Source organism: Pseudomonas sp. MWU349 (genome assembly GCF_017947325.1).
Lineage (GTDB): Bacteria > Pseudomonadota > Gammaproteobacteria > Pseudomonadales > Pseudomonadaceae > Aquipseudomonas > Aquipseudomonas protegens.
The window spans coordinates 228,587-452,236 of record NZ_JAFEVP010000002.1; the positions used below are offsets into that span (position 1 = coordinate 228,587).

A 223,650-nucleotide genomic window follows, 5' to 3' on the forward strand; every position below is an offset into this window, starting at 1 on the left:
CACCCGATCCGCCGTCAGCAGCGCTACGGTCTGGTCACTGCCCGAAGGCTTGATCACGCCGAAGCCCTTGTCGCCTTCCGGCAGGTTGAGCAGGTCGCGCCCCCAGCACTGGTGCAGTACGTCGCCACCCAGGCGGCCCATGATGGTGGGCACGATGTCGATCTGAGTGCCCACGGTATGGTCACGCTGGCCGAACTTTTCCTGGATGCCCGGCGCGATCATCAGCATGGGCACGTTGAAGCGCCCCAGGTCCATTTCGGTGATCTGCTGCTCGTTGCCGAAGCCATGGTCGCCCACTACCACGAACAGGGTTTCCTTGAAGTAAGGCTCCTTGCGCGCTTTCTCGAAGAACTGGCCCAGGGCCCAGTCGGAGTAGCGCATGGCCGTCAGGTGTTCGTTGAGGCTGCCGCGGTCGGTCACCTTGTCCACCGGCAAAGGCGTGGGCAGGGCATACGGCGTGTGGTTGGACAGGGTCTGCAGCAGGGCATAGAACGGCCCCTTGCCTTCCCGGGCCTTCAACTCTTCCAGGCCGCGGTTGAACATGTCCTGGTCGGACACGCCCCAGGTCGGGTCGGAGAACACCGGATTGACGAAGTCGTTACGGCCGATGAAGTTGGTCATGCCCTGGTTGCTGAAGAACCCCGACTGGTTGTCCCAGGCGAAATCGCCGTTGTAGACATACACGTCATCGTAGTTGCGAGCACTGAGCAGTTGCGGCAGGCCGGACAGCTTGTGGCTGCCTTCCGGGGTCTGCATCAGGTATTCGAAGCCAGGCAGGTTGGGGAAGCACGCCATGGTGGCGAACATGCCCTGGTGGGTGTGGGTGCCGTTGGAGAAGAAGCGGTCGAACAGCAGGCCTTCCTTGGACAGTTTGTCGAAGTACGGAGTGATCTCCCCCGGACGTCCCAGGGCGCCCACCGAATGCCCGGCGAAGCTTTCCATCAAGATCACCACGACGTTCTTGATCGGCAGGGTCTTTTCCCCATCCGGCGTGTAGGTGCGGCGTACGGCGGCGATATCGGCATCCACCAGCTTGTCACTCGGCACCAGCAGCATGTCGCGCACGGTCTGCTGCGCCAGAGGCTGAGGCAAGGTGGCCTTCCAGATATTGGTGCGGTCCTCGGACAGGCGATCCTTGGCCGCCGCCATCAGTTGCAGCGTGCCGTTGAGGCCCAACTGGTTGGCGAAGTTGGAGTCGGTGGTATAGACGTCGCCCCAACGCATCGGCGGGCCCTGGCGTAGGGTGCCACGGGCCGCAACCACGCAGATCAGCAGACACACCACGAACACCGCAATGCGTGCATACCAGGGGGCAATCTGCCGGGTACCGACATTGCCGCCGCTGAACGGGCCACGGGGCCGGGTGGCACGGTCGGCCCCCTTGAATGCCAGGCTCAGGATCCAGGTGCCCACGGCCCAGGCCAGCAGGTAGCGGACCACCGGGAAGCCGTACCAGAGCATGCTCATCACGGTTTTCGGGTCTTCCTTCACATACTGGAAGACCAGGCCGTTGAGGCGCTGGTGGAACTCGCGGTAGAAGTCCATCTCCATCAGGCCGAGGAACAGCGCGATGCTGGAGGTGACTGTCAGCCAGAAGCGCAACACCCCGCGAGCCGCCATGGCCCGGGCGCTGAACAGCGCCAGCAGCAGCGGTACGCTGAGGTAGACCACCAGCCGCAGGTCAAAACGCAGCCCGTTGGCAAACGCTTCGAGGAAGGTCGAGGCCGGGGTGTCGAGAATCATCTCGCGGTTGTAGATCAGCAGCGCGACGCGCAACAGGGAAAGCATCACCATCATGACCAGGGCGCACAACAGCGTGTAGGCCAGATGGGATTTAACGGTCGGTTGCAGCAGGCGATTCGAGGATCGCTGCTGACTCAGGGCATCCGAGTTTGCCATGTGGTTTTAGGACCCATTGGAAGTTTAAGTTGCAAAGATAAAGCTGCGTTCTGCCCTCTTGTTGCCGCCAGGGCGACGGGGGAATTCGCGGTGCGCAAATGTTGCACGATCACTCAAGGCATTGCCATTGATTAGTGGGCAGCACCGAAAAACCCACGGCCAACGGCTCTGGGACAAGAGATTGCAGTGAGTTATACCGGGGAAAAAGCGCTGGCGAATTGTCTTAGAGCGTTTGTGAAAATTTCGTTCAACGCATGTTTAGTCACACAAAAAAGGGCCTGGCGGCCCTTTCCCCTGTGCAATCGGCGTCTCCCGCTTCAGAGCCGCACATTGCCTCGCGGCCCGGCGATCGCCCAAATGATCAGCCCCAGCACCGGCAGGAGAATGATCAAGAGCACCCAGAGGACCTTCATCCCGGTTTCAGCGCCGCTTTTGAGTACGTTGATGATGGCCCAGATATCCAGGGCCAGAATGATCAGGCCAACCAGGCCATTGAAGGTGGAACCCATGGTGTCGCTCCCTAAATGATGGCGTGCCTCTTTAGGATAGCCGTGCTGGATCAGGGTTCCGTTTTATTCCACAGCCGCTCGGGCTTCAGACATGAACGGCGATCTTCAAGGCCTCCAGGGCTGGCGCCGCGGCGATCCCGACCTCGGCGCACAACTCCAGCACCCGCGGCACGTCGTTGCCATAGACCAGTACCATCTGCAACTCGTCATCCAGCAACTGGCTGAAGTTCATCAACACATAGCCGCCGTTTTCCGGGTTCATGCTGCCCATCTGGATCTGGATGCGATTCAAGGCCGTCAGGGCTTCGATCTTGGCCAACTGCTTGGGCTTGATGTTGAACGCAACGTCCTTGCCGAACGAGGCGACGATCTGGGCGAACAGGTCGACATAGGTATCGGCCTGAAACAACACGGTTTCCGGCAGGCTGCCGACCACCACCCATTCCCCCAGGGGAATGGGGAAGCTGTCGTCGTAGTTGATATCCGGGTTGGCTGCCAGGAATCCCTGAGGGTCGGCGTAGGCCTGGCTCGCCTCCTCGGCAATCTGCTGGATCTCGGCATCGCCCATGCACCCGGAGCTGATCTTGCTAATGAGTTCGATAAGGGCGGTTTTCATGGGCACATCCTGGAAGCGAGGAAATCAAGGGGCGCGAAGGATAGCCTAAAGTGCCCGAGCTATCACGCCAGGCAGCACCTGACGCCCGCGCGCCCCGATCATCGCCGGCTCAGGCCAGGAGTTTTTCCAGCTGCGCCGTGGTATCCATGGCGCCCATGGTCTTGGCCGCTTCCAGGGCACTCACGCCATTGCTGTCGCGGGCCTTGGGGTCGGCGCCCTGGCTGATCAGGTAGGTGACGATTTCCGTGCGGTTGAACATCGCCGCCATCATCAGCGCGGTACGTCCGTCGAAGGACGAGCCTTCCACCTGAGCGCCCCCCTCCACCAGCGCCTTGACCACCGCCAGGTCGCCCTTGAAGGCAGCCCCGGCAATCGGGCTCTGGCCGTTGTCGTTGCGGATCTCGGGGTCGGCCTGGTGCTTGAGCAGCACCTGCACCGCGTCCACATGGCCGTGATAGGCGGCGAGCATCAGCAGCGTGTCGCCCTTGTGATTGCGCAGGTTGACCGGCAGGCCACTGGCAGCCAGTTTGTCGAGCATCTGTGCGTCGCCCTGGCGGGCCACGTTGAACACCTGTTCGACAAACTGGGCGGCCTCTTCTTCAGTCATCTGGCGGCTTTTGTCGGTCATCGGAAACTCCAGGTTCGGCAATTCGGAAAGGCGCTAGTTTCCCCAAGCCGGCGCCAGCCTGTCATCCCTTTTTTCCCGAGAGCCACCATAGGCAGAATCAATAACGCAGGCGCCCGCCCTGAATGTCCGCGAGAATCTGCGGGGTCAGCCGCACGTAGGTATCCGAGCCCGGCAACCAGGCATACACCGGCTCGTCACCGATTTGCTGCAGATCGAATGCCTGCTCCTTGAGGCGACTCTTCTGGTACTTGAAGGTGCCGGTGGTGTCCATCTTCACTTTGATCCGCAGGAACAACGGCACTGCGTAGGCCGGCAACTGCTGCCGGGCGAACTGCAGCAACTCGCTGAAATCCAGGGTCGCCAGGGATTCTGCCGGAGTGATCGCCACCATCCCGGCCCGACCGTTGGTGTTGTGGATCTCGACCCCATAGGCCACCACCTCGGCAACCTGCGGGTGGCCCAGGAGAACGTTCTCCACCTCGGTGGTGGAAACGTTCTCGCCCTTCCAGCGATAGGTATCTCCCAGCCGATCGACGAACTGCACATGGCCAAAGCCGATATCGCGCAACAGATCGCCGGTGTTGAAGTAGCAGTCGCCCTTCTCGAACACGTCCTTGAGAATCACCTTGAGGTTCTTTTCCGGGTCGGTGTAGCCATCCAGGGGCGCCTTGTCGTCGATCTTCGCCAGCAGCAGCCCCTGGCCGCCCTTGGCCACCTTCTGCATGAAGCCCTGGCTGTTGCGCAGTGGCGCACCGGTATCGTGGGCGTATTCCACCAGCGCCCAGGGGATCAGGGAAAAGCCCACCGTGTTGTCAAAGTTGAGGATGTTGCTGAAACCGATATTGCCGTCGCTGGCGGCATACAGCTCACAGATATGACCGACGCCGAAACGTTGCTTGAACTCGCTCCAGACGCCCGGGCGCAGCCCGTTGCCAATCATCTTCGAGACCCCGTGCTCGGTATCCCGTGCGCAAGCCGGCTGGTCGATCAGGTAGCGGCACAACTCCCCGACATAACCCACGGTCGTGGCCTTGTAGCGGCGCACGTCATCCCAGAACTGGCTGGCGCTGAATTTGCGGCGGATGGCAAAGCCCGAGGCGCCGGTAATCGCCGAGCCCCAGCACACGCACAGACCGGTAGCGTGGTACAGCGGCAAGGTGCAATACACCACGTCCCCGGGCTGCATATCCAGGGCGATGGTGCCGAAGCCGGCAGAGGTGCGCATCCAGCGCCCGTGCTTGAAGATCCCGGCCTTGGGTAGCCCCGTGGTGCCGGAGGTATAGATGTAGAAGCAAGGGTCGTTGAGGAAGATGCGCTGGGTCTGCGCCAGGTTGTCCGATGGGTAACCGGCGCTCTCGGCCATCAGGTTGCGCAATCCCGCGGGGGTCGGCCCGGGGTCGGCAAAGGTGTCCTGATCGGCCACGAACCAGGTGCGCTGCGGATCGATGCCCACCTGCTCGCGTACCGCCGAGTAAGCGGCCAGCAGCTCGCCGCCGAGGATGATCGCCGCCGGTTTCACCAGCGCCAGGCTGTGCGCCAGCACGCCCTGGGTCTGCGCGGTGTTGAGCATCGCGCAAATGCCTCCGAGCTTGGCCACCGCCAGCACCGTGACCAGCAACTCCGGGCGGTTCTCTATGAAGATCGCCAGTACATCACCCTTGCCGATGCCCTGCTCCTGCAGGTAGGCAGCAATGCGGTTGGCCCACTGATTGACCTGGGCATAACTGAGCACCCGGTCACCGTACAGCAAGGCCGGCCCCTCGGGGTTGCGCAGGGTCGCCTGCTCAAAGCTCCAGCCCAGGCCGCAGGGCTGGTCCGGGTTGTCGATATTGCCCGCCTTCATGCCCCGCACCACCCGCGGCAGTGCCCTGGCAATGGAGGGCACCTTACGCAGCATCATGCCCCAGGTGATCATGTCGCTCTTGTGCTTGTTCATGGTTGCTCCGGTTGCACAGCAAGGATCTGGGCCCGGGCCTGGCCGGCCGGGCGGCGGCAACAGCGGCGCAAGACTCAACCGGGGGTAGCGATCCAGGGGGCGGCGAGCGGCACGCGGGAGCTGTGGATATCTCTCGCAAAGGGATGAAGGCAGGACAATCGCAGGGCTGCAAGGAGCACCGGCGATGAGGCGCAGGAAAGGTTCATGGAGAGCGTCCTATGTTCTTATTATTGGTCGGGCGGGATCGCAAGATCGCGCCACAACACATTCCATGTCGCAGAAACGCCGTTCAAGCCGCTTTCGCGGGGCCGCCGAGGCCAGGTTGAACCAACGTGACTGGCTGGAAAATACGTCAGCTCTCGCGACGCTGTACACGGGGTTTTTGCAAACTTTTGTATCTACCCTCGACCTCCCCACGCAGGGTGCTTGTCCCCCGCTTAAACGATTGAATTTTTCAACCTGGCCCGCGGTCACAACACTGCCACGGCACCGGCCAACAACCCCCGCGGACCTGCAAAATGCAGGATGCACGATGGCCATTCATGCAATTTGCACGAACAGGCGCTTTTTTGTTTTTTATAAGTTATTGTTTTTAAAGGATATTTTAAAAAAGCGATACTGGCACAATCGCTGCACCTATCACTCCACGCTTGCCCTTCAAGAGCTAACGGAGCTGATAGACATGAGCCTGATCCAAGAAAAATTTTCCTCCCTGTTCTCCAACTTCGAAGTGACCACCCAGCCACGCCCTGACGGTGGCATCCTGTTGACCCTGCGCAACAGCGAAGGCAAACAGTTCAAGCGTTCGATCTCCTACGCACAGTTGCACGCCGCCGACCAACTGTCGTGGGTCATCAGCGCAATTCGTCGGGACTTGGCCGAACAGGCCAGTGAGTTGCCACAGATCTCCATGCTGCAAAGCCAGAACCGCTTTGCCCTGCCGACTTACCACTGCGCGTAAGCCGCTCGCGCGGCACCTATCCGGGCCGGCCCCACCTTGCGTGGGGCCGGCCCGTTGACCTTGTGCTCCCCGCTCAATCGTCCAGGCGTGGGAACTGGCTGGCGATCGCGTCGCCGGTCAGGCTGGCGTTCCAGCCCCGGGGGTTGTTGAACATGCGGATGGCCACCAGATTGGGCCGCTCGCCCATGTCGAACCACTGGGCAGTGCCCGCCGGCACCGAGATCAGGTCATTCCTCTGGCACAGTACGGCGTACACATAGTCATCGATGTGCAGGTTGAACAGGCCCCGGCCCGCAACGAAGAAACGTACTTCATCCTCGCTGTGGCGGTGCTCATCGAGAAAGCTGGCACGCAGCTCGGCCTTCTGCGGATGGTCTTCATCGAGGCTGATGACATCCACGCTGGCGTAGCCACCCTCGGTCATCAGGCGATCGACCTGCTCCTGATAGGCGCTTATCACTTCTTGCTGGCAGGTGCCCGGTGCAACGCGCGTGGTGGCGGGCCAGCGGTCGAAACGAATCCCCTGCTCGGCCAGGGTTGCAGCGATATCGTCGAAGTGGGTCAGGACCTTGTTCGGCAGGTCCGGACTGGATACGTGGTAGACGGACAGGCTGCTCATTACGGCAACTCCTCTTGCATGCGGGTGGCAATGATAACGGCTGCGGCCAAGGCTGCGACGCTGGCAATACTAAAGGTCAATGTGGGGCCCAGGGCATTCCAGCTATAACCCGAATACAGGGCCCCCAGGGCGCCCCCGGTTCCCGCCAGGGCCGCGTACAACGCCTGGCCCTGGCCTTGCTGGCGGGCACCGAAACTGCGCTGCACAAAATGAATGGCGGCGGCGTGGAAACTGCCGAAGGTCGCCGCGTGCAGCACCTGGGCCAACAACAGCACCCCGAGGTGTTCCGCCAGGCTGCCCAGCAGCAACCAGCGCAGAGCTGCCAGCAGGAAGCTCGCCAGCAGCACCCGCCGCACGGAAAAGCGCGCCAGGAGCCAGCTCATCGCCAGAAACATCAACACTTCGGCCACCACACCCAGGGCCCAGAGCATGCCGATCACCCCGCGGGTATAGCCCAGGCGCTCCAGGTGCAGTGTCAGGAAGGTGTAATAGGGGCCGTGGCTCATCTGCATCAGGGCCACGCACAGGTAGAAGGCCAGCACACCGGGGCTGCGCAGTTGCCTGACAAAGCCCTCCCCGGCTTGCCGCGGCCCCTGCATCCGAGGCTGGGCGTTAGGCACCCACAGGCTGCTCAGGACGATGCCCGCCATGATCACCACCAGCGCTACCGGGTAGATGTCCAGGCTCAACCACTCGAACAAACGCCCCAGGGCCACCACGGTAAGAATGAAGCCAATGGAGCCCCAGAGGCGGATCTGGCTGTAGCGCGAGGCCTGGCCTTGCAGGTGCGCCAGGGTGATCACTTCGAACTGCGGCAGCACCGCGTGCCAGAAAAAAGCATGCAGGGCCATGACCATGGCCAGCCAGGCATAGCTCTTGTCGACGAAGATCAGGGAGAAACAGACCAGGGTGCAGAACGCACCAAAACGCACGATCGCCAGGCGCCGCCCGGTGTAGTCCCCCAGCCAGCCCCAAAGGTTGGGGGCCACGCAGCGCATGAGCATGGGAATGGCCACCAGTTCGCCGATGCGCGCACTGGAGAACCCCAGGTGATCGAAATACAGCGCCAGGAATGGCGCGGTCGAGCCCAGCAGCGCGAAATAGAACAGGTAGAAACTGGAAAGCCGCCAGTAGGGAAGTGCCGCCACGGCCTTCAGACCGTGGCGACTGGCAGGACCGGCATTACAGCTGGCCCAGCACCGGCGTGCTGACGCGCACGTCGGCATTCTGGCCGCGGTGGCGCAGCAGGTGGTCCATCAGCACGATGGCCATCATCGCCTCGGCGATCGGCGTGGCACGAATGCCCACGCACGGGTCGTGGCGCCCCTTGGTGATCACGTCCACAGGGTTGCCGTCGATATCGATGGAGCGCCCAGGGGTGGTAATGCTGGAGGTCGGCTTGAGCGCCAGATGAGCGACGATCGGCTGCCCCGAGGAGATGCCGCCCAGAATGCCGCCGGCGTTATTGCTGAGGAAACCTTGCGGGGTCAGTTCGTCACGGTGCTCGGTGCCACGCTGGGCAACGCAGGCGAAACCGGCGCCGATCTCCACGCCCTTGACCGCGTTGATGCTCATCAGCGCATGGGCCAGCTCGGCGTCCAGGCGATCGAAAATCGGCTCGCCCAGGCCCGGCGTCACCCCTTCGGCCACCACGGTGATCTTCGCTCCGACCGAATCCTGGTCTCGACGCAACTGGTCCATATAGGCTTCCAGTTCCGCGACCTTGTCCGGATCGGGGCTGAAGAAGGCGTTGTTCTCTACCGAATCCCAGGTCTTGAAGGGAATCTCGATCGGGCCCAGCTGGCTCATGTAGCCGCGAATCACGATGCCCTGGCTGGCCAGGTACTTCTTGGCAATGGCCCCGGCCGCCACGCGCATGGCGGTTTCCCGGGCCGAGCTGCGGCCGCCACCACGGTAGTCGCGGATGCCGTACTTGTGGTGGTAGCTGTAGTCGGCGTGAGCCGGGCGGAACAGGTCCTTGATCGCCGAATAGTCCTTGGACTTCTGATCGGTGTTGCGGATCAACAAGCCGATGGAACAGCCGGTGGTCTTGCCTTCGAACACCCCGGAGAGGATCTCGACCTCGTCGGGTTCCTGGCGCTGGGTGGTGTGGCGGCTGGTGCCAGGCTTGCGCCGGTCCAGGTCACGCTGCAGGTCCTCCAGCGTCAGTTCCAGGCCCGGCGGGCAGCCGTCGACAATGGCGACCAACGCCGGACCATGGCTTTCGCCCGCGGTGGTGACAGTGAACAGCTTGCCGTAGGTATTGCCGGACATGCAGGGAGCTCCGTGAAATCAGCCGAAATAACTCAATCTGGATTAGCGCGTGCGCCAGTATACGCAGGCTACCCAACTAGTTCATCCTCGAACCTTCTGCCTGTTACCGAGTCAAACCGGCACCTTATCCATGATGGCGCGATGATGCTGCGAGTTCTTCTCTTGAGCCTTTCCCTGTTCACCGGCCTGGTTCATGCGGCCGTCCTGCAACGCCCCGTGAGCCTGGACACCGGGCACGGTGAGCTGTACGGCTCGCTGCTGCTCCCCCAGTCCGAGCAGCCGGTGCCGGTGGTGCTGATCATTTCCGGCTCCGGCCCCACGGACCGCGACGGCAACAACCCCGATGGCGGGCGCAACGACAGCCTCAAGCGCCTGGCCTGGGTACTGGCCAAGCACAACATCGCCAGCGTGCGTTATGACAAGCGCGGCGTGGCCGCCAGCCTCGCCGCGACCCCGGACGAACGCAACCTGACCCTGGACGCCTATGTGGCAGATGCGGTGGCCTGGGGCAACAAGCTCAAGGCCGATCCACGCCTGGGCCAACTGATCGTCCTGGGGCATAGCGAAGGCGCACTGATCGCCACGTTGGCGGCACCGCAACTCAATGCCGCAGGCGTGATCTCGATCTCCGGCACCGCCCGCCCGGTGGACCAGATCCTGCGCCAGCAGCTGAGCTACCGCCTGCCTCCGGCGCTGATGCTGCGCAGCAATGAGCTGCTGGACAGCCTCAAGGCCGGCAAGGTCGACCCGGATGTGCCCCCTGCCCTGCAAGTCATCTTTCGCCCCAGCGTGCAGCCTTACCTGATCACCCTGTTTCGCGAAGACCCGGCGGCGGCCTTCGCCCGCCTGAAGATGCCGGCGCTGATCATCCAGGGCAGCAACGACATCCAGGTCAGCGTCGATGACGCCAGGGTCCTCAAGGCCGCCAAACCGGATGCGCAACTGGCACTGATCGAAGGCATGAACCATGTGATGCGCATCGTGCCCAATGACCTCAAGCGCCAGTTGGCCTCCTACAAGGACCCGCAATTGCCCCTGGCAGCGGAACTGGGCAGCGCGATCATCGGTTTTATTGACGGACTTCACACCCGTTAGGCTGTTTTTGCCCTCCAGTCCTGAAAAAAACGGCCGATAAGCCTTTGCCGGCCGTTCAATTGCTGTCGGCGCGCAGCGATTGGACAGGATCTCGCCGTTATGACTGATACCCCGAATTCACCCGCCACCGAGCAGGAAGCCGCAGCCCCGGAAGCGCCGCCGCTGCCGTGGGCCGATGTGCAGGCCGAGCATCACAAGATGCTGCGCCTGGCCCCCTTGCAGACCGATCGCGCCACGGGCGGGCGGCCTCTGCGCTTTGTCGAGTTCGGTTATGCCGAACGCAGCAACAAAGAGCACAGCCTGCTGCGCATGACCATCAGCCTCCCCGGCCAACGGGTGCGCAAGGAACAGAATCACCTGGATGTGTGGGTCGAGCACGACACTCGCCGGGTGCACTTCGAGCCCGAAGGCGGCCTGCAGGTCGAACCGCTGAACCGCGGAATCGGCCGTTTCCTGCTGGCCCAGGCAGCGCTGTGGGCCCAGAAGAAGTGGCCGCACTACCGGGTCGACGGCTTCGACCTAGCGAACAAGGATGCCCTCAACGAAGACACGCGCCTGCGTCGTGACCACGTGCTGCGCACCCAGGGTTTCGATGTGGTGTATGCCGATGCCCAGCACCTCAAGGGCAGCGTCAAGGATGTCCAGGTGGGTGAACTGCTGAGCCAGTGGAATAGCGAAAAGCTGCAGTTCGTGGAGATTCTGGAAGCGGCGCAGATGCTCCAGCAGGCCGAACAGAATCTTGAAGAACTGGAAGTGAAGCTGCGCAAGCAGGAAGAGAAAGTCACCAAGTACAAGCGCGAGGACACCGGTCTGCGCTTCACCATCACCTGCCTGGTGGCCTTTGCGGTGTTCCAGGCCGGGCTGCTGATCTGGATTGCGACTCATCGCTGAGCCGCAACGCCTGACCGCCAGAGGCCCGCGTTGCGCGGGCCGGCAATCGGCTCAGACCCGGGACGCGAACAACGCCTGATGTTCGCGGCACTGCTCCGCGGTCAGCATGAACACACCGTGGCCACCGCGCTCGAAGTCCAGCCAGGCGAAGTCGACCTCCGGGTACAGCGCCTCGACATGCACCTGGCTGTTGCCCACCTCGACAATCAGCAAGCCCTTCTCGGTCAGGTGGTCCGCCGCCTCGGCCAGCATCCGCCGCACCAGGTTCAGGCCATCTTCGCCACAGGCCAGGCCCAGCTCGGGCTCGTGCTGGTATTCATCCGGCATGTCGGCGAAGTCTTCGGCATCGACATAGGGCGGGTTGGACACGATCAGGTCGAAGCGCTGCCCGGGCAGGCCATCGAAACCGTCGCCCTGGACCGTGAACACTCGCTCATCGACGCCATGGCGCTCGATGTTCTGGTTGGCCACTTCGAGGGCTTCGAAAGACAGGTCCGCCAACACCACCTCGGCATCACGGAACTCATAGGCACAAGCGATACCGATGCAGCCGGAACCGGTACACAGGTCGAGAATCCGTGCCGGCTCGCTGCCCAGCCAGGGTTCGAAACGTTTTTCGATCAGCTCGCCAATCGGCGAACGGGGAATCAGCACGCGCTCATCGACAATGAACGACATGCCGCAGAACCAGGCCTCGCCCAGCAGGTAGGCGGTAGGCACGCGCTCCTGGATACGGCGCTTGAGCAGGTGCTGCACATGGACCAGCTCGTCGTCTTCCAACGCGCAATCGAGGTAGCTGTCGGCAATTTCCCAAGGCAGGTGCAAGGCGCCGAGCACCAGTTGACGGGCCTCGTCCCAGGCATTGTCGGTACCATGGCCGAAGAACAGATCCTCCCCATGAAAGCGGCTGACAGCCCAGCGGATATGGTCGCGCAAGGTGCGCAGGCGGGAAGTGATCACGGGACAGACTCCTGACAAAACGACCGGCGATTCTAACAGCCAAAACGCTTGCCGACGACGAATGAAAAACCTGCGACGGGCAATGGTGTTCAAGCGTTTTTTTGCTCGGGTAGGCTGCATACCTTGCCCCACTTGACAAGGCTGCAGGCCAGCAACGGCGCACCTTACGTTAGTAGCGATTCACAGAAGCGCTCCGCCAGAGGACAATGGCGCAAAAGCCCCACTCACAGGAGCCCCAGAATGTCCGTTCCAAAGACGATGTTTCAACTCAGCGGTCGTGGTTATGCAGCGGCCAATTTGAGCCACGCGACCCTTGTGATCATCGACGCCCAGAAAGAATACCTCAGCGGCCCGCTGGCCCTGTCCGGCATGGACGCGGCAGTGGCCAACATCCGCCAACTGCTGGCCGCGGCCCGGGCTGCCGGTCGCCCAGTGGTGCACGTACGCCACCTCGGTACCGTCGGCGGCCTGTTCGACCCACAAGGCGAGCGCGGCGAATTCATTCCCGGCCTTGAACCCCAAGGCGACGAAACCATCATCGGCAAACTGCTGCCCAGCGCGTTCCACGGCACCGAACTGGAAAAGCGCCTGCAGGACCTCGGCTCCCTGGACCTGATCGTCGCCGGTTTCATGAGCCACTCCAGCGTCAGCACCACCGTGCGCGCGGCCAAGAACCTGGGCTTTCGCTGCACCCTGGTAGAAGACGCCTGCGCCACCCGCGACCTGCCCTACAAGGGTGGCATCCTCAGTGCCGAGCACGTTCAGCAAACCGAAATGGCAATCATGGCCGACAACTTCGCCACCCTCGCCCAGACCGCAAGCCTGATCTGATCAGCCCTGGTGAGCGGCTGGCGGGCCGCTCATCCATAAACCCCTCGCCTTTGCAGCAATTGCCTTAGCCTCAGGAACCACCCGGTCAACTTCCGGTCGAAGGGCCGATACCCATTGAGGAAGGTCGGAATGAAGATATCCGATGGTTTTGACGCACGCCGATTGCGGCCCAAAAGCCCGCGAAACTGGCGGTTGCGCCTGGGTGCGGGATTCTCCGCGCTGCTGGCGACATTCGGCGTGCTGCTGGCGATGGCCGGTACTGCGAGCCTGCTGGGCCGTGCCCCGGCGCTGGGGGAAATGAATGCCAGCCCGGCGGGCTCGGCGGTGATCCTGGTGATCGGCCTGTTGCTGCTGTATGTCGGCGTACGCTTGTGGCGGCGCTGCCGACGGCGCATGCGCCAGCCCCTGGCGCTGAACATGGCGCCGCACCTGATGAAAAAACACGACTGACATTCCTCTGGCGCGATTTGCGCGCCTTAAGGTGTTCCGAGTTGGGTAAACTAGCCGCCCTTCGCGGAGGCTGACATGCAAGACGACGATTTTTCCCTGTTCAAAAACGAGATCCGCGGCGTCAAGCCGATCAAGCACGATCGTGCCGATACAGGCAAACCCAAAAGCGACCGGGCACAGATCGCCAAGTTGCGCCAGGCGGCCACCGTACGCAGCGAGACCACCACGGTGGACGGGCTGTCCGACCAGTTCGTCATCGACGTGGGGCCGGAAGACGAGCTGATGTGGGCCCGCGACGGGGTCCAGGAAAGCCAGATGCGCAAGCTGAAGATCGGCCAGATCCCCTTTGAAGGCAGCCTCGACCTGCATGGCATGACCGTGGAAAAGGCCCGGGAAACCCTGTGGGCCTTTCTCGCCGAAGCCACCCAGTTCGAAATCCGCTGCGTGCGCGTCACCCACGGCAAGGCTGTGCGCCTGGACGGCAAGCGACCGATGATCAAGAGCCACGTCAACACCTGGCTGCGCCAGCATCCGCAGGTGCTGGGCTTCACTTCCTGCCAGGCCAGGCATGGCGGTACCGGGGCGCTGTACGTCATGCTCAAGCGCACCATGATGGAAGGCCGCGACGAATAAAGCCGCTGCATCACGCTTGCAGCGTCGTGTCCGCCACCGTACCCTTGCCCTTTGCGTAAAATCCCACAGGTAGTTTCATGTCCCTGGAACAGAATTACACCGCGATCCTCGGCCAACTGGGCGAGGACGTCTCCCGCGAGGGCCTGCTCGACACGCCCAAGCGTGCCGCCAAAGCCATGCAGTACCTCTGCCGCGGTTATGCCCAAACCCTGGAAGAGGTCACCAACGGTGCCTTGTTCAGCTCCGACAACAGCGAAATGGTCCTGGTCAAGGACATCGAGCTCTACTCGTTGTGCGAACACCACCTGCTGCCGTTCATCGGCAAGGCCCACGTCGCCTACATTCCCAGCGGCAAGGTCCTGGGGCTGTCGAAAGTCGCGCGCATCGTCGATATGTATGCCCGCCGCCTGCAGATCCAGGAAAACCTCAGCCGGCAGATCGCCGACGCCGTCCAACAAGTGACCGGCGCCCTCGGGGTGGCCGTGGTGATCGAGGCCAAGCACATGTGCATGATGATGCGCGGTGTGGAGAAACAGAATTCGTCGATGATCACCTCGGTGATGCTGGGCGAGTTCCGCGAGAATGCCGCGACCCGCAGCGAATTCCTCAGCCTGATCAAGTAACAGGCTGCTGGCGAAAAAACCGGCGTTGATCGCCGGTTTTTTTTCGCCCGGGAAAAATCAGGTAAGCTGCCGCCCCTTCATTCATGGGCAAGAGGCAATAACCGTGATCGTCAAAGCGCTGCGAGTCGGCCTGGGCCAACTCATCATTTTCATCGACTTCATCACCCGCCCACGCAAGCAGCAGCGGGACGCCGCCGCTCAGGCGCAAGTCGCGGAAGCCGCCAAGGGCCTGACCCTTTACCAGTTTCACGCCTGCCCGTTCTGCGTGAAGACCCGCCGTACCCTGCATCGCCTGAATGTGCCGGCGGCCCTGCGCGACGCCAAAAACAACGAACAGGACCGCCAGACCCTGTTAGAGCAGGGCGGCAAGATCAAGGTGCCGTGCCTGCGCATCGAAGAGAACGGCCAGACCACCTGGATGTATGAATCCAAGTTGATCATCGATTACCTGAACCAGCGCTTCGCGACCGTCTGAGCCCCTCCAGTCCCGACTCAATCGTCCCGCAGCAAGCCGGGGAAAAGAGCACCTCCACCTCATTGCCACGCCGCACCGCTTCGGCCTTGGCGGTGCAGCGGCCAGCCAATGAGCCCGGCGCCGCAGTGCAGCGATGAGCTACTGCGCCAAAGCCAGACCGGCGGATGCCATGGAGTTGCTGCACAAAGCACTGAACCGGCACAAGGCCGGTTCAGTGGTCTACGCAACGCCCGCTCAGTCGAGCATCGGCACATGCCGCGGATGGCTTTGCACCCGCTGCATCCAGGCCTGGATGCTCGGGTAGCGGCTCAAGTCGAAACCACCTTCATCGGCCACGTGGGTGTAGGCATAGAGCGCGATATCGGCGATCGAATAATGCTCGCCCACCAGGTACGGGGTGCGGCTCAATTGTTTCTCCATCACGTCCAGCGCCTTGTAGCCACGCTTGTGCAACTTCAGGTATTCCTCGCGGCGCTCCTCGGGCAGCCCCTCGTAAAGCTGGATGAAACGCGCCACCGCGATGTAGGGCTCATGGCTGTACTGCTCGAAGAACTGCCATTGCAGAACCTGGGTGCGCAAGCGAGGTTCGCTGGGCAGGAACTGACTGCCGTCGGCAAGGAAGTTGAGAATCGCGTTGGACTCCCACAGGCAGGTGCCGTCTTCCAGTTCCAGAACCGGAATCTTGCCGTTGGGGTTCTTCGCCAGGAAGGCCTCGGTCTGGGTATCGCCCCCGAGAATATCCATCGCCTGCCATTCATAAGGCAGCCCCAGCAGATTGAACATCAGCTTGATCTTGTAGCAGTTGCCCGAACGGTAATCGCCATAAACCTTGTACATGGCCCTCCCCTTAGGCTGCCTGTGCAGCCTGTGCTTGACGTATCACGGTGGCCAGCCGCTTGAGGCCTTCGTCCAGCCGCGCCGGATCGATATGGCTGAAATTCAACCGCAGATGCCCAGGGTTGCGCTCCGGATCGGCGAAGAACGGCTCACCAGGCATGAATGTGACGTCGTGCTCCAACGCCGAATTGAGCAAAGTGCGGGTATCCAGGGGCTGTTTCAAGCTCAGCCAGAAAAACAATCCGCCCTGGGGCACCTGCCAATCCGCCAAGTCGGCAAAATGGTTGAGCAAGGCGCCCTGGAATTCATCCCGGCGCTGGCGATAGAAACTGCGCAACTGATCCAGGTGCGTCTGATACTGCTCGCTGCCGATCCACTGCATGGCCTGCCACTGGCCGACCCGATTGGTGTGCAGGTCCGCCGACTGCTTCAGCCGCAGCAGGTGCGCAAACAGGTCCGGGCTGGCTATCAGATACCCCACCCGCAGGCCCGGCAACAGGGTTTTAGACACGGTGCCGGTGTAGATCCAACTGGCTTTTTCCAGGCGGCCGACAATAGGCCTGGCACTGCCACCATCGAACGTCAGCTCGCGGTAGGGCTCGTCCTCGATCAGGGTCACGCCGAACTCGTCCAGCAAAGCCGCCACGGCATCACGCTTGGCTTCGCTGTAGCGCACCGCCGATGGGTTCTGGAACGTCGGGATCAGGTAGATGAACGCCGGTCGGTGCCGTTCCAGGCTCGTGCGCATTTGCGCCAGGTCCGGCCCATCGGCCTGCAGCGGTACGGTCAGGCAGTCGGCGCCGAAGAGCTGGAAAATCTGCAGGGCCGCCAGGTAGGTCGGCGCTTCCAGCATGATCTGAGTGCCCTTGTCGATGTACAGCTTGGCCGCCAGGTCGAGGGTTTGCTGGGAACCACTGACCACCAGCACCTGGCTCGCCTCGCAAGGCACCCCGAGCTGGCGCGCCTGGGCCGCCAGGGCTTCACGCAATTGCGGCTCGCCTTCGCTCATGCCGTATTGGCCCATGGCCAACGGCATGTCCTGCCATTGCACCTTGGGCAGCATCACTTCGGCCGGCAGGCCCCCGGCGAACGACATCACTTCCGGGCGCTGGGCCGCGGCAAGGATTTCACGGATCAGAGAGCTTTTGAGACGCGATACACGTTCGGAGAAGGCCATGGAGATCACCGCTAGCGAAGGCTGAGGAAAATACGTCAAACTGCTTGACCGAAATTACGCCGACCTTTGTAGATACGTCAATATGCTTGACCTTAAAAACCAGGCTTCGCAACAAGCGGCCATGGAAGCCTTCTTCTTCGGCTATCAGGCGTTTACCGCCAAGGCCGACGAAATGCTCGAACGCCGGGGCCTGAGCCGGGTACACCAGCGCATCGTGTTTTTCATCGCCCTCTATCCCGGGCTCAGCGTCAAGGAACTGCTCAATCTGCTGGGGGTGAGCAAGCAGGCATTGAACACACCGTTGCGCCAATTGATGGAAATGCATCTGGTGGACAGCGTCGCCCCGGACAGCGACAAGCGTAAGCGCCTGTTGCAATTGACCGCCGATGGCACAGGCTTCGAGCAATCCCTGCGCCGCGAGCAAGTCAAACTCCTGCAACGGGCCTTCAGCGAAGCTGGCGAGAGTGCGGTCAATGGCTGGCTGGCGGTGAACCAGGCGCTGGCCGGCAAACCCGTCGAAGACTGAACCCCTGCGGGCGCCATTCATTGGTGCACCGGCCCCGAACTTGCCCCAAACCCTTGCACACCCCGACGCAACGTCGGGGCCGCGATATAGCCATGTTCACGGATTTTTCGCACACAACCTAAAAAACATTATTTGCTTTCTTTGTATACAAACGCATAATTCGCCCGACGAGTTCTTGACCCGAAGGTCAACAAAACCCGCACGCCTTACCTGCCTCAAAGAGCCGCTGCCCACCCTTGCGTGTCCGGCTCTGGAAAAAACAATAAAACTCTTGAGGAGTACTCGCTGTGGAAAGCCGCAAATCCGAAGCCTCTACGCTCGATCTCTCGCCGTCGCTGAACAGCGGCTGGCTGGAGCGCATCTTCAAACTCAGATTGCATGGCACCACGGTGAAGACCGAGTTGATTGCCGGTCTGACAACCTTCATCACCATGGCTTACATCATCTTCGTCAACCCCAACATCATGGCCGACGCCGGCATCGATCACGGCGCAGCCTTCGTCGCCACCTGCATCGCCGCCGCCCTGGGTTGCCTGTTGATGGGCCTGTACGCCAACTGGCCGGTGGGCCTGGCCCCGGGCATGGGGCTCAACGCCTTCTTCACCTACACCGTGGTCGGCACCATGGGCTACCACTGGGAAACCGCCCTTGGCGCGGTGTTCATTTCCGGTGTGCTGTTCATGTTCCTGACCCTGTCGCGGGTACGTGAATGGCTGCTCAACAGCATTCCGGTGAGCCTGCGGTTCGCCATGGGTGCCGGGGTCGGGCTGTTTCTCGGCCTGATCGGCCTGAAGACGGCCAACATCATCGTCGACAGCCCGGCCACCCTGATCAAGCTCGGTAACCTGCGGGACCCCGGCCCCCTGCTGGCGGCCGTCTGCTTCTTGATGATCGCAGTGCTCAGCTATCACCGGGTCTTCGGCGCGATTCTCATCAGCATCATCGCCGTGACCCTGGCCGGCTGGGGCCTGGACCTGGTGCACTACAACGGGATCATGTCCACTCCGCCGAGCCTGGCGCCGACCTGGATGGCCATGGACATCGCCGGAGTGTTCAACGTCAGCATGATCAGCGTGGTCCTGGCGTTCCTCTTCGTGCACATGTTCGACACCGCCGGCACCCTGATGGGCGTGGCCCAGCGCGCCGGCCTGGTGAACGCCGATGGCAAGATCGAGAACCTCTCCCGCGCACTCAAGGCGGACAGTGCCTCCAGCGTGTTCGGCGCCGTGGTCGGCGTACCACCAGTCACCAGCTATGTGGAAAGTGCCGCCGGGGTCGCCGCTGGTGGCCGCACCGGGCTGACGGCGGTCACCGTGGGCGTGCTGTTCATTGCCGCGATGTTCTTCGCCCCCCTGGCAGGCATGATCCCCGCCTATGCCACCGCCGGCGCCCTGATCTATGTGGCGATGCTGATGATGGGCGGCATGGCCCACATCAACTGGGAGGAGGCCACCGACAGCATTCCGGCCATCGTCACCGCGATCATGATGCCCCTGACCTTTTCCGTCGCCGATGGCATTGCCCTGGGCTTCATCACCTATGTGGTGCTGAAGGCCGGCACCGGCAAGTACAAGGAAATCTCCATCAGCCTGTATGTGCTGTGCGCGATTTTCATCGCCAAGTTCATTTTCCTCTAGAGTGCCCTGCACCACACAGGCCCCATCCCGCTGGATGGGGCTTTTTCGTTGCCGCTGACCGGCTGTGGCCAGCAGGTCCGGCGCGGCCACAGGGCCCTTTGGGCGGCGAGCCGGCTCCTGCGGGAACGGGTGGAGCCGACGGCCGGTGAAGGCTTTATGCCAGACGAAAAAAAGCCCGCAGTGTGGGCGGGCAAGGACCAAAGAAGCTATTTGCGCAGGATTCTTGGGGGGAAAGTCCTAGCTTCCTCTGTAGGTCGAATAGCTGTAAGGCGAGATCAGTAGCGGTACGTGATAGTGGTCCTGCTCGGCGCTGATGCCGAACCGCAGTACCACCACATCCAGGAACGCCGGCTGCGGCAGTTGCACACCACGGGCACGGTAGTAGTCACCGGCATGAAAGTGCAGCTGGTACACCCCGGAACGGTAGTCATCACCCTGCAGCAGCGGGGCATCGCAACGGCCATCGCTGTTGGTCAGGGTGCTGGCGACCAATTCCAGCTGGGCCCCTTCCACTCGATACAGCTCGACCTTGATAGCGCTGCCAGGGCAGCCATGTGCGGCATCCAAAACGTGTGTAGTCAAACGTCCCATTGATTCTGCGTGCCTGGCGCCTTCAAGCGTTCAGGCCTCGCGCCTCCCGGAGTCAGTAAGTGAAGGAGACCGCAGCGTTTCGACCGGTGAAAAGCTGCGGCGAGAGCAAGATTAAGACATTTTTAAAAAAAATTGTACACAATAATAATCGCAAATATTCCCGGCCCCGCGCCCCTTCGAATGCATCAGCAGATTTGCCTGAACGCCATAGCGACAGACGACTTGCCATCCATTAGCTGACCATCCAGGCAAGTTTCTTGCAGGTGACAGCCCTAGCGATAAAAGCGGAAAAATGCAAAAAATCAGGCTTACAAAGTGAAGACAAACTTGTATACAATAATTCCATCGCAGTGACGCCCACCTGGCTTTCCGGCTTCAGGTTCCGCCACGCCACCGTTATCACGAATAAGAAGGAAGACTGCAGTGAGCGCTGACTACCCTCGCGACCTGATCGGTTACGGCTCCAACCCTCCTCACCCTCACTGGCCGGGCAATGCCCGCGTCGCCCTGTCCTTCGTGCTCAATTACGAAGAGGGCGGCGAGCGCAACATTCTTCATGGCGACAAGGAGTCGGAAGCCTTCCTCTCGGAAATGGTCTCGGCGCAACCGCTGCAGGGCGAGCGCAACATGAGCATGGAATCGCTGTACGAGTATGGCAGCCGTGCCGGCGTCTGGCGGATCCTCAAGCTGTTCAAGGAATTCGACATTCCGCTGACGATCTTCGCCGTGGCCATGGCCGCCCAGCGTCACCCGGACGTAATCCGCGCCATGGTCGAAGCTGGCCACGAGATCTGCAGCCACGGCTACCGCTGGATCGACTACCAGTACATGGACGAGGCCCAGGAACGCGAGCACATGCTCGAAGCGATCCGCATCCTCACCGAAATCACCGGCGAACGCCCATTGGGCTGGTACACCGGTCGCACCGGCCCGAACACCCGGCGCCTGGTGATGGAGGAAGGCGGCTTCCTCTATGACTGCGACACCTACGACGACGACCTGCCCTACTGGGAACCCAACAACCCCACCGGCAAGCCGCACCTGGTGATCCCCTATACCCTGGACACCAACGACATGCGCTTTACCCAGGTGCAGGGCTTCAACAAGGGCGACGACTTCTTCCACTACCTGAAGGACGCCTTCGACGTGCTCTACGCCGAAGGTGCCGAAGCGCCGAAGATGCTTTCCATCGGCCTGCACTGCCGCCTGATCGGCCGCCCGGCGCGCCTGGCCTCGCTCAAGCGCTTCCTCGAATACGTCAAGGGCCACGAGCAAGTGTGGTTCAGCCGCCGGGTGGACATCGCCCGTCACTGGCAACAGACCCACCCTTACCAGGGAGCGGCGAAATGACTGCCTTCCAGAGCCTCAAGCCCTCGACCCTGAACCGCGAAGAGTTCGTCAAGGCCTTCGCCGACATCTACGAACACTCGCCGTGGGTTGCCGAAAAGGCCTACGAACTGGGGCTCGACGCCTCCGTCGACCAGATCGAGACCCTGCACCAGCGCATGAGCGACATCCTGTTGAGCGCCGATCACGCCAGCCAGCTGGCCCTGATCAACGCTCACCCGGACCTGGCCGGCAAAGCCGCCGTCCAGGGCCAGTTGACCGAAGCCAGTACCCATGAGCAGGCCGGCGCTGGTATTCACCAATGCACCGCCGAAGAGTTCCAGCGCTTCACCGAGCTCAACGACGCCTACAAGGCCAAGTTCAAGTTTCCCTTCATCATGGCGGTGAAGGGCAGCAATCGGCACCAGATCCTCGCCGCATTCGAAACCCGCATCCACAACTCGGTGGACACCGAGTTCAAATGCGCACTGGCAGAAATCAACAAGATCGCCCTGTTCCGCTTGCTGACCCTGTAGCGATTGCCCGCCTGGCCCGAGAAAGCATCTGCACCGATGCATTTCCCAGGGCCTTGCGAGCACCCCGGCCACTGAATTCAAGGCAGACAAGAAGAATGAAAACCAACGCCGTAGCTTTCGAGAAGTTCGTCAACCTGGCCGACGCCCGGCTGGGGACCAAGATCATCTCGGTCACCGATGACTGGTTCGCCGACGCCAACCGTCTGTTCCAACCGACTCCAGCGGTGTGGAAGGAAGGCGTATTCGATGACAACGGCAAGTGGATGGATGGCTGGGAATCACGCCGCAAGCGTTTCGAAGGCTACGACAGTGCGGTCATCCGCCTCGGCGTGGCCGGCTCGATCAAGGGCGTGGACATCGACACTTCATTCTTCACCGGCAACTTCCCGCCCTCGGCCTCCCTGGAAGCCTGCTTCCTGGCCGCAGGCGAACCGGATGAAAACACCCAGTGGACCGAAGTGCTGTCGGCGGTGGAGTTGCAGGGCAACAGCCACCACTACCACGAGATCCACAACCACCAGCCGTTCAGCCACCTGCGCTTCAACATCTACCCCGATGGCGGCGTAGCACGGTTGCGGGTCTACGGCATTCCCTACCGCGACTGGTCGGCCATCGGCGACGACGAACAGATCGACCTGGCTGCAGCCCTCAATGGCGGCCGCGCCCTGGCCTGCTCCGACGAGCACTTCGGGCGCATGGGCAACCTCCCCAACCCCGGCCGCGGCATCAACATGGGTGACGGCTGGGAAACCGCTCGGCGCCGTACTCCCGGCAACGACTGGGTGATCATCGCCCTGGGCCATGCCGGTGAAATCGAAAAGATCATCGTCGACACCCTGCACTTCAAGGGCAACTACCCGGACAGCTGCTCGATCCAGGGCGCCTTCGTCAAGGGTGGCACCGACAGCCAGATCGAAACCCAGAGCCTGTTCTGGCGTGAGCTGCTACCCAGCCAGAAACTGGAAATGCACGCCGAACACAGCTTCGTCGAACAGATCAGGGCTCTGGGGGCTATTACCCACGTGCGCCTGAATGTATTCCCGGACGGTGGCGTCAGCCGCCTGCGGCTGCTGGGCAAGGTCAAAAAATAAAGGGTCGCGCAGCGCGCGGGCGACCGGTTTGCCCGCAGTAGCCACGGACCAGACAACAACGAACTCGAGATAAGAAGAACAGCATGCGCACATTAGTGATTGAGCCCCTGAGCAAAGAAGCCTTCGCCCCTTTCGGTGACGTAATCGAGACCGACGGCAGCGATCACTTCATGATCAACAACGGTTCGACCATGCGCTTCCACCGCCTGGCAACGGTCGAGACCGCTCAGCCGGAAGACCAGGCCATCATCAGCATCTTCCGCGCCGACGCGCTGGACATGCCGCTGACCATCCGCATGCTGGAACGCCATCCGCTGGGCAGCCAGGCTTTCATCCCGCTGCTCGGCAATCCCTTTCTGATCGTGGTCGCGCCACTTGGCGATGAACCTGTATCGGGCTTGGTCCGTGCCTTTGTCAGTAATGGCAGGCAGGGCATTAATTACCATCGCGGCGTCTGGCACCACCCGGTGCTGACGATCGAAAAGCGGGATGACTTCCTGGTGGTTGATCGCAGTGGCACTGGCAATAACTGCGATGAGCATTTCTTCAAAGAGGATGAGCGTTTGATCCTCGCCCCCCACCAATAAGAGAAGGTCTGATCACCCGACAACAAGGGTGGCAGGCAAGAGGTAAAGACTGTGGAAGCACATCTGTTGGAATGGCTCAACCTGAGCGTGCGTTGGGTACATATGATCACTGGTGTGGCCTGGATCGGCGCATCGTTCTATTTCGTCTGGCTGGAGAACAACCTCAATCGCGTCAACCCCAAGGACGGCCTGTCCGGTGACCTCTGGGCGATTCACGGCGGTGGTATCTATCACCTGGAAAAATACAAGCTGGCACCGCCCTCGATGCCGGAGAACCTGCACTGGTTCAAATGGGAAGCCTACTTCACCTGGATGTCCGGGATTGCCCTGCTGTGCCTGGTGTTCTACTACAACCCGATGCTCTACCTGGTTGCCCCCGGCAGCGGCCTGACCGGCCCTGAAGGCGTGGCCATCGGTATCGGTGCGTTGATCGCCGGCTGGTTCGTCTATGACTTCCTCTGCGATTCGCCACTGGGCAAGAAACCTGCCCTGCTCGGCTTCATCCTGTTCCTCCTGCTGATCGGCGCTGCCTATGGCTTCAGCAAGGTGTTCAGTGGCCGTGGCGCGTACCTGCACGTGGGCGCCATCATCGGCACCATCATGGTGGGCAACGTGTTCCGCATCATCATGCCGGCCCAGCGCGCGCTGGTGGCAGCGATCGCGGAAAACCGCACCCCCGACCCGACCCTGCCGGCCAAGGGCCTGCTGCGCTCGCGTCACAACAACTACTTCACCCTGCCCGTGCTGTTCATCATGATCAGCAACCACTTCCCGAGCACCTACGGCAGCCAGTACAACTGGTTGATCCTGGCCGGGATCGCGGTCCTGGCGGTATTGGTGCGTCATTACTTCAACACCCGTCATGACAGCCACAAGTTCGCCTGGACCCTGCCCGTCGCGGCACTGGGCATGATCTGCCTGGCCTACGTGACCGGCCCGACCCCAGCGCCAAGCGCTCCGGAAGTCGCCAAGGCCCAGACCCAGTACCAGCCATTGCCGGAAACCGCCCTGGGCGGCAAGCCGGCAGCCGCGGCTGCGACAGAGGCACCGGCACCGGCCGCTCCAGCCGCTGCGGCAACGGCTCCGGCCAGCGCCCCGGCACAGGCGGCCAATGCCGGCCCGTCCTTCGACAAGGTCCATAGCGTGATTCAGGAGCGTTGCGCGGTCTGCCATTCGGCCAAGCCCACCAGCCCCCTGTTCAGCGCAGCACCGGCCGGGGTGATGTTCGACACTCCTGAGCAGATCCGCCTGCAAGCCGCGCGGATCCAGGCCCAGGCCGTCGCCAGCCAGATCATGCCGCTGGGCAACATCACCCAGATGACCCAGCAGGAACGTGAACTGGTCGGTGCCTGGATTGCCCAGGGAGCCCAGACCAACTGATCAGCCCGGTACCCGGCTGATTCGCGAGCAAGCTCGCTTCTACAGGACCGCAATTGTCTGTAGGAGCGGGCTTTCTTGCCATCAGTCAGAAGATTCGCCTGTTGCAAACACGTTGCGCGTAAAGACGCAGCGGTTAAATCACAAGAATAAAAAGATCCGAGGTGTTGCATGTCCGATTCATCCGAACAGTGCGTCCCCGATGCGCCCGCCATTCAGCGCTTGCCTTTCCTGCAACTGATCCTGGTCGGTCTGCAGCACGTCCTGCTGATGTATGGCGGTGCAATCGCGGTACCGCTGATCATCGGACAGGCCGCTGGCCTGAGTCGTGAAGAAATCGCCTTCCTGATCAATGCCGACCTGCTGGTTGCCGGGATCGCCACCATCGTCCAGTCAATGGGCATCGGCCCCATGGGCATTCGCATGCCGGTGATGATGGGGGCCAGCTTCGCCGCGGTGGGCAGCATGGTGGCCATGGCCGGCATGCCCGGCATCGGCATGCCGGGAATTTTCGGCGCAACCATCGCCGCCGGTTTCTTCGGCATGCTGATCGCGCCGTTCATGTCCAAGGTGGTGCGCTTCTTCCCGCCGCTGGTCACTGGCACGGTCATCACCTCGATCGGTCTGTCGCTGTTTCCCGTGGCAGTGAACTGGGCAGGTGGCGGCAGCAGCGCAGCCCAGTTCGGCTCGCCCATCTACCTGACCATCGCCGCCCTGGTGCTGGGCACCATCCTGCTGATCCACCGCTTCATGCGCGGCTTCTGGGTGAACATCTCGGTACTGATCGGCATGGGCCTGGGCTACATCCTCTGCGGCCTGATCGGTATGGTCGACCTCAGCGGCATGGCCCAGGCGCCCTGGCTGCAGGTGGTCACACCGCTGCACTTCGGCATGCCGCAGTTCCACCTGGCGCCGATCCTCTCCATGTGCCTGGTGGTGGTGATCATCTTCGTCGAGTCCACCGGGATGTTCCTGGCCCTGGGCAAGATCACCGGCCAGGAGGTCACCCCACGCATGCTGCGTCGCGGCTTGCTGTGTGATGCCGGGGCATCGTTCTTCGCTGGCTTCCTCAACACCTTCACCCACTCCTCCTTCGCCCAGAACATCGGCCTGGTGCAGATGACCGGAGTGCGCTGCCGTTCCGTGACCATGGTCGCCGGCGGCCTGCTGATCGTCCTCAGCCTGCTGCCCAAGGCGGCGTTCCTGGTGGCGTCGATTCCACCAGCGGTACTGGGGGGCGCGGCCATCGCCATGTTCGGCATGGTGGCTGCGACCGGAATCAAGATCCTCCAGGAAGCCGACATCGCCGACCGGCGCAATCAGTTGCTGGTGGCCGTGAGCATCGGCATGGGCCTGATTCCCGTGGTGCGCCCGGAGTTCTTCGCCCACCTGCCGCTGTGGATGAGCCCCATCACCCACAGCGGCATCGCCATGGCGACCTTGAGTGCGCTGGTGCTGAACCTGCTGTTCAACATTCTCGGGGGCAGCGAGCGCGCGGCCAACAATGCGCATCACGCCCATCAGCATTGAGCCACCAGCAGGGTGCCGGTTCGGCGCCCTGACCTTGCTTCACCGTTCACGCTTGACCGCAGCGCTCCTCCACACAGGATCGAGCGCTGCCCATTAGACGCTGCGCCTTGAAAATAAGAACAAACAGGGAGCAACACCTATGCAGCCTGCCCAGGCCTTCCTGGCGGTGGCCGCTGGACGGCCATTAGCGCCATGCAATCCCCCTGACGGCCGCCAGTCATTGGCGCTCTATTGCCCTTCACTGCGGATGCTTGCCTGAGATGGCCGGCATACCCGCCCCAAAGTGGTTGCAAGTGCGCCGTTGCGGAGCACTTGAGCCCTGCCGTGAGAGCCAGTATTCTCCGCGGCCGCGCAAGTCTGGTCTAAAAAAAAGCCCGGATGAAAAACCTGACCCAAGAGCCAACTTATCCCGGCCTGGACAGGTAACAAGGCGCACGAAAACATCGCGAAAAACACTCTCGCCCGGCGGTATCGCTACAGCTGGACGGGAGTTTTTTGCTTTTTTTCGGCCTTGGCTCAGCTCTTGCTAACAGCAACAAAGCTGACCGATCGGATGGTTTTTGCAGCGACGAAAAAAGGCGCCAATCCAGAGCGCCAAGCCAAAAAAAACGTGGAACTACCTACTTGGGAGCAACCGAATGAAACCGATGTGCAAGAGCCTGATGCTGGCCGCCAGCTTGCTGGCCGGGGGGCAGGCCGTGGCTGGCGACCTGTTGCAATGGCAGAACAACAGCCTGACTTACTTGTATGGCAAGAACTTCGAAGTTAACCCGCAGATTCAACAGACGGTCACTTTCGAACATGCCGATGCCTGGAAGTACGGAGATAACTTTTTCTTCCTCGACCGCATCTTCTATAACGGCAAGGAAGACGGCAACGTCGGCCCGGACACTTACTACGGCGAGTTCACGCCACGCCTGTCGTTCGGCAAGATCTTCGACCAGAAACTTGAATTCGGCCCGATCAAGGACGTGCTCCTGGCGTTCACCTACGAGTTTGGCGAAGGTGACAACGAGTCCTACCTGATCGGCCCGGGCTTCGACCTGGCAGTCCCTGGCTTCGACTATTTCCAGCTGAACTTCTACCAACGCCACACCGAGGGCAGCCGTCCGGGCGACAACGTCTGGCAGATCACGCCAGTGTGGTCCTACACCATTCCCATGGGCCGTTCGGACATCCTGATCGACGGCTACATGGACTGGGTGGTGGACAACGACCAGAACGCCAAGGGTACCTACCACGCCAACCTGCACTTCAACCCGCAGATCAAGTACGACCTGGGCAAGGCGCTGAATTGGGGCGCCAAGCAGCTGTACGTCGGCTTCGAGTACGACTACTGGAAGAACAAGTACGGTATCGAGGATTCGCGCAACTTCGAGACCAACCAGGACACCGCCAGCCTGCTGGTCAAGTACCACTTCTGATGCTTGGCTGATGCCGCCTGCGCCCCTCCATAAAGGGGCGCAGGCGGTATTTGCCATCAGGCAATGCGTGAACCGGAATCCCGCCAGAATGCCGGATCGGCACTCTTGAGCCGCTCCACCGCGTTGTGGATGTGGCTCAGCGCCGCTTGCCTCGCCCCTTCGACATCCCGCGCCGCAATCGCCCGATAGACCGCCAGATGCTCGGCACGCACCGTGCGCGCCAGATCCTTGCGCCGTTCCTCATTGGAGCGGGTGATACGAATCGCTTCCTTGATGAATTGCGCAATGAATTCATGCAGGGAGGGGTACAGCGGGTTACCGGTGGCCTGGGAAATCGACAGGTGGAACGCCAGGTCCTGCTCCACCCCATCCTGACCCGCCTGCTCGGCGCTATCGATGGCCAGCAGCGCCTGATGAATCGCCTCCAACTGCGCAGGGGTATGGCGCTGGGCCGCCAGGGCCGCCGCCTCGCCTTCGATACCGCGACGCAGCTCGGTGACCCTGAGCACCGCCTCGATCGAGCCGCGCACGTCCAGGTCGATAGTGAACGCCTTGATATGGGCGCCCTCGCACACCACGGTGCCACTGCCTTGGCGCACCTCCACCAGGCCCGCCGACTTCAAGCGCGATATGGCCTCGCGGATGACGGTGCGGCTGACGCCGAAACGCTCGCACAGAACCGGTTCGGTGGGCAGGCGCGCTCCCGGCAGGACTTCGCCATTGGCGATGTGTGCCTTGAGCGCCGCAGTCACCTGGTCCGCCAGCGTGCCCTTGGCCGAATCCTTGAGCGTCGCCAGGGAATCGGCGGCGGGGAAAGCGTTATCAGGCTTGGACATGGGCATCTCGGTAGTCAAATTGGCTAACGGTACTGCATTTCAGGCACGCCGTCCTGCCCGAAGCCTGCCATTGAATTCGTATGATGTATTATGTTATCTAAGCCATGTCAGCAAGTCCGATAAAAACAAAATCACCCAAATACAAGAAACAAGGATGGGTAAAGACATGCCTGAATCACTGTCGCAAACCGCCTCGGTCCCGGTCACCGCCTCCTTCGAGGACCTGGCCTACCGTAAAGTCGCCTGGCGCATCCTGCCGCTACTGTTGCTGTGCTATCTGGTGGCCTACCTTGACCGGGTCAACGTCGGCTTCGCCAAGCTGCAGATGTCCGAAGACCTGCAGTTTTCCGAAGCGGTCTACGGCCTGGGCGCCGGGATATTCTTCATTGCCTACTTTCTGGTGGAGATCCCCAGCAACCTGATCCTGCATCGAGTCGGCGCGCGGCTGTGGATCGCGCGCATCATGATCAGCTGGGGCCTCATTTCCTCGTGCATGGCCTTCGTCAGCACCCCCACCTCCTTCTATGTCATGCGCTTTCTGTTGGGCATCGCCGAGGCCGGGTTCTACCCGGGGGTCATCCTCTACCTGTCGTACTGGTTCCCCTCCAACCGCCGCGGCAAGATGTACGCACTGTTCGCCACCGCCGTGCCGCTTTCGGGGCTGATCGGCGCACCGCTGTCTGGCTGGATCATGAGCGCCCTCAATGGTCATCACGGATTCGCCGGCTGGCAGTGGATGTTCTTTCTCGAAGGCCTGCCCTCGATTCTGGTGGGCGGCCTGGTGATCTACTGCCTCAGCGACCGGATCGCCGACGCCGGCTGGCTGACCCGGGAACAGAAGGCTCTGCTGCAGAGCAGGATCGAGACCGAAACCGACGGCCACCAGGTACACAGCGTGCGCCAAGTGTTCGGGCAGCCGCGGATCTGGCTGCTGACCGCCATCTACTTCTGCATGATCGCCGGCTTCTACACCGTCGGTTTCTGGCTGCCCTCCTTGATTCGCCAGGCCGGCGTCAGCGACGTCTTCCAGGTCGGCATGCTCACCGCGATTCCCTACGCCGCAGCGGCGCTGACCATGGTGCTGATATCCCGCAGTGCCGACCGCCTGCGCGAACGTCGTTGGCACCTGGCGCTGACCGCGGTGCTGGGTGGGGTGGGGTTGATGATCTCCGCCACCTGGAGCGACCACTTCACAGTGTCGATGATCGGCCTGACCCTGGGGGCCATGGGCGCCTTCAGCACCCTGCCGCTGTTCTGGAGCCTGCCCACTGCCTTTCTCGGCGGCACAGCAGCGGCAGCCGGGATTGCCCTGATCAACTCCTGGGGCAACCTCGCCGGTTTCGTTTCGCCCTACCTGATGGGCTTTCTCAAGGATCTGACCCAGAGCACCACCATCGGCATGTACGTGATGGCCAGTGCGCTGTTCGTCGGAGCCCTGCTGGTCTTCAAGATCCCCGGAAAACTGGTCAATCGCTGATAGTTGGAGTCACTCATGAATATTCTTGTCACCGGCGCCGCCGGGTTTCTCGGACGCCGCCTGATCCAGGCCCTGCTCGAGCGCGGCTCACTCACCGACCGTCACGGCCAGTTGCGCCCCATTCAGCGGATTACCGCGTTCGACCGCGAACCCGTGCAAGGCCTCGACGACCCTCGGGTCCAGGTCAAGGGTGGGGATATCACCGATCCCCAGGTCCTGGCGCACCTGATCGACGCCGACACCCAGAGCATCTTTCACCTGGCCGCAGTGGTTTCCAGCCAGGCAGAAAGCGATTTCGATCTGGGTATGCGCGTCAACTTCAGCGCCACCCAGGGTCTGCTGGAACGAGCGCGGCAGTTGGGTACGTGCCCGAAGTGGGTGATGACCAGCTCGGTGGCCGTCTTCGGTGGGCAACTGCCGCACACCGTCGGCGACGATCAAGTCTGGTCACCCCAGAGTTCCTACGGCACCCAGAAAGCCATGAACGACCTGCTGCTGGCCGACTATAGCCGCCGCGGCTTCATCGATGGCCGCAGCCTGCGCATGCCCACCATCGTCGTGCGCCCGGGCAAGCCGAATCTGGCGGCATCAAGCTTTGCCAGCGGCATCATCCGTGAGCCCCTCAACGGTCAGGCCAGTGTCTGCCCGGTGCCTTTGAACACCCGGCTATGGCTGATGTCACCGGCACAGGCCATTGCCAACCTGATTCACGGTCATGAGCTGGCCGCCGAGCGCTTGAGCCAGGGCCGGGTGATCAACATGCCCGGGTTGTCACAGACAGTGGAGCAGATGATCGATGCGCTGCGCGAGGTGGCGGGTGACGCAGTGGCCCGGCAGGTTCAATTGCGACCAGATGCAGCCATCGAGCGCATCGTCGGCTCTTGGCCGGGAGCGTTCAGCACACCTTATGCAAACCAACTGGGCTTCACCGCGGACCCGGACTTTGCCAGCGTGATCCGACAGTTCATCAAGGATTATCTGCATCGTTGAACAACGGTCCGTCCCCAGGATGGCCTCCTTGAGCTGGAGGCCGCCCTCGCTGGGTTTGCCACAAGACCTGCAAGCACTACCAGCTGTAGCTCAGGTTCAACTGCCCGCCGTAACCGTACTCGCTGGCGCTTCCCGAATGGCCGAATAGATGACTGGATAGCTCCACATCCGGAGCGACCCGCACCTGGGCTCCCACCTTCAACTCCAGAGCATCCCGCGAGGGCCTGGCATCGAAGCTGTTACTCCCCATCCGTACCGACGGCACCGCCTCGCTGTGCAGCCAGTTGGTTTCGACAAAGGGTCGCAGCACCGATGCATCGGTTGCCTGACCAGGCTGCTGGTAGAGCCGCACGCCAACGCTGGAGCGCCAGGCATCGGCAGTGCCATTGCGCAACCGCGTATCCTGCAAGTCCGCGTCCCTGGCGGTATACCGGCTATAGATCAACTGCCCGCGAGGCTCCACCACCCAGGCCCGGAAGGGAGAGTCCGTAGCAAATGGCGCCAATGCATAGCCGGACTCCAGGGAGGCCGACCATAGGTTCGAATCATAATCGGCGGACCCCAGCTCACTGCTCAACCGGTTGGTATAGCGACCGTACTGCAACCAGGTGTCGACATAGGCGCCCAGCCGGTTCACGTCATCGGCATAGAAAGTGCCATACACGCCCGCCGAAAAACCCGAGACCTTGCCATGGGCCTTCGCGCGAACAGCGGTGTCGGTGTCGCGGCGCATCAATGTGGAAGTCGAGTCGATACGCGCGTCGCCGTAGCCCGCCATGAGCCCGGCATAGAGCGCACCTTGCGCGCCCACCGGCTGGCGCAGCAACGCCCCGCCCATCTGCACCACATCGCTGCTGGAGTCGATATCGACCTTGCCTTCAGCCATGCGCATGTCCTTGTCATGCCGCCCCTGGACCCGCATCCAGAGCCCCGAATCCTGGCGGTCGGCACCCAGGCTGCGCTTGCTTGCACGGTCCTGCAGGCCATGGTCGAACATTGTCCTGGTGGCTTGCTGTGTGCCGATGTACGCCCCGCTTTCCGGTGCCACCTGGCGGGCAGCGGAATTCGCTCCTGCGGGCGGATCCGGAGGTATCACCGGGCCGTTGTACTGGGAGGTCAGGTACCAGTCATGCGTGTTGCCCGAGTTGCCACCTTGCACCAGGCTGTACTCATAGCCATTGATCGAGAGGCTGCCGACACTGCGACGGTAACCGCTGGACCCCGTGTCCAGGTAGAAGGCATCGGCTGCGATGGTTCCGCCATTGATCGCCTGCACCAGGGGGATCCCTTCCTGCGTCAGCCCCCCCTCACCGCCAGCGTTGAGCACTCGCACCGCGGTTCGGCCACTGGCCGCTCCACCATCGATGACCAGCCGGTCGCTGGGGGACGTGTCGTCACCCAGTTGAGTGCTGAATACCATCGTGCCGTTACCGATGTAGTCGTTAACGGTCAGGGTCTGGAAACCAGCTGCGCCGAACGCCAGCGTACCGTTGTTGGTCAAGGTGCCCAGTGTCGAGTCACTGCGTATGTTCCAGCGGCTGCTGTCATCGAGCAGCAGACTGTTGATCCGCCCTCCGCTCTCGGCCCGCAGAGCCCCCGTCAATTCCGAGCCGGCGCTGAGGCTCAGGTCCACACTGCCGTTCTGGGCAAGGACATCGCCCACCAGCGTCGAGCCGCTGGCCTCGACACTGACCTGGCCGGTATCGACAGGAACATCATTCAACATTGCCTGCCGGGTCTGCAGAAAGATGCCCTGGGCCTCCTGCCCCTCGGCGCGCGCAACGATGCTCGAGTTCATCAGAGTGAACTGGTGATCGCCACCACTGGCCAGCAAGCCTGCGCCATCCTGGGTACTGATCTGACTGCCAGTCAGCGAAAGGCTATTGCTCGCCGTCCCGCTGTTGACATAACTCCAGACGCCAGACGCCAGGTCCCCGTGAGTGACCAGCCGGGAGTTCTCCAAAGTTGCCACCGCACCATTGCCCAGTGCCAGGGCGGACGCACCGTTGCCGTTGGTGATGACCTCGGTGCTACTGGCGGCCAGACGTGCATCGCCCGCCCGCACGAACAGACCATGGGCCGCTTGCCCATGGGTGACGACCTCAGACTGTGCCAGGCGCAGGTCGGCTCCCGTAATTTGTGCCAGGGCGCCAAAGGATCCGGCGCCGAAGGTTTCAATCCTGATATTGCTCGCCTCAATGCTGGCATCGCTGTCGAACTGGTTGTACAGGTACAAACCCAGCGAATTCGCGCCGTGAGTGGTGATGCTGCCGTTGCTCAGCGTCGCCTGGCCGGCCCGGTTATCCAGCCCGTGGGCAAACTGGGCGCCGTAGGTGTCGATGCTGAAGCGATCGGCCACCAGCTTCGTCTCGGGCATGAACATCCATATACCGCCTGCTTGAGCTCCAGAGGAGCTGATGCGGACGTTGTTCAACGTGGCGCTGGCGGCATCGCCATTGAGGTTGAGCCCATAGCCGGTGCTGGAGCTCAGCGTTGCATCGCGAATATCGGCTGACGAGCCAACGCCGTCGAAGTCGTACCCCAGATATACTGCGTCCTCGTGGGCGGTGAGGCTGCCGCCAAGCATCGAGAATCTGCCACCATAGAGCCGGGCGCCGGAGTAACTGGCAGAAGTGCCATGGCTGTCGATGAAGGCCAGGCTTGAACCCGCCCCCCTGACATACAGAACCGAAGCGTTCTCGCCCGCCGTATCGATGGTGACCGCCTCCAGCGTCATTGAGGCGCGCTGGGACACCTCGGCGCCATATCCGTTGGCATTACTGGTAGAGATGCTCAGGTTACGAGCGTCCAGGGCCGTTCCCGCATCCGAGGCGACCACGCCATGGCCATAGGTGCCCAGGGTGGTAATGCTGCCACCGTCAAGCGTGATACGGCCCCCACCGTGCGCGTAGGCACCAAATGATTGCCGGGAAGTGAGCGAGGTGCCACTGGCGACGATCTCACTGCCAGAGCCACGGGCTTCGAGCGCGTAAGTGCGGTGGCTCAGTACCTGGCTATCCACCAGAGTCACCTGGCCACCACCGCTGGCTCTGACCCCGACCGTGAAGTTGCCGACCGGGGAGCCGGCCTGGATATCAACCCCTTCGGCATTCAGGTCATTGCCCTTGGCCGAAATGTTGATCGCCGCCCCCGGGCCGTCATAGATCACCGAGTCGCCCGGATGCAGGCTCATCGAATCACCGCCAGCCGGATTGGAGAGATCGATCTGACCGTACTCAGCAGCTCGCACCTGGACCGACACAGCCACGAGGGACATCGTAAAAAGGCCCGACAGCGTCGAGCGAACCAATCGTTGCATGAGACCACCTACCACATTTGCGTCGCAGGCTCCTCAAGACAATGTCCACAATTGACAGCAAATGGCCGCAGGAAGCAGGAGGAACCGCGATGATGATCGACATTGATCAACGCCATCATCCAAGCGATCCCAAGCCGTTGTAATCAGATTGCTCTCAAAAGGCAGCACCGGCCCTCGGCAGCGCCGGCAATAGATAGAAGGAAGGGCTGCGCACAAGAGCGGCGCTGCGCGCATTGTTGCGCACGCAGGCATGTGCATGCTCCCAAGTGGATTCAGGCCCGTGGCGCGCTCGCCAGCCCTAGGAAGCACGCCAGCTCCTCGCGTTTGGCCAGGGCATCACTGCGGCCCAGCTCGATCAGCTCGCTGCAGTAGGGCGCTTCGAACAGCAGATAGCTCAAGACCCCTGCGCCGCTGGTGCGGGTCGCCCCGGGGCCGCGCAGAAACACTCGCAGGGCCGCTGGCAACTCGTGCCGGTGGCGTGCTGCTATTTCGTCGATAGGCTGGCTCGGGGCAATCACCAGTACTTCCACTGGAGCAATGCCCAGGGCACGGTCGGCCGCACTGCCGGGCAGCAACCGGCTGAAATGATTGAGCCGCTCCAGCAATTCGATATCGCTTTCCAGGCTGTCGATGAAGGTGCTGTTGAGCATGTGCCCGCCAATCTGCGCCAGGGTCGGCTCCTGACCGGTGTAGGTCCGCTGCCCGGCGCTCTCCGGATCGTTGCCCCGCGGGTTGCCGCTGACGCCCACCACCAGCACACGGCTGGCCCCCAGGTGCAGGGCCGGGCTGATGGGCGCCGACTGGCGCACCGCCCCATCGCCGAAATACTCCTGGTCGAGCTTCACCGGCGCGAACAGCAAGGGGATCGCCGAACTGGCCAGCAAGTGGTCCACCGTCAGATGGGTGGGAATGCCGATCCGTCGATGCCGCAGCCAGGGATCGATCACCCCGCCCCCTTGATAGAAGGTCACCGCCTGGCCCGATTCGTAGCCGAACGCGGTTACCGCCACCGCGTGCAATTGGCCCTGGGCAATCGCGTCGTTGATACCCGACAGATGCATGTGTTCGTTGAGCAACTCGCGCAGCGGCGAGTTGTTGATCAGCGCCACCGGCACCTGGGCACCCAGACCCAGCAGGCTGTGGCCGACAAAGCGGCTGGCCTGGCGAATGACCCCGGGCCAGTCACTGCGCATGACCTGGTCACTGCGAAAGTTGCGCCAGAACGCCGTGAGGCGCTGGATCGCCGCAGAAAAGTCCGCGGCGCCACTGGCCAGGCTGACGGCATTGATGGCCCCCGCTGAAGTGCCGACGATCACCGGGAACGGGTTGCGCGCGCCCGGGCCCAGCAACTCGGCAATCGCCGCCAGCACGCCGACTTGATAAGCGGCCCGGGCACCACCGCCGGAAAGAATCAAACCTGTTACCGGTCCAGCACTCATTGCTTCACTCCATCCATGGCGTACCAGGGCCGCTCATCGAGGCCAGAGGGTCAACCACGCTTCTTATAGAGCTTGGGCTCGCCTGGCGGCCGGCTCTTGAAGCGACGGTGAGCCCAGAGGTACTGCTCGGGGCAGGCGCGCAAGGCGGTTTCCACCCACTGATTGATCCGCAGGCAATCCTCCTCTTCGGTGGCGCCGGGAAAATCCGCCAGGGGGGCATGGATCACCAGACGGTACCCACTGCCATCGGCCAGGCGTTCCTGGGTGAAAGGCACCACCAGCGCCTTGCCCAGGCGAGCGAACTTGCTGGTAGCGGTGACCGTCGCGGCCTGGATACCGAACAGCGGCACGAAAACGCTCTGCTTGGCGCCATAGTCCTGGTCCGGCGCATACCAGATCGCGCGCCCGGACCGCAGCAGCTTGAGCATGCCGCGCACGTCGTCGCGCTCCACCGCCAGGGAATCGAGGTTGTGGCGCTCGCGCCCGCGGCGCTGGATGAAGTCGAACAGTGGGTTCTTGTGTTCGCGGTACATGCCATCGATGGTGTGTTGCTGGCCCAGCAGCGCCGCGCCGATCTCCAGGGTGGTGAAGTGCAGGGCCATGAGAATCACCCCATGACCGTCGCGCTGGGCCTGCTTGAGGTAGTCCAGCCCTTCGACATGGGCCAGCCGCGCCAGCCGCGGTTTGGACCACCACCAGCTCATGGCCATCTCGAAGAAGGCGATCCCGGTGGAGGCGAAGTTCTCCTTGAGCAGGCGTTTACGTTCCTCGGCGGATTTTTCCGGGAAACACAGTTCCAGGTTGCGCTTGGCGATCCGCCGGCGTTCACCGGCCACCCGGTACATCAGCGCCCCGAGGGCGCGACCGATGTGCAGCAGTGCGGTATAGGGCAACTGGACGATCAGCCATAACAGACCAAGCCCCAGCCACAGCGGCCAGAAACGTGGAGACAAGAATGCAGCTCGAAAACGCGGGCGATCCATTACAGATTCCGGGACAGACAACAAGGTCGCGCATTCTACATCGGTTCGACCTGGCTTGCGGGGCGCGGGCGATCTCGTTATAAGTCTCGGCACTTTTAGTGACAAGCCGCCTTCTGCAGACCATGAGCCAAACCGAATCGCTAGACCAAGATCCTGTGTTCCAGTTAAAGGGCAGCATGCTCGCCATCACGGTGCTGGAGCTGGCCCGCAACGACCTTGAGGGCCTTGATCGCCAGCTGGCCGCGAAAGTCGCCCAGGCGCCGAACTTCTTCAGCAACGCCCCGCTGGTACTGGCCCTGGACAAGCTGCCTGCTGGCGAAGGCTCGGTGGATCTGCCCGGGCTGATGCGCGTCTGCCGCCAGCACGGCCTGCGGACCCTGGCGATCCGCGCCAGCCGCATCGAAGACATTGCCGCGGCGATTGCCGTCGACCTGCCGGTGCTGCCGCCTTCCGGCGCCCGGGAGCGGCCGCTGGAGCCAGCGGAAAGTGAAATCAAGAAGCCGGAAAAACCGCCGGAACCGACCATCAAACCGACTCGCATCATCACCTCGCCCGTACGCGGCGGGCAGCAGATCTATGCCCAGGGTGGCGATCTGGTAGTGGTGTCCTCGGTCAGCCCCGGTGCGGAACTTCTCGCCGATGGCAATATCCATGTATACGGCCCGATGCGCGGCCGAGCCCTGGCGGGAGTCAAGGGTGACACCAAGGCGCGGATTTTCTGTCAGCAATTGAGCGCTGAACTGATCTCCATCGCAGGCCAGTACAAGGTTTCCGAGGACCTGCGACGCGACCCGCTGTGGGGCTCCGGAGTCCAGGTCAGCCTGTCGGGTGACGTGTTGAACATCACACGTCTTTAACGGATACTGCCGCATTTTCCAAGCATCTCTAAAACGTAGCGAAAACGGCTCAAACGAAGTAGGAAATTGGCAATCAGCAGTGTTTATCGACGATAAACCCTGCCGCTGACCGAACTCCAGCCAAGGCTGTCCGACTGCAGTAGTTTTCAAGAGATGTTTTTCAGGGGCTAAAAGTCCTTTTTCCTTAGGGGTGAAACACCTTGGCCAAGATTCTCGTGGTTACATCCGGCAAGGGTGGTGTGGGTAAAACCACCACCAGCGCCGCTATCGGTACCGGCCTCGCTCTGCGCGGCCACAAAACAGTGATCGTCGACTTCGACGTCGGCCTGCGTAACCTCGACCTAATCATGGGCTGCGAGCGTCGCGTGGTGTATGACTTCGTCAACGTGGTCAACGGCGAAGCCAACCTGCAGCAAGCCCTGATCAAAGACAAGCGCCTGGAAAACCTCTACGTACTGGCCGCCAGCCAGACCCGCGACAAAGACGCGCTGACCCTGGAAGGCGTGGAAAAGGTCCTGATGGAACTCAAGGAAACCTTCGAGTTCGTGGTCTGCGACTCCCCGGCCGGTATCGAGAAAGGCGCGCACCTGGCCATGTACTTCGCCGACGAAGCGATTGTCGTGACCAACCCTGAAGTGTCTTCGGTGCGTGACTCCGACCGCATGCTCGGCCTGCTGGCCAGCAAATCCCGTCGTGCCGAAAAGGGCGAGGACGCGATCAAGGAACATCTGCTGTTGACCCGCTACAACCCGGAGCGCGTCAGCAATGGCGAAATGCTCGGCGTTGAAGACGTCAAAGAAATTCTGGCAGTGACCCTGCTGGGCGTCATTCCGGAATCCCAGGCAGTGCTCAAGGCCTCCAACCAGGGCGTGCCGGTGATTCTCGACGACCAGAGCGATGCGGGCCAGGCCTACAGCGACGCGGTTGACCGCCTGCTGGGCAAAACCGTGGAACACCGGTTCCTTGATGTCGAGAAGAAGGGATTCTTCGAGCGCCTGTTTGGAGGTAGATAATGAATCTTTTTGACTTCTTTCGTGCCAGCAAAAAGGTCAGCACCGCGTCGGTAGCGAAAGAGCGTCTACAGATCATCGTGGCGCATGAACGCGGCCAGCGCAGCACCCCTGATTACTTGCCCGCCTTGCAGAAGGAACTGGTGGAAGTGATCCGCAAGTACGTCAATATCGGGTCCGACGACGTGCACGTCGCTCTGGAAAACCAGGGCAGTTGCTCGATCCTGGAACTCAATATCACCCTGCCTGATCGCTGATTGATCCGACGGGAGCCACGGCGGCTCGCGGGCCTCATGCATTGCATCGAGGTCGGCGAGCCGCCGTTGGCGTTTGTTACGAGGCTGTTTCAATGCCGTTGTCCAATATCCACATCCTGCATCAGGACGCCGCCGTCCTGGTGGTGAACAAACCCACCCTGCTGCTTTCCGTCCCCGGTCGCGCCGACGACAACAAGGATTGCCTGATTACCCGCCTGCAGGAAAACGGCTACCCGGAAGCCCGCATCGTCCACCGCCTGGACTGGGAAACCTCGGGGATCATTCTGCTGGCTCGGGACGCAGACACTCATCGCGAACTGTCCCGACAGTTTCATGACCGCGAAACGGAAAAAGCCTACACCGCACTCTGCTGGGGCCAGCCGGAGCTGGACAGCGGCAGCATTGACCTGCCCCTGCGCTACGACCCGCCCACCAAGCCCCGGCACGTGGTGGACCACGAATTCGGCAAGCATGCCCTGACCTTCTGGCGCGTCCTGGAACGCTGCGGCGATTGGTGCCGGGTCGAATTGACTCCCATCACCGGCCGCTCCCATCAGTTGCGGGTACACATGCTGTCCATCGGCCACCCGCTGCTGGGCGATGGCCTGTACGCCCATCCCCAGGCGCTGGCGGCCTGGCCACGCCTGTGCCTGCACGCCAGCATGCTCAGCTTTACCCACCCCCAGACCGGCGAGCGCCTGCGCTTCGACTGCCCCGCGCCGTTTTGAGCGTACGCCGCCCAAGCCGGCTTGCGGGCAAAGGCCGCCCCAGCGGCCCTTGTTCGCCGGCAAGCCGGCTCCTACAAGGCACTCCTATACGTTAAACTCGCGCCACTGCTGTCTGGAGCTACTTATGCGCGAAGAGTTGAACCAAGGCCTGATCGACTTCCTCAAGGCCTCCCCTACCCCTTTCCATGCCACTGCCAGCCTCGTTCAACGCCTGGAAGCGGCGGGTTACCAGCGCCTCGACGAGCGCGAGCCATGGACCACCGAAGCCAACGGCCGCTACTACGTCACCCGTAACGACTCCTCCATCGTCGCCTTCAAACTGGGCCGGCATTCACCCCTGCAAGGCGGCATCCGCCTGGTAGGCGCCCATACCGACAGCCCCTGCCTGCGGGTCAAGCCCCAGCCGGAACTGCAACGCCAGGGCTTCTGGCAACTGGGCGTCGAAGTCTACGGCGGCGCATTGCTGGCTCCGTGGTTCGACCGCGACCTGTCCCTGGCCGGCCGCGTGACCTTCCGCCGCGACGGCAAGGTGGAAAGCCAGCTGATCGACTTCAAGGCACCGATCGCGATCATTCCCAACCTGGCCATTCACCTCAACCGTGAAGCCAACCAGGGCTGGGCGATCAACGCACAGAACGAACTGCCGCCGATCCTGGCCCAGTTCGCCGGCGACGAGCGGGTGGATTTCCGCGCAGTGCTGACCGACCAACTGGCGCGCGAGCACGGTCTGAACGCCGATGTGGTGCTGGACTACGAACTGAGCTTCTACGACACCCAGAGCGCCGCGGTGATAGGCCTGCACGGTGACTTCATCGCCGGTGCACGCCTGGACAACCTGCTGTCCTGCTACGCCGGCCTGCAGGCCCTGCTCACCGCCGACACCGAAGAAACCTGCGTGCTGGTGTGCAACGACCACGAAGAAGTCGGCTCCTGCTCGGCCTGCGGCGCCGACGGCCCGATGCTCGAACAGACCCTGCGCCGCCTGTTGCCCGAAGGAGACGAATTCGTCCGTACCATTCAGAAGTCGCTGCTGATCTCCGCAGACAACGCCCACGGCGTGCACCCCAACTATGCCGACAAGCACGACGCCAACCACGGTCCGAAACTCAATGCCGGCCCGGTGATCAAGGTCAACAGCAACCAGCGCTACGCCACCAACAGCGAAACCGCCGGCTTCTTCCGCCACCTGTGCATGGCCGAAGAAGTGCCGGTACAGAGCTTCGTGGTGCGCAGCGACATGGGTTGCGGCTCGACCATCGGCCCGATCACCGCCAGCCATCTGGGGGTACGCACTGTGGACATCGGCCTGCCGACCTTCGCCATGCACTCGATCCGCGAGCTCTGTGGCAGCCATGACCTGGCTCATCTGGTGAAAGTGCTGAGCGCCTTCTACGCTAGCCACGAACTGCCATGAGGCAGAGGGCGGGCGCGTGAACACACGCCCGCCTGTTTCTGATGCACATCAACCCAGGCCGCGACAAAGCGACCTAGACTTACAGTTACTCCTCCTGACAAGGCTGTCGCCATGATCTCGATGTCTTCGTTCCACTCCATGCTCATCCCCATTCTCACGGGCATGATCCTGCTGGCCATCGGCTTCAACTTCCGGGACAAGAACCTCGGCGTGTTCAGCATGTGGATCGGCATGCTGCTGATTCTCGGCACCGTGGTCTACAAGATACTGGCCAAGCTCGCGGAATAAATGCAGCACTCACCCTCGCATTGAATTTAGCGGCCTCGTACACTCGGGCGATCCATTTTCCCCGAGGTTGACCGCCCAGTGTTCGCTCGTCTTTTTGCCCTGCCCTGCTATGCGCTCGTCTGCCTGCTGACCCTGCTGCCCCTGGGGAGCGCCCAGGCGGTGGGCTTGCCTGGCTTACTGGGCAACCAGACCAAGGCGCAGCCACAGGCAGAGGAACCCCTGGGGCAATCCCTGGACGAGGTGATCAAGTCCCTGGAGAACGACCAGCAACGGGCCAAGCTGCTGGCGGACCTGAAGAAACTGCGGGACGCCACGAAAAAAGCCCAGCCCACTCCAGAAGAGGGCGTGCTGGGCCTGATCGGCGGCACCCTGTCGAACCTGGAAAAGCAATTCTCCGGGGCCGACAGCCCGGTTACCCGCTGGTCCGACGAGTTCGACCTGGCCAAGGAAGAACTCGCAGCACTGATGCTGCCAGCCAGCCAATGGCTGCCGATCATCTTTGCCTTTGCCCTGATCCTCATGGTCTGGAGCCTGCTGGCAGCAGCGCTGATCTGGCTCAGCCACCGGGTGCGCCTGCGCTTCGGCCTGACCGAAGACCTGCCACAGCACCCCAAGACCTGGGACCTGCTGCGCTTTGCCCTGCGCAAGCTCGGCCCCTGGATGATCGCCCTGTTGATCACGGTCTACATGACCTACTCCCTGCCCTCTTCCCTGGGCAAGGACCTGGCCATGGTCCTGGCCTACGCCCTGGTGGTCGGTACCTGTTTCTCGGCGATCTGCGTGGTGGCGTTCTCCGTACTCGACGGTCCGCACCGCCATCGCGCCCTGTACATCCTGCGGCGCCAGGCCTTCCGCCCGCTGTGGTGGATCGGCAGCTTCGCCGCTTTTGGCGAGGCCCTGAGCGACCCGCGCATGGTGGCCAGCCTGGGCCAGCACCTGGCCCATACCGCGGCGACCTTCGCCAATGTCATGGCGGCGCTGTCCACCGGAGTATTCATCCTGCGTTTCCGCCGCCCCATCGCCCACCTGATCCGCAACCAGCCGCTGTCGCGGCGCCTGACTCGCCGGGCCCTGAGCGACACCATCGAGATCATCGGCACCTTCTGGTACCTGCCGGCGCTGGTGCTGGTGGGTATCTCGCTGTTCGCCACCTTCGTTTCCGCCGGTGACACCAGCACCGCCCTGCGCCAGTCGTTGCTGTGCACGGTACTGCTGGTGCTGTGCATGGTGATCAACGGTCTGGTACGCCGCCATGCCCTCAAGCCCCAGCGCGGGCACAAACGCCATGCGCTGTACTCCGAGCGGCTGAAAAGCTTCTTCTATACCCTGGCTCACCTGGCGGTCTGGCTGGCGTTCATCGAGCTCGGCCTGCGAGTCTGGGGCATGTCGCTGATCCGCTTCACCGAAGGCGATGGCCATGAAGTCAGCGTCAAGCTGTTCAGCCTCGGCGGCACCCTGATCTTTGCCTGGCTGATCTGGATTCTCAGCGACACCGCTGTGCATCACGCCCTGACCCGCTCGCGCAAGGGCCTGGCCAACGCGCGCGCGCAAACCATGATGCCGCTGATCCGCAACGTGTTGTTCGTGGCGATCTTCATCATTGCCACCATCGTTGCCCTGGCGAACATGGGCATGAACGTCACGCCGTTGCTGGCCGGTGCCGGTGTCATCGGCCTGGCCATCGGTTTCGGCGCCCAGTCCTTGGTGGCGGACTTGATCACCGGCCTGTTCATCATCATCGAAGACTCCCTGGCCATCGACGACTACGTCGATGTCGGCGGCCACCTGGGCACCGTCGAGGGCCTGACTATCCGTACCGTGCGCCTGCGGGACATCGACGGCATCGTGCACACCATCCCGTTCAGCGAAATCAAGAGCATCAAGAACTACTCCCGGGAGTTCGGCTACGCGATCTTCCGCGTGGCGATCCCGTACAACATGGAAATCGACGACGCAATCAAGCTGATGCGCGATGTCGGCCAGAAGATGCGCACCGACCCCCTGCAGCGCCGCAATATCTGGTCGCCGCTGGAAATCCAGGGGGTGGAGAGTTTCGAGTCCGGCAGCGCCATCCTCCGGGCCCGTTTCAAGACCGCACCGATCAAGCAGTGGGAAGTGTCCCGGGCGTTCAACCTGTCCCTCAAGCGTCACCTCGACGAAGCCGGGCTGGACCTGGCTACGCCGCGCATGAGCATCCAGGTGATCACCGCAGGGGGCGGCGCGGAAAAGGAGTGATCCTGTAGGAGCCGGCTGGCCGGCTAACGACACTGGCGCCTAAAGAACGTCAACACCGACATGAATCGCGTCATGGCGCCAGAACTCCAGGTCGCAATCGATCAGCCGCTCGTGCTGGTCATAGTTGACCCGGGCAATCCGCAGCCCCGGGCTGCCCACCGAGACCTTCAAGGCCGCCGCCGCTTCCGGCTGCAGTGAGGTGGGCACGATTTCAAAGCGCACCCGTCCGTAGTGCAGGTCGTAATGCCGGGCATAGAGTTCGGTGATCGACTGGTTCAGGTCCAGATCGAGAATCTTCGGAAAATACTTGGGGTTCAGGTAGTGCTCGACATACAGCACCAGCCGCTCATCGATGCGTCGTGCGCGGCAGATCTGGATCACGCTGGACAGTGCCGGCAATTGCAGCCAGGCGCAGACCGCCGCCGATGCCGGTTGCAGGCGCGCGGAAATCACCTCGGTGGAGGGTACCCGCCCCTGGGCGCTGACCATGGCGTGGAAGTGGCTGCGCTGCATCAGGTTGTAGGCCAGACGCGGCGGCGAGACAAACCAGCCACGACGCTCTTCACGGTAGATCTGGCCCTGGGCCTCCAGTTGCAGCAGGGCCTCGCGCACAGTGATGCGGGTGGTGGCGAACAGCTCGCTGAGCTTGCGTTCGGCCGGCAGCTTGCTACCGGGCGTCAACAGCCCGTGGGCGATCTGCTCCTGCAGGACCTGGCCGATGGCTGTCACCGCTTTGGTTGCATCAATACGCATCAACGTTACCTATCTGGACTAGACCAGCACTGTTTCAGGGCAGCGCAGTGGCCGGGGCAGTGCTCTGCATCCGTGCCCAAAGCCTAGGCAATGCATATGACTGACAGATGACAAAGGCGCGCAGCGGGCCTGTCACCAACTTGCAAATTACCCGCCAGATCCTTGTTCTGCGGGCGCTTGGCCATGGTCTACGCTTATTTCGCAGCCTAGGACCTGCGCCTTAATCCGTGCGTCGATCGTTGGCACCGACATCAAAGTGTCATCCAACCCGCCTAAATTGGCTCAGGTATTGCTGACCTAGACCAACCCACCGCAAGACTGTCGATAAAACGCAGCGTTGAACACGCCCAAAGGAGCTTCGGATGAAACAGCTTTTCCTGGCATCACTGTTAGGCTCGACCATTGCCCTGTGCACCGCCGCCATGGCTGCTGATAACGATTTGAAAACCCTGGAAGCCGCTGCGAAAGCAGAAGGCGCGGTCAACAGCGTCGGCATGCCCGATGACTGGGCCAACTGGAAAGGCACCTGGGAAGACCTGGCCAAGATCTACGGCCTCAAGCACATCGACACCGACATGAGCTCGGCCCAGGAGATCGCCAAGTTCGCCGCCGAGAAAGACAATGCCAGCGCCGATATCGGCGACGTTGGCGCAGCCTTCGGCCCGATCGCGGTCAAGCAGGGCGTGGCCCAGCCTTACAAGCCGAGCACCTGGGCCCAGGTCCCGGACTGGGCCAAGGACAAGGACGGCAACTGGGCGCTGGCCTACACCGGCACCATCGCCTTCATCATCAACAAGAAGCTGCTGCACGGCTCCGAAGCGCCGAAGAGCTGGGCCGACCTGGAAAAGGGCAAGTACAAGGTTTCCATCGGTGACGTGAGCACCGCCGCCCAGGCCGCCAACGGCGTACTGGCCGCCGCCATTGCCAAGGGTGGTGACGAGAAGAACATCCAGCCGGCGCTGCTGATGTTCGCCGAAATCGCCAAGCAGGGCCGCTTGTCCCTGGCCAACCCGACCATCGCGACCATGGAAAAGGGTGAAGTGGAAGTGGGCGTGGTCTGGGACTTCAACGGCCTGAGCTACCGCAACAAGATGGTCAACAAGGACGACTACATCGTGCTGATCCCATCGGACGGCTCGGTGATCTCCGGCTACACCACCATCATCAACAAGTACGCCAAGCATCCCAACGCCGCCAAGCTGACCCGCGAGTACATCTTCAGCGACGCCGGCCAGACCAACCTGGCCCGCGGCAATGCGCGGCCGATCCGTGCCGAGCACCTGACCCTGCCGGCGGACGTACAGGCCAACCTGCTGCCCAACGAGCAGTACAAGCACGTAACACCGATCAAGGACGCCGATGCCTGGGAGAAAACCTCCAAGGGCCTGCCGCAGAAGTGGCAGGAAGAAGTGATCATCAACATGCAGTAATACTGCATCCCTGTAGGAGCCGGCTTGCCGGCGAATGGCTCAAAGGCGCTGCACAGACAAGCGCACACAGGCCACTCGCCGGCAAGCCGGCTCCTACACACCTGATCCCGGAGTCCTCCACCTCATGAAGCACAATGTCATCCTTGTGGTGCTCGACGGCCTCAACCACGAAGTTGCCCGACACGCCATGGGGCACTTGCAGGCCTACGTCGGCGCCGGTCGCGCCGCCTTGTACAAACTGCAATGCGAACTACCTGCCCTCTCTCGCCCGCTATACGAATGCATTCTCACCGGTGTGCGGCCGATCGACAGCGGCATCGTGCACAACCAGGTCTCGCGCCTGTCCACCCAGCGCAGCCTGTTCCACTACGCCCGCGAGGCCGGCCTGAGCACTGCCGCCGCGGCCTATCACTGGGTCAGCGAGCTGTATAACCGTTCGCCCTTCAACGCCCCGCAAGACCGGCACACCGCCAACCCTGAACTGCCGATCCAGTACGGCCACTTCTACTGGAGCGATCATTACCCCGATTCCCATCTGTTCGCCGACGCCGAGGACCTGCGCCTGCGCCACCAGCCCAACCTGCTGCTGGTGCATCCGATGAACATCGACGACGCCGGACACAAGCACGGCCTGGACAGTTCGCAGTACCGCAACAGCGCGCGCTCGGCGGACATCATTCTCGCCGACTACCTGCAAGGCTGGCTCGACGCCGGTTACCAGGTGCTGGTGACGGCCGACCACGGCATGAACAACGACCGCTCGCACAACGGCTTGCTGGCCGAGGAGCGGGAGGTCCCGCTGTTCGTTCTCGGCGACGCTTTCAGCCTCGACCCCGCTGCCGCGCCGAAACAGACCGAACTGTGCGGCACTATCTGCCAATTGCTGGGCGCGCCCCATGACAAACCTTTCTGCCGGGAGCTGTTGAAGTGAATTCAGTCACCCGTGGCAAATGGCTGGCGGCCCTGTGCCTGGTGCCCTTCGCCCTGTTCTTCATCGTGTTCCAGATCGCCCCCCTGGTGTGGGTGCTGATCAACAGCCTGCAATCGGAAGAGTTGGGCTGGGGCCTGGCCAACTTCACCAGGATCTTCAGCTCGAAGTTCTACCTGCAGGCCATTCAGTACAGCCTGGAGATCAGTTTCTGGTCCAGCGTGTTCGGCATCATCATCGCCGTGCTGGGCAGCTACTCCTTGCGCCGGGTGGACTCCAAACTGCGCAACTTCGTCAATGCCTTCGCCAACATGACCAGCAACTTCGCCGGGGTGCCCCTGGCTTTTGCCTTCATCATCCTGCTGGGCTTCAACGGCACCATCACCATCATGCTCAAGCAGACGGGGGTCATTCAGGACTTCAACCTGTACTCCAAGACCGGGTTGATCATTCTCTACACCTACTTCCAGATCCCCCTTGGCGTGCTGCTGCTCTACCCGGCCTTCGACGCCCTGCGCGAGGACTGGCGTGAATCCGCCGCTCTGCTGGGGGCCAGCGGCTGGCAGTTCTGGCGGCATATCGGCCTGCCGGTGCTGACCCCCGCGCTGCTGGGCACCTTCGTCATCCTGCTGGCCAACGCCCTGGGCGCCTACGCCACGGTCTACGCCCTGACCACCGGCAACTTCAACGTCCTGCCGATCCGCATCGCGGCCATGGTCTCCGGGGACATCTCCCTGGATCCGAACATGGCCAGCGCCCTGGCTGTGGTGCTGGTGGCGCTGATGACCCTGGTGACCATCGTCCATCAACTGCTGTTGAAGAGGAGCTACCATGTCTCGCGCTGAACCCGGCTCCGCCGTGCTCTACCACCGAGTGGTGGTCTACCTGCTGTTTGCCATCCTTCTGCTGCCGCTGCTGGGGACCTTCGTCTACTCGATTGCCAGCAGCTGGTCGGCGACCATCCTGCCCAGCGGCTTCACCTTCAAGTGGTACCTGCAGCTGTGGAGCGACCCACGTTTTCTTAATGCCTTCGGCCAGTCATTGCTGGTCTGCGTGGGTGCGCTGGTGCTTTCAGTGGTGCTGATCCTGCCGCTGCTGTTCGTGGTGCACTACCACTTCCCCAGGCTCGATGCGCTGATGAACATCCTGATCCTGCTGCCCTTCGCGGTGCCGCCGGTGGTGTCCTCGGTGGGCCTGCTGCAACTCTATGGTTCGGGGCCCTTCGCCATGGTCGGCACGCCCTGGATCCTTATCGGCTGCTACTTCACCGTGGCATTGCCGTTCATGTACCGGGCCATCACCAACAACTTGCAGGCGATCAACCTGCGGGACCTGATGGACGCAGCCCAACTGCTGGGCGCCAGCACCTGGCAGGCGGCCTTCCTGGTGGTCCTGCCGAACCTGCGCAAGGGCCTGATGGTGGCGCTGTTGTTGTCCTTCTCGTTCCTGTTCGGCGAGTTCGTGTTCGCCAACATCCTGGTGGGCACCCGCTATGAAACCCTGCAGGTCTACCTGAACAACATGCGCAACAGCAGCGGCCACTTCACCAGCGCCCTGGTGATTTCCTACTTCTTCTTCGTGCTGGTTCTGACCTGGGCCGCCAACATCTTGAACAAGGACAAAAGCCAATGAGCTTCGTCAGCGTCCAACACCTGCAAAAGAACTATGCGGGCACCACGGTGTTCAGCGACATCAATTGCGAAATCCGCAAGGGCGAGTTCGTCACCCTGCTCGGCCCTTCCGGCTGCGGCAAGTCGACCCTGCTGCGCTGCATCGCCGGCCTGACCCCGGTGGACGGCGGCAAGATTCTCCTCGACGGCCAGGACATCGTGCCCCTGAGCCCGCAGAAACGCGGGATCGGCATGGTATTCCAGAGCTACGCGCTGTTTCCCAACATGACCGTGGAACAGAACGTCGCCTTTGGCCTGCGCATGCAGAAGGTCAACGCCGACGACAGCCACAAGCGCGTGCAGGAGGCCCTGCAATTGGTGGAGCTCAACGACTACGCCAGCCGCTACCCGCACCAGCTGTCCGGCGGCCAGTGCCAGCGCGTGGCCCTGGCCCGCTCCCTGGTGACCCGCCCACGCTTGCTGTTGCTGGACGAACCGCTGTCGGCCCTGGATGCGCGGATCCGCAAGCACTTGCGCGAACAGATCCGCAATATCCAGCGGGAACTGGGCCTGACGACCATCTTCGTCACCCACGACCAGGAAGAAGCCCTGACCATGTCCGACCGGATCTTCCTGATGAACCAGGGCAAGATCGTCCAGAGCGGCGATGCCGAAACCCTCTACACCGCCCCGGTGGACGCCTTCGCCGCGGGCTTTATCGGCAACTACAACCTGCTGGATGCCGACAGCGCCAGCAAGCTGCTGCAGCGGCCGGTCAGCGGCCGCATCGCCATCCGCCCGGAAGCCATCGAACTGCGCAAGGAAGGGCAACTGGATGCGCTGGTACGCAGCCACAGCCTGCTGGGCAACGTGATCCGCTATCGGGTCGAAGCCCGTGGCGTGGAGCTGGTGGTGGATGTACTCAATCGTTCGGCCGATGACCTTCATGCAGACGGCCAGCGTCTGGCATTGACCATCGATCCGACAGCCCTGTGTGAGGTAGCCTGATGGCATTCACGCAATTGATCCTCAAGAGAGAGCGGCACTGATGGCCTTGGCAATTTTTGATCTGGACGAAACCCTGATTCACGGCGACTGCGCCACCCTCTGGAGCGAGCAGATGGGCCGCCTGGGCTGGGTCGATGGCGAGTCGTTCATGCGCCGCAACCATGAACTGATGGACGCCTACAGCCACGGCAAGCTGGCCATGGAGGAGTTCATGGACTTCAGCCTGGAGCCCATGACCGGACGCACCCCGGAAGAGGTCGCGCACCTGGTCGAGCCCTGGGTCGAAGAGGTGATCGAGCCGATCATCTTCAGTGATGCCTGCAAGGCCATTGCCGCCCATCGCCAGGCCGGCGACCGGATCCTGGTGATCTCAGCCTCGGGCACCCACCTGGTGAAACCGATTGCCGCGCGCCTGGGTATCGACGAAGTCCTGGGAATCGAGCTGGAGGTGCAGCATGGGGTCTACAGCGGCCGCACCGTTGGCACCCTGACCTACCGCGAGGGCAAGATCACCCGCCTGCTGCAATGGCTGGATGCCGAGGAAGAAAACCTGGAAGGCGCGACCTTCTACTCCGACTCGCGCAATGATCTGCCGTTGCTGCTGCGGGTGGACCACCCGCAGGTGGTGAACCCGGATCCGGTGCTGCGTGAACATGCGCAGAAAGCCGGCTGGCCGATCCACCACTGGAAGTGACCCGTCCCTGAGATCCGCGGAGCCAGCTTGTGTAGGAGCTGGCTTGCCAGCGAACAGACCGCCAGGCCTGGCGCCCCCTTCGCCGGCAAGCCGGCTCCTGCAGGGTTCAGGTCAGGCTGGGGTCGATCACCAGCACCAGCTTGCCCGAGACCTGATTGGTCGCCAGTTCCGCAAAGGCGGCTTCTGCATCCTGGATCGCAAAGGTCCTGGCCAATTGCGGGCTCAGGCGCCCTTCGCTGAACAACGGCCAGACATTCTGCCCAAGGTCGCTCAACAGGTCGGCCTTGAACTGATCATTCCGGCTGCGCAGGGTCGACCCCAGAAACTGGATGCGCTTGGCCAGCACCTGGGCCAGGTCCAACTGCGCTTCGCGCCCGCCCATCAAGCCGATCAGCACCCAACGCCCATCCAGGGCCAGCAGCTTGAGGTTGTTGGCCACATAATTGGCGCCCACCGGGTCGAGAATCACATCAAACGGCCCAAAATCCCGCAGCGCATCAATACCATCGGTACGCACCACACCGCCCTGGGCACCGAGGCTCTCGCAGTAGGCCAGGCGATCGGCCGAACCAACGCTGACCCAGCACGGGTTGCCGAACGCCTTGCACAGCTGGATAGCTGCCGAACCGACGCCACTGGCGCCAGCGTGCAGCAGGACCTTCTCGCCCGGCTTGAGCGCTGCCAGCTGGAACAGATTCAGCCAGGCTGTGCTGTAGACCTCGGGCAGAGCAGCCGCCTCGGCCAGGGACAACCCTTCGGGTACTGGCAGTACATGGCGGGCATCTACCACCACTTCTTCAGCCATGCCTCCGCCCGCCAGCAGGGCACAGACCCGATCACCCACTTGCCAGGACGAACCCGGGCCCACTTCACTGACCACCCCGGAGCATTCCAGGCCAAGGGCCTTGCTGGCTCCGGGAGGTGGGGGATAGAGCCCCGCACGCTGCAACAGGTCGGCCCGATTGAGGCCAGCAGCCGCCACCCGAATGCGAACTTGCCCTACATCACAGGACGGACTTGGCTCTTCCACCCACTCCACATGACCTTCAACGCCTTGCAATGCTTTCACAGTGCCTCCATAGTGAGTCTGGACTGAGCCCGGAGCGGTAGCACCGGGCTTTTTGCATTATGCGACCGGTCCTTATGGAACCGGCGACTTCAAAGACGGCCTAATATGCGTTATCAATTGCCCCCGCGTCGAATCAGCATGAAGCATTTGTTCCCCAGCACCGCCCTCGCTCTTTTCATTGGTTTCGGCCTGCTGCCGATGTCGACCAATACGTTCGCAGCCAATAGCTGGGACAATCTTCAGCCCGATCGCGATGAGGTAATTGCCAGCCTCAATGTCGTTGAACTGCTCAAACGTCATCATTACAGCAAACCGCCGCTGGATGATGCGCGCTCGGTAATCATCTACGACAGCTACCTGAAGCTGCTGGATCCGTCGCGCAGCTACTTCATGGCCAGCGACATTGCGGAGTTCGACAAATGGAAAACCCAGTTTGACGACTTCCTCAAGAGCGGCGACCTGAACGCCGGGTTCACCATCTACAAGCGCTATCTGGACCGGGTCAAATCCCGCCTGGACTTCGCCCTGGCCGAGCTCAACAAGGGCGTCGACAAGATCGACTTCACCACCAAGGAAACCTTGCTGATCGATCGCAAGGATGCACCTTGGCTCAAGACCACCGCCGAACTCGACGACCTGTGGCGCAAGCGCGTCAAGGACGAGGTGCTGCGGATGAAGATCGCCGGCAAGGATCCCAAGCAGATCCAGGAAACCCTGACCAAGCGCTACAAGAACCAGCTGGCGCGCCTGGACCAGACCCGTGCCGAAGATATCTTCCAGGCCTACATCAACACCTTCGCCATGTCCTACGACCCGCACACCAACTATCTGTCGCCGGATAACGCGGAAAACTTCGACATCAACATGAGCCTGTCGCTGGAAGGCATCGGCGCCGTGTTGCAGAGCGACAACGACCAAGTCAAGGTCGTGCGCCTGGTGCCGGCAGGCCCTGCCGACAAGACCAAGCAAGTAGCCCCCGCGGACAAGATCATCGGTGTGGCCCAGGGCGACAAGGAAATGGTCGACGTGGTGGGCTGGCGCCTGGACGAAGTGGTCAAGCTGATCCGTGGTCCGAAAGGCACCCTGGTGCGCCTGGAAGTGATTCCGGCCAGCAATGCGCCAAACGACCAGACCAGCAAGATCGTGCCGATCACCCGCGAAGCGGTGAAGCTCGAAGACCAGGCGGTGAAGAAGTCGATCCTCAACCTCAAGCAGGACGGCAAGGACTACAAGCTCGGGGTGATCGAGATCCCGGCTTTCTACCTGGACTTCAAGGCCTTCCGCGCTGGCGACCCGGATTACAAGAGCACTACCCGCGACGTGAAGAAACTGCTGACCGAGTTGCAGAAAGACAAGGTCGACGGTGTGGTCATCGACCTGCGCAACAACGGCGGCGGCTCCCTCCAGGAAGCCACCGAGCTGACCAGCCTGTTCATCGACAAAGGCCCTACCGTGCTGGTGCGCAACGCCGACGGCCGGGTGGATGTACTGGAAGATGAAAACCCCGGCGCCTTCTACAAAGGCCCGATGGCACTGCTGGTCAACCGTCTCTCGGCCTCGGCTTCGGAGATCTTCGCCGGCGCCATGCAGGACTACCACCGCGCCTTGATCATCGGCGGCCAGACCTTCGGCAAAGGCACCGTGCAGACCATCCAGCCGCTGAACCACGGCGAGCTGAAGCTGACCCTGGCCAAGTTCTACCGGGTTTCCGGGCAGAGCACCCAGCATCAGGGCGTGCTGCCGGATATCGGCTATCCGTCGATCATCGACACCAAGGAAATCGGCGAAAGCGCCCTGCCTGAAGCCATGCCATGGGACACCATCCGCCCAGCCATCAAGCCTGCGGTAGACCCGTTCAAACCGTTCCTGGCTCAGCTCAAGGCCGAACACGAAAGCCGTTCGGCGAAAGATCCGGAGTTCGTGTTCATCCGCGACAAGCTGGCCCTGGCACAGAAACTGATGGCGGAAAAAACCGTCAGCCTCAATGAAGCCGATCGTCGGGCGCAACATGCCGATATCGAAGCCAAGCAACTGGCCCTGGAAAACGCCCGTCGCAAGGCCAAGGGCGAGGAGCCACTCAAAGAGCTGAAGAAAGAAGACGAAGATGCACTGGCTGCTGCCGAGCCGGACAAGACCAAGCCGGAAGACGACGCCTACCTGAGTGAAACCGGGCGCATCCTGCTGGACTATCTGAAGCTCAATACCTCGGTGGCCAAGCACTGAGGATGATGGCAATTTAATTCGATCGCTCCTCGGATCGTCATTAAACAGTCATCATTCTGTCGTGAAATAAAGGACTGGGTGCTGTTCTCTAATCAGAGCAGCACCCGGTCCTTTTTTTATCGACAGAGATCGCCATGACCACGACCGAACAGCTCAGTGCATTGAGTTCAATCCTGGCTCAAAGCGGTTTGCACAGCCTGTTCCAACCGATCATTTCCCTGTCCGAGCGGCGCATCCTGGGGTATGAGGCCTTAAGTCGCGGCCCCTCAAACAGCCCTCTGCACTCCCCTGTCGCACTGTTCGCCGTAGCGCGTCAGGCGGGGCGCCTGAGCGAGCTGGAAATTGCCTGCCGGCAAAGCGCCTGCAAGCGCTTCAGCGAACAGCAACTGCCCGGCAAGCTGTTCCTCAACGTCTCACCGGAATCGCTGCTGGAGGCCGCCCACCAACCAGGGCGCACTTTGCAACTGCTTGCGGACTTCGGCATCCCCCCCAGCCAGGTGGTGATCGAGCTTACCGAGCAGACCCCGATCGACGATTTCCAGTTGCTGCAGAATGCCCTGCACCATTACCGCGACATGGGTTTCTCCATCGCCCTGGACGACCTGGGGGCCGGTTATTCGAGCCTGCGCCTGTGGTCGGAGCTGCGCCCGGACTACGTGAAAATCGACCGGCACTTTATCGACGGTATTCACCAGGATGCCCTCAAGCGCGAGTTCGTTGGCTCGATTCTGCAAATCGCAAAAGCCTCCCGTGCCCAGGTGATCGCCGAAGGGATCGAGCTGACCGAAGAACTGGCAGTGCTGACCGAGATGGGCGTCGATCTGGTCCAGGGCTACCTGTTGTGTCGCCCCCAGGAACAGCCGCCGAGGGACGCTCGAGCAATGATGCCCAAGCATGATCACACCAGCGTGGCCCTCAATGATGAGGGCAGCGACCTCAGTGCACTGCTCAACGAGCAACCGGCCGTTGCGCGCGATACGCCCACCGCCAACGTCCTGGAAGCCTTTCGCCGACAAGCCAACCTCAACTCCCTGGCGGTACTGGACGAACAGGGGCAACCTTGCGGCATCGTCCATCGACACTCGCTCTCCGACGCCCTGCTCAAGCCCTTTGCCACTGACCTGTTCGCCCGCAAGCCCATCAGCCGCCTGATGAACGATGATTTTCTCGCGGTCGAACTCAGCCAGTCCCTGCAGCAGGTCAGCCGCTTGATCACCAGCCGCGCCCGCCAACGCATCGAGGAAGATTTCATCATCACCTTGAATGGCCATTATCTGGGGCTGGGGCGGGTGATCGATGTGCTAAAGCTCATCACCGAACTGAAGATCCAACAGGCCCGCTACGCCAACCCGCTGACGCTGCTGCCTGGCAATGTGCCGATCCAGCAGTGCCTGAGCCGCCTACTGCAGCAAGCACGAGAATCAGTGATCTGCTACGTCGACATCGACAGCTTCAAACCCTTCAACGATATCTATGGCTATGGCCGCGGCGACGAGGTGCTGCTGTGCCTGGCCCAATGCCTGAACGACCGGGTAGACCCGAGCCGCGACTTCGTCGGGCATATCGGTGGGGATGACTTTCTGCTGGTGCTGGGGCCGGAAGACTGGCGCCGACGGCTCAACCAGTTGCTGGATGACTTCCACAGCCAGTGCCGGCGCTTCTATCGCAGCGAACACCTGGAAGCCGGCTGTTTTGTCGCCCCCAATCGGCAAGGCATCCGTCAGGAATTTCCCTTGCTGTCACTGTCCATCGGCGTAGTGCACCTGTATCCACAGGCCTGTGGCCAACTGGACTCCAGCCAACTGGCGGAGCTGGCCTCCCAGGCCAAGCATCACGCCAAGAATATCCAGGGCTACAGCATCCATGTGATCGACAGCCTGGAAGCGGCAGCCAGCCTGGGAGCGCAAAACCTCAGTGAGCCGCTGCGGGATCAGTCGGCTGATCGAGCTGCGTCAGTTTGAGTGCAGCAAGAGGATGCCCGGCCTGGGCCGAAAGCGTCCACCAGCGCGCCGCTTCGACAGGGTCAGGGGCCTTGCTGGGCGAGCCGGCCAGGCTGATCACGCCCAACTGATAGGCGGCCTTGCCATCTCCCGCCAGTGCAGCCAGACGCAGCAGGCGTTGACCTTCTTGGCGGGCGCCAAGCCCCTGCCCACGAAAAGTCAGGATGTGCCCATAAAAGCTCAGCGCACGGACATGGCCCAGATTGGCCATGCGCGCGAACTGACCTTCCATCCAACGCCAGACACGGGGTTGGCGGACAAACCACGGCCAATGAAACAAACGGCGCGCCAGCCAATAGCCCAGACGCGCCTTGAGTGCCAGGAACATTCAAGCCTCCGCTGATTCGGGATACTCGTACTCGAAGACCCGCACCACTTCCGAGGCATGCCAGGAAGCCGCGGCAACACCGTCGGAAGGGCCGGAAAAACGCCCCAGGCGCTCCACGCATTCGAAGAAGCCGGTGCGCGGCAAGCGGCTGGCCCCCTGGCTGATCACCAGGGAACTGCGCAAAGGCTGTTCGGCCCGTGCATCCAGCGCCGCCAGATGCTCCAGCGCGGCTGTCAGGGTCTGCATGGCCGGGCTGGGCAGTTGCAAGCGCTCCAACAAGGCTCGATAGGTTAAAAGATGCCGCTGACGGCGGGCCTGATCCAGCTCACCCAACAGCCCATCCCAGTGCTGACGACTGATCCTTACACTCACGATTGCTCCCTCCACCCCGGCACCGTCAACTCCCAGGCCAGGCTGCGGCGAATCGCAGCGTCGGGTTGACGCTCGCCACTTTCAATCAGGGCCAGGTAAGACGGACTGATACCAACTTTGCGGGCCAGCGCCTCGATGGCGATGCCCTTCCCTTCGCGCAGACTGCGTAATTGATCCAGGCCCGGAAGATTCTGGGCTGGTGGCGCTGCCTGAGAAGTTGCGGCAGCGTGCGGTGGTTGTTCGGTAAGACCTGCGGCTGACAATAAAGCTTGATACTGAGCCCACGGCAGAACCGCATATTCGGGCTCGCCATCGCGTTCAATAATCTGAATATCCATTACTACCCCGTAGGACAACGACACTTAGCGAGTCGGACTTTTCCCTTGAAGTGTAATCCTAACAGCGGCAATGGTCGCGGGGAGCATGATTGTTGTGGGAGGCGGTGAATACCCTTAGTTTTTCTGCGGTCCTTCCAGCAGCAATTGCTCCGCAGTGTCCGGCAAGCGCTCGACAACCGCGAGTTTTTCCGGCGCTTGCCGATTGCGCCAGGTTCGGAAGGCGTTGAGTTCGTCATCCAGGGTTTTCATCAGCCAAGCCAGAACGGCGATATCGTCAAGCATGCCGAACACTGGAATAAAGTCGGGAATGGCATCCACCGGGCTGAGGAAGTACATCAAGCCCGCCACCACCGACAGCAGCGCCTTGGGGCTGATGGCCCGGTACTCGCCACGCCAGTAGGCCAGGCACAGTGCCTGCAACAAGCGCAGGTCCTGTTTGACCTTGCCCAGGCGTCCGCCCTGGCTGGCGCCTTTGCTCGCCACGGCGAACAGCAGCGTGGGCAGACGACCGCGGCTCAGCAAGCGCCCTGCCAGCGGCAGGAAACGAGCAAAATTCCAGGGTGCTTTCATCATCCCTCCCACTGAAATGTTATCCACACAAATTGTGGATAACCTTGTGAACAGAGCTATTTTTCACGGCTGAAAGCCCCGTTTCATAAGGGCTGAGCTCAGATCGGGCGTTTTTTACTCACATAAAAAAACCCATAATTTCATTGACTTGGCAGCCTTCAGCGACTACCTACCGCTCATACCCTGTTCAGACCACCCACGCCGCCGTCGGTTCGGATAATTTGCCAACAGCGACCTGCAGAAACGACAACGCCCCGTAAGAACGGGGCGTTGCTTCAGGCGCTGACGCAGGTTACTTGGCGGCGTCCTGCTTGGCTGGATCCTTGATACCCAGCAGCTCCAGTTCGAAGACCAGCACCGAGTTGGCTGGAATCGCCGGGCTCGGGCTCTGGGCGCCGTAGGCCAGGTCGCTCGGGATGTACAGTTTGTACTTCTCGCCAACGTGCATCAGTTGCAGGCCTTCGACCCAACCCGGGATCACGCCGCTGACCGGCAGATCGATGGGGCTACCACGCTCTACCGAGCTGTCGAACACAGTGCCGTTGGTCAGGGTGCCGGTGTAGTGAACAGTCACGACATCAGTCGGCTTTGGCTGAGGACCGTCAGCCTTTTTCAGTACTTCGTACTGCAGACCGGAAGCGGTGGTGGTCACACCGGTTTTCTTGCCGTTCTCTTCGAGGAATTTCTTGCCGGCAGCCGCCGACTCTTCGCTCATCTTAGCCATGCGCTCTTCGGCACGCTTTTGCAGCGCGGCGAAGGCTTCGACCAACTCTTCATCCTTCAGCTTCTGTTCTTTCTTGCCGACGGCATCTTCGATGCCCTGGGCGACCGCTTTGGAATCCAGGTCATCCATGCCTTCCTGAGCCAGACTCTTGCCCATGTTCAGGCCGATACCGTAGGAAGCTTTTTGCGCCGGGGTTTTCAGCTCTACGCTGGTCTGCGAATCACAACCCGCAAGTACCAGGCTAACCAGGGCTACCGCCGCCGCCAACCGATGCTGTTTCATGCTATTTCCTTGTTCATGCGCCTAAAGGGCAATCGAATAAAGCCGCGAGCTTATCAGGCGACCACGACCAATGGCTACCGGCGTAAGAGTAGTAAATGGCCGATAAGTTCACGTCTTTAAACGCGTTTTCATGCTCTGGGGTACACCCTGCCCAGGCCGCTTACCGAGGCGCTTGAACGGGCGCGAATAACCATAGCTCAAGTAATGGCTACTTGCCGCGCCAGATGAGCTCAGGCATAAGGAAACGAAATTCGACAAGGAAGTACATCTTGCGCCTCATCTATCGTGTGTTGCTGTTGATTGCCGTGCTGATCGGCATTGTCCTGGCTGTGGTCCTGTACTACGTGGCCAATCCGAAACTCCCCGACTATGTACCCGTTGAACAGGTGCACTACCTGGACCAATGGGATGCCAAGGATCGCCAGACCTACTATTTCACTCCCCAGGGCACCCAGGTCAAAGGCCTGCGCTATGAATGGTTCAGCGCTCTGGAACTGCCGTTCTCCGAGCAGCCCTTTGCCGCTCCCGAGTACCTGGCCCGCTTCGGCTTCCTGGTGGAGCCGGGGCAGAAAGCCACAGCGCAGAATCCTGGCAACCTGCCCGTAGGCTTCGCCCGCCATCAGAATCCGGGCAGCACGGAACAATACCTGGACATCACCTGTGCTGCCTGCCACACCGGCGAGCTGCGCTTCAACCAACAAGCCCTGCGCATTGATGGCGGCTCGGCGCAGCACGTACTGCCCTCCAGCGTGCCGACCCTGCGTGGTGGCAGCTTCGGCCAGGCCCTCGTGGCCAGCCTGGCCAGCACCTACTACAACCCCTGGAAATTCGAGCGCTTCGCCCGCAAAGTGCTGGGTGCCGACTACGAAGCCAAGCACGAACAACTGCGCAAGGACTTCAAGGTCTCGCTGGATAACTTCCTGCGGGTGGCCTGGAACGATACCCATCGCGGCCTCTATCCAACCGAAGAGGGCCCGGGCCGCACCGACGCCTTTGGCCGCATCGCCAATGCCAGCTTCGGCGACGCCATCTCCCCTGAGAACTATCGAATCGCCAATGCCCCGGTGGACTACCCGCAACTCTGGGATATCTGGACCTTCGACTGGGTGCAGTGGAACGGCTCGGCGCAGCAACCCATGGCGCGCAATATCGGCGAAGCCCTGGGGGTCGGCGCCACCCTGAACCTGTTCGACGCCAATGGCCAACCTCTCACCGGCGAGGCCCGCTACCCTTCCAGCGTCCGTGTCCGCGATCTCAACCTGATCGAGGAAACCTTGCAGCGCCTCAAGCCACCGGTCTGGCCGGAAGCCTTGCTGGGCACGATCGACAAGCCGCTGGCCGCCAAGGGCCGCGAGTTGTTCGCCAGCAACTGTGCCGGCTGTCATGTACCCTCGGTCAGCGACAACAACGGCCGCCCCGTGCAGCAGTTGAAAATGCTTCCGGTATCAGTGATTGGCACCGACCCGAATTCGGCGAGCAATATCGCCGACCTGCGCTATGACCTGAGCGCCTTGCAGTGGGATACCGCCGAACTGGCCAGGTCCAATGTCGAGCTGCACCCGGCACCCAGCGAACCCTTGGACCTGCGTCAACTCTCGGCTGCCAAGGGCCTGGCCTACATCACGGCCTTTGTCGAAGAGCGCGCCTATCGCGACGCCAAGGTCACCCCCGAGGAGCGCCCGCGGCTGGACGGCTACGGGCTGCCGATCGGCGTACGCGAGTTGCGCGCCTACAAGGCCCGCCCGCTGGCCGGGGTCTGGGCCACACCGCCGTACCTGCACAACGGCTCGGTCCCCAACCTCTATCAACTGCTGTCTCCGCAATCAGAGCGCTCGACAACCTTCTACCGCGGCACCTTCGAGTACGATCCCAAGCACCTGGGCTATCGCCCGGAAGCCTTCAAGAACGGCTTTGAATTCGACACCCGCATCAGCGGCAACCACAACAGCGGCCACGAATTCCGCGCCGGCCAGCGTGGCAATGGCGTTATCGGCCCACTGCTGCAGCCAGAAGAACGCTGGGCCTTGCTGGAATACCTGAAAGTGCTGGGCGGACCATTGGAGTCGCAATTGCCATGAAACTCGATCTCGCCAGAAAACGACCGTCCCTGCTGGCCCGACTGTGGCTGCGCCTCGGCGCCTTGCTGGGCAGGACCCTGTTACTGCTACTGGTCATCGGCCTCCTGGGCTGGGCACTGTCCAGTGCCTGGTTCGCCTGGCACCACCGAGGCCCGGTAGCAGTGCAAGAGCAGATTCCCGCCGATGAGGCAGCCCGCACCCAGGACATCATCCAGACCGCAGTGCGCATCGTTGACCAGCACCGCGAAGGCACCCGCTATCTGCGCGATGCCCATGCCAAGGCCCACGGTTGCGTGAAGGCGCAGGTCCAGGTCCTCAACGATTTGAGCCCGCCACTGCGCCAGGGGGTGTTTGCCACCCCCGGCCAGACCTGGCAGGCCGTCGTGCGTCTGTCCAACGGCAACGCCTACCCGCAGTTCGACAGTATTCGCGATGCCCGCGGCATGGCGATCAAGCTACTGGATGTTCCCGGGCAACAACTGATGGCGTCGGAATCACAACGCCGTGAACAGGACTTCGTGATGTTCAATCATCCGAACTTCTTCGTCAGCGACGTAGCCGAATATCAGCAGAACATCGCCGCCCAGGCGGACGGCAAGAAAGTCGGCGCATTCTTCCCCGGGTGGGATCCGCGCACCTGGCAGGTACGGCATCTGTTCATCGCCCTGGCGACCCTGTCACCGGCCCCGGCCAGCCCGACTCAGACCACCTACTACTCGGTCTCGCCCTACAAGTTCGGCAATGCCAACGCCAAGTTCCGGGTCATGCCGGACCCCGACAGTTGCCCGGCCTACAGCCTGCCGGCACAGAACCAGGATCTGCCCAACTTCCTGCGCAGCGCCCTGACCCAGCAGCTCTCCACCGATCGGGTTGACGCCTGCTTCGTACTGCAGGTCCAGCGCCAGGACCCGAACCGGTTCATGCCGATCGAAGACACCAGCATTGAATGGAAAGAAAGCGACGCCCCCTTTGAAACCGTGGCGCGGGTGACCCTTCCCGCCCAGGACTTCGATACCCCAGCGCAGAACCTGGCTTGCGACAACCAGTCCTTCAACCCCTGGTTCGGCCTGGAAGCCCATCGCCCCATCGGCGGCATCAACCGTCTGCGCAAGGCAGTGTATGAAGCCGTCAGCGACTACCGGCACAGCCGTAACGCCGAGCAGTAGGCAAAAACGCAAAAAGCGGCCCGAGGGCCGCTTTTTTCATGCGCAGGATTCGAACCGATACAAATCCCAGACAGCAAAAATCCCGCGTTAGCGGGCTTTGTGTGGCGACCTGGCGTTCAGTGTTCCAGGTTGCCGAATATGGCGCAGCGGACGGGACTCGAACCCGCGACCCCCGGCGTGACAGGCCGGTATTCTAACCGACTGAACTACCGCTGCGCGTAGCGTTGAAAGTAAGTGGTGGGTGATGACGGGATCGAACCGCCGACATTCTGCTTGTAAGGCAGACGCTCTCCCAGCTGAGCTAATCACCCTTTACCTTCGTTGCGGGGCGCATTATGCCACAGAAATTCTTAAAGTGTTGATTTAATTAATAATTTTATTAAAAAAACCAAATTTCCATGAACAGCAACACAACCCACGTAACTCTTTACAGCAAAAAGCCCGCGTTAGCGGGCTTTCTGTGGTTACCTGGCGTTCAGTGTTCCAGGTTACCGAATATGGCGCAGCGGACGGGACTCGAACCCGCGACCCCCGGCGTGACAGGCCGGTATTCTAACCGACTGAACTACCGCTGCGCGTAACACTGAATGCGAATGGTGGGTGATGACGGGATCGAACCGCCGACATTCTGCTTGTAAGGCAGACGCTCTCCCAGCTGAGCTAATCACCCTTCACGTTCGGTGTGGCGCGCATTCTACGGAGCACTCCCCACTCTGGCAAGCACTTTTTATAATAATTTTTTCAGGCCTTCCAAAGGCTTAGCGAAGGGTTGGCCTGAGCAGCAGCGAAGAGAATAATGCCCTCCTTTGTATAAAGGAGAGATTCACCCCATGTGGTTCAAAAACCTGCTGATCTATCGCCTGACCCAAGATCTGCCTTTTGATGCTGAGGCGCTGGAAACTGCACTGGCGACCAAACTGGCGCGCCCCTGTGCAAGCCAGGAGTTGACCACTTACGGTTTCGTCGCCCCTTTCGGTAAAGGTGAAGACGCCCCGCTGGTTCACGTCAGCCAGGACTTCATGCTGGTAGCCGCGCGCAAGGAGGAACGCATCTTGCCTGGCAGCGTGGTGCGCGACGCGGTGAAGGAAAAGGTCGAAGAGATCGAAGCCGAACAGATGCGCAAGGTCTATAAGAAGGAGCGCGACCAGATCAAGGATGAAATCATCCAGGCCTTCCTGCCCCGCGCCTTTATCCGTCGTTCCTCGACCTTCGCCGCCATTGCCCCGAAACAGGGCCTGATCCTGGTCAACTCGGCCAGCCCGAAGCGCGCCGAAGACCTGCTCTCCACCCTGCGCGAAGTCCTCGGCACCCTGCCGGTTCGCCCGTTGACCGTGAAGGTCGCCCCCACCGCGATCATGACCGACTGGGTCAAGACCCAGAAAGCCGCCGACGACTTCTTCGTACTCGACGAGTGTGAACTACGCGACACCCACGAGGACGGCGGCATTGTGCGTTGCAAGCGCCAGGACCTGACCGGCGAGGAAATCCAACTGCACCTGAGCACCGGCAAGGTGGTCACCCAACTGTCCCTGGCCTGGCAGGACAAGCTGTCCTTCGTGCTCGACGACAAGATGGTGGTCAAGCGCCTGAAGTTCGAAGACCTGCTGCAGGACCAGGCGGAACAGGATGGCGGTGATGAAGCCCTCGGCCAGCAGGACGCCAGCTTCACCCTGATGATGCTGACCTTCGGCGACTTCCTGCCGGCGCTGTTCGAAGCCCTGGGCGGCGAGGAAATTCCGCAGGGCATCTGACGCCTTGCCCGGATAACCGCTGCGCACTAGACGCCACCGCTTTCGGTGGCGTTTTCACATAATAAGGAACAAGTCATGCGCGCACTGGCTGCACTGAGCCGCTTTGTCGGCAACACCTTCGCTTACTGGGTACTGATCTTCGCCGTCCTGGCATTCTTCCAGCCCGGCTGGTTCATCGGCCTCAAGGGCGCCATCGTGCCGCTGCTGGGCCTGGTGATGTTCGGTATGGGCCTGACCCTGAAACTCGAAGATTTCGCCGAAGTGGCCCGCCACCCATGGCGCGTGGCACTGGGAGTGGTGGCCCATTTCGTGATCATGCCCGGGGTGGCCTGGGTGCTCTGCCAGGCATTTCACCTGCCGCCGGAAATCGCCGTCGGGGTGATTCTGGTCGGCTGCTGCCCAAGCGGCACCTCTTCCAACGTGATGACCTGGCTGGCCCGCGGCGACCTGGCGCTGTCGGTGGCCATTGCTGCAGTTACCACTCTACTGGCCCCACTGCTGACCCCGGCACTGATCTGGTTGCTGGCCTCGGCCTGGCTACCGGTCTCGTTCATGGAACTGTTCTGGTCGATCCTGCAAGTGGTGCTGCTACCGATCGTACTGGGAGTGCTGGCCCAGCGCCTGCTGGGCCAGCGGGTGCAGCACGCGGTGGAAGTACTGCCGCTGGTTTCCGTGGTGAGCATCGTCATCATCGTCACCGCGGTGGTGGCGGCCAGCCAGGCGAAAATCGCCGAGTCGGGCCTGCTGATCATGGCCGTGGTGATGCTGCACAACAGCTTCGGCTACCTACTGGGCTACTTCACCGGGCGTCTGTTCAAGCTGCCACTGGCGCAGCGCAAGTCCCTGGCCCTGGAAGTCGGCATGCAGAACTCCGGCCTGGGCGCGGCCCTGGCCAGCGCTCATTTCTCGCCACTGGCGGCGGTACCCAGCGCCTTGTTCAGCGTCTGGCACAACATTTCCGGGGCCCTGCTCTCGACCTATTTCCGGCGAATGGAAGATCCAGCCGAACAAAAGCTGGAAATACAGCGAGGCCATGACTGAGGAAAAAAATACTCGCCCACGTAAGAGTGGGCAGTATACTGCGCATCGCGAGGACGACCTCGCGACTCATTCGAGCGATCAATTCTGGGGACGACCCCATCAACCGATGAGGTAGGCATGTCCTGGATCATTCTGTTTTTTGCCGGTTTGTTTGAAGTGGGCTGGGCCGTCGGCCTGAAATACACCGATGGCTTCAGCCGTCCGCTACCCACCGCCCTGACCATCCTTGCCATGGCCATCAGCCTCGGCCTGCTGGGTCTGGCGATGAAGGAGCTGCCCCTGGGCACGGCCTATGCCATCTGGACCGGCGTCGGCGCCGTCGGCACGGTGATCGCCGGTATCATCCTGTTTGGCGAAGCCATGGCTCTGGTGCGCCTGGTCAGTGTGGCACTGATCATCGCCGGCCTGGTGGGCCTGAAAGTCAGCGCCAGCTGAACAACCCAGGCAGAAATGAAAACGCCCGCAAATATGCGGGCGTTTTCGTATCCGGCAGCTAGCGCCGTGGGCCCCGTAACTGCGCCACCATGGCCTGCAACTGCGCCGGTTCGGCCGCGTCCACCGCCACCGATGGCCCGGCCACCAGGGTCACTCGCGACCAGAAGCGGTGGAAGAAACCCTTGCTCGGATCGCGACTGAAGAAGCTGCCCCACAAGCCTTGCAGAGCCATGGGAATTACCGGCACCGGGGTTTCCTCGAGAATCCGTGTCAGCCCGCCCTTGAACTCGTTGATCTGGCCATCGGCAGTCAGCTTGCCCTCGGGAAAAATGCACACCAATTCGCCATCGCGCAGGTACTGGGCAATGCGCTGGAAGGCTTTTTCATAGATCTGCAGGTCTTCATGCCGACCGGCGATGGGAATGGTTCCGGCGGTACGGAAGATGAAGTTCAACACCGGCAGGTTGTAGATCTTGTAGTACATGACGAAACGAATCGGCCGACGCACCGCACCGCCAATCAGCAAGGCATCGACGAAAGACACGTGGTTGCACACCAGCAGCGCGGCCCCTTCATCAGGGATCAGCTCCAGATTGCGATGCTCGACGCGGTACATGGAATGGCTGAGCAGCCAGATCATGAAACGCATGCTGAACTCGGGCACCACCTTGAAGATGTAGACGTTGACCGCGATGTTGAGCAGCGACACCACCAGGAACAGGTGGGGAATGGTCAGTTGGACCATGCTCAGCATCACGATAGAGACAATCGCCGACACCACCATGAACAGCGCATTGAGAATGTTGTTGGCGGCTATCACCCGGGCCCGCTCGTTTTCCGGGGTACGGGACTGGATCAGGGCATACAGCGGCACTATATAGAAGCCGCCGAAGATCCCCAGGCCAAGGACATCGAACAGCACCCACCAGGCATGGGCAAAACCCAGCACTTCAATCCAGCCATGACCCGTGGCGCTTTCCGGGATACCACCGGAATGCCACCACAGCAGCAAGCCAAACACCGTCAAGCCAAAGGAGCCGAACGGTACCAGGCCGATCTCCACTTTGCGCCCCGACAGCTTCTCGCACAGCATCGAGCCCACGGCAATCCCCACCGAGAACACCGTCAGGATCAGGGTTACCACGGTCTCGTCGCCGTGCATCCATTCCTTGGCATAGGCCGGGATCTGGGTCAGGTAGATGGCGCCGACGAACCAGAACCAGGAGTTGCCGACAATCGAGCGCGACACCGCCGGGGTCTGCCCCAGCCCCAGGCGCAAGGTGGCCCAGGACTGGCTGAAGATATTCCAGTTCAGGCGCATCTCCGGGGTCGCCGCGCCAGCCCGGGGAATGGCGCGGCTGGCCAGGTAGCCCAATACCGCCACACCGATCATGGCGCTGGAAACGATCGGCGCGTAATGCTCCGAGGACATCATGACCCCTGCACCGATAGTGCCCGCCAGGATCGCCAGGAACGTGCCCATTTCCACCAGGCCGTTGCCTCCCACCAATTCCTCTTCACGCAAGGCCTGGGGCAGGATGGAATACTTCACCGGACCGAACAGCGCCGAGTGGGTGCCCATGGCGAACAGTGCCACCAGCATCAGTGACAGGTGATCGAAGGCGAAGCCCACCGCCCCCACCACCATGATCGCGATCTCACCCAGTTTGATCAGGCGGATCAGCGAGTCCTTGGCGAACTTCTCGCCAAACTGCCCGGCCAGGGCGGAAAACAGGAAGAACGGCAAGATGAACAGCAGGGCACAGAGGTTGACCCAGATCGACCGGTCACCCTCGATGCTCAGCTTGTAGAGAATGGCCAGGATCAGCGACTGCTTGAAGATGTTGTCGTTGAAGGCACCGAGGGATTGCGTGATGAAAAACGGCAGGAACCGCCGCTTGCGAAGCAAGGTGAACTGCGAAGGGTGACTCATCTTCCATGTCCCTGAGTGGCGTGGATACTGTTATTGGAATGTCGAATATCGATCCAGGCCACAACCTTACCTATCTTTGCCGATTATTTCCGTAACCCCGCAATGCACGGCGAGACAAACAGCTCTCCTTTATAAGCCCCCTGCACTGTGCGCTTGGCCACGATCAGCCACATCACCGCCAGCGCCGCCACCAGTACCGCGCCAAACACACTGAAAAAACCCAGGTGCAAGGTGCTGCCCAATTTAAGGGTAGCCAGCGAATACACGCCCAGAGGAAAGGTAAAGCCCCACCAGCCAAGGTTGAAGGGAATGCCTTCGCGCAGGTAACGGCGGGTGATGAGCACGGCCATCAACATCCACCACAGGCCGAACCCCCACAGCGTAAGCCCCGCCACCAGGCCCAGGCCGGCGGCAATTTCACCGACGCCGGGCAGGCCATTGGCGGCAAAGATCGCCGGCGCATCGGCGCCCAGCACCAGCATGCCCAGGGCACCAGTGCCGATCGGCCCCAGGGCCAGCCAGCTCGACGCCGCCATGCTTTCATGGGGCAGTTTGTGCAGCGCCATGCGCAACAGCAGGATGGTCAGGATGCTGAACGCCACCGGCAGCGAAAAGGCCCACAGCACGTAGCTGGTGCTAAGCATTACCAACTGCCCGTGGGCATCCTGCAGATGAGGCGCCAGCAGGCCGCCACTGGCCGCCGCCACTTCGGCCGCCACCACCGGCAGCAGCCAGACCGCGGTCATCTGGTCGATGCTGTGTTCCTGGCGGGTGAACATCATGTAGGGAATCAGGATCCCGCAGGCCAGGGACATGGCCACATCCAGCCACCACAGCAGTTGCGCCACCTCCACCACAGCATCGCCCCAGCGAGGCATGCCGAACACCAGCAAGCCATTGATGATGGTTGCCAGGCCCATGGGGATGGTGCCGAAGAACATCGAGACCGTGGAGTGCCCGAAAATCCGCCGCGCCTCGTCGAAAAACAGCACCCAGCGCGCGGTATACATCGCGGTAAACAACAGGAACAGGGCGATGGTCAGCCACCAGAAACCCTCTGCCACCTGGTGCAAGCCGGCAACCTCGGCCGGCCACTGGGCCAGCGCCAGGGCCAGGACCCCGGTGCCCATGGTGGCGGCGAACCAGTTGGGGGTGAATTGGCGAATGGCTTCAAGGGGATGCGGCAGATGGCTCAATGGCCGGTGGCCGGTTTTAACGCTATTGGGGCATGTCATGGTCGTGTCTCCTGTCCTCCGATGAGGTAGGAAACATGGTAGAACCTAGTCGAATATCTATATAACGGGTAATTTCTCTATCTGTTATCTATTTTACAGATAAGCCTCTATACCACCACCCCAGAGGCGATCAGCGCAATCGGACCGTGCCCGGCGACACCCCCATATCTGATGGGCGTACAGCACCTCTCCCCTAAGGCTTCCCGGGCACAATCGCGCAGCCCTTGAAGCCTCGGGCTCAAAGCCCCGCCGCCCCGCACGCCGCCACCGGGCGCTGGCGCATCAGGGCCAGGAGTGCCCCGAGGGACAAGAGGACCAGTACCGCACCATAGCCGTCAGTAGTAGCGATCAGGCCGAAGCTACGGGTCAGGTTGCCAGCCAACAACGCCGGCAGGCAGAAGGCCAGGTAGCTCAACACATAAAACGCCGACATCAGACCCGCACGCTCATGAGGCAGGGCCAGTGGCACCACACTGCGCAGCGCACCGAGGAAGCCGGCACCAAAACCGCTGCCCAGCACCAAGGTGCCAAAGAAGAACAACGGCAGACTGGCGCTATGCACCGCCGCGAGGATCAGCATCACCCCCGTCGCCAGCATCCCGGCGCCCAGACGCAGCACCTTGTCTGCAGGACGATGACGCAGGGAAAAGATCATCAGCGCGCCGCTGAGTGTCAGCACCGCCACCAGGCCACCGCCGATCAGGTTCGAGGTGGAACCGGTCGCCGCACGGACCAGCGAAGGCGCCAGCGACAGATAGAAGCCGCCCACCGCCCACACCGCCACGTCCACCGGCAAGGCCAGCCATAACGCGCGCCGCGCTTGCACCGGCACATGCAGCGTGGGTTTCAGCGACGCCCAGGCCCCAGGTTGCGGGCTGACAGTTTCCGGCAAGCGCCAGACATACCCGGCCTGAAGCACGAACACCCCGAGCAGCAGCCAGTAGCTCAATTGCAGCGGCAAAGGCGCAAACTCCACCAGCAGGCTGGCCCCCATTGCCCCACAGGCCATACCCAATAGCGGCGCAACGCTGTTGACCAACGGCCCCTGCTGGCGATCGGTATCCAGCAGGGCCGCCCCCAGCACACTGGTGGCCATGCCGGTGGCAAAACCTTGCATCACCCGCGCGGCAATCAGCCACTGCACTCCGCTTTCATTGATGAACAGCAGCATCGCCAGGATATTGAGCAGCAAGGCGACAAAAATCACCGGTCGCCGCCCCAGGTGATCCGACAGCGACCCTACGGTCAGCAGAGCCGCCAGCAGGCTTATCGCGTAGACCCCGAATATCAGGGTCAGCACTGCCGGGGAAAAGTGCAGGGTTTCCTGATACAGGTGGTACAGCGGGGTCGGTACGCTGGAGGCAGCCAGAAAACTCAACAGGGTAATGGCCAGAAACACCAGACTGCGACGGTTGGACACGCAAGTGTCGATAGCACCGGACATAAGCACGCTCCACTAAAGCTAATATTTTGCTTTTGCGCAGTGTGCTACCCACCAATGCTTAAAGCAAATTCTTTGTGTTAAGGTGCCGCCCCATGGCTATCAAAGAAGGTCTGCGCCCCGGCGGCCGTAGCGCCCGGGTCCAGGAATCCATTCACACCGCGGTCCGCGAGCTCCTTGAAGAGCAGGATCGCTCGTCCCTGACCGTGCCGCAGATCGCCGCCCGAGCAGGCGTCACTCCATCGACCATCTACCGGCGCTGGGGCGACCTGTCGGCCCTGCTGGCCGATGTCGCCCTGGAACGAATGCGCCCGGACAGCGAACCGGCCAATACCGGCAGCCTGCGCGGCGACCTGCGGGCCTGGGCCGAACAGTATCTGGACGAAATGAGCTCGGAGCCCGGGCGCAACATGATGCGCGATGTGCAATGCAGCGCGACCCCGGGCTATTGCGTGACCATCCTCAGCGGGCAGCTGCAGTGCATCCTCGCGCGCTATCAGGGCCACACGGAAAACCTGCCGGACATCGACCGCCTGCTGAACCTGCTGGTAGCACCGACGGTGTTTCGCATCCTGTTCTCCGCCACGCCACTGCCGGTTCAGGAACTCCATGAATTGATCGAGATCGCTCTGCAGCCATAGCCCTTCCTCGCCTCGGCTCAGCCCTGCGACATCAGGCCGCGCTGATACCTTGGTCGACACTGACGCCAATCCAACATCGTGCCAGACTGTCTGGCCGGGCTGAGGTGCCCGGTGTCTTTGTTCCGGAGTTTCCATGTCGTTGTCCAGCGGGCTGATCGCCGCCGTTGCCCTGGCCTATATGGCCATCATGTTCGCCATCGCCTTCTACGGTGACCGCCGCAGCGCGCCACTTCCGCCGCGGGTGCGGGCCTGGGTATACAGCCTGTCGCTGGCGGTCTACTGCACCAGCTGGACCTTCTTTGGCGCGGTGGGCCAGGCGGCCGAGCAGCTCTGGGCCTTCCTGCCGATCTACCTCGGCCCCATCCTGCTGCTGGTGTTCGCCCCCTGGGTGCTGCAGAAGATGGTGATGATCAGCAAGCAGGAGAACATCACCTCGATCGCCGACTTCATTGCTGCGCGCTATGGCAAATCCCAGTCGCTGGCGGTGGTGGTGGCACTGATCTGCCTGGTGGGGGTACTGCCCTACATCGCCCTGCAGCTCAAGGGCATCGTGCTTGGGGTCAACCTGCTGATCGGTGCCGGTGCCGACGCCATGGGCACCCGCGCCCAGGACACGGCGCTGATCGTGTCGCTGATCCTGGCCCTGTTCACCATCGTCTTCGGTACCCGCAACCTCGACGCCACCGAACACCACCGGGGCATGGTGCTGGCGATTGCCTTCGAATCCCTGGTCAAGCTGTTTGCCTTTCTCGCCGTCGGCGCCTTCGTCACCTTCGGCCTCTATGACGGCTTCGACGACCTGTTCAACCAGGCCATGCTGGCTCCGCGCCTGGAGCAGTACTGGAAGGAAACCATCAACTGGCCGTCGATGGTGGTGCAGACCGGAGTGGCGATGATGGCCATCATCTGCCTGCCGCGGCAGTTCCACGTCACCGTGGTGGAAAACATCGAACCCCAGGACCTGCGCCTGGCCAAATGGGTATTCCCGGCGTACCTGGCCCTCGCCGCGCTGTTCGTGGTGCCCATCGCCCTCGCCGGGCAGATGCTCCTGCCCAGCAGCGTATTGCCGGACTCCTTCGTCATCAGCCTGCCCCTGGCCCAGGCCCACCCTGCCCTGGCTCTGCTGGCATTCATCGGCGGCGCCTCGGCGGCCACCGGCATGGTGATCGTCGCCAGCGTGGCGCTGTCCACCATGGTCTCCAACGACATGCTGCTGCCCTGGCTGTTGCGGCACAAGAATGCCGAGCGGCCGTTCGAAGTCTTCCGCCACTGGATGCTCTCGGTGCGCCGGGTGAGCATCGTGGTCATCCTGTTGCTGGCCTATGTCAGCTATCGCCTGCTGGGCTCCACCGCCAGCCTGGCCACCATCGGCCAGATCGCCTTCGCCGCCGTGACCCAACTGGCACCGGCCATGCTCGGCGCGCTGTACTGGAAACAGGCCAACCGCCGCGGTGTATTCGCCGGCCTGGCTGCCGGCACCTTCATCTGGTTCTACACCCTGATCCTGCCCATCGCCGCCCACAGCCTGGGCTGGTCCCTGAGCAGTTTCCCCGGCCTGGCCTGGCTGCACGGCAATCCGCTAAACCTGCCGATCACCCCGCTGACCCAAGGCGTCGTGCTGTCCCTGGCGGGCAACTTCACCCTGTTCGCCTGGGTCTCGGTGCTCTCGCGCACCCGAGTCTCGGAACACTGGCAGGCCGGACGCTTCATCGGCCAGGAAATCAGCGGCCGCCTCAGCTCCCGCTCGATGCTGGCGGTACAGATCGACGACCTGCTGAAACTGGCCGCGCGCTTTGTCGGAGAGGAACGTGCGCGCCAGAGCTTCATCCGCTTCGCCTATCGTCAGGGCAAAGGCTTCAACCCGAACCAGAATGCCGACGGCGAGTGGATCGCCCATACCGAGCGCCTGCTGGCCGGTGTGCTTGGAGCCTCTTCCACCCGCGCGGTGGTCAAGGCCGCCATTGAAGGCCGGGAGATGCAGCTCGAAGACGTGGTGCGCATCGCCGACGAAGCCTCCGAGGTGCTGCAGTTCAACCGGGCCCTGCTGCAAGGGGCGATTGAAAACATTACCCAGGGCATCAGCGTGGTCGATCAGTCGCTGAAGCTGGTGGCCTGGAACCGTCGCTACCTGGAGCTGTTCAACTACCCCGACGGGCTGATCAGCGTGGGCCGGCCAATTGCCGACATCATTCGTCACAATGCCGAGCGCGGCCTGTGCGGACCTGGCGAGGCGGAAGTCCATGTGGCCCGGCGCCTGCACTGGATGCGCCAGGGTCGGGCTCATACTTCCGAGCGGCTGTTCCCCAATGGCCGGGTCATCGAACTGATCGGCAACCCCATGCCCGGCGGCGGCTTTGTCATGAGTTTTACCGACATCACCCCGTTCCGCGAAGCCGAGCAGGCCCTCACCGAGGCCAATGAAGGACTGGAACAACGAGTGGCGGAGCGTACCCACGAACTGTCGCAACTCAACGCAGCACTGACTGAGGCCAAGGGCACAGCGGAAGCGGCCAACCAGTCGAAGACGCGCTTTCTGGCCGCGGTCAGCCACGATCTGATGCAACCGCTGAACGCCGCACGCCTATTCTCCGCGGCCCTGTCCCATCAGGACGACGGCCTGTCCGCCGAAGCCCAGCAACTGGTGCAGCATCTGGACAGTTCGTTGCGCTCCGCCGAGGACCTGATCAGCGACCTGCTGGACATTTCGCGCCTGGAAAACGGCAAGATCACCCCTGATCGCAAGCCTTTTGCCCTCAACGAACTGTTCGACACCCTGGGAGCCGAATTCAAGGTCCTGGCCCAGGAACAGGGCTTGCAATTCCGGGTGCGCGGCAGCCATCTGCGCATCGACAGCGACAGCAAGCTGCTACGCCGGGTGCTGCAGAACTTTCTGACCAATGCCTTCCGTTACGCCAAGGGCCCCGTTTTGCTGGGGGTGCGCCGCCGCGGTGAAGCATTGAGCCTGGAAGTCTGGGACCGGGGGCCGGGTATTCCCCAGGACAAGCAGCAGGTGATCTTCGAGGAATTCAAGCGCCTGGACAGCCACCAGACCCGTGCCGAGAAAGGCCTGGGCCTGGGCCTGGCGATTGCCGATGGCCTGTGCCGGGTGCTCGGCCATCCGTTACAGGTACGTTCCTGGCCCGGCAAGGGCAGCGTATTCAGCGTCAGCGTGCCCCTGGCCCGCAGCAGCGTGGTGGCTCCAGGCAAGGCAGCCGAGCTCAACGGCCAGTCCCTCAATGGCGGGCAAGTGCTCTGCGTCGATAACGAAGACAGCATTCTGATCGGCATGAACAGCCTGCTCACCCGCTGGGGTTGCCAGGTCTGGACCGCCCGCAACCGCGAGGAATGCGCGGCGTTGCTCAAAGAAGGCATCCGCCCGCAACTGGCCCTGGTGGACTACCACCTGGATAACGGCGAGACCGGAACCGAGGTCATGGCCTGGCTGCGCACACAACTGGGCGAGCCGGTACCGGGGGTCGTGATCAGTGCCGATGGGCGCCCTGAAATGGTCGCCCAGGTCCATGCAGCGGGCCTGGACTATCTGGCCAAGCCGGTGAAGCCGGCGGCCTTGCGCGCCCTGCTGAGCCGGCACCTGCCCCTGGGCTGACGGGCCTTTAGCGGATTACTCCGGCAATTCCAGCTCGCGTCCTTCGGCGTCGGTCATGGCCCGCTCCAGCAAGTCCGCCGGCAAGCTCTTGCTGGCCCGGGCGCCGAGCAGCTTGAGCTGCTCGCTACGGCTGACCAGGTTGCCACGCCCTTCAGTCAGCTTGTTACGCGCAGCGGCGTAGGCCTTGTCCAGTTGTTGCAGGCGATTGCCCACTTCATCCAGGTCCTGGATAAACAGCACGAACTTGTCATACAGCCAGCCGGCACGCTCAGCGATCTCCCGGGCATTCTGGCTCTGACGTTCCTGTTTCCACAGGCTGTCGATCACCCGCAAGGTGGCCAGCAATGTGGTCGGGCTGACGATCACAATATGCCGGTCAAAGGCTTCCTGGAACAGGTTCGGCTCGGCCTGCAGAGCCGCGGAAAACGCTGCCTCGATGGGCACGAACAACAGCACGAAATCAAGGCTGTGCAAGCCTTCAAGGCGCTTGTAATCCTTGCCGGCCAGACCTTTGACGTGATTGCGCAAGGACAGCACGTGCTGTTTCAGAGCCGCCTGGGCGACCTGCGGATCGTCGCTACCGACGTATTGCTGGTAAGCCGTGAGGCTGACCTTGGAATCCACTACCACCTGCTTGTCACCCGGCAACATGATCAGCACGTCTGGCTGGAAGCGCTCGCCATCCGGGCCCTTGAGGCTGACCTGCGTCTGATACTCGCGGCCCTTTTCCAGGCCGGCGTGCTCCAGCACTCGCTCCAGAATCAGCTCGCCCCAGTTGCCCTGGGTCTTCTGGCCCTTGAGGGCACGGGTCAGGTTGGTGGCCTCATCGCTCAGGCGCAGGTTCAGCTGTTGCAGGCGCTCCAGCTCCTTGGCCAGGGAGAAGCGCTCCCGGGCTTCGGCCTGATAGCTTTCCTCGACCCGCTTCTCGAAGGACTGGATGCGCTCCTTGAGCGGATCCAGCAACTGCCCAAGGCGCTGCTGGCTGGTCTCGGCGAAACGCTGTTCGCGCTCATCGAAGATCTTCCCCGCCAGCTCGGCGAACTGGGCGCGCAACTCATCCCGCGAGCCTTGCAGATCGGTCAGGCGCTGCTGGTGGCTGTCCTGCTGCTCACGAAGCTCGGCATTCAAGGACGCCGCCAGGGCATCCAGCCGGCGCAATTCGTTTTCTTTGGCGGCCCGTTCCAGGTTCCAGGCGTGGGCGGCATCACGGGCGTTATCGCGCTCGATCTGCAGCAATTCGACCTCGCGGCGCAGGGCTGCCAGGTCCGCCTGCTTCAGAGCATTGGCCTGGCTCAGGTCGCTGACTTCATCGCGGCTGGCGTCCAACTGTGCTGCCAACCCCTCCTGAGCCAACTGGGCCGTGGCCAGGCGCTCTTCCAGCAGGCTCAGCTCAGTCTGGCTGGAACTGGCCCGGCGTTGCAGTTGCCAGGCCAGAACCAGTAGCGGCAGCGCCGCTCCCGCCAGGCCAAGCAGCAAGCTGGTCAAGTCCATAGCCATAGCGATTCCTGCCGTAGAAAGAAGAAATGAAGGTTAACCAAGCGCCCGAGCGTTGGACAGCTCAGTCTTCGATCCGGCCCAGCTCCAGTTGCGCACGGCGGTCGCCGGCACGGGCAGCCTGACGCAACAGGTCATGGCCGATGCGACGATCACGGGCGTTGCCGCATTCGCGGCACATCAACTGGCCCAGGCGACTCTGCGCCGCGACCACGCCTTCCCGGGCCGGCTGCTTGAGCAGGCGCCCAGCAAAATGCTTGACGTTGGGGTTGTGACCAAGGCGCGGGCTGTCCAACAGCCAGAGCGCAACGCGCAGGGAAAACCGCTTGGGTTCGGTAACACTGGTAGGGGTCGCGGTAACAGAAGGTGATACGGAGCGAAACTTCATAAAGCACTGTGGGGCAGATCGGAAGGCGCGCCACTCTACTCCTTTTTTCGCCCGGGTAAAGCCTAAAAGAGCCAGCACGCCCGTCCTAGAGCAAGCGCTTGGGACAATCCACAGAAGCTGTGGATAACTCAGTGGACAACCCCTCCACAACCCTCCCAAAGCCCCATGAGACGGGCCTTGCAGTCAAACTGACGATTTTTTCACCAGTAAAAAAAAGCGATGTTTATCATTGACTTAAATTCTCGAGACAGGCTAAGGGGCGGGCGTTGGGGAAGGTGACAACGGGGTGACACGCTGCGCAACAAGTGTGCACAACCTTGCGCAGATTAACGCCGGTAACGCACTGTTTTCGTACACGCCACAACGGCAACGGTTACACAGCTGATGCTTGAGCCTCTGGCCTCCTCTGAAAGTTTTTTCCTAGCACACTTGCATTATGTCGTTCAACTCAATAGAATCCTCGCCGTTAGTACCAAGCTGAAAGTCAATTCTGGTCGAACAAGTCCCATCGACAGCGTCCCCAACCGAGCACAACGTCGAACACCAAGGACCGACCACCTCGATGGTTTCCAGGTAAAGCTCACCCTATCGCCCTTGATACGAATTCAACGGCAGTGCTAGAGCCACTTACTCTGACCGAACCAACCTGCAAATTGATCAGGATCTGCACCCCGGGCCCCGAACCTTTGCCCTTGCTGTGTTGCCTGCCCTCCTAAGTACCTACCTGCCAGCCCTAGCGCGACCAATCAACGCGCTGCAACTGGCTGCTTTGTTCCAGTCAGGTTCTTCGTTTGACCAATGCTGGTCGACGTTTACTGGAACGTTTTAACGTTGCACGGTTCTTAACCGTGTCATTTGTAGGAACACCTAATAATTATGTCTACTCAAATCCAGACTCAGGATGCCATTCGCACCCTAACCCACGCCTTTGCACCATTGAACTGCCTGATCATGGCCGCTCGCAAAGGTTGCTTCAGCTTCACCCTGGTCAACGAACATGGGATCGCCCGTCACAGCGAACGCCTGTATCCCGACCAGTATTCCAGCGCCGAACCGCTGCAGGCAGTGATCGAACGTGCGCGCCAGGCCCTGGTTGCCTGATACGCCGAACTGCTGAAAACCCTGAAAAGCCTCGCCTGATCGCGGGGCTTTTTATTGCCTGCAATTCGCCCATTTACCCCACAGAGCAAAGTACCAATCGATATAAGGCTTATAACAAGAGAAAGGAAATATTTTAAAAACAGTCCTTTACAGCACAGATATGACACTACACTTCAACTCAAGCGGCCTGAACCGCTTCCGGCAAACCTGATCCTTTTTTTGCTGCCAAGCGCCCTTCAGGTTTCGCCGGCCATTTCACGCTTCGAGGGCTTTATGGGTATCGCCGCCAGCGAGTTGTGCCGCTATGTGATCCGCCCGACGCTGATGTACCTGGGCAGCCATAGCAAAACCGCTGAAGCCTTGCTGCTGGGCATTGCCGCCAGCCAATCGGCGCTGGGCTCAGCGCTGCACGATCGTCGTGGCCACGGCCTCTACCGCATTACCGAATTGCGCCATCAAGCTCTCTGGGACCAGTACCTGGCACTGGATCCGGAACGGGCCAGCCTGGTTCGCGGACTGGCCAGCCAGCATGCGTTCCTCAGCGGGCCGCACCTGGAACTGACCGTCAACCTGCGTTACGCCACCGCCATTGCCTGGTTGCTGGTGGAAGAACAACACACGCCGCTCCCCGCTGCCGACGATCTGCTCGGCATGGCCCGCATCTGGAGGAAGACCTTTCAACCACAAGGACGTTTAAGAGATTTCGCCTGCGCCTGGCAGACCTGCATTGCACCGTTAAACCAGGTCGCCTGCTGACAACGACTTTTACAAAATCGGAGAAATAAGCCGATTTTGGTCGGATTGTCCTACAAAAATGCTCTAAATCAACTGTTGCAGCCTATAGCGCCGAGATCGAAATGTTGGTAATTTTCGCCTCGGTGATCACCAGGAGTTCTAATAATGAAAAAAGTAATGCTCAAATCCACCATAAGTCTCGCGGCTGCTCTTGCCTCTACTCAACTCTTCGCCAGCGGCTTTGCTCTTAACGAACAAAGCATCAGCGGCATGGGTACCGGCTTCGCGGGTCGTTCCTCTTCTGCCGAAGATGCCAGCACCGTTTACGGGAACCCTGCCGGCATGTCCCTGCTGCAACGCGATCAGGTAACTGTCGGCGTAGCGGCAATCGATGCCAAGACCAACCTGAAAAATGTCAAGGGCGGCCCACCCGGCGGCACCAGCGACGGCGACATGGTTCCGTTCACCAGCGTTCCTATGGGGTTCTTCGTCAAGCAACTGGGCAACGGCTGGGCATTGGGTCTGGGCGCCTATGCACCCTTCGGCCTGGTTACCAACTATGAGTCCACTTCTGCCAGCCGTTATTACGGCGACAAGAGCGTAGTCAAGGTCATAACCCTGCAACCGACCGTCAGCTATGCCTTCAATGACATGGTGTCGATCGGTTTCGGCCCGACCATCAACCGCCTGAGCGGTGAACTGACTTCCGCGACCCCGTTTCCAAACCCTGCGCTCTTCGGCCGCAATGACGGCAGCGTGAAGATCAAGGGTGACGATACCGCCATCGGCTACAACGTCGGCATCATCGTCCAGCCTACCGACACCACTCGCCTGGGCCTGACCTACCACTCGAAGGTCAAGTACAAGCTGGAAGGCCACACCAACATCGCCGGCCCGGGCTTCGGTCCGTTCAATGGCGGCCGTTACGACGCCTCGCTGGACATCACCACTCCGGAAGTCGTCGACTTCTCGGTTACTCAGAAACTGGATGACCAGTGGACCGTCTACGCAGGTAGCACCTGGACTCGCTGGAGCCGCCTGAAAGACATCACCGTGAACAACGAAGGTGTTCCTGCTCTGCTTGGCGGCTCTGCGGGCCCGATCGGCACCATCACCGAGCCACAGAACTGGCACGACACCTGGGCCTCGGCTGTTGGTGTTTCCTACAAGGTCAACAAAGAGTGGGTTCTGCGCAGCGGCCTCTCGGTTGACCAGGCGCCAACCAACAACACCGACCGTTCCGTACGTATCCCTACCGGTGACCGTAAGGCCATCAGCTTCGGTGCCGGCTACAGCCCGACTGAAGACCTGACTCTGGACCTGGCGGTTTCCTACCTGAAGGAAGAAGACGTCAACGTCAACAGGACCGGCAAAGGCAATGCCTACAGCGCTACTTACCAGAACAGCGCATGGGGCTACGGCCTGGGCGCCACCTACAAGTTCTAACGAACTCTAGGCCGCGCAGTTTCAAACCAATAAAAAACCCGCAGATGCGGGTTTTTTATTGGCTAATGAATAGACTTTCTCAGGGTTTGGACGCCAATGCCTTCTCCACCGCTTCGATGAACTCCGGATTGTCCGGCTTGGTCAGGCTGGAAAAGTTGGCAATCACATTGCCCTGGCGATCCACCACGTATTTGTAGAAATTCCACTTCGGCGCGCTGCTCTGCTGCGCCAACACCTTGAACAGATGCACCGCATCCGCCCCCCGGACCTTCTGCGGCTCGGTCATGGTGAAGGTCACGCCATAATTGACGTAGCAGACCTTGGCAGTCTCCGCGCCATCCTTGGACTCTTGCTTGAAGTCATTGGAGGGCACACCCACCACTTCCAGCCCTTGATCCTTGTAACGCTGGTACAGCGCCTCAAGGCCTTTGAATTGCGGAGCGAACCCACAGAAGCTCGCCGTATTGACCACCACCAGCGGCTTGCCGGCAAAGCGCTGGCACAGGTCGATGGACTCCTTGGCGTGCAATTTGGGCAAGGAACCCTGCAACAGGGGCGGGCAGTCCGCTGCCCATGCCGAGCCGGCCAAGGTCGCGAGTAAAGCTGGAACCGCAAACCAGCGCATAGCCATGTCCAGAATCCTTGTCAAAGTGTCGGGCTACGACGTTACTCGCCCCCTCGCTCCCCTAGCAAGCACCCATGCCCAACTGCATCAGCGCCAGCCCGCCCCGGTGCCAACCCCACCAGGCCAGCAGCAACAATAGAATGCCGAGGCCCAGACCGGCACCGCGCAGCAGCCAGCGGTTCATGCCGCGCTGGCCTGCAAGCGCGCCACCGGCCGCTCGCGCACCGGCCAGTTCAGAGCCGCAGCCAACAGACTAAGGAGAATCGCCACCTGCCAGATCAAGTCGTAGCTCCCGGTACGGTCATACACCACGCCCCCCAGCCAACCGCCAAGGAAAGACCCCAATTGGTGGAACAGGAACACAATGCCGCCGAGCATGGACAGGTTGCGCACGCCAAACAAGGTGGCCACGGTGCCGTTGGTCAAAGGCACGGTGGACAGCCAGAGAAAGCCCATGGCCATGCCGAACAGATAGGCGCTGGTCTGAGTCACCGGCAGCCAGAGGAACAGCCCGATCACCACCGCCCGCAGCAGATACAGGCCCGTCAGCAGGCGCGGCTTGGACATCCGCCCACCCAGCCAGCCGGCGGTATAGGTACCAAAGATATTGAACAGGCCAATCAGGGCCAGCACCGTGGTGCCCACGGTCGCCGGCAAGTGCTGGTCCACCAGGTACGCCGGCAGGTGCACACCGATGAAAACCACCTGGAAGCCACAGACGAAAAAGCCGAATGCCAACAGCCAGAACCCTGAATGGGAACAGGCTTCACGCAAGGCCTCCATGAGGCTCTGCTCATGCCCCAGCGCCGGCAGCGGTTTGTCCTTGAGCATGCTCACCAATGGCACGATCAAGGCCACCAGCAAGCCCAGCACCAGCAGCGCCGTAGACCAGCCCAGCCAGCCGATCAGCCCCAGGGTTCCGGGGAGCATGGCAAATTGGCCGAAGGAGCCTGCCGCACTGGCAATCCCCATGCCCATGCTGCGTTTTTCAGGCGGCAGGGCGCGGCCGACAACACCGAGAATTACCGAGAAGGATGTACCCGACAGGCCTATGCCGATCAGCAGCCCGGCACTCAGGGACAGGGTCAGGGCCGAATCCGACAGCCCCATGAGCACCAGCCCGACCGCGTACAGCACGCCACCCACCAGCACCACTTTCGCCGCACCAAAACGATCGGCCAAGGCTCCGGTAAAAGGCTGGGCCAGCCCCCAGATCAGGTTCTGCAGGGCAATGGCGAAGGCGAAGACTTCGCGCCCCCAGCCAAACTGCGCGCTCATGGGCGGCAGAAACAGCCCGAAGCCATGCCTGATCCCCAGCGACAAGGCCAGGATCAGTGCGCTGCCGAGAAGCACCCAGCCGCTGGTACGCCACATCGATGACATTTTTATTCTCCAGTTGCGGGTATATACCCGCTTATAGTCGAACGAAAGGCGCTCAAGACAGTTCGTTCAGCAAGGCCAACAAGGTTTCACGCTTTTCCACACCCAGGCGATCGATCAACCGCTGCTGAGCCGCTTCCCAGGCAGGCAAGGCCGCCACCAACCGCTCATGCCCAGCCTCGGTCAACAACACCAGGCGGTTTCGCTGATCGTCCCCTTCCTGCAGGCGCACCAGCCCTGCAGCTTCCAGGACCCGCACGTTGCGCCCGAGCGTGCTGCGATCCAGCCCCATGGCTTCCGCCAGGCTGGAAATGCTCGGCAGATCAAGGCGCAACAGATTGTTCAGCAGAGAATACTGGGCAACGTTGATCCCGAAGCCATCAAGGGCGCCGTCGTAGTACCTGCTGACGCCACGGGCGGCACGACGCAGGTTGGTGCACAAACACTGAGAGGGAAGCATGATGCGTGTATATACCCGTGATTATTCCAAGGCAAGATTTTTCATGAAAATCGTCAATCCCGTGCTCCACTCAAAACAGCGCCACCCCGAGCAATACGGCAGTTTCCAACAGCTCAAGCACCGCCCCGGCAGTGTCTCCGGTGGTACCACCCAGGCGCCGCATCATCACTTGCCGCAGCCAGAAGAACAGCACAGTGGCCAGCAGCACAGCCCATAACCCGCTGTAGCCCCCCAGCAGCAAACAGGCCAGCACGCTCAAGCCCAGCACTTGCCGCCCGGCCACACGTGGCAGGTGGTCAGCCAGCGCCTGCCCCAGCCCACCGGCACGCACATAAGGCGTGCAGAGAAACAGGCCCAGCAATGCCCCACGGCCGATCAACGGCGCCAGCAACAAGGCAAAGCCCTGCTGCTGTTCGATCAGCGCCACCAGGGCGGTGAACTTGAGCAGCAGCACCAGCACCAGGGTCACCACGGCGATCGGACCACTACGGGGGTCCTTCATGATGCTCAGGGTCCGCTCTCGATCGCCAAAGCCCCCCAGCCAGGCATCGGCACTGTCCGCCAGGCCATCCAGGTGCAGACCACCGCTGAGCAGGACCCACGCGGTCAGCAGCAAGGCCGCATGCAGCAACAGGGGAACACCGCCCAGCATGGCATTCAGCACCCACAACAGCACGCCGAACAGCAGCCCCACCAACGGATAGAACAACAGCGAGCGGCCCAGCTCTTCAGGCCGGGGCATGCCCGGCAGGCGGACCGGCAGGCTGCTGAGAAACTGCAAGGCAATCCAGAACGGCAACATCTCAGCCCTCCTCGCTCATCCGGCCTTCACTTTCGACTTGCAGACGAAACAGCGCGCCATGACCCACTTCAACATTCAACAACTGCTGGCGCGGCAGCCCTCGAGCCCGGGCCAGCAGCAGGCGCATGACCCCGCCATGGCTGACCAGCAGCACACGCTGCCCGGCACAGGCCTGGTACAAGCGCTCTATCGCCCCCAGCACCCGCTGGGAGAACAGCTCTACCGGCTCGCCCCCAGGCGGGGTAAATGCATAGGGATCGGCCCAGAAACGCCCCAGATCATCGGCGTCGGTTTCCATCAGCGCCGCCGCGCTCTGCCCTTCCCAGGCGCCAAAGTGCAGTTCCTGAAGGTCAGGCTCAAGGCTCAGCGGCAACTGCAATTGCCCCGCCAACTCTTGGGCAAAACGCGCGCAGCGCTGCAATGGCGAACTCAGTACCCTATCCCAGGGGCCCCGCCCCTGGACGGCTTCGCGCATCTGCTGCCAGCCCGTTGCAGTCAACGCATCGTCCAGACTGCCGCGCAGGCCGCCACCCAGTTCGGTTTCACCGTGGCGCAACAGGTCCAGGTGCAAGGTCATGCCGGACGATCCGCCACTGCCGCTTCGGCGAAAGTCGCCATCTGCCCGTGCAGGTCACAGGCCAGCCGCAGCAACGGCACTGCCAGGGCGGCGCCGCTGCCTTCCCCCAGGCGCAGGCCCAGGTCCAGCAGCGGCTCGGCTTGCAGGGTCTGCAACACATGCCGGTGCCCGGGCTCGGCGCCCTGGTGGGCGAACAGCAACCAGGGCGCGCAGGCCGGATTCAGACGCACCGCCACCAACGCAGCGACGCTGCAGATGAAACCGTCCACCAGCACCGCAATGCCCTGCTGGGCACACGCCAGGTAAGCCCCCACCAGCGCCGCCACTTCAAAGCCGCCCAGGTTGAACAGGGTCTGCAAGGCATCGCCGCGAGAGGCATCGTGCAGCGCCAGGGCACGCTCGATAACCTGCGCCTTGTGATTGACCCCCTCGGCATTGAGACCGGTGCCCGGCCCGGCCAGTTGTGCCACTGGAATCCCCAGCAGGGCACAGGCAATGGCACTGGCTGCGGTGGTATTGCCGATGCCCATTTCACCGCCGATAAACAGCTGGGCGCCGTCGGCATGAGCCCGCAGCGCGCTGTCGCGGCCGGCTTGCAGGGCCTGCTCGCCCTGTGCACGGGTCATCGCCGGCCCCTGGACAAAATTCTGCGTGCCGGCCCCCAGGTTCAGGTGGCGCACCCCCGGCAGGTTCAAGCCTGGCGTCACTGTTCCCAGATCCACCACCTCCAGTTGCGCCTGCAGTTGCCGGGCCAGCACGCTGATGGCTGCTCCGCCGCTGACGAAGTTCAACAACATCTGCCCGGTGACTTCCTGCGGGTAGGCGGAAACGCCCTCGGCCACCACCCCATGGTCACCGGCGAAGATGGCGATCCATAGCCGCTCGATGCCGGGCTTGAGCCGCCCTTGCAGGCCCGCCAGGCGTACCGCCAGTGGTTCCAGGCGCCCGAGAGAGCCGGCCGGCTTGGTCAGTTGCTGCTGACGCGCCAGGGCTTGCTCGACCATCTGGGTGTCGATTGCCTTGCAGGGTTCCAGCCACCAGGAGTTACTCATAACGCAGTTCCTTTCAAAGTCAGGGGCAGGCCGGCGACCGTCAGTACCACTCGCTGACAACGCTCGGCCAGGGCTTGATGCAGCCAACCGGCTTCATCCACATAGCGGCGAGTCAATTCGCCCAGCGGCACGACACCCATTCCGGTTTCGTTGCTGACAAAAATGATCTCCCCCGGCAAGCTCGCCACGCACTGCAACAAGGCCTCGCGTTCGGCGGCCAGCCGCTCGGGGTCCTCGAGCATCAGCAGGTTGGTCACCCACAGGGTCAGGCAGTCCACCAGCAGGCAGCGCCCTTCGCCGGCAGATTCCTGCAGCACCCGGGCCAGCTCCAGCGGCTCCTCGATCAAGCCCCAATGGGCCGGACGCCGCTCGCGATGATGGGCAATGCGTTGATTCATCTCGCCATCCAGGGGCTGGCTGGTGGCGATGTAAGTCACCGCCAGGGCGCTGTCGCCGGCGAGCTTTTCAGCGAGGCGGCTCTTGCCGGACCGGGCACCGCCGAGGATCAGTTGCAACATGCTTGGGCACCTCTGATAGGGAAGACGGCCTGGGTTGAGCGCTCAAAGGCCACAGAGCCGACGCAGTGCAGCGGTGTCCAGGTGATGCTCCACCAGGTCCGCCAGACGCTCGATATCGCGTTCACGCAAGGCGTGGTAATCCACCTCCTGCACCGCTTCGAGCCCGGCCCAGCGCAACAGCGCACTGCAGGCCGCAGGGGTTTCGAACAGACCGTGCAGGTAGGTGCCGAGGATCTGCCCGTCGGCGCTGCAGGCGCCATCGCTGCGGCCGTCGTCCAGTTGCACGGCGGCCTGCTCCAGGGCCGGCCCGCGAGTGACCCCGGCATGAATTTCATAACCACTGACCGCGGCATTCTCCAGGCTCAGGCGACCGCTGACGTTACGCAGCTGCTTCTCTTCTTCGAGCACGGTTTCAAACGCCAGCAGGCCCAGGCCGGGGCTGGAGCCCGCGGCGCCTTCGAGCCCCAGCGGGTCATGCACCTGCTCGCCAAGCATCTGCAGGCCACCGCAGATGCCCAGCACTTTGCCGCCGTAGCGCAGGTGGCGGGCAATCGCCCGATCCCAGCCGTTGCTGCGCAGGTAGGCCAGATCGCCCCGCACGCTTTTCGAGCCGGGGAGGATGATCAGATCGGCAGCAGGAATCGCCTGGCCGGGGCCGATGAATTGCAAGTCGACCTGAGGATGCAGGCGCAACGGATCGAAATCCGTGTGATTGCTGATGCGCGGCAGCACCGGCACCACCACCTTGAGCAACTGTTCGACCTTGCCCACCTGGCGTTGGTCGATACCGTCCTCGGCTTCCAGGTGCAGGTCCAGGACATAGGGCAGCACGCCGATCACCGGCTTGCCGGTACGGGCCTCCAGCCAGTCCAGGCCCGGTTGCAGCAACGCCAGGTCGCCACGAAAGCGGTTGATGATGAAGCCCTTTACCCGGGCCTGCTCACTGGGAGACAGCAGCTCCAGGGTGCCCACCAGATGGGCAAAGACCCCACCACGGTTGATGTCGGCGATCAGCAGCACCGGGCAGTCCACCGCCTCGGCAAAGCCCATGTTGGCAATATCGCCGGCTCGCAGGTTGATCTCCGCCGGCGAGCCGGCGCCTTCCACCATCACCACCTGATAAGCGCTTTTCAGGCGCTCATGGGACGCCAGTACAGCCTGCATGGCGATGGCCTTGTAGTCGTGATAGGCCACGGCGTTCATGCTGGTCACGGCGCGGCCGTGAATGATTACCTGGGAACCGGTGTCGCTATTGGGCTTGAGCAGCACAGGGTTCATGTCGGTGTGGGGCGCCAGGTTGGCCGCCTGGGCCTGGACGGCCTGGGCCCTGCCGATCTCGCCGCCATCGGCAGTCACCGCACTGTTGAGGGCCATGTTCTGGGGTTTGAACGGCACCACGCTGACACCCTGACGCCGCAGCCAACGACACAGGGCCGTCACCAGGGTGCTCTTGCCGGCATCCGAGGTGGTGCCTTGAACCATCAGAGTGCTCATGGATATTCCTTGCGATAGGCCTGCAGCGCCTGTTCCAGGCGATCCCAATCGGCCTCCTCGGCGGGCAGGCCGAAGCGCAGGCTGCTGTTATGGGTGAACAGCCGCAGGAGAATGCCGCGGCGCGCCATGAAGAGATATAGCGATTCGGCCTCGGCACTGATCAGCCACTGAAACAGCGCGCAACCGCCCTGGGGCTTGAGACCGTGGCGCTCCAGGACTTCAACCAGACGCTCGCTCGCCGCTTCGCTGCGCAACCTTTGCCGGGCGTGCCCCTGGGTATCGCGCAGGCAGGCCTGCCCCACCACCCGGGTCGGCCCGCTGACTGCCCAGGGGCCGACCTGCTCCGCCAGCAGTTTGAGCAACCGGCGCTCGGCCAGGACAAACCCCAGACGTACTCCGGCCAGGCCAAAGAACTTGCCGAACGAACGCAACACAATCAGCCCCACCTGATGGGCGTGGCGGGCCAGGCTCAGGTGCGGGGTGTTGTCCATGAAGGCTTCGTCCACCACCAGCCAGCCGCCGCGCTGAGCCAGGCGCGCGTGCCAATCCAGCAGGCGCTCCGGGGTCAGGCTCAGGCCGGTAGGGTTGTTCGGGTTGACCACCACCAGCACATCGAGGCTGTCGATGAAGAAATCCACTTCCTGCTCCAGCACTTCGCGTACGCGGTAGCCGCTGCGACGCCAGGCTTCGGCATGCTCGGCATAACAGGGCGACAGCACACCGACCTTGCCCGCCCGACGCAAGCGCGGCAGCAACTGGATTGCTGCCTGGGAGCCGGCCACCGGCAGCACTTCACTGGCGCCATAGTATTCACGAGCCGCCTGTTCCAGTCCGTCTTCGGTTTCCGGCAGGCGCGCCCAGGCACGCTGCGCAATGGGCGGCAGGGGGAACGGCCAGGGCGCCAACCCGCTGGACAAGTCCAGCCACGCATCTTCGGCAATCCCGTATTGCTCGGCCGCCTTGCGCAGTCGTCCGCCGTGCTCAAGCATAGAATTCAGCCCCCAGGCAAAGAATCAGCAGCCACAGCCAGACACCCCGCTGCACCAGCTGCCAGCCACGATCAATGGAGCCGGCACTGGCCGGCTCGCCTTCGCCCAGTTGGGGGCGCTGATGCAGCTCACCGTGATAAATCGCTGCGCCGCCCAGCTCCACTCCCAGGGCGCCCGCCCCGGCCGCCATCACCGGGCCGGCATTCGGGCTGTCCCAGGTCGGGCCCTGGCGGTGCCAGCACTTGAGTGCCAGCCGGGTCTTGCCCAGCAAGGCGTAAGTCAGGGCCACCAGGCGCGCGGGAATGTAATTGAGCAGGTCGTCAATCTTCGCCGCGGCCCAGCCAAAGCGTTCGAAGCGCTCGTTGCGGTAGCCCCACATCGCATCCAGGGTATTGCTCAGACGGTAGAGCACCACCCCGGGCGCGCCGGCCACGGCAAACCAGAACAGCGCGGCGAACACCGCGTCGCTGCCGTTTTCCAGCACCGATTCGGTGGCCGCGCGGGCCACTTCGGTGGCGTCCAGCTCGCTGGTCTGGCGGCTCACCAGAAACCCCACCCGGCGCCGCGCTTCTTCCAGATCGTCACTGCGCAACGCCTGGGCCACCGGCTCCACATGCTCGCCGAGGCTGCGCAGGCCCAAGGCGCAGTACAACGCCAGGATTTCCACCAGCCAGCCGATGTAGGGCAACCAGGACAGCGCGGTGGCCACCAACGTCAGGGGCACCACCGCCAGCACCCAGGCGGTGACACCATGGCTGCGCCAGCCGCGGCCGGCGGAGTTGAAACGTTGCTCAATACGATCGGCTACACGGCCGAACGCCACCAGCGGATGCCAGCGCCTGGGTTCACCCAGCAGCGCATCCAGCGCGACCCCGGCGACACTCAGCAAGGCCACACTCATTGACTCACTCCCCAGTAATTCTCATACAACAACTCACTCAGCGGCCGCGGTTGCGCCCAGCCTTCCAGTGCCAGCATCGGCGCCGGGTAGAATTCGGTGACCGGGCCCAGACACAGCACGGCCACGGGCTTGGCACCTGCCGGCAGCCCCAGCAGATCGGCCAGGGCCTGGGGATCGAACAAAGACACCCACCCCATTCCCAGGCCTTCGCTGCGGGCCGCCAGCCACAGGTTCTGGATGGCGCAGGACAGGGACGCCAGGTCCATCTCCGGCAGGGTCCGACGGCCGAAGATGTGCCGTTCGCGCCCATCCATCAAGGCGGCCACCAGCACCTCGGCACAATCGTTGATGCCTTCGACCTTGAGCTTCATGAACTCGTCGGAACGCTCACCCAGGGCTTGGGCGGTGCGCACCCGCTCCGCCTCCACCAACTGCTGGATGTGCTTGCGCAACAGGCGGTCGCTGATGCGAATAAAACGCCAGGGCTGCATCAGCCCGACACTGGGCGCCTGATGCGCTGCTTCCAGCAAGCGCCGCAGCACTGCCGGCTCGACACTGCCACCTGTGAAATGACGCATGTCGCGGCGCTCGGCGATGGCCCGGTAGACCCCCTCGCGCTGCGCCTCAGAGAACCCCTGCTCACTCACCCGCCACGCCCTCGGCTAAAACCGGCTCAACAGACGCGCCCGGCGCAAACAACGCTGCCACCGCCGCCGGATTGGACGGGAAATAGAAGTGCACATAAGAGGCCGTCATCCGCCCCTGGCGATACACCGCTTCCGCGCCGCGCCCGCCGTTGGGGCTGAGCCCACGGGCGATGGGCAGCAGCTCGGTGCTGGTCAGGGAATGGTGGTAGGTGTGGCCGCGCAGACTGCCTTCGGGCAACTCCACCGCTTGCAAGGCCAGTGCCGCCAGGCGCTTCTGCATTACCGCATCTCCGGGCAGCAGGCCCAGGAGCTCGGCACGCTGGCCTTCGACATCGGTCAGGGAGTCCAGCAGGTAGAGCATGCCGCCGCACTCGGCGAGCAGCGGCTTGCCGGCCGCGTGATGGGCACGAATGGCCTGCAGCATGCTGCTGTTGCGGGCCAGGGCCTGATGGTGCAGTTCGGGATAGCCGCCGGGCAGGTACAGGCTGTCCGCGTCGGGCAGCTGGGTATCGTGGATCGGCGAGAAGAAGCTCAACTGCGCCCCCATGGCTCGCAACAGATCGAGGCTGGCGCCATAGGTGAAGGCAAACGCCTCATCCCGCGCCACGGCAATCCGCACGCCCTTGAGCAGCGGCGCGCAAGCCACCGGCGTGGGTGCGGCAAAACTCACCGCTGGCGGCAGTTCCACCTGGCAACTGCTGGCCAGGGCCTCGGCGGCGGCATCCAGGCGCAGGTCCAGATCATTCAACTCGCTGGCCTGCACCAGCCCCAGATGGCGGCTGGGCAGCTCGATATCGGTTTCCCGGGACAAGGCGCCATACCAGCGCAAGCCCTCAGTCAGGCTGCCTTCCAGCAACTGCGCATGGCGCAGGGTACCAACCCGGTTGGCCAGCACCCCGGCAAAGGGCAGGTCCGGCTGGTAGCGCGCCAGGCCCAGAGCCAGGGCGCCGAAAGTCTGGGCCATGGCGGTGCCATCGATCACCCCCAGCACCGGCACGCCGAAATGCTGCGCCAGATCGGCGCTGGAAGGGGTGCCATCGAACAGGCCCATGACCCCTTCGATCAGAATCAGGTCGGCCTCGCCCGCCGCCTCCCAGAGCAGCCGGCGGCTTTCCTGCTCACCCACCATCCACATGTCCAACTGGTACACCGCGGCGCCACTGGCGCGCTCAAGAATCATCGGGTCGAGAAAATCCGGGCCGCACTTGAAGACCCGGACCTTGCGCCCCTGGTTGCGGTGCAAGCGGGCCAGGGCCGCGGTCACCGTGGTCTTGCCCTGGCCGGAAGCCGGCGCGGCGATCAGCACCGCCGGGCAATGACGAACATCAGTCATGAATTCACGCTCACAGCTCAACACCTTTCTGCGCCTTGATCCCGGCTTGGAAGGCGTGCTTGACCATGCCCATCTCGGTCACGGTATCGGCCAGCTCGATCATCTCCGGCTTGGCGCCGCGACCGGTCACTACCACATGCTGCATGGGCGGACGGGCCTGCAGGTCGCTGAGCACCTGGTCCAGGTCCAGGTAGCCGTGCTTGAGGGCAATGTTCAGCTCGTCGAGCACCACCAGGCCAATATCCGGGTTGCTCAGCAACTCCCTGGAAACCGCCCAGGCAGCTTCGGCCGCAGCGATATCGCGCTGGCGATCCTGGGTTTCCCAGGTAAAGCCTTCGCCCATCACGTGAAAGCGCACCTGCTCGGGGAAACGCCGGAAGAACAGTTCTTCGCCGGTGCTGTTACGACCCTTGATGAACTGCACCACGCCACACTGCATGCCGTGGCCCATGGACCGCGCCAGCATGCCGAACGCCGAGCTGCTCTTGCCCTTGCCGTTGCCGGTCAATACCAGCAGCAAGCCGCATTCGTTGGGCGAGTTGGCAATGCGTTCATCGATCACGGCTTTTTTGCGCAACATGCGCGCCAGATGGCGCTCGTCACGATCGGGGGATTCACTCATGGGGCAGCTCTCCGTTGGGGCTGGGGAACGGGGGGCAGGGAAAAGGAACAGACGGCGCTAGCCTGGCATCGCCCACCGTGATGCCGTTGGATGGATCAGGCCGGTCTCCGGGCTCATGAGCGGCATGGCTGCCGGACTGCGCGCCTTCCCGTGTCATTGACACAGTGGCATCAGGCGCAGTCTTGACTCATCTACCGTTGCGGGGGCAGCGCCGGAATCGTCGTCGGCTCCCTCACTGGAACAGACCCTGACCGGCTTCCCTGTTTCACTCTGTCGGCCACGGGCCACAGAGCACCTGAAACAAGTCGCGAAGGTTAGAGGGTTGGGGGTGGAGCGTCAATTAAAGCCGGCCGGCGCCCCCGGCACAAAACTGCACTGCATCAATAAACTGACGCCAATCTTGTGCCACACTCAGGGCAATGATATCAAATAGCCACTTTCCGGCGCCCCTAGCGCCAACCACACAACAATAAGGGGTCAGTTCGATGCAAGGCATGATCATCAGCAATCCGAAGCTGGAATTCCTGCGCCCGATGCTGGAACGCTGGTTCGATTGCATCGATCGCTACAACGCGGTTCGCGGCGATAACGAAACGCCCTACTGGTTCGACGAGCAGGCCAATCTCGGGCTGCTCAGCGCGGCGGCCTGGATGGCCGAGATGGTCAGCCTGGAACACAGCCCCAGCAGGAAGCAGCAGGAGGAAGGTGCGCGCAACGCCCGCACCGACCTGTACCTGGCCACCAAGGAAGAGCGCGCCTACATCCACGCCACCCAGCGCTGGCCAAGGGTCAACAGCCTGAACCTGACCCAGGCCCTGCTGGACGTTGCCCAGGATGCAAGAAAGATCAGCTACGCCAGCGACCTGAGACTGGGCTGCCTGTTCGTTGCCCCACAGAAATCCCAGCACAGCGCCACGCCGGAAGAGCTCCAGGACATGCTAGACGAACTGCAGAAGGAGCACTGCTGCGCCGTGGCCTGGTACTTCCCCTATGCCTATCGCAAGCTGCACAACGAGGCCGGACACTACCACCCAGGTGTCGCCGTGCTCTTCAAGGAGGCCCGCTGACCGGGCGGAACCATCGGCTGGCTATGCTTCTCTATGACTACGACGTCCGTGCACTCATAGGGAAATTCGCATGCTCAAGCTCCAGCACAGCCTACTGATCGCCATCGCCGCCGGCCTCGCCGCCTGCGGCGAAACCTCCAGCCTGCAGGTGTCCGACGGCACCGGCCCCAACCCCAAGCTGCCGGAACCCAACCCGACGCTGATCCCCACGGTCAACATCGCCCCCGCCATCGGCTGGCCGCAAGGTGCAAAACCCCAGGCCGCGGCCGGCACCCAGGTCAACGCCTTCGCCGAGAACCTCGACCATCCGCGCTGGCTCTACGTCCTGCCCAATGGCGACGTGCTGGTGGCGGAAACCAACGCCCCGCCCAAACCGGACGACAGCCAGGGCATTCGCGGCTGGATCGCCGGCAAGGTCATGGGCCGTGCCGGGGCGGCCGTGCCCAGCGCCAACCGCATCACCCTGCTAAGGGACCAGGATCACGATGGCGTGGCGGAGACCCGCACAGTGTTTCTGGAGAACCTCAATTCGCCCTTTGGCATGACCCTGGTGGGCAATGACCTGTATGTGGCCGATACCGACAAACTGCTGCGCTTTCCCTACCAGAGCGGCGACACCCAGATCAGCGCAGCCGCCACCAAGGTGGTCGACCTGCCTGGCGGCACTCTCAACCATCACTGGACCAAGAACGTCATCGCCAGCAAGGACGGCAGCAAGCTCTACGTCACCGTGGGCTCCAACAGCAACGTCGGCGAAAACGGCCTGGACAAGGAGCAAGGGCGGGCGGCGATCTGGGAGGTGGACCGTCAAAGCGGCCAGCACCGGCTGTTCGCCACCGGTCTGCGCAACCCCAATGGCCTAGCCTGGGAGCCGGCCAGCGGCGCGCTCTGGACCGCAGTCAACGAGCGAGACGAAATCGGCAGCGACCTGGTGCCGGACTACATCACCTCGGTCAAGGATGGTGCGTTCTATGGCTGGCCTTTCAGCTACTACGGGCAACATGTGGATGTACGGGTCAAGCCGCAGAACCTCGACCTGGTGGCCAAGGCCATCGCCCCGGACTACGCGGTAGGCCCGCACACCGCGTCGCTGGGGCTGACCTTCGCCGACGGCAGCAAGCTCCCCGCCCCCTTCACCGAAGGCGCGTTTATCGGCCAGCACGGCTCCTGGAACCGCAAGCCCCATAGCGGCTACAAGGTGATTTTCGTGCCATTCAGCGCCGGCAAGCCCAATGGAGCGCCGATCGATGTGCTTAGCGGCTTTCTCAATGCCGACGAGAAAGCCATGGGACGCCCTGTCGGAGTGGTGATCGACCAGCAAGGCGGGTTATTGGTGGCCGACGATGTCGGCAACAAGATCTGGCGAGTGTCCGCCGCCAAAGCCCCCTAGGCTCAACGCTTGCGGCACAGCGTCAGACCATCTCCCAGCGGCAGCAGCGACAGATCGATACGCGAGTCATCCTTCAAGGCGCGATTGAGCGCCTGGATGGCTCGGGTATCCTCGCTCAGGGGATCGGTCTCCAGCACGCGCCCGCTCCACAGGGTGTTATCGAACACCAGCAGCCCGCCAACGCGCAGCAGGTCCAGCGCGGCCTCCAGGTAGGCCGGGTAGTTGGCCTTGTCGGCATCGATGAAGATCAGGTCGAAACAGCCAAGCTGCCCCGCTCGCTCCAGGCCGGCCAGGGTATCCAGGGCCGGGGCCAGGCGCAGCTCGATGCGCTGCCCCACCCCCGCCTCCTGCCAGTAGCGCAGGGCCGTAGCGTTGTAGTCGCCGGGAATGTCGCAGCAGATCAGAGAACCGTCTTCAGGCAACGCCTGGGCCATGCACAGGGCGCTGTAGCCGGTGAAGGTGCCGACCTCCAGCACGCGGCGGGCGCCGGTCAGCTTCACCAGCAACGCGAGGAACTGGCCCTGCTCGGGCGCCACCTGCCAACGAGCGGTAGGCAATGCCTGGGTTTCATCCCGCAGACGACGCAGCAGGGGCGTTTCACGCAGGGAAACGTCCAGCAGGTAATGGTAGAGGGCATCATCAAGGTTCAGCGTCCGAGCGGTCACAGGCACCTCGACCAAAGAGGATTAAGGATTGCGCGCCAGGTGTTCTGGCTGCAGGACGCGCTTGGCGCTCAGGTAGGCCTTCTGCCAATAAGCCTTGGACAGGCTGTCGAGCTTCACCGTGCCGCCAGTGGCCGGCGCATGCACGAAACGCCCTTCACCCACGTAGATGCCCGCATGGCTGACCTGGGAGCCGCCATTGGTGGCGAAGAAGATCAGGTCGCCGGTCTGCAGCGCGTTCTTGCCCACGTCCGGCGCTTGCATGCCGATCATTTCCCGGGTTGAACGCGGCAGGGAAATACCCGCCGCATCGCGGTAGACGTAACCGATCAGGCCACTGCAGTCGAAACCGGAATCCGGGGTGTTGCCGCCCCAGCGATAAGGCGTGCCCACCAACCCAAGGGCGCGGAACAGTACGTCTTCGGCAACCGGAGAGAAGGTTTGGGAGGAGTTGAACACCGGAGCACGCACCACAGGCGCAGGCGGCGGGGTACGGCTGGCACAGGCGCTGAGCAGCGCTGCGAGGGCAATGAGAGCGAAACGGGCTGAGGTCGACATAAGCTGAACAATCCTGATCGGGATGCGGCTTTCTCTGCCGTGGCACTGAAAACAAAACCGCGTAAGCAGGGCTTACGCGGTTAGTTTCAACAATAGATCAGGATTCTAGCGCCTACACGCCAAACTTCAAGTAAGACTTTAACTTCGCCCTACAAATAGTCCGCTTATTTACGTGCAGTGACCACAGTTGGAGCCATGGCGAGTGCGCGCTTGGCTTCGATGAAGGTCTTGCTCCAGTAGCTGTCACCCAGGCTGTCGACCCGCACGCCGCCACTGCGACGGCTGCTGGAGTGGATGAATTGGTCATCGCCCAGGTAGATACCTGCGTGGCTGACGCGCCCACGGCCGTTGGTGCTGAAGAACAGCAGATCACCCGGCTTGAGATTGTTGCGCGCTACCAGAGGCGCTTTTACGTTGATCATTTCGCGAGTGGAACGCGGCAGGTTCATGCCCGCCTCTTCACGAAACAGATAACCGATGAAACCGCTGCAATCGAAGCCGGCTTCCGAGGTACCGCCGAAACGGTAACGGGTACCGATCAGGGACATGCCGCGCTCGAGGATGCTGTCAGCCAGAACTGGCAACTGGTAAGGCTTGCTGTCAGAGAACTCTGCCAGTTCCTTTTCAGTTGCCAGCTCTTCCTGATAAACAGCGGAAGACTGATTTTTGACGGAGACTTGAGCCTGCTGGACAGGTTGCTGCTGGGACACCGGAGTGTGGGAGGCGCAACCAAACAACAGGGTGACGAGTGCGAGAGGCACGAGGGGTGCGAAGCGATTTAGCATGGGCACGACCGTGGCTTGAAATAATAGAAGACGCGACTATGCCTTCTATCGCCCTCATTTGCAAATTCAATCGATCAGAATGTGACTTATGAGTTTCTTCCGTACATCTAAGGCTTTAAGCCCATTTTAAGTCCACCCGCCTCTGGAAACCCTTCCAAAGGTGCGTTTTCTGGCGCCTGGAATATGCCGAAGGTCGCTCCAGAAAGCCCTGGAAGCCTTGTCTTTACCAGCCCAGGGTCTCTTTCAGAAAAGGGATGGTCAGCTTGCGCTGGGCCTGCAACGAAGCCTGGTCGAGGCGCTCGAGAAGCTCGAATAGGGCACTCATGCTGCGGGTACCGCGGGTCAGGATGAAATGCCCGACCTCGTCGGTCAGATGCAGCCCCCGGCGGGATGCCCTTAGCTGCAAGGCACGCAATTTGTCTTCGTCGGAGAGCGGGCGCATCTGAAAGATCAGCGCCAGGGTCAGACGGGACTTCAAATCCGCCAGCTTCACCGGCAACTCGCGAGGCGAGGTCGAGGCCGCGATCAACAGGCGCCGACCACTATCGCGCAAGCGGTTGAACAGATGAAACAGCGCTTCTTCCCAATCCGCCTTGCCAGCCACTGCCTGCAGGTCATCCAGGCAAACCAGCTCGTACTGTTCCAGATTGTCGAGAATCTCGATACCGCGATCCAGAAGCTCCGCCAGCGGCAGATACACCGCCGGCTCCCCCAACTGCTCGAAACGCAGGCACGCGGCCTGCAGCAAGTGCGTGCGGCCCACGCCATCCTTGCCCCAGAGGTAGATCAGGCTTTCAGTCCAACCGGCGTCGGCTTCGCAGAGGCGCTCGACGTAGCCGAGTGCTGCGGCATTGGCGCCTGGGTAGTAGTTGATGAAGGTGGCGTCATCACGCAGACGCACACCTAGGGGCAGCTGAATCGGTTTCATGCTGACTGAACAGTTCCAAACGAACCGTTAGTGGCCTCTGTGTAAAGTTTGCAAAGTTTATACCCGTGACGCCGAGCGCACAATGCAGCAGACCACAAGCAAAATCAAAGGTTTGCGACAGCCAAACGCAATCGAAGGGCGTTCCTTGACAGCTACCGTGACAGCCGGCAAAGCGCCGCCAACCGTCACGAAGGCCCGCGCGCCCCTTTACAACTCGGGGTCTTCAGCACCGCTGTAGAGATCCGAATCCTTGTACAGATCATGCACATGGCGCACCAGCACCATGATCACCGCTGCCACCGGCAGCGCCAGCAGCACTCCGGTAAAACCGAACAGTTCGCCGCCGGCAAGAATGGCAAAGATCACCGCCACCGGGTGCAGGCCGATGCGATCGCCCACCAGCAAAGGCGTCAACACCATGCCCTCAAGGGCTTGCCCCACCATGAATACCGCGACAATGCCGATCATCGGGTACAGGTCGCCACCGAACTGGAACAGCCCGGCAATCAGCGCCGCACCAATGCCGATGACAAATCCCATGTACGGCACGATTGCCGCCAGACCGGCAATCAGACCGATCAACAGCCCCAGCTCCAGCCCCACCAGCATCAGGCCCGCGGCGTAGATCACCCCGAGAGCCAGCATCACCAGCAATTGCCCACGAACAAAGGCCCCCAGCACTTCATGGCACTCCCCGGCCAGGGACACCACCTGCTCTTCGCGGCTGCGTGGCAACAGGCTGCGGATCTTGGCCATCATCAAGTCCCAGTCCCGCAGCAGATAGAAGCTGACCACCGGGATCAGCACCAGATTGGCCAGCCAGCCAATCAGCGCCAGGCCCGAAGCCGTTGCCTGGCTCAGCACCACGCCGACGATATCGGTGGTCTGGCCCATGTGCTCGCTGATGGCCGCCTTGACCTTGTCGAACTTCCAGAAGCCGTCCGCCAGGCCGAGCTTGGACTGCACCCAGGGCATGGCGCTGTGCTGGACCCAATCGAGCATCTGCGGCGCCAGCTCATAGAGCCGCACCAACTGCTTGGCCAGCATGGGCACCAGCACCAGCAGCAGGGTCATGACGATCAGGGTGAACAGGGCGAATACCGCCACCACGCCCCAGGTCCGCGACAACCCCCATTGCTCCAGCCGGTCCACCAGCGGATCGAACAGGTACGCCAGCAACAGCGCCACCAGGAACGGACTGAGGATCGGGTGCAGCAGGTAGACGAAGCCACAGGCCAGGAGCACGACACCCAACCAGACCCAACGACGCGTATCAGCCATATACCTCTCCAGCTTCTATATAGAAGGAAACAACCTGCTACCAACGAAAACGCAGTTGGGCCTGCGGCGCCAGCGGGGCGGCCCCTTCAGCGCCTTGTACAGGCGCTTGCGGCGCAGGCGCTTCACCCGCCGGAATCTCTTGCAGCTTGGCCAGCGACAGTTGTGCCCGCAGCTGCTCCGCACTGCCGTTGACGCGGTAGACGATCCGATCACCGTCAACGCTCTGCAACTGCGCACCAAAAGGCTCCAGCAAGTGCCCAAGGGCCGCGTAATGCTCCAGGTTCATGCCCTGCACTTCCAGCAACTGCTCGCTGGAAGCACCAGGACGAGTGACAAAACGGGGCGCCAGACGCTGGCTCACCGCCAGCAACACTCCATCGGCCAAGGCCGCGGTATCGGCGCCCTGGACAGTGCCCTGCTCCTTCTGATCGCCCAGCCACAGCCGCCACTTGGCCTGCCATTGGCCGCCCTCTTCCCGGGCATGTACCGCCAGCAACGCATCAGCACCGTAACGCTCGGAGGCTTCACGCAGCGGCGCCGGATCGGAACCTTCAAGATTCGGCGCCGTGGCGACGATCTGCTCGTTCAGATCCCCCAGCGGCAGGCGCAGGGGCAAGCCACGATGTTGAGCCGCACGCCGCAAGGGCGCCGCGCTGGCCTGGCCATCACCCACCAGGCTCGAGCCTTCGGTGGAATCACTCAGCCACCAGCCGATGATCGACGGCCGATTGCTGCCCCAGAGCGATAGCCCGGCCTGACGCAGGGCGCGATCGGTAGTGACCGGATCGAAATCCACCTGCAGGCTTTCCGGCGGGCCGGCGTCGTAGCCGTACTGACTGATGATCTGTTGCGGGTCCTTGCGGATCGCCGCCAGCCCTGGCCCCTGGGCGGCCTTGGCGTCGCCAGTGAGGCGCAGCACCAGGGTTTCCAGAGCACGTTGCGTGGCCTGGTCGCGCTCTTCGGGCGACTGGCTACTCACAGGCTCACGCACTTGATACAGGCCATTGAGGGTTTCGGCATGACTCGCCAGGCTGACCAATGACAAACAGCCCACAAACAGAAATTTACCCAGACGCATGGAAGATTCCCGACGACAGAAAACGATTGAAACAGCGCACTTGAACCGCGGCGAGCAAGGCTGTGACCACAAGCCTGGGCAAAACATTCACCCGGCGCCCGATAGTTTTCGCGCTGCCATAACGATAGCCACTTGAGCGCTATACCTTATACAGGCATGGGCAGGAGCACCAACACGACCAATCGCGGTTTTTTTAACAGGATATGCCTCTCCCCGTCGGCCCGAGGATGGCCGCTGCCCCTCAAGCCTGATAAAATCGCGCGCCTTCGCAGACCGGCATCAGCTGGGCACCCTGAAACACTTTTCCTGTGTTTCCGGCAGTCTCACTGGTTCGGTCGATACCCCTGAATCCCCCCTAAAGGCCTGGATCATGAGCAAGCAACCCTCCCTGAGCTACAAAGACGCCGGTGTAGACATCGACGCCGGTGAAGCATTGGTCGAACGCATCAAGAGCGTCGCCAAGCGCACTGCGCGCCCGGAAGTCATGGGCGGCCTGGGCGGTTTCGGCGCCCTCTGCGAAATCCCGGCCGGCTACAAGCAACCGGTGCTGGTCTCCGGCACTGACGGCGTCGGCACCAAGCTGCGCCTGGCCCTGAACCTGAACAAGCACGACAGCATCGGCATCGACCTGGTGGCCATGTGCGTCAACGACCTGGTGGTCTGCGGCGCCGAACCGCTGTTCTTCCTCGACTACTACGCCACCGGCAAGCTCAACGTCGATACCGCAGCCCAAGTGGTAACCGGCATCGGCGCTGGCTGCGAGCTGTCCGGCTGCTCCCTGGTGGGCGGCGAAACCGCTGAAATGCCCGGCATGTACGAAGGCGAAGACTATGACCTGGCCGGCTTCTGCGTAGGCGTGGTGGAAAAGGCCGAGATCATCGACGGCTCGAAAGTTGCCGCCGGCGATGCCCTGCTGGCCCTGCCCTCCTCCGGCCCGCACTCCAACGGCTACTCGCTGATCCGCAAGATCATCGAAGTCTCCGGTGCCGACATCGAAAGCATCCAGCTGGACGGCAAACCACTGAGCGACCTGCTGATGGCGCCGACCCGCATCTACGTCAAGCCACTGCTGAAGCTGATCAAGGACACCGGCGCGGTCAAGGCCATGGCCCACATCACCGGTGGCGGCCTGCTGGACAACATCCCGCGTGTGCTGCCAAAAGGCGCCCAGGCCGTGGTCGACGTGGCGAGCTGGCAGCGCCCGGCGGTCTTCGACTGGCTGCAGGAAAAAGGCAACGTCGACGAGCACGAAATGCACCGCGTGCTGAACTGCGGCGTGGGCATGGTCATCTGCGTGGCCCAGGATCAGGTCGAGAACGCCCTGAAGGTCCTGCGCGAAGCGGGCGAGCAGCCATGGGTCATCGGCCAGATCGCCACCGCAGCCGAAGGCGCGGCCCAGGTCGAGCTGAAGAACCTCAAGGCTCACTGATGCAAGAGCGGATGTCGCCGACCTGTGATGTTGTGGTGCTGTTATCCGGCACCGGCAGTAACCTGCAAGCCTTGATCGACAGCGTGCACACCGGCGACAGCCCGGTGCGCATCGCCGCCGTGATCTCCAACCGCGCTGACGCCTATGGCCTGCAGCGCGCCAAGGAAGCGGGTATCGCTACCCGCTTCCTCGATCACACCACCTTCGAAGGCCGGGAGGCTTTCGATCAGGGGCTGATCGAACTGATCGATGCCTTCCAACCCAAACTGGTGGTCCTGGCCGGATTCATGCGCATTCTCAGCGCCGGATTCGTCCGCCACTACCAGGGCCGGCTGCTGAATATCCACCCCTCGCTGCTCCCGAAATACAAAGGGTTACACACTCATCAGCGGGCGCTGGAGGCCGGAGATACTGAGCATGGCTGCAGCGTGCACTTCGTCACCGAGGAACTCGATGGCGGCCCTCTGGTCGTACAGGCTGTGATCCCGGTAGAGTTGCACGACTCGCCGCAGAGCCTGGCGCAGCGAGTACACGTCCAGGAACACCGGATTTACCCCATGGCCGTACGCTGGTTTGCCGAAGGTCGGCTGACGCTCGGCGATCAGGGTGCTTTACTGGATGGTCAATTACTGGCCGCCAGCGGCTATTTGATTCGAACCTAGGAGATTTTATGCGTCGCGCCCTGCTCTTCGCTTGCGCTCTGTTCGCCCTGCCGGCTGTACAGGCGGCAGACCTTCACCCGTTCTCCGCCAGCTACACCGCCGACTGGAAGCAACTGCCCATGAGCGGCACGGCTGAACGCAGCCTGGAAAAAACCGCCAATGGTGCGTGGAAACTCAGCTTCAAGGCATCGATGATGATCGCCAGCCTGAGCGAGGAAAGCACCCTGACCCTGGACAAGGACACCCTGGTGCCCCAGTCCTATCGCTTCGAGCGTGGTGGCCTGGGCAAAGCCAAGAAAGCCGACCTGGATTTCGACTGGAAAGCCAAGATGGTCACCGGCACCGACCGTGGTGATGCGGTCAAGCTGCCGCTGAACACCGGCATGGTGGACAAGTCCACCTACCAGCTGGCCCTGCAGCACGATGTGGCAGCCGGCAAGAAGACCATGAGCTATCAAGTGGTCGATGGTGGTGAAGTCGACACCTATGACTTCCGTGTCCTGGGCTCGGAGAAGGTTGACACCAAGGCTGGCCAGATCGATGCGATCAAGGTCGAGCGCGTTCGCGACCCGACACAGAGCAAACGCATCACCGTGATGTGGTTCGCCAAGGACTGGGATTACCTGCTGGTGCGCCTGCAACAGGTGGAAACCGACGGCAAGGAGTACAACATCATGCTCCTCAACGGCACCGTTGACGGCAAGACGGTCAAGGGCAGCTGAGCCGCAGCAGTCTCGAAGCCTCGCGAAAGCGGGGCTTTTTTTTGCCCGGGATATGGCTCCTCGCCCGCGCAATACGCCCCCGGCACAAGCCCTCGAAGATGAAACTTTTGTCATGAAGCGGTGCGCCCTGCGGCGAAATGTCACGGTTTACACGGGCCGCAGGATTGTCTTCGATTCTGCAAAGGTTTGTTGCAGCACCAGGCAATTTACTTAGCAAACTAACAAAATATATAACGGAGTCCTGCACACGCCTTGCTGCAGATCAACAGAGATTGGAGCTAGCAGATGACTGTAAAAGTAACTGAACGCGACGATTCACATATGTCCCATGAAGGCGTAGCCGCGGGTGTACGGATCTGGGATGTACATCAACAAGACATGCTGGTGGGCATGTTCCACTCCGAGAGCGACGCCCACAGCTACAAGGCTGAATTGGAAAAACTCGAGCAGAACCGCGCGCCCCAGAGCTCCTGACTCGACCTCAGTGCCGGAGTGCCGGGATCTCCACGCGGATCAACGGCCTCCCCCACAAACGACAAACCCCGCCATGAGCGGGGTTTGTCGTTATCCAAGGCTTACCACATCAGATCGTCGGGGATCTGGTAGGCCGCGTACGGATCATCTTCATCCGGCGCCTCGGTAGGCGTATTGAGCTGCACGATACGGCGCGGGTCGCGCTCCTGGATCTTCAGCGCGGCTTCCCGCGGAATCACCTCGTAGCCGCCGCCATGGTGGACGATGGCCAGGGAGCCGCTGCTCAGCTTGTTACGCATCAGGGTATTGACCGACAGGCGCTTGACCTTCTTGTCGTCGACGAAGTTGTAGTAGTCCTCGGTGTTCAGCTTGGGCAGCCGCGACACTTCGATCAGTTGCTTGACCTGCGCCGCGCGGGCTTTCTGCTCGGCCTTTTCTTGCTGCTGACGGTTGAGCTCCTGATCGCGCTTGACCTTCTCGGCCATGGCTTCCTGGGCCGCACGCTGCTGGGAGTCATCGAGTTCGATCTGGCCTTTGTGGGCCAGGCGCTGCTGCTTCTGCTTGTCTTTGCTGACCTGCTTGGCCTGCTTTTGGTTGACCAGCCCTGCTTTGAGCAACTGGTCGCGAAGGGAAAGGCTCATGGTGCTTACTCACTTAGGCAACGGCCTCAGCCGCAGCTGGGCAAATTCTTTTCCTGACGTTTGGCTTCGCCCCACAGGGCATCCAACTCTTCGAGGGTGCAATCTTCCATGGGACGGGCAGTATCGCGCAATGCCTGCTCGATAAATCGGAAGCGCCGGTCGAACTTGGCATTGGCACCGCGCAGGGCGGTTTCCGGGTCGACCTTGAGGTGCCGGGCCAGGTTGACCACGACAAACAGCAAGTCGCCGATTTCATCGGTGATCGCCGCCGCATCATTGTCGGCCATGGCTTGCAGCACTTCATCCAGTTCTTCACGAACCTTGTCCACCACCGGCAGGGCTTCGGGCCAGTCGAAACCGACCTGGGCCGCACGCTTTTGCAACTTGGCGGCGCGGGACAAGGCCGGCAAGGCCACCGGCACATCATCGAGCAGGGACAACTGCTGGGGAGCCTCGGACTTCTCCGCGCGCTCCTCGGCCTTGATCTGCTCCCAGCGCTCCTTGACCTGGTCTTCATCGAGCCGCGGGATGTCCAGCGGCGCATACAGGTCCCCGGTGGGAAATACATGGGGATGCCGGCGGATCAGCTTGCGCGTGATGCCGTCCACCACCGCGTCGAACTCGAAACGCCCCTCCTCCCGGGCCAGCTGGCTGTAGTACACCACCTGGAACAGCAGGTCCCCCAGCTCGCCCTGCAAGTGGTCGAAGTCGCCGCGCTCGATGGCGTCGGCCACTTCATAGGCCTCTTCCAGGGTATGGGGGACGATGCTGGCGTAGTTCTGCTTGATGTCCCACGGGCAGCCGTACTGCGGGTCGCGCAGACGCGCCATGAGGTGAAGCAGGTCTTCAAGGCTGTACATCAGTTCATCCATTTCTTACAGGCATCAGGGGGTCCGGTTGCGCCGGGTCTCGATGATGTTAGGCAACTGGGAAATGCGCCCCAACAGGCGACCCAACGCGTCCAGCCCCGGGATCTCGATAGTCAGGGACATCAACGCGGTGTTGTCCTCCTTGTTCGAGCGGGTGTTGACCGCCAGCACGTTGATCCGCTCGTTGAGCAGCACCTGGGACACATCACGCAGCAGGCCGGAACGGTCGTAGGCGCGGATGATGATATCCACCGGATAGGTCAGCACCGGCACCGGCCCCCAGCTGACCTGGATGATCCGCTCCGGCTCGCGCCCGGCCAGTTGCAGCACCGAGGCGCAGTCCTGGCGGTGAATGCTCACGCCGCGGCCCTGGGTGATGTAGCCGACGATCGCATCCCCTGGCAATGGCTGGCAGCAGCCGGCCATCTGGGTCATCAGGTTGCCCACGCCCTGGATCTGGATGTCGCCACGCTTGCCCGGCTTGTAGCCGGCAGCCTTGCGTGGAATCAACTCCAGTTGCTCGTTGCCGCGCTCCGGCTCCACCAGTTGCTGGGCCAGGTTGACCAGTTGCGCCAGGCGCAGGTCGCCCGCGCCCAGGGCGGCGAACATGTCCTCGGCGATCTTCATGTTGGCTTTCTCGGCCAACTTGTCGAAATCCACCTGTGGCAGGCCGAGTCGGCTCAGTTCGCGCTCCAGCAGGGTCTTGCCAGCGGCGACGTTCTGATCGCGGGCCTGGAGCTTGAACCAGTGGACGATCTTCGCCCGTGCCCGGGAGGTGGTGACGTAGCCCAGGTTCGGGTTCAGCCAGTCGCGGCTCGGCGTACCGTGCTTGCTGGTGATGATCTCCACCTGCTCGCCGGTCTGCAGGCTGTAGTTGAGCGGCACGATACGCCCGTTGATCTTCGCGCCCCGGCAGTTGTGGCCGATCTCGGTGTGCACCCGGTAGGCGAAATCCAGCGGCGTGGCGCCTTTGGGCAGGTCGATGGCATGACCGTCGGGGGTGAAGATGTACACCCGGTCCGGTTCGATATCCACCCGCAGCTGTTCGGCCAGACCGCCGATATCCCCCAGTTCCTCGTGCCATTCGAGCACCTGGCGCAACCAGGAGATTTTCTCTTCGTAATGGTTGGAGCCGGACTTGACGTCGGTGCCCTTGTACTTCCAGTGCGCGCAAACCCCCAGCTCCGCCTCTTCGTGCATGGCGTGGGTACGGATCTGCACTTCCAGCACCTTGCCCTCAGGGCCGATCACCGCCGTGTGCAACGAGCGGTAGCCGTTCTCCTTGGGGTTGGCGATGTAGTCGTCGAACTCTTTGGGGATGTGCCGCCACAGGGTATGCACGATGCCCAGCGCGGTGTAGCAATCGCGCATTTCCGGCACCAGCACCCGCACCGCGCGCACGTCGTAGATCTGGCTGAATTCCAGGCCCTTGCGCTGCATTTTGCGCCAGATGGAATAGATGTGCTTGGCCCGCCCACTGATGTCGGCGTTGACCCCGGTGGCCTTCAGTTCGTTCTGCAGCTGGTTCATCACGTCGCTGATGAAACGCTCGCGATCCAGGCGCCGCTCATGCAGCAGCTTGGCGATCTGCTTGTACTGCTCGGGCTCCAGGTAACGGAAGGACAGGTCTTCCAGCTCCCACTTGATATGCCCGATACCCAGGCGGTGAGCCAGGGGTGCGTAGATGTCGAAGACTTCCCGGGCAACCCGGTTGCGCTTTTCTTCGTCGGCGCTTTTTACCGCTCGAATCGCACAGGTACGCTCGGCCAGCTTGATCAGTGCGACCCGCACGTCATCTACCATGGCCACCAGCATCTTGCGCAGGTTTTCCACCTGGGCCTGGGTGCCCAGCACCAGGGACTGGCGGGGGCTGAGGCTGGCGGTAATGGCCGCCATGCGCAGCACGCCATCGATCAGCTTGGTGACCACCGGACCAAACCGCTGGCTGACCGCCGGCAACTGGATCTGGCCCTCGCGAACACCCCGGTAGAGCACCGCGGCAACCAGGGAGTCCTGATCCAGCTTGAGATCGGCGAGGATCTCGGCGATCTCCAGGCCCGTGCTGAAACTCGACACGTCCTCGGGGCTGAGATTCTTCGTTGCTATGTGCTGCAGTTCCGCCTCGCGGGCGAACTCGCAGGCTTCTTTCAAGGCTTCACGGTCCAGTGCCATGTCGACGCTGACCGTATGATCGAGCCATGCCTCGAGATTGATACTGCCGTCGGTGTTGATCGGCTGGTGCGCTCTCACCTGTACCATCTTGCTTTACCTTCCCTACGACGCACATTCAATGCGTCAAATCGCTGACCTTCAACGCTCGGGGGCGGCTCGCAGGGCCAGCGCGCCACTCCCGAAAGACCAGTCGGATTAGACAAGCCATCCTAGCTCGCTTCGAATAACGCCATGGCCTCGACATGCGCCGTCTGAGGAAACATATCGAGAATCCCGGCACGTTTTAATCTATAGCCCTGCTTGATCAGTTCGACCGTGTCACGAGCCAAAGTTGCCGGATTGCATGACACGTACACCAACCGCTTGGCACCCAGGGTCGCCAACTGGCGGACCACCTCGAAAGCACCGTCGCGGGGTGGGTCCAAGAGTACCGCAGAAAAGCCTGCATCGGCCCACTCGGCAGCGCTCAGAGGTTGGGATAAATCGGCTTGAAAAAAGCGCGTGTTATGCAAATTGTTGCTGGCGGCATTCTCCGCAGCGCGCGCCACCATGGTCGCCACGCCCTCCACTGCCACCACTTCCCGCACCTGTCGGGCCAACGGCAAGGCAAAGTTGCCCAGGCCGCAAAACAGGTCCAGCACCCGCTCATCAGCTTGCGGCGCCAGCCACTCCAGGGCCTGGGCCACCATCGCTTCGTTGACCCCGGCATTGACCTGGACAAAATCCCCCGGCCGATAGGCCAGGTGCAGGTCCCAGGACTCCAGGCGATAGCCCAGGGCCAGGGAAGGATCGAACGGCTGCGGCTCACCTTCACCCTGCAACCACAGCTGCGCCTGATGGAAATCGCAGAAATCCTTGAGGATTCCCAGATCAGCCTCGGATAACGGTGCCATGTGCCGCAACAGCACCGCCAGGGACGAACCACTGAACAACTCGACATGGCCCAGCGCCTGGGGCTTGCTCAAGCGCCGCAGCATCGCCGGCAGGCGGCTCATGATCGGTTGCAAGGGCTGTACCAGCACCGGACAGTCATCGATGGCGACGATGTCCTGGCTGCCGGCGGCACGGAAGCCCACTTCAAACTGCCGGGCCTTGGCATCCCAGCGCACCGCTACCCGGGCCCGGCGCCGATAAGCGAATTCCGGACCGCTCAGGGGGGCTGCCCAGGCTTCGGGCTCGACGCCCGCGACCTTGGACAACTGCTCGGCGAGCATGCGCTGTTTCAGGGCAAGCTGTTCGCCATGGGGCAAGTGCTGGACGCTACAGCCGCCGCAACGCCCGGCATGGGCACAGGCTGCCGGACGGCGCAGGTCGCTGGCGCTGAAGATCCGCTCGGTACGGGCTTCCACCACTTTGCCGTGGCTGCCCAGTACCCGCGCCTCGATCTCTTCACCGGCCAGGGCGCCATTGACGAACCAGGTGCGCCCATCAAGGAAGGCAATGCCGCGCCCGTCATTGGCCAGGCGCTGGATGCTCAAGCGCTGTTTCTTGCCCACCGGAATCTGCGGCGCCCGGCTGCCGCCCGCTGGCTGGAAGCGCAGGCCTCTGTCGTGCTTAGCCATTAATTGGGCGCATCGAAAATGCCGGTCGACAGGTAACGATCGCCACGGTCGCAGATGATCGCGACCATGACCGCGTTTTCCACTTCCCGGGACAGGCGCAGCATCGCTGCCACCGCACCGCCGGAAGAGACGCCACAGAAGATCCCTTCTTCACGGGCCAGGCGCCGAGTCACGTCTTCGGCCTCGCTCTGGGCCATGTCGACGATCCGGTCGACCCGACTGGCCTGGTAGATCTTCGGCAGGTATTGCTCGGGCCAGCGGCGAATGCCGGGAATGGCCGAGCCTTCCATCGGCTGCAGACCGACGATCTGCACCGCCGGGTTCTGCTCCTTCAGGTAACGCGAGGTACCCATGATGGTGCCGGTGGTGCCCATCGAGCTGATGAAGTGGGTAATGCTGCCCTGGGTCTGGCGCCAGATTTCCGGGCCGGTGCCGCTGTAGTGGGCCTCAGGGTTGTCGCCGTTGGCGAACTGGTCGAGCACCTTGCCACGGCCTTCGGCCTGCATCCGCTCGGCCAGATCGCGGGCGCCTTCCATGCCCTGCTCCTGGCTGACCAGAATCAGCTCGGCGCCGTAGGCGGTCATGGCCGCCTTGCGCTCGGCGCTGGAGTTGTCGGGCATGATCAGGATCATCTTGTAGCCCTTGATCGCTGCAGCCATGGCCAGGGCGATGCCAGTATTGCCCGAGGTCGCTTCGATCAGGGTATCGCCGGCCTGGATCTGCCCGCGCAACTCGGCGCGGGTGATCATCGACAGTGCCGGACGGTCCTTGACCGAACCCGCCGGGTTGTTGCCCTCGAGCTTTAGCAGCAGGGTATTGCTCGTGGCGCCGGGCAGGCGCTGCAGGCGTACCAGGGGGGTGTTGCCGACGCAATCGGCGATGGTTGGGTACTGCAAGGTCATGGCGTATTCGCAATCCAGACTGCGGGGGCGCCTATCATACCGGCAAACGACCGAGCGCCATATCACGCAAAGTGCGAGCCTTATGGCTTATTGGAATAAGGCAACCCAAGGCAAGGCTCAGGCCGCCAGCAGGCGCACATGGATGCGCAGGCCATGGGCCAGGTTCTGCGCCCACAGCTGCCCCCCCTGGCGCTCTACGGCATTACGGGCGATGCTCAGGCCCAGGCCGAAACCGCCATCCCCCGGCCGTGAACCATCCAGACGAGTGAAGGGCGCGAAGATCCTTTCCAGATCCTCTTCAGCCACCCCCGGCCCTTCGTCATCCAGCCACAGGTGCCAGTACTTGCCGTCGCGCTCGCCTCCGAGGCTCACCCGTGCTCCGGCCGGTGAATGCCGAATAGCGTTGCGCAGGATGTTTTCCAGGGCCTGGGCCAGGGTGTTGAGGTGCCCGCGAACCCAGCAATCGGCCTCCAGCTCGCAACGCAGCCGCTGTGCGGACCAGCCACTCTCGAAGCAGGCATTCTCGCTGAGCATCTCCCACAACGCCTGGACCTGGATCTGCTCTTGCGGCAGTGGCGCCCGTTCGGTGTCCAGCCAGGCCAGTTGCAGGCTGTCCTCCACCAAGCGCTGCATGCCGTCGACCTCCCGCCCCAAGCGTTCGCGCAACGCGGCAAGATCACGCTCGCCATCGCAGGCCACGCGCAGGCGGCTCAGGGGGGTGCGCAACTCGTGGGACAGGTCCCGCAACAACTGCTGCTGCACCGCCACGGTACTCTGCAGACGTTCGGACATCTGATCGAACGCCCGTCCCAGTTCGCCCAGCTCGTCCCGCCGCTGGGTGGTTTCGCTGGACAGCCGCACGTTCAACTGCTCCGCCCGCCAGGCGTTGGCCTGCTCGCGCAACTGGTTCAGCGGCACCACCAGCAAGCGATACAGGCCGACACACAGCAACAAGGTGAACAGCCCCGGAATCACCCCATTGGTGATCACCTGCCAGAACACCCGGTAGCGCCCTGGCATGAAGCGTTGTGGCAACTCGATCACCAGGCTGCCCAGGGACGGGTCCTCGGGAAAGGGTACTTTCAACCACGGCAGGCCCCGGGCATGTCGGCTCACCGGCCAGTCGGCGCCGCGCAGGAACGTCAGGCGCTGGGCCTCCGCCGGCGTCAACGGGTAGCTGCTCAGGGATTGCAGGTCACTGCCAATCACGCCGATCCAGGTTTTCTCGCGGCTGGCGATCTGCTGGATCCAGGCATCGACACCGGCACTCTGGCCACCCTTCCAGGCCTGCTCGGCCTCGCGGGCGTAGCTGCCCAAGGTGGCTCTGGCCTCATCGGAGAGGTAGAGGTTCTTCTGCTCCACATAACGCCCCCAGGACCAGCTCAGCCAGATCATCAACAGGCAGAAAGCTACCAAGAGGCACGCCAGCTTCCAGAACAGCGAATGCCGCCCCGGCAGATCAGGCCAGTTCATCTAAGGCGCTCAGCACATAACCCTTGCCCCACACGGTTCGCAGCTCACGCTCGCTGTAGCCCAGCGCCTTGAGCTTGCGGCGGATCTGGCTGACATGCATGTCCAGGCTGCGGTCGTGGGCCGCATAACCGCGTTGCAGTACATGCTGATAAAGGAAGGCCTTGCTCAACACCTCGTCGCCATTGCGGTACAGGGTATCCAGCAGGCGATATTCACTGCGGGTCAGGCCGGCCCATTGCTCGGCAAAGAACACGTCGCTGCGCTCATCGTCGAAGCGCAGGCTCTGGGCCAGGTTGACGGGGACCGGCGGCGTCGGTCGCCGGTCCAGGGCGACCCGGCGCAGGATGGCCTCGATGCGCACACGCAGCTCGGCCATGCTGAATGGCTTGGGCAGGTAATCGTCGGCCCCCAGGCGGAAACCGCTGATTCGGTCGGCTTCCGCCCCCAGGGCGGACATCAGCAGCACCGGCGTGGAATGGCTCTGGCGAAAGTGCGTGAGCACTTCCAGGCCATCCATTCCGGGCAACAGGATATCCAGCAGCACCACATCGAAAGGTCGGCGCCGAGCAATGCCCAGCCCCTCCTGGCCGTTCTGGCACCAGGTCACGACAAAGCCACAGCGCTCCAGTTGCTCGCGCACATAGGCACCCAGCACCGGGTCATCTTCAATGGTCAGAATACGTGGCGGCTCAACAGATACGGGAGTCATTGACTTCTGCAAGTGATTCTCAGTTGAGCGATTATTCAAGATTGCCCGGATCGCGGCAACCAGTGCCTTGGTCGCAGCCCGGTTTCAGGCATTTCAGGCGACGGCCGCCCTGGCGCAATTTGCCAAGATCAGCCCCCGGCAAATCGTTACACTGCGCAGGTGGCGCATCACGGACGTGCCCGTAGACCTTTCAAAACAGCGTGGAAGCAGGAGAGTTGCGTGCTCAAGAAACTGGGAATCAAAGGCCGCGTACTGTTGCTGACCTTGTTGCCAACCAGCCTGATGGCGTTGGTGCTGGGCGGCTACTTCACCTGGATGCAGCTCTCGGACCTGCAGACCCAGCTCCTGCAGCGCGGCGAGATGATCGCGGAACAACTGGCCTCCCTGGTGGCCCCGGCCATGGGCAACCACAACACCCAGATGCTCGAGCGCATTGCCACCCAGGCCTTGGAACAGCAAGACGTGCGCGCCGTATCGCTCCTTGCCCCGGATCGCAGCCTGCTGGCCCACGCCGGCCCCAGCATGCTCAACCCGCCTCCCGCGGGTAACAGCAGCCACATGATGCAACGCTCCGGCAGCGACGCGACCCGCTATCAACTGCCGGTCTTCGGCCGGCACCGCAACCTGGCCGGCGACCTGATTCCCGATGAGTCCGACCGCCTGCTGGGCTGGGTGGAACTGGAGCTGTCCCACAGTGGCATGCTGCTGCGCGGCTACCGCAGCCTGTTCGCCAGCCTTCTGTTGATTGCCGCCGGACTGGCCGGCACCGCCCTACTGGCAGTGCGCATGGGCCGCACCATCAACAACCCGCTGACCCAGATCAAGCAGGCCGTGGCGCAGCTCAAGGACGGCAACCTGGAAACCCGCCTGCCACCCCTGGGCAGCCAGGAACTGGATGAGCTGGCCTCGGGCATCAACCGCATGGCCAGTACTCTGCAGAATGCCCAGGAAGAACTGCAGCACAGCATCGACCAGGCCACCGAAGACGTGCGCCAAAACCTGGAAACCATCGAGATCCAGAACATCGAGCTGGACCTGGCGCGCAAGGAAGCCCTGGAGGCCAGCCGGATCAAGTCGGAATTTCTGGCCAACATGAGCCATGAAATCCGTACACCGCTCAACGGCATTCTCGGCTTCACCCACCTGTTGCAGAAAAGCGAGCTGACACCACGCCAGCTGGACTACCTGGGCACCATCGAGAAATCCGCCGACAGCCTGTTGGGCATCATCAACGAGATCCTCGACTTCTCGAAAATCGAAGCCGGCAAACTGGTGCTCGATAGCATCCCGTTCAACCTGCGGGACTTGCTGCAAGACACCCTGACCATTCTCGCCCCGGCCGCCCACGCCAAGCAGCTGGAACTGGTGAGCCTGGTCTATCGCGATACGCCGCTGTCGCTGGTGGGCGACCCGCTGCGGCTCAAGCAGATTCTTACCAACCTGGTGAGCAACGCCATCAAGTTCACCCGCGAAGGCACCATCGTCGCCCGGGCCATGCTGGAAGAAGAACACGAAGACAGCGTGCAACTGCGCATCAGCATCCAGGACACCGGTATCGGCCTGTCGAACCAGGATGTGCGCGCCCTGTTCCAGGCCTTCAGCCAGGCTGACAACTCACTGTCGCGACAACCCGGCGGCACGGGGCTTGGGCTGGTGATTTCCAAGCGCCTGATCGAACAGATGGGCGGCGAGATCGGTGTCGACAGCACCCCGGGCGAAGGTTCGGAGTTCTGGATCAGCCTCAACCTGCCGAAAACCCGCGACGACGCCGAGGACCTGCCCGGCCCACCGCTGCTGGGGCGGCGCGTGGCGGTACTGGAAAACCACGAGCTGGCGCGCCAGGCCTTGCAGCACCAGTTGGAGGACTGCGGCCTGGAGGTGACCCCGTTCAATACCCTGGAAGCCCTGACCAACGGCATTACCGGCGTACACCAGAGCGAGCAGGCCATCGACCTGGCGGTGTTGGGCATCACCACCAACGACATGTCACCGGAACGCCTGAGCCAGCATATCTGGGACCTCGAACACCTGGGCTGCAAGGTCCTGGTACTGTGCCCGACCACCGAACAGACACTGTTCCATCTGTCGGTGCCCAACCCTCACAGCCAGTTGCAGGCCAAGCCCGCGTGCACCCGCAAGCTGCGCCGTGCCCTGTCCGACCTGGTGACCCCGCGCCGAGCTCGCAGCGAACCGGAAGAGACCCTTTCCAGCCGCGCGCCGCGAGTGCTGTGTGTCGATGACAACCCGGCCAACCTGCTGCTGATCCAAACCTTACTGGAGGACATGGGCGCCAAGGTGCTGGCGGTGGACAACGGCTACGCCGCGCTGAACGCGATCCAGACCGAACCCTTCGACCTGGTAATGATGGACGTGCAGATGCCCGGCATGGATGGCAGGCAGAGTACCGAGGCGATCCGCCAGTGGGAAAGCGAGCGACACGGTACGCCGCTGCCCATCGTCGCCCTTACCGCCCATGCCATGGCCAACGAGAAACGCGCCCTGCTGCAAAGCGGCATGGACGACTACCTGACCAAACCCATCAGTGAACGCCAACTGGCCCAAGTGGTGCTGAAATGGACCGGCCTGGCCCTGCGCAACCAGGGCCCGGAACGGGCCAGCGAGCGCCCGGAACTGGGGCTGGAACTGCAGGTACTGGATCAGGATGAAGGCCTGCGCCTGGCCGCCGGCAAGGCCGATCTCGCGGCGGACATGCTGGCCATGTTGCTGGCTTCTCTGGAAGCCGACCGCGAAGCCATCAAGGCAGCGCGGGCCGCCAACGACCAGAACGCCCTGATCGAACGGGTCCACCGCCTGCACGGCGCCACCCGCTACTGCGGCGTGCCGCAATTGCGCGCCGCCTGCCAGCGCAGCGAGACCCTGCTCAAGCAGGAAGATGCCAAAGCCTTTGCCGCCCTGGATGAACTGGACCACGCCATCGGCCGCCTGGCTGCCGAAGCGCGGACCAACGCCTGACCCAGGGCAAGACCTGTCCGGCGCCCAGCCCCCATGCTGGGCGCCCCGAACAAAGATGCAGCCATGCGTACGATTCTTTTCAGCAGCCAGAACTACGACCGCGAGAGTTTTCTCGACGCTCAACTGCCAGCAGGCATCGAACTGCAATTCCAGGCCGCACGCCTGAGCCTGGATACCGCCGCCCTGGCTGAACGCCATGAAGTGGTCTGTGCCTTTATCAACGACGACCTCAGTGCCCCGGTACTGGAACAACTGGCTGCCGGTGGCACTCGCCTGATCGCTCTGCGCTCGGCCGGCTACAACCACGTCGACCTGCCCGCGGCCCAGCGCCTGGGGCTGGATGTGGTGCGGGTCCCGGCCTATTCCCCCCATGCGGTCGCCGAACATGCCGTGGCCCTGATCCTGGCGCTCAACCGCCGCCTGCACCGGGCCTACAACCGGACCCGCGAAGGCGACTTCACCCTGCACGGCCTGACCGGCTTCGACCTGGTGGGCAAGACCGTGGGCATTGTCGGCACCGGCCAGATCGGCGCCACCTTCGCCCGGATCATGGCCGGCTTCGGCTGCCAACTGCTGGCGTACGATCCCTTCCCCAATCCCGCCGTAGAAGCCCTCGGTGCCCGTTACCTGGACCTGCCCGAGCTGCTGGCCCAATCTCAGATCATCAGCCTGCACTGTCCGCTGACCGAGGCCAGCCGTTACCTGATCAACCAGCAGAGCCTGGCCCACATGCAACCGGGAGCAATGCTGATCAACACCGGGCGCGGCGGCCTGGTGGACACCCCGGCGCTGATCGAGGCGCTCAAGAGTGGCCAACTGGGCTACCTGGGGCTGGATGTCTATGAAGAAGAGGCGCAACTGTTCTTCGAGGACCGCTCCGATCTCCCCCTGCAGGATGACGTGCTGGCGAGGCTGCTGACCTTTCCCAACGTGATAGTCACTGCGCACCAGGCGTTCCTGACCCGCGAAGCCCTGGCGGCCATCGCCGAGACCACCCTGCACAACATCGCCAGCTGGGCAGCTGGCCAGCCGCAGAACCGCGTCCCCGGCTGAAATCCGCGCCACGGGCTGATCGAAGGTCACCTGGCCGCAACCTGCGCCGCAGGGGCCCGTGCTAGCATACGCGGCAGATTTGGAGGACCCATGGTCGAACACGATTTCCGCTACAACCTGATGAACCCGCAACACACCCTGATCGAATGCCGAGCCCTGGTGCCCGGCCGCTATCAAGTCACCGGCAACGGTGGCTCGATCCGTACCGACGACGTGCTTCTGGTCACCCTCAAGGGCAGCAAGGACCTCTCCATGCGCCTGACCGTGGACACCGTACGCCACTTGATCAATCCGGTCGGCCAGTGGGTCGCCGTGGCGCGTGGCCCGGTATTCGGCGAACTGGCGATCCACCAGTGGCAGGTCAATTGCGACAGCTGCGACGCCACCCTGGACTTCGAGTTCGCAGTGGATGCCAAGCTGGGCAGCAAGGCCCAGAAGCCTGCCGCCAGCGCGCGCATTGCCGAGCTCGGCTGGCGTAGCGAGGGTGAGCATCACCGCTGCCCGAAATGCCAGCAGGCCGGCCAATGAAACGCCTGATGCTGGCTGCGGCGCTGGGGGCCGGCCTGCTGGGCTGCGCCGCCGAACCGCTGAAACTGCAGCAGGACCGCAGTTACGTCCTGGAATGGATTGGCGAGCGTCCGCTGATCGATTACAGCCACCTGACCATCACCCTCGGCGAAGACGGTCGGGCCTATGGCAATGGCGGCTGCAACCACTGGTTCGCGCCCTACACCCTGGACGGCGAAAAACTCAGCTTCGGCAAGGTCGGCAGTACCCGCAAACTCTGTGCGCCGGCGTTGATGGAGCAGGAGCGGCGCTTCCTTCAGGCTCTGGAAACCGTGGAGCGCTGGGACATCTCGCCGATCGAACAGGTACGTTTCTGGCCTGCCGAGGGCAAGCCGTTGCGCTGGTGGCTGGAAGAAGGCTGATAGGGCTGTAGCCGCCGCCGAGCCCGCGAAGCTGCGATATAGGGCACCTGGAATCTCCAGCGAGTTTCAGGCCCCTGCGTCCCTTCGGGACGTTCGCAGCCTGCGGCAGCGGCGACAAATCCTCGATCCATCAATGCCCGCGCAAGGCCTGCAGTTTCGCCAGTACGCCCGCGGCGGTCTGCTCGCCCATCATCTGCTCACGAACCTTGCCCTTGTCGTCGATGATGTAGGTCACCGGCAGCGCCTCGCTGCGTGGCAGATCGAAGAGCTCCGCAGGGTTCTGCGCCAGCACGGTGAACTTGATCCCCAGCTTCTCGCTGGCACTCTTCAGCTCTTGCCCCTGCACATTGTCGAAGTTGACCCCCATCACCGATGCCGACTGCCCCTTGAGCTGCTCGTTCAGGGCATTGAGTTCCGGGATCTCGGTGCGGCAAGGCCCGCACCACTCGGCCCAGTAGTTGAGCACCAGCCACTGCTTGTCGATACGCTCGGCGGCGACTTTCTGGCCATACTGGTCGACCCCGTAGTCATTGCCACAGCCGCCCAGCAGCAGGGTTGTGATGATCGCCAATGCCGCCGCCAATTGCCTTGCCATGCGCTGTTTCCTGTCTTGAAAGATGTCTTGAAAAATAACTGCGGCCCCAGGGTCGCTGCGACCTAACGACTCCCAAGGTTCAGGAGTGCCCGTCGCGCAGGTAGAATAGCCGCCACCTTACGCAAGATGCGACCCGCACATGACCGATCTGACGCTTTATCACAACCCGCGCTGCTCGAAATCCCGCGGTGCGCTGGAACTTCTGGAACAACGCGGCCTGGCCCCGACCGTGGTCCGCTACCTGGAAACCCCACTGGATGCCGCCCAGTTGCGCAGCCTTCTGGCCAAGCTCGGCCTCAGCGCGCGCCAGCTATTGCGCACCGGCGAGGACGAGTACAAGACCCTCAACCTGGCCGACCCGAGCCTCAGCGAAGAGCAACTGATCGCCGCCATTGCCCAGCACCCGAAACTCATGGAGCGGCCGATTCTCCAAGCTGGCGAAAAGGCCATCATTGGCCGGCCGCCGGAGAATGTGCTGGAGATCCTGCCTTGAGCGCGCCCTATATCCTGGTCCTGTACTACAGCCGCAACGGCTCGACCAACGAGATGGCCCGGCAGATCGCCCGCGGCATCGAGCAGGCCGGCCTGGAGGCTCGCCTGCGCACTGTCCCGGCGATCTCCGCGCAATGCGAGGCAGTCACCCCGGACATCCCCGACAGCGGCGCCCTGTACGCCAGCCTCGACGATCTGAAGCACTGCTCAGGCCTGGCCCTGGGCAGCCCTACCCGCTTCGGCAACATGGCAGCGCCGCTGAAGTATTTTCTCGACGGTACCAGCAACCTCTGGCTGACCGGTGCCCTGGTGGGCAAGCCTGCCGGCGTGTTCACCTCGACTGCCAGCCTGCATGGCGGCCAGGAAGCCACTCTGCTATCGATGATGCTGCCGTTGCTGCATCACGGCATGCTGATCACCGGCCTGCCCTACAGCGAGTCGGCTCTGCTGGAAACCCGCGGTGGCGGCACCCCGTATGGCGCCAGTCACCATGCCGGAGCAGATGGCAAGAGCCCACTGGATGAACACGAGATTGCACTGTGCCGGGCCCTGGGCCTGCGCCTGGCGAAAACCGCCCTGCGACTGGAGAACGGCCGTGGCTAAGAAGCCGAAGATCCTGCCCCCGGTGGAATGGCTGGAGCCCCGGGTCCGCCTGATGCGAATCCTCAGCCTGCTCTGCTTCTTCGGCCTGGTGGGTCTGCTTTGCGGGTATTACCTGTTGGTGGCCGATCTGCACGGTGCCCGCCCCTGGGTCATCCTGCTGATCGAGCTGGTGCCCCTGCTGCTGATGGCCCCCGGCATGCTCAGCGGCAGTGCCCGTGGCCATTCGTGGATGTGCTTCGTGGTCAACCTGTACTTCATCAAGGGCGCCCTGGCGGCCTACGACCCAAACCGCCAACTGTTCGGCCTGCTGGAGATGTTCGCCAGCCTGGCCGTGTTCACGTCGGCGCTGCTTTACGTGCGCTGGCGCTTCCAGCTCAATCGCCGGCTCGCGGGTGAAGGCGCCAGCCCGGCCTGAGTTCGCCCCAGGTTCCCCGGGCCCCGGGGAACTTGTAATGCCGCCAAAGGCCCCAACCTTGGTCAACAGACTTTCCGACCCTCCTGACCGTTCCGGAGCAGGCATGCACGATTACAAATGGCTGAATGAATACTGTCTCAACCGCTTCGGTTCCGCGGCGGCCCTGGAAGCCCAGTTGCCCACCCCGGCCAGCGACGACTACCTGCGCGCCTTGAGCGCCGACCGCTACCTCTCGACCCTGGCCCTGCGGGTTTTCCGTGCCGGGCTCAAACACAGCCTGGTGGACGCCAAATGGCCGGCGTTCGAGCAGGTGTTTTTCGGCTTCGATCCACACAAGGTGGTGCTGATGGGTGCCGAGCACCTGGAGCGGCTGATGCAGGACACGCGGATTATCCGCCACCTGGGCAAGCTCAAGAGTGTGCCGCGCAACGCGCAGATGATCCTCGATGTGGAAAAGCAGCACGGCAGCTTTGGCGCCTTCATCGCCGACTGGCCGGTGCAGGACATCACCGGGCTCTGGCAGTACCTGGCCAAACATGGCAACCAGATGGGCGGGCTCTCTGCCCCGCGCTTCCTGCGCATGGTCGGCAAGGACACCTTTATCCCCACCTGGGACGTGGTCGCGGCCCTCAATGCCCAGAACATCATCGACAAGGTGCCCAGCAGCAAACGCGACCAGGCCCTGGTGCAAGAAGTGTTCAACCAATGGCAGTACGAGAGCGGCAGGCCTCTGTGCCAGCTGTCGGCAATGCTGGCCTACACCGTCAATCACTGAGCAGAGCCCCTCACCCGCATCACTTCCTGCCCGAAACAATGGGCAGGAAACCCTCCTTTCTCATGCCCGCCCTCCAGCCCAAGCTGACAATAAGCTGAACTAAACGCGAGGATTTTTCATCCGCTGTTTTTTATCGGCTAAAGTTCTCCTTGCACTTGCCTCAACGATAAAAACGAAACTCCGGGAAGATCCTCCCGAAGTCATCTGGCGTGCATAACTGGATAACAAAGCCGCGTTTGGGCCAACAACCTGAACAAAAGCTGTCCGGTTTTAAAAGAACTGCCGTCGTCCATTCGTTTTTTTCACATTGCTTTCACTCTTCGCCCACCTGGCCCGACCTAAATTGGTCCCAGTTGCAGTGCGGGCTCCCGTGACTGCAGGTCGTTCGTCTTCAGTGCACCAGCTCTACCCTGAATAACAAACACTCGGCAAAAACCTACTCAGGTACACCACGTGGTCAACACCGCTGAACCCGGCACTGGCAACAAGACACCCCGAACCTGGCGAATCGTCGGCGGCGTTTGCGCGGCAGTCCTGGCCATCCTGGTCAGCGGTTTTGTCCTGTGGCCCGTCACGCCTCGCGACCTGGGAGCCGGCAACCAGATGCAGCAGGCCAACGTCTACCACCACTGGCAAGGGGGCGATGTGATAGTCCTGGTCCGTCATGCCGAGCGTTGTGACCGTTCCGCCAATCCCTGCCTGGGGCCCGCCGATGGCATTACCCAGCTCGGAAGCCACAGCGCCAGCGACCTGGGACAAGCCTTTCGCACCCTGGGCATGGCCACCACCGATGTCATCAGCAGCCCCGCAACCCGCACCCGGCAAACATCGGAGTTCATGTTCGCCGGTGCGGTGCAGACCCAGGACTGGCTGGCCACCTGCGACAAGTATTTCCAGCAGACGATCAAGTCGCACAAATCCCCCAAGCGCAATCTGATCCTGATAACCCACAGCGATTGCATCAGCAACCTGGAGCGCCAGTTGGGCTACCCGCATGCCCTGGCCAGCGAATACACCAGTTCGCTGTTTGTCACCCTGGATCCGCAAGGCCGCATGCAAGTACTGGGAATCATGGGTGCGGGCGCCTGGCAGCGCGTACTTGGCCAGCCCCTTGAATAACTTGTAACTATTTTTAACAACAGGCCAACAGACTTTATTATGAAAAGAGACACACTTCCCGGCTAATTAATTGACTTAACTAGTTTCTGTACTAATAAGAAACGGACAGCCGCGTTTATGAAAAAACTTCTCAAAAAAATGAATGCTACCCGCTAAAAATCCACGAACTTGGGAAAGCAGGCAGCTCGACAGAATTGACGCTTTGTCAGCCTCCCCCAACAAATAACGAAATCGCTATCGGCCAATGACTTCGAGGACACAAATGCACCGCACTTCGCCGCCCCCCGCTTATGGAACAAGCGCCCCACCGTCCGGCTTTACCCTCGGCGCAAGTACAACCAGCACTCTCCAGCGCTGGGCACTTCCTCTGTTGCTCGTGGCCTTCGGCCTGTTCTACCTGCTACCTCTGACCAGCCACGGCTTATGGATTCCCGACGAGACCCGCTACGCCCAGATCAGCCAGGAAATGCTGCTTAATGGCGACTGGGTGGCGCCACACTTCATGGGCATCCGCTACTTCGAGAAGCCCATCGCCGGCTATTGGTTAATCGCCATCGGCCAGGCGGTCTTTGGCGACAACCTGTTCGGCGTGCGCATTGCCTCGGCCCTGAGTACCGGCCTGAGCGTGCTGCTGGCCTACCTGATCACCCGCCGGATGTGGAACGACCCGCGCAAGAGCTTCGCCGCCGCCCTGCTTTATATGAGCTTCGGTCTGATTGCCGGCCAAGCCGGATACTCCAATCTTGATCCGCAGTTCACCTTGTGGGTCAACCTGAGCCTGGTAGCCCTGTGGTTCGCCCTGGACGGCCGGACCACCCGCGAACGCCTGCTGGCATGGGCCGGGCTGGGCGTCGCCTGTGGCATGGGCTTCATGACCAAAGGTTTCCTGGCCTGGCTGTTGCCGGTTCTCATTGCCCTGCCCTACATGCTCTGGCAACGCCGTCTGGGCGAACTGCTGCGTTATGGTCTGGTGGCCGTGCTGGTAGCGATCAGCATCAGCCTGCCCTGGGTATTGAGCATTCACGCCCACGAGCCCGACTTCTGGCGCTTCTTCTTCTGGCACGAGCACATTCGCCGCTTCGCCGCCGACAACGCACAACATACCCGCCCCTGGTGGTTCTACCTGCCGCTGCTGGTGGCCTCCAGCCTGCCCTGGGCAGCCCTATTGCCGGGCACATTCATGCAAGCCTGGAAAGGCAAGCGCCAGGCCTCGACCGGTTTCCTGCTGCTGTGGTTCCTGCTGCCCCTGGCGTTCTTCAGCCTGAGCCGCGGCAAGCTGCCAACCTACATCATGCCGTGCCTGCTGCCGCTGGCCGTGCTCATGGGTAACGCCCTGATCGACCGCATCAACGCCAGCCAGGGCCGGAGCATCCGCATCAACAGCCTGCTCAACCTGCTGATCGGCGTGGCGGCCATGGTGGCCCTGCTGTACATCCAGCTCACCCGGCCGGTCTACGGCCACAACGAGATGCTCGGCCTGTCCCTGGTGTTCATCATGCTGATGGGCTGGATCATCGCCAACCTGCTGCCGGCCACCCGACCGCTGCAATACTGGGCGGCCCCGGCCCTGGGCATCTGGTTGCTGGTGGCCCTGCTGCCGGCGGGCATGCCAGGGTTCATCGTGCATAACCAGATGCCGGACCAGTTCATCAAGGAACATATCGAGGAGCTCCGGCAGACCAAGAGCCTGCTGAGCAACGACCTGGGAGCCGCCTCGGCCCTGGCCTGGCGCCTGCAACGCCCAGAGGTGACGCTGTACAACACCGAGGGCGAATTGAAATATGGCCTGGCTTATGCTGATTCGGCGCAGCGCAAGGTAAGCATGGCCGAGGTCGGGAAGTGGGTCAGCGAGGCCCGCAAACAGGGTTCGGTGGGTGTGGTCATGCGGGTCAAGGACGTGGTGGAAAGCGAGGAAGTGGCGCTGCTGCCACCCGGAGGCAAGCGCTACGAGGAAGGCAACATGCTGGTCCTGATCCTGCCACAGAGCCAACCCTGACCCGTAACGACAGCGCCGACCATGGTTGGCGCTGCCTTTTCTTCACGCTTTGATGCCCTGGATGGCTGCGACTTTTCCCACAGCAGCTCTGGAAACCCGTCTATGAATCTGTTTCGCAGCGAACGCGGGGCCCTGGCCCTACTGCTCAGCGTGTCTGCCCTGATCCTGCTGCTGGGCCTGGGCTCCCGTGAACTGTGGGGGCCGGAAACCCGCTGGGCCAACATCGCCTTGCAGATGCTGCAGAGCGGCGACTATTTCGACCCCTACCTCAAGGGTGCTCCCTACTACGACAAGCCCCTGCCCTCCTACTGGCTGATTACCGCCAGCGCCTGGCTGACGGGCGGCCTGGGGCACTGGTCGCTGCGCCTGTCATCGGTGATCGCGGCATGGCTGAGCATCTGGCTGGTTTACCTGATCGGCGAGCGGCTGTTCCACAAGGGCACCGGGCTGATCGCCGGCTGGATGCTGGCCACCACCTTCTATTTCGCCTTCTGGGGGCGGGTGGCCACGGCCGACATCCTGACCGTCTGCGGCGTGCTGGCCGCGGTGTGGTGGTACTGGCGTGGCCCGGAAGATACCCGCCTGGGCCGCTATACGGTGTTCTTCCTGATACTGGCGGCGACCTCGCTGCTCAAGGGGCTGATCGGCTTTGTCCTGCCGGGGCTGATCCTGTTGCCACACTTGCTGAGCCAGGGGCGCTGGAAACGCCACCTGAACCTGCGCCTGCTGCTGGCCTTGAGCATCGCCGCCCTGTTCTACATGGTGCCGTTCGTTCTGTCGCACCTGTACGGCGCTCCCAGCTACGGGGAAAGCGGCCTGAGCCTGGTGTTTCGCGAGAATGTGGTGCGTTTCTTCAACCCTTTCGACCATGTCGGGCCGATCTACACCTACCTGATCTACCTGCCGGCCTATACCTTGCCCTGGGCGCCCTGCTGGATCCTCGGCCTGTGGCTGGCGGCCCGGCACTGGCGCCAACTGCAACCCAACGAGCGCTGGCTGGTGTGGGCCCTGGGGTTGTTGTTCCTGTTCTTCACCGCCAGTGGCAGCCGGCGCAGCTACTACGTTCTGCCCCTGGTGCCCTTTGCCCAGTTGCTCGGTGCCTGGTGGCTCAACCGTAGGCTGCAGCTACGCCAGGCCGCCGGCAAACCCGGCTCCCGTGGCTGGTCCCTCGGTTTCTCCTGCGCGGCCCTGGTCATGCTGCTGGTGCTGGGGGTTGCCTACCCATGGAGCAACAGCGGTGGGGGTGTGATGCAGTTCAGCGCCGATACCCGGGCCGCCGCGAGCCGGATCGCCCCCTGGAATCAATGGCGGATGGTCATGGTGGAAATCGATAACAAACTGCCAATGTACCTGCAGAACCAGGGCGCGCCCTTCTACTACGTGGCAGAAACCGCGGACTTCCCGCGTAACGGCACCAGCGCGGACTTCATGGCCTGGCTGGACAAGACCAGTGGCCAGCACTGGGACCCGCAGCGCACCCTGATCTTCGTCCAGCAGAAACACGATGAACCGCTGATGCTGGGGTATCTGGGCGAGGATCATCAACTGGTCCGCACCACCCCGACCAACGGTGAGCGCCTGGCCAAGAAACCGGCGCAAGGCAGCGTGGCCTTCATTCCCCACATGCCGGGGAGCTGAATGACCGGGCTGCGCAAGCGCAGCCCGGATTCACCAGGATCGGATCAGAGGTTCACCACATTGACGAAACGCGGTGTGGCGCTGTCGTCGATGCGCAGGCTGGTGAAGTCGAACAGATTGCGGTCCGCCAGTTGCGAGGGGATCACGTTCTGCAGGCCGCGGAAGATGCTTTCGGTACGCCCTGGAGTCTTGCGCTCCCACTCCTGAAGCATCTCCTTGACCACCTGGCGTTGCAGGTTCTCCTGGGAGCCGCAGAGGTTGCACGGGATGATCGGGAACTGCTTGAGGTCGGAATAGGCCTGGATATCCTTCTCGCTGCAGTAGGCCAGCGGCCGGATCACCACGTTGCGCCCGTCATCGGCCAGCAGCTTGGGCGGCATGGCCTTGAGCGAACCGTTGTAGAACATGTTGAGAAAGAAGGTCTCGACGATGTCGTCGCGGTGGTGACCCAAGGCCATCTTGGTGGCGCCAATTTCGTCGGCGAAGGTGTACAGGGTTCCGCGACGCAGGCGCGAACACAGCGAACAGGTGGTCTTGCCTTCCGGGACCAGCTCCTTGACCACCGAATAGGTGTCCTTTTCGACAATGTGGTACTCGACACCCAGTTCCTTGAGGTAGGCCGGCAACACGTGCTCGGGAAAGCCGGGCTGTTTCTGGTCCATGTTCACCGCGACGATCTCGAACTTGATGGGCGCCACCTTCTGCAGGTGCAGCAGCACGTCGAGCATGGTGTAGCTGTCCTTGCCGCCGGACAGGCAGACCATGACCTTGTCGCCCTCTTCGATCATGTTGAAATCGGCGACCGCTTCGCCCGCCAGTCGGCGAAGGCGTTTCTGCAGTTTGTTCTGGTTGACCGTAAGAGTGCCCATGGCGCTTGAAATCCGCGAGGTGTGTGACGAAAAGCCGGACATTTTACGCAAAAAACCCAGCTCCGTGAAAGCGCCCCGGAGCAGCGGCGCCGGGGTCGCAATGACAGATGCAGCAGCGATTAGCCCGGGGGTTTACAGCGCAATTTGCTCTAAAGGTGCGCACATCTGCGGAAAACTCCTCCCTATACTGCGACATAAGGTCGCACGCACATATAGACCTATACTGACTGTGCCACTTGGCTGTAAGCGCTCCGTTGGGGGGCGATGGCAACAATAAAGGAGTGACTGACCATGATTCATCATGTCGTAGGACTCTTCACCCACCCCGATCAGGAATGGCGAGACATCCGTGGCGATGCCGAGGAAAGCATCAGCCACATGTACCTCACACATACGCTGATCCTTGCGGCAATCCCCGCCATTTCGGCTTTTATCGGCACCACCCAGGTCGGCTGGGTCATCGGCAGTCGCGCGCCGGTGATGCTGACCATGGAAAGCGCCCTGTGGATGACCATCATGTCGTACCTGGCCATGCTCGGCGGCGTGGCGGTGATGGGCGCATTCATCCACTGGATGGCCAGAACCTATGACGCCAGCCCGAGCCTGGCACGCTGCGTGGCCTTTGCCACCTACACCGCCACACCACTGTTCGTCGGTGGCCTGGCGGCACTGTACCCGCACATGTGGCTGGGCATGATCGTCGGCACTGCCGCCATCTGCTACACGGTCTACCTGCTGTATGTCGGGCTGCCGACCTTCATGAATATCCCGTCGGACGAGGGGTTCCTGTTTTCCAGCTCAGTGCTGGCAGTGGGCCTGGTGGTACTGGTCGCGATCATGGCCTTCACCGTGATTGTCTGGGGCCTGGGCGTCGGCCCCGTGTACACCAACTGACGCCGCACCAATAATAATCCTCTGTCTGCCAACACAGGCCGCCGCAAGGCGGCCTTCTTATGGGCGTAGCATGGATGACCATTCGGCGCCTGGGCGATTCGGAATCCCCCCTGTTTGCGGCATACTCACGCCCTCTGGAGAGCCGTTAAGCATGCCCGAGCAACTCAATACCCGCGTCGAAGATTGTTTCCAACTCGCTGAATCCTTTTTCAAACGTCCTTTCAAACGCCCGGTGGTCAGCCTCAAGTTGCGTGGCCAGAAAGCCGGTGTCGCCCATTTGCACGAGAACCTGCTGCGCTTCAACCCGCAGCTGTACCGGGAAAACACCGAGGACTTCCTCAAGCAGACCGTGGCCCACGAAGTGGCACACCTGATCGCCCACCAACTGTTTGGCGAACGTATCCAGCCCCACGGTGAAGAGTGGCAACTGATCATGCGCGGGGTGTACGAACTGCCGCCCAACCGCTGTCATACCTACGACGTCAAGCGTCGCAGCGTGACCCGCTACATCTACCGCTGCCCCTGCGCCGAGAGCGATTTCCCGTTCTCCGCCCAACGCCACAAGCTGGTGGCCCAGGGGCGTCGCTATCTGTGCCGGCGTTGTCGGCAAACCCTGGTCTATAGCGGGGAAACCAGGGTCGAGTGACGGTTTTAAACCGCTGCCTCGGCCAACCCGCAGCTACGCGATGACGCGATCGCGCCGCAGTGCCTCGATGCGCTGGGCGCTGTAGCCCAGTTCCTCCAGCACCTGATCGGAATGCGCCCCCAGCCTGGCGCCAATATGCCGCGGCTCTGGCAGCCCCTCGGAAAACTTCAACGGGCAGGCCATCTGCGCCTGCCGGCTGCCGTCTTCACGGGGCACCTGGCTGACCAGTTGCCTGGCCTGCAACTGCGGATGTTCCAGGGCCTCGCCCAGGCTCAGCACCGGTTCGACGCAGGCATCGAAGCCAGCGAACAGCTGGCACAACTCGGCGAAATCGTGTTTCTCGAATTCGACCTGCAAGGCCTGCTTCAGGGCCTGTTGCTGTTCGGGCAAGGGGGACAGCCCCAGGGCCGCCAGTTCCGGGCGGCCCAGGGCCTGACACAACTGCTGCATGAACACCGGCTCCAGACTGCCCACCGACAACCAGCGCCCATCCCGGCTGCGGTAATAGTCATAAAAGCTGCCACCATTGAGCACCTGCTGCTCCATTCCGGGCTCGACCCCACAGGCCAGGTAGCCGGCACCGGCCATGGCGTTCAGGCTGAACACGCAGTCGGTCATGCTCACGTCCAGGAACTGTCCCTGGCCGCTGTGCTGGCGCGCGATCACCGCCGCCAACAGGCCGATCACCCCATGCAGCGAGCCCCCGGCGATATCCGCGGCCTGGATGCCCAGGGGTAATGGCCCCTGGTCGCGGCGGCCGGTCTGGCTGGCCAGCCCGGCCAGCGCCAGGTAGTTGATGTCATGTCCGGCGCGATCCCGGTAGGGGCCGGTCTGGCCATAGCCGGTAATGGAGACGTAGATCAACCGCGGGTTGATCGCCTTCAGGGCCTCGTAGCCCAGCCCCAGGCGCTCCATCACGCCCGGGCGGAACTGTTCGAGCACAATGTCGTAGTCCTGCACCAGTTGCCGCACCACCTCCAGCGCTTCGGGACGCTTGAGGTCCAGGGCCAGGCTGCGCTTGTTGCGGTTGAGGTAGGCATGGCTGGCGGAAACCCCGGCATCGTGGGGCGGCAATACCCGCAACAGGTCCATGCGGGTCGGCGACTCGATGCGCAGGACCTCGGCGCCCATGTCCGCCAGCAGCAACGAGGCGAATGGCCCCGGCAGCAGGGTGGAGAAATCCAGTACCTTGAGTGACGCCAATGGCCCTTGCATAGCCCTCTCCTCTTGATCGGCAGCCCACAGAGTAGGCAGCGGCGACGCCCGCAACAATCACCGCAACAGTCAGCCGGGCTGACCGTTGCGCTCAATCGCCAGGCCATAAAAAACCCGCCGAAGCGGGTTCTTTATCTAGCTCAAGGCTTACTTGATGCTCGGTGCCGGGCCTTCGGCCACACCCAGGTCATCGGTTTCACGGGTGTCGGTAATCGGCCGGCCACCGGAAGCCAGCTCGGATTGCAGCTTGTCTTCGTCCAGCTCCTTGACCCACTTGGCAACCACTACGGTAGCCACGGCGTTGCCCACCAGGTTGGTCAGGGCGCGAGCTTCGGACATGAAGCGGTCGATACCCAGGATCAGCGCCAGGCCGGCCACCGGCAGGTGACCCACGGCCGACAGGGTCGCGGCCAGTACGATGAAGCCACTGCCCGTCACACCGGCAGCGCCTTTGGAAGACAGCAGCAGCACCAGCAGCAGGGTGATCTGGTGAGTGATGTCCATATGGGTATCAGTGGCCTGGGCGATGAACACCGCGGCCATGGTCAGGTAGATCGAAGTACCGTCGAGGTTGAACGAATAACCGGTAGGGATCACCAGGCCGACCACCGACTTCTTGGCGCCCAGGCGTTCCATCTTGATCAGCATGCGCGGCAGGGCCGATTCCGAGGAGGAAGTCCCCAGCACGATCAGCAGTTCTTCACGGATGTAGCGGATCAGCTTGATCACGCTGAAGCCGTGGGCGCGGCAGATGGCACCCAGGACCACCAGCACGAACACCACGCAGGTGATGTAGAAGCAGATCATCAGTTGGCCCAGTTGCACCAGGGAACCCACACCGTAGGCACCAATGGTGAACGCCATGGCGCCCAGCGCACCCAGGGGCGCGAGCTTCATGATCATGTTGATGATGTTGAACATCACATGGGCGAAACGGTCGATGAAATCCAGCACCGGCTTGCCGTAGGCGCCCAGGCGATGCAGGGCGAAACCGAACACCACGGAGAACATCAGCACCTGCAGGATATCGCCATTGGCGAAGGCGCCGACGATGGTGGCCGGGATGATGTTGAGGATGAAGCCGACGATGCTCTGGTCATTACCGGCAGTCACGTAAGCTGCAACTTTCGAGGCGTCCAGGGTCGAAGCGTCGATGTGCATGCCGGCCCCCGGCTGCACCACGTTGACCACGATCAGGCCGATCAACAGGGCGATGGTGGAAACGATTTCGAAGTACAGCAGCGCGTAGCCGCCGGTCTTGCCCACCGACTTCATGTTCTGCATGCCGGCGATACCACTCACCACGGTACAGAAAATGATCGGAGCGATGACCATCTTGATCAGTTTGATGAAGCCGTCACCCAGGGGCTTGAGAGCCACGCCGGTCTGAGGGTAGAAGTGGCCGAGCAGGATGCCGATGGCGATGGCAACGATCACCTGGAAATACAGGGATTTGTACAGTGGCTGACGAGTCGTCATTGCAAGTTTCCTCAAGAGCCCCGGCATGCACTTTCCGTCGATGCATGCGGTGCCTAAAGTGCGAACCCTCCTGCGCTGGAGGGATTTGTTGTGTCGAGCTGCGTGCTGGCAGATCTTCCGGCTCTATCGCAAAGCCCGTGCCACCTTGTGAAAAAGCCTTGCAGGCCTTTAGACATCAGGGGTGCGGGCTGACCCTTGCATCCGTTGCGCAGGCTGAAGCTGGCGGATTTCCGCCCACTCACCCTCTCTCGTCCTACAATTTGGCGGATATCCGCCTTGCCCCCCTCCTGGGGGCTGGCTAAGATCCGCCACTCAATGGACGGACCTGCCTGCATGCGCGAACGCACCATCGCCAGCCACTTTGCCCGTGCCGCCCTGGGCGGAGCACGCCGGCGCGGCTATGACTACGCGCCCCTGCTGCATCAGTTGGGCATCAGCCCCGAACTGCTGAACCAACCTAAGGCCCGTATCGCCCCCGAGCAATTCACCCGTCTGTTGCAGCAACTGTGGCTGGAGCTGGATGACGAGTACCTCGGGTTCGGCCATGGCCCCAGCAAGCGCGGGACCTTCGCCATGATGTGCCACGCGCTGATCCATTGCCGTACCTTGGAAAAAGCACTCCATCGCGGCTTATTATTTTATAGCTTGTTTCCGGAAGCCCCGCGTCTGAGTCTGACGCGCGAAGGAGAAATGGCCCGGCTGAGCCTGGATGATTCCGAGCTATGGGATCCCGAACACTTTCTCAGCGAAAGCCTGCTGGTGATCTGGCATCGCCTCGGCAGTTGGTTGATCGGCCAGCGCATCCGCCTGGAGCTGGCCTGCTTCAGCTACCCCAAGCCCGATCACGGCGCGGAATACGACCTGCTTTTCCCTTGCCCGCTGCAGTTCACCCAGGAGCGCAGCAGCCTGCTGTTCCACAGTCGCTACCTGGGCATGCCGCTGCTGCAGGACGAACGCACCCTCAAGCACTTCCTCGAACGCTCTCCCGCCGACCTGTTGTCGCGCCCGGATGAAGGCGACAGCCTCAGCAGCCAACTGCGCCGCCTGCTCAGTCGCGACCGCGAGCACTGGCCCGACCTGGAAAGCGTCGCCCAGCACCTGCACGTCAGCCCGCAGACCCTGCGCCGGCATCTGCGCGAAGAAGGTTCGAGCTTTCAGGAACTCAAGGATGAGCTGCGCCGCGACATTGCCATCTACCACCTCGGCCGGGCCGACCTGTCATTGCAACAGATCGCCGAACAACTGGGCTTTTCCGAGCCTTCGGCCTTTCACCGGGCGTTCAAGAAATGGACCGGCCTGACTCCGGGCGCCTACCGTGCCCGGGAACAGTAGCCCCCCTAAAGGGCCGGAAAGTGAATCCGGAAAGCCGCCCCCCCCAAGGCCGAATCCCCTAGGGTCAGTTGCGCGCCATAGCTCTCGATGATGTCCTTGACCACCGCCAGGCCGATGCCCTGCCCCGGGTGCTGGCGATCCAGGCGCTCGCCGCGCTGCAGAATCCGCGCACGCTGATCGGGTGGCACGCCGGGGCCGTCGTCTTCCACACACAGCTCCGAGCCTTCCAGGGTCTCGCGCACGCTGATGCGCACTGAGCTCAGGCACAGGCGATAAGCGTTCTCCAGCAGATTGCCGAGCAACTCCAGCAAGGCGCCGTGCTCGATCGGCAGGTAGCAGCGTTCCGGCAAGTCGAAGGACACCCGTACCTGCTTGTCGCGATAGACCTTGTCCAGGGTATCGCAGAGGCTTTGCAGCACAGGCCGCAGCCGCACCTGGTGGCGCACCAGGCCGCTCTTGCGCAGGCTGGCGCGCTGCAACTGGTAACTGATCTGCTGGCTCATGCGTTCGATCTGTGCCTGCAGCACCCAGGCCTGCTCACGATCCTGGGGCCGTTGCGCCATGTCCTCGCTCACGCCCTGCAGCACCGTCAACGGGGTTTTCAGGCTGTGGGCCAGGTCATCCAGGGAATCGCGATAGCGGCTGCGCTGCTCACGCTCGCTTTGCAGCAGGCGGTTCAACGAACCCGTCAGGCGCAACAGCTCGCGCGGGTGCTCCTCACTGAGGCTCTGGCGGGTGCCACTTTCGATCTGGTCCAGCTCCTGGCTCAAGCGTCGCAAGGCTTGCAAACCCCAAGTCAGACCAAGCCAGAGCAGTGCCAGGAGCACCAGCAAGGCCGCACCGAACCCCAGGTAGAGGTTTTCCCGAACCCCTTCCAGGGTTTGCTGGTACTCACGCACCGGCTGCAGCGCGACGATGCTGAAGGCCGCGCTCTTGCCTCCCAGCAGCTTGATCTCGACGTCGTAGACGAAGAACTCCTGGCCGTTGGCTTCGCGGATCCTGGCGAACTCATTGCCACGCCCGTCGTACCGAGGCCGGTAGTTGATGTTCTCTTCCTGGGTCGCCCGCGAGCGCCAGACCAGGTGCCCTTCGCGGTCGTAGATGTAGCCCAGCAGGCGGCTGTCGGCGAGGTTGAAGCGCTCGTCGGGCAATTGCGCCGGCATCTGCAGGCGGTTGTTCTCGATCCGCGCCGCGCTGATCAGGGTCGTGACATCGGAAGCCAGACGCTGCTCGATAGAGTCCTGCAACGCCAGGCTGAACGCCCCTTGCATGGCTGGCAGCAGGGCCAGCATGAACAGCACCGCCAGAGTCGTGGCGGCCAGCATCAGACGCAGGCGCAGCGATCGAATCATCGGCAACGCTCGTTGAACAGGTAACCCAGGCCGCGCACCGTATCGATCGGCTTGAAGCCCGAAGGCCCCTCAAGCTTGCGCCTCAAGCGGCCCACCAGCACTTCGATGACATTCGGATCGCGCTCGTCGTCGTCCGGGTACAACTGCTCCATGAGCCGGTCTTTGGCCACCACTTGCTGATGGTGACGCATCAGGTATTCGAGAATCCGGTACTCATAGGCTGTCAGGGCCAGGGGCTGCTCATCCAGAGAGGCCTGCTTGCGGTTCAGGTCCAGCAGCAGCGGGCCGGCGATGATGGTGGACTGGGTGAAGCCACTGGAGCGCCGCAGCAGCGCATTCAGACGCGCATCCAGCTCTTCGAACTGGAATGGCTTGACCACATAGTCGTCCGCACCGGCCGCCAGGCCCTCGACCTTGTCCTGCCAGTTGCCGCGGGCCGTGAGGATGAGGATCGGGAATGTCTTGCCACGGCTGCGCAACTGACGGATCAGGTCCAGCCCGCCCATGCCGGGCAGGCCCAGGTCGATCACCGCCAGATCATGGTTGAACTGCTCGGTCTGATACAGCGCCTCCTCGGCATTGGCCACGGACTCGACGACATGACCGCTGTCGGTGAGGCGGGTTTGCAAATGATGACGCAACAGCGCCTCATCTTCGACGACCAGCAACTTCATAACGCTCTCCCAGGCAAAATTCGGCATCTCCAGGGGCGCCCTTGCGCCCTGATGATGAATGCGCGAGCGCCGGACCGTGCCCAAGGCACGATCCGGCGCGGTTCAGGCCAGGCCGCTTATCAGAAAGCGTAGTTGGCCGACAGGTAGGTCTGGGCGCTGCTGGTAAGGCTCAGCGAACCCTGCTTGCTGCCACCGCGCTCGCTCATCTCGGTCCCGGCATTGCTGCGCAGGTAACGGTAGCCGAGCTCCACCGAGGTGTTCTGTGAAACCTGTTGCAGGACACCGGCCTGTACGCCCACCGCGTAGCCAATGTCGCTGTCACGACTGAAGCCCGGCGACTCCTGAGTCAGCTTGGTCAGACCGGCCGTGCCGCCGCCAAAGAGTTTGGTGCTGCTGGTCACCGGCAGGAACATATCGTAGCTGCCCAGCAGGTTCTGCTGGCGCAGTTTAATGCCGTTGTGGGAGCCAGACACATAATCGTAGGTAGCGTAGTAACGACCCTGGTCATTCTGTTGACCGGCGCGTATGCCCCAGGTGTTGTCCTTGCCGATCACGCCATCGGCGTTCGGGTGGCCCAGGTTGCTGTTGAGCTGGCTGGACTTGTTGATCTTGTCGCTGGTCTGGCCAAAGGACAACCCAACGAAGTTGCTGTCAGCGGCTTGGGCGGCGGCGCTGGCGCCGAAGACGGTAAAGGCCAGGAACAGTTTTTTCAATGAAGTCATAGGAAGTTTCCTTTGCGCTATTGGCTTTTTGGGTACGGGGCTAGAGTAAACAGCCCGCCCTGAACTCCCCCTGAACACACCCTTAACCTCGCCTGAACCAGATCGACTAGGCTGTGCTGACACCTTTTCAACCGGAGTTCCCCTTATGCGCATGCTCGTCGCATTGGTCCTGTTAACCCTCGGCAGCCTCAGCCAGGCCGCCATCAAGACTCAGGAAATTCCCTATCGCAGCACCGACGGCACTCAGTTGATCGGCTACTACGCCTACGACGACGCCCTACAAGGCCCGCGCCCGGGCATCGTGGTGGTGCATGAGTGGTGGGGCCTCAACGACTACGCCAAGCGTCGGGCCCGGGACCTTGCCGCCCTTGGCTACAGCGCCCTGGCCATCGACATGTACGGCCAGGGCAAGCACACCGAACACCCGGCGGACGCCATGGCCTTCATGCAGGCCGCGCTGAAGGACAGTGCCGCTGCCAGTGCACGCTTCAACGCCGGCCTTGAGCTGTTGAAACAGCAACCGCAGACCGATCCGCAGAAACTCGCCGCCATCGGCTACTGCTTTGGCGGCAAGATCGTCCTCGACGCCGCGCGCCAGGGCCTGCCCCTGGCCGGCGTAGTGAGTTTCCACGGTGCCCTGGCCACCGCCACACCGGCAACCCCCGGCAGCGTCAAGGCCAAGATCCTGGTGGAACATGGGGCCCAGGACAGCATGGTAACGGCGGACAACGTCACCACCTTCAAGGCGGAAATGGACAAGGCCGGCGCCGACTACCGCTTCGTCAGCCTGGAGGGAGCCAAGCACGGCTTCAGCAATCCCGATGCCGACCGCCTGAGCCATGGCGAACATGGCGGGCCGGACATCGGCTACAACAAGGCCGCCGATGAGCGTTCCTGGGCCGACATGCAGGCATTCTTCAAAAAGCTGTTTGGCTAGCCGCCGTACCTGGGTTGCCGTCAGTGCGCTGCGGCAACCCTTTGCGCTTCACCCGACTACCCTCCAACGCAGCAACCCGGCACACTAGCGGCCATGAATGCTCTCCCCCCACTCCCCGCTTGCTGCACCCCACTGGACGCCGCCTGGCCGCTGCCGAACGTCCTGCCCCAAGCCCTCTGGCTGAGTACCCGGTTCGATCCCGGGCAACTTGCCGCGGATGATTTTCAGCGCAGCGGCATCGAGGCTCCGCCGAGCATCCAGCGTTCGGTGGCCAAGCGTCAGGCCGAATTTCTCGCTGGACGACTGTGTGCCCGGGCCGCCTTGCAGCAACTGCAACGACTGGACTGGGTACCGCCCATTGGCGATGACCGGGCGCCGATCTGGCCCGAACACATCTGCGGTTCGATCACCCACAGCAGCGGGCGCGCCGCAGCCATCGTCGCCGACAAACGACACTGGCGCGGCCTGGGAATGGACCTGGAACACCTGCTCAGTGAAGAGCGTGCGGCCAAACTGGCAGAGCAGATCCTGACCCCGGCCGAACTGCAGCGCCGCGACCAGTTGCCGTCCGAGCTGCAGGCACTGGCGGTAACCCTGACCTTCTCGATCAAGGAAAGCCTGTTCAAGGCCCTGTACCCGCTGGTGCACAAGCGCTTCTATTTCGAACACGCCGAAGTCCTGGAATGGTCTGCCGAAGGGCCGGTGCGGATGCGCCTGCTGACCGATCTGTCCGAGGAATGGCAGCACGGCCGCGAACTGCAAGGGCAGTTCGCCGTGCAAGATGATCATCTGCTGAGCCTGGTGGCCATCAAGGCCTGAACCGGGGCCGCCCTCAGCGGGGTTCCTGATGCCGTGGCCAGCTCAGGCTGAAGCAGGCACCGCCCAGGTTCTTGCTCTTGCTGATCAGGGCGCGGCCCTCGTGCCAATGGATGATCCGCCGCACAATCGACAGCCCCAGCCCATGCCCGCCGGAGGCCCGGGTGCGGCTGTCATCCAGGCGCAGGAATGGGGTGAAGATCTTTTCCCAGGCATGTTCCGGCACGCCGGGGCCGTCATCTTCCACATCCACCCGGCAGCGCAACTGCCCTACCTGATAACTGACCGTCACCTGGGATTCGGCATGACGCATGGCGTTGCCCACCAGGTTCTGCAAGGCCCGGTGCAGGTAGCGCGGCTCGGCCTCGACCCACGCACCGTCACACTCGGCGGCAGACAGGCACAGGCCACGCCGGACCTTGAGATTGGCCCGCAGCGGCGCCAGTTCGCTGATCACCTGGTTGATCAGCGCATCCAGGTCGATACGCTGGAAATTCAGGGCCGGCGAGCCCTGCTCCAGGCGGGCGTAGGTCAGCATTTCGTCCACCAGCCGGTCGAGGTCCTGAATGTCGTTGTCCATGCCGTCCAGGTACTTCTGCCGGGCCTGATCGGTGCTCGCCGAAGCAATCATCTCCAGGCCGAAACGCAGCCGCGCCACGGGTGTGCGCAACTCATGGGACACCGCACGTACCAGCTCACGCTGAATCGCCAACAGGCGCTGCAGGTGCTCGGCCATGCCATTGAAGGCCGCCGCCAGGCGCCCCACCGAGTCCGCGCCACGGGCCGGTACGCGGGTCTCCAGGCTGCCCTTGGCGATCCGCGTGGCCGCCGATTCCAGGCCGCTGAGGCGCCGCTCCAGCTGGCGCACCAGGAGATAGACGATCAGGCCGATCAGGCTCAGCCCCAGCACGGCAATCAGCACCAGCCACTGCGGTGGATAGGGATTCATCTGATACAGCGGGCCGATCTCCAGCACCCAGGGCGTGCCCACCAGGCCGGCGAAGACCCGGATCGAATCGCCCCCCTTGCCCAGGGCCATCACCGTGTCGCCCTCGGCCACCCGGCGCCGCTGATCCTCGTCCATGTCGGCAGCGTCCAGGGTCGACAACTGCATATCGAAGCCAAATCCCTTGGCTTCCTTGAGTGCTGCCAGGCGCTGCGGTTGCTCTGCCACCGGATAACGCACCAGCTCATCCGCCAGTAGATAGATAGTGGCCCGGGCCAACTGCTCGCTGATCTGCTGGACCTCGGCACTGAGCAGCAGCTGTTCCTTCTCGCTGACCAGGCGATAGACCCGGGCGGCGAAGGGGCCGGTCTGTTCCACCAACGCCTGGCCACGCAGCACCCGACCGCGCTGACTACTGTCCAGCTCGGTCTGGCTGAAGGTCTTGAGACTCAGGGGAATGCCCAGCAGACGCTCCCACACCGCCAGCGCCCGGCGGCGCTCGATCTCGCTCATCGGCTGCAGGTTGTCCGCCATCAGCGAAAAAGTACCGTGGGCCAGCCGCTCGCGGTACTGCTCGCTGCGCACCTGGTTCAACAGATGCAGGGCCAGGACCCCAAGCAACGCCACGAGGATCAGCGCGGCGCACATACCGCCGTAGATCCGCAGGAAGATCGAGTTCACGAGCGCATGTCGGCGGCAGCTTCGGGGACGAACAGATAACCCTTGCTGCGAATGGTCTTGATCAGCCGCGGGTGCTCCGGATCGTCACCGATCTTCGGGCGGATGCGCGAGATCCGCACATCGATGGAACGGTCCTGGCCGTCATAGCCGATGCCGCGCAGGGCGGTGAAGATTTCTTCCCGGGACAGGATCCGCCCGGCATTGGCCACCAGCAGCCACAGCAGGTCGAACTCGGCACTGGTCAATTCGATCCCGGCATCGCTCAGCCAGGCCTCGCGCAGGGCATTGTCCACCACCAGCGGGCCGAACTGCAGGCGGCGGGTTTTCTCCACCGCCGCCTCCGGCGCTTCGCTGCGGCGCAGCAGGGCCTGGATGCGCGCCAGCAGCAACCGCGGGCGCACCGGCTTGCAGACATAGTCGTCGGCGCCCAGGTCCAGGCCCATGATCTGGTCCATGTCATCGGTGCGGGCGGTGAGCATGAGGATCACTCCGTCATAACGATCCCGAACCTTGCGGCAGATGCTCAGGCCGTCTTCGCCGGGCAGCATCAGGTCGAGGATCACCAGATCCGGCTGCTCGGCAATGATGCTGGCCGCAGCCCGGGCGCCGTTGCCCTCGATCGCCACCTGCAAGCCATTGCTTTCGAGATATTCACGGGTCAACTCAGCCAGACGCTGGTCATCCTCGACAATCAGTACCTGCCAGGCTTCCTGTTCCACACACGACCTCTTCTTGTTCTATCGCCAGTCCACCTTGAGCAGTAAAGCCCCCGTTTTTCTGTCATGAAAAAGGCGGATAACACCCTCTGGGAAAGGTGGCTGGTTTGTCATGGGAAAGGCCGGGAACCCCCGGTCGATCGCTGCCGATTGTAGCAACCGGCACAGGCGCCGACACAAGCGGCTAAAACGACTCGGTCAGGGCGTTTTTTTGTGATAGGGTTCGCGCCCGCAAAAATCCGCCCAAGGCAATTTTCGACGGTAAAGAACAGTGACAAACGGTTCCATGCACTGGGGCTGCGGGCTGCGTGAGTTTTACCCAGTCCATGCACAATTTACGCACAACCTTATCCACAGGCAGTACGTTGCAATCAGCCCCCCAAACGCATTATCTTGTAGCCCAGCGGCTAAAAATCCCTATATCTAGGGTTTTGCGCAAAAAACCAAACACAATTCAGCCAAGAAACTCAAGCCCTTTTCTTGCCCCGTTTGGTGGAACCAATCGCTGTTTCAGAAGACCAAGACCGCGCGTGCGGATGGCATCGTTTTCCACCCTGTCCAGGAGAAAGCGGTACGGGTGTTGCAGCAACAAGACTGTCACCCACCAGGAATAAGGTGCCGAGCCCCGGCTCGGCACCCATGACTTCGGCATGGAAGCGGCGCCCATAGCCCCCTTCCTGAACTGTCCCGAAGTCGTTATGCCCGGCCTCTGCCGGCTGTAGTGCTTCAGGACGGAACGGTGGGCACCCAAACGGTGCCCAAACAAACATAGAGAACGTGGAGACACCCATGCAAACCGACACAACTCGCGAGAACTCGCAGGCCAATGCGCCGCAGGCCGCCGATTCCACTCAGGATCTGTCTGCTACCGCACCTGGCCAATTGCGCGTGATCAAGCGTAACGGCACTGTCGTTCCTTATACCGATGACAAGATCACCGTCGCGATCACCAAAGCGTTCCTCGCAGTTGAAGGCGGCACCGCCGCTGCCTCGTCGCGAATCCACGACACCGTGGCGCGCCTGACCGAACAGGTCACCGCAACCTTCAAGCGTCGCATGCCTTCGGGCGGCACCATCCACATCGAAGAGATCCAGGACCAGGTCGAACTGGCCCTGATGCGCGCCGGCGAGCAGAAAGTCGCCCGCGACTACGTGATCTACCGTGACTCCCGCGCCAAGGAACGGGCTACCCGCTCCACCAGCGAAGAGCCGGTACAAGCCCACCCTTCCATCCGCATCACCCGCGCCGATGGCAGCTTCGCCCCCCTGGACATGGGCCGCCTGAACACCATCGTCAGCGAAGCCTGCGAAGGCCTGGAAGAAGTCGACGGCGACCTGATCCAGCGCGAAACCCTGAAGAACCTCTACGACGGCGTGGCACTCAAGGACGTCAACACCGCCCTGGTGATGACCGCCCGCACCCTGGTCGAGCGCGAGCCGAACTACTCGTTCGTGACTGCCCGCCTGCTGATGGACACCCTGCGTGCCGAAGGCCTGGGCTTCCTCGAAGTCGCTGAAAGCGCCACCCACCACGAAATGGCCGACCTGTACGCCAAGGCGCTGCCGGCCTACGTCGCCAAGGGTATCGAGTTCGAATTGCTGAACCCGGTACTGGCTGAGTTCGATCTGGAAAAACTCGGCAAGGCGATCAACCACGAGCGCGACCAGCAGTTCACCTACCTGGGCCTACAGACCCTGTACGACCGCTACTTCATCCACAAGGATGGCGTGCGTTTCGAACTGCCACAGATCTTCTTCATGCGCGTGGCCATGGGCCTGGCGATCGAAGAGAAACAGCGTGAAGACCGCGCCATCGAGTTCTACAACCTGTTGTCGTCCTTCGACTACATGGCGTCGACCCCGACCCTGTTCAACGCCGGCACCCTGCGTCCACAGCTGTCGAGCTGCTACCTGACCACCGTTCCGGACGACCTGTCGGGCATCTACGGCGCCATCCACGACAACGCCATGCTGTCGAAATTCGCCGGCGGCCTGGGCAACGACTGGACTCCGGTGCGTGCACTGGGCTCCTACATCAAGGGCACCAACGGCAAATCCCAGGGCGTCGTGCCTTTCCTGAAAGTGGTCAACGACACCGCGGTAGCCGTGAACCAGGGTGGCAAGCGCAAGGGCGCTGTGTGTGCCTACCTGGAAACCTGGCACATGGACATCGAAGAGTTCATCGAGCTGCGCAAGAACACCGGTGATGACCGCCGTCGTACCCACGACATGAACACCGCCAACTGGATCCCGGACCTGTTCATGAAGCGCGTCTTCGACGACGGCAAGTGGACCCTGTTCTCGCCATCGGAAGTGCCGGACCTGCACGACCTGACCGGCAAGGCCTTCGAAGAGCGCTACGAGTACTACGAAGCCCTGACCGAGTACAACAAGATCAAACTGTTCAAGACCGTCCAGGCCAAAGACCTGTGGCGCAAGATGCTGTCCATGCTCTTCGAAACCGGCCACCCATGGCTGACCTTCAAGGACCCGTGCAACCTGCGCAGCCCGCAGCAGCATGTAGGCGTGGTCCACAGCTCGAACCTGTGCACCGAGATCACCCTGAACACCAACAAGGACGAGATCGCAGTCTGCAACCTGGGCTCGATCAACCTGCCGAACCACATCGTCGACGGCAAGCTGGATACCGCCAAACTGCAACGCACCGTGAACACTGCCGTGCGCATGCTCGACAACGTGATCGACATCAACTACTACTCGGTGCCACAGGCGAAGAACTCCAACTTCAAGCACCGTCCGGTCGGCCTGGGCATCATGGGCTTCCAGGATGCGCTGTACCTGCAGCACATCGCCTACGGTTCCGACGCAGCCGTCGAGTTCGCCGACAAGTCCATGGAAGCGGTCAGCTACTACGCAATCCAGGCTTCCTGCGACCTGGCCGACGAGCGCGGTGCCTATGAGACCTTCCAGGGTTCGCTGTGGTCCAAGGGCATCCTGCCGCTGGATTCGCAACAGATCCTGATCGAAGCCCGTGGCCAGAAGTACATCGATGTGGACCTCACCGAATCCCTGGACTGGGCACCGGTTCGCGCCCGTGTACAGAAAGGCATTCGTAACTCCAACATCATGGCCATCGCACCGACCGCCACCATCGCCAACATCACCGGCGTGTCGCAGTCGATCGAACCGACCTATCAGAACCTCTATGTGAAATCCAACCTGTCGGGCGAATTCACCGTGATCAACCCGTACCTGGTTCGCGACCTGAAGGCTCGCGGCCTGTGGGACTCGGTGATGATCAACGACCTGAAGTACTACGACGGTTCGGTACAGCAGATCGAACGCATCCCGCAGGAGCTCAAGGAGCTCTACGCGACTGCCTTCGAAGTGGAAACCAAGTGGATCGTCGACGCCGCCAGCCGTCGCCAGAAGTGGATCGACCAGGCTCAGTCGCTGAACCTGTACATCGCCGGCGCTTCGGGCAAGAAGCTGGACGTGACCTACCGCATGGCTTGGTACCGTGGCCTGAAAACCACCTACTACCTCCGCGCCCTGGCCGCTACCAGCACCGAGAAGTCCACCATCAACACCGGCAAGCTGAACGCTGTTTCCAGCGGCGGCAACCACGGTGACGACTCGGTCCTCGCCGCTCCCGCCGGTCCAGCTCCAGTGCCGAAGGCTTGCGCCATCGACGAGCCGGATTGCGAAGCTTGCCAATAAGCTGAGCCGACAAGTGCCTGCGGGCACTTGCCACAACCCCCGATAGACCTCCGGTTTATCGGGGGTTTTCTTTTGCCCGCAACATAGCTGCAGGAAGCGGCTTGCCGGCGAACAGCTCCGAAGCCTTGCACTGCTTCAGAGAGCGCCTTCGCTGGCAAGCCAGCTTCTACGGCAGAGGCTCCTGCAGGGTAAACAGCGCCATCGAACAGGCACAAAAAAGCCCCTCGAGGAGGGGCTTTTCGTACAGCGTTTCAGCCAACCCGCATCAGGTCATCTGGATGATGGTCTGCATGATGGTGCTCTGGGTGGAGATGGTCTTGGCGTTCGCCTGATAGTTGCTCTGGGCCTTGATCAGGTTTACCAGTTCGTTGGTCAGGTTGACGTTGGACTCTTCCAGGGAGTTGGACTGAATCGCCCCCAGGGTGCCGGTCTTCGGCGCGTCATAACCAGGAATACCGGACGCGTAAGTCTCTTTCCACTGAGTGCCGCCTACTGGCTGCAGGCCCTGCTCGTTGGTGAAGCTGGCCAGGGAAATCTGACCGATCGGCTTGGTCTGCTCGTTGCTGAAGTTGGCCAGCATCACGCCAGTGCCGTCGATGGTCAAGCTGGAGATCTGGCCAGTGGAGTAGCCGTTCTGCGCGATCACCGAGCGGGTGCTTTCGCCAAACACCGAACCGGTTTTGGTCATGTCGATGCTGACACCGTTAGGTGCGGCCTTGGCGCCATTGGGAGTGAACACGCCGTTAGTGACGGTACCCGGAGTCCAGGCTGCGGCCGACATGACAATGTTGTTACCTGTCACGGTGAACTGGCTGGAGCTTGCCGGAGTTGGAGCCACAACAGACTGCAACTTGCCCGACGAGTCGAAGGTGATGGTGATCGGCGACTGGTTGGCCATGCTGAACGCGGTGCCGTCAGGGTTGCGACCATCGATCAGGGTGTAGGTCTGCCATTCGTTAGCATTCGGCGTCTTGATCATGTACTGATCCATGACGTGCTTGTTGCCCTGGGTGTCATACACAGGCGTGCTGAACTGCTTGGTGTAGGTGGTGTTGTCGGTCGGATTGAACACGTAGGCCGGGGAGGTCGAGCCGACATTGATCGGATCAGAGTCGGAGTTCAGGTTGATCGTCGAGGAGATCGAGTCGGTTGGCTTGGGCGCCAGGTTCGAAGTATCAATCCGCAGGTCGGTCAGCACACCATTGATGATCTTGCCGTTGGCATCGACCGCATAACCTTGCAGGCGGGCAGTGCCGTCGCTGTTGGTGATGTAGCCTTCCTTGTCGGTCTTGAAGGTACCGGCACGGGTGTAGGTCAGGGAACCGTTGGTGCTCAGCACGAAGAAGCCCTGGCCCTGGATGCCCATGTCCAGCACATTACCGGTGTTGTTGATATCACCGTTGGTGAACTGCTGGGAAACGTTGGCCAGGCGCACACCGTTACCAATCACCTGGGTGCCGCTGCCCAGCTTGGTGGCCGAATAGACGTCGGCGAATTCCGCACGGGAGGATTTGAAGCCGGTGGTAGCGACGTTGGCGATGTTGTTGCCGGTAACGTCCAGCTGTTTGTTGGCAGCGTAGAGACCGCTAAGGCCGATATTGAAAGACATATTCCACTCCTTGTGCCGGTTAGTCGGCTCTAGATACCAATGGTTTGTACTTTGGACAGGGCAATCGGGCTGCTCATGCCAGCGAGGTTCAACATCAACTCGCCGCCGGTCTGGCTAATGGTCACGCTATTGACCGTGGCCGGCAGGTAGGTGATCAGATCAGTGCCCTTGCCATCGATGGTGGTGCTGGCCTTGAAGGTGTAGTTGCCCGGATCCGCCTTGGTGCCGTCGGTCTTGGTACCGTCCCAGACAAAGCTGGCGTTGCCGGCCTTCTGGCTGCCCATGTCAATGGTCTTGACGGTATTGCCGTCCTTGTCGGTGACGGTCACGGTGACCGAGTTCACGCTCGATGGCACGGTGACCGAACCGGTCATGCTCTTGCTGGTGTCGACCTGGGTGGTGCCGGTCTGCACGATGACCGAGCGCCCCACCAGGGACGAAGCCTGCAAGGCCTGGGAAGACTTGTAGTTACCCGTGATCGCATTCACCGAGGAGTTGAGGGTGGTGATGCCTTCCAGGGTGGAGAACTGAGCCAACTGGGCAACGAACGCACTGTTGTCCTGCGGATCCAGCGGGTTCTGGTTGTTCAGCTGGGTTACCAGCAGCTTGAGGAAGGCGTCCTTGCCCAGGCTCTGTTTGCCGGTGGCGCTGTTGGTCGCCGCGGCCAGGCCGTCGGCGCTGGTATTGCTCGTCGTTTTCGACGAATTCGCCAGGATATCCTTGAGGGATGGGGCGTTGGTGGTATCAGTAACGCTCATGGTCTTCGCCCCTTATCACTGACCCAGGGTCAGGACCTTCTGCATCATGGTTTTGGCGGTGTTCATCATTTCCGCGTTGGTCTGGAACGAACGACTGGCAGAAATCATGTCGGCCATTTCTTCCACCACGTTGACGTTGGGGTAGTAGACATAACCCTTGGCATCAGCGGCGGGATGGTTCGGCTCGTAACGAGCTTCAAGGTTGCTCTGGTCTTCGACCACACCCAGCACCTGCACGCCCTGGCCGGCAGCGTCCTGGTTCTGGAACAGCGAGTCGCTGCCGCCGCTTTGCGCACCCTGGAACATGGTGGCAAACACCGGGTGACGAGCGCGGTAGGTCTGGTCGATGCTCGACGAGACGCTCTCGGCGTTGGCGATGTTACTGGCAACGGTGTTCAGACGGGTGGTCTGGGCGCTCATGCCACTACCGGCAATATTGAAAACACTGGCGAGGGACATGGATTACTCTCCGCGCAGGGCTGCTACCAGCCCTTTGAATTTGCTGTTGAGCAGCGTGAAGCTGGCCTGGAAATCCACCGAGTTCTGCGCGTAGCTCGATTGCTCCAGCTGGGCGTCCACGGTGTTCTGGTCGATCGAAGGCTGCATCGGGGTGCGATACAGCAGCGATTCATCACCACTGCTCAAGCCCTGGGCTTCGATATGCCGGTTGTTGGTCATGTTCAACGCGAAGGTACCGTTCTGGGCCTTCTGATTCTGCTCGGCCAGCACGGCCGAGAAGTCCAGGTCCCGAGCCTTGTAGTTCGGGGTATCGGCGTTGGCGATGTTGTTGGCCAGAACTTCGGCACGCTTGGCGCGAAAGCCAAGGGCCTGTTCGTGAATACCGAGCGCTTTATCGAAGCTGATGCTCATGGCGGAAACCTTTGGGTGACCTGATTTTTCGTAACTTGGATATAGCAAGCTACGTGCCAAGTCATCAAACCCCGTATTTCAAGGGTTTGCCGTCGACGGCAAGACGGCAATGCCAGAAAAGCGGCAACGGATTTCCGCGAAACGCCGGCAAAGCGGCAATCGCCCTGCCGCTTTCAGCCGTGCGCGCCAGATAATGGCAGGCACAAAAAAGGAGGCCCAATGGCCTCCTTTTTAGGTGCGACGATCTGCTGGCTACTTGGCCTGGTAGATGATGCCCGGACTGCATTGCACCATCTGATAATGATCCGGCAGGCCATTGAGGGCTTCGGAAGCTCCCAGGAACAGGTAGCCACCAGGCTTCAGGGTACTGTGAATGCGCATCAGGATGTCCTTCTTGACCTCCGCCGAGAAGTAGATCAACACATTGCGACAGAACACGATGTCGAACTTGCCAAGGCTGGCGTAGCTGTCCAGCAGGTTGAACGAGCGAAACTCCACGCGGCTCTTGATCGGCGCCTTGACGACCCAGCGCCCCGGGCCCTTGGGGTCGAAGTAACGCTGCAGGCGCTCCGCCGACAGGCCACGCCCAATGGCCAGGCTGTCATATTCACCGGTCTTGCAGTTGTTGAGCATGGTCCCGGACAGATCGGTGGCAACAATCTGCACCCCCATCTTTAACTGCCCCATGTTGCTCCGCTCGAACTCATCGATGGACATCGACAGCGAGTAGGGCTCCTGCCCCGACGAACAGGCCGCCGACCAGATGCGCAAGCGCTGGTTGGGGCTGGCCTTGATGGCTTCGGGAAGCACCTTGTTCTTCAACACCTCGAATGGATAGGTGTCGCGAAACCACAAGGTTTCGTTGGTCGTCATCGCATCCACGACCATCTCGCGCAAACCACTGCGGGGCTGAGTCTGAATCCGCTGGACCAGCTCACCCAGCGTTTTTATCCCTTGCTGCTCCATCAGTTTGTTGAGACGGCTCGAGACTAGATACTGCTTATTTTCCCCGAGCAAAATACCACAGGCTTTTTCCAGGAAGACCCGGAACTGTTCAAAATCCAAATTACCCGTAGACAATGCTGCCGCCTCTTAAATCTTATGTCCGCCAGGGCCAGTGCCCTTAGCTGTGATCTGCTGCTTTGATCCGGTCGACTACCCGGGATGCCAGGTCATCAGGGCGGAACTTGGCAAGGAAGTCATCGGCACCGACCTTCTTCACCATCGCCTGATTGAACACCCCTGACAACGAAGTATGCAGGATGATATGCAGCTTTTGCATGCGTGGATCATTACGTATCTCGGCCGTGAGGGTGTAACCGTCCATTTCGGGCATCTCGATGTCGGAAATCATCATGAGGAATTCCTCTTCCGGCTTCTTGCCCTCGTCCACCAGCTTGCGCAGGTAATCCAGCGCTTGCCGGCCATCATTCAATGCCACTACCTCGACACCCACGGTTTGCAGGCACCGGGTGACCTGCTTGCGCGCCACCGACGAGTCGTCGACGGTCAGCACCCGCAGGGAAACAGCCTTGTGCTGGGTTTCGACATCCACCACTCCTGCCGAAATCGCCTCCGAGGTGGGCGCGACTTCCGCCAGGATCTTCTCCACGTCGATGATTTCCACCAACTGGTTGTCCACCCGAGTAACCGCCGTCAGATAGTGATCGCGTCCGGTCCCCTTGGGTGGCGGATGGATCTCTTCCCAGTTCATGTTGACGATGCGTTCCACCGAGCGCACCAGGAAACCCTGGGTCTTGGTGTTGTACTCAGTGATGATGACGAACGGATTGCTCTGGTCCTGCAGGCCACCAGAACCCGTAGCCATTGCCAGATCCAGGATCGGAATGGTCGCCCCTCGTATATTCGCGACACCGCACACCACAGGACTGGATTTGGGCATCAGGGTCAGCTTAGGGCATTGCAGCACCTCGCGAACCTTGAATACGTTGATCCCGTAGAGCTGCCCACCGTCCAGACGGAACAGCAACAACTCTAGTCGATTCTGCCCAACCAACTGCGTGCGCTGGTTCACCGAATCCATTACACCAGCCATGCCCAGACTCCCCAAAGCTTTAAGATCCGACGCACGCTCATTGCTAAACGGCACGGCGCTTGCTTTTTAACTGTTATGAACGCCAAAACGACATTTTTCCGACGCCTGACATCCCGCTACCGCACTTTGCTGTGCGGGCTGTCGGCTCTGTGCATTTTAAACCCCGGCAACCCTGCCGTTGCTGATTCGGTCACCCTGCCTGATCTTCTTATCGGCGTCACTCAAGGGTTTCTTGAATTCACGGTAGAAGACTACCTGGCCACCAGTCAAACGGAAGGTCGCTATGAAATCCAGGTCAACCAGCTGGATCCGCGCATGCGCATGCCCAATTGCGACAAGGAATTGACAGCCAGCCTGGAAAGTCCGGCCCAACCGCTGGGGCGGGTCACCGTCAAAGTGCGCTGCGAAGGCGCCTCGCCGTGGACGGTATTCGTGCCGGCGCAGGTCAAACTGTTTCGCGAAGTGGTTACCACTGCACGCCCGCTCAAGCGCGCTGGCATCATCGAGCCGGAAGACGTGGTGCTTCGCGAACGAGACATCAGCCAGAACAATCAGGGTTACCTCACCTCGGTGGACCAAGCCATTGGCCAGAAACTTGTCCGACCAATGGTCGCCGACCAGCTCGTCACCCTGGCTCATCTGGAGCAGGCGGAAGTCGTGCGCAAGGGCGATCAAGTGGTGATATCGGCACGCAGCGGTACTTTGAATGTGCGAATGCCGGGCGAGGCGCTGTCCAACGGAGGCATGAGCGAACAGATCCGGGTCAAGAACCTCAATTCGCAACGGGTGATCAAGGCTCGTATCACGGCGCCTGGGCAAGTGGAAGTGGCCATGTAGATTGCTGGCGCTCAACCCGTGCGTTCCCTAAACTGTGGCCGATAGAGGGTCACAGATACCTGACTTGGTTTGTCGACAATCGAGCCTAAAGTTTTTCAGGGTATGGCCGAAAACATGGCAAGCGTCCAAATACCCAGAGGTTTACTTCATCATGGTCATCGACTTCAGCCGTTTAAACAGCTCCCCTTCACTGACAGGCAGTACGCGCACCAGCACCAGCAAGGAAACCGGTGATGCCGGCAAATCCGCGCCGCTGACAACCGCCGCCGAAACCAGCAAAAGCGGGGAATCGGTACACCTGAGCAATGAGGCTCAACAGTTGCAGAAAGTCACTGACAAGCTGCGCGATCAGCCTGCCGTCGACAAAGCCCGGGTGGCCGAGTTGAAGCAAGCGATTGCCGATGGCAGCTATAAGGTCGACAGCAACCGCGTAGCCAGCAAACTGCTTAACTTCGAAGCCCAGCGCTAGCCCCCAGGCTTGCGCCAGGCTTTTGGACGCTTAATCCCCAAGGCCAGCCATGCACGACACCAACCTACTGCAATTGATCAACGATGACCTTGCTCCAGCGCAACAGTTGCTGGAGCTGCTGCGCGCCGAGTCTATCGCCCTCCACGGCCGCGACATGCCGCTATTGGAAGATATCCTGGCGCAGAAACAAGCCTTGGTCATTTTGCTGGAACAGCATGGTCGTAAGCGCACGCAAATTCTTGCCAGCCTGAACCTGCCGACCAACCGCGAGGGGCTCGAGCAACTGGCCAGCCACTCCAGCCTGGGCGCGCAATTGCTCGAACAGAGCAATGTCCTGACCCAATTGCTTGCCGAGTGCCAAGCTGCCAACGAGCTCAATGGTCGCTCGATCCAGATCCAACAGGCCACCACCGCCAACCAGCTGAAAATCCTCAATGGTGGCGAACCTCCTGCTCTTTACGACGCCCGCGGCTCTACCTCAATGCTTGCGAAGCCACGCCCACTCAGTCAGGCTTAAACCCAAAAAATGAGCGCGCGCTACCAAGCCGTGAAACATGCTGGCAAAATGCTGGCTCCTGCGTGTAGTTGTATTTTGTCTGGAGATTGATGAACCGTGTTCAACGCCTCAAATGCGGAAGATACTCCGCAGCCACCCAAGGTGCTCACCACTGCGTTGGAGATCTCCTCCAACCTGCGGTTGCTGCAAGAGAGCCATGACCCGCTGATCATCACTTTCCACGAACGTAGCCAGCGCTTCCAAAGCTATCTGGTGGAAGTGGACCGCGATAGCAACATGATCGCCCTCGACGAAATGATCCCCCGCGACGGTGAACGCTTCCTGCTCGCAGGCGAGCCGTTTCGCGTAGAAGGCTTTCATGAAGGCGTACGCATCGCCTGGGAAAGCAACGGCTTGCCCACCCTCGACGAATCCAACGGTGGCCGCTGCTACCGCACCACCCTGCCGGACGAAGTGGTCTACCACCAGCGCCGCAACGCCTTTCGTGCTGCCCTCAAGCTGGCACAACTGGTAGACATCGAACTGAGCGGCGAGAAACTCAAGTCGCCCCTCACCGGCAAGCTGCTGGACATTTCCGCCACCGGATGCAAATTGCGTTTCGACGGCGATATTTCCTCACGCCTGCAACTGGGCCAGGTTTACGAGCGCTTTATCGCCGCCCTGCCCTTCGGCAGCATGACGGCCCCGGTGGAACTGCGTTATCTGCACCACGAAGAACGCATCGACACCACCTTTGCCGGCGTACGCTTCCACAACATGAGCGGCCTGGTACAGCGCCAGGTCGAACGCTTCGTCTATCAACTGCAGCGTGAAGCGCGGCGCTTCGATAAAGACGATCTCTGATTCAAAGGCATCAATGAAAACGGGCAGTGCCTTGCGGCAACTGCCCGTTTTTTTTGCGCCTAAGGCCTGGCCCCGCTGAGGTGCTCCCGGGCACATTCCTCTGCAGGCGGTTCGTCCACAGCCTGCGGGGTATCGGGTGCAGGCTCATCAGGCGCAGCTTCCGGCGCGGGCGCGCTCTGCATCTGGTCCTGAACCACCTGTTCGTCAACCCTCGGGTCCAGAGCCGCCACCAACGGCGAACTGGACATGCTGTCCGGCATCGCCACGTGATGCAGTGGCGCATCGTCGACCTGATGCAGATTGGTCACGGCCTTCGGCCGAATTCGCCAGACCAGCACCAGGGCAAAGAAACTGAAGAAGGCGTAGAGCATCTGGCTACCGAACAACTTCATCAGCACCCCCGCCGCCAACGGACCAATACTCGCCCCCACGCCATAGGTCACCAGCAGCATCGCCGTCAGCGAGACCCGCCGATCCCCTTCCACATGGTCATTGGAGAAGGCCACCGCCAGCGGATAGAGACAGAACTGCACCAGGGAACACAGGAAGCCCAGAACGAACAGGACCTCCAGCGGCACCGAAGGCAGGATCGCCAGGGGCAAGGCCACCACCGCCAGGAACAAGGCAAAACAGCGGATCAGCAGCGCCCGGTCATAGCGGTCGGACAGCCAGCCCAGCGGCCACTGCACCACCAGCCCGGCGAAAATGCAGCTACCCATGAACAGACCCACCTGCTCGGTACTCAAGCCCTGCTGCGAGGCATACAGCGGCGCCAGACCGTAGAACGAACCGACGATCAGCCCCGAACCCAATACCGTGCTCAGCGATTGCGGTACACGCTTGATGAAGAAGCGCGGCTCCATGGGTGCAGGGCGCAAAGGTGCCGGGTGAATGCGCCGGGTCATGGCCACCGGCACCAGGCACAGGGCAAAGCACAGCGCCACCAGCATCAGCAGCTCCAGGCCCAGGGCCGGGTGCATGACCAGTATCAACTGCCCCAGCACCAGGCCCAGGTAAGAGGCAATCATGTAGCCGCTGAACACCAGCCCGCGCTGCTTGGCGTCGGCCTGCTCATTGAGCCAGCTTTCGATGACCATGTACTGGCACATCATCCCCAGGCCCACGATCATCCGCAGCACCAGCCAGGCCGGCAGCCAGTCCACCAGGCCATGGCCCAGCACTGCTGCGCCGACAATCCCGGCACAAGTGGCGTAGGCGCGGATATGCCCGACCCGGGCAATCAGTCGGTGCCCCAGCTTGCCCCCCAAGACCAGGCCGAAATAGTTGGCCGCCATCAAGGCCCCCACCCACAGCCCGTCGACATGATCGGCGGCCAGGCGCAGGGCCAGATAAGTGCTGAGCAGGCCAGAGCCGATCAGCATCATCAGCGACGCGAAATAAAGCGCTCGAAAGGATTTCCAGATTTGGCGCATCGGCGTTCCGAGCGGCTCCTTGAATGAGGTATCGAGCCCCGGCAGACCAGGGCCCGACCAGCGACGGTTCGGTTATGCCTGGGCCGCTAACACACGCCGCTCCCAGGGAGTAATTTCATCAAAGAAACTGGTCAACTCCATGGTCTTCGAAGCGATGTAGCCTTCGATGAACTCGTTGCCGAACAGTTCCCTGGCCAACTGGCTACGTTTCAGACGCTCCAGGGCCGCATGCAAGGTACAGGGCAACGAAAGATTGTCCGGCACTTCGAACTCACCCTGGATGGCGGCGGTTGGCTCCAGCTCGTTCTCGATGCCATGCAAACCTGCTGCCAGGCTCGCGGCGATCGCCAGATAAGGATTGGCGTCCGCCCCCGGCAGACGATTTTCCACCCGTCGCGCCACCGGCGAGCTGGCCGGAATCCGCAGGCCGGCAGCCCGGTTGTCGTGGGACCAGCACGCATTGTTCGGCGAAGCGTAAGGATGGCACAAGCGCTGATAGGAGTTCACATTGGGGGCGAACAAGGCAGTAAAGTCGGCGAGACCAGCCTGCAGGCCGCCAATGAAATGCCGGAACATCGCCGTAGGTTGCCCGGCATCGTCACTGAAAACGTTACGGCCGCTACTTATCTCCACCAGGCTCTGGTGAATATGCATCGAGCTGCCCGGCGTGTGAGCCAAGGGTTTGGCCATGCAGACCACGATCAGGCCGTGCTTGAGCGCCACCTCCTTGAGCAGGTGCTTGAACAGGAAGGTCTGGTCCGCCAACAACAGCGGGTCACCGTGCAACAGGTTGATCTCGAACTGGCTGACGCCCATCTCGTGCATGAAGGTATCGCGGGGCAGGCCCAGGGCGGCCATGCCTTCGTAGACCTCCTTGAAGAATGGCCGCAGACCATTGTTGGAACTCACGCTGAACGCCGAATAGCCCTCCTCCCGTCGCCCATCCAGGCCGACCGGCGGCCGGAAGGGCTGCGCTGGATCGTCATTGGCCGCGAACACGAAGAACTCGAGCTCGGTGGCCACCACCGGCGCCAGGCCCAGAGCCGCATAACGCGCGATGACCTGCTTGAGCTGCCCACGAGTGGAGAGCCGCGAACTCTCGCCGCTGAGCTCATCGGCATCACAGATGGCCAGCGCCCTGGGCGTTTCGCTCCAGGGCAGGCGGTGGATCTGCCGGGGGTCGGCGTTGAGCGCCAGGTCGCCGTCGTCGCTGCCGTAGAAACGGGCTGGCGGATAACCGCCCATGATGCATTGCAGCAGCACCCCCCGGGCCATCTGCAAGCGCCGCCCTTCGAGGAACCCCTCGGCGGTCATTACCTTGCCCCGCGGCACGCCATTCAAATCCGCGGTGACACATTCGATTTCATCAATGCCCGTCAATCGCTCGGCGAGTGAACTGTGGCCATCGGTTGTCATGACTCAATCCTTGTTGTTATACGAGCCGCGAACGGCGACCCGTACAAAATACGCACCACCCGTTCAGGATTTCAAGCAGGCGCGAGTAAAATCCCCGGCGCGGCTCTTACTGGCGGGGCAAGCAGGGCGCCAGCCTTGTTACAGGTCCATGGTGCCCATCAATCAGGGCAAGGGAGTAGGCTCGACACGTCGCCTACGCCAACTGGAGGGAGCGCCCATGCTGGGAAGCCTTGCCGATATTGATTTGCGGATGCTGCGGGTGTTCTGCGCCATCGTTGACGCCGGCGGGTTCACCGCAGCCCAGGCACGGCTCAACACCAGCCTGTCACGACTGAGCGTGGTGGTCCGGGACCTTGAGGAGCGCCTGGGCTACTCCCTATGCAGGCGTGGTAGCAGCGGATTTCAGCTGACCGATCAGGGCCAGGAGCTGTTCGAGGCAGCACAGTTGCTGTTCGCCGACATCGAGCGCTTTCGCCAGCACGCCAACCGCCTCGGCCCCATCACCCGCGAGCAGTTGCAGATCGGCAGTGTCGACAGCCTGATCAGCCTGCCCTATGCCCCCCTGTCCCTGGCCCTGGGCCATTTGCGCCGACGCCTGCCCCAGGTAAGGCCGAACCTGCACCTGATGCGCCCCGACGAACTGGAACAGGCCGTGCTCGACGAACGCCTGCACCTGGCTATCGGCGCTTTCCACCATCAACTGTCGGGGTTGCACTATCAGCACCTGTTCGAGGAGGAACAGAACCTCTACTGCGCCAACGGCCATCCACTGTTCCCGCGCGCCGACGAAACACTGACCCTTGAAGAGATCTGCGCCGCCGATTATGTGAGCCGAGGCTACATGGCGGAGCACCAGCGCCCCCATGACCTGCACTTCAACCAGAGCGTCAGCGCCTACGCCATGGAGGCCATCGCCACGCTGATTTTCTCCGGCACCTACCTGGGTTACCTGCCCAGCCACTATGCTGCGGCCTGGGTGGCCAAGGGCCAACTGCGCGCCTTGCTACCCGAGCGCCTGGCCTACCGCTCGCACTTTCACTGCATCACCCGCCAGGGCCAGGAACCCAAGGTCGCACTGGCAACCTTTCTGGAATGCCTGGCCCTGGCCGGGCGGCAACTGGGCGAGGCACACCTTCAACCACTCGCGGCTCAGGGCAAGTAGAGCTTGAACAACCCGCCGCCCAGAGGGCCGCCGTTGCTGATCCGGGTGTGGCCGCACACGCCATTGCGCTGATGCAATTCGGCAATGCGCCCGGCAAAGTACAGACCCAGCCCGGTGCTGCCGCTGCTTTGATTGATGCCTTGCACATAGTCGGCCTGACGCTCGATCATCCCTTGGGGATAGCCTTCGCCATCGTCGTTGATGGACAGCACCACCTGCCCTTCCTCATCACTGACGCTGATCAGCAGGGCATGACGTGCATGGCGAATGGAATTGTTGATGCAATTGGCCAATACCGAGGCGATCAGCTCACGATCGAAGAACCCCAGGGGGCTCAGCGGATCGACTTCATAGGCGGCGGAAATGCCACGGCTCTTGAACACGTCCTGGTGGCTCACCAGTTGCGCTTCGATGAAGTCATCCAGTTCATGGTAGGCCGGCTGCAACGGCAGCTGGTTGATCCCCAGCTTGTACAGCCCCAGCAGTTGCACCAGCATGCCGTTGAGGTGGGCGAACTGATAGTCGATCACCCCCTGCTCTGGCGCATTCTGCTGCTCGGGCAAGCGCGCCAGCCACTGGGCGTGAGCCTGCATCAGCATGGCCAGGGAGTTCTTCATGTCATGTACGGTGGAGGCGATCACCGTGGAAAAGTCGAGCGCCTGTTGCTTTTCGATCATTCGCCAAACGCCTTGCTTCGCAGCTTCTGATAGCGCGGATAACGCGCGTCGGTATCGGGCATCATGCCCACCAATTTTAGGCATGCCCGGCATTCTTCCAGGAGTGCCGCGTCCGGATTGGCGTCGGCGCCGTGCAGCAGCGACTGGGCCATGTTCAGGGCAATACTGATGTTCTTCGGCTGCATGGCCAGGGCCTTGCGGAACAACTCCCGCGCTTCCACGAGGTTGCCGCTCTTGTAGCTGCGCACGCCCTGACGGTTGATATCGGCGGCGGCATTGGAAGAACTGAGGATAGTCGGGTCGTCGGTCAGCTTGGCGATGTTCTGCATGACCTTCGGATCATCACCATAGATCTCCGCACAGTTCTTGAGCATCGAAGCACCGGCACTGGCCTGCCCCAGCATCTGCAGTTGCTTGGCCACCAGCAGCGCCGCTTCGGGGCTCATGAACTGCTCCATGCCGTCCAGGCGCAGCAACGCCTGCTCGGTGAGCTTTTCCGCGGTCTCGGCATCATTGAGCAACAGGCTCGTGGCCTTCATCAGCCGCGCGCGAATCTGCAGGCCCGGGTCAGTGGGATTCTCCTTGGCCACGGCACTCAGGGTCTGGTTGATTTCCAGCCGGGTGCGCGTGTCCAGGCCCCTCTCGCTACCCTTGCTGATCAGGGCATGGGCCAGCCCGAGGTTGCTTTCCGGGTCTTTGAAACGCGACTGCGCGCCCTGGGACACCGCCTGGCGATAAGCCCGGGAGGCGCTGTCGAAGTCTTCGTTGGCCATGGCCAGCTTGCCCAGCAATGCCTGGCGTCGCACGGCCAGGGGGGACAGGCGCACCGCCTCTTCCAGCACGCTCTGGGCACGCTGGGTATCGCCTTCGGCTACCAGCACCTCCGCCAGCCCGTCGTAGAGGCCCGGCATCATCGGAAAGGCCTTCAAGGCCTTTTCATAGACCGCCTTGGCCTCGCCAACCTGTCCACGCTTGAATAGCAGGCGGCCCAGCCCGACGTAGGCCCAGGGCAGCGGCCGGTCTGCCAGGATGCTGTTGTACAGGCGCTCCAGGGCCTCGTTCTGATGCATGTCGCGCAGGGCATCGGCGCGGTAGCGCAGGCACAACGGCGCATAACGCGGGTCCTGCTTGCACAGGGCGATGCAGGCGTTGAGCACCTCCACCGGCTTGCCCCGGTCAAGGGCCTGGAGAATGGGTTTGAGCAACGTCTTGCGCTGCTGCAGGCGCTCCAGGCGCTGGGCCAGGCCGGAGCGGTTGAAAGGCTTGGTCAGGTAGGCATCGGGCTCATGCTCCAGGGCACTGAGCACCATGGCCTGGCTGCTCTCGGCGGTGACCATGAGGAACACGCTCTCATGGCTGATGAGCTTTTCCAGCATCAGGTCTTCAAGCACCTGCTGGCCGTTTTTCTTGCCGTCGCCCAGGTGATAGTCCTGGAGGATGAAGTCGTAGCGCTTCTGCGCGCACATGCGCAAGGCCTGCTCGCCCGTGTCGGCGGTGTCGACATCCTTGACGCCCAGCTCACGCAGCATCGAACGCACCGAACTGCGGAAGTCCGAGAAATCATCGACGATCAAAAAGCTCTTTTGGTGGTACGCCAGCATCGAAGATTCCAGGCAAGTAAGAAGATCAATCCAAAGACAGCAGGACCCACCCGGCTTCGCAGCCTGTTTTTGGCGCGCAGATAATAGCTGCTGGCCACGGGCTATCAAGCACTTTCCGGTCGGCCTGTGATCCAGGCCGCCACTTGGGAACACAATTGTCCACTGAGGTTATCGGCCGGATTACGCATTCCCTTATAGCCGACGGGCGGCATTTCACCGCGGACAGCACACGTCTCGACCCACCCGTGAACTCAGCCGGAAAAGAGGTCCGTTTGCACGCTCAAACCTTGGATTCTGAAACATCACCTGCTAGCGTGCTGCGCCTCACAGCCTCGATCGTTTCTTGCCGGAAATGCCCCAGCCTTGCAGAGGGTCCGCCGCGCAACCAAGGGTCCATCAGCCGCAAGCGTCACAGGCTTGCGGCCCGGGTGTCGAAGGATCGGCATGACACCCCACGGCGGTACCAACGACGAGGAAATGCCGGTCTGCCAGGCAGTGCATCACGTGATGCGCAGGTCATTATCAAATGGAGTTAACGATGGCGCATAACAGCAGTGCGATAACCGGCATTGAACTGGAACAGTTCATGGACCGCCTGGAGGCGCAACAGCAAGAGCAGGAAACCGATGCCCTGCTGGCCCAGTTGCAGGCACAACCGCTGCAGGCCGACTCCCTGGCGTCCATCGACCGCCTGCACACCCTGTGGATGCAGGCCGGCGATTCAGCGGCAGCCCGGGCCGTCATCGATCAGGATGGCAACGCTCTCGTGCAAGCCGCCCCAGAGCCAGCCCGCGCCGAGCTGATGATGAACCTGGCCATCCTGCGCCTGCGGGTCGCCAACTACCTCGATGACGAGCCAACCCTGATCGAAGTGCTCGAACAGCTCGAACAGATGGCCACGCAGACCCTGGACTTCAATGTCGAGCATTACCGCCGCTATCGGATCTTCGACGATCTGGAACGCGCCAGCTGTGAAATTGCGCTGAAAACCATCGAAGTGCGCTACGCCCTGACCTTGGGCAACCCCGCCCGCGCGGCCCTGCGTGCCTGGGATGCCGCCGATCAGTATCAACGTCGCGCCCGAGTCCTGGCCTACCACGACCGCAATGACGAAGCCCGCAGTGCAGCCCTGGAGGCGGTCAATGCCGTACGTACCGCCGGCCCGGACCAGGATATCGATGAAGGCGACTGGCTATGGTTGGGCAACTCGCTGATCGAGATCATTCCGCTGCGCCTGGCACTGTTCGAGCAACCCATCGCACAACTGACCGCTGGCCGCTCCCTGCCCCAGCGCCGCGAATGGGAGGTGCGCACTGCACGCTTGGCAGCCCGCGCCCTGCACGCCCAGGGCGACCTGGCCGGCGCCCTGAAGATCTGCAGTGCCGCGGCCCTGAGCCTGGATTCCGACGGAGGCAACAACTTCATCGAATACGAATTGCCCTGGCTGATGGAAGCTGGCCGCATCGACGAAGCCGGATTTCGCGCATTCATCGATGTCTATGACCGGCAAACCGAGCTATGGCCTGCCACCGCCCGCCTGGTACTCGATCGCCTGCAAGACCCTGATGAGCACAGTGCCTGGTGGCCGATTTGCGTGATGCGTGCCTGTATCACCGAGGACGTGCTGCAGAGCTTCCTGCAAGCACTGCCCAGCCTCGAAACCAGCAAGCCTGCCACGCCACTGCTGGCCGCCCTCTCCCTGGCCATGGAGGACCTGCAAGCTGGCGACGCGCTGTATACCGAGGCTCGTGCAGAAGCGGTGCGTCGCGCGCCCGATCACCCCTGGATCACCCGCCTGGCAGCCGTGCACGACGCTGAGCACGGCCTGATCGATGCGGCCACTGAAGCCAGCCTGCTGCAAAACGCCATCCTGGCAGGCCGCATGCAAGACAACCGCAGTGCGTTTTCGCTGTTTGCCGCTCGGATCAACAGCCAAGGGATTATCGAGGCACTCAAAGCGCCCAAGCCCGTCCTGTCCTGCGGCAAGCACGCCTACAACTACGCACTGGGCATTGAAGACCTGGCCGAAGCAGAAGCCGACAAACTGCCCCCGGACGCCCGTGACCAGGCCTATGCGTTGCTGCGCGAAGCCCAGAGAGATGCCTACGAGCAGGGCCAGGCCCATATGGAGCGCTATTTCGCCAGCGGCAGCGGCCACCCCTACGATGCCTGTGCGCACCTGTATTCCATGCTCTGCAACAACCTGGCGATCAACTACCGCTACTACAACCCGATTCGCTACGAAGACGCCATCGAACTGCATACAAGGGGCATCGCCGCCAGCCCGTTCGCCGAACACTACAACGGGCTGCTCAGTGCGCGTATCAGCCTGGAGGATCTGCCCGGCATTATCGATGCCGCAGAACAGCTTTGGCATTACTCGGCCGAGTTCGGCTACAGCCGCCACAACCCGGATGAATACGTAGCCTCGGTGGCGTACGCCCTGTACAAGCTCGATCGCGACAATGAGATCCTCATCTGGCTCGAACGCCTGCTCAAGTGGCAGGAAGAGCAAGGCGTCAGCGATCAGCAACTGGACAGCTCGGCGCTGTTTGCCCGGATTCAGGTCGCGCGCTACCTGGCCCATGCCCATCCGGACAACGCCGACAGTCTCTGGCAGCGTTACCAGCCGGCGGTACTGTCCCTGAACGAGGTCTCGGTCATGTCCGCTTCGGTGGACTTCCTCAAGGCCCGCGGGCGGACCGCCGAAGCCATTGACTACTGCGCACGCACCCTGGCCCTGTGTGCCCCGGACGACGACTACGACATCCGGTGCCGCGCCCGGATCGAGCAAATCCTGAGCGAGCTGCAAGCCCCGGCTCAACCGGCCAGCAAGAAAAACTGGTGGCAGATATGGAAATAAGCGCCGACAAGCGCAGCCCCAGCTACGCCCCGCGCAACCTGCTCAATGCCGATGAACAGAAACGCGGTATCACCCAGCGCAGCCAGCAGCGCAGGGACGAGCAAGCAGTGCAGGGTTGGCTGTTGAACCACTTCTATCGCCATCTGGTAGGCAACTTCGAACCGGCACGGCGCATCCGGTCCCTGGATGACGCCTGTACGGCCCTGGGTAGCGACTCGGTGCCGGCCTGGGTGAACGGCTATTTCGAGCGCGCTGCCAAGGCGCAATCCGAAGACCCCGCCAAAGCCCTGGCGCCCCTGGTCTGGATCGACCCGCAGGACCCGCAGCTGCTGCACCAGGAAGCCCAACTGGTGGAGTTCCTGACCTCACGCAAAGGCACGGCTCTTGAGGGCAAGCTGGATCGCATCACTTGCCCGCAAGCGCTGGCATTGTGGGAAAGGGAGCATGCACAAATGGCGGCCCGGGTCGATCAGGGATGGCGCCAGAGCTCTGCCCAAGCCCTGACCGTGACCCTTACCTGTGCCGAGCACACCTGGGTCGAACTGCGCCCGCAAAGCCCGCTGTTGCGGGCCGAGATGGCTTTTGAAAGCTACGTGATGCGCCATTGCCTCGGGCAGTTCGCCGACCGTCGGGCCCTGACCGGCGGCTACGGAGAGCGTTACGCCGAATCGGTGGAACAGCAGAGCATGCGCGTGTTCAGCCTGCGCGATGCTCAAGGCCAACCCCACATAACCGTCAGCCTGATCACCCAGGACGACGGTGCACTGACGGTGGAGCAGGTCAAAGGCAAGCAGAATCGCCCGCCCGTCGAACGTTATTTCCACGACCTGCTGCGCTTTCTCAACACCCTGGGCACCGACCAACAGACCCCGGCCGACTGCATTGCCATCGGCATAGTGCGTACCGAGGCGGGTTGGCTGCGTATCGAAGAAGTCAGCGATCCTCAAACCCAGACCCGACTGGTAGCCCGTTACCCACAGTTGTTCCGACGGCTGGAAGCCCCTTCGGCCATGGTCGAGTGGCTGGTCGCGGCACGCCAGTCCGACCTGCTGCTGGAGGTCGTGCCCCAGGCGCCGACCGTCAAGTACGCCACCCGTCACATCTTCAAGAAAAGCCCCTGGCTACCCCGTCAGGCCGAGGACCCGCAGTATCGGACCGAAGGCGTAGCCTGGTCGGATATGCCCCCATCCCTGGCCGAAGAAATCAGCACATGGCAAAACAGAAGCAGGTAATACGCAGATGATGACGGTAATTGTCGTGCTATTGGGCGCCTGGCTGGGCTGGCGTCACTTTCGCCGCCCACCGGGAACATCCCTGGTGGTTTTCACACCCCGCAAGCGCTGGGCACTGACACTGGCGCAACCCATGGTCGATGCCACCGGAATGACCGGTTTCTACGACCCCGATACCACCCACTTCATGGATCAGGCGAAAAGCACTCTGCGGGCTTCGTTGCTGCACCAGATCGGTTTTCGCAGCAACGCCACCGACGACGAAGTCTGCGCCCACCTCAACGGCACCCTGGAGCGCCAGTGGTTTCGTATTGACCTGCATGGCCTGAACCCCAGTGACGACCCGCGAGCAGCCATGGCCTTCGCCTGCGTGCGCAGTGCATTCTTTGTCCGCTGCGCCATGTTGATGAACTGGCTCGAACCTGAAACAGGGTGGCGCATCATGCTGCTCAACGCCCAGCGGGCCCAGGACTGCTTCAACGACTGGGAAGACTTCGGCAAGGCCTTCATGCTGGGCCGCCAGCAATGGATAGCCGCATTCAGGGCCGATTCCCTGGGAGCTTCATTCAATGAAACGAAGCTGAACCAGTTGCTGGCACCCGGCAGTGGAGTGTGGGCAAGCGTCGACTGGAAGGGATTGCCGGCGCTCTGCCCGGTAGCGGATTGATATTTCAGGCCCTGGCGACAAGCAGCCGAATCAGCAAAACAACGTGAGTCCTTGCACGCCGTCAAAAAACCTCACTGTGGCCCTATTCACAAGCACTTAGCCCCACGCTGGTCAGACTGTCACCAATACAAGAAAAAGAGCCCGTTATTTAACGTGCCCCTCGAATAGAAGAAATCAAAAAAGCCCCGCCCGAGCATAGCCCGGCGGGGCTTTTCTTTATTCTTTCGCACCTGGGTCCAAGAACAGATCAACCGTGCAGGGATCAGCCCAGAAAGATACGAATTAGATGGTGTCCCAGGGCAGGTTCGAACTGCCAACCTTCCCCTTAGGAGGGGGATGCTCTATCCAATTGAGCTACTGAGACAAAACAGCGAGCGCCATTGCGGCACGGCGCGAAGGACGGCGTGCATGTTAACGGCCAAGGCTGCATTTGTCATGTGATCCATAGGGCTTTTTGCAGGCTCGCCCCGCGGCTTCGATGCCGGGTCGTGCAAATTGCATCAATGCAAAAAGCCATCATTGCAAAATGCAATTCAAGAGACTTTAAAAATCAGCTCAACTTATTGTTTTTAAAGGCTTTATCGCCAGGTAAACTCTTGGCACGCAGGCTGCTTAATCAGTAGATAAACACTGAGGAGATGCCGCCCATGAATAGCACTCTGTTGCTCTTGAATGCGATTGCCATCGCCGTATTGGCGGCCTTTCACTTTCAACCTGCAGATCACGCTGCCCCTGGCGGGTCATCCTTCGCCCATTTCCAGCAACGCCTGACACCCCAGCTGGCAGTCATGAACACCCAGATTGAGCCAGGCTCAGTGACCCGGGTTACCCAGGGAAAAGCCTCGCAACAGCCAGCCGCCACACCCACTGAACGCTGGGTATTTTGAGACCGAGACTACAGGAGCCATTTATGTCCACCGCTGCCAAAAGCCTGCTTGTTCTGACGCTACTCAGCGCCATTGCCGCTGTGTTCCTGCCTGAAGAACTTGTGGGCAGCGCGCCACTGATCATCAGCGGCTCACTGTTCGGCCTGTTCCTGCTGGCGCTGCTGGCTGGCCGCAAGATCAAGTTCGACCCTGTACTGCGCTGATACCGCGCTCATGCAATATGCCTAACAGGCGTCTCAAGGTAACCTCCAATTCGGCAGAATTATCCAGGCGGATCACCCCCTCCTCATCCAGCCAGCCGGCATGGGCAAACTGTTCATTACGCTGCAGGCGCTCTTCTATCTCCGGCAGGCTTTCTCTGGCCCGCCGTAGCAAGCGACGGCGTAATACTTCGTTATCAACCGTCAGGACTATCGGAATCAGATCGGGATACCGAACTCGCGCCTTGGACAGATAGCCTCTGGACCCATTGACCAGGACATGGCGCCCCTGCGCCAACCAGCTATCGATCACCACGGGAATCCCATAACCCAGCCCATTGGCCTGCCAGAACAAAGCGAAATCCCCCCGGCCTACTCGTCTCGTGAACTCCTCGGCGGTGACCTCAATCGCCTCCTCTCCCACCGACTCGGCAGAGCGCGTGATCACCCTTCTTGCCACTTCACAGCCCAACCCACTTAAAGGCTGCCGGGCCGCGTCAATCAGGCTATCCTTGCCGGCCCCTGAAGGCCCAATCAAGTAGATCAACCTACCCGGCATGAGCGGCTGCTCCGCAGAGCACAACTAGTAAATCGGCCATTTGCCACTATCCTCTGATAGGTAGGGATTACACTTTCACCCGCATAGCATGCACCTTCGTCGGTGCACTGACACTCCCTCGGGATGGGAGAATGCGGCCAGCAATGCAGACCCGACGAACTTTTCAAACCAGTCCGCATTTCTGATAATTGGTGCTGGCATAACGCCTTTATCCAGTTCAATATTTGTCACAGAATTGACGCCAAGGATCTGGCAATTTTGAGGCATGATGCGGGCCTCTTAACAATTCAGGTTGAACATTTGGCATTCAGGCTTGTCCTAAAAGACAGCCCGCGGCCAATTCCGAGAACCGCTCCCCCTGAACTAACCGGTTAAATATATGCGCCCATTGAAACAGGCAATTTATTCCAGCCGTACGGCTGACAAGTTCGTCGTACGTCTACCCGACGGGATGCGTGAACGCATTGCCGAGGTGGCTCGCAATCATCACCGCAGCATGAACTCCGAAATCATCGCGCGCCTGGAACAGAGTCTTATTCAGGAAGGCGCCTTGGGTGAAGAGCTGAGCATGCGCCTGGACAGCCCCGAACTGTCCTTGCATGAGCGCGAACTGCTTCAACGTTTCCGCCAACTCTCACATCGCCAGCAAAACGCTTTGGTTTCGCTGATCGCCCATGACGCTGAAATGGCCGCAGACGCCACCTGATTGCATCTCGCAAGCTCAAGCCAGCCTAGTCGCTGGCTTTTTTTTGCCCCGCCAAAAGCAACGAAGCGCCATTTAGGCGCTTCGTCGGTCACCAACAGGGAACAACGGCTCAAAGCAGGAATATGGTCGCCAGGCCAAGAAAGATGAAAAAGCCACCGCTGTCGGTCATGGCGGTGATCATCACACTAGCGCCCATCGCCGGATCACGCCCCAGGCGCGCCAGGGTCATGGGGATCAGAACCCCCATCAGCGCCGCCAGCAGCAGGTTCAAGGTCATGGCAGCGGTCATGACCACCCCCAGCGACCAGCTCCCGTAGAGCATGTACGCCACAACACCGATCACCCCACCCCAGACCAGGCCATTGATCAGGGCTACTGCCAGCTCTTTACGCATCAAGCGCGAGGTGTTGCCAGTGCTCACCTGGTCCAGGGCCATTGCCCGGACAATCATGGTGATGGTCTGATTACCCGAGTTGCCACCAATACCCGCAACGATGGGCATCAGGGCCGCCAACGCCACCAGCTTTTCAATCGAGCCCTCGAACAGGCCAATCACCCGGGACGCGACAAAGGCGGTAATCAGATTGATCGCCAGCCAGGCCCAACGGTTGCGCAAGGATTTCCAGACCGAGGCGAAGATGTCTTCCTCTTCCCGCAGACCGGCCATGTTGAGGACTTCGGTCTCACTTTCCTCACGAATCAGGTCGACCATTTCGTCGATGGTCAAACGACCGATCAGCTTGTCGTTCTTGTCGACCACAGGGGCCGAAATCAGGTCATAACGCTCAAACGCCTGAGCCGCGTCGTAGGCGTCTTCATCCGGGTGAAAACTCACCGGATCACTGGCCATGACCTCGGCGACCTGCTTGTCCGGGTCATTGACCAGCAAACGTTTGATCGGCAGCACCCCTTTGAGCACGCCGTCGTAGTCCACCACGAACAGCTTGTCGGTGTGGCTTGGCAATTCTTTCAGGCGACGCAGATAACGCAGGACCACTTCCAGGCTGACATCCTCGCGGATGGTCACCATCTCGAAGTCCATCAGCGCACCGACCTGCTCCTCGTCATAGGACAGCGCGGAGCGAACGCGCTCACGCTGCTGACCGTCGAGAGCCTCCATCAGCTCATGGACGACGTCTCGCGGCAGCTCGGGGGCAAGGTCAGCAAGTTCGTCAGCGTCCATCTCCTTGGCGGCAGCCAGGAGCTCGTGATCGTCCATGTCGGCGATCAGGGTTTCACGTACGGAATCGGATACTTCGAGGAGAATGTCGCCGTCACGCTCGGCCTTGACCAACTGCCAGACGGTCAGACGCTCTTCCAGAGGCAAGGCTTCAAGGATGTAGGCGACGTCAGCAGAGTGCAGGTCATCGAGCTTGCGTTGCAACTCGACGAGGTTCTGCCGATGGACCAGGTTCTCGACCCGGTCATGATGATGGCCTTCCTGACGGTGTGTCAGGTCTTCAACCACCCGCTGGCGCTGCAGCAGCTCAACGACTTGAGCCAGGCGGTCTTGCAGGCTTTCCTGCGTTTTCTTTACTTCTACTTCGGTCATAGGCGAACTCCACTCCCAGCAGAGGAGCACGCCGGAAGGATCAATCAGTCAGTTCATGATTGTTAAAACGGGATACTGAGTAACTACTGGGTAAGTCCATGGAGGTATTCCACAAGCCCCGGCGGGGCTGACGGGCGCAATCATACACCGCTTGACGGTTTTAAACGTTAAAAAATCGCGGCAAGAACAAGCGCTTGCGGCATAAAGCTGAGCAACGTCCGAATCTATGAGACTGCGACGCCTCGACAGAAAAAGAAAACACACAGCACAGGAAAAAAGTCCGGGAGACAGGCTCACAGGCAGTGCATTCGACTTCCGCCGGGCAAAGCCGTTCCAGCCCTGGAGGGCAAAAGAAATAAAGGAGGATAATAAAAGGCAGAAAGCAAAAAGCCCGCATCTTTCGATGCGGGCTTCCTGATGTATGGTGCACTCGACAGGATTCGAACCTGTGACCGCTCGGTTCGTAGCCGAGTACTCTATCCAGCTGAGCTACGAGTGCATTTTGTGTTTTTAGACCAGACCACAACTGGTTGAAGCCAAGTCAACTACATTACTGCAGCTAACTCTTAAATGGTGCACTCGACAGGATTCGAACCTGTGACCGCTCGGTTCGTAGCCGAGTACTCTATCCAGCTGAGCTACGAGTGCATTTGTTGCCGCGCATTATAGGCCGTTAAATCTTTTTGTAAAGCACTTTTTCTAGTAATTTCAACAACTTACAGAAGAAGCCAGATTACAACGTACTAAGCAAATAATGGCGGAGAACGGGGGATTCGAACCCCCGACACCCTTTTGAGGTGTACTCCCTTAGCAGGGGAGCGCCTTCGGCCACTCGGCCAGCTCTCCGCAACACGGGGCGTATATTAACCAGCTTTCTCCCCGTTTGCAAACAAAAAAAACGATAAAAATTAATGGCTTGGTTCTTCGTCCTTCTCTTTCTTAATCCGCAGGTAAATTTCCTCACGGTGAACCGCCACTTCTTTGGGGGCGTTGACACCAATACGCACTTGATTACCTTTGACGCCGAGCACGGTCACAGTGATCTCGCCATCACCAATGATCAGGCTTTCTGCGCACCGACGAGTCAGAATCAGCATACCTTTCTCCTCACGCATTACATTTTCAGGGACTACAGTCTGCAAAAAAAAGGGTGTTGGCCTACAACCGGGTCGGCTGCAGTCCTACACGCCTAAGTATTGACTAGCACGGGCAAAAGAACAGTTTTCTCCCGTGCCGATCAAAAACACAAAGGGCGCGGTCAGACCGCGCCCTTTCAAACACGCATCACTCGCCCTGTCGGGCCGGAGCGTCGAGCTCGAAAGCGGTGTGCAGCGCACGTACCGCCAATTCCAGGTACTTCTCCTCGATCACCACCGAAACCTTGATTTCAGAAGTGGAGATCATCTGGATGTTGATGCTCTCTTTAGCCAGGGCCTCGAACATGCGGCTGGCAACGCCCGCGTGGGAGCGCATGCCGACGCCAACGATCGATACCTTGGCAATGTCTGTGTCGCCTACCACTTCGCGGGCACCAATTTCACGTGCGGTGTTTTCCAGTACGGTCTGGGCCGCCACGTAGTCATTGCGGTGCACGGTGAAGGTGAAGTCGGTGGTGTTGTCGTGCGAAACGTTCTGCACGATCATGTCGACTTCAATATTCGCCGCGCTGATCGGGCCAAGGATCTTGAAGGCCACGCCAGGATTGTCTGGCACGCCACGGATAGTCAGCTTGGCTTCATCGCGGTTGAAAGCGATGCCGGAAATGATCGGCTGTTCCATGGATTCCTCTTCATCAATAGTAATGAGGGTGCCCGGACCCTCCTGAAAGCTGTGCAGAACGCGCAGCGGAACGTTGTACTTGCCAGCAAACTCGACCGCACGGATCTGCAACACCTTGGAACCGAGACTGGCCATTTCCAGCATCTCTTCGAAGGTGATCTTGTCCAGGCGCTGAGCCTTGGGCACAACCCGCGGATCGGTGGTGTAGACGCCGTCCACATCGGTATAGATCTGGCACTCATCGGCCTTCAGAGCCGCCGCCAGCGCCACACCGGTGGTATCGGAACCACCACGACCCAGGGTGGTGATGTTGCCGTGCTCGTCAACGCCCTGGAAACCGGCAACCACAACCACACGACCGGCTTTCAGATCGCCACGAATCTTCTGATCATCAATCTGTAGGATTCGCGCTTTATTGTGAGCGCTGTCGGTGAGAATGCGCACCTGGTTACCGGTATAGGACACTGCCGGAACACCGCGCTTGATCAACGCCATGGCCAGCAACGCGATAGTCACTTGCTCGCCGGTGGAGACGATCACATCCAGCTCACGGGGAACCGGTTTGGCTTCGCCACTGATCTGCTTGGCCAGATCGATCAGGCGGTTGGTTTCGCCACTCATCGCCGACAGCACGATCACCAGGTCATCGCCGGCTTCGCGGAACTTCTTCACCTTGTCGGCGACCTGCTCGATCCGCTCGACAGAGCCGACCGAGGTGCCTCCAAATTTCTGTACGATCAAAGCCATTTTCTAAGCCGCCTCAGCCCGTAAAGGGGCGCCCGTTAAACAATCAAACTGCACAGCGCAAGGGCCCGCCACTAGACGACGGGCCCGGCTCGGCGCCTTAAATACCCTGCTCGACAAATGGCACGGTCAGGGCCAGCGCGGCATCCAGTGCAGCGGCATCAACACCGCCGCCCTGCGCCATGTCTGGACGACCACCGCCCTTCCCGCCCACTGCCGCAGCGGCTTGCTTCATCAAATCACCGGCTTTGAGTTGGCCAGTCAGGTCCTTGGTTACACCGGCAACCAGTACGACCTTTTCCTCATGGACACTGCCGAGCAGGATCACTGCGCGGCCGAGTTTGTTTTTCAACTGATCCACCAGCGCCAGCAGCGCCTTGCCGTCCTGGCCGTCGAGACGCGCAGCCAGCACTTTCACGCCCTTGACGTCTGCCGCCTGAGCGGACAGATCATCGCCCGCGGCGCTTGCAGCCTTGGCCTGCAACTGCTCGAGTTGCTTCTCCAGCAAGCGGTTGCGTTCCAGCACTGCCGACAACTTGTCGATCAGGTTGTCGCGACTGCCCTTGACCAGGGTCGCCGCTTCCTTGAGTTGTTCTTCCGCCGCATTCAGGTACGCCAGGGCCGCAGCACCAGTCACTGCCTCGATACGACGCACGCCGGAAGCCACACCGCCTTCGCTGGTGATTTTCAGCAAGCCGATGTCGCCGGTACGGTTGGCGTGGATACCGCCGCACAGTTCTACCGAGAAGTCGCCGCCCATGCTCAGTACGCGCACGCTGTCGCCATACTTCTCGCCGAACAGCGCCATGGCGCCCTTCTTCTTGGCGGTATCGATATCGGTTTCTTCGGTTTCCACCGGGGTGTTCTTGCGAATCTCGGCGTTGACGATGTCTTCCAGCGCCTTGATCTGCTCAGGCTTGATCGCCTCGAAGTGGCTGAAGTCGAAACGCAGGCGCTGGCTGTCCACCAGCGAGCCCTTCTGCTGTACGTGCTCGCCCAGTACCTGGCGCAGCGCGGCGTGCAGCAAGTGGGTGGCCGAGTGGTTCAGCGAGGTCGCGTGGCGCACTTGCGCGTCGACCTGGGTTTCAACCGGCGCACCAACAGTCAGGCTACCCTTGGCCAGCACGCCATGATGCAGGAAGGCACCGCCGGTCTTGGTGGTGTCGCGCACGTCGAAACGCGCGTTGCCAGCCTGAAGATAACCGCAGTCACCGATCTGGCCGCCGGACTCGGCATAGAATGGGGTCTGGTCAAGAACCACCACACCCTCTTCGCCTTCGCTCAGCACGTCGACCGATTGCCCTTCCTTATAAAGAGCAACCACTTTCGCCGAACCGCTGGTGGCGTGGTAACCGGTGAACTCGGTGGCCACGTCGACCTTGACCAGGCTGTTGTAGTCCATGCCGAAGGAGCTGGCGGAGCGGGCACGCACACGCTGGGCTTCCATTTCGCGCTCGAAGCCTTCCTCGTCGAGGGTCAGGTTGCGCTCGCGAGCGATATCGCCAGTCAGGTCCATCGGGAAACCGTAGGTGTCGTACAACTTGAACACCACGTCCCCCGGCACCACCGAGCCTTTGAGCTCGGCCAGGTCCTGCTCGAGGATCTTCAAGCCCTGCTCCAGGGTCTTGGCGAACTGCTCTTCTTCGGCTTTGAGCACACGCTCGATGTGCGCCTGCTGGGACTTCAGCTCCGGGAAGGCTTCACCCATCTCGGCAACCAGGGCGGCAACGATCTGATAGAAGAAGCTGCCCTTGGCGCCCAGTTTGTTGCCGTGACGGCAAGCGCGGCGAATGATCCGGCGCAGCACATAGCCACGGCCTTCATTGGACGGCAGTACGCCGTCGGCAATCAGGAAGCCGCAGGAGCGAATATGGTCCGCCACCACTTTCAGCGAAGCCTGGGCATCGTTGGTGCAGCCGATGGCCTTGGCTGCCGCATCCAGCAGGCTCTGGAACAGGTCGATCTCATAGTTCGAGTGCACGTGCTGCAGCACCGCGCTGATCCGCTCCAGGCCCATGCCGGTGTCCACCGACGGCGCGGGCAACGGGTGCAACACGCCATCGGCGGTGCGGTTGAACTGCATGAACACGTTGTTCCAGATTTCGATGTAACGGTCGCCGTCCTCTTCCGGCGAGCCGGGCGGGCCGCCCCAGATATCGGCGCCGTGATCGTAGAAAATCTCGGTGCAAGGGCCGCACGGGCCGGTATCGCCCATGGTCCAGAAGTTGTCGGACGCGTAAGGCGCACCCTTGTTGTCGCCGATACGCACCATGCGCTCGGCGGGTACGCCGACTTCCTTGGTCCAGATGTCGTAGGCCTCGTCGTCAGTGGCATACACCGTGACCCAGAGCTTTTCCTTGGGCAGGTTGAGCCACTTGTCGGAGGTCAGGAAGGTCCAGGCGAAGGTGATCGCATCACGCTTGAAGTAGTCACCGAAGCTGAAGTTGCCCAGCATTTCGAAGAAGGTGTGGTGACGAGCGGTGTAACCGACGTTTTCCAGGTCGTTGTGCTTGCCGCCGGCGCGGACGCACTTCTGGCTGCTGACAGCGCGGGTATAGGCGCGCTTTTCCTGCCCCAGGAAGCAATCCTTGAACTGGTTCATCCCCGCGTTGGTGAACAGCAGGGTGGGGTCGTTGCCTGGGATCAAGGAGCTTGAGGCTACACGGGTGTGACCTTGCTCTTCGAAGAAGCGGAGGAAGGCTTCACGGATTTCTGCGCTTTTCATTAGGTTCTTCCACGGAGACTGCGGCCAAAGGCCTGTGCGCAACGTCAACAGACGAAACGACGGCAAAGGGCCGCATTATATCGGCGTTAATCACTAGGTACAGCGTGTTTGTAAGATACAAACAGTCAATTGGACGGAGAACACTGTCAGTTACGGGAAAACTCGGCAAAAGTGTTCAGCACGTACTCGATTTGCCCGGGGCTGACGTCCAGATGAGTGACCAGACGCAACCGTGATGCGGCGCTGAGCTTGATCCCGCGCTCGGCGGCGAATGCCTTGAGCGCCTCGGCCCGATCCCCCATCTCTACATACACCATGTTGGTCTGCGCCGGCTCGACACTGTAGCCCACCCGCCGCAGGCCATCGGCCAGCAATTGTGCATGGGCGTGGTCGTCGGCCAGACGCTGTACCTGATGGTCCAGGGCATACAGCCCCGCCGCCGCCAGACCGCCCGCCTGGCGCATGCCACCACCGACCATCTTGCGCAGGCGCCGGGCCTTGGCGATCAGTTCCACCGAGCCACACAGTACCGAGCCCACCGGCGCACCAAGACCTTTGGACAGGCACACCGACACCGAGTCGAAATGCTCGGCAATCACCCGCGCATCCACCCCCAGCTTGACCGCTGCGTTGTACAGCCGCGCGCCATCCAGATGCAGGGCCAGCCCGTGCTCGCGGGTAAAGGCCCGAGCCTGGGCCAGGTAGGCCAAGGGCAGCACCTTGCCCTGCATGGTGTTTTCCAGGGCCAGCAGGCGGGTGCGGGCAAAATGAAAGTCATCGGGCTTGATGGCCGCAGCCACCTGGACAAGGTCCAGCGAACCGTCAGCCTGCAATTCCAGGGGCTGGGGCTGGATAGAGCCGAGCACCGCCGCGCCCCCGCCTTCATATTTATAGGTATGGGCCTGTTGCCCGACGATGTACTCGTCACCCCGCTCACAGTGAGCCATCAAGGCCAGCAGGTTGCTCATGGTGCCCGAGGGCACGAACAGCGCCGCAGCAAAACCCAGGCGCCGCGCCAATTCTCCCTCCAACCGATTGACTGTCGGATCTTCGCCGTACACATCATCCCCGGTGGGCGCACTGGCCATGGCATCGAGCATGCCAGGGGTCGGCTGGGTCACGGTGTCACTACGAAGATCGATCACGCTCATCACATCTGGCCTCGGCTGTGGGACCTGCATGGTCCGCTTTTGAACAGGGGGAACTCCCTTTCGAAACGAAACTGCGGCCATGGCCGGCAATAATCAAGCAACAACTGTAGAAAAGCCTGAGTCTGGCGTTGAAAAATCCGATGAGAATTATCCAAAAGGCGCGATGCGTCTCGAGAGGATCTGTGTTAAAAACTCACCGCCCGCGAAAAATTGCGGGCAAACGTTCTCAGGGCGGGGTGCAATTCCCCACCGGCGGTAATTGCGTGCAATGCGCATAGCCCGCGAGCGCTTGGCGACAGCGGTGGTTTGGCCACAGGTGACGACAAGGTCAGCAGACTCGGTGTGATTCCGGGGCCGACGGTCATAGTCCGGATGAAGAGAGAACGGGATTGGCGCCAAAGGGCCGTTGCCGGGCAGTTCGTGGGAAATCCACGACCGTTCTGCGCGCACCCTTAAATCCCATTCGATTCATATATGCCCTGTTTTTCACATAAACAGGAGTCAGAACAGATGCAACCCACTGCAATCGATAGCAAAAGCAAACACCACCCCAACGAGCGCGTCGCCTTTATCCAGGCCTGCTGGCACAAGGAAATCGTCGATCAGAGCCGTCAGGGCTTCGTCGCTGAAATGCTCGCCCAGGGCTACCAGGAATCCGATATCGATCTCTTCGAAGTCGGCGGCGCCTTCGAAATCCCGCTGCACGCCAAACTGCTGGCCAAATCCGGTCGTTATACCGGGATCGTTGCTGCCGGCCTGGTGGTGGACGGTGGCATCTACCGTCACGAGTTCGTCGCCCAGTCGGTCATCAGCGGCCTGATGCAAGTGCAACTGGAAACCGAAGTGCCGGTCTTTTCGGTGGTGCTGACCCCACATCATTTCCATGCGGGTGAAGAGCATCAGAAGTTCTTCTTCGAGCACTTCGTGCACAAAGGCCAGGAAGCGGCGAGAACCTGCGCCGACACCCTGCAGAAGGTCCGCGCCCTGCGCCGTAACGAGCAGCGTGCGGTAGCGGTTTAAGCGTTAGCGGTATCACCGGCAAGCCGGCTCCTGCGGGGGCCCGGCTTGCCGGCGAACCTCAGGCCAGGCCGTCGGCCGTGGCCGGCACAATCAGAATCCCTGCGCGCAAGCCGTTCTTCACCTTGGGATTGGGGAAAATGATCCGTGCCCCCTCCTCCTCGATCACCCAGCGGGTCTGGGCAATATCCTCGGCCAGCAAGTAACCCACTTCCAGTTCGGAAAAGTTCTCGATGTCTGCCGGCAGATGCAGGTGGAAGCTGTCGCTGTGCTTGATGACTTCCCGAGCCACGCTGAACAACTGCAGCCCGTCGAGGCTGTCCTGCTCCGCAGGTGGTTCGCTACCGTCGATGATCTGCTTGAGCCGGGTTTCCAGACGCTCGACATTGACCCCCTGGTTTTGCCCGAATGGCCGTGCCTTGCCCAACTCCAGGGTGAAGGACTCGGCCCCCAACTGATCGTAGGTGTAGGCGCTGAAGACGATGGAAGGCTTGTTCTGCAACAGCACCGCTTCCATACCGGCGGCCCGCAGGCGTGCCAGCTCACGGCGTGAATGCTGACGCCCCTCCTTCCATGGGTACAGGGCAAACTGCTCGATCTTCGAGCCGCGGATTGCCGTGTGCAGGTCATAGTGCAAGCGTTGGCGATCGGGCTGGCTGAAGAAACTCGCCGCCAGGCGCTCCAGCTCACAGGCGCGCAGGGCTTCAACACCACTGCTCGATTCATGCCGGCCATTGAACAGCCGGTTGACGTCCTGCTCGACAAAGCGCTCGCCGCGGCGCATGGCCTCGGGGTTGCCGAACAGGAACAGGATACGTGCGCGGGGCTTCAGGTCACCCCGGGCGATGTCATGCAACAAACGGTCGAGCAGCTCGATGGGAGCCGTCTCGTTGCCATGGATCCCCGCTGACAGCAGCAGGTCCAGGCCGTTATCGCGAGCTTCGGGCGGCCGTACTTCCAAGGCCCCCTCGCTCAGCCAGCGCATGCGCACGCCGTCGACAGTCAGTTGAGTCTTCTCCGCCGGTTCACGGCCGGCGAGGGTCAGTTCAAGCAGTTTGCCGAGGGCGAGCATAGAGCGGACTTCCTTAGTGAGCGTGGCCGCAGTCAGGGCCGTGCACGTGATCATCGTCACCGGCGTCGGCCGGCTCCATTTCCAGTTGCAGGCTGACCAGGTTGGTCGCCAGCGGGCGCAGCAGCAGGCTGGCGTATTCCGCATCACCTTCTTCCACATCCACGCCGATCAGCAACTGGCCGCGGCCGTCCTGCTGGATCCACACTTCCTTGCCCTGCCACAGCACGGCGAAGCGGGTGCAGGACGTTTCCAGCTGAGTGCCGTCGGTGTCTTCAAGGATCAGCTGCAGGGTATCGCTCATGGGTCAGTTCTCATCTGGGGTGAAGCGGCGCGCCCGGGGTCGCCGGGCGCGGGCTTTCAATTGATCTGGAAAGGATAAACCGCGCCCAGTTTAAGGATTTGCGTCAGTTCATCCAGTGCCGTCCGGCACTCAAGCAGCAGTTGCGGGTCCGCCAGGTCGCTTTCGCTCAGGCGGTCTCGGTAGTGCTTGCCGACCCATTGGGTCAGGGTGTCGTACAACGGCGCGGTCATGATAACCCCAGGATTGACCGCCGCCAGCTCGGTTTCCTTGAGCGCCACGCGCAAACGCAGGCACGCCGGGCCACCGCCATTCTGCATGCTCTGCTTGAGGTCGAAGACCTTCACTTCACGAATCAGCCCGCCAGAGCTGGTGAGGCTTTGCAGGTACTGCCAGACCCGCTCGTTGCCGCGGCATTCCTCGGGCACGATCAGCAGCATCGAGCCGTCGGCGCGTGACAGCAACTGGCTGTTGAACAGGTAGGAGCGCACGGCATCCTCCACCGTCACCTGCGAGCGCGGCACGCAGATGGACTGGAAGTTGCCGCCGCGCGCGCCCAGCTTGCCCTGCAACTCGGCGAGCATCTTATCGGTCTCGAGGAAGGCGTCTTCGTGATAGAACAGCACCTCGCCATTGCCCACCGCGATCACGTCGTTGTGGAACACGCCCTGGTCGATCACCGAAGGGTTCTGCTGGGCATAGACCACCCCCTCCTCGCTCAGGCCATGCAACCTGGCGACGGCCTGGGAAGCTTCCAGGGTCTGGCGTGCCGGGTACTTCTGCGGTGCCGGGTAGCGAGTATCGAAAGCACTGCGACCGAAGACGAAGAACTCCACGCCGGCCTCGCCATATTCACGGCAGAAACGCGTGTGGTTGGCGGCGCCTTCGTCGCCGAACTGCGCCACCGCCGGTAGAGCCGCGTGATGGGCGAAGTGCTTCTGGTCAGCGAACATCGCCCTCAGCACGCGGCTGGTGGTGGGGTGCTCGATGCTGCGGTGGTATTTGCAGTTGAGGTTGGCGGCAGTGAAGTGCACACGGCCATCGGCGGTGTCGGCACTGGGGCTGACCGTGGCGGCGTTGGCCACCCACATGCTCGATGCCGAGCAACTGGCGACCAGCAATGGCATCGCCTGCTTGGCGGCCTGCTGGATGACTTGGGCGTCTGTTCCGGCAAAACCCAGGTTGCGCAGGGCGGCCACGTCCGGGCGCTCTTGCGGGGCGAGCACGCCTTGCTCAAAGCCCATTTCCATCAGCGCTTTCATTTTCGCCAGGCCTTGCAGCGCCGCTTCCCTGGGATTGGAGCCCTGCTGGCTGTTGCTCTGGGAGGCAACGTTGCCGTAGGACAGGCCGCCGTAGTTATGGGTCGGCCCCACTAGCCCGTCAAAATTGACTTCATAGGATTTCATCAGCGAGGCTCCACGAATCTGTTTGTTATAGGCAATCGATATCTACACATGGCGAACGCGGTGCGCTCGTTCGCCGACTCCTACACAGATCTGCAGGAGCCGGCTTGCCGGCAAAAAGGCCAAGCCAATCAGGGCAGGCGCACACCCGGCGTCAACGCGCTCGGCAGCACCAGGCTCGGCGTTTCCAGGGAAGCCACCGGGTACGCGCAGTAGTCCGCCGCGTAATAGGCACTGGCCCGATGGTTGCCCGAGGCCCCTACCCCACCGAATGGCGCGCTGCTGGCGGCGCCGGTCAACTGCTTGTTCCAGTTGACGATACCTGCTCGACTTTCCAGCCAGAACTGCTGGTAGCGCTCGGCAGAGTCCGACAACAGGCCGGCCGCCAGGCCGTACTGAGTGTTGTTGGCCTCGGCGATCGCGTCATCGAAATCAGCGTAGCGAATCACTTGCAGCAACGGCCCGAACAGCTCTTCATCAGGACGCTCAGCCACCGCCGTGACGTCCAGAATCCCTGGGGTCAGCAAGGCAGCCTGGGCCTGGGGCTGGGTCATTTCCAGCAGGGCTACGGCACCATTGGCCAACAACTGCTGCTGCGCATCCATCAGCGCGCGAGCGGCGCCCAGGGAAATCACCGAGCCCATGAACGGCGCGGGTTGCTGGTCAAACGCGCCGACTTCGATGCTCGCGCTAACCGCCACCAGGCGCGCCAGCAACGTGTCACCCCAGGCGCCTTGCGGCACCAGCAGGCGACGGGCGCAAGTACAACGCTGACCGGCAGAAATGAAGGCGGACTGGATGATGGTGTACACCGCGGCGTCCAGGTCGGCGACCTGCTCGACCACCAGGGGGTTGTTGCCGCCCATTTCCAGGGCCAGGATCTTGTCCGGGCGCCCGGCGAACTGCTGGTGCAGATGATTGCCGGTGCGGCTGGAACCGGTGAAGAACAACCCATCGATCCCCGGATTGGCCGCCAGGGCGATGCCGGTTTCCCGAGCGCCTTGCAGCAGGTTCAGCACACCTGCCGGCAGGCCGGATTCGATCCAGCACTGTACCGTCAGCTCGGCGACTTTCGGCGTCAGCTCGCTGGGTTTGAACAGCACGCTGTTACCGGCCAGCAAAGCGGGAACGATGTGCCCGTTAGGCAGGTGGCCAGGGAAGTTGTAGGGGCCGAACACCGCCACCACACCGTGGGGCTTGTGCCGCAGCACGGCGGTGGCGTCGCCCAGCGGGCCGCTCTTCTCACCGGTACGTTCGCGGTAGCTCTGCACCGAGATGGCGATTTTGTTGACCATGCTGGTGACTTCGGTGGCAGCTTCCCACAGCGGCTTGCCGGTTTCCTCGCCAATGCAGCGGGCCAGTTCGTCGGCTCGGTTCTTCAGGCCGGCGGCAAAGGCTTCGAGCACGCTGATGCGCTCTTCCAGCGACCGCTTGGCCCAGGCCGGAAACGCCTGGCGGGCGGCCTGCACGGCGCTCTCCACTTGCGCGGCCGTGGCACCGTTACCCGACCAGATGACCGCCTGAGTCACCGGATTGACCGAGGTAAAGGCCTCGCCCTGGCCGGCCAGCCATTGGCCGGCAATGTACAGCGTGCTCATTATTTCGACTCCCGAGAAGCAGACAGCGGAACCGCGCGGACCTGGTCGCCGGCGTTGAGTTGCAGGCGCTTGGCGGTCAGGGGATCGACCACCAGGGTGCCGGCGGCAAAGCGCGCCGGAGCCGCGGTGATGCGGCAGTCCTCGCGCTTGCGGTTGTGGATCAGGAACGGCGTGGCGTCGTCGCCCGGGGTGCCGATGGCCAGCACCAGCGCCTGGCTGTCACGCACTGCGCGGATCTTGCTGGTCTCGCACTCCACCGCCGGGCCGGCGTCGAAGATGTCGACATAGCCCTGGTAGCTGAAGCCTTCGCTCTTGAGCATGGCCAGCGCCGGCTCGGTGTCGGTGTGGACCTTGCCGATGACGTTGCGCGCATCTTCGGACAGGAAGCAGGTATAGAGCGGGAACTTGGGCATCAGCTCGGCGATGAAGGCCTTGTTGCCGACGCCGGTCAGGTAGTCGGCCTGGCTGAACTCCATCTTGAAGAAGTGCCGACCCAGGCTTTCCCAGAACGGCGAACGGCCATTCTCGTCGGACATGCCGCGCATCTCGGCAATGATCTTGTTGCCGAACAGTTGGGGGAACTCGGCGATGAACAACATCCGCGCCTTGGCCAGCATGCGGCCGTTGAGGCCGGTGCGGTAATCGGCATGCAGGAACAGCGAGCACAGCTCGGAGTTGCCGGTCAGGTCATTGGCCAGGAACAGCGTAGGGATCTCGCGGTAGATGTTCAGCTCCTGGGAGGCGCTGACCGTCAGGCCCACCCGGAAGTTGTACCAAGGCTCGCGCAGGCCGACGGCGCCAGCGATGGCGGAAATGCCCACCACCCGGCCGTTGTCGTCTTCCAGCACGAACAGGTAGTCCGCATCGCCGCGCTCGGCTTCACCGCGAAAGGTCTTTTCCGCCCAGCCAACCCGATGGGTCAGGCGCTCTTCGTTGGCCGGCAAGGTGGTGAGGCCAGTGCCGGTGCTGCGGGCCAGGTCGATCAGCGCGGGTAAATCGCTGCTGCGTACGGGACGAACGATCATGCTATCTCCTCAGACGCAGGCCGCTGGCGGCCTGCGCGAAACTCGCTGCTTCTAGGCTTGCTTTCCAGGTAGTGAAAGCAGGCGTTAAATCGCCACCAGGCGCACGCTGGCGCCTTCGCCGACGCCCAGGGCTTCGGCGGCTTGCAGGTCCAGGGTCACCGGTTTGCCCGGGGCGTAATCCAGCTCCAGCAACACGGCGCGGTAATCCTGCAACTGGCCGTTGGAGACCAGGTACTGGCGGCCGCCGCCCTTGGTCGCTTCACCGATCTTCACCGGCACCACGCGGCTCTGGGCAATCGAGCGGATACCCGAGACCCGCGCATGCAAGGTCGGGCCACCGTCGAAGATGTCGATGTAGTGATCGGTTTCAAAACCTTCGCGCATCAGGATGTCGAAGGTAATCTGTGCCCGCGGGTGCACCTGGCCCATGGCTTCCTGGGCCGCATCCGGCAGCAGCGGCACGTAGATCGGGTAATGGGGCATCAGCTCGGCGAGGAAGGTCCGGCTTTTCAGGCCGCACAGGCGCTCGGCCTCGGCGTAGTTGAGGTCGAAGAAGTTGCGCCCGATGGCATCCCAGAACGGCGAGTCGCCATGTTCGTCGCTGTAGCCGACAATCTCGGTCACCACCGAATCGGCGAAGCGCTCCGGGTGGCTGGCGACGAACAACAGGCGGCCGCGGGAGTTGAGCTCCGACCAGGCCGAGCCCACCAGCTCCGGCACCACGTAGAAACTGGTCAGCAGGCTGTTGCCGGTAAGGTCGTGGCACTGGGACAGGACGTGGATCTTGTTGTGGATCTTCAGCTCGCGGGAAGCGTGGACGAAGGTTTCGTTGCGAAAGCTGTAGAACGGCTCGGAGTAGCCGGCCGAGGCGACAATCGCCGAGCAGCCCACCAGCTTGCCGCTGTCGGTGTCTTCCAGGACGAAGAAGTAGCTCTCCTCACCGTTGAAGCTCACTTCAGCGGCGAACGAAGCCTCGCTTGCGGCGATCTTGTCGCTCAGGCGATCCACATCATCCGGCAAGGAGGTGACACCAATCGGGCTGTCTGCAGCCAGACGCTGTACCTCGCCCAGATCAGCCATTTGCGCGGGGCGCATCACCAGCATGGTGTCACTCCTTACTCTAAAACAGGTCGGAAACCGTCCGACTCAGGGAAAAAAATGCCGGGATAGCCCGGCACAGGAATTAGGCTCGACGCCGGCCGCAAAGGCCGGCGCCGAGAAGCACCGCCGCCCAGGATCAGGCTTGAGTCAATTTCGCCACGGCGCGCTCGAAGCGGTCCAGGCCCTGATCGATATCGGCATCCTCGACCACCAGGCTCGGCGCGAAGCGCACCACGTCAGGGCCGGCTTGCAGAATCATCAGGCCTTCTTTCTCGGCCGCGTTGAACACGTCCTTGGCCTTGCCCTTCCAGGCCTCGCTGAGCACGCAACCGAGCAACAGGCCCAGGCCGCGGACTTGCGTGAACAGGCCGTACTTCTCGCCGATCTGCAACAGGCGGGTCTTGAAGCGGTCGTGCTTGGCCTTGACGCCGTTCAGCACCTCAGGGGTGTTGATCACGTCGATCACTGCACCGGCCACCGCACAGGCCAGCGGATTGCCGCCGTAGGTGGTGCCGTGGGTGCCGACCACCAGGTGCTTGGCCAGTGCTTCGGTGGTGAGCATCGCCGCAATCGGGAAACCACCGCCCAGGCTCTTGGCACTGGTGAGGATGTCCGGGGTCACGCCGTAATGCTGATAGGCGAACAGTTCGCCGCTGCGGCCCATGCCGGTCTGCACTTCGTCGAACACCAGCAGCGCGTTGTGCTGGTCGCACAGCTCGCGGGCGCCTTGCAGGTAGGCCAGTTCGGCCGGCAGCACGCCGCCCTCGCCCTGGATCGGCTCCAGCACCACGGCGCAGGTCTTGTCGGAAACCGCGGCTTTCAGGGCGGCCAGATCGTTGTACGGCACATGAGTGATGCCGGTGATCTTCGGACCGAAGCCATCGGAATACTTGGACTGGCCACCCACGTTCACGGTGAACAGGGTACGGCCGTGGAAGCTGTTCAGGGCCGCGATGATTTCGTACTTCTCGGCGCCGAAACGATCGTGAGCCACGCGACGGGCCAGCTTGAAAGCGGCCTCGTTGGCTTCTGCGCCGGAGTTGCAGAAGAACACGCGCTCGGCGAAGGTGGCGTCGATCAGTTTATGGGCCAGGCGCAGGGCCGGCTCGTTGGTGAAGACGTTGGACACATGCCACAGCTTGCCCGCTTGCTCGGTCAGTGCGCCTACCAGGGCCGGATGGGCGTGGCCCAGTACGTTGACCGCGATGCCACCGGCGAAGTCGATCAGTTCCCGACCCGACTGATCCCATACTCGGGACCCCGCGCCACGCACAGGAATGAAGGCCGCAGGTGCGTAGTTGGGAACCATCACCTGGTCGAAATCGGCGCGTTGCACCGGAGCTTGCTCAACGGACATCGGAGTCTCCTGAAGAGGAACACCCGCCTGAAACTGGCGAGCGATGGAGGGATTGTAAGGACAGTTTTGTGCCCGGCCTTGTCGCCAAGCGACAACTTCTTATAGCGCCAACCCAGGTTTTAAGCGGGTTTATGGCAATGCGACAAATAGCGTCGCAAAGGCGCAGTTTAAACTGCGCACAGCCTCAGCGGCAGATTTGCCGGGCAATTTGCCAAGGTAATTACCCAGGTAGTTACGTGGCGGGCGGCCCCAAATCTCGAAAAGGTTATCGACGTTACGACAAGAGGGCATCGAACGGGATTTGGCGGGCGAGCGGGTGGCCTGTGGGATTGGCCGGCAAGCCGGCTCCTACAATACGGGGTCAACCGCGCTCGGAGGGCACGGAGGAGAGTTCGAACGGGCTGCTGCTGCGCCGCTGATTGCGATCTTCGCGCGGGGTGGCGCCAAAGAAGTTGCGGTAAGCGCTGGAGAAGTGCGGGCCGGAGGAGAAACCACAGGACAGGCCGATCTGGATGATCGACTTGCTGGTCTGCATCAGCATCTGCCGGGCCTTGTTCAAGCGCAGCTCCAGGTAATACTGGCTGGGCACGCGGTTCAGGTACTGCTTGAAGATCCGCTCCAACTGACGACGGGAAACACAGACGTGCTGGGCAATCTCGTCGGTGGTCAGCGGCTCCTCGATATTGGCTTCCATCAGCAGCACTGCCTGGGTGAGTTTCGGATGGCTGGAACCCAGGCGATTTTGCAGCGGGATACGCTGGCGCTCGCCACCTTCACGAATGCGCTCCACCACCAGCTCCTCGGACACCGCACCGGCCAGCTCGGCGCCATGATCCCGGGCCAGCACCGCCAGCAGCAGGTCCAGCACCGACATGCCACCGCACGCGGTCAGGCGATCACGGTCCCAGTCGAACAGATGGCTGGTGGCGATGACCTTGGGAAAACGCTCGGCGAAATCATCCTGCCAGCGCCAGTGCACCGCTGCCCGATAACCATCGAGCAAACCCAGTTGCGCCAAGGGATAAACCCCGGCTGACAGCCCACCAATCACACAGCCGGCACGCACCAGTTGCTTGAGGGCACTGCTCAAGCCGGAACTCATCGGCGCCGGCGGCTCGTCCGCCAGCAGGAACAGTTTCTGACAACCTTCCAGCTTACCCGCCCAAGGCTCGCCCGGCAGTTGCCAGGCGCCTTCGGCCGGGGCTTCGGCCTGCAGGAAAGCCAGCTCATAGACCACTTCCGGGTGCACCCGCTGGGCAACACGCAAGGCCTCCTCGGCCAGCGCCAGCGTCAAGGCTTTAGTGCTGGGCCAAATCAGGAAACCAATTCGATGGGCAGTCATGGCGGGCAATCCGAAACGAAAACAAGGTGAGAAGCCAAGGGCGGCAGCACCAAGTTAGACCATCTGGCGCGCGGTGCGCAGCATGACCTAATTTGGTGCATAACGGCAGCTATTACTTGAGGCTGCCCGAGAGGAATTGTTGCAAACGTTCTGATTGCGGGTTCACCAGCACTTCACGCGGGTTGCCGCTCTCTTCCACCACACCTTTGTGCAAGAACACCAGCTGGTTGGACACCTCACGGGCAAAGCCCATTTCGTGGGTCACCACCACCATGGTCCGGCCTTCCTGGGCCAGGGCCTGCATGACCTTCAGAACGTCACCCACCAGTTCCGGGTCCAGGGCCGAGGTCGGCTCGTCGAACAGCATGACTTCCGGCTCCATCGCCAGGGCGCGGGCAATCGCCACCCGTTGCTGCTCGCCACCGGACATGTGCCCCGGATAGGCATCCTTGCGGTGCGCCACACCGACCTTGGCCAGGTAGTGCTCGGCTTTTTCGCGAGCCTCGGCCTTGGACACACCCAGCACATGCACCGGCGCTTCCATGATGTTTTCAATCGCGGTCATGTGCGACCACAGGTTGAAATGCTGGAACACCATCGACAGGCGCGAGCGCATGCGCTGCAGCTGCTTGGGATCGGCGGCCTTCAAGGCGCCGTCCTTGTTGGCTACCAGCTTCAGCTCTTCGTTATTCAGCAGGATCTTGCCCGCATGGGGCTGCTCCAGCAGGTTGATGCAGCGCAGGAATGTACTCTTGCCCGAGCCACTGGAGCCGATGATGCTGATCACATCGCCAGCTGCGGCCTTCAGGGACACGCCCTTGAGCACTTCGTGACTGCCATAGCGCTTATGCAGGTCTTGGACTTCAAGTTTGTACATGCGGTCGGTTCTCACAAAAACAGTCAGTCGTTGAGCAAGCGCCCGTGACGCAGCGCTTCGCGCCCCGCCACCTTGGCCAGCCAGAAACCGGGTTGGGCATAACGCAGCCGCTCAACGGCGAACAGCACGCCGCTGGTGCCAGCACACACCGTGCTGACCCGATCGGATAAGGGATCAATCACTTCAAAAACCGGCTCGCCCGCCTCCACCCAGCAACCGGCCGGACGCAGAAAGCTCACCACGCCGGGGTGCGGCGCATACAGCAGTTGGGTGCCTTCGAAAGGCATGGCCTCGCAGGCTTCGCGCCCAGGGGCCGGCCAGTCACCGGCAATCAACCCCTGCTCGGCAAGAAACGCCAGGATGCCTTCGGCGTGCGCTTCGGCCTGAGGCCGCCCGGTGTCGGCCTGGCCGCCCAGTTCAAGGGTGGTTGCCAGGCAAGCCAAGGGGATCTGCGCTTCAGGGAATTGCCGCGACAGGCGCAACCAGGGCAACGAACAGGCTTCGTCGAACGAACTGCCACCGGAATCTTCCGCCAGCAGGCCGACCTTCACATCCAGGTGCGCGGCCAGGGAGCGCCACTGCGGCCAATGCTGCGGCAATGCATACATGTGCAGCGCCGCCTCGGCATCGCAATGCAGGTCCAGCACCACATCAGCGCTGCAGGCATGGCTCAGGAGCACCCGCTGCATGCCCTGCAACTGGCTGGACGCCGGTGGGAGCTCAGCCAGCACCTCGGCCATGGCCTGGCGAATCAGGCGCACATTGGCGTGCGGATCATCCCCCAGGCGCCCTTGCAGGCGCTGGCCGACCGGCTCGCTCAACTCGACGAAATCACGGTTGAAGTTCTTGCCGCTGCCGGCCTCGAAACGCCCCTGGTGATTGCCTTGCAGCAACTGGCCCAGGCCCAGTGGGTTAGCCACCGGCACCAGCTCGATGACGCCATTGAGAGCCCCCTGGGCTTCCAGTTCGCCAAGGCGCTTCTTGAGCTCCCAGGCAGTGCGCATGCCCGGCAACTCGTCAGCATGCAGGCTGGCCTGGATATAGGCCTTGCGCTCGCCGCTGCCGAAACGGAACACCGAGATATGCCGCTCGCTGCCCAGGTGGCTCCAGGGCAATGGATGATCGATGCGTTCCATATCAGTGCTTCCGCGGCGCCAGGTAGCGCAGCCAGCGGCCTTCGGCCAGCTTGAACAGGCGCACCAGGATAAAGGTCAGGCACAGGTAGAACACGCCGGCGGTGATGTAGGCCTCGAACGGCAGGTAGTACTGCGCGTTGACCGTCCGCGCCGCGCCGGTGATGTCGATCAGGGTCACGATGGACGCCAGACTGGTGGTCTGCAGCATCATGATCACTTCGTTGCTGTACTGCGGCAGCGCCCGGCGCAGAGCCGATGGCAAGAGAATGCGGCGGTACATCTTGTAGCGCGACATGCCCATGGCCTTGGCCGCCTCGATCTCGCCATTGGGCGTGGCCTTGAGGCTGCCGGCAATGATTTCCGCGGTGTAGGCGCTGGTGTTGATGGCAAAGGCCAGGCAGGCGCAGAAAGTCGCGCTGGACAGCCAGGGCCAGAGGAAACTCTCGCGCACCGCTTCGAACTGGGCCAGGCCGTAGTAGATCAGGAACAGCTGCACCAGCATCGGCGTGCCGCGGATCACATAGGTGTAGAGCCAGGCTGTCATGTTCACCAGCGGCTGCTTGGATACCCGCATCAGCCCCAGGGGCAGCGCCACCAGCAAACCGAAGAACAGCGACAGCGCCAACAGTTTCAGGGTGGTCAGCAGGCCGCCGAAGTACAGTGGCAGGGCCTCATAGATGACGTTGTAGTCGAAGATCATAGATCAGCCGCCCTTACGCCTACCGAGTAGCGCTTCTCAAGGTAACGCAGTGCCAGCAACGAGACGCTGGTGATCACCAGGTACATCGCCGCCACTGCAAGGAAGAAGGTAAATGGCTCGCGAGTGGCATCCGCCGCCTGCTTGGCCTTGAACATCATGTCTTGCAGGCCCACCACGGAAATCAGCGCGGTCGCCTTGGTCAGTACCAGCCAGTTGTTGGTAAAGCCGGGAATCGCCAGGCGAATCATCTGCGGCACCATCACCCGGAAGAACACCTGGAAGCTGCTCATGCCGTAGGCCATGCCGGCTTCCGCCTGCCCCTTGGGTATCGCCATGAAGGCGCCACGGAAGGTTTCGGAGAGGTAGGCACCAAAGATGAAGCCCAGGGTGCCGATACCGGCCGCCAGCGGATTGAGGTCGATGTAATCGTCATAACCCAGCAGCGGCGCCACTCGGTTGAGCAGGTCCTGGCCGCCGTAGAAGATCAGCAGGATCAGCACCAGGTCGGGAATACCGCGGATTACCGTGGAGTACAGATCGCCCAGCCAGGCCAGCCAGCGCACCGGTGAGAGGCGCAGCGCAACCCCGATCAGACCCAGAACAATGGCCAGGGCCATGGACGACAAGGCGAGCTGAAGCGTCAGCCAAGCGCCATCGAGGATGACAGCCCCGTAGCCTTTCAACATGATTCAGGTCCTCGAAAATTGGGATGAAAAAATGGCGCAAACTTCAGAGATTCTGCTGCTTGCGCCATCTCGGACTGACTGACTCGACGGTCTTACTTGCCGTAGATGTCGAAGTCGAAGTACTTGTCCTGGATTTGCTTGTACTTGCCGTTCTCACGAATGGCAGCGATGGCGGCGTTGATCTTGTCCAGATCGGCCTTGTCACCCTTGCGCACGGCGATCCCTACACCGTCGCCGAAGTATTTGACGTCGGTAAAGGCCGGACCGACGAAGGCGAAGCCCTTGCCAGCGTCGGTTTTCAGGAAGCCGTCATTCAACAGGGTAGCGTCCGCCACGGTGCCGTCGAGGCGACCGGCGGCCACATCCAGGTAGATTTCGTTCTGCGAGCCGTAAGGCTTGATCTGCGCACCCAGGGGAGCCAGCACTTCACGGGCGAAACGCTCGTGGATCGAACCGCGCTGCACGCCGATGTTCTTGCCCTTGAGCTCGGCCAGGCCGTCGCTGATCTGGGTACCGGCCTTCATCACCAGGCGCGCAGGGGTGTTGTAGTACTTGTTGGTGAAGTCCACGGACTTCTTGCGATCGTCGGTGATCGACATGGAGGAGAGGATGGCGTCGATCTTGCGAACTTTCAGTGCAGGGATCAGGCCGTCGAACTCTTGCTCGACCCAAACGCACTTGACCTTCATTTCTTCGCACAGGGCGTTGCCGATGTCGTAGTCGAAACCGACGATGCTGCCGTCCGGCGCCTTGGAGGCAAACGGAGGGTAAGCCGCTTCGATACCAATTTTCAGGGGCTTTTCATCGGCAAAAGTCGGCAGGGAGAGCACGGACAGTGCCAGGGCGCCAAGAAGCACGAGTTTCTTCATCTTAGAACTCCATCGGTAAAGGGCGAAAACGGCAGAGTGAGCGACAGCCCAATATGCGAATGGGTGAAACAGCAAATAGCGGCGCTGCGGCCCGGGTAGCCCGCAGGGGGCACACACACAGGCAACGACGAGCGAGTGACCGGCATTCTAACGACAGGCTGGAAGCCGATATTTCCTCAATGCGACAACAAATTACAGAAGCATCGAGAATGCCTGGCCAGCGCATTGACAGCTCTTCAATTCTATGCAAGAGCAAAAGGCGGGGAACCGATCTATGCTGCAAATTGCGGGCCTATTATTGGCAAAGCCTTCTATTCCGGCAAGCGCAGCGTGATGACTTATTTTTTATAAGGGTATAAAAGGCCCTGGAATGAGGCCCGGCGTTTCCCATGGCCCCGAAAGTGGGCGCCAGGTTACATCTTCGGCTGTAGCGGTAACATTCGGGTACACCGAATGGATAAATCCGATATTTATTTGCCCCCTCTTCGCCGGCAAGCCGGCACCCGCAACAGCCACGCAGAGGGCTCTGCAGCCCATCACCGCCACACAAAAAAGCCCCGCCCGGCGCAAGGGCCGGGCGGGGCTGGGCGACTCGGAAACCGACTCAGGCGACGTTCATGGTCTTGTGGGTATCGATCAGATGTTGCACCACACTCGGGTCAGCCAGGGTCGAGATATCACCCAGACCGTCGTACTCCGCTGTGGCGATCTTGCGCAGAATCCGCCGCATGATCTTCCCGGAACGAGTTTTCGGCAAGCCCGGCGCCCATTGGATGACGTCCGGCGAGGCGATCGGCCCGATTTCCTTGCGCACCCAGTTCTTCAGCTCCAGGCGCAGGGCTTCGCTCGGCTCTTCGCCCCCATTGAGGGTCACATAGACGTAGATGCCCTGCCCCTTGATGTCGTGAGGAACACCCACCACTGCCGCTTCGGCGACCTTCGGGTGCGCAACCATGGCGCTTTCGATTTCGGCGGTGCCCATGCGGTGCCCGGAGACGTTGAGCACGTCGTCCACCCGACCGGTGATCCAGTAGTAGCCATCCTCGTCGCGACGGGCGCCGTCACCGGTGAAGTACATGCCACGGAAAGTCTTGAAGTAGGTGTCGACGAAACGATCGTGGTCGCGGTACAGGGTCCGTGCCTGGCCTGGCCACGAGTCGAGAATCACCAGGTTGCCCTCGGCCGCGCCCTCGATGATGTTGCCCAGGTTATCCACCAGGGCCGGCACCACGCCGAAGAACGGACGCGCTGCGGAACCCGGCTTCAAGGCATGCGCCCCCGGCAGCGGGCTCATGAGGGTGGCGCCGGTTTCGGTCTGCCACCAAGTGTCGACGATCGGGCAACGGGATTGGCCGACGTTCTTGTAGTACCAGTCCCAGGCTTCCGGGTTGATCGGCTCGCCCACCGAGCCCAGCAGGCGCAGGCTGCTGCCATCGGCGCCTTCGCAGGCAGCGGTGCCCGAAGCCATCATGGCGCGGATTGCGGTCGGTGCGGTGTAGAGGATGTTGACCTTGTGCTTGTCGACGATCTTCGCCACCCGAGTGACATCCGGGTAGTTCGGCACGCCCTCGAACAGCACGGTGGTGGCGCCGTTGGCCAGCGGGCCATAGACAATATAGGTGTGGCCGGTGACCCAGCCGACGTCGGCGGTGCACCAGTAGACCTCGCCCGGGCGGTAGTCGAACACCCGCTCATGGGTCAGCGACGCATACAGCAGGTAGCCGCCGGTGGTGTGCTGCACGCCCTTGGGCTTGCCGGTGGAACCGGAGGTATAGAGGATGAACAGCGCTTCTTCGGCGCCCATCTCTTTCGGCGCGCAGACGCTGCCGGCGACCTTCATCAAGTCTTCGTACCAGATGTCGCGGTGCTGGTTCCACTTGATGTTGCCACCGGTGCGCTTGCACACGATGACCTTCTGAATGCTGCTGGTTTCCGGGTTGGTCAGGGCATCGTCGACATTGGCCTTGAGCGGCACTTTCTTGCCGGCGCGGATGCCTTCATCGGCGGTGATCACCACCTTGGAACGGCAGTCGATGATGCGCCCAGCCAAGGCTTCAGGGGAGAAGCCGCCGAACACCACCGAGTGGATCGCGCCAATGCGGGTACAGGCCAGCATGGCCACCACCGCCTCCGGGATCATCGGCATATAGATAGTCACCACGTCGCCGCGGTGCACGTCCTGGCCACGCAGGGCGTTGGCGAACTTGCAGACTTCTTCATGCAGTTCGCGGTAGGTGATGTTGCGGCTTTCAGAAGGATCGTCGCCTTCCCAGATGATCGCGATCTGATCACCGCGCTCGGCGAGATGGCGATCCAGGCAGTTGTAGGAAACGTTCAGGGTGCCGTCGGCGAACCACTTGATATCGACATGGTGATCGTCGAAGGAGGTCTGCTTCACCGTGGTAAAAGGCTTGATCCAGTCGAGACGCTTGGCCTGTTCGCGCCAGAAACCGTCCGGGTTCACGACCGACTGCTGGTACATGGCCTTGTAGGTCGCCTCGTCAGTCAGCGTATTGGCCAAAACCTCGGGACGAACGGGATACAGAGAAGCCGCACTCATCTTTCTTACCTCGGTGACATAGTTGTTTTTGTATGACCCCGTTGTAGCCGGGGGGCGTCTATAGAACCATTCGACGATGGTAGTAACAACCCCCTGCGAAATACCCCTTCATTTGCCAGAGCCCTTCAAGAATGCGCCTTACAGCGATATTCACCCTATCCAAAAAAGTTCCAGCCCGCCGCGAAACAGCCCTTTTTCGGCGATTGTTACAAAAACTGTCAAAGGTGTTTATCAAAAGTACGCCTATATGACTGCGCCCCCCGCGCCTAGAATCTGCCTCGCCCAACAGGCAATCTGATTAACCAAGTTGCAGCCCCCACGAAGGCAGTTAATCAAACTTCTACTCAAGTTCCACACGCAGCCCCATAAAGGCTGCGTGACCTCACACGACCTTAGAAAGGTAAAACGCAAATGAAAGCTTTATTAGTTCTGGCCCTCAGCAGTCTGTGCGTAACCGCGATGGCTGATGAGATCCCGACTGATGTCGCCAACCAGCAAGTACCGGTAGAGGAATACACTTACTCGACTGATCTGGATATCGCCAAAGTTATCTCCATGAGCGAAGTTCCAGAAGTATGCGAAGTTGTACCAGCGCGCATGGAATATGAAGACTCCCACGGCCAGCGGCATATTCTTCAATATCGCGTAATGGGCAACGGTTGCTCTAACGGCTAATAGCAAAGTTCATTGCACATACCTTGATGACTGCCGGCCGCAAGAAATCCCTCTTGCGGCACAGATGCCTGATGACTACCCGCCCATGGGCAGTAAAAGGCCTCAGCCTGACGACGTGCGACCCCGGCAATCGCACGCACTTTTCTTCCTGAGCTTGACGGCCTCCTCATGGCACCGCCCACGATCTTGCGAGCAACTCCACCGATGGCGTCGACGGAGGAAATCCGGCCACCCCCTGAAGACCTGCCCCAGGAGATTTCCCAAGGCAAAATCGAGCAATTCGAGTTGTGTTCAAAACCTGAAAAATGCTTGCAAAAACACAACATCTAGTAAAACTGGCTATTTTTTGGCCATTTGCGGCTGTTTTTTTCAAGCGTGAAAAAAAATCTTCAACCGCCAAAGCCTTGTAAACCCGCACTCTGCCCCAAGTCCCCCCCCTTCTCGGGCTCGCCTGCGCCCATCGGTCGCCCCACACCCCCGAAAATATCCTTATAATGCGTCCTCAAAACGGGCCTGCAACATTCCCTTACCGGATGAAAACGACCTGCTGAATCCTGCGCAGGAGCTGGCACACCAAGCTCCGCCCGACAGCGGTCACCAGGCACCCGGACACGTATTTCTGTTTATTGCCTGCGTTCACTGCTGCAACAAACGATTTCCAATGATTTAACGCGGCCAGCGTGCCGTGTGAAAAACCACCCCTTTTGTTTTCACACGGGCATCTGGCCCTCGAGCAGGAGACGACACGTCATGCTGAGCTGGGACGAATTCGACAAAGAAGAAGGTGAAGTTGCGGTCAAAGGCGCCAACGCCGGCCACGCCACTGAAGCCAACATGGACCGCCTCGACAGCGCCGGCGGCGCCGCCGCCCTCGAAGCCCGTGCCGTGACCGCCAGCGACTCCGCTGCCGTAGCCCGCGCCAAGGCGTCTCTGGATCAACTCGACATCGCCGAAGGCCTGGCCGAGCTGGAAGGCTCTTCTGCCCGTGTCGCGGTTGACGAAAAGCGCATGATCAACTGCCGCGCCGACCTCAACCAGCTGGTGCCATTCAAGTATGACTGGGCCTGGCAGAAGTACCTCGACGGCTGCGCCAACCACTGGATGCCGCAAGAGGTCAACATGACCGCCGACATCGCCCTGTGGAAAAACCCGGAAGGCCTGACCGACGACGAACGCCGCATCGTCATGCGCAACCTGGGCTTCTTCTCCACCGCCGACTCCCTGGTTGCCAACAACCTGGTACTGGCCGTGTACCGCCTGATCACCAACCCGGAATGCCGCCAGTACATCCTGCGCCAGGCGTTCGAAGAGGCGATCCACACCCACGCCTACCAGTACTGCATCGAATCGCTGGCCATGGATGAAGGCGAGATCTTCAACATGTACCACGAGATTCCATCGGTCGCGAAGAAAGCCGCCTGGGGCCTGAAGTACACCCGTTCGATCTCCGATCCGAAGTTCGAAACCGGCACCGTCGACACCGACAAGGAACTGCTGCGCAACCTGATCGCCTACTACTGCGTTCTGGAAGGCATCTTCTTCTACTGCGGCTTCACCCAGATCCTGTCCATGGGCCGTCGCAACAAAATGACCGGTGTCGCCGAGCAGTTCCAGTACATCCTGCGCGACGAATCCATGCACCTGAACTTCGGCATCGACGTGATCAACCAGATCAAGATCGAAAACCCGCACCTGTGGGATGCCGAGATGAAGGAAGAAGCCACCCAGATGATCCTCCAGGGCACCCAACTGGAAATCGAATACGCTCGCGACACCATGCCGCGCGGTGTACTGGGCATGAACGCCGCGATGATGGAGGACTACCTCAAGTTCATCGCCAACCGTCGCCTGTCGCAGATCGGCCTGAAGGAAGAGTACCCAGGTACCACCAACCCGTTCCCATGGATGAGCGAGATCATGGACTTGAAGAAAGAGAAGAACTTCTTCGAGACCCGCGTGATCGAGTATCAGACTGGCGGCGCCTTGAGCTGGGATTGATTCCCGGATCAATGACACAAACAAGAAGCCCTGACCTGGTCAGGGCTTTTTTATTGGCCGCACCAATGTACACAGGGACGGGCTCATCAAAGTACGTGCAGGCTGCATGACCTGCCGCTATAAAGAACCCTCTTTCGCTTAAGGATCAAAGCGCCCATGAAATTCGATACCGCGTACTGCATCAGCCTGGACGACAAGTTGTCGATCTATGACGTGCGGGATCTGAATTTCGATGAAACCCTGGTCTTCGATTCGGCCAGGGAAAGTTTCCAGTGCCCCAACGATGAATGCCGCGCAGCGTTCGATAGCACTAATCAACTGGGCACTTTCAACGCCAAGAACGTCAACTACATCCGCACGCCGCATTTCAAGAACCTGCCCGCCACGCTTCATATAGAGGGATGCCCTTATGGGGTCAGCAAAAGCGCCGGTAGCGTGGAAGGCACCGCGACCGAAGAGGTACGCGAGGAGCATTTCCCCTCGGAGCTGCTCTTAAGCCGCCGTGAATACGTGCGCAAGCCGGCCAGCCCGCAAGCGGCAGTGGATGCCCCACGGGACACTCCGCCAGCCGCTACGGCCAGTTCGCATAAGCCCCATGCCGGGCGCGACACTACCCCGGACAAGACCAGCATCTTCGCCCACCCGGTGGAATGCTTTGTGTCGAACATCGACGACAAGGAACTGCTCAAGCGCATGCCGCTGAAGGTCGGCGAACACACGGCCAGCTACGCCTCGTTCTTCAAGAAGATCGAGTACCTGCTGGACAACAAGGGGCTTATCTACTGGGGCAAGATCAAGGAGATCAAGGACTACACCCAAAGCTTTCGCATCGATTTCGAGCAGAAAGTCTGGTTCAAGGCCGACGGCGAAACCAGGAAGAAGCCCTACTCGGTCAATGTCTACCTGAGCAAGAAGCTGATCGACAGCTACCGCAAGCGCAAAGCCTTCCTCGAGGAGATCAAGGGCGCCGCCGACAGCCAGCGGGAGCTGTACTGTTTCTTCTATGGCGTGACACCGGCACTCAAGCAAGTGCCGAGCAAGAAAGACCCCGAATCGACCTTCGGGGTCTTCAGCGCCAATATCGAGAACCTGGATCACTTCGTGATCCGCGAGGCGCCGGGACTGGAGGCAAAATAACCTCCTTCGGTTTCAACGCTTGGGCAGCTCCAGAGCGACGGCCCCGGGGTGCTTCCTGACCAACGCATACGGCAGCACCGCCCACTCAGGTCCATCACAGGCCCGCGCTACCCGAGGAAAGTAGGCCTTGAGGAACAGTCCCTTGGGAGTGAAGTACCAACTGTTATCGCCCCAGACGCTCTCATCGCTGTAGTTGCAGCCCTCGTCGGGGTCGGTCGGCTCGCGCATCTTGTCGGGGTACAAGGCGCGAAACTGCTGGACCAGCCAGGGTGCCAGTTTTTCCTGGTTGTATTCGTAGAGGCCTGTGCGCTCAGCTTCAGTGAGACGAGTGTCTCCTTTGCCATTGCGGTCGCTGTGCAACAGCGGTTTGCCCTGCCCCACCCAGAGCACATCGGACAGTGACAACGGGTGGCCGCTGTTCACGTCGATATTCATCGGAGAGTCGCCAAAGTCCGGGTGAGCACCGCCGCAGGAATAGCTGGTGGAGATATTCACGCTCAGTACCGCCGGTGAGAAGAACTGTGGTTTTACCGTCTGCATGAATTCGCCCCCCTGGGAGCCGGCTCCCAGCAGGCACTCGTGGTAGGCACTCACCTCACGCCATAGACGCTCCATCAACAACTGATTGAGACGCTGTTGCTGAGCTTCCGGGTAACCACCGACCACCTTGAACATCGACAGCTTCGACCCTGGCTCGCTCCACCATTGCAGGGTGTAACCCATGAAGCTCTGCTGCTTGCCCTGCTTGAGGGCCAGGCCCTGCAGGCGCAAGTATTCGTACAGGTCATTCGGATAAAGCTGCGCCAGATAGGGCAACGTATCCGGCTTGGGTGCCTCAGCCTTGGCCGCGGACAATTGCACATCCAGGGTCTTGCCCTTGGAGTCCTGCCACTGCCCCTGCCAGCCATCGGCAGTTTGCTGCAACTTGAAGATGGGCAGGGCCGCCTGCTCATCGTCAGGGCGGCCTCCTCCTTCCCGCAGCTCCAGCGCCTGCCCGACAAGCGTGCCGTTGAGCGCCAGATCATGGTGATACTTCTGATAGAAATATCGCCCTGTGACGTCCTTGGGATCGCCAGTATTGATTTCCAGCACAATCGGCATCTTGCCCAGAGTGCCGCTGAGGACCTGTCGAGAGGGCGAGGCCTGCAGGCCCTGAAGGTAGATACAAAGCAACAGGGCACCGAGGATCTGGCGCATCAGTCCGTTGAACATGGAAACTCCCTTGCATGAAAAGGCCGCCAGCGTCGTCAGCAGCGCCTGGGCCTGTGGTAAGCGACGAGCAATTATGGACCGGCGCCCCAGGACAATCGAGCAGTCAAGCGTGATGGTTCTATCACTTCAGGCACATGCTCAGCAGCACCAGAAACAACAGACCGATGTAAACCCTCGCATGTACCCGGTCAGGGATCCTGCCGATCCAGGGCGTGGCCAGACGAATACCGAGCAACGAACCCAGGGTGAGGAGAAAAAACGCCAGCAGGTCGACATAACCGACAAACCAGGGGCCCAGATCGAAGCGGCTGTAGCCTGCCAGCGCCATATAGGTCGCAGTACCCGCCAGCGCCACGGGGACACTCAGCGGATTGGCCATGGAGGTAGCCTGGGTCATGCTCAGGCCGCAGCGACGTAGCAGGGGAACGGTCATGACACTGCCACCCACTCCGAGGAAGGTAGCAATGACGCCTATTCCTACACCGCCAAAGAGCGTTTCGCCTGTCCCCAGGTCACGGGTTTTCTGCCCTACCGACTGTTCAAGAAACCCCCGGCGCAGTAGGCAGTCGGCAATGGTCAGGCCCAGGTAGGCAATAAAGGCATAGCGGATCACCTCGCCACTCACCCACATGGCCCCAGCCGCGCCCACTATCGCCCCCAACCCGATATAGCCCCCCAGGGGCCACAGATAGCGACGGACAAGATTGCCTGCGCGCTGGTGCCTGCCGGTGGCAACCAGGGCGTTGACGATCATCACACAGGTCGAAGTGGCTACCGCGACATGCATCGCCGCCTGCCCCACCGCCGAATCGGCGCCCTGGCTGGCGAGCAGCATCCAGTACAGCAGCGGCACCACCACAAACCCGCCACCAAAGCCGAACAGCACGGCGCTGATGCCCGTCATGCAACCAAAAAGTGCCAACAGTAGATAGAACATCAAGGCGTTTCCATTCAGATAGACGCCCTGGAAGATAGAGCCCCCGCACTTGGCCGGCTTCAGTAAGTTGGCCAATAATATTTGCGTTTACGCCAAATACGGACGGTATCGGCATGCGCAATATCTCCATCGACCAACTGGATCAGACCCCGCGTCCCGTGCTCGCCATCGGTACGGACTACCCGGACGGGCAACGCCTGCCACGCCATCGGCATCGGCGGGCGCAACTGCTGTATGGCGCCACCGGAGTGATGCAGGTCAGTACCGATCAGGGCAACTGGGTGGTGCCACCACAGCGGGCGGTGTGGATTCCACCGAGGGTGGAACATGAGGTGCTGATGCTTGGGGTCAGCACTCGCAGCCTGTATATCGAGCCGTCCGCGGCGCCGCTGGACAGCAGCGGCTGCCGGGTCATCGGCATCTCGCCACTGCTGCGCCAGCTACTGCTTGAAGCAGTGGACATGCCCCTGGAATACGACCTGGACGGACGCGACGGGCTGCTGATCAACCTGCTGCTGCACGAAATCCAGCGTTGTCCCGGCCTGCCGCTGCACATTCCGTTGCCGGCCGGCGGCCCACTGCTGGAGCTGTGCCGGGCTTTTCTCGCCCGGCCCGATGTCCATCAATCCCCCCTGCATTGGGCAGACCGACTGCATGTCAGCCTGCGTACCTTCAATCGCTGGTTTCGCCAGGAGACCGATATGAGCTTCGTGCAATGGCGGCAACGGGCCTGCGTGATCCAGGCCCTGGCCCGGCTGGCGGCCGCGGAGCCGGTAACCCGAATCGCCCTGGACCTGGGCTATGACAGCCCTGGCGCGTTCTCCACCATGTTCCGCCGGGTGCTGGGGCAATCCCCCAGCACCTACCTGAATCAAGAGCATCCAGCCCCTGGAAAAACCTTGTGACCAAAGGCTGGCGCAGTGGCAGAAATTGAGTTTGATCCGGACGCAAAACAACTGTACAAATATCCAGTACAAAGCCAACGCACTGCCTAACCTCCCGGAGAAAACCATGGCCTCTCTCGCGATGAAAATCACCCTGGAACGTATCGCTCTCTATCAATTCACCCCGCAACACTGTGCCCAGGCCCGGGACATGCTGGGCTGGGACATGGATCAACTGTCCCGCGAGTCCGCGGTCTCGGTGCAAGCCATCCAGCGCTTCGAAGCAGGCTACGAGGTCCGTGACGTGACCCGCCTGGCCCTGGCGTTCTGCCTCGAGGCCCAGGGCCTGGTGTTCTTCCCGGGTTTCACCCCGGGCCGCGGCATGAACATCAAAGGAGCCACTCCCAACCCGATGGAGCGGCCCGACTACGCCCTGATCGAATGATCCAGCCCCTGAGCAGGTGCTCGCACAAGGCCGGCACTGACAGAGGGGCCGAGCCCGGACGAACCGGCGGGCAGGCCAGGGTTTTGATCCGGGTCTCATGGCGCCGCAAACTGCGGATGTCATGGTCACCCTCCTCATGACCCGCCGCCCGGGCAAAGAAGGCCTGGGTCAGGCGGATTCGACGCCCGCCTGCTCCAGTGCACCTTCCACCTCCAGCCACCAGGCGGCTCCCCGCTGCGGTTGCGCCAGGTTGAAGGCCTCGCCCATCTGCGGCGTGGTGATGTTGGTGCTGCGCTCCCAGGCCAGGGCCAGGATGCGGTCGAAGGGTTCGTGCCAAGCGTGCATCGCCAGGTCGAAGGTGCCGTTGTGGATCGGTAGCAGCCAACGACCTTGCAGGTCGATGTGGGCCTGCAGAGTCTGCTCGGGCTGCATGTGCACATGGGGCCATTCGACGTTGTAGGCCCCGGTTTCCATCAGTGTCAGGTCGAAGGGGCCGTACTGCTGGCCGATGCGCTTGAAACCGTCGAAATAGCCGGTATCGCCACTGAAGAAGATCCGCGTAGGGCCATCGATCATCACCCAGGAGGCCCACAAGGTCCGGTTGCCATCGAACAGACCACGCCCGGAAAAGTGCTGCGATGGGGTGGCAACGAAACGCACGCCAGCGACCTCAAAGCCCTGCCACCAATCCAGTTGCCGGACCTTGGCCGCCGGCACGCCCCACTTGATCAAGGTATCGCCCACGCCCAGCGGAGTGAGGAAATTCCGGGTCTTGTCCGCCAGGACCAGCACGGTCTTGTGATCAAGGTGATCGTAATGATCATGAGACAGGATCACCGCCTCGATATCGGGCAATTGCTCCAGGCTGATGGGCGGCTGGTGAAAGCGCTTCGGCCCGGCCCATTGCACGGGTGACGCGCGCTCGGCAAACACCGGATCGGTGATCCAGAACTTGCCGCGCATCTTCAGCAGCACGGTGGAATGCCCCAGGCGGTAGACGCTGTGATCGGGCGCCGCCAGCAACTGCACGCGGGTCAGCGGCTGCACCGGAATGGCTCCGGCCGGGCGGGTATTGCGCGGCTTGTGGAACAACATGTTCCAGAAGATCTGCAGGGTCTTGCCGAAGCCGGCACGGCGCACCGGCGCATGGTTGCGAAAAGCCCCCTGCTCCTGGCGCGAGGTTTCCTGGCGGGGAGCACGGGTGACGCTGGACGAGACAGTGGCCATGATTGAAATGACTCCATGGAACGCAGCAAGGTTGCGACGTGGTGTTGCGGGACGATCTACTGGCCAAGGCACACAAGCATCAGCCGCCAATCATCGTTTCGAAGACGAACTACACTACACAGTGTAGTTTCTACATTGCAACAGGAAACAGACGAAGTAGACTGCCGAGTGTTTTTACCGACCACCCTGACCGAACCCGACTTATGACAGCCCCGAAGCGCCTCACCGACCTCAAACGCAGTGCCATCGTCCAGGCGGCGATCAGTGAATTCCGCACCAGCGGTTTCGAGATCACCAGCATGGACAAGATTGCCGCTACGGCTGGGGTGTCCAAGCGCACGGTGTACAACCACTTCCCCAGCAAAGAGGAACTGTTCGCCGAGATCCTGCACCAGCTCTGGGCCAGCATCAGCGCGCAATCGGAAATCACCTATCGCAGCGACCTGCCCCTGCGCGAGCAATTGGAAAAGCTCCTGCGGGCCAAGCTGCAGCTGCTGGCGGACGACAACTTTCTCGATCTGGCCCGGGTGGCCATCGCCGCGGCCATTCACTCGCCGGAACGGGCGCAGAACATGGTGGCGCGGCTTGGCGAACGGGAAGAAGGCCTGACCCTGTGGATTCGCGGCGCCCTGGCCGACGGTCGCCTCAAGCCGGTAGACCCGGAATTCGCCGCGACCCAGATGCACGGCCTGCTCAAGAGCTTCGCCTTCTGGCCACAGATCACCATGGGCCAGGCGCCACTGGCAACAGGCATGCAAAACCAGGTCGTCGAGTCGGCGCTGGACATGTTCCTGGGCCAATACCAGGCCTGAATTCCCGAGGCATCTGTGCCCGCCGAACCGCAGCCGGCGGTCGCCACCACTGTGAAATGGCTTCGAAGGACACTGATTATTCTCACTGGAATAAATGACAATATTCACCAGACTGATCCGATAAACGGCTAAACCGAAAAAACACCACAAGGTGTTTCAGTACAGAACCTGGTGCAGGAATTTATGGAAAACCAACGCGGCAAGGGGTTGTCATTTGCCCGGCGCATCTATCGGCCAAGGATCATCGGCCTGGGTATCGGCGGTATCAGTGTATTCGCCACCCTCTACCCCCTTGCACTGCCCGGTTGGATCTGGGCCCTGCTTTTGTTCCACGGCCTGCTCTGGCCTCACCTGGCCTATCAACTCTCCACCCGTTCTGCCTTTCCCTACCAGGCAGAACGTCGCAACCTGCAGTACGACTCGATGCTGGGCGGTTTCTGGGCTGCCACCATGCAGTTCAATCCCCTGCCCGCCGTCACCATCCTGTCGATGATGGCCATGAACAATGTGGCCGCAGGCGGTTTGCGTCTGTTCATCCGTGGCGCTCTGGCCCAGGGCGCCGGGGTCCTGTTGTCCTGGTCGCTGTTCGGCGCCGGCTTCAATACCCGGATCAGCCCGCTGCAAATCTATGCCTGCCTGCCGATGCTCACGCTCTATCCGCTGGCCGTGGGCATGGTCTGCTACCGGCTGGCGATCAAGCTGTCCGAGCACAAACGCGCCCTGAGCGCCCTGAGCCGCACCGACAGCCTCACCGGTCTGCTCAACCACGGCTCCTGGAAAGACCTGCTGCATATCAAGTTCCACAAATGCCAGCAGCAACAGATCGATGCCAGCATCGCCCTGATCGACATCGACCACTTCAAGGCGATCAATGACACTTACGGACACATCATCGGCGATACGGTGCTGCGCCATCTGAGCAACGAACTGCGGCGCAACCTGCGTCACGACGATCTTGCCGGTCGCTACGGCGGTGACGAGTTCTGCGTGATCCTGCCGCGCATGGACCGCCAGCAGGCACTGGAGGTCATGGAACGCCTGCGCCAGGTCTTCAGCCAGTACCGGCATCCGCAAGTGGCCGAGCTGAAAGTCAGCCTGAGCATCGGCCTGGCCGCCTTCGACCGCGAATTCCAGGACCCTTCAAGTTGGCTCAACGCCGCCGACAAGGCCCTGTACCTGGCGAAAAACAGTGGCCGCAATCGGATTGCCAGCAATGATGACGAGGCTCATTCCCGGCAAACACAAATGGCATAAAAACCCAAAAAACTTATACAAAAAGGGAGTAAAAAACATTTTTGTACAAGTTTATTTGGATTTATCCCGGCAATTGCCATCATAATGCCGTCACTTCGCTACTGCACACGACCTCCATTCGGGGACAAATGCCGTAGTCCATCAATCCAACTAAATCGATTCGCAGCCACTACGTCTCCTCTTGATGCGGCCAACGACGTACGCCCGCAACGTCGCCCGCGCCATCGCTGCGAATTTATCTGTCAGTCATGGAACGCTGGCATTGAGCAGATAATGTCGAACGCTGGGGAGCATTCGGCATACCGGCGAACTCAATAGGGATCGACGCGACGTTTCTCCCACAGAGCACCAGCTACCATGCTATTCAACCGCCACAACAAGACCATCGATTCCCTGCAGCAAACCATTGCCGAACAATCCCGACTGCTGGAAGCCATCGACCGCTCCATGGCGGTGATCGAATTCGACCTGCAGGGCAATGTCCTGCGAGCCAACGCCAACTTTCTCCAGACCCTGGGCTATCGCGAAGACCAGGTGATAGGCCAGCCACACCGCCTGTTCTGCACCCCAGAGTACGTTCGCAGCAGCGACTACCAGCAATTGTGGAGCCGCCTCAGAAGCGGCCAATTCGAATCCGGCACCTTCGAACGGGTGGCCAGCAACGGCCAGAGCCTGTGGCTGGAGGCCAGCTACAACCCCATCCGCGACGCATCCGGCGCAGTGTACAAAGTGGTCAAGTACGCCCTGGATGTCACCGCCCGAGTGCAGGAACAGGTGGAGGCGCGAAACAAGCTGGACGCCATCGACCGGGCCATGGCGGTGATCGAATTCAACCTCGACGGCAGCATCATCGGTGCCAACAGCAATTTCCTCAGCCGCATGGGCTACAGCCTGGCCGAGATCAAGGGCAAGCATCACCGCATGTTCTGCAAGCCCGAGCTGATCAACAGCAGCGCCTACCAGGACTTCTGGAACCGCCTGAACCGGGGTGAGTTCTTCAACGGTCAGTTCGAGCGGATCGACAGGCACGGACGTACGCTGTGGCTGGAAGCCAACTACAACCCGGTCTACGACGCCAGCGGGCGCCTGTGCAAAGTGGTCAAGTACGCCGCGGACGTCACCCAGCAGGTGGAAAAACACGAACAGGATGCCCAGAGCGCGAGCCAGGCTTATCACATCTCGGTGCAGACCCGTAAAGTCGCCGAACAAGGCACCGGAGTGATCCAGCAAGCGGCCAGCGAAATGCGCCAGATTGCCGAGAACATCGAGGGGTCTTCATCGCTGATCGCGCGCCTGGGCGAGCGCTCCGAGCAGATCACCGCCATCGTCAACACCATCCGCGCCATTGCCGACCAGACCAACCTGCTGGCTCTGAACGCCGCCATCGAAGCGGCCCGGGCCGGGGACCAGGGCCGTGGTTTTGCCGTGGTGGCCGATGAGGTCCGCCAGTTGGCGGCGCGCACCAGCGGCTCGACGGCGGAAATCTCCAGCATGATCGACATGATCCAGAACGAAACGCAGCAAGCCATCAAGAGCATGGACGGAACCCGGGAGCGAGCGGCCAAGGGCGTGCAACTGGCCAATCAGGCGGGCACGGTGATCCTGCAGATTCGCGACGGTGCCAGCGAGGCGGTAGAGGCCGTGAGCATGTTCGCCAACGAACGCGGTACGCCCTGAGGGCTGGCTTCCCGGCGTCCAGAGCGACGTCGGGCCTGGCCTGGGAGGTTATAGTGGCCTGACGTCCCAGTGCCTGGCGGAGGCCATCATGAGTTCCAGCGACACCCCGAAAAAAAACACCCCGGTCATCGACCATCTGCGCTTTCATCGCGCCCATGCCCACCTGGCGCCGACCTTCGGAACCGACAGTTTCGCCTTGAAGGCCGAAGCCTTCGCCCGGTTCTTCGGCACCCCGACCTTCCTCGGCGCACAAACCCTGGTGGTACTGGTCTGGGTGGCCCTGAACCTGACCGGCGTCACTCACTTCGACGTCTACCCCTTCATCCTGCTGAACCTGGCCTTCAGCCTGCAATCGGCCTATGCCGCCCCGCTGATTCTCCTCGCCCAGACTCGCCAGGCCGCGCGGGACAAGGCCCAGGCGGATGCCGATGCGCAGCACCGCGAAGCCCTGGCCGTTGCCAACAGCGAGCGCCAGGCCCAGGCCGCACAGACCACCACGCAATTGATGGAGCTGCTGGAGCAGAACACCCGCCTGACCGAAATGACCAAGCAACTGACCGAGCGCATCGAGAATCTCACCAGCGAGATGCATGAGCATTTCGTGCGCAAGGATCAACCCAAGGCCTGAAGGCCTCAGGGCCAGCGCAGGTGCCGCGCCAACTCGTCGAACAGCGTCACCACCGAACGCAAGGCCCGACAGTCCGGGCGGGTCAGCAGCCAGAGGGCGGTTTCCTGGCCCAGAGGCCCACTCAACGCTTCCAGCCCGGCGCTGCCCACCAGGAAATCCGGCAGCGCGGCCACGCCCAGGCCAGCGCGCACCAGTTCGGTAACCGAAAGCATGCTGTTGCAGCGGTAACTGGGCTGTACGCCGGGCCATTGCTGACGACGCCAGACCACGGTGGGGTGATCGGGCAGGAAGTCGTCCGGGGCGATCCAGGCCAGACGCGACAGATCAGTGCAGTCGACCCGTTGCCGATAGGCCGGGCTGGCGCATACCCGGTAGGACACCGCCCCCAGGCAGCGCCCCACCAGGTGCTCTGGAGGCCTCGCGGTCAGGCGCACGGCAATATCCGCATCACGCCGGTTGAGATTGGCGAAATCATTGGACGTGCACAGCTCGATGACCAGTGCCGGATAGTTCGCCATGAACTGCGCCAGGGCCGGCAGCAACAGGCCTTGCAACACCGAATCGGTGCAAGTCAGGCGTACCGTGCCGCTGACCACTTCGCCGCCCCGGGCCACGCCGATACGTGCCGCTTCCAGAGCCTGTTCCGCTTGTTCGGCCTGCTGCGCCAGGGCCTGGGCCAGGCTGGTGGGCAAGTAGCCGGCGCGGCTCTTGTCGAACAACTGCTGGCCCAGCCCGGCCTCCAGCCGGCGCACGGCGCGAAATACCGTCGAGACATCGACCTTGAGCAGGGCTGCAGCACGCGCCAGGGATCCTCCGCGAACCAAAGCCAGGATCAACGAGAGATCGGGATAGTCCAACTGATAGTGCGTTGGTGCAATGAGCATTTGGGCAAACGCCAATATTGATTGCGTAGGCGCCAATTTATAGTGGGCCCAGGCCATCGACAAGTCAGGGTCACAACCGGAGAGTTCCATGCATCCACAAGTACCAGCACCGACCATCCGTATCGCCCTGGTGGGGGATTACGACCCACAGATCACCGCGCACCAGGCCATCCCCCTGGCCCTGGAGCGGGCAGCGCAGGAGGGTGCAGGCCCAGTGGAATACCGGTGGCTGGCGACCGCCGATCTGCACCAGGAGAAAGACCTGGAGGGCTTCCACGGTATCTGGTGCGTCCCCGCCAGCCCCTACCGCAACATCGCAGGTGCGCTGCTGGCGATCCGCGTGGCGCGTGAACAGCAGCGGCCATTTCTCGGTACCTGTGGCGGCTTCCAGCACGCGGTCCTGGAATACGCCCGCAATGTGCTGGGCTGGGCCGATGCTGAACACGGCGAAACCGCGCCCGACGCCGAGCACGTACTGCTCACGCCCTTGAGTTGCGCCCTGGTGGAAGCCCGGGACTCGATTCAGTTGCGCGCCAACAGCCGCATCGCCAGGGCCTACGGCACCACCTGCATCGAGGAAGGTTATCGCTGCCGCTATGGCGTCAATCCGGACTTCGCCGGCGCCCTGCTCAGCGGCACCTTGCGCCCCACCGGCCATGACAGCGCCGGCGACCTGCGCAGCGTGGAACTGGACGAGCATCCGTTCTTCGTCGCCACCCTGTTCCAGCCCGAGCGCGCGGCACTCCAGGACCGCACACCGCCGCTGGTCAGCGCCTTGCTCGCGGCCTGCCGGGAGCGCCAAGCATGACTGAACGAACTCCCGCACCACCCTACTACGCCGTGATTTTCAGTTCCCAGCTCGGTGAAGCCGACCCCGCCTATGAACAGGCAGCCGAACGCATGCTCGAACTGGCGCGCCAGCAGCCGGGGTTTCTCGGGGTCGAATCGGCACGAGGTGAGGACGGCTTCGGCATTACCGTGTCGTACTGGAGCAGCGAAGCGGCGATCCTGGCCTGGAAGCAGCACCCCGAACACAGCGCGATCCGCGAGCGCGGTCGGGCACAGTGGTATCGCCAGTTCAGCACCCGGGTAAGCAAGGTCCATCGGGCCTACGGCTTTCCAGGCTGAGCCCGCTTCAGGCAAGGATTCCCGAGCCGTCCGGGCGACGGCTCGGGGACACGCATCAGCCCCGGGCGGTCGGCAGCAGGCTGCGCACCGCCTGTATTTCCGGCAAGTCGCTGCGACGCATGTATACCCGCAGCGGCTCACTGATATTGATCCGGTCGTCGATGTTCTGATCCAGCAGCAACTGGATCTGCTCGCGCTTGAGGCTCATGGCCTGGTCCGACACCGGCGCCCAGACAAACTCGTGGGCCGGCACTATGGCGTCGTCGGCCACGTCCATGCCAAAGGAGTCTTCGCTGAAGCGCACGATATAGCGACCGGTCTTGCGATTGAAGCCGACAAAGCCCTTGAGCTGGTCGGCAGCCTGACAGATGAGTTCGGAGGTGATGCTCATGGTAAACCTCACTAGAGTCCCGCAGGACAGGTGATCAATGGTCTACACGCGAGGCAAGGGACAGCGGAGTTTTCAGGGCTTCCCTCTGATGGGGAAACTGCAGCGCCCAAGAGTACTGCAAAGCAGCGGAAAAAAGCGTTGAAAAATGCAAATGAGAGGGATTTATGTCGCTCTGGAGATAGCACAAGCGTCATCGAGTTGCTAAAAGATATCCCCTTGCACACGCCCCCACGAAAGGATTTCGAGCATGCCCGCGACCTTTACCCCTTGTGCCCTGATGCTGGGCCTGATGCTCGCTTGCGGACTGGCCCAGGCCTCTGAACAGCCTGACCCGAATGCCCTGGCCGCTCGCCAGGGGATTCCACAGCCAGCGGTGATCGCCCACCGCGGCGCCTCTTTCGATGCCCCCGAATCCACCGCCGCTTCCTACAAGCTGGCCCGGGACCTGGGTGCCGACTACCTGGAAATGGACCTGCAACGCAGCAAGGATGGCGTGCTGTTCGCCCTGCACGACAACAACCTGCAACGCACCACCGACGTGGCGCAGAAATTCCCCGAACGCAAGGACAGCCCGGCCAACGCCTTCACCATGGCGGAACTGAAAACCCTCGACGCCGGCAGTTGGTTCAACCAGGCCCACCCGGAGCGGGCACGGCCTGGCTTTGCCGGGCTGAAGATCCTCACCCTGGATGAAATCATCGACATCGCCCAGGGCAATGCTCAGCACAAGCCCGGCCTGTATATCGAGACCAAGGAACCCCAGCTGTTCCCCGGTATCGAGCACGACCTCAAGGAAAAACTCCAGGACCGTGGCTGGCTGAGCCCCGCCGGTTCCAAACTGGCGAAAAGCGAACTGGCGGTAGGCCAGGGCAAGGGCAAGGTGGTGCTGCAGACCTTCGACAAGCACAGCCTGGAACTGCTGCACCAGGAAATGCCCAAGGCGCCGAAAGTGCTGTTGCTGTGGGTCGCTCCCGGCAGCATCGAGCCAGCCTCCGGCCAGAGCTTTGCCAAGAGCGGCGAAACCGACAAGGCTGCGTTCTATGCCCGGCAGCAACCCAAGGACCAGGCCGAGTTCAAGCGCTGGGTGGATTTCGCCAAGGCCCAGGGTGCCATCGGCACCGGCCCTTCCGCAGCCCTGACCGGCGGTGGCGAGCAGAGCTACTCGGACCTGGTGCAACCCTGGATGAACCAGTACACCCACGACCAGGGCCTGCTGGTGCACGTCTACACCATCGACGAGCCAGTGGACTTCAAGAAGGTCATGGATGCCGGGGTCGATGGCATCTTCACCAACCGCAGCGCCGAACTGCTCAAGTACTTCAAGCGGCCAGCCAGTGTCAGCGTGGCGCAATGGCTGGACGCCAACGGCTACTGAGTGGCGGTTTCGCACTGGCACGGCGAGCTCTGGCTGGGCCGGGATTTCGGCCTGATCCACGGGGCGATGGGGCCAACCGAGCCCCATGCCCACTATGCCCATCAACTGATCATCGCCCCCGGGCAACCGGTCACGGTGGCGCTCGCGGGCGGGCTGCAGAGCGCTCATTACCTGTTGATCCCGGCCTTGCAGCGCCACGCCATCGTTCAGGCTCCCGAGCAGGCCTTCACGGTGTACGCCGAGCCGCTGCTGATCGCCGTCGAAGACCTGCAAGCATGCGTCAGTGGCGTCGAACCCTCACTGCCCGGCCTGGAAGCGGTGCTGCGCCGTTGCCCGCGCCAGCCCGTGGCCGACCTGCGTGTAGCGCGGGCACTGCACGCCGTGGATGCCGCCCTGGAGGGCAAGGTGGCGGCCGCGCAACTGGCGGCCCGGGTCCATGTATCCCTGAGCCAGCTGGAGCGTCTGTTCGCCCGAGACGTCGGCCTGCCGGTAAGGCGCCTGGTGCTCTGGCGCCGCCTGCGCCTGGCCATGGCCCTGGTGCTGGAGGGCCAGACCCACACTGGCGCGGCACACGGCGCCGGGTTCGCCGACAGCGCGCACTTCTCCCGCACCCTGAAGAGCCTGTTCGGCGTCACCGCCAGCCAGGCCCTCAAGCACCTCAAGCCTCGCTTGCTGGTCTGACGCGCCGGCGCAACTGCTCGGGCACCACGGGTTCTGCCCCATAGCGCTGGGCCTTGAACGGCTCCAGCAACTGCGGCCAGTAATCCACCGGGTAGTCGGCCCGGCTGCCAATCCCCAGGTCGCCCTGGCGCATGCAATAGTCATCGCGATAAAACGCGGTGCCCAGCAGCCAGTCCCAGAGATTGAAAAACAGCCCGAAGTTCACATCCCCGGCGCGTCCGTACTTCATGTGGTGAAAGCGATGCACGGGCGCCCAGGCGAAAATCCAGCGCAAAGGCCCCAGGCGCATGTCGACATTGGAATGCTGCAACAGCAGCTGGACGGCAATGGCCAGGGCCAGCAACTGCGCCACCGGCAGCGGGATGCCCAGCAACACCAGCGGCAACAGCCCGGCCGAAGCTTCGATCAACTGGTGCAGGGGATGCTTGAGCAAGCCATTGAAACCGTACATGCGCTGCACACTGTGATGCACCGCATGCAAGCGCCAGAGCCAGGCCAGGCGATGGCTGGCGTAGTGGGCCAGGGTAATGCCGCAATCGGCGATCACGATGGCCAGCAGCAACTGCCCCCAGAGCGGCCAGCCCTGGGGCCAGAGCCCATCATGGGCCAGCAGCGCCACCAGCCCGGGCAACGCCAGCAGCCCCAGCGCATTGAGGCTTTCATTGACCAGGGCATGCAGGCTGTCACGCAGCCGGTCGCCTTGGGAACGGTTCCAGTCAGGCTCATAGGGCAAGCACCCTTCCGCCAGGAAGGACACCCCCAGGGCAGCCCCGAACACCCCCAACAACCCGCTGGCAGAAGCCGGCCCGGCACTCATCCACCACACCCCGGCGCCGATGAACCCGGCAAACACCAAGGGTGCGTACAACCATGCAAGCATTCGTTTCATGTGCTGCAGCTCCTGTAGGGAAAACCGCAGCTTGCGACCCGATGCCGGGGCGCGGCTTGAACAAACGACGCAAAGAGTGACCTGAATTAAGGGTGAATTAAGTTGCGTTGGCTAACCTGCGCCCATCGAAACCCATCACCCCGAGGAATCAACCCATGACCAAGTTCTCCGCCCTGTTCGCAGCCGCCGCCCTGACCCTGACCGCTGGCCTGGCCCAGGCCGATGTGCGCCCGGACCTGATCCCCGGCCTGCTCAAGTCCGGCGCCATCATGGACCTGGAAAAACTCAACCAGGCCGCCCTCGCCCAGCACCCGGGCACCACCGCCGCCAGCATCACCGACACCGAGCTGGAGCAGACCGCCACTGGCGCCTACGTCTACCAGGTGGAACTGCGCGACAGCAAAGGCATCGAGTGGGACGTGGACCTGGATGCCAAGACCGGCAAGGTCCTGAGCAACAAGCAAGACAAGTAAACCGCCCGCCCCTACAAGGCCGCGCCCCGTTTCGGGAGTGCGGCCTTGTGCGTTGGGGCGTGCCGATCAGTCAGGCACTGGTGCTGACCAGGGAGCCTGAAGTACTGCTCTGGGATTGCTGCAGGGCCTGGAACAAGGCCGCGGTGGCGGTCTGCAACGAAGCGCTGGTGCTGGCCACCTGAGCCTGGGCCGCCGCCACTTGCGCGGCCTTGGCATCGTCGCTTTCCTGCTTGCTCTGCGCGGCCTGCAACTGCTGTTGTTGCTCCTGCAATTGCTTTTGCAGTTCAGCGATCTGCTTGCGCAACTGCTTGACCGAATCGCTGCTGGAATCATCGTTGCTGGAACTGCCGTCGGCCGCGCCAGCACCCGTGGCCGGGGCCTTGGTCGTGTCGCTGGCAGCAGTGGTACTGGCGGTGGAGGTCGCTGAAGTGTCGCTGTCCGAACTGCCGGCGATGCGGGACTTGCTCGGGCTGACCTGGGCCTGGTTGATCGAGATGGAAGTGATGCTGACCATGGTGTGAGTCCTGTCGGGTGTGAAGATACCCGGTCATCGACACCCGCCCCGGCCACTTGAGAGTGATCGTGTATCGGCCTGGTAAGCAGGCCGATACACCCCGGCCGGCCTCAGGCGCTCAAGCGCGCCGTGACCTCGCTCAACTCCCCCGACAGGCCGTGCAGATTGCGGCTCGCCGCCTCGGTGCGCTGCACGTTGTCCAGATTGGTACTGGCGATGGACGTGATCTCGGTGAGGTTGCGGGAAATGTCCTCGGCCACCGACGTCTGCTCCTCGGCGGCGGTCGCGATCTGCCGGTTCATGTCGCGGATCGCTTCCACCGCTTCGGTGATGCGCTCGAGCATGGCCCCGGCTTCAGTCACCTGCTGCACGCTCTGCTCGCTGCGGGACTGGCCGCTCTCGATGGCCTGGGCCGCATCCACGGCCCCGGTCTGCACGCTCTGGATGATCTGGTTGATCTCGGTGATCGAGGCTGCGGTGCGCTGCGCCAGGCTGCGCACTTCATCGGCAACCACGGCAAAACCACGCCCGGCCTCACCGGCCCGGGCCGCTTCGATGGCCGCGTTCAGAGCCAGCAGGTTGGTCTGTTCGGCAATGCCCTGGATCACTTCCAGCACCTTGCCGATGCGCCCGCTGTCGGCCTCCAGCCGGCGGATCACGGTGGCGGTGTTGGCAATCTCGCCACGCATCTGGGTGATGCTGTGGATGGTCTGCTGCATCACCTGTTCGCCCTGCTGCGCCGACTGGTCGGCATCGTCTGCGGCACGGGCGGCGTCGGCGGCGTGGCGCGCCACTTCCTGGGCGGTGGCGGACATCTCGTTCATCGCCGTGGCCACCTGGTCCGTGCGGTTGAACTGCTCGTTGGTGCCCTGGGACATCAGGGTGGCGATGGAGTTGAGCTCGCCGCTGGAGCTGTCCAGGTCCGAGGCACTGCGCTGCAAGCTGGCGAAGGTCTGGGCCAGGAAATCCCGCAGGGTGTTGGCGGCCATCGCCAGCTTGCCCAGTTCATCCTGACGCTCGTTGGCCACCCGCTGCGCCAGTTGGCCGCGGCTGAGCTGGGCGACATAGTCGATCAACTGACGGATCGGCTGCACCAGGCTGCGATTGACCAGCCACAGGCTGAGCAGGCCGATCAGCAAACCGGAAGCCAGCATCACCAGAATGCCCAGCCACACCGTGCGGTCGGCCGCCGCACTGATCTCGGCGGACTGCCGGTCGCCGTGCTGGCGCAGCTCGGTCACCAGTTCGCTCATCTGCTCGCTGGTGGCCCGGTCCACGCCCTTGACCGCGGCATCGCCGGCACTCGGATCGGCACCGCCGGCCACATAGGCATCGCGGCCCTTCTGGTAGGCCGAACCCAACTGCCGGTGCTCATCCGCCAGGCGCTGCACCCGGCTCTTGAGGGAGGCGTCCAGCCCGGGGGTCTGCACCAGCTGGCCGAGGATGTTCTGCACATCGCGCTGGCGGTCTTCGAACTGCTGCCAGTACTTGTTCAACTCCTGGGGCTGCTTGCCCCGCAACAATACGTTCTTCCACTCCTGCACCTGGCTCTTGAACTGCAGGTTGGCCTCGTCGATCAACTGCGAACTGCGCAGCGGACCTTCAATCAGCTCGCGGTAGCTCTGCACGCCACCGGACAGCAAATGAAAACTCGCCAGGGCGATCAACAACATCGCCAGCAGGCTACCGCTCAGCAGGGCAAGAATTTGCGCTCTCAGGGATTTTTGCAAAAACATCGAAGAGATCTCATGGCAGGGATAGAGCAGGCCCGATGAAGGCATGCGTAGTGCCGAACATCCCTGTAAGGCGCATTCGAGAGGGGTCGAATGAGTGCAGCGTAGGAGTGTGATCGGCCTGCGCAAGACAATCTTGAGTGCCGCCGACCACCGGTATGACGGGCTCCATCATGCACTTCAAAACGTCACAAAAATGTCAAAAAGCCTTGCCATGATGGGGCTCAAGTGAACCTGAGAAACCCGCGCCAGGCACTGTCCCTCCTGCGAGACTCCATGAACCACAGCATCGACCAGAGTCACCGTGATTCCGATCTGTTCGGCCTGCTCTACGGCTTCAGCTTCCGCCCCGGCGAACGGGGCCGCGAACTGGACTCGGCCAAAGCCCTGCAAGCCCTGCAACACCCCGAGGACAGCGAGGAGTTCCTCTGGCTGCACCTGAACCTGGCTCACGCCGCGTGTGAGCGCTGGATGAAATCCCACCTGCAATTGCCCGACGAATTCTTCGAGGCCCTGCACGAAGGCTCGCGCTCGACCCGCATCGAACAGGTGGATTCGGCCCTGCTGGCGGTGGTCAACGACGTGGTGTTCAACTTCGGCAGCATGGTTTCCTCGGACATCTCCACCCTCTGGGTCTGCGCCCGCAGCCGCCTGATCGTCAGCGCCCGCCTGCAGCCGCTGCACTCGGTGGACAAGCTGCGCTCCTCGGTCAAGGCCGGCGAACGCTTTCGCTCGCCCCTGGAACTGCTGGTACACCTGCTACGGGACCAGGGCGAAGTGCTGACCCAGATCGTGCGCCGGACCAGCCTCAGCGTGGATCAGATCGAGGACCAGTTGCTGGCGGCCCGGGTCTCCACCAACCGTGCCGAACTGGGGGCCATGCGCCGGGTGCTGGTGCGCCTGCAACGGCTGCTGGCCCTGGAGCCGGGCTCGCTGCTGCGCCTGCTCAACCGCCCGCCGCAATGGTTGCAAAAGGAGGACGTCAAGGAGCTGCGCAAGTCTACCGAAGAGTTCGCCCTGATCATCAACGACCTCACCGCCCTGGGGGAGCGGATCAAGCTGTTGCAGGAAGAGATCGCCGCCAACCTCAACGAACAGACCAACCGCACCCTGTTCACCCTGACGGTGGTCACGGTGCTGGCGTTGCCGATCAACATCATCGCCGGCTTCTTTGGCATGAACGTCGGTGGCATTCCGTTCTCCGGCGACCCGGAGGGCTTCTGGATCCTGGTCGCCCTGGTGGCCACCTTCACCGTGATTGCCGGACGCTGGGCCTTTCGCAAACGCCAGGACTACTGACCCCCCCTGTAGGAGCCGGCTTGCCGGCGAAGGTGTCCGCCAAGGCAGGTGCTTGGCTGGAGGGCCCCTTCGCCGGCAAGCCGGCTCCTACGGGATGAGCGGGATGCAGGGATGGTCGTGCGTGATCGATCGGATCAACGCAAGGGCTCAATTGCGTAAACCATGACCTGAGGCAGTCTCCCTGTAACATTCGGCAACGATCATAGGCAGCACTCCTTCTCGCCACAGGATTGTCCAGCAATGGCCACCCCGTCCCTGACTGCCGCTTCGTCCAACCTCGACAGCAAACCGCAACTGGATAAAAAGCCCGGCCCCTTCACCCTCGTCGCCTTCTTCGCGGTGCTGGCCATGGGCTTGCTGTTCACCGCCTACAGCCTGGTGCACGACATGCACGAGCTGGGCACCACGGTCACCACCTGGACCCCGTTCCTGCTCCTGGGCGTGGCGTTGCTGATTGCCCTGGGCTTCGAGTTCGTCAACGGCTTCCACGACACCGCCAACGCCGTGGCCACGGTGATCTACACCCACTCGCTGCCGCCGCAGTTCGCGGTGGTCTGGTCCGGCCTGTTCAACTTCCTCGGGGTGCTGCTGTCCAGCGGCGCGGTGGCCTTCGGCATCATCGCCCTGCTGCCGGTGGAGCTGATCCTGCAAGTGGGTTCCTCCGCCGGTTTCGCGATGATCTTCGCCCTGCTGATCGCCGCCATCCTGTGGAACCTCGGCACCTGGTGGCTGGGCCTGCCGGCTTCGTCTTCCCACACCCTGATCGGCTCGATCATCGGTGTCGGCGTAGCCAATGCCCTGATGCACGGTCGCGACGGCACCAGCGGCGTGGACTGGGGCCAGGCCACCAAGGTCGGTTACGCCCTGCTGTTCTCGCCCCTGATCGGCTTCGTGTTCGCCGCCCTGTTGCTGTTGGCCCTGCGCCTGTTCGTCAAGAACCGTGCCCTGTACAAGGCACCCAAGGGCGACGCACCGCCGCCCTGGTGGATTCGCGGGCTGCTGATCCTGACCTGCACCGGCGTGTCCTTCGCCCACGGTTCCAACGACGGCCAGAAAGGCATGGGCCTGATCATGCTGATCCTGGTGGGCACCCTGCCCATGGCCTACGCCTTGAACCGCACCATGCCCGCCGACCAGTCGCTGCAATTCGCCGCGGTGGCCGAAGTCACCCAGCAGGCCCTGGTGAAGAGTGCCCCGCAACCGGCGCCGGCCGATTCTCGCGCGGTGCTCTCGGAGTACATGCGCAGCAAGCAAGCGACACCGGAACTGATCCCCGCGCTGGCCGCCCTGACCGGCGCCATCGGCACTGAAGTGAAGGGCTACGGGTCCCTGGCCAAGGTGCCCGCCGAAGCCATGGGCAACGTGCGCAACGACATGTACCTGACCAGCGAAGCGATCCGCCTGATGGACAAGAATCAGGTAGGCCACTTCGACCAGGACACCCGGGACAAACTGCAACTGTTCAAGCAACAGATCGACAACGCCACGCGCTTCATTCCGCTGTGGGTGAAGATCGCCGTGGCCATCGCCCTTGGCCTGGGCACCATGGTGGGCTGGAAGCGCATCGTGGTCACCGTTGGCGAAAAGATCGGCAAGACCCACCTGACCTACGCCCAAGGCGCCTCGGCGGAAACCGTGGCAATGCTGACCATCGGTGCGGCGGACATGTTCGGCCTGCCGGTGTCCACCACCCATGTGCTGTCCTCGGGGGTGGCCGGGACCATGGTGGCCAATGGCGGCGGCTTGCAGATGCGCACCATCCGCAACCTGGCCATGGCCTGGGTACTGACCCTGCCGGCAGCGATCCTGCTATCCGGCAGCCTGTACTGGTTGTTCACTCAGCTGTTCTGAGGGGCTCGCCTGCCCCCTGTGTAGCCGCTGCCGAGCCTGCGAGGCCGCGAAAAGGCCCGCAGGGCCTTGCCTGGCGATCCCTCGCCAGCCTCAAGCGCCAGCGGCTACACGAGCAAGCAGGTCAGGAAGGAAACAACTTGCTCAGGCAACTGAGCCTTTTCTTGTAGGAACGCCGGGCCTCCAGCGCTTCTTCCAGGGTCACCGCCACAAAACGGGCCTTCTGGTTGGGCTGCATCTGGCCGATCAGGTCCAGGTCAGCGCTGATCACCGTGCCGATCATCGCGTAGCCACCACCGGACACCGCGTCCCGGTGCAGGACGATGGGTTCGAGCCCCGCCGGCACCTGGATCGAACCGATGGGATAGCAGCTGTCGACGATGTTCGACGGATCGGAGCCGGCGCCGAACGGCTGCTCCCGGGGCTGGAAGCTCAAGGCGCTGCCGCCCTTGAAGCGATAGCCGATGCGGTCCGCCTCAGAGCCCACGGTCCAGGGTTCGGCGAAGAAGCTGACCTTGGCCGCCTCGCTCAAGCGCTCGTAGTACAGGCCCGGCACCACCCGCAAGCTGATCTCGCCGCCCAGGGACTGGCGCAGCGCCATGGGCAGACTGGCGCCCGGGCGGCCCTTGCCGCTGGCCACGCCCATCGGCAGCTCATCACCCGCCACCAGGCGCCGGCCCTGGAAACCACCCAGGGTACCCAAGGCGTAGGTCGAGCGACTGCCCAGCACCAGCGGCACATCGATGCCACCGGCCACCGCCAGATAGGCACGGGCCCCAGCCTTGGGAAAGTCGAAGCGCAGCACTTGCCCGGCCTTGACCGCAAAGGCGGTGTCCAGATGCATGTCCACGCCATCGAGCTTGGGGGTCATGTGGGCACCGCAGACCGCCACCAGGGCATCGGTGCTGAACGCAAGCTCCGGGCCGAGCAAGGTGCACTCCAGCCCCGCAGCCCCCGCCGGGTTGCCCACCAGCTGGTTGGCGGCGCTCAGGGCGTATTGATCCAGGGCCCCGGACGGCGGAATCCCCAGGTGATAGAAACCTTCGCGACCCAGGTCCTGTACCGATGTGGCCAGGCCCGGTTTGATGACCTTGATCATGCCAGCACCTCCTGCAGCGATTTGGGATAGCCGACCGGATCGGCGAGAAAGGCATCCAGGGAGAACTCCACTTCGCGGATGCGCAAATCGAAACGCCCGGCCTCGACTTCGGCCACGGCAAGATCATAGGCCTCACGATCGATGGGCTTGAACTGCACGATGTCCCCCGGACGGAAGAACACCATGTGCTGCTTGAGGTAAGCCAGTTGCTGCTGCGGATCGTATATGGGGGCTGGGGTGACGCCGAACATCTGGTAGCCGCCGGCACCGCGCACCGAGTAGATGCAGCCGAAACAGCCGCCATGGCCCAGGGTCAGTTTTGGCGTGTCGGTGCGCGGCCGCAGGTACTTGGGCACCTGCAGTTGCCGTTCACGTTCGACCATCTGGAACATGAACGGCAGCCCGGCCACAAAGCCCACCATGGAGACGAACCAGGGCGCGCCGCTGTGGGCGGCGATAAAGGCTTCGACATCCGCCAGACCGTTGATCCGCGCCGCGTACTCAAGATCGGTGGCGCTGGGGTCCTGGTGCCGGTCGCGAAAACGCATCAGGGTTTCATGGGTCCAGGGGTCGTTGTAGAGCACCGGGATCTCGATGATCCGGGTATGCAGGCTGCGCTCGGCCACCGCGCAAGCCTCGGCCTTTTGCACCGCCTCCAGCAGATCCTGCGGGGCGATGCGGTCCGGGTCGAAACGAATCTGGAACGAGGCATTGGCCAGGCACACATCCAGCACGCCATCCAATTCCAGGCGCTGCACAGCGCGGGTCACCGCCATGCCCTTGAAGAAGGCTTCCAGGGACATGCTGTCGCTGACTTCGGCGAACAGGTGCTCGTCGGCACCAAAGCTGTAGCGGATAGGCAGGTTCATGCAACACCTCCGGCGCGGCGCTTGGCCAGCCAGGTTTCCAGGGTTCCGGTGTGAAAGTCGGCCTGCTCCAGCCAGGGTTCGGCCAATAGTTCACGGTGCAGCGACAAGGTGCTGGCCATGCCGGTCAGGGTGGTCTGCTCCACGGCAATCCGCGCCCGGGCCAGGGCTTCGCCACGGTCACGGCCATGGACGATCAGCTTGGCCAGCAGCGAGTCGTAGTAAGGCGGCACAGCATAGCCCGGGTACAGGTGGCTATCGACTCGCACCCCGGCGCCTTGCGGCCAGATCAACTGCTCGACCTTGCCCGGGCTGGGGAAGAAATCCCGCGCCGGATCTTCGGCGTTCAGGCGCATCTGCAAGGCCGCGCCATTGAGCTGGATGTCACTCTGGCGCAGGCCCAGGGGCTCGCCCCCGGCGATGCGCAACATGGCCTGGACCAGATCGATACCGGTGATCAGCTCGCTGATGGGGTGCTCCACCTGGATCCGCGTGTTCATCTCGATAAAGAAGAACTCGCCGGTGCTGTCGTCGTAGAGGTATTCCAGGGTACCGGCGCCCTGATAGCCCAGGGCCTGGGTCAGCCGCACGGCGCTGCTGCACAACTGCTCACGCTGCTCGGCACTGAGCACCGGCGAAGGCGCTTCCTCGAAGATCTTCTGCCGGCGCCGTTGCAGCGAGCACTCGCGCTCGAAGAGGTGCACGGCGTGCTGGCCATCGCCCAGTACCTGGACTTCGATATGCCGGGCACGGCCGATAAACCGCTCCAGGTACACCGCGCCATTGCCGAATGCGGTCTGTGCTTCGCGTTGCGCCCGAGGGAATTCCTCGGCCAATTGCACCGCGTCCTGGGCCAGGCGGATCCCGCGCCCGCCACCGCCGGCACTGGCCTTGATCAACAACGGAAAGCCCACGGTTTCAGCGGCCACCAGCGCACTGTCCAGGTCGAAAAGTTCGCCTGGGGAACCCGGTACGACCGGCACCCCGGCAGCCTGGGCGGTACGCCGGGCTTCGGCCTTGTCACCCATGCGGCGGATGGTCTCGGCGCTGGGGCCAACGAAAATTGCCCCGGCCCCGACCACCGCTTCGGCGAAGTCGGCGTTCTCCGACAGAAAGCCGTAACCGGGGTGCACCGCATTGGCACCGCTGGCCTGCAAGGCGCCCAGCAGGGCCTGGACATTCAAGTAGCTCTTGTCGGCCCGGGCCGGGCCAATGATCTGCACCTCGTCGGCCAGGCGCGCGGCCATGGAATCGGCATCCGCCTCGCTGCACGCAGCAACGGTGGGAATGCCCAGGGCCTTGGCCGCGCGAAGGATGCGCACGGCGATCTCGCCACGGTTGGCCACCAGCAACTTCTTGATTGCTTGAGTCATGCCTCGGCCCTCACTGTTCGAGCGTCGCGACGACCTGACCCGGTTCCACCGGATCACCGTCTTCCACCACAAAGGCGCTGACTTGACCCGCGCTCCCGGCGGTCAGTTCGGAAAACTGCTTCATGACTTCGATCAGGCCGATCACGGTATCGGCGCTGACGTGGTCGCCGACCTCGACGAAAGGGGCCGACTCCGGCGTGGCCTTGCGATAGAAGGTGCCCGGCAAGGGGGTGATAACACTGTGTTCGGCCATGTCTGTTCCTTTTGGAATAGTTGTAGAAAGGCAGGCAAAAAAACAAAAAACGACTGCAGCTCGCGTCTGGGCGCGGTACTGGCAAGAGGCGCCTCAACGCGGTGCGCGGACCTCGATACCGGCCTGGTCCAGCACCGCTCGGGTGGCCTGCACCAGGTCCAGGGCACCCGGGGTGTCGCTGTGCAGGCAGATGGAATCGAATTCGAGAAACAGCTCCTCGCCCTCGACGGTACGCACCAGGCCGGTCTGGCAGGCGCGCAGCACCTTGGCCGCCACGGCAGCCGGGTCCAGGGCGCGGACGTTGCGGGTAAACACGATGGAGCCGCTGAGGTCATAGTCGCGGTCGGCGTAGAACTCGCGGATCACCGGCTGCCCCAACTCCTGGGCCACGCGCCAGATCACCGAGTTGGGCATGCAATACAGCAGCAGTTCGGGCTCCAGCCGGCGCAGGTTTTGCACCAGCAGCCGCGCCGCTTCCTCGTCCCGGGCCAGGTGCATGTAAAGCGCACCATGAGGCTTGATGTGCTGCAGCTTCACGCCTTGTACCCGGGCCATTTCCCGCAGGGCGCCAAGCTGATAGAGCATGTCGTCCACCAGTTCCTGGGCCGGGGCATTGATGTGCCGGCGGCCGAAACCCACCAGGTCGCGAAACCCCGGATGGGCGCCGATGGCCACCCCCAGGCGCTTGGCCTGCTCGATGGTGCGGCGCATGGTGCCGGGGTCGCCGGCGTGAAAGCCGGTGGCGATATTGGCCGAGCTGATAAAGCCCATCAGCTCGTTGTCGACGCCATCGCCGATGGTCCACGGGCCGAAGCTCTCGCCCATGTCCGAATTGAAATCCACTGCCTGCATCACTGTTGCTCCAACTCTCGTGACTTCGTGCGACGAAAATTAGAGCGCCCTTGACCCCTTGGGAAGATCTATTATCAGATAGAGCTTGTTCTGAAAAACAGATAAAGCTAGCAGGCAGCGTGATGCGTAGCGGCACAGGCGCTTGCAAGATCGCGTTCGCCGGCAAGCCGGCTCCTACAGGATTAGAGGGGAATGGGCCGTGTCGTTGACCTTGCGCCAGGTGCGCTATTTCGTTGCTACCGCCGAAATCGGGCAGATTTCCCAGGCGGCGCTGCACTTGAATATTTCCCAGTCGGCGGTGACCACGGCGATCAAGGAGCTGGAGGCGATGCTCGCCGTGCAGCTGTTCGTGCGCTCGGCCCAGGGCATGAGCCTGACCGATGCCGGGCGGCATTTTCTCAACCGCGCCTACGTGATTCTGCGCAGCGTCGAAGATGCCCTGAACAGCCCGTTGCCGGACTATCGGGCCAGCGGCGTATTGCACCTGGCGGCCAGCTACACGGTGATCGGCTACTTCCTGCCGCACCACCTGCAGCGCCTGCAGCACTGGCACCCGGACGTCACCATCGAGCTCCATGAGCAGGAACGCCAGGCCATCGAGCAAGGCTTGCTGGAAGGCCGCTTCGACATGGCAGTGGTGCTCACCGCCAACCTGACACACCCGGACATCGTCTCGCAGACCCTGTTCAACTCCGAGCGCCGACTGTGGCTGCCGGCCCACCATCCGCTGTGCGAGCGCAGCAGCATCAGCCTGGCGGACGTGGCCCAGGAGCCGTTCATCCTGCTCACCGTCGACGAAGCCGAGCAAAGCGCCATGCGTTATTGGGAACAGGCCGGCCAACAGCCCCGGGTGCGCGTGCGCACCAGCTCGGTGGAAGCGGTGCGCAGCATGGTGGCCAACGGCAGCGGCGTGGCGATCCTCTCGGACCTGGTGCACCGGCCCTGGTCACTGGAAGGCAAGCGTATCGAGACCCTGAGCCTGAGCGATGCGGTCACGCCCATGAGCGTGGGGCTGGCCTGGCACCGCGAGCGTACCTTCACCCCGGCCATGCAGGCCCTGCGCGATTACTTCCACGACGCCTTCCTGGCGCCCCAGCAACTCAGCGCCCGGCGCTGAACGTGTGGCCCTGCCAGCTGCTGAGCCGTTCGCAGCCTGCGCCAGCGGCTACAGGGTGATTCAGGGGCAGGTCCAGCGTTGCGCGGCGGCGGCGATCTGCCCGGCCAACTGGGCGATGGCCTGCTGGTGGGCCTGGACCAGGCTGTTCAATTCCACTCCCGCCGGCTGGCGGATCTGGCTGCTGCAGGTCAGGCTGCGGGCCGGGCCGCCCTCACCCCGCTGGCGCAGGCTCCAGACCACATCGATCAGTGCATAGCGCCCGGGCAGGGACTCGAAGCGCCGCACATCGGTCTGCAACGAGAGCACCGGGCGCCCGGGCTGCTTGGGCAGGCCTTCAAGGTTGCGGGTCCCCAGCTTGAGCTCCATCTGGCTGGCCAGGGCGTCGTGGAACTCATCCACCAGCGGCGCGCTCCAGCGCTGGGTTTCGAGGATCGCCAGAGTGCCGCTGTCCTGGCGCACCACCAGTTGCGGCTGGTCCACCTGGACCGGGATCCGCACCGTGGACATTTCGAACTGGGGGCCCCCGGTGCGGGCCGCGCTGCTGCCTTCGGCCACCGGTGGCAGCAGGGTGTAGTAATGGGTGGGCGCGGAGCTGCAGGCGGCAAGTCCCAGGGTCAGGCAGAGCAACAGGGCACGGGTTTTCATGGCTGGGCTTCCGGTACGGATTCGCGAACAGAGGAGGATGGCGACTGGTAGGCATCCGGTTGGTTGTCTTTGAGGCGCCCGCGGATCAGCGCTTCAGGATGACGCCCGAGGAAGTCGCTGAGCACCCGCACCGAACGCGCGGTGCGCTGCACTTCCTCCATGGCCTGGCCGAGTTTCTGCCGCTGCGGCGAGTCTTCGGAGAAACTCTCGTTGGCGCTGGCCAGGGTCTTCTTGGATTGCTCCAGGGTGTCGCGCATCTGTGGCAGCACTTCGCCGTTGACCTGTTTGAGGGTCTTCTGCATCTCCGCCAGGCTGCCATTGAGGTTGGCGGCAATGGAGTCGATCGGCAGCTTGCTGATCTTGTCCACCACGGCCTGCAACTGCTCCTGCAACTTGTCCATGCTGCCAGGCACAGTGGGAATCTCCAGGGGCCGTGCGGTAGCGTCATAGGCCACCGGCTTGGCGTTGGTGACAAAGTCCAGGGAGATGTACAGCTGGCCGGTCAGCAGGTTGCCGCTGCGGGGCTGGGCGCGCAGGCCGTTCTTGACGAAGGCTCCGATCAGTTTTGCCGAGCGGGCGTCGTCTTCGCCGCCGGTCTGCTTCACCAGCTTCTCGTGGGCCTTGCCCAGGCGCTCGGGGTAGATGACCGCCCCCACCAGGGTCGGGAAATACTTGCGCTGCTCGTCGTAGTCCAGGTCCATGGACACCACCTTGCCGATATTCACCCCAAGGAACTCCACCGGGGCATTGATCGACAGGCCGCGCAAGGCCTGGTCGAAGCGCATGCGAATGTAATAGGGCGCGCCGTCGGGCGGCGCCAGGGCGGTGTCCTGGTCGCCGAACAGGGTGTACTCGGCGTTCTCGTCGGCCGGCTTGGCGTTGGGGCTGTACTTGGGTTCGACGAAGGCAATGCCGCCGGCGAGGATCGACGACACCGACTCGGTGTTGACCTTCAAACCGTTGGCGCCGAGGGTCACGTCGACGCCGCTGGCGTTCCAGAAACGGGTGTCGGTGGTGACGTACTTATCGTTGGGCGAGTTGACGAAGATCTTTACGTCCACGCCCTTGCCGCTGTTGGACAGCTGGTAGGACACCACCTGCCCCACCTCGATGCGCCGGTAATAGACCGGCGAGCCGATGTCCAGCGAGCCCAGGTCGTCGGTGTGCAGGGTAAAGCGCTTGCCCTTCTGGCCATAGGTGATGGGCGGCGGGGTTTCCAGGCCCTTGAAGCTGTCCTTGCGCTTTTCCGACTTGCCGGCGTCGGCGCCGATAAAGGCCCCGGAAAGCAGGGTGTCGACCCCGGAAATGCCATTGGCGCCGATTCGCGGGCGCACCACCCAGAACAGCGAATCGTCGGCGGTGAAGGACTCGGCGGACTGGTCCAGCTCGACCTTGGCCACCACCTTCTTGCGGTCGTCGCTCAGGGCGATGGAGGTCACCTTGCCGATCACCACGTTCTTGTACTTGACCTGGGTCTTGTTGGCTTCCAGGCCTTCGGCGGTCTGGAAGCTGATGCTGATTTCCGGCCCCGCCGAGAGTGAGTTGTGCACCACCATCGACAGCCCCACCAGGGCCGCGACAATCGGCACCAGCCACACCAGCGAGACATTGAAACGCCGCGTGCGCAGCGCCGGAGCGCCAGGAACGGGCGGGGGATTTGCTGCGTTGGAACCTGGATGATCAGACATCTTCAACCTCTGCGTCCCAGATAAGCCGGGGATCGAAACTCATGGCCGCCAACATCGTCAGCACCACCACCAAACCAAAAAACAGAATACCCATGCGCGGGTCGATCGAACTCAGGGCACGAAACTGCACCAGGGCCGCCACCAGGGCCACCACCAGCACGTCGAGCATCGACCAGTAGCCGATCAGCTCGATGAAACGGTAGAGCTTGGCCCGCTCGCGCTGGGCCCAGAGGCTGCGGCGCTGGCAGGTCACCAGCAGGGTGCCGAGGACAAAGAACTTGCTGCAGGGCACCACCACGCTGGCGATGAAGATCAGCAAGGCGATGTCCCAGGAACCGTGTTTCCAGAACTCCACCACGCCACTCATGATGGTGTTTTCACTGGCGCTGCCAAAGATACTGGTGTGCATCACCGGCAGCAGGTTGGCCGGAATGTAGAAGATCAGGCTAGCCAGGAGAAAGGCCCAGGTGCGCGCCAGGCTGTTGGGCTTGCGCGCATGCACCGGCGAATCGCAGCGTGGGCATTGATGCTCGGATGCCTGGCAGACCTGGCCGCAGGTGTGGCACAGCATCAATTGGTGGTCCCGGGCGTAGGGCGGAGCGCTCATCAGTAGCGGCCCTCCAGGTCATCCCAGAGGTAGCGGATGTCCTTGCCGGAAATCAGGATGATCAGCACCGTGAGCATCGCCAGGGCCCACAGCCCCAGCCCCGGGTGCACATCGAGCATCCCCGCCAGCTTGACGATGGCCACCAGGATCCCCAGCAGGCACACCTCCAGCATGCTCCAGGGCCGCAGGTGCTCCAGAGCGCGCATGCTGGCCTTGAAACCGGGCGCGGCGCGGCCCACATTGGCAAACCCCAGCACCCAGCACAGCAGGATGATCTGCAGGCAGGGCGCAAGAATGATGGTCAGGCCGGTGATCGCGGCAATCAGGCTGATGCGGCCCTGGGCCAGGGCCTCCACCGATTGCCAGAGGGTCGCCTCGTTGCTCAGGCCTTCGAGGCTGATCTTGATCACCGGAAACAGATTGGCGAAGACGAACAACAACCCGGCGGTGATCGACAGGGCCAACAGCTGCTGCACGCTCAGCCAACGGGCACGGGCCAGCACCGCGCCACAGCGCGAGCACTGGGCCGTCTGGCCTTTGCCGAGCGGCACGGACTCGTACAACGAATCGCAGTGTTCGCAGATGATCCAGTTGCGGGAAATAGTCATGGCCTTCAGATAGTCAGGAGGGCAGCAGGTTCACTGAACGGAACCCGAAGCCGGGTATTTTCTGCAAAAGTAGAGGATGGTGTCTAGTTTTCTCTAGGACTGCACACCACGCTCTACGCCATAATAGGCGCCCCCGGACATTTCGCTGACCATGACCGAATCCATCCCCTCCCCCGCCGCCGCTCACCGAGCCCCCAAACAGTCCCGTGGCCACGAACGGGTGATGGCGATTCTCGACGCTTGTGCCCGGCTGTTGCCCAGCCAGGGGGCGGCGAACCTGACCATGCACGGCATCGCCCGGCTGGCCGGTACCTCCATCGGTTCGCTCTATCATTTTTTCAGTGACAAGCAGCAAGTGCTCGAAGCCCTGGGCCAGCGCCACATCGAAGCCCTGAGCACCATTACCCGCGACCTGCTGGCGGTTGCCCCGCAGGTCTGGACGGGGTCCAGTGGCCGACAAGTGATAGAGCGCATGGTGCTGCCGATCCTCGAATACCTGGAGCAGCACCCCGACCTGCTGCTGATGATCAACCCGGGGTTCGCCATGGGCCAGTTGCAGGCCCCGGACCTGCGCCTGCAGATCAAGAGCGTCTATCGCCAGGTCCTGGCGCTGCGCCTTCCCCGCGCCAGTGCCGCCGAGCGCGAGGCCTACGCCATGGCCATGCTCGGCCTGCCCATCGGCCTGTTCCACCTGGCCCTGGAACACCCCGAGTTCAAGAGCCAGCTGCTGCTCGAAGAAGTGCCGCGGGCGCTGGAAGCCTATCTGGCCGCCATCGAAGGGCGGCACCCGGCGCCCTGAAACCGGCTCAGTGAGCCAGGCGCTGTTGCAGCCACTTGTCCCGCAGCACGTCGTAGACCCAGTGATAGACATAGGTGTACGGCAGGAAGAACAGCAGCACGCCGATGTCCAGGATGAACGCCTGCAGCAGGCTGATATTCAGCCACCAGGCAATCATCGGTACGCCCACTGCCACCAGCCCGCCTTCGAACATCAACGCATGCAGGACCCGGGTCCAGCCGTTGTGGACCCACTGCAAGCGCTTGAGCAACCGGTCGAACAGGCCGTTGAACACCACGTTCCAGGCCAGGGCCAACAGGCCGATGCCGATGGTCACCAGGCCCATGTCGGCCATGGGCTTGTCCATGATCCAGGACAGCAGCGGGGTGCAGATCAGCACCGCCAGCAGCTCAAAACCTACCGCCTGGAAAATGCGTTCGTTAAGGGATTTCTGAAGGCTCATGGTCGGCTCCTTGAATGAAAGTGTTGCCGATCTTCCAGGACGGGGCCGATACTTCATAATCAATAACCATCGATCAGGACGATAGTTCATGGCCTCACATGAAGTGCTTCTGGCATTTGTCCAGGCAGCCACCCAGGGTTCCTTTTCCGCTGCCGCACGCAAGCTGGGCAAGAGCCAGTCCACCATCAGCGCGGCGGTGGCCAGCCTGGAGATCGACCTCGACGTGCAGCTTTTCGACCGTTCCAGCCGCAAGCCCGGCCTGACCCCGGCCGGGCATGTGCTGCTGCAGCGCGCCGAAGCAATCCTGGCCGCCACCAGCCGCCTGGAAATGGCCGCCAGCCAATTGTCCCAGGGCATTGAGGCGAAGCTCACGGTGGCGCTGTCGGACACCTACCAGTCGGATCGCTTCGAAAGCAGCCTGAGCGCCTTCGAGCAGCGTTACCCGGACCTTGAGCTGGAATGCCTGATTGCCGAGTGCGAAGACCTGATCGCCCTGGTGCAGAGCGGCCGGGCGCAGATCGCCTTTGCCGAGAGGCAGGCCGATTACCCGGCGGACCTGGAGCACAAGACCCTGGAAGAGCGCGGTGAGATTTCCCTCTATGTGGCCCGCAAGCATCCCTTGGCTCAGCAGGCCAGGGTCGATGAGGAAAGCCTGCGCCAGCACCGTGAATTGCGTCTGGCCACGGTGCTCAACCCCTACGACAGCCGCTGCCAGGGCCGGGTCTGGTCGGCCCCCAGCTACCTGATGCTGCTGGAGATGGCCCAGGGCGGCTTTGGCTGGGCGCCCCTGCCGCGCTGGCTGGTGGAAGGTTTTGGCGCGGGCAAGTTGCAGGAGCTGAACGTGCGTGGCTGGCCGCGCACCGTGGCGGTGGACGCGCTCTGGTCGCGCCTGCATCCGCCAGGGCCGGCGGGCAGCTGGTTGCTGGAAAGAATGCTGCAGTAAGGTTGTTCGCCGGCCCCTAGCCGGGCTGCTGGGGCTGCCCAACAGTCTGCCCCCACCACCGATGAGGCCATCAAGGCCGGTTACCAGGCCTGGAAACAGGGCCTGGCGGCACAGTGCTGAGTGCAGACGACGTGGCCAGGGCCGCCTACCAGCCGCCGCAGCCAGGGTGTATCCGCGAGATCGTCCTGGCGACGCCCCGGCGGGTTCGGTCGCAACCTTCGGCAGCGGCTACGGGGGGAGCTGGGCCAGGCGCCGTTCGAGAAAGCGCCGCTCGGGGGCTTGCCGGGCCAGGGCCAGGGCCCGCTGGTAGGCCTGGCGCGCCGCGGCGATATGCCCCAGTTGCCGGCAGAAGTCGGCACGAGCGGCATGGGCCAGGTGGTAATCCTGCAAGTCGCCGCGCAGCAGGATCGCTTCCACTTGCGCCAGCCCGGCACCGGGCCCGTCGCGCTGGGCCAGGGCCACGGCACGGTTGAGCTCGATCACCGGCGAAGGCTGCAGGCGCAGCAGCACGTCATACAAACCGACGATCTGCGGCCAGTCGGTCTGTGCTGCACTCGGCGCTTCGGCATGCACCGCGGCAATCGCCGCCTGCAGGCAATAGGGCCCGGCCTGGCCGCTGCGCAGGCCGCGCTCTACCAGGGCACAGCCCTGCTCGATCAAATCCTGCTGCCACAACCCGCGGTCCTGCTCGTCCAGCAGGACCAGCTCGCCGTCGCTGGAAAGGCGCGCGCCACGCCGTGACTCGTGCAACAGCATCAGCGCCAGCAGGCCCATCACCTCCGCTTCCGGCAACAGTTCCAGCAGCAGGTAGCCCAGGCGGATGGCTTCGCGGGTCAGGTCCTCCCGGGTCAGCTCGGCGCCCATGGAGGCCGAATACCCTTCGTTGAACACCAGGTAGATCACCCGCAGCACGCTCTCCAGGCGCTCGGGCAGCTCGCTCAAGGCCGGCACCTGGTAGGGAATCCGCGCATCGCGGATCTTCGCCTTGGCACGCACGATGCGCTGGGCGATGGTGGCCGGCGTGGCCAGAAAGGCCCGGGCGATTTCCTCGGTGCTCAGGTCGCAGATCTCCCGCAGGGTCAGGGGCACCTGGGCATCCGCCGCCAGTGCCGGGTGACAGCAGGTGAAGATCAGGCGCAGACGGTCGTCTTGAACGTCCTCGGCCCACCAGTCGTCCTGTTCCAGGTGCTCCAGCTGGCTGAGCAGCGCCGCCTGTGACGCCGCGAAGCGCGCCCGGCGACGCAGGGCGTCGATGGCCTTGAAGCGGCCGACGGAGACCAGCCAGGCCCGCGGGTTGTCCGGCACGCCATCGCTGTACCAGCGCTCAACCGCCACGAAAAAGGCTTCATGCAGCGCCTCCTCGGCCAGGTCGAAATCCCCCAGCAGGCGAATCAGGGTGGCGAGGATCCGCCGCGACTGCTCGCGGTAGACCTGCGCCACCGTTGCCGCGATGACGTCCCGAGGCTGGTCGGTCATCAGTCCGGCAGGTCCCGGGTGACCAGGGCCACCAGCCGCTCCAGGCTCTGCCCCCAGCCCTCGTGAAAGCCCATGGCCTCATGGGCCTTGCGATCGGCCTCGGTCCAGTGCATGGCGCGGGCGGTGTAGAGGGTCTGGTCGCCCTGCTCCTCGAAGGTCACTTCAGCGGTCATGAACGGCTTGCCCGAGGGGATCCAGCCCGGAAGGTAGGCGTCGGTAAACACCAGCCGCGACGGCGCGGCGATCTCCAGGAACACCCCCATGGTCGGGTACTCGCTGCCGTCCGGGGCGCGCATCAGGGTACGAAACTGGCCGCCGACCCACAGGTCCATTTCACACTCCGGGGTGGTCATGCCGTGGGGCCCCCACCATTGCGCCAGCAAGGCCGGCTCGGTCCAGGCGCGAAACACCTTGTTGCGCGGCGCGTCGATCAGGCGGCTGATGGACAGTTCATGCTCGGCGGGCTTGCGGCCCGCGGTCTGGAAAGTCATCGCGAAACTCCTGTTTATCGTTGTTTTCAGGGATTCAATTCACGTACCGGACGCACTTCGACACTGCCGACCCGGGCCGCCGGTATCTGCCCGGCCACCTGGATCGCTTCGTTCAAGTCCTTGGCCTGGATCAGGTAGAAACCGGCCAACTGTTCCTTGGTTTCGGCGAACGGGCCATCGGTGATCGACAGCTTGCCGCCGCGCATGCGCACCGTGGTGGCGGTGTGCACCGACTGCAGCGCCTCGGCGGCCAGCATCCGCCCGCTGCCCTGGACCGACTCGGCATAGGCCAGGCACTCGGCATCCTCGGGGCTGTCGGGCAGGCTGTGCAGCAACTGTTCGTCGCTGTAGACCAGGCATAGGTATTTCATGGGCACCTCCGGATTCGGGCTGAGCAACTATGGTCGCTGTTCGCCGCTTTGGCGAACCGCGGGTTGCTCAGGGTTGCAGGTCGAACTGGGTGGTCCCGGTGAGCATGTCGAACGGCGCCGACCAGTGCTCGTGCACCACCAGCCATTGGCCCGCACGGCGCTGGTAAGCGGCACTCACCCGCATCCAGCAGGCCTTGGTCACGCCCTCGGCATCGGTGCCACCGCAATGGGCCAGCCAGTGGGCGAAGGCCAGTTCCTCATCGGCCAGCACCTGCAACTGATGGAACTCGAAAATGCCCGGGCCGGGGCAGACCTGCATGCACGCTTCCCAGTGTTCGCGATAGGCGGCCTTGCCCTTGAATTGCAAGGCACCGACCGCGTCGAAAGAGGTGATGTCGTCGGCGTAGTAGCTGACAATGCGCTGGATATCCCGGGCCATCACAGCCTGTTGCCAGCTGTCGATCAGGCTGCGGATCTGCGCTTCGTTGGATGGATGGTGCATGGCAAAACTCCTCATGAATGGAATGAACGCTGCTGAACACCCACTGCACCCACGCCGT

Annotated in this window: 214 protein-coding genes, 8 tRNA genes, 1 pseudogene and 2 riboswitches (1 of these 225 running past the window's edge); of the genes and pseudogenes, 99 read left to right on the top strand and 124 right to left on the bottom strand. The window is 62.1% G+C overall.

Going from position 1 to position 223,650, the window contains the following annotated elements:
* The 5 genes from KCG88_RS08175 to KCG88_RS08195 form a co-directional block, all read right to left on the bottom strand.
* Nucleotides 1-1,899 carry the 5' portion of an LTA synthase family protein gene (locus KCG88_RS08175; RefSeq protein ID WP_047288350.1) on the bottom strand. It extends 189 nt beyond the left edge of the window, so the window shows 1,899 of its 2,088 coding nt (coding positions 1-1,899); the start codon lies at nt 1,897-1,899; its stop codon lies beyond the left edge, outside the window.
* A gap of 317 nt (nt 1,900-2,216) precedes the next feature.
* A complete protein-coding gene (locus KCG88_RS08180) occupies nt 2,217-2,408 on the bottom strand; it encodes a PLDc N-terminal domain-containing protein (protein ID WP_015636585.1) in 192 nt (63 codons plus the stop codon).
* 85 nt (nt 2,409-2,493) lie between these two features.
* Nucleotides 2,494-3,024 carry a hypothetical protein gene (locus KCG88_RS08185; protein ID WP_015636586.1) on the bottom strand — a complete coding sequence of 177 codons (531 nt, stop codon included), beginning with the start codon at nt 3,022-3,024 and terminating at the stop codon, nt 2,494-2,496.
* Between the two features lie 109 nt (nt 3,025-3,133).
* Nucleotides 3,134-3,652, bottom strand: coding sequence for an ankyrin repeat domain-containing protein (locus KCG88_RS08190; protein WP_011062613.1), 519 nt, complete (start codon nt 3,650-3,652; stop codon nt 3,134-3,136).
* Nucleotides 3,653-3,749: 97 nt separating this feature from the next.
* A complete protein-coding gene (locus KCG88_RS08195) occupies nt 3,750-5,588 on the bottom strand; it encodes a long-chain-acyl-CoA synthetase (RefSeq protein WP_210712203.1) in 1,839 nt (612 codons plus the stop codon).
* Nucleotides 5,589-6,270: 682 nt separating this feature from the next.
* On the opposite strand from KCG88_RS08195, the gene KCG88_RS08200 reads away from it, so the two are divergent.
* Nucleotides 6,271-6,549 (top strand): DUF3509 domain-containing protein, encoded by a 279-nt coding sequence (locus tag KCG88_RS08200; RefSeq protein ID WP_015636588.1) that lies wholly within the window; start codon nt 6,271-6,273, stop codon nt 6,547-6,549.
* 73 nt (nt 6,550-6,622) lie between these two features.
* On the opposite strand, the gene KCG88_RS08205 is transcribed toward KCG88_RS08200, so the two are convergent.
* From KCG88_RS08205 to aroC, 3 genes are read right to left on the bottom strand one after another with little or no spacing between them, the layout of a single operon-like run.
* On the bottom strand, nt 6,623-7,168 hold the full coding sequence (locus tag KCG88_RS08205; RefSeq protein WP_210712204.1) for an acireductone dioxygenase: 546 nt from the start codon (nt 7,166-7,168) through the stop codon (nt 6,623-6,625).
* The gene (locus KCG88_RS08210; RefSeq protein WP_047288355.1) at nt 7,168-8,316 is read right to left on the bottom strand and encodes an MFS transporter; all 1,149 of its coding nucleotides are present in this window, start codon (nt 8,314-8,316) and stop codon (nt 7,168-7,170) included. The genes KCG88_RS08205 and KCG88_RS08210 overlap by 1 nt, the downstream gene beginning before the upstream one ends.
* A gap of 34 nt (nt 8,317-8,350) precedes the next feature.
* Entirely contained in the window at nt 8,351-9,442 is a 1,092-nt protein-coding gene (gene aroC / locus KCG88_RS08215) for a chorismate synthase (RefSeq protein WP_210712205.1), read from the bottom strand.
* Between the two features lie 141 nt (nt 9,443-9,583).
* On the opposite strand from aroC, the gene KCG88_RS08220 reads away from it, so the two are divergent.
* Both KCG88_RS08220 and KCG88_RS08225 read left to right on the top strand, forming a co-directional pair.
* Nucleotides 9,584-10,537 (top strand): alpha/beta fold hydrolase, encoded by a 954-nt coding sequence (locus KCG88_RS08220; protein WP_047288360.1) that lies wholly within the window; start codon nt 9,584-9,586, stop codon nt 10,535-10,537.
* A gap of 99 nt (nt 10,538-10,636) precedes the next feature.
* Nucleotides 10,637-11,428, top strand: coding sequence for a hypothetical protein (locus KCG88_RS08225; protein WP_047288362.1), 792 nt, complete (start codon nt 10,637-10,639; stop codon nt 11,426-11,428).
* A 51-nt stretch (nt 11,429-11,479) separates the two neighbouring features.
* Here KCG88_RS08225 and prmB read toward each other — a convergent pair whose 3' ends face one another.
* Complete coding sequence (gene prmB, locus KCG88_RS08230) at nt 11,480-12,388, bottom strand: 50S ribosomal protein L3 N(5)-glutamine methyltransferase (protein ID WP_011062621.1); 909 nt, start codon at nt 12,386-12,388, stop codon at nt 11,480-11,482.
* Nucleotides 12,389-12,628: 240 nt separating this feature from the next.
* Here prmB and KCG88_RS08235 point away from each other — a divergent pair, with 240 nt between their 5' ends.
* The 5 genes from KCG88_RS08235 (at nt 12,629) to KCG88_RS08255 (ending at nt 15,400) form a co-directional block, all read left to right on the top strand.
* A complete protein-coding gene (locus KCG88_RS08235; protein ID WP_011062622.1) occupies nt 12,629-13,219 on the top strand; it encodes a cysteine hydrolase family protein in 591 nt (196 codons plus the stop codon).
* A gap of 129 nt (nt 13,220-13,348) precedes the next feature.
* Complete coding sequence (locus tag KCG88_RS08240) at nt 13,349-13,669, top strand: hypothetical protein (RefSeq protein WP_047288364.1); 321 nt, start codon at nt 13,349-13,351, stop codon at nt 13,667-13,669.
* Between the two features lie 75 nt (nt 13,670-13,744).
* Complete coding sequence (locus KCG88_RS08245; RefSeq protein WP_011062624.1) at nt 13,745-14,302, top strand: Smr/MutS family protein; 558 nt, start codon at nt 13,745-13,747, stop codon at nt 14,300-14,302.
* 77 nt (nt 14,303-14,379) lie between these two features.
* A complete protein-coding gene (gene folE / locus KCG88_RS08250; protein WP_011062625.1) occupies nt 14,380-14,925 on the top strand; it encodes a GTP cyclohydrolase I FolE in 546 nt (181 codons plus the stop codon).
* Between the two features lie 103 nt (nt 14,926-15,028).
* A complete protein-coding gene (locus tag KCG88_RS08255; RefSeq protein WP_210712206.1) occupies nt 15,029-15,400 on the top strand; it encodes a glutathione S-transferase N-terminal domain-containing protein in 372 nt (123 codons plus the stop codon).
* A 234-nt stretch (nt 15,401-15,634) separates the two neighbouring features.
* On the opposite strand, the gene KCG88_RS08260 is transcribed toward KCG88_RS08255, so the two are convergent.
* Together KCG88_RS08260 and KCG88_RS08265 are read right to left on the bottom strand one after the other, a co-directional pair.
* Nucleotides 15,635-16,237, bottom strand: a complete 603-nt coding sequence (locus KCG88_RS08260) for a glutathione S-transferase family protein (RefSeq protein ID WP_210712207.1) — start codon at nt 16,235-16,237, stop codon at nt 15,635-15,637.
* 10 nt (nt 16,238-16,247) lie between these two features.
* Nucleotides 16,248-17,414, bottom strand: a complete 1,167-nt coding sequence (locus tag KCG88_RS08265) for a PLP-dependent aminotransferase family protein (RefSeq protein WP_210712208.1) — start codon at nt 17,412-17,414, stop codon at nt 16,248-16,250.
* 82 nt (nt 17,415-17,496) lie between these two features.
* Here KCG88_RS08265 and KCG88_RS08270 point away from each other — a divergent pair, with 82 nt between their 5' ends.
* A complete protein-coding gene (locus KCG88_RS08270) occupies nt 17,497-17,940 on the top strand; it encodes a MarR family transcriptional regulator (protein WP_210712209.1) in 444 nt (147 codons plus the stop codon).
* Between the two features lie 287 nt (nt 17,941-18,227).
* On the top strand, nt 18,228-19,577 hold the full coding sequence (locus tag KCG88_RS08275; protein ID WP_047288369.1) for an NCS2 family permease: 1,350 nt from the start codon (nt 18,228-18,230) through the stop codon (nt 19,575-19,577).
* 237 nt (nt 19,578-19,814) lie between these two features.
* Here KCG88_RS08275 and uraH read toward each other — a convergent pair whose 3' ends face one another.
* Nucleotides 19,815-20,168: a hydroxyisourate hydrolase gene (gene uraH, locus KCG88_RS08280; protein WP_011062635.1), complete on the bottom strand. Its 354-nt coding sequence runs from the start codon at nt 20,166-20,168 to the stop codon at nt 19,815-19,817.
* Between the two features lie 423 nt (nt 20,169-20,591).
* Here uraH and puuE point away from each other — a divergent pair, with 423 nt between their 5' ends.
* The 7 genes from puuE (at nt 20,592) to KCG88_RS08315 (ending at nt 28,039) form a co-directional block, all read left to right on the top strand.
* The gene (puuE, locus tag KCG88_RS08285) at nt 20,592-21,518 is read left to right on the top strand and encodes an allantoinase PuuE (RefSeq protein WP_047288372.1); all 927 of its coding nucleotides are present in this window, start codon (nt 20,592-20,594) and stop codon (nt 21,516-21,518) included.
* The gene (uraD, locus tag KCG88_RS08290; protein ID WP_210712210.1) at nt 21,515-22,030 is read left to right on the top strand and encodes a 2-oxo-4-hydroxy-4-carboxy-5-ureidoimidazoline decarboxylase; all 516 of its coding nucleotides are present in this window, start codon (nt 21,515-21,517) and stop codon (nt 22,028-22,030) included. Before puuE ends, uraD begins: the two co-directional genes overlap by 4 nt.
* A 95-nt stretch (nt 22,031-22,125) precedes the next feature.
* On the top strand, nt 22,126-23,121 hold the full coding sequence (gene alc, locus KCG88_RS08295; protein ID WP_210712211.1) for an allantoicase: 996 nt from the start codon (nt 22,126-22,128) through the stop codon (nt 23,119-23,121).
* Nucleotides 23,122-23,204: 83 nt separating this feature from the next.
* Nucleotides 23,205-23,708: an ureidoglycolate lyase gene (locus tag KCG88_RS08300; RefSeq protein WP_011062639.1), complete on the top strand. Its 504-nt coding sequence runs from the start codon at nt 23,205-23,207 to the stop codon at nt 23,706-23,708.
* Between the two features lie 51 nt (nt 23,709-23,759).
* Entirely contained in the window at nt 23,760-25,088 is a 1,329-nt protein-coding gene (locus KCG88_RS08305; protein WP_210712212.1) for a urate hydroxylase PuuD, read from the top strand.
* Nucleotides 25,089-25,256: 168 nt separating this feature from the next.
* Nucleotides 25,257-26,615 (top strand): nucleobase:cation symporter-2 family protein, encoded by a 1,359-nt coding sequence (locus KCG88_RS08310; protein ID WP_210712213.1) that lies wholly within the window; start codon nt 25,257-25,259, stop codon nt 26,613-26,615.
* Nucleotides 26,616-27,253: 638 nt separating this feature from the next.
* On the top strand, nt 27,254-28,039 hold the full coding sequence (locus tag KCG88_RS08315) for an outer membrane protein OmpK (protein WP_047288384.1): 786 nt from the start codon (nt 27,254-27,256) through the stop codon (nt 28,037-28,039).
* 56 nt (nt 28,040-28,095) lie between these two features.
* Here KCG88_RS08315 and KCG88_RS08320 read toward each other — a convergent pair whose 3' ends face one another.
* A complete protein-coding gene (locus tag KCG88_RS08320; RefSeq protein WP_210712214.1) occupies nt 28,096-28,881 on the bottom strand; it encodes a FadR/GntR family transcriptional regulator in 786 nt (261 codons plus the stop codon).
* Between the two features lie 160 nt (nt 28,882-29,041).
* Between KCG88_RS08320 and KCG88_RS08325 the strand changes: the two genes are divergently transcribed.
* Together KCG88_RS08325 and denD are read left to right on the top strand one after the other, a co-directional pair.
* Nucleotides 29,042-30,352, top strand: coding sequence for an MFS transporter (locus tag KCG88_RS08325; protein WP_210712215.1), 1,311 nt, complete (start codon nt 29,042-29,044; stop codon nt 30,350-30,352).
* 15 nt (nt 30,353-30,367) lie between these two features.
* Nucleotides 30,368-31,342, top strand: a complete 975-nt coding sequence (gene denD / locus KCG88_RS08330) for a D-erythronate dehydrogenase (RefSeq protein ID WP_047288388.1) — start codon at nt 30,368-30,370, stop codon at nt 31,340-31,342.
* A gap of 76 nt (nt 31,343-31,418) precedes the next feature.
* On the opposite strand, the gene KCG88_RS08335 is transcribed toward denD, so the two are convergent.
* From KCG88_RS08335 to KCG88_RS08345, 3 genes are all read right to left on the bottom strand, one after another.
* Nucleotides 31,419-34,661: an autotransporter outer membrane beta-barrel domain-containing protein gene (locus KCG88_RS08335; RefSeq protein ID WP_246882627.1), complete on the bottom strand. Its 3,243-nt coding sequence runs from the start codon at nt 34,659-34,661 to the stop codon at nt 31,419-31,421.
* A 272-nt stretch (nt 34,662-34,933) separates the two neighbouring features.
* Nucleotides 34,934-36,100: a patatin-like phospholipase family protein gene (locus tag KCG88_RS08340; protein WP_047288391.1), complete on the bottom strand. Its 1,167-nt coding sequence runs from the start codon at nt 36,098-36,100 to the stop codon at nt 34,934-34,936.
* Between the two features lie 50 nt (nt 36,101-36,150).
* The gene (locus KCG88_RS08345) at nt 36,151-37,083 is read right to left on the bottom strand and encodes a lipid A biosynthesis lauroyl acyltransferase (protein WP_210712216.1); all 933 of its coding nucleotides are present in this window, start codon (nt 37,081-37,083) and stop codon (nt 36,151-36,153) included.
* A 122-nt stretch (nt 37,084-37,205) separates the two neighbouring features.
* Here KCG88_RS08345 and minC point away from each other — a divergent pair, with 122 nt between their 5' ends.
* From minC to KCG88_RS08380, 7 genes are all read left to right on the top strand, one after another.
* Nucleotides 37,206-37,940: a septum site-determining protein MinC gene (gene minC / locus KCG88_RS08350; protein ID WP_047288393.1), complete on the top strand. Its 735-nt coding sequence runs from the start codon at nt 37,206-37,208 to the stop codon at nt 37,938-37,940.
* 200 nt (nt 37,941-38,140) lie between these two features.
* The gene (minD, locus tag KCG88_RS08355) at nt 38,141-38,953 is read left to right on the top strand and encodes a septum site-determining protein MinD (protein WP_011062650.1); all 813 of its coding nucleotides are present in this window, start codon (nt 38,141-38,143) and stop codon (nt 38,951-38,953) included.
* The gene (gene minE, locus KCG88_RS08360) at nt 38,953-39,207 is read left to right on the top strand and encodes a cell division topological specificity factor MinE (RefSeq protein ID WP_007898843.1); all 255 of its coding nucleotides are present in this window, start codon (nt 38,953-38,955) and stop codon (nt 39,205-39,207) included. Before minD ends, minE begins: the two co-directional genes overlap by 1 nt.
* Nucleotides 39,208-39,299: 92 nt before the next feature.
* Complete coding sequence (locus KCG88_RS08365) at nt 39,300-39,935, top strand: RluA family pseudouridine synthase (RefSeq protein ID WP_041119453.1); 636 nt, start codon at nt 39,300-39,302, stop codon at nt 39,933-39,935.
* 124 nt (nt 39,936-40,059) lie between these two features.
* Nucleotides 40,060-41,349, top strand: a complete 1,290-nt coding sequence (locus KCG88_RS08370) for a M18 family aminopeptidase (protein ID WP_047288397.1) — start codon at nt 40,060-40,062, stop codon at nt 41,347-41,349.
* A 111-nt stretch (nt 41,350-41,460) separates the two neighbouring features.
* Nucleotides 41,461-41,637, top strand: coding sequence for a hypothetical protein (locus tag KCG88_RS08375; protein ID WP_011062653.1), 177 nt, complete (start codon nt 41,461-41,463; stop codon nt 41,635-41,637).
* A 78-nt stretch (nt 41,638-41,715) separates the two neighbouring features.
* Nucleotides 41,716-43,872 carry a mechanosensitive ion channel domain-containing protein gene (locus KCG88_RS08380; RefSeq protein ID WP_047288399.1) on the top strand — a complete coding sequence of 719 codons (2,157 nt, stop codon included), beginning with the start codon at nt 41,716-41,718 and terminating at the stop codon, nt 43,870-43,872.
* A gap of 39 nt (nt 43,873-43,911) precedes the next feature.
* Here the strand turns inward: KCG88_RS08380 and KCG88_RS08385 are convergent, their stop codons facing one another.
* Nucleotides 43,912-44,625: a UTRA domain-containing protein gene (locus tag KCG88_RS08385; protein ID WP_047288401.1), complete on the bottom strand. Its 714-nt coding sequence runs from the start codon at nt 44,623-44,625 to the stop codon at nt 43,912-43,914.
* Nucleotides 44,626-44,987: 362 nt separating this feature from the next.
* Here KCG88_RS08385 and KCG88_RS08390 point away from each other — a divergent pair, with 362 nt between their 5' ends.
* The 6 genes from KCG88_RS08390 to KCG88_RS08415 all read left to right on the top strand — a co-directional run bounded on the left by KCG88_RS08390 (nt 44,988) and on the right by KCG88_RS08415 (nt 50,295).
* Nucleotides 44,988-46,055, top strand: a complete 1,068-nt coding sequence (locus KCG88_RS08390; protein WP_047288403.1) for an ABC transporter substrate-binding protein — start codon at nt 44,988-44,990, stop codon at nt 46,053-46,055.
* Nucleotides 46,056-46,179: 124 nt separating this feature from the next.
* Nucleotides 46,180-46,986 carry an alkaline phosphatase family protein gene (locus KCG88_RS08395; RefSeq protein ID WP_047288405.1) on the top strand — a complete coding sequence of 269 codons (807 nt, stop codon included), beginning with the start codon at nt 46,180-46,182 and terminating at the stop codon, nt 46,984-46,986.
* A complete protein-coding gene (locus tag KCG88_RS08400) occupies nt 46,983-47,828 on the top strand; it encodes an ABC transporter permease subunit (protein WP_210712217.1) in 846 nt (281 codons plus the stop codon). The genes KCG88_RS08395 and KCG88_RS08400 overlap by 4 nt, the downstream gene beginning before the upstream one ends.
* Nucleotides 47,815-48,615, top strand: coding sequence for an ABC transporter permease (locus KCG88_RS08405; RefSeq protein ID WP_210712218.1), 801 nt, complete (start codon nt 47,815-47,817; stop codon nt 48,613-48,615). Before KCG88_RS08400 ends, KCG88_RS08405 begins: the two co-directional genes overlap by 14 nt.
* Nucleotides 48,612-49,601: an ABC transporter ATP-binding protein gene (locus tag KCG88_RS08410; protein WP_047337525.1), complete on the top strand. Its 990-nt coding sequence runs from the start codon at nt 48,612-48,614 to the stop codon at nt 49,599-49,601. The genes KCG88_RS08405 and KCG88_RS08410 overlap by 4 nt, the downstream gene beginning before the upstream one ends.
* Nucleotides 49,602-49,641: 40 nt before the next feature.
* Complete coding sequence (locus KCG88_RS08415; protein ID WP_047288409.1) at nt 49,642-50,295, top strand: HAD family hydrolase; 654 nt, start codon at nt 49,642-49,644, stop codon at nt 50,293-50,295.
* A gap of 106 nt (nt 50,296-50,401) precedes the next feature.
* Here the strand turns inward: KCG88_RS08415 and KCG88_RS08420 are convergent, their stop codons facing one another.
* Nucleotides 50,402-51,364: an NAD(P)H-quinone oxidoreductase gene (locus KCG88_RS08420; protein ID WP_047288410.1), complete on the bottom strand. Its 963-nt coding sequence runs from the start codon at nt 51,362-51,364 to the stop codon at nt 50,402-50,404.
* Between the two features lie 138 nt (nt 51,365-51,502).
* Between KCG88_RS08420 and KCG88_RS08425 the strand changes: the two genes are divergently transcribed.
* On the top strand, nt 51,503-53,587 hold the full coding sequence (locus KCG88_RS08425) for a carboxy terminal-processing peptidase (protein ID WP_174395633.1): 2,085 nt from the start codon (nt 51,503-51,505) through the stop codon (nt 53,585-53,587).
* A gap of 134 nt (nt 53,588-53,721) precedes the next feature.
* Complete coding sequence (locus KCG88_RS08430; protein ID WP_210712219.1) at nt 53,722-55,548, top strand: bifunctional diguanylate cyclase/phosphodiesterase; 1,827 nt, start codon at nt 53,722-53,724, stop codon at nt 55,546-55,548.
* Here the strand turns inward: KCG88_RS08430 and KCG88_RS08435 are convergent.
* The 5 genes from KCG88_RS08435 to KCG88_RS08455 form a co-directional block, all read right to left on the bottom strand.
* Entirely contained in the window at nt 55,499-55,915 is a 417-nt protein-coding gene (locus KCG88_RS08435; protein WP_210712220.1) for a sel1 repeat family protein, read from the bottom strand. The genes KCG88_RS08430 and KCG88_RS08435 overlap by 50 nt on opposite strands.
* Nucleotides 55,916-56,287: a hypothetical protein gene (locus KCG88_RS08440; RefSeq protein ID WP_003179080.1), complete on the bottom strand. Its 372-nt coding sequence runs from the start codon at nt 56,285-56,287 to the stop codon at nt 55,916-55,918.
* Complete coding sequence (locus KCG88_RS08445; RefSeq protein WP_015636619.1) at nt 56,284-56,625, bottom strand: helix-turn-helix transcriptional regulator; 342 nt, start codon at nt 56,623-56,625, stop codon at nt 56,284-56,286. Before KCG88_RS08445 ends, KCG88_RS08440 begins: the two co-directional genes overlap by 4 nt.
* 114 nt (nt 56,626-56,739) lie before the next feature.
* On the bottom strand, nt 56,740-57,195 hold the full coding sequence (locus KCG88_RS08450; protein ID WP_047337527.1) for a YkvA family protein: 456 nt from the start codon (nt 57,193-57,195) through the stop codon (nt 56,740-56,742).
* Between the two features lie 292 nt (nt 57,196-57,487).
* Complete coding sequence (locus KCG88_RS08455; protein WP_011062667.1) at nt 57,488-58,201, bottom strand: FKBP-type peptidyl-prolyl cis-trans isomerase; 714 nt, start codon at nt 58,199-58,201, stop codon at nt 57,488-57,490.
* 269 nt (nt 58,202-58,470) lie between these two features.
* On the opposite strand from KCG88_RS08455, the gene KCG88_RS08460 reads away from it, so the two are divergent.
* Nucleotides 58,471-60,279: a di-heme-cytochrome C peroxidase gene (locus KCG88_RS08460; RefSeq protein ID WP_210712221.1), complete on the top strand. Its 1,809-nt coding sequence runs from the start codon at nt 58,471-58,473 to the stop codon at nt 60,277-60,279.
* The gene (locus KCG88_RS08465; RefSeq protein WP_210712222.1) at nt 60,276-61,445 is read left to right on the top strand and encodes a catalase family protein; all 1,170 of its coding nucleotides are present in this window, start codon (nt 60,276-60,278) and stop codon (nt 61,443-61,445) included. Before KCG88_RS08460 ends, KCG88_RS08465 begins: the two co-directional genes overlap by 4 nt.
* Nucleotides 61,446-61,584: 139 nt before the next feature.
* Here the strand turns inward: KCG88_RS08465 and KCG88_RS08470 are convergent.
* The 4 genes from KCG88_RS08470 to KCG88_RS08485 form a co-directional block, all read right to left on the bottom strand.
* A tRNA-Asp gene (locus tag KCG88_RS08470) sits at nt 61,585-61,661 on the bottom strand.
* Nucleotides 61,662-61,680: 19 nt separating this feature from the next.
* Nucleotides 61,681-61,756: transfer RNA gene (locus KCG88_RS08475), tRNA-Val, on the bottom strand.
* Nucleotides 61,757-61,943: 187 nt separating this feature from the next.
* Nucleotides 61,944-62,020, bottom strand: a tRNA-Asp gene (locus tag KCG88_RS08480).
* Between the two features lie 19 nt (nt 62,021-62,039).
* Nucleotides 62,040-62,115, bottom strand: a tRNA-Val gene (locus KCG88_RS08485).
* Between the two features lie 160 nt (nt 62,116-62,275).
* Between KCG88_RS08485 and rdgC the strand changes: the two genes are divergently transcribed.
* From rdgC to sugE, 3 genes are all read left to right on the top strand, one after another.
* Nucleotides 62,276-63,196 carry a recombination-associated protein RdgC gene (rdgC, locus tag KCG88_RS08490; RefSeq protein WP_047288421.1) on the top strand — a complete coding sequence of 307 codons (921 nt, stop codon included), beginning with the start codon at nt 62,276-62,278 and terminating at the stop codon, nt 63,194-63,196.
* Between the two features lie 75 nt (nt 63,197-63,271).
* On the top strand, nt 63,272-64,237 hold the full coding sequence (locus tag KCG88_RS08495) for a bile acid:sodium symporter family protein (protein WP_041119464.1): 966 nt from the start codon (nt 63,272-63,274) through the stop codon (nt 64,235-64,237).
* Nucleotides 64,238-64,354: 117 nt separating this feature from the next.
* Nucleotides 64,355-64,672 (top strand): quaternary ammonium compound efflux SMR transporter SugE, encoded by a 318-nt coding sequence (gene sugE / locus KCG88_RS08500; protein WP_047288424.1) that lies wholly within the window; start codon nt 64,355-64,357, stop codon nt 64,670-64,672.
* Between the two features lie 58 nt (nt 64,673-64,730).
* On the opposite strand, the gene KCG88_RS08505 is transcribed toward sugE, so the two are convergent.
* The 3 genes from KCG88_RS08505 to KCG88_RS08515 form a co-directional block, all read right to left on the bottom strand.
* A complete protein-coding gene (locus KCG88_RS08505; RefSeq protein WP_047288426.1) occupies nt 64,731-66,605 on the bottom strand; it encodes an MFS transporter in 1,875 nt (624 codons plus the stop codon).
* 83 nt (nt 66,606-66,688) lie between these two features.
* Nucleotides 66,689-67,840, bottom strand: coding sequence for a TDT family transporter (locus KCG88_RS08510; RefSeq protein ID WP_047337530.1), 1,152 nt, complete (start codon nt 67,838-67,840; stop codon nt 66,689-66,691).
* 238 nt (nt 67,841-68,078) lie between these two features.
* The gene (locus KCG88_RS08515; RefSeq protein WP_210712223.1) at nt 68,079-69,284 is read right to left on the bottom strand and encodes an MFS transporter; all 1,206 of its coding nucleotides are present in this window, start codon (nt 69,282-69,284) and stop codon (nt 68,079-68,081) included.
* Between the two features lie 92 nt (nt 69,285-69,376).
* Between KCG88_RS08515 and KCG88_RS08520 the strand changes: the two genes are divergently transcribed.
* Nucleotides 69,377-69,922 (top strand): TetR/AcrR family transcriptional regulator, encoded by a 546-nt coding sequence (locus KCG88_RS08520; RefSeq protein ID WP_210712224.1) that lies wholly within the window; start codon nt 69,377-69,379, stop codon nt 69,920-69,922.
* Nucleotides 69,923-70,055: 133 nt separating this feature from the next.
* Complete coding sequence (locus KCG88_RS08525; RefSeq protein ID WP_210712225.1) at nt 70,056-73,529, top strand: PAS domain-containing hybrid sensor histidine kinase/response regulator; 3,474 nt, start codon at nt 70,056-70,058, stop codon at nt 73,527-73,529.
* A 15-nt stretch (nt 73,530-73,544) separates the two neighbouring features.
* Here KCG88_RS08525 and rmuC read toward each other — a convergent pair whose 3' ends face one another.
* Together rmuC and KCG88_RS08535 are read right to left on the bottom strand one after the other, a co-directional pair.
* A complete protein-coding gene (gene rmuC, locus KCG88_RS08530) occupies nt 73,545-74,912 on the bottom strand; it encodes a DNA recombination protein RmuC (protein ID WP_162865008.1) in 1,368 nt (455 codons plus the stop codon).
* Between the two features lie 175 nt (nt 74,913-75,087).
* The gene (locus tag KCG88_RS08535; protein ID WP_047288434.1) at nt 75,088-75,411 is read right to left on the bottom strand and encodes a sel1 repeat family protein; all 324 of its coding nucleotides are present in this window, start codon (nt 75,409-75,411) and stop codon (nt 75,088-75,090) included.
* 876 nt (nt 75,412-76,287) lie between these two features.
* On the opposite strand from KCG88_RS08535, the gene KCG88_RS08540 reads away from it, so the two are divergent.
* From KCG88_RS08540 to KCG88_RS08550, 3 genes are all read left to right on the top strand, one after another.
* Nucleotides 76,288-76,512 carry a hypothetical protein gene (locus KCG88_RS08540; protein WP_011062680.1) on the top strand — a complete coding sequence of 75 codons (225 nt, stop codon included), beginning with the start codon at nt 76,288-76,290 and terminating at the stop codon, nt 76,510-76,512.
* Nucleotides 76,513-76,785: 273 nt separating this feature from the next.
* Nucleotides 76,786-77,268, top strand: coding sequence for a hypothetical protein (locus KCG88_RS08545; protein WP_047288436.1), 483 nt, complete (start codon nt 76,786-76,788; stop codon nt 77,266-77,268).
* Nucleotides 77,269-77,412: 144 nt separating this feature from the next.
* The gene (locus tag KCG88_RS08550) at nt 77,413-78,693 is read left to right on the top strand and encodes an outer membrane protein transport protein (RefSeq protein ID WP_047288437.1); all 1,281 of its coding nucleotides are present in this window, start codon (nt 77,413-77,415) and stop codon (nt 78,691-78,693) included.
* A 79-nt stretch (nt 78,694-78,772) separates the two neighbouring features.
* Here KCG88_RS08550 and KCG88_RS08555 read toward each other — a convergent pair whose 3' ends face one another.
* The 14 genes from KCG88_RS08555 to cobO all read right to left on the bottom strand — a co-directional run bounded on the left by KCG88_RS08555 (nt 78,773) and on the right by cobO (nt 90,093).
* On the bottom strand, nt 78,773-79,324 hold the full coding sequence (locus KCG88_RS08555) for a redoxin domain-containing protein (protein WP_047288438.1): 552 nt from the start codon (nt 79,322-79,324) through the stop codon (nt 78,773-78,775).
* Nucleotides 79,325-79,379: 55 nt separating this feature from the next.
* Nucleotides 79,380-79,502 carry a hypothetical protein gene (locus tag KCG88_RS31110; protein WP_015636629.1) on the bottom strand — a complete coding sequence of 41 codons (123 nt, stop codon included), beginning with the start codon at nt 79,500-79,502 and terminating at the stop codon, nt 79,380-79,382.
* Nucleotides 79,499-80,692 (bottom strand): MFS transporter, encoded by a 1,194-nt coding sequence (locus KCG88_RS08560; RefSeq protein WP_199522003.1) that lies wholly within the window; start codon nt 80,690-80,692, stop codon nt 79,499-79,501. Before KCG88_RS08560 ends, KCG88_RS31110 begins: the two co-directional genes overlap by 4 nt.
* Before the next feature lie 61 nt (nt 80,693-80,753).
* Nucleotides 80,754-81,158 (bottom strand): MarR family winged helix-turn-helix transcriptional regulator, encoded by a 405-nt coding sequence (locus KCG88_RS08565; RefSeq protein WP_047288442.1) that lies wholly within the window; start codon nt 81,156-81,158, stop codon nt 80,754-80,756.
* 70 nt (nt 81,159-81,228) lie between these two features.
* Entirely contained in the window at nt 81,229-81,960 is a 732-nt protein-coding gene (locus tag KCG88_RS08570) for an adenosylcobinamide-GDP ribazoletransferase (protein WP_011062686.1), read from the bottom strand.
* Between the two features lies 1 nt (nt 81,961).
* Complete coding sequence (gene cobC / locus KCG88_RS08575) at nt 81,962-82,537, bottom strand: alpha-ribazole phosphatase family protein (protein ID WP_047288444.1); 576 nt, start codon at nt 82,535-82,537, stop codon at nt 81,962-81,964.
* Nucleotides 82,534-83,589, bottom strand: coding sequence for a nicotinate-nucleotide--dimethylbenzimidazole phosphoribosyltransferase (gene cobT / locus KCG88_RS08580; protein ID WP_210712226.1), 1,056 nt, complete (start codon nt 83,587-83,589; stop codon nt 82,534-82,536). The genes cobC and cobT overlap by 4 nt, the downstream gene beginning before the upstream one ends.
* On the bottom strand, nt 83,586-84,107 hold the full coding sequence (cobU, locus tag KCG88_RS08585; RefSeq protein ID WP_210712227.1) for a bifunctional adenosylcobinamide kinase/adenosylcobinamide-phosphate guanylyltransferase: 522 nt from the start codon (nt 84,105-84,107) through the stop codon (nt 83,586-83,588). Before cobU ends, cobT begins: the two co-directional genes overlap by 4 nt.
* A gap of 42 nt (nt 84,108-84,149) precedes the next feature.
* The gene (locus tag KCG88_RS08590) at nt 84,150-85,601 is read right to left on the bottom strand and encodes a cobyric acid synthase (protein WP_047337537.1); all 1,452 of its coding nucleotides are present in this window, start codon (nt 85,599-85,601) and stop codon (nt 84,150-84,152) included.
* Nucleotides 85,598-86,590 (bottom strand): threonine-phosphate decarboxylase CobD, encoded by a 993-nt coding sequence (gene cobD, locus KCG88_RS08595; RefSeq protein WP_210712228.1) that lies wholly within the window; start codon nt 86,588-86,590, stop codon nt 85,598-85,600. The genes KCG88_RS08590 and cobD overlap by 4 nt, the downstream gene beginning before the upstream one ends.
* The gene (gene cbiB, locus KCG88_RS08600; RefSeq protein ID WP_210712229.1) at nt 86,583-87,491 is read right to left on the bottom strand and encodes an adenosylcobinamide-phosphate synthase CbiB; all 909 of its coding nucleotides are present in this window, start codon (nt 87,489-87,491) and stop codon (nt 86,583-86,585) included. Before cbiB ends, cobD begins: the two co-directional genes overlap by 8 nt.
* Entirely contained in the window at nt 87,488-88,138 is a 651-nt protein-coding gene (gene bluB, locus KCG88_RS08605; RefSeq protein WP_047288452.1) for a 5,6-dimethylbenzimidazole synthase, read from the bottom strand. Before bluB ends, cbiB begins: the two co-directional genes overlap by 4 nt.
* Nucleotides 88,131-89,471, bottom strand: a complete 1,341-nt coding sequence (locus KCG88_RS08610; protein ID WP_210712230.1) for a cobyrinate a,c-diamide synthase — start codon at nt 89,469-89,471, stop codon at nt 88,131-88,133. Before KCG88_RS08610 ends, bluB begins: the two co-directional genes overlap by 8 nt.
* A gap of 10 nt (nt 89,472-89,481) precedes the next feature.
* Nucleotides 89,482-90,093 carry a cob(I)yrinic acid a,c-diamide adenosyltransferase gene (gene cobO, locus KCG88_RS08615; protein WP_015636640.1) on the bottom strand — a complete coding sequence of 204 codons (612 nt, stop codon included), beginning with the start codon at nt 90,091-90,093 and terminating at the stop codon, nt 89,482-89,484.
* A gap of 80 nt (nt 90,094-90,173) precedes the next feature.
* A riboswitch (cobalamin riboswitch) is annotated at nt 90,174-90,407 on the bottom strand.
* Between the two features lie 171 nt (nt 90,408-90,578).
* On the opposite strand from cobO, the gene KCG88_RS08620 reads away from it, so the two are divergent.
* Complete coding sequence (locus KCG88_RS08620; protein ID WP_047288455.1) at nt 90,579-91,160, top strand: hypothetical protein; 582 nt, start codon at nt 90,579-90,581, stop codon at nt 91,158-91,160.
* A 70-nt stretch (nt 91,161-91,230) separates the two neighbouring features.
* Nucleotides 91,231-92,550, top strand: coding sequence for a sorbosone dehydrogenase family protein (locus KCG88_RS08625; RefSeq protein WP_047288457.1), 1,320 nt, complete (start codon nt 91,231-91,233; stop codon nt 92,548-92,550).
* Nucleotides 92,551-92,552: 2 nt separating this feature from the next.
* Here KCG88_RS08625 and KCG88_RS08630 read toward each other — a convergent pair whose 3' ends face one another.
* From KCG88_RS08630 to KCG88_RS08655, 6 genes are all read right to left on the bottom strand, one after another.
* Complete coding sequence (locus KCG88_RS08630; RefSeq protein ID WP_210712231.1) at nt 92,553-93,215, bottom strand: class I SAM-dependent methyltransferase; 663 nt, start codon at nt 93,213-93,215, stop codon at nt 92,553-92,555.
* Nucleotides 93,216-93,236: 21 nt separating this feature from the next.
* On the bottom strand, nt 93,237-93,770 hold the full coding sequence (locus KCG88_RS08635) for a C40 family peptidase (RefSeq protein WP_011062699.1): 534 nt from the start codon (nt 93,768-93,770) through the stop codon (nt 93,237-93,239).
* 164 nt (nt 93,771-93,934) lie between these two features.
* Nucleotides 93,935-94,555 (bottom strand): NlpC/P60 family protein, encoded by a 621-nt coding sequence (locus KCG88_RS08640; protein ID WP_015636644.1) that lies wholly within the window; start codon nt 94,553-94,555, stop codon nt 93,935-93,937.
* A 223-nt stretch (nt 94,556-94,778) separates the two neighbouring features.
* The gene (gene hda / locus KCG88_RS08645; protein ID WP_007898944.1) at nt 94,779-95,483 is read right to left on the bottom strand and encodes a DnaA regulatory inactivator Hda; all 705 of its coding nucleotides are present in this window, start codon (nt 95,481-95,483) and stop codon (nt 94,779-94,781) included.
* A gap of 207 nt (nt 95,484-95,690) precedes the next feature.
* Nucleotides 95,691-96,764, bottom strand: a complete 1,074-nt coding sequence (locus tag KCG88_RS08650) for an AI-2E family transporter (protein ID WP_011062701.1) — start codon at nt 96,762-96,764, stop codon at nt 95,691-95,693.
* Between the two features lie 37 nt (nt 96,765-96,801).
* The gene (locus tag KCG88_RS08655) at nt 96,802-97,842 is read right to left on the bottom strand and encodes a DUF2066 domain-containing protein (protein ID WP_210712232.1); all 1,041 of its coding nucleotides are present in this window, start codon (nt 97,840-97,842) and stop codon (nt 96,802-96,804) included.
* A gap of 370 nt (nt 97,843-98,212) precedes the next feature.
* On the opposite strand from KCG88_RS08655, the gene purM reads away from it, so the two are divergent.
* The 4 genes from purM (at nt 98,213) to KCG88_RS08675 (ending at nt 101,129) form a co-directional block, all read left to right on the top strand.
* A complete protein-coding gene (gene purM, locus KCG88_RS08660) occupies nt 98,213-99,271 on the top strand; it encodes a phosphoribosylformylglycinamidine cyclo-ligase (protein ID WP_210712233.1) in 1,059 nt (352 codons plus the stop codon).
* Nucleotides 99,272-99,282: 11 nt separating this feature from the next.
* Entirely contained in the window at nt 99,283-99,933 is a 651-nt protein-coding gene (gene purN, locus KCG88_RS08665) for a phosphoribosylglycinamide formyltransferase (RefSeq protein WP_047289020.1), read from the top strand.
* 8 nt (nt 99,934-99,941) lie between these two features.
* On the top strand, nt 99,942-100,655 hold the full coding sequence (locus KCG88_RS08670) for a DUF3108 domain-containing protein (protein ID WP_011062705.1): 714 nt from the start codon (nt 99,942-99,944) through the stop codon (nt 100,653-100,655).
* Between the two features lie 285 nt (nt 100,656-100,940).
* The gene (locus KCG88_RS08675) at nt 100,941-101,129 is read left to right on the top strand and encodes a hypothetical protein (RefSeq protein WP_011062706.1); all 189 of its coding nucleotides are present in this window, start codon (nt 100,941-100,943) and stop codon (nt 101,127-101,129) included.
* Between the two features lie 101 nt (nt 101,130-101,230).
* Here KCG88_RS08675 and KCG88_RS08680 read toward each other — a convergent pair whose 3' ends face one another.
* From KCG88_RS08680 to KCG88_RS08710, 7 genes are all read right to left on the bottom strand, one after another.
* Nucleotides 101,231-101,770, bottom strand: coding sequence for a DUF2058 domain-containing protein (locus KCG88_RS08680; protein WP_011062707.1), 540 nt, complete (start codon nt 101,768-101,770; stop codon nt 101,231-101,233).
* A gap of 26 nt (nt 101,771-101,796) precedes the next feature.
* Nucleotides 101,797-102,630 (bottom strand): nucleoside triphosphate pyrophosphohydrolase, encoded by an 834-nt coding sequence (gene mazG / locus KCG88_RS08685; RefSeq protein WP_210712234.1) that lies wholly within the window; start codon nt 102,628-102,630, stop codon nt 101,797-101,799.
* Nucleotides 102,631-102,654: 24 nt separating this feature from the next.
* Nucleotides 102,655-104,898, bottom strand: a complete 2,244-nt coding sequence (gene relA, locus KCG88_RS08690; RefSeq protein WP_011062709.1) for a GTP diphosphokinase — start codon at nt 104,896-104,898, stop codon at nt 102,655-102,657.
* A gap of 122 nt (nt 104,899-105,020) precedes the next feature.
* Nucleotides 105,021-106,373, bottom strand: a complete 1,353-nt coding sequence (gene rlmD / locus KCG88_RS08695) for a 23S rRNA (uracil(1939)-C(5))-methyltransferase RlmD (RefSeq protein WP_210712235.1) — start codon at nt 106,371-106,373, stop codon at nt 105,021-105,023.
* Entirely contained in the window at nt 106,373-107,275 is a 903-nt protein-coding gene (cysM, locus tag KCG88_RS08700) for a cysteine synthase CysM (protein WP_047337548.1), read from the bottom strand. The genes rlmD and cysM overlap by 1 nt, the downstream gene beginning before the upstream one ends.
* Nucleotides 107,276-107,392: 117 nt before the next feature.
* Nucleotides 107,393-108,748: a sensor histidine kinase gene (locus KCG88_RS08705; RefSeq protein WP_047288469.1), complete on the bottom strand. Its 1,356-nt coding sequence runs from the start codon at nt 108,746-108,748 to the stop codon at nt 107,393-107,395.
* Nucleotides 108,735-109,457: a response regulator transcription factor gene (locus tag KCG88_RS08710; RefSeq protein ID WP_047288471.1), complete on the bottom strand. Its 723-nt coding sequence runs from the start codon at nt 109,455-109,457 to the stop codon at nt 108,735-108,737. The genes KCG88_RS08705 and KCG88_RS08710 overlap by 14 nt, the downstream gene beginning before the upstream one ends.
* A 219-nt stretch (nt 109,458-109,676) precedes the next feature.
* On the opposite strand from KCG88_RS08710, the gene KCG88_RS08715 reads away from it, so the two are divergent.
* From KCG88_RS08715 to KCG88_RS08730, 4 genes are all read left to right on the top strand, one after another.
* On the top strand, nt 109,677-112,430 hold the full coding sequence (locus tag KCG88_RS08715) for a response regulator (protein ID WP_047288473.1): 2,754 nt from the start codon (nt 109,677-109,679) through the stop codon (nt 112,428-112,430).
* Between the two features lie 63 nt (nt 112,431-112,493).
* Nucleotides 112,494-113,483, top strand: a complete 990-nt coding sequence (locus KCG88_RS08720; RefSeq protein ID WP_210712236.1) for a 2-hydroxyacid dehydrogenase — start codon at nt 112,494-112,496, stop codon at nt 113,481-113,483.
* 90 nt (nt 113,484-113,573) lie between these two features.
* A complete protein-coding gene (locus KCG88_RS08725) occupies nt 113,574-114,011 on the top strand; it encodes a hypothetical protein (RefSeq protein WP_011062716.1) in 438 nt (145 codons plus the stop codon).
* Entirely contained in the window at nt 114,008-114,412 is a 405-nt protein-coding gene (locus KCG88_RS08730) for an META domain-containing protein (RefSeq protein ID WP_011062717.1), read from the top strand. Before KCG88_RS08725 ends, KCG88_RS08730 begins: the two co-directional genes overlap by 4 nt.
* A gap of 130 nt (nt 114,413-114,542) precedes the next feature.
* Here KCG88_RS08730 and KCG88_RS08735 read toward each other — a convergent pair whose 3' ends face one another.
* Entirely contained in the window at nt 114,543-115,007 is a 465-nt protein-coding gene (locus tag KCG88_RS08735) for a TlpA disulfide reductase family protein (RefSeq protein ID WP_047288476.1), read from the bottom strand.
* Nucleotides 115,008-115,146: 139 nt separating this feature from the next.
* Here KCG88_RS08735 and arsC point away from each other — a divergent pair, with 139 nt between their 5' ends.
* The 7 genes from arsC to KCG88_RS08770 all read left to right on the top strand — a co-directional run bounded on the left by arsC (nt 115,147) and on the right by KCG88_RS08770 (nt 122,045).
* The gene (gene arsC, locus KCG88_RS08740) at nt 115,147-115,500 is read left to right on the top strand and encodes an arsenate reductase (glutaredoxin) (RefSeq protein ID WP_047288478.1); all 354 of its coding nucleotides are present in this window, start codon (nt 115,147-115,149) and stop codon (nt 115,498-115,500) included.
* A complete protein-coding gene (gene wrbA, locus KCG88_RS08745) occupies nt 115,497-116,102 on the top strand; it encodes an NAD(P)H:quinone oxidoreductase (RefSeq protein ID WP_047288480.1) in 606 nt (201 codons plus the stop codon). The genes arsC and wrbA overlap by 4 nt, the downstream gene beginning before the upstream one ends.
* A complete protein-coding gene (locus KCG88_RS08750; RefSeq protein ID WP_210712237.1) occupies nt 116,095-116,517 on the top strand; it encodes a DUF2069 domain-containing protein in 423 nt (140 codons plus the stop codon). Before wrbA ends, KCG88_RS08750 begins: the two co-directional genes overlap by 8 nt.
* A 103-nt stretch (nt 116,518-116,620) precedes the next feature.
* On the top strand, nt 116,621-117,292 hold the full coding sequence (locus tag KCG88_RS08755; protein ID WP_210712238.1) for a DNA-3-methyladenine glycosylase I: 672 nt from the start codon (nt 116,621-116,623) through the stop codon (nt 117,290-117,292).
* Nucleotides 117,293-117,745: 453 nt separating this feature from the next.
* Nucleotides 117,746-118,411 carry a histidine phosphatase family protein gene (locus KCG88_RS08760; RefSeq protein ID WP_210712239.1) on the top strand — a complete coding sequence of 222 codons (666 nt, stop codon included), beginning with the start codon at nt 117,746-117,748 and terminating at the stop codon, nt 118,409-118,411.
* Nucleotides 118,412-118,655: 244 nt separating this feature from the next.
* Nucleotides 118,656-120,407 carry a lipid IV(A) 4-amino-4-deoxy-L-arabinosyltransferase gene (gene arnT / locus KCG88_RS08765; protein ID WP_210712240.1) on the top strand — a complete coding sequence of 584 codons (1,752 nt, stop codon included), beginning with the start codon at nt 118,656-118,658 and terminating at the stop codon, nt 120,405-120,407.
* Between the two features lie 102 nt (nt 120,408-120,509).
* Nucleotides 120,510-122,045 carry a glycosyltransferase family 39 protein gene (locus KCG88_RS08770; RefSeq protein ID WP_210712241.1) on the top strand — a complete coding sequence of 512 codons (1,536 nt, stop codon included), beginning with the start codon at nt 120,510-120,512 and terminating at the stop codon, nt 122,043-122,045.
* Between the two features lie 44 nt (nt 122,046-122,089).
* Here the strand turns inward: KCG88_RS08770 and ttcA are convergent, their stop codons facing one another.
* On the bottom strand, nt 122,090-122,914 hold the full coding sequence (ttcA, locus tag KCG88_RS08775; RefSeq protein WP_210712242.1) for a tRNA 2-thiocytidine(32) synthetase TtcA: 825 nt from the start codon (nt 122,912-122,914) through the stop codon (nt 122,090-122,092).
* A gap of 291 nt (nt 122,915-123,205) precedes the next feature.
* Between ttcA and KCG88_RS08780 the strand changes: the two genes are divergently transcribed.
* Together KCG88_RS08780 and KCG88_RS08785 are read left to right on the top strand one after the other, a co-directional pair.
* Complete coding sequence (locus tag KCG88_RS08780) at nt 123,206-123,808, top strand: Yip1 family protein (protein ID WP_047288496.1); 603 nt, start codon at nt 123,206-123,208, stop codon at nt 123,806-123,808.
* A 151-nt stretch (nt 123,809-123,959) separates the two neighbouring features.
* Nucleotides 123,960-124,454: a SprT family zinc-dependent metalloprotease gene (locus tag KCG88_RS08785; protein ID WP_011062728.1), complete on the top strand. Its 495-nt coding sequence runs from the start codon at nt 123,960-123,962 to the stop codon at nt 124,452-124,454.
* 33 nt (nt 124,455-124,487) lie between these two features.
* Here KCG88_RS08785 and KCG88_RS08790 read toward each other — a convergent pair whose 3' ends face one another.
* Nucleotides 124,488-125,669, bottom strand: a complete 1,182-nt coding sequence (locus KCG88_RS08790) for a CaiB/BaiF CoA-transferase family protein (protein ID WP_210712243.1) — start codon at nt 125,667-125,669, stop codon at nt 124,488-124,490.
* Between the two features lie 147 nt (nt 125,670-125,816).
* Nucleotides 125,817-127,148, bottom strand: coding sequence for a dicarboxylate/amino acid:cation symporter (locus KCG88_RS08795; RefSeq protein WP_011062730.1), 1,332 nt, complete (start codon nt 127,146-127,148; stop codon nt 125,817-125,819).
* A 333-nt stretch (nt 127,149-127,481) separates the two neighbouring features.
* On the opposite strand from KCG88_RS08795, the gene KCG88_RS08800 reads away from it, so the two are divergent.
* Entirely contained in the window at nt 127,482-128,480 is a 999-nt protein-coding gene (locus KCG88_RS08800) for an AraC family transcriptional regulator (protein ID WP_047288501.1), read from the top strand.
* A 5-nt stretch (nt 128,481-128,485) separates the two neighbouring features.
* Here KCG88_RS08800 and KCG88_RS08805 read toward each other — a convergent pair whose 3' ends face one another.
* From KCG88_RS08805 to KCG88_RS08815, 3 genes are all read right to left on the bottom strand, one after another.
* A complete protein-coding gene (locus KCG88_RS08805) occupies nt 128,486-129,832 on the bottom strand; it encodes an ATP-binding protein (RefSeq protein WP_011062732.1) in 1,347 nt (448 codons plus the stop codon).
* Entirely contained in the window at nt 129,829-130,506 is a 678-nt protein-coding gene (locus tag KCG88_RS08810; RefSeq protein WP_047288503.1) for a response regulator, read from the bottom strand. Before KCG88_RS08810 ends, KCG88_RS08805 begins: the two co-directional genes overlap by 4 nt.
* 119 nt (nt 130,507-130,625) lie before the next feature.
* A complete protein-coding gene (locus KCG88_RS08815; protein ID WP_015636661.1) occupies nt 130,626-131,228 on the bottom strand; it encodes an outer membrane beta-barrel protein in 603 nt (200 codons plus the stop codon).
* A 145-nt stretch (nt 131,229-131,373) separates the two neighbouring features.
* On the opposite strand from KCG88_RS08815, the gene KCG88_RS08820 reads away from it, so the two are divergent.
* Together KCG88_RS08820 and KCG88_RS08825 are read left to right on the top strand one after the other, a co-directional pair.
* Nucleotides 131,374-132,165, top strand: a complete 792-nt coding sequence (locus tag KCG88_RS08820; protein ID WP_072442775.1) for a dienelactone hydrolase family protein — start codon at nt 131,374-131,376, stop codon at nt 132,163-132,165.
* 93 nt (nt 132,166-132,258) lie between these two features.
* Nucleotides 132,259-132,984: a 4'-phosphopantetheinyl transferase superfamily protein gene (locus KCG88_RS08825; protein ID WP_047337561.1), complete on the top strand. Its 726-nt coding sequence runs from the start codon at nt 132,259-132,261 to the stop codon at nt 132,982-132,984.
* Between the two features lie 13 nt (nt 132,985-132,997).
* Here the strand turns inward: KCG88_RS08825 and KCG88_RS08830 are convergent, their stop codons facing one another.
* Nucleotides 132,998-134,608, bottom strand: coding sequence for an ATP-binding protein (locus KCG88_RS08830; RefSeq protein ID WP_047288510.1), 1,611 nt, complete (start codon nt 134,606-134,608; stop codon nt 132,998-133,000).
* Entirely contained in the window at nt 134,605-135,327 is a 723-nt protein-coding gene (locus tag KCG88_RS08835; protein WP_210712244.1) for a response regulator, read from the bottom strand. The genes KCG88_RS08830 and KCG88_RS08835 overlap by 4 nt, the downstream gene beginning before the upstream one ends.
* Nucleotides 135,328-136,113: 786 nt before the next feature.
* On the opposite strand from KCG88_RS08835, the gene KCG88_RS08840 reads away from it, so the two are divergent.
* Nucleotides 136,114-139,005: a ribonucleoside-diphosphate reductase subunit alpha gene (locus KCG88_RS08840; protein ID WP_047288513.1), complete on the top strand. Its 2,892-nt coding sequence runs from the start codon at nt 136,114-136,116 to the stop codon at nt 139,003-139,005.
* 265 nt (nt 139,006-139,270) lie between these two features.
* Here KCG88_RS08840 and flgE read toward each other — a convergent pair whose 3' ends face one another.
* From flgE to KCG88_RS08870, 6 genes are all read right to left on the bottom strand, one after another.
* On the bottom strand, nt 139,271-140,614 hold the full coding sequence (flgE, locus tag KCG88_RS08845) for a flagellar hook protein FlgE (RefSeq protein WP_047288514.1): 1,344 nt from the start codon (nt 140,612-140,614) through the stop codon (nt 139,271-139,273).
* Nucleotides 140,615-140,643: 29 nt separating this feature from the next.
* Nucleotides 140,644-141,372, bottom strand: a complete 729-nt coding sequence (gene flgD / locus KCG88_RS08850) for a flagellar hook assembly protein FlgD (RefSeq protein ID WP_011062741.1) — start codon at nt 141,370-141,372, stop codon at nt 140,644-140,646.
* Between the two features lie 15 nt (nt 141,373-141,387).
* Nucleotides 141,388-141,831, bottom strand: coding sequence for a flagellar basal body rod protein FlgC (gene flgC, locus KCG88_RS08855; RefSeq protein WP_011062742.1), 444 nt, complete (start codon nt 141,829-141,831; stop codon nt 141,388-141,390).
* Nucleotides 141,832-141,834: 3 nt separating this feature from the next.
* Nucleotides 141,835-142,242 (bottom strand): flagellar basal body rod protein FlgB, encoded by a 408-nt coding sequence (flgB, locus tag KCG88_RS08860; protein ID WP_011062743.1) that lies wholly within the window; start codon nt 142,240-142,242, stop codon nt 141,835-141,837.
* Between the two features lie 252 nt (nt 142,243-142,494).
* Nucleotides 142,495-143,322 carry a protein-glutamate O-methyltransferase CheR gene (gene cheR, locus KCG88_RS08865; protein ID WP_011062744.1) on the bottom strand — a complete coding sequence of 276 codons (828 nt, stop codon included), beginning with the start codon at nt 143,320-143,322 and terminating at the stop codon, nt 142,495-142,497.
* 43 nt (nt 143,323-143,365) lie between these two features.
* On the bottom strand, nt 143,366-144,298 hold the full coding sequence (locus KCG88_RS08870; RefSeq protein WP_011062745.1) for a chemotaxis protein CheV: 933 nt from the start codon (nt 144,296-144,298) through the stop codon (nt 143,366-143,368).
* Nucleotides 144,299-144,373: 75 nt separating this feature from the next.
* Between KCG88_RS08870 and flgA the strand changes: the two genes are divergently transcribed.
* The 4 genes from flgA to KCG88_RS08890 all read left to right on the top strand — a co-directional run bounded on the left by flgA (nt 144,374) and on the right by KCG88_RS08890 (nt 146,964).
* Nucleotides 144,374-145,135 carry a flagellar basal body P-ring formation chaperone FlgA gene (gene flgA / locus KCG88_RS08875; RefSeq protein WP_047288517.1) on the top strand — a complete coding sequence of 254 codons (762 nt, stop codon included), beginning with the start codon at nt 144,374-144,376 and terminating at the stop codon, nt 145,133-145,135.
* A gap of 151 nt (nt 145,136-145,286) precedes the next feature.
* Nucleotides 145,287-145,604 (top strand): flagellar biosynthesis anti-sigma factor FlgM, encoded by a 318-nt coding sequence (gene flgM / locus KCG88_RS08880; protein WP_047288519.1) that lies wholly within the window; start codon nt 145,287-145,289, stop codon nt 145,602-145,604.
* A gap of 49 nt (nt 145,605-145,653) precedes the next feature.
* On the top strand, nt 145,654-146,121 hold the full coding sequence (locus tag KCG88_RS08885) for a flagellar protein FlgN (protein WP_047288521.1): 468 nt from the start codon (nt 145,654-145,656) through the stop codon (nt 146,119-146,121).
* Nucleotides 146,122-146,217: 96 nt separating this feature from the next.
* Nucleotides 146,218-146,964 (top strand): flagellar brake protein, encoded by a 747-nt coding sequence (locus KCG88_RS08890; protein ID WP_047288522.1) that lies wholly within the window; start codon nt 146,218-146,220, stop codon nt 146,962-146,964.
* 59 nt (nt 146,965-147,023) lie between these two features.
* On the opposite strand, the gene KCG88_RS08895 is transcribed toward KCG88_RS08890, so the two are convergent.
* Both KCG88_RS08895 and KCG88_RS08900 read right to left on the bottom strand, forming a co-directional pair.
* A complete protein-coding gene (locus KCG88_RS08895) occupies nt 147,024-148,397 on the bottom strand; it encodes an MFS transporter (RefSeq protein ID WP_210712245.1) in 1,374 nt (457 codons plus the stop codon).
* 72 nt (nt 148,398-148,469) lie between these two features.
* Entirely contained in the window at nt 148,470-149,711 is a 1,242-nt protein-coding gene (locus KCG88_RS08900) for a glutamine synthetase family protein (protein WP_210712435.1), read from the bottom strand.
* Nucleotides 149,712-150,030: 319 nt separating this feature from the next.
* Here KCG88_RS08900 and KCG88_RS08905 point away from each other — a divergent pair, with 319 nt between their 5' ends.
* On the top strand, nt 150,031-150,975 hold the full coding sequence (locus tag KCG88_RS08905) for a LysR family transcriptional regulator (protein WP_210712246.1): 945 nt from the start codon (nt 150,031-150,033) through the stop codon (nt 150,973-150,975).
* On the opposite strand, the gene KCG88_RS08910 is transcribed toward KCG88_RS08905, so the two are convergent.
* On the bottom strand, nt 150,963-151,652 hold the full coding sequence (locus KCG88_RS08910) for a HAMP domain-containing sensor histidine kinase (RefSeq protein ID WP_011062753.1): 690 nt from the start codon (nt 151,650-151,652) through the stop codon (nt 150,963-150,965). The two genes, KCG88_RS08905 and KCG88_RS08910, sit on opposite strands and share 13 nt — an antisense overlap.
* Entirely contained in the window at nt 151,649-153,253 is a 1,605-nt protein-coding gene (locus KCG88_RS08915; RefSeq protein WP_047288526.1) for a tetratricopeptide repeat-containing response regulator, read from the bottom strand. Before KCG88_RS08915 ends, KCG88_RS08910 begins: the two co-directional genes overlap by 4 nt.
* A 538-nt stretch (nt 153,254-153,791) precedes the next feature.
* Here KCG88_RS08915 and KCG88_RS08920 point away from each other — a divergent pair.
* Genes KCG88_RS08920 through KCG88_RS08930 form a run of 3 tightly spaced genes read left to right on the top strand, consistent with a single transcriptional unit; the run spans nt 153,792 to nt 158,015 of the window.
* The gene (locus KCG88_RS08920) at nt 153,792-156,116 is read left to right on the top strand and encodes a hypothetical protein (protein ID WP_210712247.1); all 2,325 of its coding nucleotides are present in this window, start codon (nt 153,792-153,794) and stop codon (nt 156,114-156,116) included.
* Complete coding sequence (locus KCG88_RS08925; protein WP_210712248.1) at nt 156,107-157,348, top strand: hypothetical protein; 1,242 nt, start codon at nt 156,107-156,109, stop codon at nt 157,346-157,348. Before KCG88_RS08920 ends, KCG88_RS08925 begins: the two co-directional genes overlap by 10 nt.
* 7 nt (nt 157,349-157,355) lie before the next feature.
* Entirely contained in the window at nt 157,356-158,015 is a 660-nt protein-coding gene (locus tag KCG88_RS08930; protein WP_210712249.1) for a DUF1266 domain-containing protein, read from the top strand.
* 287 nt (nt 158,016-158,302) lie between these two features.
* Here the strand turns inward: KCG88_RS08930 and KCG88_RS08935 are convergent.
* A tRNA-Arg gene (locus tag KCG88_RS08935) sits at nt 158,303-158,379 on the bottom strand.
* Nucleotides 158,380-158,925: 546 nt separating this feature from the next.
* Here KCG88_RS08935 and KCG88_RS08940 point away from each other — a divergent pair.
* The gene (locus KCG88_RS08940) at nt 158,926-159,105 is read left to right on the top strand and encodes a PA3371 family protein (protein WP_047288536.1); all 180 of its coding nucleotides are present in this window, start codon (nt 158,926-158,928) and stop codon (nt 159,103-159,105) included.
* Here KCG88_RS08940 and phnN read toward each other — a convergent pair.
* Entirely contained in the window at nt 159,080-159,661 is a 582-nt protein-coding gene (gene phnN / locus KCG88_RS08945) for a phosphonate metabolism protein/1,5-bisphosphokinase (PRPP-forming) PhnN (protein WP_210712250.1), read from the bottom strand. The two genes, KCG88_RS08940 and phnN, sit on opposite strands and share 26 nt — an antisense overlap.
* 379 nt (nt 159,662-160,040) lie before the next feature.
* Here phnN and KCG88_RS08950 point away from each other — a divergent pair, with 379 nt between their 5' ends.
* Nucleotides 160,041-160,367, top strand: coding sequence for an Arc family DNA-binding protein (locus KCG88_RS08950; protein ID WP_003204761.1), 327 nt, complete (start codon nt 160,041-160,043; stop codon nt 160,365-160,367).
* 109 nt (nt 160,368-160,476) lie between these two features.
* On the opposite strand, the gene mgtE is transcribed toward KCG88_RS08950, so the two are convergent.
* The 8 genes from mgtE to ltaE form a co-directional block, all read right to left on the bottom strand.
* Nucleotides 160,477-161,919 (bottom strand): magnesium transporter, encoded by a 1,443-nt coding sequence (mgtE, locus tag KCG88_RS08955; RefSeq protein WP_011062760.1) that lies wholly within the window; start codon nt 161,917-161,919, stop codon nt 160,477-160,479.
* A gap of 422 nt (nt 161,920-162,341) precedes the next feature.
* Nucleotides 162,342-162,418 (bottom strand) — tRNA-Arg (locus KCG88_RS08960).
* A 72-nt stretch (nt 162,419-162,490) separates the two neighbouring features.
* Nucleotides 162,491-162,567, bottom strand: a tRNA-Arg gene (locus KCG88_RS08965).
* A 107-nt stretch (nt 162,568-162,674) separates the two neighbouring features.
* A tRNA-Ser gene (locus KCG88_RS08970) sits at nt 162,675-162,765 on the bottom strand.
* Between the two features lie 62 nt (nt 162,766-162,827).
* Complete coding sequence (gene csrA / locus KCG88_RS08975) at nt 162,828-163,016, bottom strand: carbon storage regulator CsrA (protein WP_002554426.1); 189 nt, start codon at nt 163,014-163,016, stop codon at nt 162,828-162,830.
* A 187-nt stretch (nt 163,017-163,203) separates the two neighbouring features.
* Nucleotides 163,204-164,445, bottom strand: a complete 1,242-nt coding sequence (locus tag KCG88_RS08980) for an aspartate kinase (protein ID WP_047288544.1) — start codon at nt 164,443-164,445, stop codon at nt 163,204-163,206.
* 97 nt (nt 164,446-164,542) lie between these two features.
* A complete protein-coding gene (alaS, locus tag KCG88_RS08985) occupies nt 164,543-167,167 on the bottom strand; it encodes an alanine--tRNA ligase (RefSeq protein WP_019093136.1) in 2,625 nt (874 codons plus the stop codon).
* Between the two features lie 146 nt (nt 167,168-167,313).
* The gene (gene ltaE / locus KCG88_RS08990) at nt 167,314-168,318 is read right to left on the bottom strand and encodes a low-specificity L-threonine aldolase (RefSeq protein WP_210712251.1); all 1,005 of its coding nucleotides are present in this window, start codon (nt 168,316-168,318) and stop codon (nt 167,314-167,316) included.
* A gap of 218 nt (nt 168,319-168,536) precedes the next feature.
* Nucleotides 168,537-168,707: riboswitch (FMN riboswitch) on the top strand.
* Between the two features lie 121 nt (nt 168,708-168,828).
* Here ltaE and KCG88_RS08995 point away from each other — a divergent pair.
* Nucleotides 168,829-169,338, top strand: coding sequence for a 6,7-dimethyl-8-ribityllumazine synthase (locus KCG88_RS08995; protein ID WP_047288549.1), 510 nt, complete (start codon nt 168,829-168,831; stop codon nt 169,336-169,338).
* A gap of 58 nt (nt 169,339-169,396) precedes the next feature.
* Here KCG88_RS08995 and astE read toward each other — a convergent pair whose 3' ends face one another.
* From astE to KCG88_RS09060, 13 genes are all read right to left on the bottom strand, one after another.
* On the bottom strand, nt 169,397-170,407 hold the full coding sequence (gene astE / locus KCG88_RS09000; protein ID WP_047288551.1) for a succinylglutamate desuccinylase: 1,011 nt from the start codon (nt 170,405-170,407) through the stop codon (nt 169,397-169,399).
* A gap of 13 nt (nt 170,408-170,420) precedes the next feature.
* Nucleotides 170,421-170,708: a hypothetical protein gene (locus KCG88_RS09005; protein WP_011062766.1), complete on the bottom strand. Its 288-nt coding sequence runs from the start codon at nt 170,706-170,708 to the stop codon at nt 170,421-170,423.
* A 56-nt stretch (nt 170,709-170,764) separates the two neighbouring features.
* Complete coding sequence (gene astB, locus KCG88_RS09010; protein ID WP_210712252.1) at nt 170,765-172,111, bottom strand: N-succinylarginine dihydrolase; 1,347 nt, start codon at nt 172,109-172,111, stop codon at nt 170,765-170,767.
* 128 nt (nt 172,112-172,239) lie between these two features.
* Complete coding sequence (astD, locus tag KCG88_RS09015; RefSeq protein ID WP_210712436.1) at nt 172,240-173,709, bottom strand: succinylglutamate-semialdehyde dehydrogenase; 1,470 nt, start codon at nt 173,707-173,709, stop codon at nt 172,240-172,242.
* Nucleotides 173,706-174,731, bottom strand: a complete 1,026-nt coding sequence (astA, locus tag KCG88_RS09020) for an arginine N-succinyltransferase (RefSeq protein ID WP_016968175.1) — start codon at nt 174,729-174,731, stop codon at nt 173,706-173,708. The genes astD and astA overlap by 4 nt, the downstream gene beginning before the upstream one ends.
* An 84-nt stretch (nt 174,732-174,815) precedes the next feature.
* The gene (aruF, locus tag KCG88_RS09025) at nt 174,816-175,835 is read right to left on the bottom strand and encodes an arginine/ornithine succinyltransferase subunit alpha (RefSeq protein WP_210712253.1); all 1,020 of its coding nucleotides are present in this window, start codon (nt 175,833-175,835) and stop codon (nt 174,816-174,818) included.
* A 133-nt stretch (nt 175,836-175,968) separates the two neighbouring features.
* Nucleotides 175,969-177,189 carry an aspartate aminotransferase family protein gene (locus KCG88_RS09030; RefSeq protein ID WP_047337577.1) on the bottom strand — a complete coding sequence of 407 codons (1,221 nt, stop codon included), beginning with the start codon at nt 177,187-177,189 and terminating at the stop codon, nt 175,969-175,971.
* Nucleotides 177,190-177,550: 361 nt separating this feature from the next.
* A complete protein-coding gene (gene argR / locus KCG88_RS09035; RefSeq protein ID WP_011062772.1) occupies nt 177,551-178,531 on the bottom strand; it encodes a transcriptional regulator ArgR in 981 nt (326 codons plus the stop codon).
* 112 nt (nt 178,532-178,643) lie between these two features.
* Nucleotides 178,644-179,408, bottom strand: coding sequence for an ATP-binding cassette domain-containing protein (locus KCG88_RS09040; protein WP_011062773.1), 765 nt, complete (start codon nt 179,406-179,408; stop codon nt 178,644-178,646).
* Between the two features lie 23 nt (nt 179,409-179,431).
* Nucleotides 179,432-180,544, bottom strand: a complete 1,113-nt coding sequence (locus KCG88_RS09045; protein ID WP_210712254.1) for a succinylglutamate desuccinylase/aspartoacylase family protein — start codon at nt 180,542-180,544, stop codon at nt 179,432-179,434.
* 1 nt (nt 180,545) lies between these two features.
* The gene (locus KCG88_RS09050; RefSeq protein ID WP_011062775.1) at nt 180,546-181,244 is read right to left on the bottom strand and encodes an ABC transporter permease; all 699 of its coding nucleotides are present in this window, start codon (nt 181,242-181,244) and stop codon (nt 180,546-180,548) included.
* Nucleotides 181,241-181,930 carry an ABC transporter permease gene (locus KCG88_RS09055; protein ID WP_011062776.1) on the bottom strand — a complete coding sequence of 230 codons (690 nt, stop codon included), beginning with the start codon at nt 181,928-181,930 and terminating at the stop codon, nt 181,241-181,243. Before KCG88_RS09055 ends, KCG88_RS09050 begins: the two co-directional genes overlap by 4 nt.
* 92 nt (nt 181,931-182,022) lie before the next feature.
* Nucleotides 182,023-182,799 (bottom strand): ABC transporter substrate-binding protein, encoded by a 777-nt coding sequence (locus KCG88_RS09060; protein WP_011062777.1) that lies wholly within the window; start codon nt 182,797-182,799, stop codon nt 182,023-182,025.
* A gap of 135 nt (nt 182,800-182,934) precedes the next feature.
* On the opposite strand from KCG88_RS09060, the gene KCG88_RS09065 reads away from it, so the two are divergent.
* A complete protein-coding gene (locus KCG88_RS09065) occupies nt 182,935-183,150 on the top strand; it encodes a hypothetical protein (protein ID WP_144417778.1) in 216 nt (71 codons plus the stop codon).
* 253 nt (nt 183,151-183,403) lie between these two features.
* Here KCG88_RS09065 and acs read toward each other — a convergent pair whose 3' ends face one another.
* A complete protein-coding gene (gene acs / locus KCG88_RS09070) occupies nt 183,404-185,359 on the bottom strand; it encodes an acetate--CoA ligase (protein WP_047288562.1) in 1,956 nt (651 codons plus the stop codon).
* A gap of 411 nt (nt 185,360-185,770) precedes the next feature.
* On the opposite strand from acs, the gene KCG88_RS09075 reads away from it, so the two are divergent.
* The 3 genes from KCG88_RS09075 (at nt 185,771) to KCG88_RS09085 (ending at nt 189,169) form a co-directional block, all read left to right on the top strand.
* Nucleotides 185,771-186,034, top strand: coding sequence for a DUF2790 domain-containing protein (locus KCG88_RS09075; protein WP_011062779.1), 264 nt, complete (start codon nt 185,771-185,773; stop codon nt 186,032-186,034).
* 750 nt (nt 186,035-186,784) lie between these two features.
* Entirely contained in the window at nt 186,785-188,032 is a 1,248-nt protein-coding gene (locus KCG88_RS09080; protein WP_011062780.1) for a ribonucleotide-diphosphate reductase subunit beta, read from the top strand.
* A gap of 156 nt (nt 188,033-188,188) precedes the next feature.
* Entirely contained in the window at nt 188,189-189,169 is a 981-nt protein-coding gene (locus tag KCG88_RS09085; protein WP_210712255.1) for a hypothetical protein, read from the top strand.
* Between the two features lie 12 nt (nt 189,170-189,181).
* Here KCG88_RS09085 and KCG88_RS09090 read toward each other — a convergent pair whose 3' ends face one another.
* Both KCG88_RS09090 and KCG88_RS09095 read right to left on the bottom strand, forming a co-directional pair.
* Nucleotides 189,182-190,381 (bottom strand): hypothetical protein, encoded by a 1,200-nt coding sequence (locus tag KCG88_RS09090; RefSeq protein WP_047288566.1) that lies wholly within the window; start codon nt 190,379-190,381, stop codon nt 189,182-189,184.
* Nucleotides 190,382-190,502: 121 nt separating this feature from the next.
* Nucleotides 190,503-191,318, bottom strand: a complete 816-nt coding sequence (locus tag KCG88_RS09095; RefSeq protein WP_047288569.1) for a sulfite exporter TauE/SafE family protein — start codon at nt 191,316-191,318, stop codon at nt 190,503-190,505.
* Between the two features lie 113 nt (nt 191,319-191,431).
* Between KCG88_RS09095 and KCG88_RS09100 the strand changes: the two genes are divergently transcribed.
* Both KCG88_RS09100 and KCG88_RS09105 read left to right on the top strand, forming a co-directional pair.
* Nucleotides 191,432-192,223: a helix-turn-helix transcriptional regulator gene (locus KCG88_RS09100; RefSeq protein WP_210712256.1), complete on the top strand. Its 792-nt coding sequence runs from the start codon at nt 191,432-191,434 to the stop codon at nt 192,221-192,223.
* A 106-nt stretch (nt 192,224-192,329) separates the two neighbouring features.
* Nucleotides 192,330-192,647 (top strand): XRE family transcriptional regulator, encoded by a 318-nt coding sequence (locus KCG88_RS09105; RefSeq protein WP_026020019.1) that lies wholly within the window; start codon nt 192,330-192,332, stop codon nt 192,645-192,647.
* Nucleotides 192,648-192,815: 168 nt separating this feature from the next.
* Here KCG88_RS09105 and KCG88_RS09110 read toward each other — a convergent pair whose 3' ends face one another.
* Nucleotides 192,816-193,874, bottom strand: coding sequence for an MBL fold metallo-hydrolase (locus KCG88_RS09110; RefSeq protein WP_210712257.1), 1,059 nt, complete (start codon nt 193,872-193,874; stop codon nt 192,816-192,818).
* A gap of 203 nt (nt 193,875-194,077) precedes the next feature.
* On the opposite strand from KCG88_RS09110, the gene KCG88_RS09115 reads away from it, so the two are divergent.
* The 4 genes from KCG88_RS09115 to KCG88_RS09130 all read left to right on the top strand — a co-directional run bounded on the left by KCG88_RS09115 (nt 194,078) and on the right by KCG88_RS09130 (nt 198,245).
* Complete coding sequence (locus tag KCG88_RS09115) at nt 194,078-194,686, top strand: TetR/AcrR family transcriptional regulator (RefSeq protein WP_047288576.1); 609 nt, start codon at nt 194,078-194,080, stop codon at nt 194,684-194,686.
* Nucleotides 194,687-194,869: 183 nt separating this feature from the next.
* On the top strand, nt 194,870-195,940 hold the full coding sequence (locus tag KCG88_RS09120) for a diguanylate cyclase (protein WP_210712258.1): 1,071 nt from the start codon (nt 194,870-194,872) through the stop codon (nt 195,938-195,940).
* A gap of 357 nt (nt 195,941-196,297) precedes the next feature.
* On the top strand, nt 196,298-197,617 hold the full coding sequence (locus tag KCG88_RS31115; protein WP_047288580.1) for a PAS domain-containing methyl-accepting chemotaxis protein: 1,320 nt from the start codon (nt 196,298-196,300) through the stop codon (nt 197,615-197,617).
* Nucleotides 197,618-197,705: 88 nt separating this feature from the next.
* Nucleotides 197,706-198,245 (top strand): DUF1003 domain-containing protein, encoded by a 540-nt coding sequence (locus KCG88_RS09130; protein ID WP_210712259.1) that lies wholly within the window; start codon nt 197,706-197,708, stop codon nt 198,243-198,245.
* Between the two features lie 5 nt (nt 198,246-198,250).
* Here KCG88_RS09130 and KCG88_RS09135 read toward each other — a convergent pair whose 3' ends face one another.
* Nucleotides 198,251-199,129: a LysR family transcriptional regulator gene (locus KCG88_RS09135; protein WP_047288584.1), complete on the bottom strand. Its 879-nt coding sequence runs from the start codon at nt 199,127-199,129 to the stop codon at nt 198,251-198,253.
* Between the two features lie 88 nt (nt 199,130-199,217).
* Here KCG88_RS09135 and KCG88_RS09140 point away from each other — a divergent pair, with 88 nt between their 5' ends.
* Both KCG88_RS09140 and KCG88_RS09145 read left to right on the top strand, forming a co-directional pair.
* Complete coding sequence (locus KCG88_RS09140) at nt 199,218-199,937, top strand: CTP synthase (protein WP_210712260.1); 720 nt, start codon at nt 199,218-199,220, stop codon at nt 199,935-199,937.
* The gene (locus KCG88_RS09145) at nt 199,934-200,257 is read left to right on the top strand and encodes an antibiotic biosynthesis monooxygenase (RefSeq protein WP_047288587.1); all 324 of its coding nucleotides are present in this window, start codon (nt 199,934-199,936) and stop codon (nt 200,255-200,257) included. The genes KCG88_RS09140 and KCG88_RS09145 overlap by 4 nt, the downstream gene beginning before the upstream one ends.
* A 55-nt stretch (nt 200,258-200,312) precedes the next feature.
* Here the strand turns inward: KCG88_RS09145 and KCG88_RS09150 are convergent, their stop codons facing one another.
* Nucleotides 200,313-200,648, bottom strand: coding sequence for a DUF2025 family protein (locus tag KCG88_RS09150; RefSeq protein ID WP_047288588.1), 336 nt, complete (start codon nt 200,646-200,648; stop codon nt 200,313-200,315).
* Between the two features lie 247 nt (nt 200,649-200,895).
* On the opposite strand from KCG88_RS09150, the gene KCG88_RS09155 reads away from it, so the two are divergent.
* Nucleotides 200,896-202,023 carry a glycerophosphodiester phosphodiesterase gene (locus KCG88_RS09155; RefSeq protein WP_210712261.1) on the top strand — a complete coding sequence of 376 codons (1,128 nt, stop codon included), beginning with the start codon at nt 200,896-200,898 and terminating at the stop codon, nt 202,021-202,023.
* Nucleotides 202,024-202,704: an AraC family transcriptional regulator gene (locus KCG88_RS09160; protein WP_210712262.1), complete on the top strand. Its 681-nt coding sequence runs from the start codon at nt 202,024-202,026 to the stop codon at nt 202,702-202,704.
* Here KCG88_RS09160 and KCG88_RS09165 read toward each other — a convergent pair.
* Nucleotides 202,682-203,593, bottom strand: a complete 912-nt coding sequence (locus KCG88_RS09165) for a sterol desaturase family protein (RefSeq protein ID WP_210712263.1) — start codon at nt 203,591-203,593, stop codon at nt 202,682-202,684. The two genes, KCG88_RS09160 and KCG88_RS09165, sit on opposite strands and share 23 nt — an antisense overlap.
* A 155-nt stretch (nt 203,594-203,748) precedes the next feature.
* Here KCG88_RS09165 and KCG88_RS09170 point away from each other — a divergent pair, with 155 nt between their 5' ends.
* A complete protein-coding gene (locus tag KCG88_RS09170; RefSeq protein WP_011062798.1) occupies nt 203,749-204,066 on the top strand; it encodes a PepSY domain-containing protein in 318 nt (105 codons plus the stop codon).
* A 70-nt stretch (nt 204,067-204,136) separates the two neighbouring features.
* Here the strand turns inward: KCG88_RS09170 and KCG88_RS09175 are convergent, their stop codons facing one another.
* On the bottom strand, nt 204,137-204,580 hold the full coding sequence (locus KCG88_RS09175; protein WP_210712264.1) for a hypothetical protein: 444 nt from the start codon (nt 204,578-204,580) through the stop codon (nt 204,137-204,139).
* Between the two features lie 110 nt (nt 204,581-204,690).
* Nucleotides 204,691-206,316, bottom strand: a complete 1,626-nt coding sequence (locus tag KCG88_RS09180) for a methyl-accepting chemotaxis protein (RefSeq protein ID WP_047337587.1) — start codon at nt 206,314-206,316, stop codon at nt 204,691-204,693.
* 273 nt (nt 206,317-206,589) lie between these two features.
* On the opposite strand from KCG88_RS09180, the gene KCG88_RS09185 reads away from it, so the two are divergent.
* Together KCG88_RS09185 and KCG88_RS09190 are read left to right on the top strand one after the other, a co-directional pair.
* The gene (locus tag KCG88_RS09185) at nt 206,590-207,612 is read left to right on the top strand and encodes a transporter (protein WP_011062801.1); all 1,023 of its coding nucleotides are present in this window, start codon (nt 206,590-206,592) and stop codon (nt 207,610-207,612) included.
* Between the two features lie 240 nt (nt 207,613-207,852).
* Nucleotides 207,853-209,463 (top strand): inorganic phosphate transporter, encoded by a 1,611-nt coding sequence (locus KCG88_RS09190; RefSeq protein ID WP_047288599.1) that lies wholly within the window; start codon nt 207,853-207,855, stop codon nt 209,461-209,463.
* A 121-nt stretch (nt 209,464-209,584) separates the two neighbouring features.
* Here the strand turns inward: KCG88_RS09190 and KCG88_RS09195 are convergent, their stop codons facing one another.
* The 5 genes from KCG88_RS09195 to KCG88_RS09215 form a co-directional block, all read right to left on the bottom strand.
* Nucleotides 209,585-210,559: a biotin-dependent carboxyltransferase family protein gene (locus KCG88_RS09195; protein ID WP_210712265.1), complete on the bottom strand. Its 975-nt coding sequence runs from the start codon at nt 210,557-210,559 to the stop codon at nt 209,585-209,587.
* The gene (locus KCG88_RS09200; protein WP_047288605.1) at nt 210,556-211,428 is read right to left on the bottom strand and encodes an allophanate hydrolase subunit 1; all 873 of its coding nucleotides are present in this window, start codon (nt 211,426-211,428) and stop codon (nt 210,556-210,558) included. The genes KCG88_RS09195 and KCG88_RS09200 overlap by 4 nt, the downstream gene beginning before the upstream one ends.
* Complete coding sequence (locus KCG88_RS09205) at nt 211,425-212,798, bottom strand: acetyl-CoA carboxylase biotin carboxylase subunit (protein ID WP_210712266.1); 1,374 nt, start codon at nt 212,796-212,798, stop codon at nt 211,425-211,427. The genes KCG88_RS09200 and KCG88_RS09205 overlap by 4 nt, the downstream gene beginning before the upstream one ends.
* A 10-nt stretch (nt 212,799-212,808) precedes the next feature.
* Nucleotides 212,809-213,051 (bottom strand): acetyl-CoA carboxylase, encoded by a 243-nt coding sequence (locus tag KCG88_RS09210; protein WP_047288608.1) that lies wholly within the window; start codon nt 213,049-213,051, stop codon nt 212,809-212,811.
* Between the two features lie 93 nt (nt 213,052-213,144).
* The gene (locus tag KCG88_RS09215) at nt 213,145-213,903 is read right to left on the bottom strand and encodes a 5-oxoprolinase subunit PxpA (RefSeq protein ID WP_210712267.1); all 759 of its coding nucleotides are present in this window, start codon (nt 213,901-213,903) and stop codon (nt 213,145-213,147) included.
* A 199-nt stretch (nt 213,904-214,102) separates the two neighbouring features.
* Here KCG88_RS09215 and KCG88_RS09220 point away from each other — a divergent pair, with 199 nt between their 5' ends.
* Complete coding sequence (locus KCG88_RS09220) at nt 214,103-215,020, top strand: LysR family transcriptional regulator (RefSeq protein ID WP_047288610.1); 918 nt, start codon at nt 214,103-214,105, stop codon at nt 215,018-215,020.
* Between the two features lie 60 nt (nt 215,021-215,080).
* Here KCG88_RS09220 and KCG88_RS09225 read toward each other — a convergent pair whose 3' ends face one another.
* The 4 genes from KCG88_RS09225 to KCG88_RS09240 are packed head-to-tail and all read right to left on the bottom strand — an operon-like array spanning nt 215,081 to nt 218,568.
* The gene (locus tag KCG88_RS09225) at nt 215,081-215,665 is read right to left on the bottom strand and encodes a PqiC family protein (RefSeq protein ID WP_047288611.1); all 585 of its coding nucleotides are present in this window, start codon (nt 215,663-215,665) and stop codon (nt 215,081-215,083) included.
* Nucleotides 215,662-217,353 carry an MlaD family protein gene (locus KCG88_RS09230; protein ID WP_047337590.1) on the bottom strand — a complete coding sequence of 564 codons (1,692 nt, stop codon included), beginning with the start codon at nt 217,351-217,353 and terminating at the stop codon, nt 215,662-215,664. Before KCG88_RS09230 ends, KCG88_RS09225 begins: the two co-directional genes overlap by 4 nt.
* Nucleotides 217,346-217,960 (bottom strand): paraquat-inducible protein A, encoded by a 615-nt coding sequence (locus KCG88_RS09235; RefSeq protein WP_015636706.1) that lies wholly within the window; start codon nt 217,958-217,960, stop codon nt 217,346-217,348. Before KCG88_RS09235 ends, KCG88_RS09230 begins: the two co-directional genes overlap by 8 nt.
* Entirely contained in the window at nt 217,960-218,568 is a 609-nt protein-coding gene (locus KCG88_RS09240) for a paraquat-inducible protein A (protein ID WP_015636707.1), read from the bottom strand. Before KCG88_RS09240 ends, KCG88_RS09235 begins: the two co-directional genes overlap by 1 nt.
* A 151-nt stretch (nt 218,569-218,719) precedes the next feature.
* Here KCG88_RS09240 and KCG88_RS09245 point away from each other — a divergent pair, with 151 nt between their 5' ends.
* Nucleotides 218,720-219,367, top strand: a complete 648-nt coding sequence (locus tag KCG88_RS09245; protein WP_210712268.1) for a TetR/AcrR family transcriptional regulator — start codon at nt 218,720-218,722, stop codon at nt 219,365-219,367.
* A gap of 7 nt (nt 219,368-219,374) precedes the next feature.
* Here KCG88_RS09245 and KCG88_RS09250 read toward each other — a convergent pair whose 3' ends face one another.
* The gene (locus tag KCG88_RS09250; protein ID WP_011062813.1) at nt 219,375-219,809 is read right to left on the bottom strand and encodes a multidrug/biocide efflux PACE transporter; all 435 of its coding nucleotides are present in this window, start codon (nt 219,807-219,809) and stop codon (nt 219,375-219,377) included.
* Between the two features lie 88 nt (nt 219,810-219,897).
* Between KCG88_RS09250 and KCG88_RS09255 the strand changes: the two genes are divergently transcribed.
* On the top strand, nt 219,898-220,752 hold the full coding sequence (locus KCG88_RS09255; RefSeq protein WP_047337591.1) for a LysR family transcriptional regulator: 855 nt from the start codon (nt 219,898-219,900) through the stop codon (nt 220,750-220,752).
* Nucleotides 220,753-220,806: 54 nt separating this feature from the next.
* Nucleotides 220,807-220,955 (top strand): annotated as a pseudogene (locus KCG88_RS31190) (oxidoreductase); the annotation flags it as partial.
* A 25-nt stretch (nt 220,956-220,980) separates the two neighbouring features.
* Here the strand turns inward: KCG88_RS31190 and KCG88_RS09260 are convergent.
* From KCG88_RS09260 to KCG88_RS09275, 4 genes are all read right to left on the bottom strand, one after another.
* Nucleotides 220,981-222,228 (bottom strand): RNA polymerase sigma factor, encoded by a 1,248-nt coding sequence (locus KCG88_RS09260; protein WP_210712269.1) that lies wholly within the window; start codon nt 222,226-222,228, stop codon nt 220,981-220,983.
* Nucleotides 222,228-222,719 carry an SRPBCC family protein gene (locus tag KCG88_RS09265; RefSeq protein WP_011062818.1) on the bottom strand — a complete coding sequence of 164 codons (492 nt, stop codon included), beginning with the start codon at nt 222,717-222,719 and terminating at the stop codon, nt 222,228-222,230. Before KCG88_RS09265 ends, KCG88_RS09260 begins: the two co-directional genes overlap by 1 nt.
* Nucleotides 222,720-222,745: 26 nt before the next feature.
* Complete coding sequence (locus tag KCG88_RS09270) at nt 222,746-223,090, bottom strand: YciI family protein (RefSeq protein WP_011062819.1); 345 nt, start codon at nt 223,088-223,090, stop codon at nt 222,746-222,748.
* A gap of 67 nt (nt 223,091-223,157) precedes the next feature.
* Entirely contained in the window at nt 223,158-223,592 is a 435-nt protein-coding gene (locus KCG88_RS09275; protein WP_047337594.1) for an SgcJ/EcaC family oxidoreductase, read from the bottom strand.
* Between the last annotated feature and the right edge of the window lie 58 nt (nt 223,593-223,650).

Excerpts from the sequence above, each read along its gene's own strand:
- KCG88_RS08180 (WP_015636585.1), bottom strand. The coding sequence starts at position 2,408 with ATGGGTTCCACCTTCAATGGCCTGGTTGGCCTGATCATTCTGGCCCTG.
- KCG88_RS08185 (WP_015636586.1), bottom strand. The coding sequence starts at position 3,024 with ATGAAAACCGCCCTTATCGAACTCATTAGCAAGATCAGCTCCGGGTGC.
- KCG88_RS08190 (WP_011062613.1), bottom strand. The coding sequence starts at position 3,652 with ATGACCGACAAAAGCCGCCAGATGACTGAAGAAGAGGCCGCCCAGTTT.
- KCG88_RS08195 (WP_210712203.1), bottom strand. The coding sequence starts at position 5,588 with ATGAACAAGCACAAGAGCGACATGATCACCTGGGGCATGATGCTGCGT.
- KCG88_RS08200 (WP_015636588.1), top strand. The coding sequence starts at position 6,271 with ATGAGCCTGATCCAAGAAAAATTTTCCTCCCTGTTCTCCAACTTCGAA.
- KCG88_RS08205 (WP_210712204.1), bottom strand. The coding sequence starts at position 7,168 with ATGAGCAGCCTGTCCGTCTACCACGTATCCAGTCCGGACCTGCCGAAC.
- aroC (WP_210712205.1), bottom strand. The coding sequence starts at position 9,442 with ATGTCCGGCAATACCTACGGCAAGCTGTTCACTGTCACCACCGCGGGC.
- KCG88_RS08220 (WP_047288360.1), top strand. The coding sequence starts at position 9,584 with ATGATGCTGCGAGTTCTTCTCTTGAGCCTTTCCCTGTTCACCGGCCTG.
- KCG88_RS08225 (WP_047288362.1), top strand. The coding sequence starts at position 10,637 with ATGACTGATACCCCGAATTCACCCGCCACCGAGCAGGAAGCCGCAGCC.
- KCG88_RS08235 (WP_011062622.1), top strand. The coding sequence starts at position 12,629 with ATGTCCGTTCCAAAGACGATGTTTCAACTCAGCGGTCGTGGTTATGCA.
- KCG88_RS08240 (WP_047288364.1), top strand. The coding sequence starts at position 13,349 with ATGAAGATATCCGATGGTTTTGACGCACGCCGATTGCGGCCCAAAAGC.
- KCG88_RS08245 (WP_011062624.1), top strand. The coding sequence starts at position 13,745 with ATGCAAGACGACGATTTTTCCCTGTTCAAAAACGAGATCCGCGGCGTC.
- folE (WP_011062625.1), top strand. The coding sequence starts at position 14,380 with ATGTCCCTGGAACAGAATTACACCGCGATCCTCGGCCAACTGGGCGAG.
- KCG88_RS08260 (WP_210712207.1), bottom strand. The coding sequence starts at position 16,237 with ATGTACAAGGTTTATGGCGATTACCGTTCGGGCAACTGCTACAAGATC.
- KCG88_RS08265 (WP_210712208.1), bottom strand. The coding sequence starts at position 17,414 with ATGGCCTTCTCCGAACGTGTATCGCGTCTCAAAAGCTCTCTGATCCGT.
- KCG88_RS08270 (WP_210712209.1), top strand. The coding sequence starts at position 17,497 with ATGCTTGACCTTAAAAACCAGGCTTCGCAACAAGCGGCCATGGAAGCC.
- uraH (WP_011062635.1), bottom strand. The coding sequence starts at position 20,168 with ATGGGACGTTTGACTACACACGTTTTGGATGCCGCACATGGCTGCCCT.
- uraD (WP_210712210.1), top strand. The coding sequence starts at position 21,515 with ATGACTGCCTTCCAGAGCCTCAAGCCCTCGACCCTGAACCGCGAAGAG.
- alc (WP_210712211.1), top strand. The coding sequence starts at position 22,126 with ATGAAAACCAACGCCGTAGCTTTCGAGAAGTTCGTCAACCTGGCCGAC.
- KCG88_RS08300 (WP_011062639.1), top strand. The coding sequence starts at position 23,205 with ATGCGCACATTAGTGATTGAGCCCCTGAGCAAAGAAGCCTTCGCCCCT.
- KCG88_RS08310 (WP_210712213.1), top strand. The coding sequence starts at position 25,257 with ATGTCCGATTCATCCGAACAGTGCGTCCCCGATGCGCCCGCCATTCAG.
- KCG88_RS08315 (WP_047288384.1), top strand. The coding sequence starts at position 27,254 with ATGAAACCGATGTGCAAGAGCCTGATGCTGGCCGCCAGCTTGCTGGCC.
- KCG88_RS08320 (WP_210712214.1), bottom strand. The coding sequence starts at position 28,881 with ATGCCCATGTCCAAGCCTGATAACGCTTTCCCCGCCGCCGATTCCCTG.
- KCG88_RS08325 (WP_210712215.1), top strand. The coding sequence starts at position 29,042 with ATGCCTGAATCACTGTCGCAAACCGCCTCGGTCCCGGTCACCGCCTCC.
- denD (WP_047288388.1), top strand. The coding sequence starts at position 30,368 with ATGAATATTCTTGTCACCGGCGCCGCCGGGTTTCTCGGACGCCGCCTG.
- KCG88_RS08335 (WP_246882627.1), bottom strand. The coding sequence starts at position 34,661 with ATGCAACGATTGGTTCGCTCGACGCTGTCGGGCCTTTTTACGATGTCC.
- KCG88_RS08340 (WP_047288391.1), bottom strand. The coding sequence starts at position 36,100 with ATGAGTGCTGGACCGGTAACAGGTTTGATTCTTTCCGGCGGTGGTGCC.
- KCG88_RS08345 (WP_210712216.1), bottom strand. The coding sequence starts at position 37,083 with ATGGATCGCCCGCGTTTTCGAGCTGCATTCTTGTCTCCACGTTTCTGG.
- minC (WP_047288393.1), top strand. The coding sequence starts at position 37,206 with ATGAGCCAAACCGAATCGCTAGACCAAGATCCTGTGTTCCAGTTAAAG.
- minE (WP_007898843.1), top strand. The coding sequence starts at position 38,953 with ATGAATCTTTTTGACTTCTTTCGTGCCAGCAAAAAGGTCAGCACCGCG.
- KCG88_RS08365 (WP_041119453.1), top strand. The coding sequence starts at position 39,300 with ATGCCGTTGTCCAATATCCACATCCTGCATCAGGACGCCGCCGTCCTG.
- KCG88_RS08370 (WP_047288397.1), top strand. The coding sequence starts at position 40,060 with ATGCGCGAAGAGTTGAACCAAGGCCTGATCGACTTCCTCAAGGCCTCC.
- KCG88_RS08375 (WP_011062653.1), top strand. The coding sequence starts at position 41,461 with ATGATCTCGATGTCTTCGTTCCACTCCATGCTCATCCCCATTCTCACG.
- KCG88_RS08385 (WP_047288401.1), bottom strand. The coding sequence starts at position 44,625 with ATGCGTATTGATGCAACCAAAGCGGTGACAGCCATCGGCCAGGTCCTG.
- KCG88_RS08390 (WP_047288403.1), top strand. The coding sequence starts at position 44,988 with ATGAAACAGCTTTTCCTGGCATCACTGTTAGGCTCGACCATTGCCCTG.
- KCG88_RS08395 (WP_047288405.1), top strand. The coding sequence starts at position 46,180 with ATGAAGCACAATGTCATCCTTGTGGTGCTCGACGGCCTCAACCACGAA.
- KCG88_RS08405 (WP_210712218.1), top strand. The coding sequence starts at position 47,815 with ATGTCTCGCGCTGAACCCGGCTCCGCCGTGCTCTACCACCGAGTGGTG.
- KCG88_RS08410 (WP_047337525.1), top strand. The coding sequence starts at position 48,612 with ATGAGCTTCGTCAGCGTCCAACACCTGCAAAAGAACTATGCGGGCACC.
- KCG88_RS08415 (WP_047288409.1), top strand. The coding sequence starts at position 49,642 with ATGGCCTTGGCAATTTTTGATCTGGACGAAACCCTGATTCACGGCGAC.
- KCG88_RS08425 (WP_174395633.1), top strand. The coding sequence starts at position 51,503 with ATGAAGCATTTGTTCCCCAGCACCGCCCTCGCTCTTTTCATTGGTTTC.
- KCG88_RS08430 (WP_210712219.1), top strand. The coding sequence starts at position 53,722 with ATGACCACGACCGAACAGCTCAGTGCATTGAGTTCAATCCTGGCTCAA.
- KCG88_RS08435 (WP_210712220.1), bottom strand. The coding sequence starts at position 55,915 with ATGTTCCTGGCACTCAAGGCGCGTCTGGGCTATTGGCTGGCGCGCCGT.
- KCG88_RS08445 (WP_015636619.1), bottom strand. The coding sequence starts at position 56,625 with ATGGATATTCAGATTATTGAACGCGATGGCGAGCCCGAATATGCGGTT.
- KCG88_RS08450 (WP_047337527.1), bottom strand. The coding sequence starts at position 57,195 with ATGAAAGCACCCTGGAATTTTGCTCGTTTCCTGCCGCTGGCAGGGCGC.
- KCG88_RS08455 (WP_011062667.1), bottom strand. The coding sequence starts at position 58,201 with ATGAAACAGCATCGGTTGGCGGCGGCGGTAGCCCTGGTTAGCCTGGTA.
- KCG88_RS08465 (WP_210712222.1), top strand. The coding sequence starts at position 60,276 with ATGAAACTCGATCTCGCCAGAAAACGACCGTCCCTGCTGGCCCGACTG.
- rdgC (WP_047288421.1), top strand. The coding sequence starts at position 62,276 with ATGTGGTTCAAAAACCTGCTGATCTATCGCCTGACCCAAGATCTGCCT.
- KCG88_RS08495 (WP_041119464.1), top strand. The coding sequence starts at position 63,272 with ATGCGCGCACTGGCTGCACTGAGCCGCTTTGTCGGCAACACCTTCGCT.
- sugE (WP_047288424.1), top strand. The coding sequence starts at position 64,355 with ATGTCCTGGATCATTCTGTTTTTTGCCGGTTTGTTTGAAGTGGGCTGG.
- KCG88_RS08505 (WP_047288426.1), bottom strand. The coding sequence starts at position 66,605 with ATGAGTCACCCTTCGCAGTTCACCTTGCTTCGCAAGCGGCGGTTCCTG.
- KCG88_RS08510 (WP_047337530.1), bottom strand. The coding sequence starts at position 67,840 with ATGACATGCCCCAATAGCGTTAAAACCGGCCACCGGCCATTGAGCCAT.
- KCG88_RS08515 (WP_210712223.1), bottom strand. The coding sequence starts at position 69,284 with ATGTCCGGTGCTATCGACACTTGCGTGTCCAACCGTCGCAGTCTGGTG.
- KCG88_RS08520 (WP_210712224.1), top strand. The coding sequence starts at position 69,377 with ATGGCTATCAAAGAAGGTCTGCGCCCCGGCGGCCGTAGCGCCCGGGTC.
- KCG88_RS08525 (WP_210712225.1), top strand. The coding sequence starts at position 70,056 with ATGTCGTTGTCCAGCGGGCTGATCGCCGCCGTTGCCCTGGCCTATATG.
- KCG88_RS08535 (WP_047288434.1), bottom strand. The coding sequence starts at position 75,411 with ATGAAGTTTCGCTCCGTATCACCTTCTGTTACCGCGACCCCTACCAGT.
- KCG88_RS08540 (WP_011062680.1), top strand. The coding sequence starts at position 76,288 with ATGTCTACTCAAATCCAGACTCAGGATGCCATTCGCACCCTAACCCAC.
- KCG88_RS08545 (WP_047288436.1), top strand. The coding sequence starts at position 76,786 with ATGGGTATCGCCGCCAGCGAGTTGTGCCGCTATGTGATCCGCCCGACG.
- KCG88_RS08550 (WP_047288437.1), top strand. The coding sequence starts at position 77,413 with ATGAAAAAAGTAATGCTCAAATCCACCATAAGTCTCGCGGCTGCTCTT.
- KCG88_RS08555 (WP_047288438.1), bottom strand. The coding sequence starts at position 79,324 with ATGGCTATGCGCTGGTTTGCGGTTCCAGCTTTACTCGCGACCTTGGCC.
- KCG88_RS31110 (WP_015636629.1), bottom strand. The coding sequence starts at position 79,502 with ATGAACCGCTGGCTGCTGCGCGGTGCCGGTCTGGGCCTCGGCATTCTA.
- KCG88_RS08560 (WP_199522003.1), bottom strand. The coding sequence starts at position 80,692 with ATGTGGCGTACCAGCGGCTGGGTGCTTCTCGGCAGCGCACTGATCCTG.
- KCG88_RS08565 (WP_047288442.1), bottom strand. The coding sequence starts at position 81,158 with ATGCTTCCCTCTCAGTGTTTGTGCACCAACCTGCGTCGTGCCGCCCGT.
- KCG88_RS08570 (WP_011062686.1), bottom strand. The coding sequence starts at position 81,960 with ATGTTGCCGTTCTGGATTGCCTTGCAGTTTCTCAGCAGCCTGCCGGTC.
- cobC (WP_047288444.1), bottom strand. The coding sequence starts at position 82,537 with ATGACCTTGCACCTGGACCTGTTGCGCCACGGTGAAACCGAACTGGGT.
- cobT (WP_210712226.1), bottom strand. The coding sequence starts at position 83,589 with ATGAGTAACTCCTGGTGGCTGGAACCCTGCAAGGCAATCGACACCCAG.
- cobU (WP_210712227.1), bottom strand. The coding sequence starts at position 84,107 with ATGTTGCAACTGATCCTCGGCGGTGCCCGGTCCGGCAAGAGCCGCCTC.
- KCG88_RS08590 (WP_047337537.1), bottom strand. The coding sequence starts at position 85,601 with ATGAGCACTCTGATGGTTCAAGGCACCACCTCGGATGCCGGCAAGAGC.
- cobD (WP_210712228.1), bottom strand. The coding sequence starts at position 86,590 with ATGCTTGAGCACGGCGGACGACTGCGCAAGGCGGCCGAGCAATACGGG.
- cbiB (WP_210712229.1), bottom strand. The coding sequence starts at position 87,491 with ATGAGTGTGGCCTTGCTGAGTGTCGCCGGGGTCGCGCTGGATGCGCTG.
- KCG88_RS08610 (WP_210712230.1), bottom strand. The coding sequence starts at position 89,471 with ATGACTGATGTTCGTCATTGCCCGGCGGTGCTGATCGCCGCGCCGGCT.
- cobO (WP_015636640.1), bottom strand. The coding sequence starts at position 90,093 with ATGAGTGAATCCCCCGATCGTGACGAGCGCCATCTGGCGCGCATGTTG.
- KCG88_RS08620 (WP_047288455.1), top strand. The coding sequence starts at position 90,579 with ATGCAAGGCATGATCATCAGCAATCCGAAGCTGGAATTCCTGCGCCCG.
- KCG88_RS08625 (WP_047288457.1), top strand. The coding sequence starts at position 91,231 with ATGCTCAAGCTCCAGCACAGCCTACTGATCGCCATCGCCGCCGGCCTC.
- KCG88_RS08635 (WP_011062699.1), bottom strand. The coding sequence starts at position 93,770 with ATGTCGACCTCAGCCCGTTTCGCTCTCATTGCCCTCGCAGCGCTGCTC.
- KCG88_RS08640 (WP_015636644.1), bottom strand. The coding sequence starts at position 94,555 with ATGCTAAATCGCTTCGCACCCCTCGTGCCTCTCGCACTCGTCACCCTG.
- hda (WP_007898944.1), bottom strand. The coding sequence starts at position 95,483 with ATGAAACCGATTCAGCTGCCCCTAGGTGTGCGTCTGCGTGATGACGCC.
- KCG88_RS08650 (WP_011062701.1), bottom strand. The coding sequence starts at position 96,764 with ATGGCTGATACGCGTCGTTGGGTCTGGTTGGGTGTCGTGCTCCTGGCC.
- KCG88_RS08655 (WP_210712232.1), bottom strand. The coding sequence starts at position 97,842 with ATGCGTCTGGGTAAATTTCTGTTTGTGGGCTGTTTGTCATTGGTCAGC.
- purM (WP_210712233.1), top strand. The coding sequence starts at position 98,213 with ATGAGCAAGCAACCCTCCCTGAGCTACAAAGACGCCGGTGTAGACATC.
- purN (WP_047289020.1), top strand. The coding sequence starts at position 99,283 with ATGTCGCCGACCTGTGATGTTGTGGTGCTGTTATCCGGCACCGGCAGT.
- KCG88_RS08670 (WP_011062705.1), top strand. The coding sequence starts at position 99,942 with ATGCGTCGCGCCCTGCTCTTCGCTTGCGCTCTGTTCGCCCTGCCGGCT.
- KCG88_RS08675 (WP_011062706.1), top strand. The coding sequence starts at position 100,941 with ATGACTGTAAAAGTAACTGAACGCGACGATTCACATATGTCCCATGAA.
- KCG88_RS08680 (WP_011062707.1), bottom strand. The coding sequence starts at position 101,770 with ATGAGCCTTTCCCTTCGCGACCAGTTGCTCAAAGCAGGGCTGGTCAAC.
- mazG (WP_210712234.1), bottom strand. The coding sequence starts at position 102,630 with ATGTACAGCCTTGAAGACCTGCTTCACCTCATGGCGCGTCTGCGCGAC.
- relA (WP_011062709.1), bottom strand. The coding sequence starts at position 104,898 with ATGGTACAGGTGAGAGCGCACCAGCCGATCAACACCGACGGCAGTATC.
- rlmD (WP_210712235.1), bottom strand. The coding sequence starts at position 106,373 with ATGGCTAAGCACGACAGAGGCCTGCGCTTCCAGCCAGCGGGCGGCAGC.
- cysM (WP_047337548.1), bottom strand. The coding sequence starts at position 107,275 with ATGACCTTGCAGTACCCAACCATCGCCGATTGCGTCGGCAACACCCCC.
- KCG88_RS08705 (WP_047288469.1), bottom strand. The coding sequence starts at position 108,748 with ATGAACTGGCCTGATCTGCCGGGGCGGCATTCGCTGTTCTGGAAGCTG.
- KCG88_RS08710 (WP_047288471.1), bottom strand. The coding sequence starts at position 109,457 with ATGACTCCCGTATCTGTTGAGCCGCCACGTATTCTGACCATTGAAGAT.
- KCG88_RS08720 (WP_210712236.1), top strand. The coding sequence starts at position 112,494 with ATGCGTACGATTCTTTTCAGCAGCCAGAACTACGACCGCGAGAGTTTT.
- KCG88_RS08725 (WP_011062716.1), top strand. The coding sequence starts at position 113,574 with ATGGTCGAACACGATTTCCGCTACAACCTGATGAACCCGCAACACACC.
- KCG88_RS08730 (WP_011062717.1), top strand. The coding sequence starts at position 114,008 with ATGAAACGCCTGATGCTGGCTGCGGCGCTGGGGGCCGGCCTGCTGGGC.
- KCG88_RS08735 (WP_047288476.1), bottom strand. The coding sequence starts at position 115,007 with ATGGCAAGGCAATTGGCGGCGGCATTGGCGATCATCACAACCCTGCTG.
- arsC (WP_047288478.1), top strand. The coding sequence starts at position 115,147 with ATGACCGATCTGACGCTTTATCACAACCCGCGCTGCTCGAAATCCCGC.
- KCG88_RS08755 (WP_210712238.1), top strand. The coding sequence starts at position 116,621 with ATGCACGATTACAAATGGCTGAATGAATACTGTCTCAACCGCTTCGGT.
- arnT (WP_210712240.1), top strand. The coding sequence starts at position 118,656 with ATGACTTCGAGGACACAAATGCACCGCACTTCGCCGCCCCCCGCTTAT.
- KCG88_RS08770 (WP_210712241.1), top strand. The coding sequence starts at position 120,510 with ATGAATCTGTTTCGCAGCGAACGCGGGGCCCTGGCCCTACTGCTCAGC.
- ttcA (WP_210712242.1), bottom strand. The coding sequence starts at position 122,914 with ATGGGCACTCTTACGGTCAACCAGAACAAACTGCAGAAACGCCTTCGC.
- KCG88_RS08780 (WP_047288496.1), top strand. The coding sequence starts at position 123,206 with ATGATTCATCATGTCGTAGGACTCTTCACCCACCCCGATCAGGAATGG.
- KCG88_RS08785 (WP_011062728.1), top strand. The coding sequence starts at position 123,960 with ATGCCCGAGCAACTCAATACCCGCGTCGAAGATTGTTTCCAACTCGCT.
- KCG88_RS08790 (WP_210712243.1), bottom strand. The coding sequence starts at position 125,669 with ATGCAAGGGCCATTGGCGTCACTCAAGGTACTGGATTTCTCCACCCTG.
- KCG88_RS08795 (WP_011062730.1), bottom strand. The coding sequence starts at position 127,148 with ATGACGACTCGTCAGCCACTGTACAAATCCCTGTATTTCCAGGTGATC.
- KCG88_RS08800 (WP_047288501.1), top strand. The coding sequence starts at position 127,482 with ATGCGCGAACGCACCATCGCCAGCCACTTTGCCCGTGCCGCCCTGGGC.
- KCG88_RS08805 (WP_011062732.1), bottom strand. The coding sequence starts at position 129,832 with ATGATTCGATCGCTGCGCCTGCGTCTGATGCTGGCCGCCACGACTCTG.
- KCG88_RS08810 (WP_047288503.1), bottom strand. The coding sequence starts at position 130,506 with ATGAAGTTGCTGGTCGTCGAAGATGAGGCGCTGTTGCGTCATCATTTG.
- KCG88_RS08815 (WP_015636661.1), bottom strand. The coding sequence starts at position 131,228 with ATGACTTCATTGAAAAAACTGTTCCTGGCCTTTACCGTCTTCGGCGCC.
- KCG88_RS08820 (WP_072442775.1), top strand. The coding sequence starts at position 131,374 with ATGCGCATGCTCGTCGCATTGGTCCTGTTAACCCTCGGCAGCCTCAGC.
- KCG88_RS08825 (WP_047337561.1), top strand. The coding sequence starts at position 132,259 with ATGAATGCTCTCCCCCCACTCCCCGCTTGCTGCACCCCACTGGACGCC.
- KCG88_RS08840 (WP_047288513.1), top strand. The coding sequence starts at position 136,114 with ATGCAAACCGACACAACTCGCGAGAACTCGCAGGCCAATGCGCCGCAG.
- flgE (WP_047288514.1), bottom strand. The coding sequence starts at position 140,614 with ATGTCTTTCAATATCGGCCTTAGCGGTCTCTACGCTGCCAACAAACAG.
- flgD (WP_011062741.1), bottom strand. The coding sequence starts at position 141,372 with ATGAGCGTTACTGATACCACCAACGCCCCATCCCTCAAGGATATCCTG.
- flgC (WP_011062742.1), bottom strand. The coding sequence starts at position 141,831 with ATGTCCCTCGCCAGTGTTTTCAATATTGCCGGTAGTGGCATGAGCGCC.
- flgB (WP_011062743.1), bottom strand. The coding sequence starts at position 142,242 with ATGAGCATCAGCTTCGATAAAGCGCTCGGTATTCACGAACAGGCCCTT.
- KCG88_RS08870 (WP_011062745.1), bottom strand. The coding sequence starts at position 144,298 with ATGGCTGGTGTAATGGATTCGGTGAACCAGCGCACGCAGTTGGTTGGG.
- flgA (WP_047288517.1), top strand. The coding sequence starts at position 144,374 with ATGAACGCCAAAACGACATTTTTCCGACGCCTGACATCCCGCTACCGC.
- flgM (WP_047288519.1), top strand. The coding sequence starts at position 145,287 with ATGGTCATCGACTTCAGCCGTTTAAACAGCTCCCCTTCACTGACAGGC.
- KCG88_RS08885 (WP_047288521.1), top strand. The coding sequence starts at position 145,654 with ATGCACGACACCAACCTACTGCAATTGATCAACGATGACCTTGCTCCA.
- KCG88_RS08895 (WP_210712245.1), bottom strand. The coding sequence starts at position 148,397 with ATGCGCCAAATCTGGAAATCCTTTCGAGCGCTTTATTTCGCGTCGCTG.
- KCG88_RS08900 (WP_210712435.1), bottom strand. The coding sequence starts at position 149,711 with ATGACCGCCGAGGGGTTCCTCGAAGGGCGGCGCTTGCAGATGGCCCGG.
- KCG88_RS08905 (WP_210712246.1), top strand. The coding sequence starts at position 150,031 with ATGCTGGGAAGCCTTGCCGATATTGATTTGCGGATGCTGCGGGTGTTC.
- KCG88_RS08910 (WP_011062753.1), bottom strand. The coding sequence starts at position 151,652 with ATGATCGAAAAGCAACAGGCGCTCGACTTTTCCACGGTGATCGCCTCC.
- KCG88_RS08915 (WP_047288526.1), bottom strand. The coding sequence starts at position 153,253 with ATGCTGGCGTACCACCAAAAGAGCTTTTTGATCGTCGATGATTTCTCG.
- KCG88_RS08920 (WP_210712247.1), top strand. The coding sequence starts at position 153,792 with ATGGCGCATAACAGCAGTGCGATAACCGGCATTGAACTGGAACAGTTC.
- KCG88_RS08925 (WP_210712248.1), top strand. The coding sequence starts at position 156,107 with ATGGAAATAAGCGCCGACAAGCGCAGCCCCAGCTACGCCCCGCGCAAC.
- KCG88_RS08930 (WP_210712249.1), top strand. The coding sequence starts at position 157,356 with ATGATGACGGTAATTGTCGTGCTATTGGGCGCCTGGCTGGGCTGGCGT.
- KCG88_RS08940 (WP_047288536.1), top strand. The coding sequence starts at position 158,926 with ATGTCCACCGCTGCCAAAAGCCTGCTTGTTCTGACGCTACTCAGCGCC.
- phnN (WP_210712250.1), bottom strand. The coding sequence starts at position 159,661 with ATGCCGGGTAGGTTGATCTACTTGATTGGGCCTTCAGGGGCCGGCAAG.
- KCG88_RS08950 (WP_003204761.1), top strand. The coding sequence starts at position 160,041 with ATGCGCCCATTGAAACAGGCAATTTATTCCAGCCGTACGGCTGACAAG.
- mgtE (WP_011062760.1), bottom strand. The coding sequence starts at position 161,919 with ATGACCGAAGTAGAAGTAAAGAAAACGCAGGAAAGCCTGCAAGACCGC.
- csrA (WP_002554426.1), bottom strand. The coding sequence starts at position 163,016 with ATGCTGATTCTGACTCGTCGGTGCGCAGAAAGCCTGATCATTGGTGAT.
- KCG88_RS08980 (WP_047288544.1), bottom strand. The coding sequence starts at position 164,445 with ATGGCTTTGATCGTACAGAAATTTGGAGGCACCTCGGTCGGCTCTGTC.
- alaS (WP_019093136.1), bottom strand. The coding sequence starts at position 167,167 with ATGAAAAGCGCAGAAATCCGTGAAGCCTTCCTCCGCTTCTTCGAAGAG.
- ltaE (WP_210712251.1), bottom strand. The coding sequence starts at position 168,318 with ATGAGCGTGATCGATCTTCGTAGTGACACCGTGACCCAGCCGACCCCT.
- KCG88_RS08995 (WP_047288549.1), top strand. The coding sequence starts at position 168,829 with ATGCAACCCACTGCAATCGATAGCAAAAGCAAACACCACCCCAACGAG.
- astE (WP_047288551.1), bottom strand. The coding sequence starts at position 170,407 with ATGCTCGCCCTCGGCAAACTGCTTGAACTGACCCTCGCCGGCCGTGAA.
- KCG88_RS09005 (WP_011062766.1), bottom strand. The coding sequence starts at position 170,708 with ATGAGCGATACCCTGCAGCTGATCCTTGAAGACACCGACGGCACTCAG.
- astB (WP_210712252.1), bottom strand. The coding sequence starts at position 172,111 with ATGAAATCCTATGAAGTCAATTTTGACGGGCTAGTGGGGCCGACCCAT.
- astA (WP_016968175.1), bottom strand. The coding sequence starts at position 174,731 with ATGATCGTTCGTCCCGTACGCAGCAGCGATTTACCCGCGCTGATCGAC.
- aruF (WP_210712253.1), bottom strand. The coding sequence starts at position 175,835 with ATGCTGGTGATGCGCCCCGCGCAAATGGCTGATCTGGGCGAGGTACAG.
- KCG88_RS09030 (WP_047337577.1), bottom strand. The coding sequence starts at position 177,189 with ATGTCCGTTGAGCAAGCTCCGGTGCAACGCGCCGATTTCGACCAGGTG.
- argR (WP_011062772.1), bottom strand. The coding sequence starts at position 178,531 with ATGACTGCCCATCGAATTGGTTTCCTGATTTGGCCCAGCACTAAAGCC.
- KCG88_RS09040 (WP_011062773.1), bottom strand. The coding sequence starts at position 179,408 with ATGTACAAACTTGAAGTCCAAGACCTGCATAAGCGCTATGGCAGTCAC.
- KCG88_RS09045 (WP_210712254.1), bottom strand. The coding sequence starts at position 180,544 with ATGGAACGCATCGATCATCCATTGCCCTGGAGCCACCTGGGCAGCGAG.
- KCG88_RS09050 (WP_011062775.1), bottom strand. The coding sequence starts at position 181,244 with ATGATCTTCGACTACAACGTCATCTATGAGGCCCTGCCACTGTACTTC.
- KCG88_RS09055 (WP_011062776.1), bottom strand. The coding sequence starts at position 181,930 with ATGTTGAAAGGCTACGGGGCTGTCATCCTCGATGGCGCTTGGCTGACG.
- KCG88_RS09060 (WP_011062777.1), bottom strand. The coding sequence starts at position 182,799 with ATGAAGAAACTCGTGCTTCTTGGCGCCCTGGCACTGTCCGTGCTCTCC.
- acs (WP_047288562.1), bottom strand. The coding sequence starts at position 185,359 with ATGAGTGCGGCTTCTCTGTATCCCGTTCGTCCCGAGGTTTTGGCCAAT.
- KCG88_RS09075 (WP_011062779.1), top strand. The coding sequence starts at position 185,771 with ATGAAAGCTTTATTAGTTCTGGCCCTCAGCAGTCTGTGCGTAACCGCG.
- KCG88_RS09080 (WP_011062780.1), top strand. The coding sequence starts at position 186,785 with ATGCTGAGCTGGGACGAATTCGACAAAGAAGAAGGTGAAGTTGCGGTC.
- KCG88_RS09085 (WP_210712255.1), top strand. The coding sequence starts at position 188,189 with ATGAAATTCGATACCGCGTACTGCATCAGCCTGGACGACAAGTTGTCG.
- KCG88_RS09090 (WP_047288566.1), bottom strand. The coding sequence starts at position 190,381 with ATGTTCAACGGACTGATGCGCCAGATCCTCGGTGCCCTGTTGCTTTGT.
- KCG88_RS09095 (WP_047288569.1), bottom strand. The coding sequence starts at position 191,318 with ATGTTCTATCTACTGTTGGCACTTTTTGGTTGCATGACGGGCATCAGC.
- KCG88_RS09100 (WP_210712256.1), top strand. The coding sequence starts at position 191,432 with ATGCGCAATATCTCCATCGACCAACTGGATCAGACCCCGCGTCCCGTG.
- KCG88_RS09105 (WP_026020019.1), top strand. The coding sequence starts at position 192,330 with ATGGCCTCTCTCGCGATGAAAATCACCCTGGAACGTATCGCTCTCTAT.
- KCG88_RS09110 (WP_210712257.1), bottom strand. The coding sequence starts at position 193,874 with ATGGCCACTGTCTCGTCCAGCGTCACCCGTGCTCCCCGCCAGGAAACC.
- KCG88_RS09115 (WP_047288576.1), top strand. The coding sequence starts at position 194,078 with ATGACAGCCCCGAAGCGCCTCACCGACCTCAAACGCAGTGCCATCGTC.
- KCG88_RS09120 (WP_210712258.1), top strand. The coding sequence starts at position 194,870 with ATGGAAAACCAACGCGGCAAGGGGTTGTCATTTGCCCGGCGCATCTAT.
- KCG88_RS31115 (WP_047288580.1), top strand. The coding sequence starts at position 196,298 with ATGCTATTCAACCGCCACAACAAGACCATCGATTCCCTGCAGCAAACC.
- KCG88_RS09130 (WP_210712259.1), top strand. The coding sequence starts at position 197,706 with ATGAGTTCCAGCGACACCCCGAAAAAAAACACCCCGGTCATCGACCAT.
- KCG88_RS09135 (WP_047288584.1), bottom strand. The coding sequence starts at position 199,129 with ATGCTCATTGCACCAACGCACTATCAGTTGGACTATCCCGATCTCTCG.
- KCG88_RS09140 (WP_210712260.1), top strand. The coding sequence starts at position 199,218 with ATGCATCCACAAGTACCAGCACCGACCATCCGTATCGCCCTGGTGGGG.
- KCG88_RS09145 (WP_047288587.1), top strand. The coding sequence starts at position 199,934 with ATGACTGAACGAACTCCCGCACCACCCTACTACGCCGTGATTTTCAGT.
- KCG88_RS09150 (WP_047288588.1), bottom strand. The coding sequence starts at position 200,648 with ATGAGCATCACCTCCGAACTCATCTGTCAGGCTGCCGACCAGCTCAAG.
- KCG88_RS09155 (WP_210712261.1), top strand. The coding sequence starts at position 200,896 with ATGCCCGCGACCTTTACCCCTTGTGCCCTGATGCTGGGCCTGATGCTC.
- KCG88_RS09165 (WP_210712263.1), bottom strand. The coding sequence starts at position 203,593 with ATGAAACGAATGCTTGCATGGTTGTACGCACCCTTGGTGTTTGCCGGG.
- KCG88_RS09170 (WP_011062798.1), top strand. The coding sequence starts at position 203,749 with ATGACCAAGTTCTCCGCCCTGTTCGCAGCCGCCGCCCTGACCCTGACC.
- KCG88_RS09175 (WP_210712264.1), bottom strand. The coding sequence starts at position 204,580 with ATGGTCAGCATCACTTCCATCTCGATCAACCAGGCCCAGGTCAGCCCG.
- KCG88_RS09180 (WP_047337587.1), bottom strand. The coding sequence starts at position 206,316 with ATGTTTTTGCAAAAATCCCTGAGAGCGCAAATTCTTGCCCTGCTGAGC.
- KCG88_RS09185 (WP_011062801.1), top strand. The coding sequence starts at position 206,590 with ATGAACCACAGCATCGACCAGAGTCACCGTGATTCCGATCTGTTCGGC.
- KCG88_RS09190 (WP_047288599.1), top strand. The coding sequence starts at position 207,853 with ATGGCCACCCCGTCCCTGACTGCCGCTTCGTCCAACCTCGACAGCAAA.
- KCG88_RS09195 (WP_210712265.1), bottom strand. The coding sequence starts at position 210,559 with ATGATCAAGGTCATCAAACCGGGCCTGGCCACATCGGTACAGGACCTG.
- KCG88_RS09200 (WP_047288605.1), bottom strand. The coding sequence starts at position 211,428 with ATGAACCTGCCTATCCGCTACAGCTTTGGTGCCGACGAGCACCTGTTC.
- KCG88_RS09205 (WP_210712266.1), bottom strand. The coding sequence starts at position 212,798 with ATGACTCAAGCAATCAAGAAGTTGCTGGTGGCCAACCGTGGCGAGATC.
- KCG88_RS09210 (WP_047288608.1), bottom strand. The coding sequence starts at position 213,051 with ATGGCCGAACACAGTGTTATCACCCCCTTGCCGGGCACCTTCTATCGC.
- KCG88_RS09215 (WP_210712267.1), bottom strand. The coding sequence starts at position 213,903 with ATGCAGGCAGTGGATTTCAATTCGGACATGGGCGAGAGCTTCGGCCCG.
- KCG88_RS09225 (WP_047288611.1), bottom strand. The coding sequence starts at position 215,665 with ATGAAAACCCGTGCCCTGTTGCTCTGCCTGACCCTGGGACTTGCCGCC.
- KCG88_RS09230 (WP_047337590.1), bottom strand. The coding sequence starts at position 217,353 with ATGTCTGATCATCCAGGTTCCAACGCAGCAAATCCCCCGCCCGTTCCT.
- KCG88_RS09235 (WP_015636706.1), bottom strand. The coding sequence starts at position 217,960 with ATGAGCGCTCCGCCCTACGCCCGGGACCACCAATTGATGCTGTGCCAC.
- KCG88_RS09240 (WP_015636707.1), bottom strand. The coding sequence starts at position 218,568 with ATGACTATTTCCCGCAACTGGATCATCTGCGAACACTGCGATTCGTTG.
- KCG88_RS09245 (WP_210712268.1), top strand. The coding sequence starts at position 218,720 with ATGACCGAATCCATCCCCTCCCCCGCCGCCGCTCACCGAGCCCCCAAA.
- KCG88_RS09250 (WP_011062813.1), bottom strand. The coding sequence starts at position 219,809 with ATGAGCCTTCAGAAATCCCTTAACGAACGCATTTTCCAGGCGGTAGGT.
- KCG88_RS09255 (WP_047337591.1), top strand. The coding sequence starts at position 219,898 with ATGGCCTCACATGAAGTGCTTCTGGCATTTGTCCAGGCAGCCACCCAG.
- KCG88_RS09260 (WP_210712269.1), bottom strand. The coding sequence starts at position 222,228 with ATGACCGACCAGCCTCGGGACGTCATCGCGGCAACGGTGGCGCAGGTC.
- KCG88_RS09265 (WP_011062818.1), bottom strand. The coding sequence starts at position 222,719 with ATGACTTTCCAGACCGCGGGCCGCAAGCCCGCCGAGCATGAACTGTCC.
- KCG88_RS09270 (WP_011062819.1), bottom strand. The coding sequence starts at position 223,090 with ATGAAATACCTATGCCTGGTCTACAGCGACGAACAGTTGCTGCACAGC.
- KCG88_RS09275 (WP_047337594.1), bottom strand. The coding sequence starts at position 223,592 with ATGCACCATCCATCCAACGAAGCGCAGATCCGCAGCCTGATCGACAGC.